Raw genomic sequence first — 227,422 nt, 5'->3', positions numbered from 1 at the left:
CAGGCATCAGCTCGGCCGTTTCATCGCAGGCATAGCCGAACATCAGGCCCTGATCGCCAGCGCCTTGATCCAGGTCAATGCCTGCGCCTTCATCGACGCCTTGCGCGATGTCCGGCGACTGCTTGTCGTAGGCCACCAGCACGGCGCAACCCTTGTAGTCGATGCCGTATTCCGTGTTGTCGTAGCCGATGCGTTTGATGGTCTCGCGCGCAACTTGAATATAATCCACATTGGCGTGCGTGGTAATTTCGCCAGCCAGCACCACCAGACCCGTGTTGCACAGGGTTTCGGCAGCCACGCGGGCGGCCGGATCCTGGGTCAGGATGGCGTCAAGGATGGCGTCGGAAATTTGATCGGCAACCTTGTCGGGATGGCCTTCCGAAACGGATTCGGAAGTAAAAAGATAGTCGTTTGACATTGCAAGCTCCTGATTACTATGTGAATGTTCTGTCGCAGTAAAGAGGATTTTGCCTGCGACGCTTTAGCGATATTTATATTCCGCTTCGCAAGTTGTCTATTAACTCAGCGGTTACTGCATACGTGGTATTTTACGCTTCTTAAAAAATTTTGGCACGGCAACACGCCATTCCTGGAAACAGCTCATTCATGTTAGTCCCAATTTTCCGCTTCTTATCCATCTTTCCCCTGCCGGTCTTGCATGGCCTGGGCGCTGCGCTCGGCTGGGTGATTTACGCCATTTCCCCGTCCTACCGGCGCCGCATGCGCGAGAACATGCAAGGTGCGGGGTTTTCGCAACACTTGCACACGGCCGTGGCCGAAGCGGGCAAGAGCGTGCTGGAACTGCCCTTCATCTGGTGCGCGCCGGCCGAGCGCGTGGCGCGCCATGCGACCGTGGAAAACTGGGAACTGGTGGAAAAAGCGCTGCAGCATGGCCGCGGCATTGTCTTCCTGACACCCCACCTGGGCTGCTTTGAAATCGTCGCCCAGCAGATCGCCCTGCGCACGCCGCTCACCGTGATGTACCGCCCGCCCAAGCGCGCCGCCCTGAAACCGCTGATCGAAGGCGCGCGCGCGCGCGAAAACCTGATGCTGGCGCCGGCCAATATGTCGGGCGTGCGCATCTTTGCCAAATGCCTGAAAAAAGGCCAGCCCATCGGCTTGCTGCCCGACCAGGTGCCGCAAGAGGGCGAAGGCGTGTGGGCCGATTTCTTCGGCCGTCCTGCCTACACCATGACCCTGCCCGCCAAGCTGGCGCAGATGGGCGGCGCCGAAGTCATCATTACCTACGCGGAACGCCTGCCGGGCGGACGCGGCTACATCGTGCATTTCGTGCCGTTCACCGCGTCCCTCGACGGCACCTCGGCCGAGCAGGCGCGCACCATCAATGCGGCCATGGAGCAATTGATCGCGCGCAGCCCGGCGCAATACCTGTGGAGCTACAACCGCTACAAGGTGCCGCGCGGCGCCCCGCCGCCTACGCCCGCCACGCCCGAAGCGGCCAGGGAGCAGGCATGAGACTGCTGATCGCCTTCATGTGGCTGCTGCACTGGCTGCCCTTGCCCATCCTCGGCCGCTTCGGCGTGGCCGTCGGCAGCCTGCTGTTCATCGCCATGCCCACGCGGCGCAAGATCGCCCTGACGAATCTGCGCCTGTGCATGCCGGAACTGACGGAAAAGCAACGATCAGCCCTGGCGCGCCAGCATTTCCAGGCCTACTCGCGCAGCGTGTGGGAACGCAGCATCCTGTGGTGGTCGTCGGAAGCGCGATTGAACCGCCTGATCAAAAAGGTGCCCGCCTTCCCGGGCCAGCAGATCGCCGCCAAGCCCACCATTTTGCTGTGCCCGCACTTTGTCTGCCTCGACGTGGCCGGTGCCGCCACGGCCATGGAAATTTCCGCCTCGTCCATGTACGTGCAGCAAAAGAACGCCGCCTTCGACCAGGCCCTGCGCAACGGCCGTTCGCGCTTCAAGCCGCCCAAGCTGTTTACGCGCCAGGACGGCATCAAGACGATTTTGCGCGCCCTGCGCGACGGCTTGCCGTACTTTATGCTGCCGGACATGGATTTCGGCGAAAAGGATGCGGAATTCGTGCCCTTCTTCGGCGTGCCGGCCGCCACCCTGACGGCCACGGCGCGCCTGGCGCTGGCTGCCAAGGCGCAGGTCATTCCCGTCATCGCCACCTTCTTGCCCAATTACCAGGGCTGGCAAGTGACCTATTATCCGGCGTGGGACGATTATCCGGGCGACGACATCACGGCAGCCACGCGGCGCATGAACGAATTCATCGAGGAACGCGTGCGCGAAGCGCCGGCCGAGTATTTCTGGACGCATAAACGCTTCAAGACGCGTCCGGAAGGCGAAGCATCGTTCTACAACCAGCACAAGTGATACGGCAGACCATGAAACTTCAATTTACCAAAATGCATGGCGCAGGCAACGACTTCATCGTCATCGACGCCATCAATCAGGACATCGCCTTCACGCCGGCCCAGTGGCAGCGCCTGGCCGACCGCCGTTTCGGCATCGGCGCCGACCAGATTCTCGTGGTGGAAAAACCGCGCCTGCCTGACTGCGACTTCCGCTACCGCATCTACAACAACGACGGCGGCGAAGTGGAGCAGTGCGGCAACGGCGCGCGCGCCTTCGTCAAGTTCGTCAGCGAAAAAGGCTTATCAAGCAAGAACAGCATCCGCGTGGAAACCATGGCCGGCATCATCGCGCCGCGCCTGGAAGCCGACGGCAGCATCACGGTCGACATGGGCGCGCCCGTGCTCGACCCCGCGCTGGTGCCGTTCGAGGCCAGCGGCCTGGCTGGCGTGGCGCAGGGAAATGACACCGTGTGGCCGCTGGACCTGGCGCTGCCGGGCGACCAGGCCTCCGTGCTGGTGTCCGTCGTGTCGATGGGCAACCCGCATGCCGTGCAAGTGGTCGACGATGTCGATGCGCAAGACCTGGACGCGTCGGGCCCGCTGATCGAGCATCATCCGCGCTTTCCACGCCGGGTCAACGCCGGCTACATGCAGATCATCGACCGCCATCACGTGAAACTGCGCGTGTTTGAGCGGGGCGCGGGCGAAACCCTCGCTTGCGGCACGGGCGCCTGCGCCGCCGCCGTGGCCGGCATCCGCCGTGGCTTGCTGGACTCGCCCGTGCGCATCAGCGCGCGCGGCGGCGAACTGTCGATCGCCTGGCAAGGCCCGGGCCAGCCGGTCCTGATGACGGGCCCGGCCGTAACCGTGTTCGAAGGCACGATCGAGCTGTAAGCAGGCGAAAGTCAGGCTGCCAGGAACTGCTGCTCCTGCGTGACACCGAGATCGCTCAGATAGCACTTCAGGCGATACAGGCGTTGCCGGTAATTGCCTTCCGGCCCGGTCACGCCGCAATCGACGCGCTCGAACACGCGCACCACCTGGTCGAGCAGCTGGCGCTCCTGCGCCGTGCGGATCAGCGCCAGGCGCCGCTTGCCGCGGCCATGCGTGGCACTGATATCGATCAACAGGCAATGGCCCTGGTCGGCCCCATGCACGTCCAGCAGCAATGCCTCGGCGCGCGACAGGTGAAACCAGCGCGCCAGTTCCAGCCGCGCCGCCAGCAAGGGTTGATTCTGCTCCAGCTGGCGCAGCGGCGATCCGGCTTGCAGCGCCGCCCACTGTCCCCAGTCTCCCGGCTCGCCGCGCGGCGCTATGCGCGCCAGCGCCGCCTCCGCTTCAGCGCTGCCTTGCGCCTGTGCCTGCAGCAGCCAGTAGGCGGCGCGCACGTCGCTGTTGACGCTTTCGCGCCGGTTGCGCCACGCGTGCATGCCGCATTCGAGCTGCGCCGGAGCATGGCCCAGGTCGGCAGCACGTTCCAGGCAGGAATGGGCTTCGACCACGTTACGCTGGGAAAATTCCGGTTTCGTATAGATGCGCGACAGCACGAACCACGCTTCGGCCAGGCCCTGTTCGCCCGCCTGCGTCAGCCAGCGGACTGCCCGCTTGAAATTGGCGGCGCCATTGCGCGTGGCCAGGCGCTGCCCATGCGCATCCATGCGCGCATAGCCAAGGCCCAGCTCCAGCTGCGCCGTGCGGTCGCCGCCATGCGCGGCCAGTTCGCAACACTGCCAGCCCTCGGCGTCGCCACCGGGCGCCAGCACCTGGGCGCAACGCGACAGCAGTAACACTTGCTGCGCATCAAGAGCAATGGTGCGCGCGCCGGAGGCTGCCTGGCGCTGCAGCAATTCGCGCGCCAGCGGCAAACCCTGCGCCAGGAAGGCCACGTGGTCGCCTGTACTCCATGCCCGTTCCAGCCCCGCATGCAAAAAGGCATCCGCGTCGTTTCCGTACTCCACGGCATGACTGATGACCGGCACAGCGTCGCCGACGCCGCCATCGTGCATGGAGAGCAGCCATTGTGCGTCGGGCAATCCGGCGCGTACGGCCGCGTCCAGGGCCAGACGCGCCTTGGCCCGCAGGATTTCGCAGGTCGTGCTGGCCGCATTGCCCAGCACCAGCTGCGCCAGCACCAGGCCCGCCTGCACCAGGCCCGCATCGAACGCCTGCTCGTAGTACGGGATCAGCACCTTGGCTGCCGGTTGCGCCAGCTCGAACGGCACATGCGTGCCGATCAGCATGCAAGCTTCCTGGCTGTCCTCCTGTGCCGCGCGCGTCAGCCAGTGCAAGGCAGTCGGCAAGCTGCGCGGCACGCCCTGTCCGAACAGGTACAGCCGTCCCAGCGCCAGCTGGCAGGCCACATCACCCGCACGCGCCCCCTTGATCAATCCTAATGTTTCGCGATTTGCCATCGATTCTCGATATTGAGTCAATGATTCTAATAATTGTGAAGTGTCTCCGGCCCATCGATGCAAGCCGTCCCTTAGTGTACCGTCATGGCGCGCAAAATCCGTCAAAGCCGGCGCAAGAACTTGATTCAACGCAACAATGCCATGGCGCCGGCAAGCCAATATGCGCTTGTGACCGATGCGCCAGCAAGGAAAGACGGTGACCGTTGGCGTTCCGGCCGCAGAAATCACGCGTTACAAAAATACAACAGGGGCATGCAGTTAAGCCGCTTTTCACCAATCTTTTCACGCATATTTGACCAATCCCACACGTCTTGCGTGCCGACGAATTAAGGTTCATTCATCGAAACGCGGCAGTTGGCGCCTTTCAATCTGCTCGGATCTCGGACGGAACTCACTTTTAATAGGGAATAAGACATGAAAAAATCACTCGTTGCCCTCGCTCTCTTCGGCGCCTTCGCCGCAACCGCACAAGCACAGTCGTCCGTTCAGATCTACGGCACGATCGATGCAGGCCTGGCCAAAGCATCGAATGCGACCACCTCCGTCACCAAACGCGACAACAACAAGCTGGGTTTCAAGGGCACGGAAGATCTGGGCAATGGCTTGAAAGCTATTTTCCAACTGGAAATTCGCTATGAATCCGATACGGGTACCTTGGAAAGCAACTCCCGTCCGCTGTTCCAGGGTCAAAGCCGCGTCGGCCTGCAAGGCAACTTCGGTACCTTGCGCCTGGGCCGTGGCCTGACCGCGTTCCAGGAATCGAGCACCGCGTTCGAACCATGGTCGGGCATGCCTACGCCAGCTGGTTTCCAGACCGACATCACCGTCGCCGGCTACACCAGTGATCCGCTGAGCGCGGATGGCAACTCGCGTAACCGCTTCTCGAACGCCGTGTTCTACAATTCGCCAGTCATCAGCGGCTTCCAGTTCAACGCCACCGTGGCCGCCAAGGAAGCAAACAACAATGCCGTGGTCCCAGCGCGTGCGCCGGGCAACGCATTTACGTTTGCCTCGGGTAACTACGGCGTGGCAGCAAACGTTGCGCCAGCGTCGAATCCATACTCGATCTCGGCTACCTATAACAACGAGCAGTTCGCCGCCATGGCCGCTTACGAACGCAATGGCCTGCAAGCCAAGCTGTGGTCGGTGGCAGCGTCGTTCAATCCGCTCAAGGAATTGAAACTGATGGCGTCGTACCAGCATCAGGACGATGGCAACTTCAAGATCATCAACACCGATACCAAGGCTTGGCTGATCGGCGCCAACTACGATGTCGGCCCAGGCAAGATCCGCGCTGGCTACGGTCAGAAAACACCAGATGGCGTCGTCAAAACCAAGCAAGCATCGCTGGGCTATGACTACAATCTGTCGAAACGCACCTACCTCTACGCGGATATTTCGAACAAGAAAGCCGCAGTTGCCAACAGCATCAACTACACCGTTGCGAAAAGCGTCAACTACATCGGCGTCGGCGTACACCACAACTTCTAATGCCCCGCACGTCACCCGCCATGGGTGATTGCTGAGCAAGGAATGCAAGGCGGCATGGGTAACCATGCCGCTTTTTTCATGGGCGCGCGGAAAATGTACAAGCGCAACGCCCTTTGCGCCTGTGCCGCCGCACTCTCGGTTAGAATTAAGCGTTCACCCTTCTCTCTTCTGAAACTATCAATGACCGCCACTCTCGATTCCAGCACCGTCGCCCAGTATCTGAGCGAGCACCCGAATTTCTTCGAAGAGCATACTGCGCTGCTCGGCGAGGTCAAGCTCAGCAGTCCGCTGACGGGGCGCACCATCTCGCTGCAGGAACGGCAGATGGAAGTGATGCGCGACAAATACAAGGCGCTGGAGCTGCGCATGTCCAATCTGAGCCGCCTGGCCACGGAAAACGGCGACATCGCCAGCAAATTCCACGGCTGGAACCAGGCCATGCTGCAAGTGCGCAACGATGCCGCCATGCCGCGCGTGCTCGTCGATGCCTTGCAAAGCAATTTCGACGTGCCTTACGTCAGCCTGCGCCTGTGGCAAGTCTTGCCGGAGCACGCCAACGGCTGGTTCACGGAAGATGTCACGGCCGACGTGCGCATGTTCGCCAACAGCCTGCAAGCGCCGTACTGCGGCAGCAACCGCGATTTCGAAGCCGTGCACTGGCTGCAGGCGGATAAAATCGAATCGACCGTCATGATCGCCCTGCGCGCGCCGAACACCACGGGCACCTTCGGCCTGCTCGTGCTCGGCTCGCCCGACAGCGAACGGTTTACCGCCAGCATGGGCACCGACTTCCTCGTGCATATCGGCGCCACGGCCAGCGCCGCCCTGGCCGCGCTGCGCGCCGGCACGCCGGCCTGAGGTCGCCATGCATGCGGCGCGCGCCAAGGCCGAGTGGCTCGACGCCTACCTGGCGCAACTGGCCACGCAGCGCAAGCTGTCGCCGCACACGCTGGACGCCTACGGGCGCGACCTGCGCGAATTGCTGGCACTGAGCGCCGATACGCCGTGGACGGCGCTGGCGCACAACGAAGTGCGCCGCTACACGGCCAAGCTGCATGCCGGCGGCCTGGACCCGCGCTCGATCGCCCGCAAGCTGTCATCGTGGCGCGGTTTTTTCAACTGGCTCAGCGGCGAAACGGCGCTCGACGCCAACCCCGTCGACGGCATCCGTGCCCCCAAGCGGGCCAAGACCTTGCCGAAAGCCCTGTCGGTGGACGACGCCGTGCGCCTCGTGGCGCCCGCGCAACACCAGCACGGTGGCGCCGAGCCGGAGCAGCTGTGCAACCGCGCCATGTTCGAACTGCTGTATTCGAGCGGCTTGCGCGTGTCCGAACTGACCAGCCTGGACACCCATTACTGCAAGGCCGAGAACGGCCAGCCCGCCTCGCTGGGCTGGCTCGACATGGCCAGCTTCGAAGTCGTCGTCACGGGCAAGGGCAGCAAGATGCGCAAAGTGCCCGTCGGCAAGGCCGCCCTCGTGGCCTTGAGCACCTGGCTGGCCGTGCGCCCGCCGGCAAACGATGGCAGCGCCGCCTTGTTTTTAAGCACGCGCGGCACGCGCATCTCGCCCCGCGTGCTGCAGCTGCGCCTGAAGGCGCATGCGCTGGCGACGGAGATTCCCGCGAATGTGCACCCGCACGTGCTGCGCCACTCGTTTGCCTCGCACGTACTGCAATCGTCGGGCGACCTGCGCGCCGTGCAGGAAATGCTGGGCCACTCCAGCATCACCTCGACCCAGGTCTACACGGCCCTCGATTTCCAGCACCTGGCCCACGTCTACGACCAGGCCCACCCGCGCGCCAAGGCCAGGTAATCGAAACGGCCTGATCCAAATCAAGCGATTCGGCGTACATTTGCAAGCATTTGAGAAATTCCGGCATAATCGTCCGGATTCGCCCGCTTGCGCGGCGGCACCACCGATTACAGCATAGGCATTCTCATGGCAATGATACCCACCACCATCCTCACCGGTTTCCTCGGCGCGGGCAAAACCACCTTGCTCAACCGCATACTGCAGGAAGACCATGGCATGCGCATCGCCGTGATCGAAAACGAGTTTGGCCAGGAGAACATCGACAATGAAATCCTGGTGCAGGATAGCAACGAGCACATCATCGAGATGAACAACGGTTGCATCTGCTGCACCGTGCGCGGCGACCTGATCGTGGGCTTGTCGGAACTGGCGCGCAAGCGCGACGCCGGCCTGATCGCGTTTGACCGCGTCGTCATCGAAACGACGGGACTGGCCAATCCCGGCCCCGTGGCGCAAACCTTCTTTGTCGACGAAGAAGTGGGCAGCCACTACATGCTTGACGCCATCATCACGGTGGTCGACGCCCGCCATGCCATGAAGCAACTCGACGAATACGAGGAAGCCCAGCGGCAAGTGGGCTTTGCCGACAAGCTGCTGCTGTCGAAGACCGACCTCGTCAGTGAAGACGACGTGGCCGCGCTGACGCGCCGTTTGAAACGCATCAATCCGCGCGCGCCCATCGCCAGGGCCGATTTCGGCCGCGCGCCGCTGGCCGAGGTGCTCGACATCCGCGGCTTCAACCTGAATGAAAAGCTGGAACTGGACCCGGATTTCCTGGTGACGGAGACGGCGCACGTGCATGATCATGATCATGCGCACGCAGATGAGCACGCTCACGAACACACGCATGAACATACTGCGGCCTGCGCCACCGACTGCGGCCATGCCGACCACCACCATGCACAGCACAGCGACGATATCGCCGCCTTTGTATTCAAGAGTACGCAGCCGTTTGACAGCGCCAAGCTCGACGAGTTCCTCGGCGGCCTGGTGCAAGTGTATGGCCCGCGCATGCTGCGCTACAAGGGCGTGCTGCTGATGCAGGGCGCCGAGCGCAAGGTGGTCTTCCAGGGCGTGCACCAGCTGATGGGCAGCGACCTGGGCGCCAAATGGGGTGAAAACGAGGTACGCGGCAGCAAAATGGTATTTATTGGCAAAAATCTACCAAAAGACATTTTTATTCGCGGACTCGAACAATGTTTGGTATAAACTAGCCGGGTTTTGCAAAATACCCGTTGCAAAGCAGAAACAAAAGGGAAAGTTAAGCACGCTTTCCCGCTGCCCGACGACAATCTTGCTGACATAAACCAACAAGTGGCCAACTCTGATCGGCCAGTCAACAAATCGGGATGGCAATATAAGGCAAAGCGTGCCAAAATCAGCGACGAAAACGGCCCATGTCGTTCGCCTGTCATGAAATGCTGGCAAACTGCCGCTGGCCGCATGCCAGGCATGCAACCGATCCACCCAACACGCAGGTCGACGCAACGAGCGCGACTGGCATATAGCGGTAAAAAGTTATCAACATGGCAAAAATAGCCGGCCGGTAGTCCTGGCCTCCGCCGGCAAGCCAAGGTCGCACGCAGTACAGCGGGACAGCAATGCCAAGCGGAACCTGTACAGTTGCTCGGCGCCGCCGCATCAACTGATCAATTTGAAAACTCTGTCGTATCGAAGGTAAGCGAAGTTATGACCAAAACTAATAAATCGACCCCGGCCGCCAACCAAGACATCCCTCTCATCAGCGAAGAGCAAATTCGCGCCATGAGCGAAGATGACTACATGAATCCGGCACAACTGGCATTCTTCAAGGCACGCCTGCAGCAGCTCGAAAAAGACCTGCTGAAAAACGCCGGCGAAACCACGGAACACTTGCGTGAAACCGTGCTCGTACCGGACCCTGCCGACCGCGCCACCATCGAGGAAGAGCATGCGCTGGAACTGCGCACGCGCGACCGCGAGCGCAAATTGCTGAAGAAAGTACAGCAATCGATCGCCAGCATCGACGCCGGCGACTATGGCTGGTGTGAAGAAACGGGCGAGCCTATCGGCATCCCGCGCCTGATCGCCCGTCCAACCGCCACCCTGTCGCTGGAAGCCCAGCAACGGCGCGAACTGAAGCAAAAGCTGTACGGCGACTGATCGCCCTCCCCTTGCGCGGCCGCCCCGGCGGCCCGCGATGGCGAAAAAAAGCACTCAACCAGCGTTGCGTGCTTTTTTTTCGCCCCGCGCCGACTACACTGAAGCAGGCGCGGCAGCGGCAAGTGCCGCTTGCAATTGCCTTTTCCATCCCCACTTTTGAGCCATGGGCGCGCAGGCGCATGACGCTGCACGCATCGGCACGAATCTTTTGAGGTCACTATGGAACAATTTCACGGCACCACCATCCTCTGCGTCCGGCGCGGCAAGCAAGTCGCCCTGGGCGGCGATGGACAAGTAACGCTGGGCAACATCGTCATGAAGGGCACGGCCCGCAAGGTGCGCAAGTTGTACCAAGGCAAGGTCCTGGTCGGCTTTGCCGGCGGCACGGCCGACGCCTTCACCCTGCTCGACCGCTTTGAAGGCAAGCTGGAAAAACACCAGGGCAACCTGCTGCGCGCCTCCGTGGAACTGGCCAAGGACTGGCGCACCGACCGCGTGCTGCGCCGCCTGGAAGCGATGCTGCTGGTGGCCGACAGCGAGTCGACCCTGGTCATCACGGGCAATGGCGACGTGCTGGAACCGGAAGACGGCATCGGCGCCATCGGCTCGGGCGGCACCTACGCCCAGTCGGCCGCCAAGGCGCTGCAGGAAAACACGGACTTGTCGCCGGCCGAGGTGGTCAGGAAATCGCTGACCATCGCCGCCGAGCTGTGCATTTATACCAACATGTCGCACATCATCGAGACCTTGGACTAAGCGTCCCCCGAGTACAGAATACAGAAAGCCACCTATGATCATGAACATGACCCCGTCGGAAATCGTCACCGAACTCGACAAACACGTGGTGGGCCAGGCCAAGGCCAAGCGCGCCGTCGCCATCGCCCTGCGCAACCGCTGGCGCCGCCAGCAGGTGGCCGAGCCCCTGCGCCATGAAATCACGCCAAAAAACATCCTCATGATCGGCCCCACGGGCGTCGGCAAGACGGAAATCGCGCGCCGCCTGGCCAAGCTGGCCGAAGCGCCGTTCATCAAGATCGAAGCGACCAAGTTCACGGAAGTGGGCTATGTGGGGCGCGACGTCGACACCATCATCCGCGACCTGATCGACATCGGCATCAAGCAGACGCGCGCGCTGGAAATGAAGAAAGTGCGCGCACGCGCCGAAGACGCGGCCGAAGACCGCATCATCGACATCCTCGTGCCGCCGGCGCGCGACTTCGGCTTCACGCCGAATACGCCGGCGGCCGTGGACACGGGCAGCGGCGACAGCACGCGCCAGACCTTCCGCAAGCGCCTGCGCCAGGGCGAGCTCGATGACAAGGAAATCGAGCTGGAACTGGCCGAAGCGGGCCCGCAGATGGAAATCATGGCGCCGCCGGGCATGGAAGAAATGACGGAACAGATCAAGTCCATGTTTTCGGGCGTGGGCGGGCAGCGCAAGAAGGCGCGCAAGGTCAAGATCAAGGAAGCCTTAAAGCTGCTGGTCGAGGAGGAAGCGGCCAAGCTGGTCAACGAAGACGAGCTGAAACAGAAGGCCATCCAGAACGTCGAGCAGAACGGCATCGTCTTCCTCGACGAGATCGACAAGATCGCCTCGCGTTCGGAGTCCGGCGGCGCCGACGTCTCGCGCGCAGGCGTGCAGCGCGACCTGCTGCCGCTGGTCGAAGGCACGACCGTCAACACCAAGTACGGCATGATACGCACGGACCACATCCTGTTCATCGCCTCGGGCGCCTTCCACCTGGCCAAGCCGTCGGACCTGATTCCGGAACTGCAGGGGCGCTTCCCCATCCGCGTGGAACTGGAATCGCTGTCGATCTCGGACTTCGAGCGCATTCTGACGAGTACCGACGCCTGCCTGACGATGCAGTACGAAGCCCTGCTGGCGACGGAAAACCTGACCCTGAAATTCGCCCCCGAAGGCATCACGCGCCTGGCGGAAATCGCCTACTCGGTCAACGAACGCACGGAAAACATCGGCGCGCGCCGGCTGCACACGGTGATGGAAAAACTGCTGGAGGAAGTGTCGTTTACGGCCAGCGAAGGCAGCAGCAGCACGGAAAATGTGCTGGTAATCGATGCCGCCTACGTCAACGAACGCCTGGAAGCGTTGTCGGTCAACGAAGACCTGTCGCGCTACGTGCTGTAAGCAAGGAGGGGACCGATGGCAAACAAGGCATTGGCGACGCGGCAGAAAATGCAGTTCCGCGTCGAACCCTCGCAAAAACCGCGCAACCCCGTCGCCGCCGCTGCCCTGCAGCGCGCGGCCGGGGCGCACGTAAAAACCGTGTCCGGCCAGCGCCAGCAGGAAAAACGCCTGCTGGCGAAACTGCTGTTGAAGGTTGACGTCAAAGACTGATCGGCAAATGTCCATGGCAAGGCGCATGGACGAAGACAGTATGAGCAATACGGCGAGGCCGTGCAACGCCGCCATGGGCATTTCAGGCCGCCCGCGGACACCCCGTTCCGGGGCGTCCGCCATCAAGCCATCGTCTGCTGAACGTCCCCCTTAGAAACGGTAGGACGCGCCCAGCGAAAACATGTCGACCTTGCCCGTCTGCCGGGTGCTGTACTTGACCGGCACGCGGTCCCAGTCGAGGTGCAGCGACCAGTTCTTGTTCAGCGCGTAGGCCGCGCCGATACCGTAGGTCAGGCCGATCTTGTCCTTCTTGTCCGAACCACCGCCCAGATAATCGACCTTGCCCTGCGTGTAAGCCACGCCGGCGCGGCCGCTCAGGGTAAAGGCGTCGAACTGGTAGCCGAGCACGCCCTGCATGCCGAGGCCCGTGAATTTGCCGCGGCCAGCGCGCTTGTCGAAGCCGGACTTGACCTCTCCCCCCAGATACCCCACCAGCTCAATCGAAGGCAGGGCCACGCCGCCCTGAAACGGCAGCGCGTCGAAACTGTAGCCCACGTAGGCCTTGCCGCTGCGCTTGCTGCTTTTGTCGCAATCGCCTTGTCCTGGCACGCAATCGAGGTCGGTGCTGGCGCGAAAACCGTAGCTGGCGCCCATATACACGGGGCTCGGCGCCGGATCGGCCGCCACGGCGTGCAAGGGAGCGATGCTGGCCAGCGCCAGCAGCACTGCGGGAAAACGGAAAGATGGGAACATGGATAACCTCTACAAGTGGATGGATTGCCTGGTTGTAGCGCGCTGCGCGAGCCACAAGCGGGAGTGTCATCTTTTTTGCCACAAAGTACTATCACCTTGTGCAAAGTGCCATTCGGGGCTACATTCGGTACCGTCATCCGCTACCAAACTTGTAAAAAGGAACTATCGTGAGTTCACCTGAACTGGTTTTGCGCGTGCTGCGCACCCAATTGCGCGCCGCCGGCATCACCTACAAAGTGCTGGCCGAGCGCATCGCCATGAGCGAATCGAGCGTCAAGCGCATGTTTGGCCAGCACGACATGTCGCTGTCGCGCCTGGCCCTGATCTGCAAGGCTTCCGGCATCGCCATGGAAGACGTGCTGCGCGGCGCGGCCGACATCACGCCGCACGCCGACACGCTCACGCTGGTGCAGGAAAAGTCGCTGGTGGCGCATCCGCGCCTGCTGCTGGTGGCGATCTGCTGCCTGGGGCACTGGAGCCTGGAACAGGTGGTGGAAACGTATGCGCTGACGCAGGCCGAATGCATAGTCTGCCTGGCCGAGCTGGACCGCCTGGGATTGATCGAGCTCAAGCCGCTGAACCGCTACAGCCTGCGCGTCTCGAACGCCTTCCACTGGCTGGCCGACGGTCCCGTGCAGCAGTACTTCCGCGAACACGTGGTCGCCGATTACTTCAGCGGGCATTTCGACGGCGCCGGCGAAACGCTGATGTGCATCCCGGCGCGTTTATCGCTGTCGAGCGCCCAGGAGCTGGTGCAGAAGATCCGCCAGCTGGCCGAGGAACTGGCGCGGCTGCACCACAACGACCGCCGCCTGGCACCCGCCGAGCGCGACGGCTTTACCCTGCTGCTGGGCTTCCGTTCATGGGAATTTGCCGCCTTCACGGCCCTGCGCCGCAACACGGCGCCCGCCGCCCCGGCGGTGCCCTACCAGACCGGTCCCAGGAACAGGTAGAGCGTGCTCTCGCCGCCCTTCGACGCGCCCGACGCCACGTACACGGGGCCGAAGCGCGTATCGACGGAAATGAAGGCGCTGCTGGCCTGCGTGAACTTGGTCGCTTTCCAGCGCTCGCTCTGATCGAAGCCGCCGCCCATTTCCAGTGAAAAGCCGGCCCGCACGGCACCGCCCAGGGTGCTGGGCAGGGAACCGATGCGGCGCGCCATCACGAAGCGCGCCAGCGCCACGCTGCGCCCCGTCACCGACTCGAACTGCGTGCCGGACAGGCGCAGGAAGCCGCCCAGGCTGAGCGGCGCCTCGCCCCGCTGCGCGCGCGCCCATTCGCCATACACGTGGCCGGCCCAGTTACCGCTGCCAAACGCCTTCAGGCCCGTGATGGCGGAACGCCCCAGGCCCGACTCGCCCGTCCCGGTGGTCGCGGAGCGCGTCCAGGTGGCATCGAACAGCACGCCGCGCGTGGGGAAACCGGGCGAATCGAGCGTATCGACACGGAACTGGACGAACTGGTTGGTGCCCAGCGCCCGCTCCTCGGGCAAAGACGGATCGGCGGGAATGCTGACACCGGCCTTGACTTCGCTGCGGCTGACGCCGAACTGCAGGTCGCCCCAGAAACCGAACTGGCGCCCCAGCACCAGGCTGGCGCCCTGGCCGCTGTAGGCGACGCGCGCGCTGCGCCGGCCCTTGTCGAACAGGTCGACCGCCTGGGAGCTGTACTGGAGCGAGGGCGCGATGTACCACGGATTGCCGGCGCCCAGCGGCTGCCAGTACTGCACGCCAAAGTTACGCGTGGTGCCGATCTGCACCATGCTGCGCAATTCGCCGCCCCAGCTGTTCAGATTCGAGCGCACGTGCAGCAGCTTCAGGGCAAAGGTGTTGCTGTCCCTGAAATCGCTGGCTATTTCCAGGCCCACGCGCAGGCGGCTGCTGGCCCATGGCGCTTCGACCGCCTTGATGCTGACGGCGCGCTGGTCGCCGGCGTCGACCACTTCCGTCTCCACGCGCGCCACGTCGCCGCGCCCATACAGCTTGGCGGCCGCCTTGAGCACGTCTTCCTGGCTGACGGCCTGCCCTTCGACCAGCCCCGATTGCGCCTGCAGGATGCGCGGATTGATGTCGCCTTCGCTCTCCACGGCCAGGCGCGTGAGCGGCAGGGCCACGTCCAGCAGGGCCGGCGCGGCCAGGCGCAGCTGCTCGCGCGCCGCGTACTGTTCCGGCGGCAGGGCCAGCGGCGCCAGGCGCGCGGCCAATGCCTGCGCCGCCTGCTCGCCGGCGCGCATGGCGCGCGCATAGTTTTCAAAGTCGAGGAAGCTGACGCCCGTCAGGTCGGGCGCCACCAGGATGTCCTGCGGCTGCAATTCCTTGAGCGAGCGCTGCACGTTCTGCTCCGTGAGAATCTGCAGCATCTGCTGCGCCACGCCGATGGCGCTGCCCAGCTCTTTTTCCGGCGCCAGCGGCGTGCCCACGTTGACGGCGATGATGATGTCGGCGCCCATGGCGCGCGCCATGTCGACGGGCAGGTTGCGCACCAGGCCCCCGTCGACCACCAGGCGGTTGTTCACGCGCACGGGGGCGAACACGCCGGGCACGGCCAGCGAGGCGCGCATCGACAGGAACAGGGGCGTGTCGACCAGTTCCACCAGCTCGCCATTGACCAGGTCCGACGCCACCGAGCGGAAAGGCAGCGGCAGCTGGCTGGCGGGGCGGTCGCGCATGCCGGCCGGGAGCAGCCGGTTCAGGGCCATTTCCAGCGCCGCATTGCTGGCCGCCGCCGGCGGCGTGGAAATGCCGTTGCGGCTGGTGCCGAACTCGATGCGCGACGGCAGCAATAAATCTTCCTCGCGGCGGCGGAACGCCAGTTCGTCGCGCGGCGGCCGGTCGGCCACCACGCGCGCCCAATTCGTCTCGCGCGCCATCTTTTCCAGGTCCGCCACGGAAGCGCCGGCCGCATACGCGCCGCCCACCACGCCGCCCATGCTGGTGCCCACCACCATGTCGATCGGCACGTGCAGCTCCTGCAGCACTTTCAGGACGCCGATATGCGCGAGACCGCGCGCCCCGCCGCCCGACAGCACGAGGGCGATGCGCGGGCGTGCAGGCGCAGGAAGGGCCTGGGCGGAAATGGAGGTGGCGGTGGCAGCGGGTACGTCAGCGGCGGCGCCGGCTTGCGGCAAGGCGCACAGCGCCGCCACGCAGCCCGCCAGGACGGCACGGATCGAGAACATGAAGACTCCTGTGGCGATGGCGGCACGACGCCATCGGCAAAATACGATAAAAACGGTCTATTGCGAAGGCGGTACGCTGCCGCTCACCTGCGGCGGCGCCGGCATCGTGGTGGCCGGGCGCGGCTGCTCCATCGGCAGCGGCGGCGGCACCAGGTTCGTCGCTGGCGCGGGTGGGGGAACTGGCGCCGGGGCGGCGGACACGGGCCCCGGCAAGGCCAGCGCCTTGTCATCGGCCACCAGATCGATGCGCTTGCTCACGCCGCCGTCGCGCAGCAGCACATGGCGCGCGTGCACTTCCAGCACCGTCACGCCTGGCACCACCTCGGCGCCTGCGGGCAAGGCCACGGACGGCTTGCCATCGGTCGAGATGATGGCCACGCTGCCGCGGCCATTGCTGGCGGCCACCACGCCCTTGAGCTGGTAGTTGCTGGCCGTGGCCACGCTGACCTGGCCGCCGAACAGCGCGGCGCCCGCCTCCACGCTGGCATCCTGCACCACCGGATTGGCGGGCGGATTGATCGGGCGTTGCGGCGCCTTGAACAGCTGCATGGCCCAGTAGGCCAGCGACACGGACAGCGCCACGACGGCGAGCAGACTTACAAATTGGGGCAAACGCTTCATGGTTTCCTTGATATTTCTCTTAACGCACCAGCTGATTAATCTCGATAATCGGCATCAATACGGCCAGCACGATCAGCAGCACCACCACGCCCATGGCAAGGATCAGGGCCGGCTCCAGCAGACCGGCAATCGTCAGGGTGCGGCGTTCCAGGTCCTGCTCCTGCGCGCTGGCGGCGCGTTCGAGCATGGCCGGCAGCTCGCCCGTGATTTCGCCCGCGCGTATCATGTGGATCAGCATGGGCGGAAAATGCTTTTGCGCCGACAGCGCGCGCGCCAGGCTCACGCCCTCGCGCACGGCGCCGCTGGCGTCCGCCACCAGTTCCTGCATCGCCACGTTGGTGAGCGTGTCGCGGCTGGTGTCGAGCGCGCGCAGGATAGGCACGCCGGAGCCCGTGGTAATGGCCAGGGTGCTGGCAAAGCGCGCCGTGTTCAGGCTGCGCTCGAATTTTCCATACAAGGGCGCCGTCAGCAGCCAGGTATGCCAGCGCCGCTTCAGCGCCGGCTGCTGCAGCGCGCGGCGCCAGGCGAACCAGGCGCCAATCAGGACGATGCCCACCACGATGCCGTAATGGCGCACGAAATCCGACAGCGCCAGCATGATCACCGTCAGCATGGGCAGCTTCTGCTTGGTATTGGCAAAAACAGAGACGATCTGCGGCACCACGTAGGTGAGCAGGAAGATGACGATGGAAAACGCCACCACCGTGACGATGGCCGGATAGGTAAAGGCCAGCTTGACCTTCTGCACCAGCGCATTGCGCCGCTCGATGTAGTCGGCCAGGCGCGCCAGCACGCGCGACAAATGGCCGATCTGCTCGCCCGACGCCACCAGCGCCCGGTAGATTTCCGCAAAATCGCGCGGGTGGCGCGCCAGCACGTCGGAAAACGCGGCGCCGCCGATCACTTCCGAGCGGATCGAGGCGATCAGGTCGCGCAGGTAGGGCCGCTCGGCCTGTTCCAGCAGTGCGGAAAAGGCCTGCTCCAGCGGCAGGCCCGCTTCCAGCAAACTGGCCAGCTGGCGCGTAAACAGGGCCAGCTCGGTGTTTGAGAGGCGCTCGCCGAAGCCGCGCCGTTTGGTCACGCCGGCGGCGTCGACCTGCGCGGCGATCGGCTCGACGGCCAACGGCACCAGGCCTTGCACGCGCAGCTCGGCGCGCGCGGAACGGGGACTGTCGGCATTGAGCACGCCCTTGCGGGTGGCGCCCTGGGCGTCGACGGCTTCATAACGGAATGCGGGCATGGTGGCGGGCCTAGTCTTTGGTCACGCGCAGCAACTCGGCCTGCGTGGTGGTGCCGTCGCGCAGCCAGCGTTCGCCGTCGTCGCGCATGCTCGTCATGCCGTCCTGCAGGGCGACGGCGCGCACTTCCGCCTCCGACGCGCGGTTGTGGATCTGCGCGCGGATCTGTTCCGTCGTGCGCAGCAGTTCATATACGCCCACGCGGCCCTGGTAGCCCGTCTGGCCGCAATGCTCGCAGCCGACCGCCTGCCAGTACTGGCCGTCGAAGGTCTTGCAGGAGCCGCACAATTTGCGCACCAGGCGCTGCGCCAGCACGCCCAGGAGCGACGACGACAGCAGGAACGGTTCGATGCCCATGTCGAGCAAGCGCGTGACGGCCGCCGAAGCGTCGTTCGTGTGCAGGGTCGCCAGCACCAGGTGGCCCGTCAGCGAGGCCTGCACGGCGATCTGCGCCGTTTCCAGGTCGCGGATCTCGCCGATCATGATCACATCGGGATCTTGCCGCAAAATCGCCCGCAACGCCTTGGCAAATGTCATGTCGATGCGCGGATTGACTTGCGTCTGGCCCACGCCGGCCAGGTCGTACTCGATCGGGTCTTCCACCGTCAGGATGTTCGTCGTCGTGGCGTTGAGCATCGACAGCGCCGCATACAGCGTCGTCGTCTTGCCCGAGCCGGTGGGACCGGTGACGAGCACGATGCCGTGCGGCTGCGTGATCAGGCCGTCGAACTGCTTCAGCATGGGCGCGCTCATGCCCAGGTGCTGCAGGTCGAGGCGGCCCGCTTCCTTGTCCAGCAAGCGCAATACGGCCCGTTCGCCATGCCCGGTGGGCAGGGTCGAGACGCGCACGTCGACGGGCTTGCCGCCCACGCGCAGGGTGATGCGGCCGTCCTGCGGCAGGCGTTTTTCCGCGATATCGAGCTGCGCCATGATCTTGATGCGCGAAATCAGCGAACCGTGGATGGCCTTGCGGGGGCGCACCACGTCGCGCAGGCTGCCGTCGATGCGGAAGCGCACGACGGAGGTCTGCTCGAACGGCTCGATATGGATGTCGGAGGCGCCTTCGCGCAGCGCCTGCGTCAGCAAGGCGTTGATCATGCGGATGACGGGCGCGTCGTCGGATGATTCGAGCAAGTCCTCGATGGCCGGCACGTCCTGCAGCAGCTTGGTCAAATCCAGGTCGGCGTCGAATTCATCGGCCATCTGCGAGGCGTCGCCGCCCCCGCCCGCGTAGGCGCCGGCAATGGCCGCATCAAGCTCGGGACGCGGCAGCACCGTCAATTGAATCTGGCCGAAACGGCGCGACACTTCGGCAATGGCCGCCGGCGCCGTCGATGCGGCCACCAGCACCTCGACGGGGGCGCCGTCCTGCGCGCCGGGCCGGGCCAGCAGGCCAAAATCGCGCGCGTAGGCGTAGGGAAGCAGATTGCTCATGACTGTCCCATCACTTCTGCGGCTGCTGCTGATATTGCTGCAGCAGCGGCTGCGGCGGCGTGGCCGCGTTGGCCGGCGCGCCTGGCGGCGGCACCGGAGCCGGCGGCACGGGACGCGTCACCATGCTGCCGCCCACCGGCTGGCCATCCTGCAGGGCCGGCAGCACGGGCGTACCGAGGTCCTTCAGCATCAAGTTGCCCGTGGCCGGCACGGCGGCCGTCTCGGCCGAGCGCATGTAGTCGTAGCGGTCGGCCGCCAGGCTGCCGCTCTGCTCCTTGTTGCGCACGATGACGGGGCGCAGGAAAATCATCAGATTCGTTTTCTTGCGCTCGCGCGTCTGGTACTTGAACAGGTTGCCCAGCAAGGGGATATCGCCCAGGCCGCGCACTTTTTCCGCATTGTCGCCCGTGCTGTCCTCGATCAGGCCGCCGAGCACGATGATCTGGCCATCGTCGGCCAGCACATTGTTTTCGATCACGCGGTTGTTGATGGTGATGCCGCTGACGGCCGTCGACGTGGATTTGTCCACGCTCGACGTCTCGTGATAGATGCCCAGCTTGATGGTGCCGCCCTCGGAAATCTGCGGACGCACCTTCAGGGTCAGGCCCACTTCCTTGCGGTCGATGGTCTGGAACGGGTTCGTGTTGGTGCCGGCCGTGCTCGTGTACTGGCCCGTCAGGATAGGCACGTTCTGGCCCACCTTGATGGTCGCCAGTTCGTTGTCCAGGGTGATCAGGTTCGGCGTCGACAGGATGTTGGCGTTGCCGTCCGATTCCAGCGCATGCGCCACGGCGCCCAGGCCCAGCGCGCCGTTGATCTGCTTGAAGATGCCCAGGGTCAGGCCGCCCGTGGGCAGGGTCTTGCCACCACCGGTGGCGATGGCGGCGATATTGTTGTTGGTGCCGCCGGCGAACGACTGCAGCGCGCCCACGCGGTAGTTGCTGGTGCTGTCGCCGGAAAGCCCCAGCCACTGCACGCCGAACTCGGACGCCTTGGCCGACGTCACTTCGACGATCAGCGCCTCGATGTAGACCTGGGCGCGGCGCACGTCGAGCTGGTCGATCACGGCGCGCAGGTTGCGGTAAACCGCCTCGTTGCAGGTCAAAATCAGGGTATTCGTCGAGGCGTCAGCCTGGATGAAGCCGGCCGCCCCGCCCGAGGACAGCTGCTGCGGACCGTTGCTCAGCGCAGCGCCGCCCGTGGTGCCGCTCTGCGTATTGCCACCCAGCCCGGTGCTGTTCATGCCGCTGTTGGTCTGGCTGATCTGGTTGTTCATGTTCTGGTTGCCGATGCCCTGCTGCGCCGTGGCAGCCGTGCCGTCCGACGTCACCACCGAGCGCAGGGTCTGCGCCAGCTTGGTGGCGTCCGCATTCTTGAGGTACACCACGTGCACATTGCCCAGCTGCGTGGTGGGCTGGTCCAGCTTCGAGATCAGCGACTTGGCCAGGTTGGCGCGCGCCGCCGATGGCGCGCGCAGCACCAGCGAATTGGTGCGCGGGTCGGCCAGCACGGATACCTTGCCCGCATCGCCCGCCGCGCCGGCGCCGGCGCTGCCGCCCTCCATCAGTTTATTCACCATCGAGGCCAGGTCGGAAGCGATGGCGTAGCGCACGGGGATCACGTCCAGGTCCGTCGAGGCGGGCACGTCGAGCGCGGCGATGATCTTCGCCAGGCGCTTGAGGTTATCCGCGTAATCGGTGATCACCAGCGAGTTGTTGCCCGGATTGGCGTTGATCGTGTTGTTTGGCGAAATCAGCGGCCGCAGCACGGCCAGCAGGTTGGCCGACGATTCGTAATTCAGGTAAAACACCTGGGTGGCGATCTGGTCGCCCTTCACCTGGCTGGCGCCATTGCCCACCTGGGTCGGCACGGATTGCAGCTTGGCGTCCGCTTCCGGCACCACCTTCGCGTAGCCGTCGCCGGAGACCACGGCGTAGCCCTGCAGGCGCAAGGCGGAAGCGAGCAGCGCGAAGGCCTGCGTCTTGCTGATCGATTTTTCCGACACCAGCGTGATCGTGCCCTTGACGCGCGGGTCGATGACGAAATTGATGTTGGTGTAATGCCCCACCGCCTTGATCACCGATTCGATGTCGGCGCCGACGAAATTGAGCGCCGCCTCATCGCCGGGCGCGGCCCAGACGGGCGCCGGCATGCCGGCCACGGAACAGCACAGCAAGGCGGCGGCCGACAGGCGGCGCAGCGAGAAGGAGAAGGTATTTGGGCTCACGGATGATTTTTTCATTGTCTAAACTCTAAGGCGATGATGTTCTTTTCGCTATTGCTACGGCGCTGTCCCAGCAAATTCAACAAACTCGCCAAGGTCTCTTCATATCCTGCTGCGGCCTGGGCCTGGCCGGAAAACTGCATGCGGCCCTGATTCAGGCTGCCGCTGCCGTCGAGCAGCAGCGGTCCTTTGATCGAGCGCAAGGTCAATGTCGCCTGCTGCCCCTGCCAATCGAAATCGAGTTCATAACTGCCCAGCGGACGCAAGGATGACAGGCGCGAGGCCATGTCCGTCATCTGCAAGGTGGTGCGGCCGATGGCGGAAAACTGCCGCTGCTCCAGGGCCAGCTGCAAGGTGCTCCACGACAGGCGCATGCTGCCCGTCGGCGCCACGGTATTCAACGGCGCACCGAGGCCGCCCAGGCCATCGGCCGGCAGCAGCAGGGCCGCCGGGCTGACCTGCCAGTGCGACCACGAGCCGCGCAGGTTGACCGGCTGCGACAGCGCTTGCGGATTCTGCAATTCCACGTCCACCGCGCCCCACAGCACCGAGGGCGAAATGCGCCAGCCGAAGCGCCCCGGCAGCAGCGGCGTCACGGCGCCGTTCGCGCTGGCCGCCCCGCCGATAAAGGCCGAGCCGCGCCACAGGGTACCCTGCGCGTCGCCCAAGGTCAAACGTCCGCCCGTCTGCTTTTCCACGATGCCCGCCACCCAGCCGGCCGGGAAAAACACCAGCAGGGTGAGGCAGACGCTGGCGACGATGGCCAGCAGCCATCCGAACAGGCGCATCATCGCGTCGCGCCCGGGCTCTGGTGCAGGCTCAGGGTGGCGTCCACCTGGCCCGCCTGGTTCTGCGCCGTGATCTTCGCTTCCTGCACGGCGATGCGGCCTTCGCGGCGCAAGCCGTCAAGCCACAGCATGACACTGGCGAACGGCACGCCGTTCAGCTGCACGCGCGCATACTCTCCCGTCAGCGACAGCGATTGGGGCGTCAGGCCGCGCGCCTTGAGCGATGCGTCGAGGCTTTCCCGGCTCATGGGGGCCACCTGCACGGGCGCCTGGCGCGCCAGCTCGCCCGCCTCGCGCGCCAGCGCCTGCAGCTGGGCCGCGTTCTGGCGCAGCTCGGGCAAGCTCTTTTGCAGTTCGATGCGGCCCGTCCACGCCGGCTCGAAAAACACCGCATAGACGAGGGCCAGGCCCGCCACCACGCCGCCGAGGGTCAAGAGCTTGCGCTCCTGCGGCGTGCGCGCGGCCCAGAATGCCTGTACGGCCTGCTGCTGCCCCACCAGCGCGGCACGCGCCTTGTTCACTGCTGCACTCATGCTTTTGCTCCCGTGGCCGGCGTGATCTTCCACACGCCCGGCTCCGTTTCATTCAAGGACAGCTTGCGCGCGGCCAGGCCATCGCGCACCTGCGCCTGGGCGCTGGCGGTGATCATGTCCGGCTTCAGCCGCACGATCAGGCTGCGCTCGCGGTATTCCAGCGACGCCACCACGCCGCGCCCGGCCAGGCCTCCCAGCGCCTCGCCCAGCGCCGCGCTCATGCTGGTGAAGTCATCCATGCTGGCCTGCCCCCCCTGCAGGCGGGCGGCAGCGATATTGCGCCGCATCTGCTCCGCTTCCAGGCCGAACACGGGCGCCTCGTTCGGATACGCGGCCTTGAAGGTCTGCTGCATCGAGGTGCGCACGGTGGCCGCCTCGCGCTTCAGACGCATCCATTCGATATTCATGCCGGCCAGGTTGACCACCACCGTCAGCAGGGCCAGGCGGATGGGCCAGCGCCAGCGGCGCCAGTCGGTGGACGATCCCGTGGCCGTGCCCAGCGCGGCGGCCAGGTCCAGCCCCGCGCCCCTGGCACCGGCGATCCAGTGCGCCCAGTGGTCGGGCGCCACCGTCACGCCCTCCATGCCGGCGGCCAACTCTTGATATTGCGCAAGCTCGGCCTGCGCCACGTACACCGTCAGGGGCACGTCGCCGGCAAACGCGCGCGTCGTCAGCAGCGCCTGCTGCGGCTGGGCCGGCAGCACCAGGCCCAGCCCTTCCTGCGGCGCCTGGCGCAAGGCCAGCTCCAGGCCGTCGCCGGCCGCTTGCAGGGACGCCGTCACGCTGCCCGGTTGCAAGGGCAGGCACAGCTGGGACGGCAGCAGCGCCACCTTGCGCGCACCCTGCGCCAGCAAGGCTTGCACGAGTACCTCGGCCCAGGCGCGCTGCGCCACGGCCACCGTGCGCATGCCGGCAGCGTCGGGCGCGCCGGCGGCCAGCAGGCAATCCTGGGCGTCGCCGAGAATGTGCTCTTCCACCAGTCCCGGCAGGGCCGCGCGCAAACGGGCGCCGGCCAGCGGCGGGGTTTTCAGGCGCAGCAGGGTCACGTCGGCCGCCGCCAGCAGCAGCACCACCTGCTTGGCGCCGGCGATCAGCTGGCCCAGGCTGCCCAGCGGCGCACTGCCCTGCTGCAGCAAGACACCGCCGTCGCCAGCCAGCACGAAGGAGCAGGCCGGCGCGCCGTCGGTGGACGCCTTGGCCGGGTGGCGGATATACAAAGTTGTCAAAATGACTCGCTTTCAGGGGTTAATTTTCCCGCAACCAGACGAGGCTGGTGGTGCGCTGCGGATCCGTTTTACGATTGACGAGCGCCACGGCATCGAGGGCGGCGCGGTCCAGCCGCACGCGGATGACGGTGAGGAAGTAGCGGCTCTTCACGTCAAGCTCGATGCCCTCAATCAATGCGGCATTAATATTATTCTGGAAATTTAACTTATCGACAAACTTTTTACGCGGATTGCTCAGGGTCAGGGCGCTGGCTTCGGATAGCGACAGCATCGTCACGGCCGCCAGCACCTCGGCCGGTGCCGTATTGACGTTGACTGGCGTCAATTCCGGCAGGACGATGATGAAATCGCGCAACTTTTCGATGATTTGCGGCGTATAGCCGGGCACGGCCAGCAAATCCTCGATTTGCGTAAACGCCACCGGCTCGCTGCCGCCGCCTGTGGCCGCGGGGGCGGCGGGTGTCTTGCCATCGTTGCCGGCGCTGCGCGGTTTCGGCCGCGCGCGCAGCACGGCATCGGCCGTGGCCTGCGCCAGGGAACTATCGAGCTGCAAGTTCGACAGCAGGCGCTGGTAGGCCTGCACATAGGGCTGGCTGACGATGCCCGTGGCGGTGGCCAGATTGGTGATATTGAAACGCGCCTGCGCGTCGAGCGCGCGGCCCGAGACGGTGGCGTCGAATTTTTCCGTGTCGACCTTTTCGCGGTCGACGTAATCGTCGAGCCGCGCTTCCTCGATGGGCGTGGCCCATACGCCGTCGAGGGCCGTCAGCGAGGGATTGTCCTGGCGCAGCCAGAAGCGGGCGAAATCGACCATGCCGCGCATGGCCCACTGCGTCTGCAGGCGCAGGCGCTGGTTTTCCATCGAGCGCACCTGCACCTGCTGCTGCCAGAACAGGCTGGCGACGACGGTAATGGCCAGCGCCGTCAGCAGCAGGGCCGTGATGACGGCCACGCCGCGCTGGCGCGCAGGGCGAACAAACGGCTTCATCCCGGCCCCAATAAAAAGACTTTGGACAGGCCCGCGTCCTGGCCCGGCATCTGCAGGGTCACTTCCAGGCCCGGGACCTGCGTGGAGATGGTGGCGCCGGCCGTCAGCACGTTCCAGGCGCCGTTGCTCCAGCCGCGCATGACCATGCTGTCGACGCCGCGCATCAGGGCCACGTCGGCGCTGGACGTATCGGTATCGTCGCGCGCCGCCTGCCACAGGGTGTCGAGCACGGCCAGGTCGCGCGTGCCGTTCGACTCGCGCCGCGTCAGCACGCCGCCACGCAGACGGTAAGTGACCACTTGCAACTGCTGCGGCTCCTGTTCCGATGCGGCCAGGCGCACCAGGGTCAGGCGGTCGTTTTCCGCCGTCAGGTTGACGCGGCCATTGAGCAGATTGTTGTTCAAGCCGGCGCCGGCCAGGTGGTCGCAATCGCTCTGCATCTGGGCAAATGCCAGCTGCATGCCGCGCGCCTGCTCCAGCTGGCTCGACAGCACTTCGCGCGAACGCACGATGCTGTCCAGGCCGCGCCAGCCCAGCACGGCGACCATGGCCAGGATGCCGATCGCCACGAGCAGCTCGATCAGCGTGAAACCGGCGGAGAGCGTGCGGCGCGCCATCAGTCGTTAAAGGAAAGCAAGACCAGGCGCACGATGCGCCGGGCCGGGTATTGCACGTCGTACACGTTCACGCGCACCTGGCGGATGCGGGGATTCGGCGTGGCCACCACTTCCTCCTCGCAGATGAGTTTTAAATCGCCCTGCGGGCAGTCGACCGTGCGCTTGCCCGTCTGCGGGAAGGTTTTCGCCAGGCGCAAGCGCACCAGGTGGTTTTCCGCCGACCAGGTCGCCATCATGGCGCTGCGCAAGCCGTCGCTGTTCTGCGTCAGGCTGCCCACGGCGCGCAAGGAGGCGCCCAGGGCCGTGCCGACGATGACGAGGGCCACCAGGACTTCCAGCAAAGTGAAGCCGCGCTGGCGAGGTTGTCGGGTAAAGGCCATCATTGCTCGACCGTGAAATGGCCGATGCCGTCGGCGCGGATGGCCACGCTGCGCTCGCCGCTGGCCAGGGTCAGCACGAAAGGCTTGTCGACCGGCTCGCGGCCGAAGATGATGCGCAGCGGCTGGGCCACGCTGTTCGACGGCTGCACGCTGAGCAGCATCGGCGTATTGGTAAACGCCCGCTCGCGCAGCAAATCGTCCTGCGTCACGGGTTGCCACAGCTTTTCATTAAGCACCAGGAAACGGTATTGATTTTCGTCCGCCTCGAACGCCACCTGGCGGCTGCGCACGATGGCTTCGTCGCGCGCCAGCTGCAGCAGCAGGGCGATGCGCTCGGCTTCCTTTTGCAAGGCTTGCTGGCCATTCGGCATGGCGTTGAGCGACACCAGCCCCAGGGTGACGCCGATGATGACCATCACCACCAGCAGCTCGATCAGCGTGAAGCCGCGGCTGCGGGAGGGACGCCCGTGTGTCATGGCGCGCATGAGCATGGCATGGAAAAGCGGAAGGGCTTACTGGTCCCAGGAGCCGATATCGGCATCATCGCCGCTACCGCCGGGCTGGCCATCGGCGCCCAGCGAAATGATGTCGACTTCGCCTTTGATGCCCGGCGACAGGTACTGGTAAGGATTGCCCCAAGGATCTTTCGGCATCTTTTCCAGGTAGCCGCCCGCTTTCCAGCCATTCGCGGCCGGGCCCGTCGTCGGTTTTTCCACCAGGGCGCGCAAGCCCTGCTCGGTGGTCGGATAGCGCTGGTTGTCCAGGCGGTACAGTTTCAGCGCTTGCATCACGGTGGCGATATCGACTTTCGCCGCCGCCACTTTCGACTCGCCCGTGCGGGCGATCAGCTTGGGCACCACCAGCGACGCGAGGATACCCATGATCACCACCACGACCATGATTTCGATCAAAGTGAAGCCGCGCGCGCGGCGCTGGCGTATCGGACGGTTTGCTGCGTTTTGCATAAGAAAGTGAGAAGAAGGTGAGTAATGAAGGCAGAGTATAAAGCGGAAATATGACAAAGCCTGTCATATAGGGAAAAATTTGTGCGGCAGCTGTCAGGCCGGCAAGACCACTTCGCCGCAGACGGCGCAGCCGGGGTCGCGCGCCACGCGCATGCTGCTCCATTCCATGTGCAGTCCGTCGAGCAGCAACAGGCGCCCGGCCAAGGATTCGCCCGCGCCCATGATGAGTTTCAGGGCCTCGGCCGCCTGCATGGCGCCGACCACGCCGACCAGCGGCGCGAACACGCCCATGGTCGAGCACGCCTCGTCCGTGAATTGCTGGTCCTGCGGAAACAGGCAGCAATAGCAGGGCTGCGTGCCCGTGCGCGGGTCGAACACGCTCACCTGCCCGTCGAAACGGATCACGGCGCCCGACACCAGCGGCACCTTGTGCGCCACGCAAGCGCGGTTGACGGCATGGCGCGTGGCGAAGTTGTCGGTACAGTCAAGCACCACCGTGCTGGAGCAGACCAGTTCGGCCAGGCGCGCGCCGTCCAGGCGTTCCTGCAAGGCAATGATGGCTATCTCGGGATTGATGCCGGTCAAGGTTTCGCGCGCCGACAGCACTTTCGGCTGGCCCACGCGCTGCGTGGTGTGGGCGATCTGGCGCTGCAGATTGGTCAGGTCGACCGTGTCGTCATCGACCAGGGTCAGCCTGCCGACGCCGCTGGCGGCCAGGTACATGGCGGCCGGCGAACCGAGTCCGCCGGCGCCGATCACCAGCACGTGTGCGTCGAGCAAGGCTTGCTGGCCTTCGATGCCGATCTGATCAAGCAGGATGTGGCGCGAGTAGCGCAGCAATTGATGGTCGTTCATGGCGGCGACTACGGTTTTTGCACCGGAATCTTCTTGTCATCGGCCTTGATGTCGGAAGCAATTTCCGGCTTGGCGCCGATCTTCTCCACCTTCGGGTCCACCTTGGCCAGCTGCACCGGCAAGCCCTGGAAATGGTTCAAGGCTTGCTGCAGCTGGAAATCGTCCTTGGCGCCGTATTCGAGCGGCTTGCGTTTTTTCGCCGTGGCGATCAGGCGCTGCTCCGCTTCCAGCTGCTCGTGCATGCCTTCCATCGTCGGCTTGGCCGCTTCCGGCTTGCCGTCGTCGCTGCTCAGGTGTTTTTCCAGGTCCGCCTCGCGCACGCGCAGGCTGTTCCAGCCGTCGCCCTCGGCCGTTTCATCGACCAGCAGGTCGGGCACGATGCCGCGCGCCTGGATGGCCCGGCCTTTCGGCGTGTAATAGCGGGCCGTCGTCAGCTTGACGGCCGTGTCGGCCGTGATCTGGCGCAAGGTTTGCACGGAACCCTTGCCGAAGGTTTGCGTGCCGATGACGGTGGCGCGCTGGTAATCCTGCAGGGCGCCGGCGACGATTTCCGAGGCCGAGGCGGAACCGGCATTGACCAGCACCACGAGCGGCACGGTTTTCAGGGCAGCCGGCAGCTTGGCCAGCGGATCGGCCTTGGCGCCCGGCGGCGCATAGAATTCGCGGCGGCCATAGAACACCTGCTTCGACTCGGGCAGCTGGCCCTTGGTCGAGACGATGATGGAATTGCCTGGGAGAAATGCCGTCGCCACGCCGATAGCGCCCGGCACGACGCCGCCGGGGTCATTGCGCAAGTCCAGCACCAGGCCCTTGAGCTTGGGGTCTTGCGCATACAGCGCGTTGATCTTTTTGACCATGTCGTCGACGGTCGGTTCCTGGAACTGGGCGATGCGCAGCCAGGCATAGCCGGGCGCGACCATCTTGGCCTTGACGCTCTGCACGCGGATTTCCTCGCGCACGATGGGGAAGACCAGCGGTTTGCTCTCGCCCTTGCGCGACATGGTCAGCACCAGCTTGCTGCCGGGCTGGCCGCGCATCTTCTTGATGACTTCTTCCAGCTGCATGCCCTTGAGCGGCAGATTGTCGAGGCGGGTGATGAAATCGCCCGCCAGGATGCCGGCCTTCGCGGCGGGGCTGTCCTCGATGGGCGAGACGACTTTCACGTAGCCGTCTTCCATGCTCACTTCGATGCCGATGCCGACAAACTTGCCCTGCACGCTTTCGCGCATTTCCTTGAAGGCATTCTTGTCGAGATACACGGAATGCGGGTCCAGCGAGGACACCATGCCGGATATGGCTTCCGTCAACAGTTTCTTGTCCTCCACCTTCTCGACGTAATCGGACTTGATCAGGCCAAACACGTCCGACAACTGGCGCAGCTCGTCGAGCGGCAGCGGGGCATTCGTGATTTTCTGCGCCACGGCCGGGAACTGCAGCGACATGCCGATGCCGGCCAGGACGCCCAGACCGATCAGGCCGATACTTTTGACTTTGATGCCCATGATTTCTTCACAATCTACAAATACGCTGGGGAACTTAAAACTTCACCCAGGTGGCTGGATCGAAGGCGCGGCCCTGATGACGCAATTCAAAGTATAGCCCTGATTCCTCGTTGCCGCCGCTGTTGCCCGCGCTGGCAATGGTGTCGCCGCCCTTGACGGCATCGCCGACCCGTTTCAGCAAGGACTGGTTATTGCCATAAATACTCATGTACTGGCCGCCGTGGTCGACGATGATCAGGTTGCCGAAGCCGCGCAGCCAGTCGGAAAACACGACGCGGCCGCCGGCGATGGCGTGGATGTCGCTGCCTTCGCCCGTGCGGATGAACACGCCCTTCCAGCTGGGGCCGTCACCGCGCTTGCTGCCGAAACGGGCGGCGATCTTGCCCGCCACGGGCGCGCGCAGCTGCCCTTTCAGGCTGGCAAAGGCGCCGGCCGGCGCGGCCGGACCCAGGCTCGGGCGTTCCGGCTCCGGTGCCGGCTTCGGTTCGGGCTTGGGCGCCACCTTGGCCACTTGCGGCGGCTCGTCGTCGTCGATCGGTTCGAGTTTGACGGGCGGCGCTGGCGGCGTCTGCGGCTTGATCTTGCCCGATTTGTTCTGTTGCTCCTTGGCAATGCGCTCGCGTTCGGCCTGGGCCTGGGCGGCCTTGGCGCGCGCGGCCAGCAGACGTTCGCGCTTCTCTGCGGCGATCTTGGCGTCGGCGGCCGCTTTCGCGGCGGCGCGCTGCTCGGCCAGCAATTGCTGGCGTTTCTTTTCGGCCGCGGCGGCGGCGGCCTGCTCCTCGATCAGCTTGGCCAGCTTGTCGACCAGGTTGCCCATGCGCTGTTCATCGCGCTCGACATTGCCCGCTTCCTTGCGCTGCGCCACCAGGCGCTGCGACAAGCTCGTCAGCAAGGCGGCACGGCGCGCCTTTTCCTGCACCAGCAGGGCTTTCTGGTCGCGCTCTTCCTGCGCGATCTCTTCCAGCTCATCCTTGGCGTTCTGCACGTCCGCCTGGTTTTTCTCCACGGCCAGCAAGTTGGCGCGCAAGGCTTCCAGCAGGCGCGCCTGCGCCTGCGATACATAGGCCATCAATTGCAGGTCGCGGTTGATGCGGTTCGGGTTATCGCCCGACAAGAGCAGCTTGATGCGGTCCTCGTTGCCGGCGACATATTGTTCACGTAGCAACTTCGACAGCTGCGTCTTTTGTTTGTCGACCGTAGCCGTCAGCTGCTGGTGTTCCTGCCCCAGCGCCGTCAGCTTCACGCCCGTCTCGCTCTGCTCCTGCGCCAGGTCGCGCAAGGCGCGGTTGGCGTTGGAAATGGCCTCTTCCGACTCGGCCAGGGTATCGGCCGCGTCATCCTTGGCGCTTTCCGTGCGGCTGATGTCGCGCTTGAGCGCCGTCAGCTTTTGTTGCAATCCGGCACGTTGTGCTTCCGCGGCCGCCTTCTGCTTGCTGCGTTCGGTGGGTTTGGCGCCATGCGCGGCGCCGCTGGACACCAGCAGCGCCGCGCACAGCAGGGCAGCGGCGCGCCACGCCGGCAGGGGTGTTTCAGCAGAGGGGGCGATGGCTGTGCCGCGGAAGAAAGACAACAAGTTACTTGGCCTTCCCTTGGTTCGCCACGGCCGCTTGCGCTGCCGCAATCGCTGCCGGGTCGCCCAGGTAGTAGTGACGGATCGGTTTCAGGTCGGCGTCCAGTTCATACACGAGCGGCTGGCCGTTCGGGATGTTCAGGCCGACGATATCGCTGTCGCTGATGCCGTCAAGCATCTTGATCAGGGCGCGCAGGCTGTTGCCGTGGGCCGAGATGATGATCTTCTTGCCGGCGCGGATGGCCGGGGCGATTTCCTCGTCCCAGGCCGGCATCACGCGTGCCACGGTGTCTTTCAGGCATTCGGTCAGCGGAATCGATGCCTTCGGCAGGCCGGCATAGCGCGGATCGTTGTACGAAGCGCGGTCGTCGTTCGCTTCCAGCGGCGGCGGCGGCGTGTCGTAGCTGCGGCGCCACACCAATACTTGCTCGTCGCCATACTTGGCGGCCGTCTCGCCCTTGTCCAGGCCTTGCAGGGCGCCGTAGTGGCGCTCGTTCAGGCGCCAGTCGTTCTTGATCGGCAGATACATCATGTCCATCTCGTCGAGCGCCAGCCACAGGGTGCGGATGGCGCGCTTCAGGACGGAAGTGTAGGCCACGTCGAACGTAAAACCTTCCTGCTTGAGGATCTGGCCGGCGGCCCTGGCTTCGTTGACGCCCTTTTCCGTCAGATCGACGTCGGTCCAGCCGGTGAAGCGGTTATCGAGGTTCCAGGTGGACTCGCCGTGACGCATGAAAACGATTTTGTACATAGTTCTATCTTCTCAAGGGGGTTCAAATCAAAAAAGCAAAACGTAAAAAGACCTCGTCCAGCTTCTATTTTATAATGCGCGGATTGACTTAAACCATTGGACCCTACGTGAAATTCATTATCGACCACATTTTTCTGTTTGCCATCGTCATTATTTCCGGCGGCGCCCTCCTCTGGCCACTGCTGTCGATGCGCGGCAAGCGCGCGACCGTGCTGGAAGTCACGCAACTGATCAACCGTGGCAAGACCATCATCGTCGACGTGCGCAGCGCGGAAGAATTCGCCACGGGCCACTTGCCTGACGCCAAAAATATTCCGCTGCCGGAACTGGCAAAGCGCCTGGGCGAGCTGGAAAAATTCAAAACGCGCCCCATTGTAGTGGTTTGCCAGAAAGGTTCGCGTTCGGCAACGGCCGTCGGCCTGCTGGGCAAAGCCGGTTTCGCTGAGGCAACGAGCCTGGAAGGCGGCCTCGACGAATGGAAAAAGCAGGGTTTGCCATTGAAAACCCTGTCGCTGGCGAAGTAAGCCGGCATTTAACTAGAAGGAATCATCATGACTGTCCCCGTAATTGTGTATAGCACCGCCGTGTGCCCGTATTGCGTGCGCGCCGAGCGCCTGCTGGAAGCCAAGGGCGTGGCCGTGCAAAAGATCCGCGTCGACCTGGACCCGGAAGAGCGCATCAAGATGATGGAACGCACGGGCCGCCGCACGGTGCCGCAAATTTATGTGGGCGACACCCACGTGGGCGGATTCGACGATTTGTATGCGCTCGATCAAGCCGGCAAGCTGGACCCCTTGTTAAATGGCACGGCAGCCTGATATAAAGCGGGTTCGAGAAATTGCTTGGTTTTTTGTCGTATTGTTTTGATACAATTGCCTCGCACCTGATCTGGCCGCGCCTATCCGGCGCGGTTTGAATACCGCAAGCACCATATTTGAACGGTGTGCCGTTCTTGTCCTTTACAACGAAAGCGTTCCATGTCTGACGAAAATCTGCAACCAGTCTTCCAAATCCAACGCGTCTACCTGAAAGACATGTCGCTGGAACAACCAAATTCCCCAGCTATTTTCCTGGAACAAGAAGCGCCAGCCATCGAAGTAGCTCTGGACGTGGGCGCTGCGCCTCTGGCCGACGGCATCTTCGAAGCCACCGTGACCATCACCGTCACCGCCAAAGTGGGCGAAAAGGTCGCTTTCCTGGTCGAAGGCAAGCAAGCCGGTATCTTCGAAGCACGCAACATTCCTGCTGATCAACTCGATCCGCTGCTGGGAATCGGCTGCCCGAACATCATCTACCCTTACCTGCGCGCCAACATCGCCGACGTGATCACCCGTGCCGGCTTCCCGCCAGTGCACCTGGCCGAGATCAACTTCGAAGTGTTCTACCAACAACGTCTGCAAGCCATCGCCGACGCTGCCGCCGCTGCTCCAGCAGGCGACGCGACGACGCACTAAGCTGCAGGCAAGACCCCGCCGGCCCCCTGGGGCTGGCCTGACACGGCGGCCTGGCCGCCGTGTTTCGTTAAGGTTCAAAAAATATCATGTTGAAAAGTGCGCTCTTGAGCAAGTTCCGCTGGATGGCCGGCGCCGTGCTGCTGCTGGCCACCGCCGCCAGCCACGCCGTCGATTTCAAGACGGTGGGAGCAAACCCCGCCATTCTGTATGACGCGCCGTCCAGCAAGGGCGGCAAGCTGTACGTGGCGCCGCGCGGCATGCCGCTGGAAGTCGTGCTCAGCTACGGCGAATGGGTCAAGGTGCGCGATGCCAGCGGCGAAATGGCCTGGACGGAAGCGAAGGGCCTGTCCGCCAAGCGCAACGTCGTCGCGCGCGCCGCCAACCTCAAGGTACGCGCCAGCCCCGACGACAATGCCTCGCCCATCATCCTCGTCGACAAGGGCGTGCTGCTGGAACTGAGCGAGCAGCCGAACTCCGGCTGGGTCAAGGTACGCCACAAGGATGGCCAGGCCGGCTACGTCAAGACCAGCGAAGTGTGGGGCCTGTAGGCGCCGTACCCGTTTCTTCCGCTCCACTGAGGTTGCATGCAAGTTTCTCCAGATACATCTCCCGCCGCCAAGGCCCTGTCCCGCAAGATCACCATCCTCGGCGCCGGCGCCTGGGGCACGGCCGTGGCCATGGCCCTGGCCGGCCGCCACGACGTGCTGCTGTGGGGCCGCAACGCGGACGCCATGGCCGCCATGGCCGCCAGCGGCGAGAACAGCTATCTGCCCGGTTTTGCCTTGCCAGCGCAACTGCGCATCAGCGCCGACTTCGACGCGGCCGTGGCGCATGCCAGCGGCGAACAGGGCCTCCTGATCGCCGCCTGCCCCGTGGCGGGCTTGCGCCCCATGCTGCATCAGCTGAAAGACAAGGCCATCGCCAACCTGGTGTGGTTATGTAAAGGATTTGAAGGCGGCACGGGCTTGCTGCCGCACCAGATCGTGCAGGAAGTGCTGGGCGCCAATATCCCCGGCGGCGCCCTGTCCGGCCCCTCGTTCGCGCAGGAAGTGGCGCGCGGCCTGCCGTGCGCGCTGACCATCGCCTCGCACAGTGCGGAACTGCGCGCCGCCGTCGTCTCGGCCTTGCATGGCGGCAACATCCGCGTGTATGCGAGCGACGACCTGGTGGGCGTGGAAGTGGGCGGCGCCGTCAAGAACGTGCTGGCCATTGCCACCGGCGTGGCCGACGGCCTGGGCCTGGGCTTGAATGCGCGCGCCGCGCTGATCACGCGGGGCCTGGCGGAAATCACGCGCCTGGGCACGGCCCTGGGTGGCCAGACGGAAACATTCATGGGCTTGACGGGCATGGGCGACCTGATTCTGACGTGCACGGGCGACCTGTCGCGCAACCGCCGCGTCGGCCTGGGCCTGGCGCAAGGCAAGGCACTGGACGCCATCGTGGCCGAACTCGGTCACGTGGCCGAGGGCGTGCCGTGCGCCAGGGCCGTGCGCGAACTGGCGCGCCGCATGGGCGTCGACATGCCGATCACCAACGCGGTGGCCGGCGTGCTGTTCGATGGCGACTTGCCGCAAGTAATGGTGCAGCAGCTGCTGGCGCGCGATCCGCGCGACGAAGCGGCCTGACGCGGCGAACGGCGCGTCAGCGCCCCGCCTTGGCCATCAAAATCGTCAGCAACACCAGGCTGTCTTCACGCGCTTCCAGCGCGTGCGCCTGGCCGCCGAGCAGGTACAGCATCTGCCCCGGCCCCAGCACGCGCTCGCTGCCGTGCGCCGTCACCGCCACTTGCCCTTGCAGGCATAGCAGGGTGATTTCACCGAGGACATGATGCTCGGGCATGGTCTTGCCCTTGGGCATGCACATGCGGATCAATTCCAGTTCGTCCGTCCTGGCCAGCGCAATGGCGGAAAACTGCGACAGGTCGTCGCCTTCCCCGCGCTGCACGTCGATCACTTGCCCTGAAGTTGCGTGCTGCAGTGCCATCATGTGCTCCTTTCGCCATTACTCGCTGTCTTCCTCCGGCTCTGTCGCGCCGCGCATCCACTCGACCAGCGGCCACGCATCCTTCAAGCCTTCTGCCAGGGTCGACAGCAATTTTTCCGGTTCGTTCACGGGCAGCGGCACTTCAGTCCAGACAAAGAAGCTTTTCAGCTTGATGAATTCGATATGTTCGGCATCCGCATCGAAGCCCTTGGGCGGACGCTGCAATTTGCCTTCATTCTGGATCGTGCCATAACGGGCCTTCAAACGCTTATTTTTCAGCACCTTGGAAAAGCCCGGCGCGTCGTCGACCATGTGCTCGCGCAGCGCCTTCAGGCGCCCGGGCGGCGGCATGTATTCGCCGGCGCCGAACAGCAGGTTGCCCTGGCCATCGATCTGCAGATAATACGTGGGGCCGCCCGCCTTGCTGGGACGGCGCATGTCGTTCGGCGCGATGGCGGCGGAAAAACGCGTCTTATAGGGACTCTTGTCGTGCGCAAAGCGCACGTCGCGGTTGATGCGGAACAAGGCCTTCTTCGGATTGCAATACTTCACGGCCGGGTCAAACTTGCCGAGTTCGCCAATGAGCGACGTCACCAGCGCGAGAAACTCCTCGCGCAGGATGTCGTAGCGGGGCTTGTTCATGACAAACCAGGGACGGTTGTTGTTGTCGCTCAGTTCACGTAAAAATTGGGTCAAATCACGCACATGCATGTGTCAGCTTCCGATCAGCAACTATTTGGAAAGCCCTTTCGGGATGGGGCGCTTGCCCACCACCACGTCGAGCGCCGCTTCGCGATTCTTGCGCAGCACCGTCATTCTAGCTTTTCCGCCGGGCGGCAGTTGGGCGATCAGGTTCAGCATTTCCGTCGTGTCGCCGACGGGCTTGCCTTCCACCGTCAAGAGTATGTCGCCGGGCACGATGCCTGCCTTGTCGGCCGGGCCATTGCGCACCACGCCGGCAATCATGGCGCCGCTCGAGCGCTGCAGGCTGAAGCTGTCCGCCAGTTCCGGCGTGATGTCCTGCGTTTCCACGCCGATCCAGCCGCGCACCACGTGGCCATCCTTGATGATGGCTTCCATCACGGTTTTTGCCGTCGAGACGGGAATGGCGAAGCCGATGCCGACGGAACCGCCGCTTTGCGAGTAGATCGCCGTATTGATACCGATCAAATTGCCGCGCGTATCGACGAGGGCGCCACCCGAATTGCCAAAATTAATGGCCGCATCCGTCTGGATGAAGTTTTCAAAGCTGTTGATGTGCAGATTGTTGCGTCCCAGCGCGGAGATGATGCCCATGGTCACCGTCTGGCCCACGCCGAAGGGGTTGCCGATGGCCAGCACCACGTCGCCCACGCGTGCCTGCTCCGACTGGCCCAGCACGATGGAGGGCAATTTGTCGAGCTTGATCTTGATCACGGCCAGGTCCGTCTCCGGGTCCAGGCCGACGATCTTGGCGGGCGCCTTGCGGCCATCCGTGAGCACCACTTCGATTTCGTCGGCCCCTTCGACGACGTGGTTGTTGGTCAGCACATAGCCTTCATGGCTGACGATGACGCCCGAGCCCAGGCTGTTTTTCAAGTCTTCGTCATCCTCGCCGTCCGGGTCGCGGTCGCCGAAGAAACGTTTAAAGAAGGGATCGCGCGCCAGCGGATGGGCGCCGCGCTTGGGCACTTGCAAGGTGAGGATGTTGACGACGGCGGGCATGGCGCGCGCCGCCGCGTCGCGGTAGGAACCGGGCGCCAGGCTGCTCGACGCCGTTTCCACCACGGGCACCGGCTTGGCGGGAGAGCCCAGCTGCTGCACCCGGCTGGCCGGGCGCAGCGCGCCGTACACAAAGTACAGCGCCAACGCGATCGTCACGGTTTGCGCAAACAATAACCAGAATCGTCGCATACAGTTCTCTGCCCAGGTCAGCCGGCCGGTGCCGGAACGGCTTATTTTGCCAGATTGTTGCTGTTGCGTGCGTTCTGCTGCAGGGAGTCGCGGATTTCACGCAGCAGCACGATGTCTTCCGGCGTGGCCGGCGCCGGCGCCGGCGCAACCGGCTCGCTGCGGCGGGCCTTGTTCATCAGGCGCACCATCTGGAAGATGATGAAGGCGAGAATGATGAAATTGAGCAAAATGGTCAGGAAGTTACCGTAGGCCAGCACGGCGCCCGCCTTTTTCGCTTCCACCAGGGTCATCGTCGTCGCCTGGCCATTCAGGGGCAGGTAGTAATTGGCGAAATCGAGGCCGCCGAAAATGCGGCCGATGGGCGGCATGATGACGTCTTGCACGAGAGAATCGACAATCTTGCCGAAGGCGCCACCGATAATGACACCGACCGCCAGATCGACGACGTTGCCCTTCATTGCAAATTCTTTAAATTCTTGCATCATTGCCATGAATTTCTCCTTCGGATATGTATAAAAAACATGCCGATCATACTATTGATTCCCAGTGCCACCAACTTGTGGTTGTCGGCTGGACCAATTCGGGCACAGTACGACGCATCTAGTTCGAAAGAACTAGCCACCTCCTGCAAAAGTATATAAATTATGGTACAAGCAACGTTTTTGTTTTATTCGTTGTTTGCTTCACTTATAATTTGCGGTTGCCAGAAGTGGCTTTTTTGCTTCCGGATAATCAACAAGAAACTGGCACGGGCTGCGCCATAGTCCGAAGTTCCGCAGGGATGTTGCCACTTTACCGTACAAAGATGCGGATTGCGGCAAACGATGGAAAGAGCTTCGGCGACGGGTTTTTCGCGGCTGCCACTCATAATAAAGATTCGCATTTTGACTGATTGGGGTTTGCATGAGTAACGAAAAGCAGGTCGATTCAGGCCGTCGCGGCTTGCTCGTCGCCACGTGCGCGGCGGGCAGTGTAGTTGGATTGGCAACCGCGGGAGCCTTGGTAAGCACCTTCCAGCCGTCGGAGCGCGCGAAAGCGGCTGGCGCGCCGGTCGAAGTAGACATCACCACCTTGCAACCCGGCGAAATGCGCACCGTCGAATGGCGCGGCAAGCCGGTCTGGATCCTGAAGCGCACCCCGGAAATGGTCGCGTCGCTGAAAAAAACCGACGGCAAGGTCGCCGATGCCAATTCGAAACGCAACCCCGCCGAGTTCACTCCCGAGTACTGCATGAACGAATGGCGCTCGATCAAGCCTGAAATTCTCGTCGCCGTCGGCATCTGCACCCACCTCGGCTGCTCCCCTTCCTCGAAATTTACCCCCGGCCCGCAACCGTCGCTGCCCGATGACTGGGAAGGCGGCTTCCTGTGCCCTTGCCACGGCTCCACCTTCGACATGGCCGGCCGCGTGTTCAAGAACAAGCCGGCGCCGGACAACCTGCAAGTGCCGCGCCACATGTACGTGAGCGACACCAAACTGGTCATTGGTAAAGACGAGAAAGGCGAGGCTTGATCATGGCTGCTTTCAAAGAAACGAAATTCCCGGCAGACGCCCCCGTCGCCGAAAAAGCGCTGGGCTGGGTCGATGACCGCTTTCCCCTGACCAAGCTGTGGAACGACCAATGGGGCAAGTACTACGCCCCGAAAAACTTCAACTTCTGGTACATCTTCGGCTCGCTGGCCATGCTGGTGCTGGTCTTGCAGATCGTCACCGGCATCTTCCTGACCATGCACTACAAACCGGATGCGGCCCTGGCCTTCAATTCCGTCGAGTACATCATGCGCGAAGTGCCGTGGGGCTGGCTGGTACGCTACATGCACTCGACGGGCGCCTCGGCCTTCTTCATCATCGTCTACCTGCACATGACGCGCGGCCTGCTGTACGGCTCCTACCGCAAGCCACGTGAACTGATCTGGCTGTTCGGTTTCGCCATCTTCCTGTGCCTGATGGCCGAAGCGTTCTTCGGCTACCTGTTGCCATGGGGCCAGATGTCGTACTGGGGCGCACAAGTGATCGTCAACCTGTTCGGCGCCATCCCCTTCATCGGCCCTGACCTGTCGCTGTGGATCCGCGGCGACTACGTCGTCTCCGACGCGACCCTGAACCGCTTCTTCGCCTTCCACGTGATCGCCATCCCGCTGGTACTGCTGGGCTTGGTTGCAGCGCACTTGATCGCCCTGCATGAAGTCGGCTCCAGCAACCCGGACGGCATCGAAGTGAAGGAAAACCTGGGCGCCGATGGCCACCCGGTCGATTCGATCCCTTCGCATCCGTACTACACCGTGCACGACCTGTTCGGCGTCTCGATCTTCCTCGTCATTTTCAGCGCCGTCGTCTTCTTCGCGCCGGAAATGGGTGGTTATTTCCTGGAATACAACAACTTCCTGCCAGGCGATTCCCTGAAGACCCCGCTGCACATCGCGCCAACGTGGTACTTCACGCCGTTCTACTCGGTGCTGCGCGCCACCACGGCCGACTTCATGTACGTGCTGATGGGCGCCGTGGCCGCGTATGTCGTGTTCATCTGGCTCAAGTCGCGCCTGTCGACGACCGTCAAGTCCGCCATCGCCGGCATCGCACTGGTTGCCATCATCGGCATGCTGCCGCAGGTGCTGGACGCGAAATTCTGGGGCGTGGTGTTCTTCGGCGGTTCCGTCGTGATCCTGGCCTTCCTGCCATGGCTCGACCATTCGCCCGTGAAATCGATACGCTACCGTCCGCATTGGCACAAATACATCTATGCCATCTTCGGCCTGTCGTTCCTGATCCTGGGCTACCTCGGTACCCAGGCGCCAACGGACGCCAAAACCATCGTGTCGCAAGTGTGCACCCTGATTTACTTCAGCTTTTTCCTGCTGATGCCATGGTGGAGTGCAATGGGCAAGTTCAAGACCGTGCCGTCGCGTGTGACGTTTCACCCGCACTAAGCCGCTCTCACGCCACGCTCAAAGGACATACATCATATGAAGATTGCAAAAAAACTGCTCGCCATCCTGGCCTTCGTGCCCGCCATGGCTCTCGCCAGCGAAGGCGGCTTTCCGCTGGACAAGGCGCCTGACCGCCAGACCAACATGGCAGCGCTGCAACATGGCGCCAAATTGTTCGTCAATTATTGCCTCAATTGCCACGCCGCCGTGTCGATGCGCTACAACCGCCTGAAAGACCTGGGCTTGTCGGAAGACCAGATCAAGAAGAATCTGTTGTTCTCCGGCGAAAAAGTGGGCGACCTGATGACGACTTCCCTGGCGCCGCAGGACGCCAAGGCCTTCTTCGGCGTCGTACCGCCTGATTTGTCGGTAATTTCGCGCGCAAAATCATCTTCCGCTGGCACTGGCGGCGACTACCTGTATACTTACCTGCGTACGTTCTATAAAGACGACACTCGTCCGACCGGCTGGAACAATATGGTCGTGCCGAATGTTGCCATGCCGCATGTGTTATGGGAATTGCAAGGTATCCAGACTGCCAAGTTCGTGGAAGAGAATGATCCGCACGAAGCGGGCAAGAAAATCCACAAATTTGTCGGCTTCGAGCAAGTCAAGCCAGGCACGTTGAACAAGATCGAGTATGACACTGCGGTAGCCGACCTGGTCGGCTACATGGAGTGGATGGCCGAACCGGCACAGCAAACACGCAAGCGCCTGGGCGTTTGGGTGCTGCTGTTCCTGTCGGCTTTTGCTCTGCTGGCATGGCGCCTGAATGCGTCGTTCTGGAAAGAAGTCAAATAAGTGAGGCGCCGGCCGAAGGCCGGTTTATGCCTGTTTCTGCGTTGTCCGCATGAGTGGACAAGCGACCTGGGGTGAGCCGTTCGCGGCTTCACCCCCTTTGTTTCTAAGGAACTATAAAAAATGATGGTTCTCTATTCGGGTACAACCTGCCCATTTTCGCAACGCTGCCGCCTGGTCCTGTTTGAAAAAGGCATGGACTTCGAAGTGCGCGACGTCGACCTGTTCAACAAGCCGGAAGACATTTCGACCATGAACCCGTACGGCCAGGTACCTATCCTGGTCGAACGCGAACTGATCTTGTATGAATCGAACATCATCAACGAGTACATCGATGAGCGCTTCCCGCATCCGCAACTGATGCCGGCCGATCCGCTGATGCGTGCCCGCGCGCGCCTGATGCTGTTCAATTTCGAAAAAGAACTGTTCGTGCACGTGCACGTGCTGGAAAGCGAACGCGCCAAGAGCAACGACAAGGCCCACGACAAGGCACGCGCGGAAATCCGCGACCGCCTGACGACCCTGGCGCCGCTGTTCCTGAAAAACAAGTACATGCTGGGCGACGAATTCTCGATGCTCGACGTGGCTGTCGCGCCGCTGCTGTGGCGCCTGGACCACTACGGCATCGAACTGTCGAAGACGGCTGCACCGCTGATGAAATACGCCGAACGCATCTTCTCGCGTCCTGCCTACATCGAAGCGCTGACGCCATCCGAGAAAGTCATGCGCCGCTAAAAGATATCCCCATGAAGCTGCTGCGCAGCCCGCTCTCGACTTGGCGTTACTCAAGCCGCTATCGGGCTTGCTCGCGACGCTTTGTGGGGTATCTTGGGCCACGTGTTAAAGTTGTTTTTTGCGCTGTCCCAGTCTTTTGAACTACCGGTGCGCCCGCCTCATGCTGACGGGGGGCGCTCCCGCCTCACAGTGCCTACCATGTCTGAAATCTCAACCAAACCTTATATGCTGCGCGCCATCTACGAGTGGTGCACCGACAGCGGCTACACGCCTTATCTCGCGGTCAAAGTCGATTCGCGCACCACGGTACCGATGGAATACGTGAAAAAGGGCGAAATCGTGCTCAACATCAGCTTCGGCGCCACCAGCGGCCTGAAGATGGACAACGACGCCATCCGCTTCCACGCCCGCTTTGGCGGCGTTTCGCGCGAAATCTATGTGCCGGTCGACAACGTGATGGCCATCTACGCCAACGAAAACGGCCAGGGCATGGCCTTCGAGCCCGTGCTGGGCAACGATGATCCCGACGCGCAACCGACGGACAGCCCGGCCTCCGCCGACGTCCCGCCGCCCGTGCTCGCCCCTGCCGCCAGCGGTCCCACCCTGTCGTCCGTGCCGACCGGTTCCGCCGAACAACGTGACAACGCCACGCCCGGCGACGACGAGCCACCAAAAAAAGGCGGCCGCCCGACCCTGACACGCATTAAATAGCGTATAATTCGCAACGCGCAGTTTTTGCCGACTTAGCTCATTTGGTAGAGCAGTTGATTTGTAATCATCAGGTGGCCAGTTCGAAACCGGCAGTCGGCACCAGAATTTTAGTAGGAAAGCTAAGGGTTACCAGCTTCGGCTGGTAGCCCTTTTTTCTTTTCTCCCTTCTGCGAACGACTCCCGTGACGCATGCTGCACCGCGCCATGACGGCCAGCACATTTAGGCGCAAGATGGGCGCATGCTTGCAAAAAGCAAACTCTCGCTGTCTGGCTTGCCTACCGGAGGAAACATCATGTCCGCCCACACTTACAAGCTCATCGAACTGGTCGGCACCTCGACCGAAAGCAGCGATCAGGCGATACGCGACGCCATTGCCAAGGCGGCGCTGACGGTCAAGCACATGGACTGGTATGAAGTGACGGAATCGCGCGGCCATATCGTCGACGGCAAGGTGGCGCACTTCCAGGTCACGCTGAAGGTCGGCTTCCGGCTCGAATAAAGTGCTCGAGTAAGGCAGGCGGCGCGCTCAGCGCCGCACGGCTGCTGCCCGGCTCTCCAGCCACTCCCGCCCGCCGCTGTCGAGCGCCGCTTGAATGACCTTTTCCGGCAAGCTGTAGACGGTCGCCCAGCTGGCGCGGCCGTCCTGCGTGTTGGCGGGAAAGCTGTGCGTCTCGATCGGCCAGTGATATTTGCGCTTCAATGCCTTGACGATGGCGGCCAGCGAGACGCGGCCTTGCAGCGGCTCGGCGCCGGACTGGTCGCGGTTCGACAGCAGCACGGCCAGGACCTGGCCGCGGCCCGTGCGTGCGCCGGGGAAGGTGGGGGTTTTGTTTGCCATGGCCTATTCTACCGGGCAATGATGGGGCCAGAGGCGATGTGCCGCACCTTTGATCTGTCGCAAGCGCCGCAGCGGCGTTGCGGCCACGATGGGCACTTCGCCAGGTGTACCGGCGCCCCTCCGGCAGCCTGGGCTTGATACCAGGGGCACAGGAGAACATCATGCACAGCCTGAACATCCACGCCATGCAATGGCAGCCCGTTGCCGATATTTCCGCCGTCCAATCCCTGCAAGCCGATGACCTGGCCTGCTTCCGCGAACTGCGCGACGTGCTGCTGCGCTACGGCGCGCTCGAACGCTTCGGCATTTCCCTGATCCACCGCCATTTCGATATCGCCGACGACGAGGAACTGATGGAGTACACGGACGTCGCGCAGCGTACCCTGACCGTGAAACCTGTCAAGAAAAGCGACATCGACTGGAATCACACGACGATTACCAACTGGAAACTGACCGAAGACGAGGAAGTGGCGCGCATCGGCTGCGGCTGTGCGCGCAATTCGGGCGGCCACCTGGGCTACCACCGCGGCACCTGAGGCCGGCAAGCGGCGTCGGCCTTTCTTACAGTTACCCCCGCCCTGCTCAGTTCGTCTTTCACAAGTGCTTGATTCGACGTGGTTTTTTTGTGTGGCACGCAAGCTGCTTATCACTGTCTACGAGATGAATCCAGGCAAGCTGTCCTGGATCATTCCCCCGGATTTCACCTCCGACAATGACCACGATAATGAGGCTGCGATGAACGTCGATCACACACGAAGCAAGTCCCTGGGCTGGCTGGGCGCACTGGCGGCGGCAAGCCTGCTGGCCAGCGGGCAGGCGCAGGCCGGCGCGTACGGCCTGGCCGTCAATGAATTGAACAATTTCCGCATCACCACCAGCGCCGGCGCGCTGTCGCTGGCCGGCGCCAACCGCAACGCCAGCGACAGCGCCTTCTTTGAAGGCGGCGTGGCTGTCAATCCGCGCGCCGTCAATACGGGCCCGGCCGCCAACGCCGACGTGCTGCAAGTGTGTTCGGGCAGCGGCTGCAGCGGCCTGCCGCAAAATAACTACGCACCGAGCCCCAGTTCCACGCTGGAGTTCGCGCGCGGCGACGCGCATGCCTTCGGCAACATGCTCACGGCCGCCGGCTCCACCGTGAGCGCCGTCGCGGAAGCGCAGCGCAACACGGTGGGCGCCGCCACGGCCACGGCCGGCGACACGCTGACGGGCTCCATCAACCTGACCCTGTCGAGCGCCGGCTTCATCACCTTCAGCTTCATGGGGCGGCGCGACCTGCGCACCAATGTGACGACCATGGGCGACAAGTCGAATGTGTCGATCATGGATATCTTCAATATCTCGTGCAATGCCGCCAGCCCCGCCGGCTGCCTGTCGCATGCGAACGCCGACGGCGTGATCTTCCAGTTCGCCCCCGATGGCGACGCCAGCAATGGCAGCGACGTGAACGGCAACCACGCGGTCGGCAGCCTCGACCCGTTCAGCCTGAACATGACGGCCGGCACCAACGATCCCGCCACCGGACGCACCTTCACGAACGGCTTCGCCATGTTTTCCCTGACGTCGAATTTCGCCCTGCCGGCCGGCAGCTATACGCTGAACTTTTCCAAGTCCACGCGCACCGACATCGTCGTCATCGATCCTCCTGCGGTGCCGGTGCCGGCCACCTTGCTGCTGCTGGGCGCGGGACTGGCCGCCCTGGCCTTCACGCGCCGCCGCCAGCGGCAATAAGCACCGGCAAGGCGATACAAAAAACGCGGCGCCCGCACAGGCGCCGCTTTTTTTTACGCCAGCCGGTGCGTTTCAGCCGAGCCGCGCCAGCGCCTGGCGCGCCAGCTGCAGCTGCTGCAGATAATAGCGGTGCAGGATGGCCGGGTCGCTCAGGTCGCGTCCGAGTATCAGGCGCAGCTCGCAGCCCGGGCAATCGGTAGCCTGGGTCTGCACCTGCGTTCCCAGCTGGCGGGCCAGCCGGCGCGCCGCCTGTTCCTGCGCGGGCCGGTATTCGACGCGCGTGCGCGCCACCTGGAACGAAGCCTCATTGGCCAGGCGCACCACCTGCACGGTACCGCCGGCCAGGCTGCGCGCCAGCGCGGCGGCCAGGCCCGGCACGCCATTGCCATTGAGAATTTCCAGGCGCGGACGCGGCGCGCCAGCCATCACCAGGGGCCGCTCGGGCGCGGCGACAGGCATGCTGTGCACGGCTGCCGGCACGCGCTGCAGGCGGGCCATGCCCTCGCCTTGCGTGATCTCAATGCGCGCCATGGCGGGCGCCTCCTGCGCCGGTGCGGGCGCGGTTACAAGCTGCGGCGCCGCATCGCGCAAGACGGCCAGGTCGCGCCGCAGGTCGTGCTCCTGCAGGCTCTGCGCCTGACGCCGCATCACGGCCGCGCGCTCGTGCTGCCCCAGGCGTTCGAGCACCTGCGCCAAGTGCTGCCAGGCCAGTGCATTGAGCGGATCGAGCAAACACGCCTGTTCCAGCGCCGGCAGGGCTTGCGCGTCGCGCCCGCTCAGAAAATAGGCATGACCGAGATTACTGAACAGATACGCGTGCCGCGGCTGCGGCGGCCCCGCCTCCTGCGTCAGCGCCAGCCAATGGGTGATGGCTGCGTCATGCTCACCGCGCTGCGCGTGCAGCACCGCCAGGCCGTTGCGCGCATTGACATGGCGCGGCGCATGGCGCAGGGCCACTTCATAGGCAGCCTGTGCGGCGGGCAGGTCGCCCCGTTCAAAATGCCCGCGTCCCGCCACGTAGGCGCGATCGGCATCGAAGGGTGCCGCCAGTTGCGGCGCGTGCGCCGTGTGGCTGGCACAGGCGCCCAGGCCCAGACAGGCACAGGCGGCGGCCAGGCGGGAAATCGTCAAGCGCATGACAGCTCCTTTCAGCGGCTGGCCATGGCCGGCACGAGCACGCGATAGACTTCGATCACGGCCGGCCCCATGAGCACCAGCATGAGGGTGGGAAAGACGCAAAAAATCAGCGGGAACAGCAGTTTCAACGCGATCTTCGCCGCCGCTTCCTCGGCCAGCAGGCTGCGCTTGCCGCGCAGGTTTTCCGAATGCACGCGCAGCGAGTCGCCCATGCTGGTGCCGAAGCGCTCCGACTGGATCAGCATGGCGACGAGGGTGTCGACGTCTTCCACGCCGCTGCGCAGGGCCAGGTTGCGCAGCGCCTTTTCCTTGGAAAAGCCGGCGCGCATTTCCATCAGCACCAGCTGCAATTCCTGCGCCAGCACCACGCTCTTGATGTGGATCTCGCCCGACACCTTCACCAGCGCCCGCTCCAGGCTCAGGCCCGCTTCCACGCAGACGGTCAGCAAGTCGAGCGCGTCGGGGATATTTTCAAAGATGTCGCGCTGGCGCCGCTTGGCCGTGCTGGCCAGCACCAGGTTCGGCAGGTAATAGCCGATGGTGGCGCTGACGCACAGCAGCAACAGCAGCACGCTGCGCAGCTGCGCCGCCATGGCGCTGGCCGCATACAGGCCCAGCACGGTGGGAAACAGCAGGGCCAGCACGGTTTTCGCCGCAAAATACAGGGCCGGCGCGCTCGCTTGCCGCCAGCCGGCGTTCATGAAGCGCGTGCGCAGCGGCGAGCGCTCCCAGCCCTCTTCTGGCAGCGACAGCTTGCTGAACGGCTGCGCCACACGCGCCACGCGCTCCACCCAGCCAGCGTCGGCCACCGACTCGCTGGCGGCCGGCGCCATGGAACCGAACAGGCGCTGGCGCAGGGTGCCGGGAAAGAAGATCAGCCATGCCAGCAGGGCCAGCGCCACCACCACGGCGAAGACGATCAACAGGAACAGCAGTTGTGCACCGCTCATGCCACCTCCGGTTTTATATCCTGATACGGATCACATTGCGCATCCAGACGACGCCCAGCGCCACCATGCCGGCCGCGTACCACAGCAGTTTGATGCCGCTGGGGTCCGTCCACAGCAGGCGGATGTATTGCGGGTTGACGAGCGCCATGACGCCTATCATCACCACCGGCATCAGCCCCAGCACCCAGGCCGACATGCGGCCCTCGGCCGACAGCACGCGGACCTGGCCCAGCAGCTTTAGCCGGGCGCGGATGATGCGCGCGATGCTGACCAGCACCTCGGCCAGGTTGCCCCCCGATTCGCGCTGCACCAGCACGGCGATGACAAGATAGCGCAAGTCCGTCAGCGGGATGCGCGCGGCCAGGTTTTGCAGCGCCTCGTTCATCGGCACGCCGTAATTGATCTCCTCGTGCGCCATCTTGAATTCGCCGCTGATCGGCTCATTGAGTTCATCGCCCACCATCTGCAGCACGTTGGAAAACGAGTGCCCGGCGCGCAGCGCGCGGGCCAGGAAATCGGCCGCTTCCGGCAGCTGTGCCTCGATCTTCTGCAGCCGCGCCGCGCGCGCGCGCAGCACCACCATGCACGGCCCGCCGCCCGCCACGCCCAGCAGCAGCAAGGCGCCCGGCAGCGGCATGGGCCAGATGGCCAGCCACAACAGCGCCACCAGCAGCAAGCCGCCCGCGCCGCCCAAAAACTGCGCCACCGACCAGGACAAGCCCGATTGCAGCAGCAGGCGGTCGAGCCGCGCAGCGTGCGGCAGGCGCCGCAGCATCCGGTCCAGGCCGGGCGAACGCGCATAGCGGCGCTGCTTGAGGATGGAAACCCGCTCGCCGCCCGCCTCGCCGCGCGCCGCCATCAGCCGCAAGCGCCGGTTGATGCGCCGCGCCGCGCTGCCGTGCGTGCCCGACCACCACAGCCAGGCGCCTTCCACCATCAGGATGCAGGCGGCGAACAGCAGCACGGCAAAACCGTAGAAGACCAGGTCCATGATCCTTCCCCTTACTCATAAATTCGATCCGGGTCGAACACCGTGTCCGGCACCGGCGCGCCGAACATGCGCAGGCGCTCCGTGAAGCGGGGCCGCACGCCCGTGGCGCAGAAGTGGCCCAGCACCTTGCCGGCGGCATCGACGCCCGTCTGCTCGAAACGGAAGATTTCATGCATGGCGATGATGTCGCCTTCCATGCCCGTCACTTCCTGCAGGCTGACCAGCTTGCGCGCGCCGTCCGTCAGGCGCGACACCTGCATCACCACCGTCACGGCCGAGCAGATCTGCTGGCGCGTGGCGCGCGGCGTCAGGTTCACGTTGGCCATGCCGACCATGTTTTCCAGCCGCGCCAGCGCGTCCCTCGCCGTGTTCGAGTGGATGGTCGCCAGCGATCCCTCATGGCCCGTGTTCATCGCCTGCAGCATGTCGAGCGCCTCGGCGCCGCGCACCTCGCCCAGGATGATGCGGTCGGGCCGCATGCGCAGCGCATTGCGCACCAGCGCCCGCTGCGACACTTCCCCCTTGCCCTCGATGTTCGGCGGGCGCGTTTCCAGGCGCACCACGTGCGGCTGGCGCAGCGCCAGTTCGGCCGCATCCTCGATGGTGACGATGCGCTCGCTGCCGGGAATGAAGCCGGACAGCACGTTGAGCAGGGTCGTCTTGCCGCTGCCCGTGCCGCCCGAGATCAGGATGTTGACCTTGGCCTGCCCCAGCGCCTGCAGCACCTGCACCATGGGCGGCGTCAGGCTCTTGTAGTCGAGCAGGTTGGCGATGCTCAAAGGCTGCACGGCAAAGCGCCGGATCGACAGGATCGGCCCATCGACGGCCAGCGGCGGAATGATGGCGTTCACGCGCGAACCGTCCGGCAGGCGCGCGTCGACCATCGGACTCGATTCGTCGACGCGCCGTCCCACGCGCGAGACGATCTTTTCGATGATCTTCATCAGGTGCGCATTGTCGTGGAAGGTCACGTCCGTCAGCTGCAGCCGCCCGCCCCGCTCCACATACACCTTGTCGCAGGTGTTGACGAGGATATCGGACACGCTGGCGTCGGCCAGCAAGGGTTCCAGCGGGCCAAAGCCCAGCATCTCGTGCTGGATGTCGAGCACCAGGCTATGCCGCTCATGCTGGTTCAGCACGATGCGCTCTTCCTCGATCACGCGCTGCACCAGCAGCGCCAGCTCGTGCTTGAACTGCTCCGCCGTCAGGCGTTTCAGCCGTTCCAGGTCGATACGGTCGAGTATCGTCTGGTGCATGGTTTTTTTCAGTTCCTGGTAGGCGTGCAGCGCCAGCGCGCCTTGTCCGTTGCTGGCGGGGCGCACCGTTTCATTTGCCGCCAGGCGTTCGCGTAAAGTCATCTCGGCTCCCATGATGGCTCCCGGCGGGAGCCTTGACATATGTTTCTGTCCTAAGCCTCGCTGCGGCTGAACAAGCGGTCGAACAGGCCGCGGCTTTCCGTCACGCGGCGCGCCGTCACCAGTTCCACCAGTTCGGCCAGGCTGCGCGCCACCGCGCTGGTGCGCGACAGCTGCAGCAGCGGGATACCCTGATTGACGGAATCGGTGGCGGCGACATAATCGTTGGGCACCGTGTGCACCACTTCCGCGCCCAGCGCCTGCTCCAGGTCCGCCAGGCGCAGGCGCCCACCCTTTTCATAGCGGTTGACGATCAGGCGCAGGCGTTCGCCCGGATAGCCGAGCGAGCGGAAAATGTCGAGCAGGCGCCGGCCATCGCGGATGTCGGGCAGGGCCAGCTGCAGCACCGGATAGATGGCGTCGGCGTTGTCGAGCGCGCGCAGCGACAGCGCATCGATCTGGCGTCCCACGTCGAGCACGATGTAGTCGTAGTGCTGGCGCGCCACGGCCAGGATGCGGTCCATGTGCTCGGGCTGCATGTCGACCTTGTGCGCGGGGTCGTCGGCCGCCGCCAGCACGCCGAAGTTCGGCGTCACGTGCACCAGACACGAGGCAAGGAAGGCGCCGTCCATGCGCGCGATCTGCGCGCAGATGTCGGACAGGGTCATGGCCGGCTTCTGATCCGACACGTACAAAGTGGCGTCGCCGAACTGGCCGTGCAGGTCGATCAGCAGCACTTTGCAGCCGGCCAGGCTGGCCAGCGCGTAGGAAAAATTCGTCGATAGAAAGGTGGCGCCGCTGCCGCCCTTGCACGAGATGAAGGCGAGGACTTTACCGTCGCGCATCTGCGTCACGCCGGCCTGGATATCGACCCGGTCCATCGCTTCGTGGAAGGCCTTGTGCACCAGCGGCAGCTGCAGCACCTCGCGCATGCCGGCGCGCATGGCGCGGATCAGCACATCCTGCTGCTGGCCGCGCGTGAGCAGCATCAGCACGGCCAGCGGATACTGGCGCGCCAGCCGTTCGAGCAGGTCGGCCTCGTCGGCGTCGATGCCGCTGGCGTCGACGATCACCAGCTCGGGCGCTTCGGGCAGCATGCGCTCGACGGCGTCGCGCAGGCCGCTGCGCCGTTCCAGCAGCCGCAGCACGGGCATGCGGGCCGCGCCCTGCGCGGCAATTTCATCGTGCAAGCTGGCGTCGCGGCTAATCATCAAGGCTTTCATCGCACTTCCTCGCTTCTTTCAGGTCTACACAGTCGGCTGCGCCGCCACGCGGCGCTCAGGGACAGGAATTCGGATTGTCCGGATAGCCCAGCGACTCGGCCACCGCCATGGTGGTGCCGCTGGGCAGGCGCACGGCGGCTGCGCCGGCAGGAAACATCACTCCCAGCAGCGGCAGGATGGGCCGGTACGGCACGCTCTCGCAGCGCCCGCCATCGCCGGGCACGCACAGGCGCGCGCGCACGAAACGGATGCAGCTGGCGCCGTTCGGATCGTTCAGGCAATTGATGCGGTTACGCTGCGGACAGCCCGGCATCACCGTCACCGGCACGGCCGCCAGCGCGGCGCCGCCGCCCGACTGCGACAGGTAATCGATGCGCACATACGCGTCGCTGATGCCGCCGCCCAGCGGCAGCACGCCCGGCGCGGCGCGCAGCACGGCTTGCGCGCGCACGGCCTGCAGCGCAGCCGCATTGCTGAAATCGGTGACGGCGGCGCCGCGCGCGGCGCGCCGAGTGATCTCATGCACCATGTTCCATAAATACACGGCGCGCGCCACTTCCAGCAGGGCAAACAGGAACAGAAAGAACAACAGCGCCAGCATGGCGAACTCGACAGCGAAGACGCCGTCCTGGCGTTGCCGGCATGGAGGCAGGTTAATTGACATAGCGCAAGGTCGCATTCGCACGCAAGGGGATGGGCGCCAGCAGCGGCAGCCACTTGCGCGTCAGCTCGGGCAGGAAGATGGTCGGCATGTCCACCCCCACCTTGATGCGCACCTGCAGCGGCGCCGTCGCATAGTTGCCACAGCCATAGGCATCATCGGCATACACGCATTCCACGACGACCTTGCTACTGCTCATGCCTGGCCAGGATTCCAGCATCGCCTGGCGCACCATCTGCCGGGCAAACACGGCGCCCTGCTCCGCCGCATCGGCATTGGCCATCTGCGGCAGCGGCATGGTGGCCATGTAGCGCGCCGCATCGTGCGCGCTTTTCTGCAGGGCCGTGTACACCAGCAGCGCGCGGCCGAACAGCAGCACGAAGGGCAGCAATCCCATAAAAAACAACAGGATCAGCGCCAGCTCGATGGCGGCGACCCCGCCCTGGCGGCGCGCGGCGCGGCAGGCCGGCTTCATTGCAGCAACTCCGCAGGGCCCACCAGCGTGCCCTCGGCCACCAGGCCAGCAAATTCGGCGCTCAGCATGCCGTTGCTGGCCGGCGCCGTCATGAAGAAGCGGCCGATGCCGCGCACCTGGGCCAGCACGTCGCTGCCGGCCGGCACGGGGCAAGCCAGCAAGGGAATATGCAGCAGGCGCCGCTGCGCCACGCCCGTGTTGCCGGTCGGCGCCGTCTGGAAGGCCGGCGTCAGGTACGGCGCCGTGGAAGGATAGCCGGACTTGGCGGCCGGTGCCGCCGGGCTAGCCGGATACAGCTTGGACCAGTCGCTGGTGGCAAACGGCAGATAGCCGCCGGCAGGTGGCACGCTGCTGTACTTGACCGCCCTGGCAAACGACCACAGCGGGCCATAACTGCCGACTGCGGGCGGTGTCGCGTTCGACTCCGGATCGGCCACGGACAGCAGCGGATTGCCGGTGCTCAGGGCACTGGGCGCATCGGGCGTGTTCGTCATCCACCAGTTCGCGGCTGTATTCGGATAGGCGCGGATATTCGTGTCGGGCGGCGCCGTGACGGCATCGCAGCCGCTGCCCGCATGCTGGTTGAAGCGGGCGTTGAAGGCTGTCCACAAGGTGGCGGGAAACGGCCGGTGCACGTGCACCTGGGCGCTGCCGATGCGCGGGTACAGCACCGTGCCGCTGCAGACAAACGGCAGTATGGCGGCATCGCTGACCTGCAGCGACGAGCCCAGCACACCCGGCTGGCCCAGCGGATTGAGCACGAAATGCTCGGCCCCCGGGCCGTGCGGATTGAGTTTCAACAGGTTATACGCCACGCCGCGGCGAAAGCCATATTCCAGCAGCTCGACGGCCGGCAGCAGCGCCGCATTCGTGCGCGGACTGGCCGCACTGGACGACAGCGCGCAAATGGCCAGCGGCGTCAGGCGCAAGCTGGTACGGCCCGCCACGGCGCGCGCGCCCGTGTCGAGCGTGCGCAGCGCCGGCGACCAGGCGCCCAGGAAGGCCGTCGCCACCCGCCCCAGCGACGGTGCATTGGCCTGCGTATCGACGCGCACGAACAGCGCCGTGGCGGGATCGGGCACGCTGCCCGCCGCATGCCACGCGCTGGCGGGCGCATCGGGCACGCTGGCGAAGCGGATGCTGGCGTCCGACAGGACAGCGCCTTGCATGCGGCGCCGCCACGCGCTCTTGTCGGCCGCACTGTGCTTGGCTTTGTCCACGGCAGCGAGCAAGCCTTCGGGCGTGCCCACCAGTTCCGCGGCGGCCGCCATCGCCGCGTTGTCGGCCAGGTTCTGCAATTCCGTCTTGCGGCCGATGACTTGCCCCACGTCCAGCGCCAGGCCGATAAAGCCCAGCACCAGGATGAGCAGGATGGAAAAGGCGATCAGCATCGCCCCGCGCTGGCGCCGGCGTCTATTTGCCATTGCCGCCTCCCAGCATGAATTGCACGGGCTGGGGCGCCTGGCCGTTCGGTTCGGCGAACGAGGCGCGGTAGCGCTGCATGACGGCGTGCGCGCTGGGACCGTCGAGCCCGTCGGCCGGCGTGCGATTGCACGCGCTGGCCGGGTCACGCACCTGCTGCGCCATGGCCAGGCGCACGGCGTCGCCGAAACGCCCGTCCAGCCGCGGCGTGCTGCCGTGCGTGCAGGCGGCCAGCAACAGGGCCGGCAGCAGCGCCGGCAGCAGCGCCGGCAGCAGCGCCGGCAGGCGCCGCAACGACATCAGGAGCGAGTTCGGCATGGCGTATCTCCCCGTTTCATTTCAACTCGAAACCGTTGGCCGCGCGCGGCGCCGATGCGGACGGCGGCGCCAGCGGCAAGCTCCCTTCCATCTTGCCGTGCAACATCAAGTCCGTGCGCGAGGGCGGCGCCAGCTGCGCCGTCGGCAGCACGGCATCGGCCGGCAAGGGTTTCACCAGGTGCGCGGTAATGACGAACAGCAATTCCGTGCGGTCGTGCTGGAAATCCGTGCTGCGAAACAGCGCGCCCAGGATCGGCAACTCGCTGAGCCACGGCACGCCCGTGATGTTGCTCACCTGGTTGTTCTTGATCAAGCCGCCGATGGCGTAGCTCTGGCCGTCGTACAGCTGCACCGTGGTCGAGGCGCGCCGCGTGGTGATGACAGGCAAAATCGAGCGTCCGCTGACGCCGGCGGCGGAAATGCCCACGCCTTCGCGCGACAGTTCCGACACTTCCGGCGCCACCTTCAGGTTGATGCGCCCGCCCGCCAGCACGGTGGGCGTGAAACGCAGGCCGACGCCATACTCGCGCTCTTCCAGCGTGATCTTGTTGTTGTCCTGGCCGACGGGAATGAAGATCTTGCCGCCGGCCAAAAAACTGCCCTCCTGCCCGCTGATCGCCATCACCGTCGGCTCGGCCAGGATGCGCACCAGGCCATCCTGTTTCTGCGCCTCGATGGTCAGCTGCTGGCCATTCGACTTGCGCACGTCGAGCAAGCCGTTGGCCGTGCCGCTCAAGAAATTCGACAGCAGGGTGGTGGCCCAGCTGCCGGAGGCGAAGCGCAAGGTGGCGCCCACTTCCAGCCGCTCCAGCAGCGACTTCGACACTTCGGCAATCTGCACGGCCAGCATCACTTGCTGCGGCGCGCTGACGTCGAGCATGTTGATGATGCGGCTGTTCGCGCCGCCCGTGCCGCCCCCCGGTGCCGTGGCCGCCAGCGGCAAGGCGGCGCCATCGGCCGGCTTGGGCAGCGCCAGCGGGTGCGTAGCGCGGCGCACATACGCTTGCGCCAGCTCGACGGCGCGCAGCACGGCGCCCGCATCCTGCACCGTGCCCGACAGCACCAGCGTGTCGGCCACGGCGGTCACGCGGATGGCTTTTTCTTCCGGCATCAAGGCCGCCAGGGTCGCCTGCAGGCCGGCCGGGTCCATGCTGACGCTGACATTCACCACGCTGCACACGCCGCTTCGGCCCTGGATGATCATATTCGTGCTGCCTACGTCGACACCGACCACATATAAAGTGTCGGGCGCCACCAGCATCGCTTGCAGCACGGCCGGATTGCCGACGCTGCGGGCCAGCACGGCCTCGGGCAGGCGCAGCATGCTCGACTTGCCCACTTGCAGCTGCAAGTTGCCGGGGGTCGCCGCTTCGCCGCCGCAGCGGGGGCCAGGATCGGCCGCCGCGCCGGCAAGCGGCAACAGCAGGCAGCACAGTGTCAGCAGGGCGCGGTTCATGAGCGTGTCCATGGTTGGCTAAAAACATTCGCGCGACTGGCGCGTCCCGTCGATGACGCCGCTGCACTGGCGCGGCGCTTCCACTGCCGCCTTCACCACGCGCACCGGATGCCGCACCACGGGTACGGCGGCGGGTGCGGCGGCGGCAGGCGCGGGTTCGGCTTCATGCGGTCCGCCCAGCAGGGTCAGCTTGGTGGCGCCCGCCGTCACGCCCGGCTGCGGGTCGACCTGGTTGCGCAGCACCAGCGACAGGCTGCCCACGCTGCGCGCCAGGTCCAGGTTTTCCGCCTGTTCCGGCGTCACCTCCAGGGTTACGGCATTGACCACGCGCGGCTTGGTCTCGTCGCGTCCCACTTCCTGCGCCACGGCCAGCACGAGTATGCGTTCGAGCACGATCTTGGAAATATTGCGGCTTTGCGGAAACGCCCGGTCGCCCGCATCCTGCTGGGTGCTGACGATGATGTCGACATAGTTGCCCGGCAAGGCGAAGCCGGCCACGCCGATCACATCGTTGACGCGCACGGTGATAGCGCGCCGCCCTTCCGTGATCAGGGCCGACAAGCCGCCCAGCGTGCCCACGGGCGCCAGCTTCGCTTCGCTCAATGGCTCGCCGCGCAGCACGCTCGTCTTCAGTACCCGGCCCGCCAGTTTGGCCGGGTCTTGCAGCGCGCCTTGCGGCAGGCTTTCCGCCGGCCACTCGGCCAGGCGCAGCATGTCCGGCGTCAGGCGCTGGCCCAGGTTGACATCGCTGGCGGCGACGACGATCTTGCCCTTGCCGGCCGGCGTCTGGCGCAGCAGCCAGTGCGAGGCCAGCAGCACGGCCAGCAGACCCAGCACGACAGCCAGGCCCATCATCAGGATGGCGCGCCGGTTCTTCATGCGATGTGCTCGCACAGGCTGGCGGACGGCAGCTCGCAGCTGGCAAACAGGCTGCTCCAGGCCTGCTCCAGGGAGGCGACCGTCAGGCGCGCCTCGCAGCCGGCAAAGCCCGCGAAGTGCGTAATGCGCGCCAGCAACTCGCCGGGATAGCTGGCCAGCAGGGGCCGTCCCTGCGCGCCGTGCAGCTGCTGCAGCAGGTAAGTCAATACCTGCTCGTCATACGCGATGCCCGCCACGCGGCATTGCTGGCGGAACAGGGCACGGTAGGCGCTGTCGGCCAGCGGTCCCACCTGCACCTTGTAGCCTATGCGGCGCAGCAAGGCGGGATCGAACAGCTCGCCCGGCGGCACATTCGTGGCCAGCACGAGGGCATTGTCGAAGGGCATGCTCAGCTTCACGCCGCCAGGCAGGCTCAGCTGGTCGACGCCGCGCGCCAGCGGCTGCATCAGCCGCGTCAGCAGTGCTTGCGCACCGAGGCGCTGGCGGCCCAGGTCGTCGATGATCAGCATGCCATTGTTCGCCCGCACATGGGGCGGCGCCTGGTAGCAGCCGCCGCTGGCGTCAGGCCGCAGCTCCAGCATGTCGGCGTCGAGTTCGGCGCCCACGTGGATCACGGGCCGCTGGCACAGCACCCAACGGATATCCGTGCTGCGCCGCTCCAGCGCCTGGCGCGCATGGCTGACATGCTGCGGCGCCGGCGGCAGGTGCTGCGCCGGATCGTACAATTGAATGATGTCGTGCCCGACGATAATGGCATACGGCACGGCCACCAGGCCGTGCAGCAATTGTCCCAGCTGCAATGCGAGGGTCGACTTGCCGCTGCCGGGCGGGCCGTACAGCAGCAGCGAGCGCCCCGAATACAGGGCCGCGCCCACCACATCGAGCATACCCGGCCCCGCATGGGCGCCGCCGAGCACGGCCGCCAGGTCATCGCTGGCCACACGCTGTTCCTGTGCCTGCCACGACTGGCGCGCCACCATGGCACGATAGGCGTCGAGCGTGACGGGCGCCGCGCCGATGTAGGCACAGCGCTCGAGGAAGGCGCTGGCGCGCTGCTTGCCGGCGCCCGTCAGCTGGTATTGCACGTCGATCTCGGACTCGCCGCGCCAGGCCACTTCCACCATCTGCTCCGCCACCATGAAATCGAGCGCTTCGCGCAAGACATTGATCGACAGGCGCAAGCGCGTGGTCAGCACGGACAGGTGCGTCTTGCCGCTCACAAACATCAGCTTGGCGATCAGCTCGACCACCAGCTGGCGCTCCAGTCCCGTTTCACGCAAGCTCTTCGGCTGCGGCGGCAGGGGCGCCATCAGGTTCGCGTCGGCGGGACGCGGCACACTGTCGGTGGTGGAATAGTCGACCTCGGTCATGCTGCGTCTCCTAGCCGGTTAAGACTGCATTGAACAGATTTCATTCTAGCGAGCGGGGGCGCACGCCCATTGATCAAGAGCAATGAATGCAACTCAGAAATACTGACGTCCCTGCACGGCCAGGCAACCGAGGGCGATGGCCAGGCCGTAGGGCATGTTGCCCACGCTGGCATGGCTGTCGAGCTGCGTGGGTACCAGCGGGATGCCGGCCGTGCGCGCGATCATCGGCCACAGCAGCTGCCGCAGGTTGCGCAGGCAGGCGCGCCATTTTCCCTGATACGTAATCATCAGCAAGGCCATCACGCCGCCCAATAGAAAGGTGGCAAAACAGATCTGCAGCACGGGCCAGGGGCCGGCGAAAGCGCCCGCCATGGCGATCAGCTTGACGTCGCCGGCAGCCATGCCGCGCAGCACGTACAGCGGCAAAAACAGGAAAAAGCCCGTGGCCATGCCGCCCAGCCACAGCGGCGCCAGTTGTTGCGGCCACAGCCACAAATGCAGTGCCAGCGCGGTGAGGATGCCGGACAACACCAAGGCATTCGGAATCTTGCGGCGGATCAAATCACTGACGGCAGCGGCGGTCACAAAAAACAACAACAGCAGGTCGCACAAGGCAGTTGCAGGCATGGCACACCTCCCGAAAAAACCCGCCACCGGCCGGCCGATGGCGGGCACCCGCTTAGGGCGTCAACACCAGGTTCGACGAAATGTCGGTGAGGACGGCCAGCAAGTTGGTCTTGATCAGCAAGAAACCGGCAGTGATGGCAGTTGCCATCAATGCCGCGATCAGGCCGTATTCGATTGCCGTAATGCCATCCTCATCCTTGATAAACTGCTGTGCTGCCGACAGGAAGGTATGCATGACAAGCTCCCAAAAAGTGAATCACAAGTCCCTGGCGCAATCGGGTGTGAAACATTGCCCTTTCCTGCTAATATGTTTCCTGCCGTAAATTTCTGCGCCATTGCATTGACTATAAAGCGTCCACGTTTCGACAAATTGACGCGCCACAAGTTTCCATATAGAAATTATCAAAGCTTGTGAAAATGAGGGCGGATGCACGCAAATGTTGCATAGAGGATTGAAAGCCTGCGTCAGGGCACTTTTTGCAACGGGCTGCATCAATATCATGTATTTACATGAAATATTGCATACGTTAATTGCCTATTAGGCAAAAAGACATTATCCTGCTTAGCTCTTCTTTGGAAAGGCCTCTCGCCCGGCGGTACAGAGCGTCATGCCACCAAATAAATCTTGGCTTCTTGTAGACGGACGCGAACATGCTCTTGCTTGATGCAATGCTGGTATGACGACACTTGTGTGACTACTTTCCAGAGAACGACAATGGATTCCCTACTGAAACACATGGTGGACATGACAGGGCACCGCGATCACACGATGCTCGACATCTCCGTGATCTCGGCCGTCCAGGAACTCGCTTCCGCGTCGCAGACCCGTGTGCTGGCGCTGACCACAGTGCGTGGCCAGGCCTTCGTGCGGTCGCGGGCCATCATCGTGGCGGGCAGCGTAGCCCGCATGGAAGAGCATAACGACCCTACCCTGCCCGGCGAACCGCTGTCCGACTACCCGGCGCTGGCCGCCTGCATCCATCGCCATGAAGCGAGCGCCGATACCCTGTGCGCCGACGGCCGCCACCTGCTGTGGCTGCCCATCTGGATCGGCGACCAGGTCACCACCTGCCTGGAAATCACCAACCCCACGCCGTACACGGGCGCCACCATCCAGGTGATCGGCGGCATCGTCAGCGTGTACCGCAATTTCCAGAACCTGCTTGACTACAGCGAACGCGATTCGCTGACAGGCTTGTTGAATCGCAAGACCTTCGACGACCAGCTGGCGAAAATCCTGCAAAGCCGCGGCGAGCCGGAAGCGGCGAGGCCGCGTCCCGTCGAGGAAGAGCGGCGCCACCATACGGATACGGAACGGCAATGGCTGGCCGTGATCGACGTCGATCATTTCAAACTGGTCAACGACAAGTTCGGCCACCTGTACGGCGATGAAGTGCTGATCCTGATCGCCAACCAGCTGCAATCGTCGTTCCGCTCGCAAGACCGCATCTTCCGCTTCGGCGGCGAGGAATTCGTCGTGCTGCTGCGCTCGATCACCTTGGAAAATGCGCAGAAAATCATCGACCGCTTCCGCACCAACGTCGAGGCGCACGACTTCCCGCAAGTGGGCAAGGTCACCGTCAGCGTGGGCTTCGTCAGTATCAACGCCTACGAGGCGCCCGTCATCATCCTCGGCCGCGCCGACCAGGCCTTGTATTACGCGAAAAGCCATGGCCGCAACCTGGCTTGCCACTATGACGAGCTGGTCGCGAAAGGTTTGTTAACGACTATCGCCTCGAACGATACGGCGGAATTCTTCTGATCACCCGAAGATGTGCACCTGCGCGTCCATGGCGGCGTTGCGGCTGCTTGCCGTACTGGTCGTACTGTCTTCGCGCCAGCGCCCTGCCCTGAACGTTTTTCAGGCGCTCTTTTTCAAAGGCGCACACCGTTCATGCATCCGCCAGCGATAAAAAGCGCATGGGATCGACCTGCCACTTGGCAGCCGACTCGTGGCCGACGATCTTGTCGGCGCCGCCGAAGCCGAAGCCGCGCGACAGGTCGACCGTCTCGGGCTTGATGTAGGTCTTGCTCTTGGTACTGAAGAAAACGTTGACCTTCGGCGCCAGCAGATTGCTTTCGTGCGCCTCGACGACGACGGCCAGGCGGCCCGATTCCAGCATCACCATGGTGCCTACCGGATAGATCCCCACGCAGCGCATGAAATCCTGCGCGAACACGGGGTTGAAATGGAATTTGCTCCACTCATAGATCTTGCGCAGGGCTTCGGCGGCCGCGATGCCCTTGTGGTAGCTGCGGTCCGACGTCAGCGCGTCATACACGTCGACAATGGCCGCCATCTGCGCCAGTTCGCTGATGGCGTCGCCGGCCAGCTGGTCCGGGTAGCCGCTGCCGTCGCGCCGCTCGTGGTGGTGCAGGGCGATGTCGAGGGGAATGGCGCCCAGCTCGGGCGAGCGGCACAGGATATCGTAGCCGTCGCGCGGATGGCGCTTGATCAGCGCGAATTCTTCCGGCGTCAAAGGACCAGCTTTGTTCAGCACGCTGTCGGGCACCAGCGCCTTGCCCGTGTCGTGCAGCAAGCCGCCCAGGCCCGCCTGGTGCGTGGCCGTGGCGTCGAGTCCGCGCGAGCGGCAAAACGCCACCAGCAGCGCGCACACGCTGACGGAATGCAGGAAGGTATAGTCATCCTTGGTCTTGATGCGCAACAAGCCGACGAGGGCGCCCGGATTGCGCAGGATCGATTCGGTAATATCCTGCACCGTGTGCTGCACGCGGTCGAGCTCGACGGCCTTGCCCAGGCGCACATCGGCCATTACCGTGCGCACCAGACTGGCGGCCTGCCGCCGCACCTGCGTGGCGCGCGCCAGCTCCATGCCCAGCGACACGCGCGTGACCACCTGCGGCGCCGTGGCGATCTGCACCAGCTCGCGTTCCGTTTCCGCCTTGGCCTGCGCCACGGTGGGCGCATCCTGCACGTCGAGACCCTTGCCGCTGTCGATCACCACGTCGTGGATGCCGGCCTGGATGATCTTGCGGATCTCTTCGTCGCTGCGCAACAGGAAGCGGTTGCGCACGAAGGGATGCGTCATCCAGTCGCAGCTGAGGTCATGGATATACATGCCCACTTTTAATTGAGACGAATCAACTTTCTTGAGCATGCTGTCATCCCACAAATACGCGTCTGGAGCACCGAAGGGGCTAGAATGAGTATAACAAAATTGTTATTCTGCGGGCCGCGTTCGGCGCCGCGGCGCAACATGCTGTTTTTCCGATCACCGCACCGATTCTGGGACCCATGGAACTGCGCCAATTACGCTACTTTGTTGCCATCGTCGACCACGGCTCGCTGTCGCGCGCGGCCCTGATCCTGCACGTGGCGCAGCCGGCCCTGACGCAGCAGCTGCGCCAGCTGGAAGAGGAACTGGGCGTGCAGCTGCTGCACCGCTCGGCCCAGGGCGTGCTCAGCACGGACGCGGGCAAGGTGTTCTACGAACATGCGCAAGCCATCCTCAAGCAGGTGGCCGACGCCCGCTCGGCCGTCACGCAAAGCGCCACGCGGCCGTCCGGCAATGTCACCTTGGGCTTGCCACACAGCATCTCCGGCGCCCTGGCCCTGCCCCTGCTGCTGGCCGCGCGCGAACGCTACCCCGAAATCACGCTGCAGCTGACGGAAGAAATCACGGGCAACCTGAACGAACAGCTCAAATCGGGCCGCATCAACCTGGCCGTGCTGTTCGACGATGGCCAGCTCACGCCCTTTGCCTGCAGCCCGCTGGTGGAAGAAGAGATGCGTTTCATTTGCCGCAGCGATTCGCCGTTCGCGCCCGACGGCCGCGCCCTGTCGCTGAAACAGGCGCTGGCCGCCACCCTGATCCTGCCGGGCCTGCAGCATGGCGTGCGCCCGCGCATCGACAGCCGCGCCCGCGAACTGGGTCTGGAAGCGGCGAACGTGATCGAGATCAACTCGATTGCCATCCTGAAATCGGCCATCCTGGCCGGCATGGGCGCCACCATCCTGCCCGCCGCGCCCCTGCTGGCCGAACTCGACAGCGGCGCCATGCGCAGCTATGCCATCCACAGCCCCGTGCTGTCGCGCACGGTGGCCCTGTGCGCGTCAAAAAACATCCCGCTGACGAATGCGGGCAACGCCGTGAAAAACCTCGTGCTGCAAGTGGCCGCCGAACTGTGCGGCAGCGGGCGCTGGGTAGGGGCGAAGGTGCTGTAGCAGCCTTATTTTTCCAACAATAATTTCCCAAAAGAAATAAAATGATGGTCTTATTCATTTCACCATCATCACCATGTCCTTGTTTTCCACCTCCTTGCGCTGCCTGGCGGCAAGCGCCGCCCTGCTGCTACTGATGCAGGGCGCCCAAGCCGCCCGCCCTCAATCCGCATTTCCCTTGCGCGAGGTGCTGCTCAGCGATGTTGCGCAGCCCATCGAAAGAAAAGAAATCCAGGTGGTGGTATTTATTGCGCCGGAAAGTTGCACGCCCAAGACCCATGAAAGTACCTGGGGTACCATCGTCTCGTCGGACAACACCTCCCTGTTCAAGAGCTGGGCTTGCCGTGCCTATGTCGACGCTGCCAAGGATCCGAAAGAAGAATTCGCCTTCGTCCCCATGCCGCCCGTGTTCAAGCAGCCATCCATCCTCGACACCGTGCAGGGACTGCCTGCCAGCACGACGGGACGGCGCTACGTGGCTCTGGTGGACTGGAAATATGCCGATACCACGCTAGGAAAATGCAATAGCTTTGGCTGCTACTCCAGCCTCGTCATGCTCATTGAAACGGTGGTATACGACCGGGTTGCAGCCAAAACGATCTGGCATTCCATCGAAACGACACGCGCCGCGATGAAGGGACTCAGCTACGATGTCAAAGAGGCAAATCGTATAGGGCCACTGCACGTTGCCATTACGCTGAACGCGATCATTGAGCGCAAAACCGTGCAACAAGCCGAGGAACAAGGCATGCGCCGCACGACCGCCCTGGAGCCGTCGAATGTGCCAGGACAGGCGGGCACGGCACTCAACAAAAAAGCCAATCTGATCTTCTTTAACCGCATGCCGCAAGAAACAGTGGATAGCGAGAAATTCGACAGTGGCAGGAAATTCTATGATATCCAGGCCAGCCATCTGCAGGGCCGCGCGAAAAAAACCTCTTACTATAATGACTCCAGGACCCATGTGGCGCTGGAACTGCCGCCGGGCACGTACGAAATCGCCTTCTACAAAGACCGCAAGACCTTCGATATCAAGGAAAACGGGCCTCCCGTCTATCTGAGCTTTGATAACGGTATCTTCAGCACCATCAGTATCAATGAACTCAGTCCGCAAAAAGCCCTGGAGCTGACGCAAGACTCGCTCAATGCCCTGCTGCCCGAGTTGACGCCCGTCGCCTATCCCTTGCGCGCGCGCAAGCTGCAATGGACACAGCCCTGAGCGTGCACGGCAGACACGGCCTGTCTTGGGCGCAAGGCAGGCCATCATTTTTTCTTATACCCCCATCGTCAAAGCGTATTTGCCCCTTCCCCGAGGTCGTTCTACACTGACCACATTAATTATTTTAGATTTAAAATAGTTATGTGCCGCCCACACGCGGCCATCCCGTCTGCACAGCGCGCGCCTTACCGGGCGCGCCCCTGGTGCAGCCGATATCTGAAACACCCTTTTGGAGACAGCCATGTCCGTGACCACGGAAAACGGCTCCGCAGCGTTCGCTAGAAACGCCGGTGCCGCGCCATCTACGCCCCCCGACACATCCCGCTTGACCACCGTCAGCCTCGACGACAAATACACGGCCACATCCGGCGCCATCTTCCTGTCCGGCATCCAGGCCCTCGTGCGCCTGCCCATGATGCAGCGCCTGCGCGACCAGGCTGCCGGCCTGAACACGGCCGGCTTCATTTCCGGCTACCGCGGCTCGCCCCTGGGCGGCCTCGATGAAAACCTGTGGAAAGCCAAGAAACAGCTGGAAGCGCACCACGTGCAGTTCGTGCCCGGCGTCAACGAAGACTTGGCGGCCACGGCCGTCTGGGGTTCGCAGCAGGTCGACCTGATCGGCCCGGCCAAGTACGACGGCGTGTTCGCCATGTGGTACGGCAAGGGTCCGGGCGTGGACCGCTGCGGCGATGTCTTCAAGCACATGAACCATGCGGGAACGTCAAAACTGGGCGGCGTGCTGCTGGTGGCCGGCGACGACCATGGCGCGTACTCCTCGACCCTGCCGCACCAGTCCGACCATTTGTTCTCCGCCTCGATGATCCCAGTCTTGTATCCATGCAATGTGCAGGAATACCTGGACCTGGGCATCCATGGCTGGGCCATGTCGCGCTTTTCCGGCTGCACGGTGGCCTTCAAGGCCCTGGCCGACACGGTCGAATCGTCTGCCTCCATCGACGCCGACCCGTTCCGCGTGGAAGTCAAGATTCCGCAGGACTTCGTCATGCCCGAAGGCGGCCTGAACGCGCGCCTGTCGAGCATCCCGCTGGGCCAGCAGGCGCGCAACCAGGAAGCGCTGATGCAGGACTACAAGATCTATGCGGCGCTGGCCTACGCACGCGAAAACAAGCTCAACCACACCACCATCAACAGCCCGAACGCCAAGCTGGGCATCATCGCCTCCGGCAAATCGTATCTGGATGTGCTCGAAGCACTGGAAGAGCTGGGCATCGACGAGCAGATGGCGGCCGACGTGGGCATGCGCCTGTTCAAGGTGGCCATGCCGTGGCCGCTGGAACCGGACAGCGTGCGTGAGTTTGCGCAAGGTCTCGATGAAATTCTCGTAGTAGAAGAGAAACGTCAGATCGTCGAATACCAGTTGAAAGAACAACTCTACAACTGGCGCGACGACGTGCGCCCGCGCGTCATCGGCAAGTTCGACGAAAAAGGCGAATGGGTGGCGCCGCGCGGCGAATGGCTGCTCACCTCGAAGGCGGATTTTTCCGTCTCGCAAGTGGCGCGTGTCATCGCCAGCCGCATCGCGCGCCTCATTTCCGACCCCGTCACCTGCGACCTGATCAAGGCGAGACTCAGCTTCCTCGACGCCAAGGATGCGGTATTAAAGAAAGCCGTGAACACGCCGTTCCGCCCCGCGTTTTACTGCTCCGGCTGCCCGCACAATACGTCGACCAAGGTGCCCGACGGCAGCCTGGCGCTGGCCGGCATCGGCTGCCACGTGATGGCCACGTCGATCTATCCGGAAATGAACAAGCTGACCACGCACATGGGCGGGGAAGGCGCGCCGTGGATAGGCCAGGCCGCGTTTTCCGAACTGCCGCACGTGTTCCAGAACCTCGGCGACGGCACCTACTTTCATTCCGGATACCTGGCCATCCGCGCCGCGCAGGCGGCCAAGGTGAACATCACCTACAAGATTCTCTATAACGACGCCGTCGCCATGACGGGCGGCCAGCCCGTGGACGGCTTGATTACCGTACCGATGATGGCGCAGCAGGTGGCGGCCGAAGGCATCGCCCGCATCGCGCTGGTGACGGAAGATTTATCGCGCTACAGCGACCGCAGCAACCTGCCCGCCCACGTGACCTTGCATGACCGCAAGGACATGGATGCCGTGCAGCGCGAATTGCGCGACGTGCCAGGTGTGTCCGTGCTGATCTACGACCAGACCTGCGCCGCCGAGAAACGCCGGCGCAGGAAAAAAGGCGAGTATCCGGACTTGGCCAAACGCATGGTCATCAACGACGCCGTCTGCGAAGGCTGCGGCGACTGCGGCGTGCAGTCGAACTGCGTGTCGATCCTGCCGAAAGAGACGGAATTTGGCCGCAAGCGCACCATCGACCAATCCTCGTGCAACAAGGATTACTCGTGCGCCAAAGGTTTCTGCCCCAGCTTCGTCACCGTCGAAGGCGGCAGCCTGAAAAAAACCAAGACGGGAGCGGGCAAGCCGGGCGAGACGGACGACTTCGGCCCCCTGCCGGAACCCCAACTGCCCGCCTGCGAGGCACCGTACAACATCCTGATCAACGGCATCGGCGGCACGGGCGTCATCACCGTCGGCGCGCTGATGGGCATGGCGGCCCACTTGGAAGGCAAGGGCGCCTCCGTGCTGGACATGACGGGCATGTCGCAAAAGAACGGTTCCGTCACCTCGCACGTAAAAATCGCCAAGTCTCCGGCGCACATCCGCGCGCAGCGCATCGCCACGGGCGAAGCGGACCTGATCCTGGGCTGCGACATGCTGACGGCCGGCGCGCAGGATGCCGTGTCGAAAATGCGCCCGGGCCGCAGCCTGGCCGTCGTCAACCTGCACGAGCAACCGCCCGGCACGTTTGCGCAAAATGCTGACTGGCAATATCCGACGGCGGAAGTGCGCCAGCTGATCGAGGAATCCGTGGGCGGCGCCGACGCGGCCGACTTCATCGACGCGACGAAATTGGCCACCGCGCTGATGGGCGACTCGATTGCCGCCAACCTGTTCATGCTCGGCTACGCCTGGCAAAAAGGCCGCATCCCGCTGACGCAAGCGGCCCTGCTGCGCGCCATCGAACTCAATGGCGTGGGCATCGAATCGAACAAGAAAAGTTTCCTGTGGGGCCGCCGCGCCGCCGTCGACGTGCGCAAGGTGACCCAAATCGCCACGCCGTCGCAAGCGATCATCGTGCAAATGCCGCAAAGCCTCGACAGCGTCATCAAGAAGCGCGTGGAATTCCTCACCGCATATCAAAACGCCGCGTATGCGGATGGTTACTTGACCCTGGTCAAACAGGTGCGCGACCGCGAGAACACCCTGGGACTGGGCCAGAAGCTGTCGACGGCTGTCGCCAAGAGCTATTTCAAGTTGCTCGCCTACAAGGACGAATATGAAGTGGCGCGCTTGTACACGAATGGCCGTTTCGTGGAGCAGTTGCAACAGCAGTTCGAAGGCAACTTCTCCGTGAAATTCAACCTGGCGCCGCCGCTGTTTGCCAAGAAAGATGCGAAGGGGCACCTGGTGAAAGCGGAGTTCGGTTCCTGGATGTGGCGCGCCTTCCAGCTGCTGGCCAAAGCCAAAGGCTTGCGCGGCGGCACCTTCGACGTCTTCGGTTATACGGCCGAGCGCAAGATGGAACGCGCGCTGATCGTCGAATACCGCGAACTGCTGGCCGGCCTGCTGGTCAACCTGACGGCGGACAACCTGGCCACCTGCGTGGAACTGGCAACCCTGCCCGAGAAAATCCGCGGCTTCGGCCACGTCAAGGAAGCGGCCGTCGATACTTACCGCAAGGACAAGGCGAGATTGCTGGGTGTGCTGGCTGATGGAACGAAGCATGCGGCCTAAGGTGACAAGCCGGTGTTAACATGAAAACGCAGAGCCTCGGCTCTGCGTTTTTTTTCATGCGTCCGCGCAGCGCCCCACCGTCGCCCCCGGCAACAGCACCGGTTGCCAGATTTCCTGCAGCCGTTCTGGCGGCGTGCCGGTCAGCAAGGATTGCAGCATTTCCACCATCTTGGCGCCGGCGCGGCGCAGGTCGGGCTGGTCGATGGTGGTGACGTTGATGCCGATCAAGGTGTCTTCCACATTACCCCAGACGACGACGGAAATGTCCTTGCCGATCTCGATACCTGCGTCCATCAGGGCGCGCACCACGCCCACGCCGGACAGGTGGTTATCGACGATGACGGCCGTCGGGCGCGGCGAGCAGGCCAGCAATTGCTGCATGGCCTGGTAGCCGCTGCGGCGATCAAAAGTATTGTCGAGCAGGTAGCGGGGATCGGCCTGCAAGCCAGCCTGTGCCAGGCAACGGATGAAACTTTCCTTGCGCTCGTAGGCGAAGTGCAGCTCCAGCGGCGCACTGAGCAGGGCGATGCGCTGGTGGCCATGGGCCAACAGGAAGGATACGGCCAGGTCGATGCCCGTGTCGTTGTCGTAGTCAAAATACGCGTAGGGCGCGTCGATGCGCGTGCGGCCGTTCGCCACAAACGGAAAATCCACCTTCGTCAGGTAGGCGATGCGCTCGTCGACCACCCTGGTGCGGCCCACCACGAGGCCGTCGACCTGGCGTCCGCGCACCATGGTTTCATACGAGGGCTGTTCGTTCTGCGGCGACACGGGGGCGATGATCAGGCTCATCTTCGACGCTTCCACGGCGTCGGACATGCCGTTCACGACGGACAGAAAGACGCTGTCGCCCAGGTCGCTGGGTAGCAGGGGATAGATCATGCCGAGCACGTTCGTGCGGCCGACGGCCAGGCTGCGCGCCAGCGGGTTGGGCCGGTAGCCCACCTTCTTGGCGGCCGCCAGGACGATTTCACGGGTGCGGGAATTGACTTCCGGATAGCCGTTCAACGCCCTGCTGACCGTCGTTTTCGACATGCCGAGGGCAATTGCGAGGCTCTTGAGATTCATGTGTTAACTACCTGTCTGTACGGCAAAAGAAACCAACTTTGACCGTCAATTATAGCCGAGAGCGCCAAACAGTCCCTGCAATACAGTACATCGACATGGTAAAAAAACAACAATGGATTGACTATTTAAAAAGCAATATTTTAAATGTAGTCAATTTGCCATCTGCACAGCGTGGCATGGCCCATGGCAGACGGGGCAGCGAGGTACACGAAAGTGGGTACCCACTATGACAATGGCCCCGGCACCGCCATCTTGCTATTGCTGCAATGCCAGGCGCGCACAATAAAATTATCAAGAAAACATAATTTACTGGAACTGTGCGAGAATTTATCCTATTCTTGATTCAGGTAAAGATTACTTGCGGACATGTCGCGCCTCCCGCTGGAGGTTTCCTCTTCTGCACATGGCTGGGCATACTTCAAAGGTGAACAATGTGGTCTCGCTAACTTCCGTCAACAATGTGCAGGCATCGCTGGCCACGGCGCAGCGCAGGGTCGAGCAAGGCCAGAACCAGGTGCAGCGCGACAGCGAACAGCTGGCGCAAAGCCGCCAGTTGCTGAGCCGTGAAAAGGAACAGCTGAGCCAAGCCCAGCGCAGCAGCCAGCAAGCCGAGGCCAGTGCCCAGCCCGCCATCAAGGCGCCGCAGCTGGACCAGGCGATCAAGGTGGCCGTGCCGCAGCAAGCCATCGCGGCTGCGTCGAAGAGCGCGCCCCAGCTGAACGGCTATGGCCAGACGCTGGGCCGCCTGATCGACGTGACGGCGTAAATTACCGCAGCATCTCTTCTTCCAGCATCGCCAGCCACCACTTCTCGCCCTGCTTCGGCTGCCGTAAATCCACCGCCTCGCCCATCTGCGGCGTGGCCAGGTTCACGCCCTGCCTGGCCGCCAGTCCCGTGATGCGGTCGAACGGCTCGTGCCAGGCGTGCAGACCCAGGTCAAAGGTGCCGTTATGCACGGGCATGAGCCACTTGCCGCGCAAGTCCAGGTGCGCTTGCAGGGTTTCCTCCGGCTGCATGTGCACGTCGGGCCACTGCTTGTCGTAGGCACCCGTCTCGATCATGGTCACGTCGAACGGACCGTACTTGTCGCCGATCTGCTTGAAACCGTCGAAATAGCCGGAGTCACCGCTGAAAAACACGCGCACCCCGGGCGCGTCGATGACCCACGATGCCCACAGGGTTTGATTACCGTCAAACAAGCCCCGCCCCGAGAAATGCTGCGACGGCGTGGCGACGAGTTTCACGCCGGCAATTGTCGTGCCCTGCCACCAGTCGAACTGCCGCACCTTGGCGGCCGGCACGCCCCATTCGACCAGGGTATCGCCCACGCCCAGCGGCGCGACGAAGTGTTCGGTCTTGGCGGCCAGCTGCAGCACGGCGGCATGGTCGAGGTGGTCGTAATGGTCGTGCGACAGGATGACGGCCTTGATCGGCGGCAAATCGTCGATGCCGATGGGCGGCTGATGGAAACGCTTCGGTCCGGCCCACTGCACGGGCGAGGCGCGCTCGGAAAACACGGGGTCGGTGAGAAAGAATTCGCCATTGAGTTTCAGCAGCAGCGTTGAATGACCGAGGCGAAACAGGCTGTTGTCGGCGGCAGCCAGCAGCTGCGCCCGGGTCAGGGCTTGCACGGGCACGGCCGCCGCAGGTACGGTGCTGTCGGGCTTATCAAAGAAGAAAGTCCACATCAGCTTGAGCGTGGCCGCCGTGCCCAGCTTGTGCATCTGCACGGGATTGCGGAACTTGCCGTCGAGGCGTTGCGGTGATTCGGTCGGCGCGACAGGCGCGGCGCGCAAGGTGCATGAACTCATGATGATCAGGACTCCCAAGAATAAGATGCGGTGCATATGCAGCCCGGTCAATGAAACACAAGGATTAAATTACACTACACAGTGTAGTTCCTATTTCTGGCAAAGTAAACCAGGAGGTGTAAAATATTGTTTTCAAAGGAGATTTTCAGCCATGGCCGCACCGCAACGCCTCACCGACCGCAAGCGCGTCGCCATCGTCGATGCCGCCATCGCCGAGTTCCGCGAGCACGGTTTCGATGCGACCAGCATGGACAAGATCGCCGCCACGGCCGCCGTTTCCAAGCGCACCGTGTACAACCATTTCCCCAGCAAGGACGAGCTGTTCGCGGAAATCCTGCAGCGCATGTGGGAAAGCAGCGTGGCCCAGCCCGCCGTGCCCTATGTGGCCGACCAGCCCCTGCGCCCGCAGGTACTGGCCCTGGTCGAGCAGAAGATGGTCTTGCTGTGCGACCCGGCCTTCATCGACCTGGCGCGCGTGATCTTTGGCGAAACCATCCACTCGCCCGAACGCGCGCAAGCGATGGTGGCGCGCCTGAATGAAAAGGAAACGGGCCTGAATATCTGGATCCGCGCGGCGCAGCAGGACGGGCGCATCAAGGCGGGCGAGACGCTGGAAGTGGGGCACCTGCTGATGGCTCCACTGAAGACCTTTGCCTTCTGGCCGCAGATCACCCTCGGTGAGCCTCTGCTGGGCCCGGCACGCCGGCGCGAAGTGACGGAACTGGCCGTCGATATCTTCCTGTGCTACTACGGCGTGGCAAAACAGACGGCATAGACGGGCGGCAAGTGGGCCGAGATCGTCTGCCAATGCTCGCCCTCGTCACCGGAATACCAGGCGCCGCCCGTCGTCGACGCCATCACTAAACTGCGCCCGTCGTCGGCCAGCGCCAGCCCGTGGCGATAGATGAGGTCGTAGCAATGCTGCTGCGGCAATCCCGCGCGCAACACCTCGAAGGTTTTCCCGCCATCGCGCGTGCGCGTCACGGCCAGCGCGCCATCTTGCGGAATGCGCAGCACGTCCGCCTGCGCGGGCACGAACCAGGCCGTGTCGCCATCGCGCGGATGCACGGCCACGGCAAAGCCGAAATGCGACAGCGGCGCCGTCGTCACTTCCTGCCAGTGCCAGCCCCCGTCCCGCGAGCGCCAGATGCCGTTATGGTGCTGGCACCACAGCGCGTCCGGCGTGCCGGCGCTGCGCACGATGCGGTGCGGGTCTTGCACGGCTTCGTTTTCATCGAGTTCGGGCGGCATGTAGTCGGCCCGCATGCCCGTCGCGCTCAAGGCCCAGCTGGCGCCGCCGTCCAGCGTTTGCCACACGCCGCCGCAGGACACGCCCACCAGCACGGCATTGCTGTCGCGCGGATCGACGCAGATGCTGTGGATGCCGGGCACGTCGTAGCCGCCGCCAAACCACTGCGCCCGCTGCGGCACGTTCCACAACGCTTCGACCAGCTGCCAGCTGTCGCCGCGGTCGCCAGAGCGGAACAGGCCGCCAGGCAGGGTGCCCGCCCACAGCACGCCGGGCTGGTCCGCGCCGCCGGCCGCCAGCGACCAGATCTGCCGCACCGTCCAGTCGACGGTATCGCTGCTGTCCTCGGGCTTGGCGGGATAGGCGGGCACGGCGATTTCCTGCCACGCGCCGGCGCCCGCGTCGAGGCGGTGCAGCTTGGCGCCGAAGTGGCCCAGGTTCAGGGCTGCGTACACGGTGCCGTCGCGGCCATCGTGCAGCAGCATGGAGACGGGGTCGCCGGCAAATTGCACCAGCGCCAGCTGCCAGGCGCCGGCCGCATCGACATCGAACCGGAACAGCCCCTTGCGGGTGCCGAGATACGCGCGTTGCGCCCTGCCTGGTCCCATGATTAACCTCCGGAAAGTGCCTGCAAGATATACACCTGGCTGTCGGGCCGCAAGGCGTCGTCCAGCATGCGCCGCTCGCGGCAGCGCGCGCCATCGATGAAGATCACGACGTTGGGACGCAACGCCCCCTGCTCGTCGAGCACGTAGCCGCGCAGGCGCGGCTGCTGGGCAAACACGGCATCCAGGGCGGCGCGCAGGCATGGCGCCGCCACGTCCACCGTGGGGACGTCGAGAAAACGCGCCAGTTGTTGGGTAAAATGCAAGTTCGCCATGCTGCCCTGCGACGTCATCGGCCTGCAGCCATTCTAGTCCGCTTTGCGGCCAATACAATTAAAATGGCTCTGTCCCCGGTAAGTAGGGGAACGCCAGGAATTTTCCTCAGGCCCGGCTGTCTGACTGTACATATCGGACAAACGGGAGCCTGCCATGCAGCCAGCCGAATGGAAAACCTTCATCTCCCAGTTCGCCGCACTGAGCCGCCGCCAGCGTCTGGCCAGCGCTGCTCTGCTGCGCGGGGCAGGATCGCAGAACGCCGCCGTGGCACTGGTCGAAAGCGTGGCCCGGCAGCGGCTACACTGTCCCGCCTGCAACAGCAGTCATGCGCACCGGCACGGTCATGCGCACGGACTGCAGCGCTACCGCTGCGTGCCGTGCGGCCGCACCTTCAATGCGCTCACCGGCACGCCGCTGGCGCGCCTGCGCCATAAATCGCTGTGGCTAGCCTACGCCGATTGCCTGCTGGCATCGGCTTCCGTGCGCCAGGCAGCGCGACAGCTGAACGTGCACCGCAACACCACCTTCCGCTGGCGCCACCGGTTTTTGACGCTCGCCAGGACGGACCGGCCGCTGCGCCTGCACGGTATCGCCGAGGCCGACGAGCTGTATCTGCTGGAATCGGAAAAGGGATCCAGGCATCTGGCGCGTCCGGCGCACCGCCGGGGCGGCCATGCCCGCCAGCGCGGCATTTCCAATGAACAAGTCTGCATCCTGGTGGCGCGCGACCGCACGGGACAAACCCTCGATTTCGTCACGGGAAAAGGGGCGCTGACCAAGGTCCAACTGCATGCCTGCCTGCCACCCGTGATCGACAAGGACGTCTTGCTGGTCACCGACGGCCACGCCGCCTATCGCACCTTCGCCCGTGAAGCGGGCATCAGCCACCAGGCCGTCAACCTGCGTGCCGGCATCCGCGTGCAGGGCGCCGCCCACGTGCAGAACGTCAACGCGTATCACAGCCGCCTGCGCGCATGGCTTCGGCCCTTTCACGGCGTGGCGACGCGCTACCTGCCGAATTACCTGGCATGGCGCTGGATACTGGACGCCGGGCGCATCCGCTCTCCGGAAACATTATTGAAGGCAACACTGGGAGAGTTCCCACACTTGACGGTGACATAGCCATTAAAATAGGGCCAAGCACACAAGGAGGCCAGGCATGACGATTACCCCGGAAGAACTAGCGGTGCTGATGCAGGAAGTGGAAGTGGCCGATCCCATCGACTTTGCCGACCTGCCCTTCAACGAGCAGGAATTGCGCGGCCTGATCGCCAACCATTTGTGCGAGATGGCCGACGCCATGGAAAGTTTTACGCCGGAAGACCGCAACCTGGCCCTGCTGGCCGTGGCGGCCAAGCTGGTGCTGGAAAACCTCGTCTTGCACGTGCAGTTGCTGCGCCGCCACGGCTTGCCCGTCAGCGACAGCGTGGACGCGCTGCTGCAGCGCCTGAAGGGCGGCAAGCCGTCCTGAGTCAGGCGCCCGTGCGCACGGCCCGTGCCTGCAAGGTGAGATCGCTTTCCGCCACGGCCACGCAAGGCAGGATGTCGCCGTCGAGCCGTTCATCGGGGCTGATGCCGGGCCAGTCCACCGTGTAGCGGACCTTTCCTTCGGGCATGTGACAGATACACGTGCGGCAGGTGCCGTTGCGGCAGGAACTGAGCAGGCGGATGCCGGCCAGCTCGGCGGCGGCCAGGATGGTGGTGCCCGCCTCGGCCGGGAATTGCCAGCCTTGCGGGACGATGGTGACGGTAAAAGTGGGGATGGTCAGGGGCGCGCTCATGCGCCCAGTTTAACAGTCCGCCAGGGTGGTCCAGGTAGCGCCCTGCGCATGGCTGCGCAGCACGGCCTCGGCAAAGGCCAGGCCCGCCACGCCATCATGGACGGTGGGCAGCCAGCGCGCCGCTTCCGGTATCGGCGTCCCCGCCTGCAGGGCGCGGATGGCCAGGGCCGCATCCAGGTACAGCTGGGCGAACGCTTCCAGATACCCTTCCGGATGGCCGGCAGGCACGCGCGTGGCGTGGCGCGCGGCCGCGCTGTCGACCCGTCCCGGACGCAGCAACTGGCGGTTGCCGCCCTGCGGCGTCACCCACAGTGCATTCGGTTGTTCCTGGTCAAAGTCGAGCTGCGCCTTGCTGCCGAACAGGCGCAGGCGCACCGTGTTTTCACACCCCGTCGCCACCTGGCTGGCCCACAGGGTGCCCCTGGCGCCGTTGGCGTAGCGCAGCATCACCTGCACGTGGTCGTCCAGGGTGCGGTGCGGAACAAAGGTGGACAGTTCCGCCAGCACGGCATGCGGCGTGAGTCCGCTGACGAACTGCGCCAGGTGGTAGGCGTGCAAGCCCACGTCGAGCAGGGTGCCGCCGGGCCCGGCCTTCTGCGGGTCGTTATGCCAGTTGCCTTGCTTCAATCCGCCCGCCGCGATGGCGTCGGCCAGCCAGTCCTGCGAATACTCCACCTGCACGAGGCGCAATTCACCAAGCTCGCCCGCCTCGACCATCGCTTTCGCGTGGCGCAGCAGCGGGTAGCCGCTGTAGGTATGCGTGAGCGCAAACAGCAGCTTTTTCCGCTCTGCCAGCGCGGCCAGCGCCTGCCCCTCGGCCAGAGAGATGCCCAGCGGCTTGTCGCAGATCACATGGATGCCCGCTTCCAGGAACGCCGTGGCGACGGGCGCATGCAGGTGGTTCGGCGTGACGATGGCCACCGCTTCGATGCCGTCCGCCCTGACGGCCTCCGCCTGCGCCATGGCGCGGTAATCGCTGTAGCAGCGCTCGGGCGCCAGGTGCAGCGCCGCGCCGCTGTCGCGCGCCCGCTGCGGGTCGGACGACAGGGCGCCCGCCACCAGTTCGTACTGGTCGTCGATGCGCGCCGCGATGCGGTGCACGGCGCCGATGAATGCCCCCTGCCCGCCCCCTACCATGCCCAGCCGTAAACGTCGCTGCATGTCGTCTCCCTATTTCAAGCCAAGCAAGTGATAGATTTGATCCTGATCAACAGCGCTGCCCGCGAAATCGTCGAACGCATGTTCGGCCACGTGGATGATGTGTTCACTTATAAAACGCGCCCCTTCGGCCGCCCCGTCCTCCGGGTGTTTCAGACAGCATTCCCATTCCAGTACGGCCCAGCCCGGAAAGTCGTACTGCGCCAGCTTCGAGAAAATCGCCTTGAAGTCGATCTGCCCGTCACCGAGCGAGCGGAAGCGCCCGGCCCGGTCTTGCCAGTCGCCATAGCCGCCATACACGCCCTGGCGCCCGTTGGGCCGGAACTCCGCGTCCTTGACGTGGAAGGCCTTGATGCGCGCATGATAAATATCAATGAAGGCCAGATAGTCGAGCTGCTGCAGCACGAAATGGCTGGGGTCGTACAGGATGGCCGCGCGCGGATGGTCGTGGACGGCGGCCAGGAAGCGCTCGAAGGTCACGCCATCGTGCAAGTCCTCGCCCGGATGCAGTTCATAGCACAGGTCCACGCCAGCCGCGTCAAACGCGTCAAGGATGGGCAGCCAGCGTTTCGCCAGTTCGGCGAACGCCGTCTCCACCAGCCCGGCGGGGCGCTGCGGCCACGGATACAGATACGGCCAGGCCAGGGCGCCGGAAAACGTCACGTGAGCCTTGAGGCCCAGGCGCTGCGAGGCGGTGGCCGCCCACAGCAGCTGCTGCGTGGCCCAGGCCGTGCGCGCGGCAGGATCGCCGCGCACCTGTTCTGGCGCAAAGCCGTCGAACAGCGCGTCGTAGGCGGGATGCACGGCGATCAGCTGGCCCTGCAAATGCGTCGACAGTTCAGTCACCTGCAAGCCGTGGCGCGCCAGCAAGGCGGCCACGTCGTCGCAGTACTGCTGGCTGTTGGCTGCTTGTTGCAGGTCAAACAGGCGCGGCGCCGTCGGCAGCTGCAAGCCCTTGTAGCCCAGGCCGGCCGCCCATTGCGCCAGGTGCTCGAGCGAGTCGAACGGCGGCTCGTCGCCGAGAAACTGGGCCAGGAAAATAGCCGGGCCCTGGATGGTTTTCATGGGTATCCTTTAGCCCCCAGGACGCTGGCCCTGGAGGAGGTTCGGTTAAAAAGGCGAGTTCGGGAAGTAAAACTGCCTGGCGTTCTCGCGCGTGATCAGCACCGAGGGGATGATCGTATTGGCCGGCAATTTATCACCTTTCAGGCGCGCTTCCGTCGTCAGCTTGATGGCGTCGTACATGAACTTCGGCGAGTAGGACACGTCGGCCACGATCAGCGGATCGGAACCATCCATGATCTTTTTCACGGCGCCCTTCGCACCCGCGCCGCCGAACACCTGCTTGATGTCCGTGCGCTTGGCTTGCGCGATGGCTTTTTGCACGCCGATGGCCATGTCGTCGTCGGCTGCCCAGACGGCGTCGATGTGCTTGAAGCGGGTCAGGTAATCCTGCATGACCTTGAAGGCATCGTCGCGGTTCCAGTTGCCATACTTGGCGTCGAGCACCTTGATGTCGGGATGGCCCTTCATCACGGCGGAAAATGCGTCAAAGCGCTCGTTATCGAGCGTGGTCGGCATGCCGCGCAGCACGACGATATTGCCCTTGCCATTCAGGCTTTTCGCCAGGTATTCGGCCGGCAGCTTGCCGAAGGCCGTGTTGTCGCCCGCGATGTACGCATCCTGCGACTGCGTGTTCGTCAAGCCACGGTCCACCACGGTCACGTAGACGCCCTTGTTCTTCACTTGCGCCACGGGCTGCGTGAGGGACGCGGACTCGATGGGGAAAATCACCAGGGTGTTGATCTTGTTCACCGTCAACATATCCTGCAGCTGGTTCGCCTGCTCGGGCGCCGTGGCGGCCGTCTTGACGATGATTTTCACGCCAGGATGGGCTTTTTCCAGCTCCGCCTTGGCCTGGTTCGCCCACCACACGATGCCGGAAGTAAAGCTGTGCGTGGCCGTGGGAATGGCCACGCCGACGACCAGCTTGTCAGCCGCCTGCGCACTCGGCAGCGCCCACGCCTGCATCACCAGCACCGCCATCCCTGCTACCCGTATAAAGCTCTTCATGCTGCTCTCCTCCAAGGTTGTGGGCGCCCGGTGGCCGCCCTTTCAGAACGCCGCTGTGGTTTTATTTGCGGCCTCGCTGCAGGAAGGCGACGGCGATGATCACCACGCCTTGCACTGCGGCATTCAGGTAGACACTGATGATGCTGGTCAAATTCAGGATATTACTGATCACGGACAATAAAATGGCGCCGATGACGGTGCCGACGATGCGCCCCTCGCCGCCCTTCAGGGCCGTGCCGCCGACGACGACGGCGGCGATCGCTTCGAGTTCCCACAGCAAGCCCGTCGTCGGCGTGGCCGAGCCCAGGCGCGGCACGTACAGCACCGTGGCGATGCCCACGCACACGCCCAAGAGCATGTAGGTGGCGATTTTGACTTTATCGACATTGATGGCCGCATAGCGCGCCACTTGCTCGTTGGAACCAATCGCCTGCACGTGGCGGCCGAACGTGGTGCGGTTCAATATGACGGCGCCGGCCGCCGCGACGAACAGAAAGATCCAGATCGGGATCGGCGCGCCCAGCACGCTCGTGTAGTAGACGGGGCTGTACAGCTCGGACAGGGTGGCGTCCAGGGTCAGCGCGCCGCCGTCGGCCAGATACGTGAGCACGGCGCGGAAGATGCCGAGCGTTCCCAGGGTGACGATGAACGGTTCGATATTGCCCTTGCTGATCAACAAGCCGTGCATCAGGCCGAAGCCGGCGCCCAGGATCAAGGCCATGGCGATGCCCAGCACCAGCATGGTGATCGGCGCCAGGTTGCCCCCCGCGCCTTGCGCCAGCGCATTCATGAAATAGATCATGCAGCCCGCGATCAGGGCCGCCATGGACCCGACCGACAGGTCGATGCCGCCCGAGATGATGACGAAGGTCATGCCCACGGCGATGATGCCGATGAAGGCCGTGCGCGTGAGCACGTTCATCAGGTTATCGAGGGTGGCGAAGTCGCCGTTGAGCAAGGTGCCCGCGATGCACAGAGATAACAAGCCCAGCACGGGGCCGAAGCCCTTGATGCGCGCGCCGAAGCGGGCAACGGCGGTGGCCATCGGGGATATGGTGGTGTCAGTGCGTGCCGGTTGCATGGGCAATCAACTCCTCTTCGGTCAGGTGGTCTGCGGACAGGGTGGCTTGCAGGGTGCCGGCGCGCATCACGGCGACCCGGTGGCACAGGCCGATCAATTCGATCAGTTCCGATGAAATCACGATCACGGCGCGCCCTTCGGCGGCCAGGCGGTGGATCAAAAAGTAAATGTCGCGCTTGGCGCCCACGTCCACGCCACGGCTCGGCTCATCGAGCACGACGACACGGGGGTCCGAATGCAGGTATTTCGCCAGCGCCAGCTTTTGCTGGTTGCCGCCCGACAACATGCGCGCGCGGCTGTCCAGGTCGCCCGTGCGGATATTGAAATCCTCGACAGCCCTGGCCAGCGCCTGTTTCTCCGCGTTGAGGTCGAGCCACGGCCGCGCATAGCGCTCCATGGTCATCATCGTGAGGTTTTCGCGCAAGCCCAGGTTCACGTGCAAGCCTTTTCCCTTGCGGTCTTCGCTCAGGTAGGTCATGCCGTGCTGCATGGCCTGCCTGGGCGTGCGGATATCGACCTGCTGGCCATTGATCTCGATCAAGCCCGCGCTGCGCGGGCGCAAGCCCAGCAGTGCCTCGAACGATTCCGTGCGCCCCGCGCCCACCAGGCCCGCAAAGCCCAGCACTTCGCCGGCGCGCACCTCGAACGACAGGTTTGTCGACCAGCCGGGCACGCACAAGCCGTCGACGCTCAAGACCACGGGCGCGTCCGGCGCCAGCGGCGCTTTCGCGGGGAACATGTCGGACAATTCGCGCCCCACCATCAGGTTCGCCATCTGCTGGCGCGTGAGGCTGGCCGTCGGCTCGCGCGTGACGAAACGCCCGTCGCGCATGACGATGACCTCGTCCGTGTTGCGCTCCACTTCGTCGAGCTTGTGGGAAATGTACAGTATCGTGACGCCATCCGCCTTTAGCTGCGCCATGACGGCGAACAAACGCTGGGTTTCCGACGACGTCAGGGTGGCCGTCGGCTCGTCCATGATCAAAAAGCGGGCACGGCGCGACAGGGCCTTGGCGATTTCCACCAGCTGTTTTTCGGCAACGATCAGGTCGCGTATTCTGGTGTCGGGCGAGACGTCCAGCCCCACCTGTTTCAAGTAGCGCGACGCTTCCTCGCGCATGGCGGCATCGTCCAACAGCCAGCCCCGCGTCTTTTCGTGGCCTAAAAACATGTTTTGCGCCACCGTCAGGTGCTCGGCCAGGTTGAATTCCTGGTGGATCAGCACGATGCCGGCGGCCTCCGCCGCGCGCGAACTGGCGAAGCGCCGGGGCTGGCCATCGATCAGCAGCTGCCCTTCGCTCACGCCCTCGTAGCCGGCGAGGATTTTCATCAGGGTCGACTTGCCGGCGCCGTTTTCGCCCAGCAAGCCATACACGCGCCCGGGCGACAGGGCAAAACTGACGCCATGCAGGACGCGCACGGGGCCGAAATCCTTGCACACCCCCTCGAAACCGACGGCAACGCTCACTATGCACTCCCTCGCAAGACCAAGTTATGTTCAAGCAACACGCCCGGCACGCTGGCTGCCGGGTCCGCCAGCCGCTGCAGCAGCAGGCGGGCCGCCGTCTCGCCCAGCTCGCGCATGGGCTGCGCGATGGTGGTCAAACCGGGGGCCATCTGCGCGGCGATGGCAATATCGTCGAAGCCGATGACGGCCACGTCCTCGGGCACGCGCAGGTTCAGCTGGCGCAGCGCGCTCAAGACGCCGATGGCCAGGGTGTCGGAGACGGCAAAGATGGCCGTGGGCGCATCGGGCTGCGCCATCATACGCAGGGTGGCGGCCGTGCCCGCCTCATAGTCGAGGCTTTGCACCGTGTGCACCCATTGCGGCCGCACGGGCAGGCAGGCGGCCGCCAGGGTGTCCAGATAGCCTTGCTGGCGTTGCCGCGCGTACAGATAGCGCTCGTCGGAGTTGATCAGGCCGATGCGCGTATGGCCGCGCGACAACAGGTGCGCGACGGCGTCGGAGGCGGCCCGGTGGTTGTCGATGCCGACATAGGGCACGGCCACGCCGGGGTCGAATTCGCAGCAGGCCACCCACGGCAGGCTGGCGGACTCGTGCGACAGCGCATGCTGCACCGTGTCCGGGTCCAGGCAGATGGCGCCGTCGGCGCGGTGCATGCGCAGCAGGTCGAAATACGAGCGCTCGCGGCCCGCATCGGCGCCCGTGTCGCACAGCAGCACGAAATAGCCGTGTTCGCGCGCCACCGTGTCGATGCCGCGCACGATTTGCGCATAGAAAGGGTTGCCCACGTCGGGCACCATGGTGAGCAGCATGCGGCTCTCGGCCGTGCGCAGGCTGCGCGCCAGGTGGTTCATGCGGTAGCCGAGCGCGGCCACGGACGCGAGCACCTTGTCGCGCGTGGGCGCCCGCACCCCGGCCTGCTCGTTCATCACGCGCGAGACGGTGGCCACCGACACGCCCGCATGCGCGGCGACGGCGCTGATGGAGACGGTTTCGCTCGGCAAGGAAGACGGGACGGCTGGCGGCATGGGGCTTTTCATATAAATGTAATCGATTACATTTATAGGCCAGTCACGCGCGCGATGCAAACATTTTCGGTGCTGCGATGCGCAAAAAACAGGCAGGGAGGAACAGAAAAACGGCCCTGGTCGGGCCGTCGGATAGAGCTATTTCTGGGACGGCAAGGCGCTCTGCTGCACGGCAAAACCGGCGCGCACGGCGGACAGGGCCGCCACCCACAGGATCAGGCCGGCACCGAGGCAGCCGACGGGATGGATGGGGCCATGGCGCACGGCGAATGGATAGCCGATGGCCCACACGCACAGGGCCATGCCGATGGCCACGTGGCGGCGCGCCTTGAACAGCCAGGCCAGCGGAAAGAAATGCAGGCCCACGATCAGGATCACGGCGGGAATGAACCATGCCTGCAGCCCCAGGTTTTTCAGGACGTTGCCGACGATGAAGATGGCGATCCACTGGCCCGCGTTCACCATATTGAACAGCCGGCCCGCGCGCTTCGCTTGCGGCGTCTGTTCCGCCGCCGCATGCGCGGCCCGGTGGCGGCTGAACTGGCGCCACGCCAGCATGAACAGCAGGACGGTGATGGCGGCCACCGGCAGCAGACGCAAAGGCTGGGCGCCATACGTCTGCACGCACCAGGCGGCCACCCACAGGCCGCCGAACAGGGAAAAGAACATGGCGCCAATGGCGCTGCGGGCCAGGGTAGCGGCTGGGTCGGTGTTGGGCAAGGTCATGGCATGTACTCGCAGTGAAAGCACTTACTTCATCATCGCACAAAACGTTTCGGGGTTGCCGTCAAGAATGACGCCGCTGGGCAGGCGGTGGCTGCGCTGCTGGGCGCGCAGCAAGGATGCGGCCAGGGCCGAGTCGCCGTCGACGGCGTAGACGAAGACGGGCATGTTCATGCCGGCCGCATCGGCCAGCAGATTCGGATTGGCGTCCAGGCTGCGCGCATCGACGTGCACGCCGACGGGCATGCCGATCTGCTGCTGCACCCGCTGCAGCCACGGTTTGTCCAGCTTGGGCGGGCGGGCGTTCTTCGCGATATAGCGGCTGACCCGGTTGGCGCCGGCCGCCTGCGCATTGCGCGCGTCAAACACGAGCAGGCCCAGGTAGCCTTGCGGGTCGGCGCGGCGCGCGCAGGCGAGGTTGTTCGGCACGCCCGACGTCAAGAACCAGTTGCCGTGCTTGATGCCGCCGCGCAATTGCGCCACCAGGGTGTTGATGGGCGCGCACGAAGGCAGGACATCCTTGATTTCCGCATTCAGGGTCTTGGCCGGGAAAGCCGTGGCCAGGTCGGCGATGTCGCTCACGAAGGGCGGCGTTTCCGCCGTGAGCACGCCGCGGTTCTTCATGCTGGCCGCGCGCCAGTCGTCGGCCGTCAATTGTTTCACGGTGCGGGGCGCGCCCGTGTCGACCACCCGGCCCGTGAGCAGGTCGTGGTGCACGACCCAGCTGCCGTCGCCCAGCAGCTGCAAATCCGTCTCGACGCCGTCCCAGGTGCCGAAATACGTGTTGCGCAGCGCGCTCAGCGAGTTTTCCGGCGCATTGCCGGCGCCACGGTGGGCATGCACCTTCATGCCCAGGCAGTCGGCCTGGACGACCGTGCTGGTCATGCACAGCAGCAAGGCCAGGGCGGCCGCCTTATTTTTTTTCCGGATGATAACCATATTCGATTCCCTGCAAAACATTGATGCGGATCGCCTCGTTGACGGGGTAGCTGTAGCCCTGCCCCACCGCCACGACGTGCGTGATATTGGCCAGCAAGCCCTTGCCGGCGATTTGCCAGCGCGTGCTGTCGCCGTCGGCCTGGCGATTCCAGTCCAGCATCTGGCGGAACAGTTCGCTCTTCGTGACATTATTGTCCGACAGGGTAAAAATGCCCCAGGTTCCCAGGAAGGCGCCGGCCAGCACGCCCGTGGCGATCCAAGCGGAACGGCGGCTCAGCTGGCCATCGGCGCCCGCCTGCTCGCCGCGGCGCGCCGCCAGCACCAGCAAGCCCACGGTGGCGATCAGGTACAGCAGTTTCGAGAAGTGGCCGATGGCGCCCAAGAGCGAAAAGAACAGGGCGACAGGCGGCACGATGGCCGCGCGCGCCGCTTCCTTGCCCTCCTCAAAGTATTTGCCGCCCACTTCAAAATCCGTGCGGCTAGCGCGGTATTCCACCAGCTTTTCCGCCGTCTGGCGCGCGGCGAACTGGTCGAACAGGCGGCTGAACTCGGCCGGACTCGCATACGCGTCCTGCACCACGGCCCCCTTGGGCAGCCGCAAGCCCTTGCCCGCTTCGCTGCCGTCGCCGCCGTCCGGCCCGTCGCGCAGCACGGCCTGGATGCCGGGGCGCGCCACGAACGCGGGGAAGGACAGGCCGGGCGGAATGCGGTCGCCCTTGATAGTCAACCCCTTGCTGGCCGCTTCCGACGCATAGCGGCGCTTGACGGCCAGGCGGAACGAAATCTGGTCGGCCGGGTGCCAGTTGGCCGACACGGGCACCTTCTTGCGCACATTGTTGACGACGGCCGCCTTGCGCCGCGCCGGCACGGAATGCGGCTGCCAGCCGTGGCGCGACAGGCTTTGCCGGTAATCGTTCCACGCCGATTCCTGCTGCTGGCGCAAGCCCGCATCGTCGTCGGGAATGATTCCCGAATACAATTTCCACTTGTCATGCACTTCGCCGATCGCCTGCTGGTACTTGTCGTAGTAACCGGCCGCGCCGCCGGCGATCTTGCGGACATTAAAGTTGATCAACTGCTCCTTGGCCGGCTCCATGCGCTCGTCGAGGTGGCCCACCGACACGGCCAGGAACGGAAACAGGGCCAGGAAGGCCTTGCCTTCGGGCTTGGCAAACAGGGTGGGATCATCGACCAGGCCCTGCAATTGCAGGCTGCCGCCCACCAGCGAGCGCTGCATCAAGGTGGTGTTGAAGGCCAGGCGGCGAAATTGCGCATCGCGCGTTTCGACCAGCACGGTGACCGTCGTCTTCAAAATGCAGAACACGACCGCAGCCGTGGCGACGCAGCAAAAGATGATCTTTTTCCAGCTGGGGCCGCTGCCATTGTTCTTCAGGCGGCGGCGCCACATCAGTTGCAGCACCACCAGCGCGGCGGCGATGCCCGACAGGCTGCGGCCATAGAATTCCACGCCTTCCACGTCGTGCGGCTTGACGTCGCCGCCCACCACATCGAGCAAACGGGCATTGAAGCCCAGCTCGCAGCACAAATAAATGATCGTCAGGACGATCAGGATCAAGGTCTGCCGGATTTGCAGACTGCGCAGACTCGCGGCCATCTTATTTCCTCAGATCGATGACGACAGGCTTGATCTCTTCGGCATGGAAGATCATCGGCGCCGCAGGGGCAGCCGCCGCGCTGCGCGGGGCGGGCAGGCTGATGGCGGGCGCCGCCGCCCTGGCCGGGGTTTCCTGGCGGCGCGGCTTGGCGCTGGCGCGGCTGCCCGCTTTCGGCGCGGCGGCAGGGACCGGAGCGGCCGCCGGCGGCGCGGGAATCACGCGGCCGCTGTCGCTGCCGCTCCCAGGCAGGGTGGCGATGGCGGGGCCGGTGCCGCGCAAGGCATCGTCGGCAAACGGCTGGGCGCGCGTATCGACGCCGGGCGGCACGGCCACGCTGGCGTTGAGCAGGCGGTTGTCCGTGTAGATCATGCGCGACAGGCGGTTGTAGTTGGGAAAATCGATATTGAGCGATTTGCCATCGGCCGCCAGCTCCACGCGGGGGCGGTCGTTGCAATTGCCCACGGTCCACTGCAGCACGTCCGTGCCCTGGAAGGCCAGCACTTCATAGCGGTAGGCACAGCTGCGTTCCTGCGTCTCCACGATCACCACGGTGCGCTCGCCCACGTTTTCCACCCTCGCCACGCGGGCCGTGATGGCATTGGCCAGCGGCACGACGCGGAAGGCCTGCGACAGCTTGATCGAATACTTGCCCTGCGGGTCCTTGCGCAGGGTGCCTTCCGTGCCGTCGCGCAGGCGGAAGGTGGAAATCGGCGTGCCGAACAGCTCGGCTGTATCGAGGCCCACCATCACGCCGCCACGGCCGTTCGGCGTCATGGCGCAGCCCGTCAACAGGACGCCGGCGGCCAGGCCCAGGGCCAGTTTGCGCCAGTGCGCAGATGCGAAATTCTTATACGTTGTCATGCTTGATAACTTTCTCTTATTTCAGGATTCAGGGATTGATGACGGCCAGCGGATTGCCCGGGCCTGGCGGCGGCAAGACTTTCTGGCGGTCACGCGACAGCAAGGTGAAGGCGCCGAGCGTATCGGGACCGGCGACGATCTCCAGTTGCTCGCGCCGCAGCCAGGTGCGGATCTCCGCCTCCGTCGCCTCGGCGCGGAACAGCACGCGCGTGCGCACGCCCGTCTCGACGCCGCTGCCGCCGCTGCGGAACTCCGCATTGCCGACGACAGCCTGATCTTTCGGCAGGAACAGCCACGCCGATTGCACCACCATCACGCTGGCGGCCACGGCGGTGACGATCTTCAGCCAGCGGTTCGCGTTGGCGGGCTTGATTGGCGTCATCTGTGGCGCGGCGGCATCGGCCGAAGCGATCTGCAACTGCTGCAGCCCCTGGCGCAGCAATTGCCGGTACGCCACGCGGCCATCCTTGCCCAGTTCGCTCGACAGCGGCGTGCCCGTCAGCGCATAGCCGTCGCCGGGCAAGGCCACGCGGGCGATCACGCCGGGCGCCGCGGCGGCCCCGTTGGCGCGGCCATGGGTTTCCAGCCAGCGCACCGCCTGCAGGCGCTCCTGGCTGAACACGCCCAGGCAGGCGCCCAGGTCCGTCACGGCCACGGTCACGGGCATGTCGCACAGCACCAGGCCCGCGCGGGGGTCGGCGGGCGCGTCGCGTTCCTCGACCACGAGGCCGCAGGCGTCCGCATACGCCGCGTCCGGCGTGACGAGCCAGCCGCGCCAGCGCTGCCCCGAGCTGTCCCAGGCGTCGAGCAGCACGGCGCCAAAGCCGGGACAAGGCGCCAGCAGGTGGATCTGTCCGCCCGCGATAGGCCGCCCGGCCAAAGGCGCCGCGTCGCTGCGGCGCGCAAAACGTTGCATCAAGTGTTCCGGCACGGCAATGCCGCGCCAGTCGGGCGTGTCGCCCGCCACGTCCCCGTCCAGCAGCTGGGCGGAAGACGGCGGCGACGGCAAACGGGCGGCAACGATGGCCAGTGTGGGCGTCAATGCAGTCATGCCGTTGGCCTTTCATCAGGGTTCGGGGAGGTGGACACGGGGTCCAGGTGCAGGGATAACGCGGCCACGCACAGAATATCCAAAACTATTTGCGCCGCCTGCATGTCGCGCGCACCCAGGGCATCGCCCACGCGCAGCTTGAGCAGGGTCAAGACCCAGCTGCCCAGCAAGGTGGCGCGGTGGGCCGGCTCGACGATCTGCCGTCCCGCGCTGGCGGAATCGCCCTTCTGCCGGTGCACGAGACCTAATTTTCCGCCGTGGTAATGCGCGGACGCGATCTGCTCGGCCAGTTCCCTGACGGGCATGCCGCCGCAGCCGCAATGGCGCAGCAGCAAGATCAAATCGCGGGGCAAGGTGGCGATGAACACGTCGGCCGCTTCGCGCACCTGCTGCGGCGTGAGCTGGTAGTCGCGCAGCGGCGCGGCATACGCGTCGGGCGCCTGCAGCTCGCAGCCCTCTTGCGCATCGGCATCCTCGTCATCGCGCTGCTTGCGCAGCTGGTCGATGATGAAGCGCTTGAAGTAGAGGAACAAGGCGCCGACGTGGTGGGGCGCGGCGTCGCTGTCGCCATGCAGGACTTTTTCGATGAAAAACTGGTGGCGCAAGTCGGCCAGCGAGTCGCCCAGCGAAGCCGCTTCGCGCGGGCGGCACGGCGCCAGCGCGGCGATGACGCGCTGGTAGAACTCGCCCAGTTCGCCTTGCGACAGCCGCTGGCGGCGCGTCCATAAGTCATGAATGCGTTCAAATTGTTCCGATTGCACAGCCGGTCCGATCCTGGGTTGGGCGCCACGCGCCACTGGCCGGCGCTACTGCGCACCGGCAAACAAGCAATGCGCTGGCCAGACAAGAGAAACTTGTCAGTAAGGTAAAATGCATTTAAGCAATTTTCTCATATCAAACTGGAAATCGCTAACTTTTGTTACTTCAACGACAATCTCCAGAGACACCGATGCGCCGCCTATTCCCCCTGCTGTTGACCGTCTTCTTTTTGCTGGACTGCAACTTCGCACTGGCCGCCGCGCCGGCGGGCAGCGCCGCCAGCGCCCCCGGCAAGCGCATCGCCCTCGTGATCGGCAATGCGGCCTATCCGCAGCCACTATTGAATCCCGTGAACGATGCACGCGCCATGGCCGAGCGCCTGCGCCGCCTCGGCTTTGAAGTGGTGTTGCGCACGGACATCAATGCGCAACAGCTGCAAAAGGCCACGGCCGAGTTTTCCACGCAGGCGCGCGGCGCCGATATCGCCCTCGTGTTTTACGCGGGCCACGGCGCGCAGGCGGGCGAAGCCAATTACGTGCTGCCGCTGGGTGCCAACATGAATGCGCTGAGCGCGGCCGCCATCGCCGCCCAGGGCGTGTCCGTTTCCAGCCTGGCGGGCGACTTGCAGCGCACGGGCGCGCGCGGCGCCGTGCTGATCCTTGACGCGTGCCGCCAGGAATACACGCGCGGCGGCGCAATGGTCCCCGTGCCCGGCGGCAGCAATGCGGCCAGCCACGGTTTTGCCGACACGCAAGCGCCGCGCGGCGTGGTGATCGCTTATTCGGCGGGACCGGGCGCCCTGGCGCGCGATTTCTGGTCGCCCGATTCGCGCAACAGCCCGTACACGAGCGCCCTGCTCGACGCGCTCGACGCGCCGGGCTTGCCGATGAGCGACGTCTTTTCGCAAGTGGCGGCCAAAGTCGCCGCCATGACGCACGACGTGCAAAAGCCGCGCGTCTCGTTCGGCGAAACGTCGGCCCGCCTCGTGCTGAACATGGGCAGCGGCAAGGGCGTCAGCCAGCCTCCAGCCGGCGTGCTGGCCGGCGCGCAAGGCCAGGGCGGCATGCGCGCACCGGTCCCGGCGCCTGCCCCAGCGGTGGACAAGCCGGCCGCCCCGGGCGCCAAGGTATGGCCCGGCAATGTATTGCAAGACATCAACTATGAAATCCGCATGCAGATCGCGGCCCGGCCCTTTCCCCGCCAGCAGCTGGAAAAGCGCGCACGGGGCGGAGACCTGGTGGCGCTGACGGCCCTCGGCTATGGCATCGGCGGCGGCGATGCGGGTATCAAACAGCCGAAGGCCGGCATGCAGTGGCTGGAAAAGGCGGCCGCCAAGGATTTCCCGATTGCCCAGACCTACCTTGCCGAATTGCTGATGGTCAAGGGTGACCCGGCCTCGCTGAAACGGGCGGGCGTGCTGCTGGACGCCGCCTCGCAGGCCGGCTACAGCCCCGCCCATGCGTACAAATTCGACCTGGCGCGGCGCACGGGCGCACCGCCGCAGGATGCGGCCCGCCATTTGCAGGACGCCTTCATGGGCTTGATGAAGGATTACCAGGGCGCCGCCAAGGACATGATGCAGCCACCGAAAAATAATTTGAAATAATTTTGGATTTCCCTGAACTGCCCCCGTTATCCGTGGGTACATGCAATACAGCATGACAGTGAACAGGGAAATCCCATGCAAGCATCCAGCCCAGCAAACACCACCACCGGCCAACGGGGCCGCATCATGACCTACCAAGCGAGCGGCCTCGGCACCGTCAGCATGGATGGCATGCAATATCCATTTGATGTCAGCAAGCACTGGCGCTCGGACACCGCGCCAGCCCTCAATGCCGTGGTTGACGTCTGCCTCGACGCCAGCGGCGCCATCGAGACCCTGCACGTCGTTTCTACGCAGCAATTGGCACAGGAAGACATGGCCATCGCGGCAAAACTGGCGCGTGCCAAGGGCCAGCAACTGTGGAGCAAGGCCGTCGCCATGCTGGGCCTGCCGGTACTCGCCAGTATCGGCATCCTGCTGGCAGGCGCCTTCCTGTTCAATGTGCTGGACATGCGCCTGTATGGCAACAGCAGTTTCAGCTTCTGGGAAATGCTCGGTATGCCCATCGACAATCTGGAACGCCTGTCGCAAGGAACCCGGAGCAGCTTTACTTCGGGCCGCTTCTTCTTCCTGCTGGCGATCGGCGCCTGCTTTGCCAGCCTGTTCATCCACAACGCCAAGGCCGCCCTCGGCAAGGCCGCCCCGCTGCTCTTCCTGCTGATCTACGCCGCCAGGCTGACCATGACCGTGCGCGACTCGGTCAACGCCTCGACGGCCGGCGTGCAAAGCCTGCTGGGTGGACGCAACAATGAAATCGCCAGCCGCATGGCCGATGAAATGCTGTCCCAGGTCTGGCACAGCATGTCGTTCGGCGTCGGCAGCTACCTGCTGCTGGCATCTGCCACCGTGCTGGCCGCCTACGGCTATGGCGAGTACAAGCGCAAGACCATCGGTTAAGCCGCGACCTTTTCACTACCTCCCCGTAACTTACTCTGAAGGAACTATCATGCAACGCACCCTGCCGTCCCTGTTCGCCATCGCCCTGATCCTGTCCGCCTGCGGCAAAACCGACTCCGCCGCACCGACGGCCCCGGCCCCCGTCGCCACCAGCACGGCCGACCTGGCCGCGAAAGCGCAAATCAAGGCGGCCGCCGCCAGCCTGCCGCAAGCGGACGCTGCCACCCCAAGCGCCAGCTATGTCGACATCACGAGCGGCAACCAGTTGATGTACAGCTACATCGCCCTGTCCGGCGTGCCGCCCGACTACGCGGCCGTGGCGCAGCGCATCTCGCGCGAATATGCGGGCAGCAACGACGCCTTCCGCAAGCAGGAAGTGCTCGACGCCCTGAAACCGCAGATCGACGCCAAGGTCAATGAAGCCAAGACGAAACGCTACCTGCGCTACCAGATCAACGGCCAGGGCGCGCTGTCGCCGTACGCCATGGACAAGGCCGCATTCCCCGCCAAGTTCGCCGAAGCGGGAACCTATTACTACATGTACGACAACGGCGACTACAAGCTGGCATTTACCAACGGCGACGGCTACTCGCTGCTGAAGGTGGACCAGGAGGCGGCGCGCAAGATCGAGGCGGCGCGCAGCGGCTACAAGGATTTCGCCATCATCGTGTACGCCTACGCCCAGGAAGCGGACATGGCCAGCAACCAGGTCAAGGCGCAGATCGTCAAGGTGGCGATCAAGCTGAACGGGCAGGAAATTCCCGTCAGCCAGGCGCTGTAGAACGAGCTCGGTTACACTGTTCGCCACATTGCATCGGGATCGTGATATGGGCGAACAGACACTGGCGGAACAACAACTGGCCAAGGGCCGGCAACTGCAGCAGCAAGGCAGGCTGATCGAAGCGATCAACGCCTACCAAGCTGCTTACAAGCAAGATCCGGCCCTGGCAGAAGCCCAGCATTTCCAGGGCCTGGCGATGCTGGAACTGGGCCAGGGCACCCTCGGGCTGGGCCTGTTAAAACTGTCGCTCAGGCAACAGCCCGACAACGCCCTGTTCCACTACAACCTCGGCAACGTGCTGCGCGGCACGGACAGCGAGGCGGCGCTGGCCAGCTACGCCACGGCGGCGCGGCTGGCGCCGCACGAGCACGATTTCGCGATTCTTCATGCCGAATTGCTGCTGGGAAAACAGCGGCTGATGGAGACCATCGCCGAACTGGAGCGTGCCCACGCCCTGCGCCCGCAGCGCTGGCAAACACTGCAGGGACTGGCCGAGCTGTATTACCGCACGGGACAGCAGGAACAGGCCCTGGCGCGCTATGCCCAAGCCCTGGCCCTGCATCCGGCGCTGGCGCAGACGTGCCGCATCGGCTTTGCCAGTCCGCAAACCGGGCACGCCGAAACGTTGACGGCGCTCAATGTCGCAGATGACATACACGATTTTATCCGTGAAACCGAGCTGCACATCCTCGACGACTTCCTGCCCGATCCCGCCGCCTGGCGCGCCCAGGCACTGGCCTTGCCGTTCGAGCAGCAGCGCTATGCGGGACAGAACTATCCGGGCAGCCAGACGGCGGGCCAGCCCTGCCAGGCCATCATGGAGCGCATCGCCACGGCCCTGGGCCGCCCCATCCGTTTCATCTCGCCCGACAACGGCTCGTATCGCCTCAGCTATGCGGACGCGATGGCGCGCACGGATATCCACGTGGACAACGAGACGGGGAATAACTTCAATTTCTACGCGGGCGTGCTGTACCTGAATCCGCCCGAACAGTGCCAGGGCGGCACCACGTTCTGGCGCCACCAGCCCAGCGGCTGGTACCGGAGACTGCCCGAGGCGGACGTGAAGGCGGGCGGCTACGCCAGCTTCAAGGATTTCCAGAAACGCTGGCTGCCGAACAGTAAAGTACAGAAATTCAACGACTTACAGGAACAGCGCGACAGTTGGCAAGCGCTGCTGGAAGTGCCGATGCGCCACAACCGCCTGATCGTGTACAAGGGCCATTACTTTCACTCGATCAGCAATGTGTTTGGCAACACGCCGGAGAATGGCAGATTGGTGCAGCTGTTTTTCTTTGAAGTGCCGGAGTAAGCATATGGCCCAGGTGTTCGCAGTAAAAATCGCCGAAGTTGGTGACTGTTCAGGGCTAGGCGCCGTGCCGCAGGCAGTACGAATGTACGACAAGGCACGGCAACAACGCCATGGACGTTTTATTCGGTGATCGTCAATACATGTCCGCAGCCGTGGCGCGTACCGCTTTCAACAACATATCCGCCCCCGGCGACAACAGATGGTCCTGCTGGCGGATGATGCCGAAGGCATCCATCTTGCACGGCAACTCGATGGGCAAGATGCTCAGCACGTTCAGCGATTCATAATAATGGGCCACTTCCGTCGGCATCACGTGCAGGGAATCCGTCTGCTGCAGCAATGACGTGATCAAGAGCAAGGCCGTCGTGTCGACCACGTCCACGGGCGGCTCCAGGCTGGCGCGGCGGAACATCATGTCGAAGCGGTGGCGCAGGATGCTGCCTTGCGGCGGCAAGATCCACGGCTGGCCCGCCAGATCCTTCAATTGCAGATTCTTGCGCGACAGCAAAGGATGGCCATTGCGCGCCACGGCGCTGGCCGGCTCTTCCGTCAATTCCTCGTAGATGAGGCCGGCGCTGCTTTCCTTTTCCAGGATGCGCCCGATCATGAAGTCGAGCGTGCCATGCTGCAGCATGTCCATCAGGGTATTGCTGTGCTCCAGGTGCACCCCGATGCGCATCAGCGGCGCCTGCTGCTTGATGCGGGCAATCGCGCGCGGCAGCAGGGCCATGGCCGGCGTCATGATGACGCCCACTTCCACCTGGCCCGTCAGGCCCGACTTTAGGGCGACGATGTCGTCATGCGCCAGCGACAGGCTCGTCAGGGCCATGCGCGCGTGGCGTATCATCGTTTCGCCATAGATGGTCGGCTCCATGCCGCGTGGCAACCTGTCGAACAGGCGCACGTCCAGCATCTCTTCCAGGTCCTTGATTTGCTTGGACGCGGCCGGCTGCGTCATGTGCAATTCTTCCGCCGCGCGGTGGATGTTGCGCTGTTCGTCCAGGGCGATCAGCAGCAGCAGTTGCCGCGTCTTCAGGCGGGCTCGCAAGAACCAGTTGGGGTTGAGGGTATCCATGAATAAATCATATCATGATCGATATCAGTTTCTCACTGGGATCGATCTTATTGATATCGGTGTGTCTCCTTTTTGTGCGTGGTCAAGCAGCGATCACGATGCCTTGCAGGCGGCGCTCGGGTTGGCTGCCGGGCCAGCCGTTTGCCGGATGAACTCGATCGTGCCGTCGGGCTTGTATTTCAGCTCTTCCACGGCCACGGAACGGCGGTACTCGCCGCCGCCGGGCAGCTTGTCGTTGTGATAGAAGATGTAGGACTTGCCGTTGAACTCGATGATGGCCTGGTGGATGGTTTTCACGACGGCATTCTTGTCCATGATGGTGCCACGGAAATGCCAGGGGCCCGTGGGCGTGGGTCCCGTCGAATACGCCGTTTCTTCGGGGAAGTTCCGCGAGTACGACAGGTAATACGTGCCCGCATGCTTGTGCATATAGGCCGCTTCCGTGAACGCATCCATGCCGAAGGTCAAAATCGGGCCGTCCAGCTCCGTCATGTTGGCCTTGAGCTTGGCGTACTTCAAGACCGTGTTGCCCCAATAAAGGTAGGCCTGGCCATCCGTATCGATGAAGACGGCCGGGTCGATGTCGTCCCACGGGATCGCCGTCTGCTTCGTCATGTCATTCGTGATCAGGGCGCTGCCGCGCGCGTCGACGAAGGGGCCCGTCGGACTGTCCGACACGGCCACGCCGATGGCCTTGCCGGGGATGGTCTTGTGGTCGACGGTGGAGTAAAAATAGTATTTTCCGCCGCGCTTGACGATGTCGCCCGCCCACGCATCCTTGCCGGCCCAGGCAAAAGTGGAAAAGCGCACGGGCGAGCCGTGGTCGGTCCAGTTGGCCATGTCGCACGAGGAATACACGCGCCATTCATGCATGCGATAGTCCGTGTCCGTGGCGCTCGCTTCATCGTGGCCCACGTACAGATACACCCTGCCATTGTCGACCAGCGCGGCCGGGTCGCCCGTGTAGATGTTTTTCACGATGGGGTTGGCCGCCTGCGCGCCAAATGGGGCGCAGGCGAGCGCCGCCGCCATGCCGATGGCGGCACGTGTGTGTTGCTTGAACATCAGATTAACTCCCCTTGGTATTTTTTTGGCCCATGGCCATCAGTCTTTGCACGACGCAAAAGACGAACAGCAGGCCGCCGATGACGATCTTGGTCCACCACGAGCTGAGCGTGCCGTCGAAGGCGATCAGGGTCTGGATGGTGCCCAGCACCAGCACGCCGGACAGCGCGCCCGCCACGTAGCCGTAGCCGCCGCTGAGCAGGGTGCCGCCGATGACGACGGCGGCAATCGCGTCCAGTTCCGTGCCTTGCGCATGCAAGCCATAGCCGGACAGCATGTAGAACGAAAACAGCACGCCGCCCAAGGACGCACAGAATCCGCTGAAGGCATAAATGAAGACCTTGGTGCGGCCCACGGGCAAGCCCATCATCAAGGCCGACTGCTCATTGCCGCCGATCGCATACACGGCGCGGCCGAACGGCGTGGCGTGCGCCAGCCAGATGGCCAGCAGCAGGGTCAGCACGGCGATGACGACGCCGGGCGAGACGAAGCCGCCGAGAAAGCCGAGTTGCGTCTGCGACATGGCGACGAACAGCGGATCGTCGATAGTGATGGAATTGATGCTGATCAAATAGCACAAACCGCGCGCCAAAAACATGCCGGCCAGGGTGACGATGAACGGTTGCAGTTTGAAATAATGGATCAGCGCGCCCATGCCGGCGCCAAACACGGCGCCCAGCGCCAGCACGGTGGCGATCACCAGCAGCGGCGGCCAGTGCGCCACGTTGAGCAGCCAGGCGGCGATCATGGTCGACAGGGCCAGCACGGAACCGACGGACAGGTCGATGCCGCCGGAGACGATGACGAAGGTCATGCCGACGGCGATCACCAGCAAAAAGGCGTTATCGATCAACAGGTTAAAAATCACTTGCGTCGACAGCAGGCCCGGATAGGCGGCGCCGCCCAGGCCCAGCATCACCACCAGCAGCAGGACCGTGACGAGCGAGGTGAAATACGGGGTGTGCAGCAAACCCTTCATGCTTTTCTCCGATGCAGCAATTGCTTGAATTCCGACGATTGCGACAGGCAGACGAGGAACACGACGACGGACTTGACGACCATGTTCACTTCCGGCGGCACGCCGAGCGAATAGATGGTGTAGGTCAGCGTCTGGATGATGAGCGCGCCTATCATGCTGCCGACCAGGCTGAACTTGCCGCCGGCCAAGGACGTCCCGCCCAGGGTGACGGCCAGGATGGCGTCGAGTTCCAGCATCAGGCCCGCATTGTTCGCGTCCGCGCTCTTGATGTTCGAACTGATCATCAGTCCCGACAGGCCCGCGCAGGCGGCGCAAAAGACGTAAACGAAAAAGATCAGGGTCGCCGTCCGGATGCCGGCCAGGCGCGCGGCGACGGGGTTGATGCCGACGGCCTGGATGAACAGGCCCAGGGCCGTTTTGCGCATCAGCACGGCCGTGATGAGGAAGACCGCCGCCACGAGGAACAGCGAGAACGGCAAGCCGAACAAATAACCGCTGCCGATGAAGAAGAAGGGCTGATAGTAGACGGTGACGATCTGGCCATCCGTCAGCAATTGCGCCAGGCCCCTTCCCGCCACCATCAGGATCAGGGTGGCGACGATGGGCTGCAAGCCCAGGCCGGCCACCAGTACGCCATTCCAGGCGCCGCACAGCAGGGCCGCGCCCAGCGCCGCCGCCAGGGCCCAGCCCATGGGGATGTTGCTGACATAAGTGGGCACGCCGTTGTCCATCACCATGGTGCCGCCGATCAGCATGGCGGCCACGGTGCCGGACAGGGCCACGACGGCGCCCACGGAAATGTCGATGCCGCGCGTGGCAATGACGAGGGTCATGCCCAGGGCCGCCAGCATCAGCGGGGCGGCGCGGTTGACGATGTCGATCACGCTGCCGTACAAATGGCCATCGCGGATTTCCAGGTGGAAAAAGCCGGGGATGGCGCAGAAGGCCACCAGCAACAGCAGCAACAGCGCGGCCAGGGGCCGGCTCAGGGGGTGGTGTAAAACGGTATGCACAATGGAAGAACCCGTGGTGGCAGCCGCCCGCGCCGCAGGGGCGGCGGGCGACGAAGTGGTCATGCTCATGCGGTCTCTCCGGCAATCACTTGAAGCACAGAACTATCATCGAGCTGGCCCCGCGCATAATCTCCGCAGGCCTTGCGGTCGCGCATGACCAGGATGCGGTCGCTGCAGCGCAGCACTTCGGGCAATTCGGACGAAATGAACAGGATCGCCATGCCTTTGCGGCACAGTTTGCTGACATAGCTCATGATTTCCTGCTTGGCGCGCACGTCGATGCCGCGCGTCGGTTCGTCTAAAATCAGCATGGCGGGCGAGGTCACCAGCCAGCGCGCCAGCAAGGCCTTCTGCTGATTGCCGCCCGACAGGCTGCCGATGGGCGTTTCGATGCTGGCCGTCTTGATGCCCAGCGCTTTCACATATTCGTCGGCCAGCGCCTGCTGGCGTTTGAACGGGATGGCGCGCAGCAAGCCCGTGCGGGCTTGCAAGGCCAATATAATGTTTTCGCGCACGGACAGCGACAAAATCGCGCCCTCGTGCTTGCGGTCTTCCGAGCAAAAACCGATGTCGCGGGCAATCGCATCGCGCGGCACATTGAAGTGGCGCGGCTGGCCCTGCATGGTGATCGTGCCCGAATCGGCCTTGTCGGCGCCAAACAGCAAGCGTGCCAGTTCCGTGCGGCCCGAGCCGAGCAAGCCGGCCAGGCCCAGCAATTCACCCTGGCGGATGTGGAAATCCATGGGCAGCAAGGCGCCCTTGCGGCCCAGCCCTGTTGCTTCCAGCACGTTCGGACCGAAGCTGGCCGCGCCCGCTTCTTGCGCCAGATCAAGCTCTTGCTCCTGCGTATCGGCGGCCACGCCGATCATCTTGTTCACCAGCGCCAGGCGCGACAGTTCGCTGCACGCATACTCTCCTTCGCGCTCGCCATTGCGCATGACCGTGATGCGGTCGGAAATGGCGTAGGTCTGATCGAGAAAGTGGGTCACGAACAGGATCGCCATGCCCTGCGCGCGCAGACGGCGCAGCACGGAAAACAGCAGATGGACTTCCGCCTCGTCCAGGCTGGACGTGGGTTCGTCGAGGATCAGCACGCGGGCCGAAATGTTCAGCGCGCGCGAAATGGCCACCATTTGCTGGATGGCCAGCGGAAAGCTGGACAGTTGCGCCGTGACGTCGATATCGATCTGCAATTGCTGCAGCAAGGCACGCGCCTGCTGCTGCATGGCACGCCAGTCGATAGCCCCGAAGCGGCGCGGGTAGCGGCCGATAAAGATGTTTTCCGCCACCGACAGGTTCGGGCACAGATTGACTTCCTGGTACACGGTGCTGATGCCGAGCGCCTGCGCGTCCGAGGTGGACGCGGGGGCGATGGGCTTGCCATCGAGCAAAATCTGGCCGCTGTCGGGCGTGTAGACGCCCGTCAGCACCTTGATCAGCGTCGATTTCCCCGCGCCGTTCTGCCCCATCAGGGTGTGCACTTCGCCCGGATACAGGCGCAGGGCAACGTCGCTGAGGGCTTTGACGCCGGGAAAGGCTTTGCTGATGCCGCGCAACTCCAGCAGGGGAGCTGGCGCGGCCATGTGATGCGCTTGCGTCTTCATCATGCGGCAAGCTTAGTACTTACGGTTCGGAAATTCCTTGGCGGCCACCTCGGCAGGGAACACGCCTTCCACCGTCGTGATGCGCGCCGGCACGGGTTTACCGGCCACCACGTCGCGGGCGATGGACATCAGTTGCGGGCCCAGCAACGGGCTGCACTCGACGGTGACGTTCAGCTTGCCGGCGATCATGGCTTCGAACGCGCCTTTGACGCCATCGATGGAGATGATGATGATGTCCTTGCCCGGTTTCATGCCCGCTTCTTCGATGGCCTGGATGGCGCCGATGGCCATGTCGTCATTGTGCGCATACAAGACGTTGATCTTCTTGCCTTCGGCCTTGAGGAACGCTTCCATCACTTCCTTGCCCTTGGCGCGCGTAAAGTCGCCCGTTTGCGAACGGATGATCTTCATCTTCGGATTCTTGCCGATGACTTCCTGGAAGCCTTCCTTGCGGTCGATGGCCGGTGCGGAACCGACCGTGCCCTGCAGTTCGACGATGTTCAGGGTGGCATCCGGGGTTTTCTTGGCATAGTCCAGCAGCCATTGGCCGGCGCGGCGGCCCTCTTCCACGAAATCGGAACCGATGAAGGTCACGTACAGCGACTTGTCGGCCACGTTGACGGCGCGGTCCGTCAGGATGACGGGAATCTTGGCGGCCTTGGCTTCGCGCAAGACCGTATCCCAGCCCGACTCGACCACGGGCGAAAAGGCGATCACATCGACCTTTTGCGCGATGAAGGAGCGCAGCGCCTTGACCTGGTTTTCCTGCTTTTGCTGCGCATCGGCAAATTTCAGGGTGACGCCATCTTTCTTGGCAGCATCCTTGATGGAGACGGTATTGGCGGTGCGCCATTCGCTCTCGGCGCCTACCTGCGAAAAACCCATGACGAGGGGCTTGGCGGCAAACGCGGACGAGGTAGCCAAGGTGGTGGCAGAAGCGGCCAGCAGCATGGCGCTGGCGAGGAGGGTGCGGCGGCTCAAGGTCATTCTTGTCTCCAGTTTTTTATTGGAATACCATCACAGCCGGATGCCGGATGGGCGGTTTTTTATGAACCCATGGTAGGAGAAAGCAACATAGCCATCCAATCAATTCTTTTTCGCTTGCGATACCGATTTGCGTATCGGTAGAGGGAGGCCATCCTCCCCTCCCCCTCAGCGCAGCAGGCGCAGCCCGTACAGGCCACCGGCCACGGAGTCCTTGCCGGCGACAAATTTCACCACCAGCTTGCCCTTGGCGGCCGCGACCAGGTCCGCAGGCACGGCGATATCGACCGTATGCAGTTCCTGCGGCGCATCGGCCGCCACGGCCACGGTCTGCAGCTTGACGCCGTTGAGCAGCACGTCGAAGGTCCTGCCCGCATCGAGCGTGGACAGGGTCAGGCGCAAGGTTGCCGCTTCGCTCTTCGGGTCGCTGAGCTCATAGCTGAACCAGCCCGTCGCATGGCGCCAGTGCCGGCCCTTGTTGACGCCGTTTTCTCCCCCTTCGGCCTTGAAAAAATGGTCCGATTCCGGCTGCTGCTGCCCCGGCGCCACCTGGTCGATGGTCTGCGCATCGAGGGCCAGGCGCTCGGCTTGCGCCTGGCGCGTGGCATCCTGCAGCTGCGCCAGCTTCGCGGGCGTGGAGACGGGCCAGTACAGCATGTAGCGCGCGTCGTGCAGGCGGAAAAAGGGAATCAGCCGCAAGGTGGCCGCATTCTTGCCCTGGATCAATCCGGGCGCCGTAAACGTCAGCGGCTGGCCCTTTACGGGCTTGATTCTCCGCATGAAATCCTTGCTGTCGCTGACGAACAGCGGCGACGATTCCAGCGGACACACTTGCCCCTGGGCGATATGGCCCATGCGCGTGTCGTCGGCAAAATAGTTCAGTTGTTCATTGGCGAACGGCTGCGTCCTGGCGGCCAGCACGATGGGGCCGTGCAGCACGGCATAGTAGTTCGACTGGTCCGGCATCTGTTCCAGGCGCGTCGTCATGGGCAAGGTCACGTCGACCTTGTCGCCTGCCTTCCACGCGCGCGTGATCGTCACGTACTCGCCCGGTATGCCAGCCACGCGCAGGGTCTTGCCGTTGAGCTTCAACCGCAGCTTGCCCCTGGCTACCCACTGCGGATAGCGGATCTTCAGGCTGAAGGTTTTATTGCCCGTGAATTGGCCAAGCGTGATGTGCGTCGTGTCCCGGTCCGGGAACTGCGTACTCTGGGTAATCGTGACGCCCTGCTCTTTCCAATCCAGGGTGGAGGCCATGAACAGGTTCACGTACAGCGCGTCGCCGTCATGCGCATAGATGAACTCGCCATACTTGGCCTGGCTTTCGATGCCGGAACCCACGCAGCACCACATGCCCTTGTCCACTTGCGAATACACGCGGTAGTGATTCGGGCGCATGGGCGTGAAATACACGAAGCCGCCCGTGCCGGGGCGCTGCGACGACAAAATATGGTTGTACAGGGCGCGCTCGTAGTAATCCGCGTATTGGACCTGCTCGTCGCGGCGGAACAGCTGCTGCGTGAGCTTGAGCATATTGTAGGTATTGCACGTTTCCGGGCCTTCGACTTCCTCCACCATCGAGCTAAAGTCGTGTTCGTCGTGGAAGTGCTCCTTGACGCTGTTGCCGCCGATGGCCACCGTGCGCTTGTCGTGCACGGTTTGCCAAAAAAATTGCGCCGCCTGCTGCCAGTCACGCCGGCCCGTCAAGGCGCCGATGCGCTCGAAGCCGATCACTTTCGGGATTTGCGTATTTGCATGCAGGCCCGTCAGCTTGTCCTGACGGGCCGCCAGGGGCTGCAAGACGGCCTGGTGCGAAAAGCGCACGGCCAGGTCCAGGTACTTTTGCTCGCCCGTCATCGCGTAGACGTCGGCCAGCACCTCGTTCATGCCGCCGTGCTCGGCGCGCAGCATGGCTTGCATCTGTGCGTCGGTGAGCGAGGCCGACAGTTTCACGGCCCAGTCCGACAGGGCCACCAGCATGGTTTTCGCCTCGACATTGCCGGTGTACTGGTAGGCGTCGCGCAAGCCGGCAAATACCTTGTGCAGGTTGTACCACGGCACCCAACGACCGTTGACGGAGAAGGTGTCGGCCTGCATTTCTCCCTTGGCGATGGCTTGCCAGGCGGCATTGCCGTCCGGTATGCCGCCCAGGTAACCATTGCCATTGGCGTCCTGGCATTGCTTCAGCTGCGCCAGCATGTAGTCGAGGCGTGCGCGCGCCTGTGCGTCGCCCGTGGACGCCACCATCAGGGCCAGCGCGGACAGATAATGCCCGCCCATGTGGCCGTCCAGGCCAGTCGCTTCCCAGTTGCCATAGCTGGGCTGGATCTGCGGCAAGCCCGCCTCGCGGCGGAAGGGCGCCAGCAGCTTATCCGGGTCGAAGGCCAGCAGGTAGTGCAAGTCGGTCGTCTGCGCGTCGAGAAACGGTCCCGCACCGAGGCGCACGGACGACAGGGGAAACAGCTCGGCCGCCTGCACCGCAGGCGCAAGCAGTCCGCCGGCGGCCAGCGCCAGCGTCAGCAAGGTTGTTTTCATGGCAGACCTTTACGGTTTGGCAGCGGGTAACTGCTTGCTCTGGTAGCGGTTCAAGTCGCGCGGGTCCACCTGCGGCCAGCCGTCCTTGTCCCACGTCATGGGCAAGATCTTGAGCTTCTGCAAATAGTTATCCGCCGTCTCGTAGGCGTGCAGCACCAGGTAATCCTTGCCGTCAAACGTGTAGGCGCTGTTGTGGCCCAGGCCCCGCCAATCCTTGTCGCCTTTCAAGACCACCGTGCCGCCACCCTGCGCCATGTCGCGGCCATCCTTGTCCAGATACGGCCCCGTCACGCTTTTCGAACGGCCCACGGCCAAGTGGTAAGTGCTTTTTTCCTTCTGGCAGCACAGACCCCAGGAAACGAAGAGGAAGTAATCGCTGCCGCGCTGGAAGATGAACGGCGCTTCGATTTCCTCGGGCGCGGGCTTGAATTCGCCCGCGCGCGGCGGCAGCGGCACGCGGCGCGCCAAGGAGTGCCACTCTTGCGGTTCCGCAATACGCGTCCAGTCGGGCGTCAATTTCACCAGCTTGATGCCGTTCCAGAACGAACCGAAGGCCATCCACGGCGTGCCCTGCTTGTCGGTGACGATGTTCGAATCGATGGCGTTCCACTCGTCGCGCTCGGGCACCGATTGCAGCAGCATGCCCTGGTCGACCCAGCGGTAGTCGGGCGAGCGGGGATTCAAGGTCGTGTTGACGGTCACGCCGATGCCCGAGGTGTTCTTGCCGAAGCCGGACACCGAGTAGTACAGGTAATACTTGCCATCATGAAACTGCACGTCGGGCGCCCAGATATGGTCGTCAAACGAGGGCGCGGCCGTCTTCGCCCAGACAGGCTGGCCCGCGAAGACGCGCCCTTCCGGTTGCCAGTCGACCATATTCTTCGAGCTGTAGAAGGTGATGCCCGGTCCCGTGCTGTACAGGTAATACGTGTCGCCTTCCCTGGCCATCACGGGGTCGTGCACGCTCACTTGCGCGGCATGGCAGGACAGCGCCAGCAGGGTGGCGGTAACGGCGGCCAGGCCGCGCTTGAGCGTTTGCATCATGGTTCTCCTTGATTGTTACTTTATGTGCCCGTGCGGGCGCCCCACAGCGACACGCCGTCGATGGACTGCGCCGTGAACGTGACGACGAAGGCTTGCGCATTCGCATGCCACTGGCGCGACAGCACGCCATTGAACAGGCCGCCGGACGCCAGGGTGATGGCAAGCAGGTTGTTGCCCTGGTGCTGCCACGTGCCCGTCTGCGCCCCCGCAATCGTGCCGTCGGCCAGCAGCGCGATATTTTGCGACAGCTTGAGCGCCGTGGACATATCCTTGCCGTGGTTGATCAGTTGATAGCTGCCCGCCACCTCCGCTACCGCCACCTGCGCCGCCAGCGGCGTGACGCTCTTGCTCAATGGCACGTAACGGAACGGCGCCGCCACCAGCCAGCCATCGCCATTGATGAACAGCTCGTGCACGCGGATCTCGTGCAATTCGCCCGTGTTGGGGAAGCGCGTGTGGAAGAGGAGGAAATACTGCTGCGTGGCAGCATCGTACACTGCTGAATTGTGTCCTGGAGACACATATCCCGGCGGCGTGCCCGTCTCCCCGGCCGCCAGCGCGAATTGATGGTTGCCCATCAGCTTCTGGCCGAACGGCGCGATGGACGCGTCGTCGAACAGGGGCAAGGCGGGATTCGACTTGACCTGGCGCATGTCCTTGCCCTTCGCATCCACATAGGGGCCGTCCGGGTTGCGCGAGCGGGCCACGCGCATATTGTAGGCGCCGTTCGCGTCCAGGCCGCCAAACGAGGTGAACAGGTAGTAATACTGCGTTTGCGGGCTGTACAGCACGTAGGCGCCCTCGATGCGGCTATGGTTGCCGCCGATCACGTGCTTGCCATAGCCCTGCCCGGCGACGGGCAAGCCCGTAGCCGGGTCCATGGCCAGGATGAAGATGCCACCCGAGTACGAGCCGTAGATCATCCACAGCTTGCCCGTGGCGTCGCGGAAGGTGTTCGGGTCGACCACGTTCGGCTGCGTCAGCGCATCGTAGATGGTCACGCCATCTTCGCTGACCTGGCCCCACATGCCGGACTTGAGGAAAATCTGCTGGTTCACATACGGGCCGTCCACCTTGTCGGCCAGGGCCAGGCCCATGGCGGAACGGGGTGAATCGCCCTTGCAGCTGTTGTAGTACATGGCGAACTTGCCATTGTCGAGCTGGATCACGTCCGGTGCCCACAGCCCGGTCACTTGCGACCAGGCAAAGGTGTCGGCCAAGGCCGTGACGACATTGTTGAACAGGGGATTGCCGGCGTTGACGCCGTCGGCGATCTTCGTCCAGTTCATCAGGTCCGTGGACCTGGCGGCCGCCAGGTGCGAGCCGAAGACATAATAGGTATCGGCCACCTTGATGACGGACGGGTCATGCACGGAGGCATTCATAAAGGTGATGGCGCCCTGTACGGGCGGCGTGACGACAGGCGGCACCACCACGGGAGGCACGACAGGCGGCACGACAGGCGGCGTGACGGAGACGACAGGCGCGCCCCCGGACGAAGCGCCGCCGCCACAGGCGGCCAGGGCCATGGCGCTACCGAGCGCCAGTACAGCTTCTCTTCTGTTCATGGAGTACTTTCTCTACAACGTGCAGCACGATGCGGCTGGCCGGCGCAGGAAAGCTCCCGCGCCGGCACAGAGTAGACAGCAGGAAGCTGGCGGCTTATTCGACGGCGACGACCACGACGGCCTTGGCGGGCACCGACACGGTCAGCTTGCCGCCTTGCGCCTTGGCATTGAACGCCACCGGCTGCACGGCTTGCGGTTGCGCAAAGCTGTTGACGGCATCCATCTTGCCTGCGGTCAGCACGCGGCCGTTCACGCTGGCCACTGGCTTGCCGGCAAGCGCCACGTTGACGTCGACGGCCTTGTGCGGATTGGTGTTGACCAGGGACAAGTACACCTTGCCATCCTTGGCGCGGGCGGCCGAGGCGCTCACTTCGGGAATGCTGACCTTGCCCAGGCTGTACTTGCCATTGCTGGCGATGGCAACCGGCAAGGACGTGGCATCCTGGAACGGCACGTACATTTCAAACGCATGATACGTCGGCGTGAGGAAATATTTGTCCTTGTCCGTGATGATCATGGCTTGCAGCACGTTGACCATTTGCGCGATATTCGTCATGCGCACGCGGTCCGCGTGGGCATGGAAGATATTGAAGTTCAGGGCGGCGACGAGTGCATCGCGCAAGCTGTTTTGCTGGAACAAAAAGCCCGTGTTCGTGCCCGGCTCCACGTCGTACCAGGTGCCCCATTCATCGACATACAAGCCCGTCTTTTTCGAGGGATCGTTCTTGTCGATGGCGGCGAGATTGTTCTTGATCAAGCTATCGATGCGCAGGGTGCGGCTCAGGGTGGAAATCCACTCGTTTTCGCCAAAGCCCGTGGCCGCGCCCTTCTTTTCCCACACGCCGGTCGGCACCGTGTAGTAGTGGAAACTGATGGCGTCCATCATGTTCGGCTTGATTTCGCGGCTCAGGGTGCCGGACCAGCTGGTGTCGTCGTCATTGCCACCGCTGGCGATGAATTTCGGGCGCGCGCTTTCCGGCGTCTTCATGAAGGTGTGATAGTGCTTGTACAGGTCGGCATAGTACTGCGGGCGCATATTGCCGCCGCAGCCCCAGGCTTCATTGCCGATGCCGAAGTAATCGACCTTGTACGGCTGGGCGCGGCCATTCTTGCGGCGCAGTTCGGCCAGGGTCGATTTGCTGTCCGAGGTCATGTATTCCAGCCATTCGGACATTTCCTGCGGCGTGCCGGAACCGAGGTTGCCGTTGATATAGGTCTGCGCGCCCAAGAGCTCGGCCAGGTCGAAGAATTCATGCGTGCCGACGGCGTTCGACTCTTCCACGCCGCCCCAGTTGGTATTGACCTTGGTCGGGCGCTGGGCGCGCGCGCCGATGCCGTCCTTCCAGTGATATTCATCGGCGAAACAGCCGCCCGGCCAGCGCACCAGCGGCACGTGCAGCTGTTTCAGCGCGCCCAGCACGTCGTTGCGCCAGCCCTTGGTGTTCGGAATGCTGGACTCCGGCCCCACCCACATGCCTTCATAGATGCCCGTGCCCAGGTGTTCGGCGAACTGGCCGTACACGTTCTTGTTGATCACGGGACCGGGCTTGGCCACGTCGATGGTGACGTTGACGGGCGCGGCAAAGGCGCTGCCGACGGCCAGGCTCAAGGCGAGGATGCTGGTGTGGATGAGTTTCATGCTGTCTCCTGTTGTTTTAATTAAAGATGGCTACAAAGCCGCCATGCGGCTTGATCGTGATGACGGCCTTGCCGGCCGCAATTTCCTGCTGGCTGAATGCGCGCTCGCCGGCGCCGTCCGTGATCAGGGCGCCGCGCTTGCCTTCCAGGAAGGACAAGTCCACGGTGAACGTTTGCGCGGCAGTTTGGGCATTGATGCCGGCCACATACCAGCGCTGGCCCGCCTGGCGCGCCAGCATCAGGTACTTGCCCGGCACGCCGTCGAGGAAACGGCTGTCATCCCAGCTACGCGGCAGTTCCTGCAAAAAAGTTTTGACATACGCAGGGACGGTGGCCATGCCTGCGGGCACTTCGGCAAAATTCTGCACGCCCGACAGGAACAGCACGGACAACGCCAGTTCAAAACCGTTGCGCGTGGCGCGGCGGATGTTCGGCACGTCGCCAAACACCATGGGCGTGAAATCCATGGGGTCGAACAGGTTGCGCGCGAAGGGCAGCATGGCCGCGTGCGCGGGCATGGCGTCCTGGTCGCGCTGCTCGAACGTAGTGAACTCCAGTCCCTTGACGGCTTCGGCCGTCATCAGGTTCGGGTAGGTGCGGGCCCAGCCCCGTGGCAAGGTGGCGCCATGGAAATTGACCAGCAAGCCGTGTTGCGCCGCATCGTTCAGGATGCCCAGATAATAGGCCATCATCGACTGGCCGTCGCCGGCAAAGAAATCGACCTTGATGCCCTTGATACCCAGTTGCGCCAGGCGCGCGAATTCCGCCTCGCGCTGCGCATGGGTCAGCAGCTGGCCTTTCGGTGTATAGCTGGTCTTGTTCCAGCTGCCCGATGAGTTGTACCAGAGGAACAGGCCCACGTTTTTCGCCGCCGCATACGCGGCCAGCTCGGCGATTTTGGCGTAGCCGATCTTGCGGTCCCAGTCCGCGTCGACCAGCACATAATCCCAGCGCATGTCCGCCGCGTAATCGATGAAGTCCTTCTGCACGCCATACACGGTGGCGTCGTCCTTCAGCAAGCCCCAGCTCCAGGCCGCATGGCCGGGCCGCATCCTGGCCGCATCGAAGGCGATGGCGGGCGCGGCCAGGTCCGTGCCCAGGGTGCTGTCCATGACAGTGGCCAGGCTGCCGATGGCCAGCACGCGCCATGGCGAACGCAAGCCCGTGGCCGCCTGCGCCAGCAAGGCGCCGCCCGGCATCACTTCCGCCGCCATCGGCGTGCCGATGCGGTACACGCCGCCTGGGGATTGCGCCTGCAGGCGCGAGGCGTGGAAGCTGCCATCCATGCCCGCCTCCGTCAGCGCCACCCAGGTATTTCCCGCCTGAAACAGGGCCGGGAAGACCCAGCCGGCCGCCAGCGGCGACGGCGTGCCCACGGGGACATCCATGCGGTAATGTTCTTCGTAGGCAGGATTCGTGTGCATCCAGCCCGTCTGCGCCACCTGCATCGGCTGCAGCCAGGCCCGCGTGGCGGGTGCAAAACTGAACGCCGTGCCTTCCCGCAGCATGGCGCCGGCCCCGTCCGGCACCTGGCCCAGCACGTAGCGCAAGGCCACGCCATCGTTGGAGACGCGGAACACCACGTCCACGGCCTGCCCCTGCGCATTGTTCACCGTAAAGCGCTGCTCGTTGGCCGCGTAATCGATGACCCTGCGCTTGCCCGTGGCCATGGTGTAGCGCTCGGCCACGGGCGTGATAGGGGAAGCCGCGCCCAGGGTCAGCTTGCGCGACAGGTCCAGGCCGGCAAATTGCAGGCCCAGGGCCGACGGCAGGATGACGGGCACGCCCGAGCGCTGCACGGCATAGGTGATGGTACCGGCAGGGCCGGCGGCGACCTTGACCTGCAGGCTGCCGTCAGGACTCGATAAAGGTGCTTGCGTGGCTTGCGCACTGGCGGCGCTGGCGAAAACGAGGACGATGCTGCAAACGAGACATTTCATGTTCAGCTTCCGGACGTGGCGATGCCCCTCCCGCCGCGGGGTTGGGGCGGCAGGAGCGGTGCTGCAAAGAAGGTATGGCTGCGGAAAGGCCCGCGGCCGACAAAACGCCCGGGGCTAGGCGCAGGGTCGAAGACAGTACGCTAGTACATCAGTACGATGACTTCCGACGCTGCAACAACGCCCTGGACGTTTTGTCAGACCCAGCCGGCATCGACGATGAATTCCTGGGAGGAGCACATCGCGCCATCGTCCGATGCGAGGAACAGCACCATGGCGGCGATGTCCTGCGGCATCAGTTTATTGGGCAGGCACTGGCTTTTCTTGATTTCCGCTTCCGCCGCGTCGTCGACCCACAGCTCGATCTGGCGCTGCGTCATGACCCAGCCGGGCGTCACCGTGTTGACGCGGATGTTATGGGCGCCATAGTCGCGCGCCAGGCCCCGCGTGAGGCCCACGACGGCCGCCTTGGTGGTGGCATACACGGGGTAGCCGCCCGACTTCATGTGCCATGAAATCGAGCTGACGTTGATGATGGAGCCGCCGCCCCTGCGCTTCATGCCCTCGAACACGGCCTGGCAGGTGAAGAACATGGGACGTTGATTGATCGCAATACGCTCGTTCCAGTAGTCCAGCGTGACGTCCTGCGCCTGGTGGCGCTGGTCGTTGGCGGCATTGTTGACGAGGATATCGAAGTCGCCCAGCTTGCCGGCCAGTTCCGCCATGACGGCTTGCAGGGAGGCAATATCCGTGATGTCGCAATGGCGGAACAGGGGCGCCGTCATGCCCGCTTCAGCCAGGCGGCGGCACAGGGCCTCGCTCGCTTCCACGGCGATGTCGACAAACGCCACCAGTGCGCCCTGGGCGGCAAACTCCGCCACCAAAGATTCCCCGATGCCGCTGCCGCCGCCCGTGATGAACACGCGCTTGCCCTGCAAGCTGCCATATTTCGCCAATTGCTTCATCTTGTCTCCACCTGTTTATTTTTATGTACACGTGCACCGCAACGTACCGCATTCGATCTGCGGCACGCCGTGTTGTTATTCCTTGCCCAGCACGCCATCCTTGCGGCGCCAGATACTGAGCGGATTATCATCGCGCAGCGACTCCGGCAGCAAGTCCTGCGGCAGGTTCTGGTAGGACACGGGACGCAGGAAGCGGTTGATGGCGGCCGTGCCCACCGAGGTGCTGCGGCCGTCCGACGTGGCCGGGAACGGGCCGCCGTGCACCATGGCCGTCGACACTTCCACGCCGGTCGGGAAACCGTTGGCCAGGATGCGGCCCACGCGGCGTTCCAGCACGGGCAGCAAGCGGCGCGCATCATCCTGGTCGCCGGCATCCATCTGCAGGGTGGCCGTCAGCTGGCCTTCCAGGCTTTCCGTGATCGCCAGCATTTGCTCCATGTCACGGCAGGCCACCAGCAGGGAGGCGGGACCGAAGACTTCGTCGCGCAGATCATGCCTGGCCAAAAACGCCTCGCCCGACGTGACGAACAGGGCGGCGGCGCCCTTGCCTTCCTCGCCCGTATTTTGCACCAGCGGCGTCACGTCCGCGTGCTGCGCCAGGGCGGCGACACCCTTGGCATAGCTGCTGGCGATGCCAGCCGTCAACATGGTGGCGGCCGGGGCCGGCGCCAGCGCTTCGGCGGCGGCGGCGGCAAAGGCAGTAAAATCGGCCCCTTCCAGGCCCAGCACGAGGCCGGGATTGGTGCAGAACTGGCCCACGCCCATCGTCAGCGAGGCGGCAAAACCGCCGGCAATGGCCGCGCCACGGGCGGCCAGCGCTTGCGGCAGCACAAACACGGGGTTGATGCTGCTCATTTCCGCATACACGGGGATCGGCTGCGCACGTTCCGCCGCCACCTTCATCAGGGCGATGCCGCCCGAACGCGAACCCGTGAAACCGACGGCCTGGATGGCAGGGTGGGCGACCAGCGCCTGGCCGATGCCGTTGCCCGTACCCGTCAGCAAGGCGAATACGCCGGCCGGCAGCTTGCAGAGTTCAATCGCCTTGACGATGGCGCGCGCCACCAGCTCGGACGTGCCCGGATGGGCCGAATGGGCTTTCAGCACGACGGGGCAGCCGGCCGCCAGGGCCGAGGCCGTATCGCCGCCGGCCACGGAGAAGGCCAGCGGGAAGTTACTGGCCGCAAACACGGCGACGGGGCCCAGGCCGATCATGCGCAAGCGCAAATCAGGACGGGGCGGCACGCGGTCGGGCAAGGCCGAATCGATGCGCGCATCGGTCCAGGAACCCTCGCGCAGCAGGCCGGCGAACAGTTTCAATTGACCCACGGTGCGGCCGCGTTCGCCTTCCAGGCGCGCGCGCGGCAAGCCGCTTTCCGTCATGGCGCGCACAATCAGGTCATCGCCCAGTTCGCCGATTTGCGCGGCGATGGTATCCAAAAAGTCGGCGCGTTCCGCATCCGTGGTGGCGCGAAACGGGTCGAACGCGGCTTGCGCCAGACGGCAGGCTGCGTCGATTTGCGCTACGTCAACCATGTGGAAGGCGGGTGCGATGTGCGCGCGCGCGGCCGGGTCCCACGCTTCGAAGGAGCCGCCATTGCCCTTGACGGCGACGCCGCCGATCAATGCCTCACCGGTGATATTGAAACTCATAATGTGCTCACTTTCGCAAATGCGGTTGGAAAGACGTCGAGGCGGTTGCGCAGGGCGGGGCCAAAGGCCGGCGCTTCGATTTCAAAGGTTTCGCCCGGCGCCACGCTCACGCCATCGGCAAAGCTCAGGGTGGCCGTGCCGAAGAAGTGCACGTGCACGTCGCCAGGGCGCTTGAACAGCGGATACTTGAAGTGATGATGTTCCAGGTTGGCAATCGTGTGCGACATATTGTCTTCGCCGCTGACGAACGCCTTTTCCCAGCGCACATTGCCGGCCGTATCGCGCACGCGCGAGGTGCCGTCTATGTGCGCGGGCAATTCGCCCACCAGCAGGGCCGGGCCGACGCTGCACATGCGCAGCTTCGAGTGGGCCAGGTACAGGTAGTTCTGGCGTTCCGTCACGTGGTCCGAGAATTCATTGCCGATGGCGTAGCCGACCCGGTAGGGCTGGCCGTCGTCGCCGATTACGTACAGGCCGGCGATTTCCGGCTCTTCCCCGCCATCGAGGGCGAAGTCCGGCATGCGCAGCGGCTGGCCGCCAGCGCGCACGATGGAGCCGTCGCCCTTGTAGAACCACTCGGGCTGGGCGCCCGCCGTATCTGCTTCAGGCTTGCCGCCTTCCACGCCCAGGCGGAACATTTTCATGGAGTCGCTCAGGGACTCGGCGTCGCCGCCGATCTTCTTGTGCATGGCGTCGCGCGCGCCGGCGCTGCCCAGGTGGGTCAGGCCCGTGCCCGTCACGTAGCAGTGCGCCTCGTCCGCATGGTCGAGCGGCGCCAGCAAGCGGCCGCTGGCGGCCACGTCCGCATAGGCATGCGTCGTATTGCCGACGGTGGCGTTGACCAGTTCCGCCAGGTTGATACGCTTGCGGATGGCGTCTTGCGCCAGCGCATAGGTCGTGTTGTAGCCTTCGATGACGCGGATGACGTCGTCTTGCAGCAGGCCGACGAGGCGGCCGCCGTTTTCATTCGTAAATTGCAGCAACAGCATGGGATTCTCCGCTTAGTGTGAGTGGCGCGGCACGGCGGAACCGCGATTGCCGACCAGGAAGTCGAAATCGCAGCCTTCGTCGGCCTGCAACACGTGTTCGATGTACAGCTGCTGGTAGCCGCTCTTCGGTCCGGGCGCGCTGCCCAGTTCGCGGGCCGCCAGACGCTCGGCGATTTCCGCGTCGCTGATGTCGATGTTCAGGCTGCCGGCGTGGCAATCGAGGGCGATCATGTCGCCGTCGCGCACGATGCCCAGCGGGCCGCCCGCCATGGCTTCCGGCGCCACGTGCAGCACGACCGTGCCGTAGGCGGTGCCGCTCATGCGCGCGTCCGAAATGCGCACCATGTCGGTGATGCCTTGCGCCAGCAATTTCGGCGGCAAGCCCATGTTGCCCACTTCGGCCATGCCCGGATAGCCTTTCGGGCCGCAGTTTTTCATCACCAGCACGGAATTGGCGTCGACGTCCAGATCCGGATCAACGATGCGCGCCTTGTAATGTTCAAAGTCTTCGAACACGACGGCCTTGCCCCGGTGCTGCATCAGATGCGGCGAGGCGGCCGACGGTTTGAGCACGGCGCCGCGTGGCGCCAGATTGCCGCGCAGCACGCAGATGCCGCCATCGGCCAGCAGCGGGTTGTCCAGGGTGCGTACCACTTCATCGTTGTAGATCGGCGCTTCGACACAGTTGTCCCAGATCGACTTGCCGTTGACGGTCAGCGCATTCTTATGCGGCAGCAAGTCGCCCTCGCCCAGGCGGCGTATGACGGCCGGCAAGCCGCCCGCATAGTAAAACTCTTCCATCAGGAAGCGGCCCGACGGCAGCAGGTCGACGATGGTCGGCGTGCCGCGGCCCGTCTTCGTCCAGTCTTCCAGTTCCAGCGGCACGCCGATGCGTCCGGCAATGGCTTTCAGGTGGATCACGGCATTGGTCGAGCCGCCGATGGCGGCGTTGACCTTGATGGCGTTCTGGAATGCTTCGCGCGTCAGCACTTTCGACAGGCGCAGGTCTTCATGCACCATTTCAACGATGCGGATGCCCGACATGTGCGCCAGCACGTAGCGGCGCGAATCGACGGCCGGGATGGCCGCGTTGTGCGGCAGGGACGTACCCAGCGCTTCGGCCATGCTGGCCATCGTCGAGGCCGTACCCATGGTGTTGCAGGTGCCTGCCGAGCGCGACATGCCCGATTCGGCCGACATGAACTGGTGCAGGGTGATCGAACCGGCCTTCATCTGCTCGTGCAGCTGCCACACGGCCGTGCCGGAACCGATGTCCTTGCCGTTCAGCTTGCCATTGAGCATGGGGCCGCCGCTGACGACGATGGTGGGGATGTCGACGCTGGCCGCGCCCATCAGCAGGGCCGGCGTCGTCTTGTCGCAGCCGACCAGCAGCACGACGGCGTCCATCGGATTGCCGCGGATCGATTCTTCCACGTCCATCGACGCCAGGTTGCGCGTCAGCATGGCTGTCGGGCGCAGATTCGATTCGCCGTTCGAGAAGACGGGAAATTCCACGGGGAAACCGCCCGCTTCCAGGATACCGCGCTTGACGTGGTCGGCCAGCTGGCGGAAATGCGCGTTGCAGGGCGTCAGTTCGGACCAGGTATTGCAGATGCCAATGATGGGCTTGCCGTGAAATTCGTGGTCAGGTATGCCCTGGTTTTTCATCCAGCTGCGGTACATGAAGCCGTTCTTGTCCTGCGAGCCGAACCACTCGGCCGAGCGCAGGGCCACCTTCTTTTTTGTCTCAGACATGCCATTCTCCTGGTTGTGCCATGCCGGATCTAAGGTCGTCGGCCCGGGCAGCGATGTTGGAATACTAAAGAATCCTGCCATGCCTTTCCAATCAATTTTTAATGCGTTCCGATATCGAAAACGATATCAGCATGCACCAATGAAAACGCCCTGCGGGCACGTGGCGGCAGGGCGTGGGCGATTTTGGCTGGGGCGCTTACTCGGCGGAAAAGCGGTACACGGTTTCCGTCCGGTATTCCTCGCCCGGGCGCAAGATGGTGTTCGGGAAATGCGCCTGGTTCGGCGCATCCGGGAAATGCTGGGTTTCCAGGCACAGCGCGCTGCGGTAGCTGATGGCGCGCAGCTTGCCGTACTGGTTGCTGTCGAGGAAATTGCCGGAATAAAACTGAATGCCCGGTTCCTGCGTGTACACCTGCATCGCCCGGCCCGAGGCGGGATCGCGCACGGTGGCGGCCAGGTTCAGCAGCTGGCCCGGCTTTTGATTGAGCACAAAGTTATGGTCATAGCCGCGCCCGATGCGGATCTGTTCATGCGGCAGGGCTATGCTGTCGCCGATGACGGTGGGTAGGCGCAGGTCGAACGGCGTGCCGGCCACGTCCGCCAGCTCGCCCGTGGGTATCGAACCGGCATCGACGGGCAGGTAGCGGTCCGCGTTGATGGACACTTCGTGGCCGAGGATATGGCCCTGCCCCGCCAGGTTGAAATAGCTGTGGTTGGTCAAGTTGACGGGCGTGGCCTGGTCCGTCACGGCGTGGTAGCGCAGGCTCAGGGCGTTATCGTTGTCCAGTTCATAGACGACCGTTACGTCGAGCTTGCCCGGATAGCCATCTTCGCCGTCCGGGCTGCTGCGCGTGAACGTCACGCCCACGGCGTCTTCCTTCGTGAACGGTTCGGCCTGCCACATCACCTGGTGATAACCTTGGTTTCCGCCATGCAAGTGATTGGGCGGGTTATTCACGGCCAGCTGGTAATCCTTGCCGTCGAGGCTGAAGCGTCCCCCCGCAATGCGGTTGCCGTAGCGCCCGATGACGGCGCCCAGGAAAGCGCTATTGTGCAGATACGGCTCGATGCGCTCGAAACCGAGCACCACGTCGGCAAAGCGGCCATCGCGGTCCGGTACGTGGATTTCGCTGATGATGGCGCCGAAATCGAGCACTTTCACTTGCATGCCCTGCTTGTTCGTCAGGGTATGCACGGTGACGGGTGCGCCGTCGGGCAGGACGCCGAACGGCGCTTGCGTCACTGAAACAGAATCAACTGGGGTCATGGCGTCGGGTCCAGGTTTTACAGGGTCGATGAACGGCCAAACACGGGCATGCCCTGCGCATCCCAGCGCAGCGGTTTCACAAACGTGTGGCGGTCCGGGTTCCACAGCGGGTCGCCAACGATTTCCGTGTAGGTGCGGGCATGGTACACCAGCAACACATTGTCCCCTTCGTCGGCCGTGGTAAAACTGTTGTGGCCGGGGCCATAGATGCCGTGCTCGTAGCAGGTGGCAAACACGGGCTCGGGTGACTTCGTCCACGCGGCGGGATCGAGCAGGTCGGCGGATGCGTCCGCCCACAGCAGGCCCATCGCATAGTTTTCATCGGTGGCGCTGGCCGAATAGCTGATGAAGATCTTGCCGTGGCGTTTCAGCACGGACGGCCCTTCGTTGACCCAGAAGCCGCGGATTTCCCAGTCGAACTCGGGCTTGCTCAGCATCACGGGCGGGCCGGCCAGCTGCCACGGCGTGGCCATCGGTGCGATGTACAGGTTCGAGTTGCCCTCGATGGCCACATCCTTCTGCGCCCACAGGTAGTACAGCACGCCGTCGTGCGTAAAAGTGGTGGCGTCGAGGCAGAAGGTGTCGATGCCCGTGTCGATCTGGCCCATGAATTCCCACTCGCCTTCCAAGGGGTTGGCGTTCGTGTTGCGGATCGCATACATGCGGTGCTGGAACAGCTTATGCTTGATTTCGCGGCTCGGTGCGGCGGCGAAATACACATACCAGGCGCCGTCGTTGAAGTGCAATTCGGGCGCCCACACCAGCTCGCTGTACGGGCCCGTGTCCGGCTTGTGCCACACGTCGACGGTGGGCGCCTCGGCCAGCCCGGCGATGCTGTCGGCGCGGCGCAGTTCGATGCGGTCGTACTGGGGCACGGACGCCGTAAAGTAATAATAGCCGTCGCTGTGGCGGTAGATGTGCGGATCGGCACGTTGTTCGATCAGCGGTTTCAAGATGTCTGCCATGTTGCTTACTCCATTCAATGATTCTTACGCAGCGACAAAACCGCGCTTGTGCATTTCCACTTTTACGCCTCGGTAATAGTCATCGCTGATGCGGTACTTGAACATCAGCAGCCCCATCAGCAAGTGGAAGAAGCCGGGGATGACCGACAGCATCAGGGCGATGCCGTTCAGGGCGAATTGCGTCTGCTCATGGTTGGGCTGGTAGTCGAAATACGACAGCAGCATGCCCACCATGAAGCCGGCCACGGCCATGCCAGCCTTCTGGCACACGGAAATGCCGCCAAAGGCGAAGCCGGAGACGCGCTTGCCCGTCTTGACTTGACCGTAATCAATGGTTTCGGCGATGGCCGACCAGAACACGGGGGCATGCAAGTCCACCACGAAGGAGAGCAGGAAATACAGGGCGAAGGCCAGCAGCGTATCGCTGGGCTTCACAAAAAAGTAGATCGCCAGGCTGATCAGCGCCACGCCGATCTGCGTGTAGCGGAACAGTTTCACCTTGCAATAGAACTTGGTGATCCACGTCGAGGCGATCATGGCCAGGATGGCGGCCACCACGCCCGTCGTGAGAAAGGCGGCCACGGTTTCCGTGTCGCCGCCCAGGTAGTATTTCGCGTAATAGATGGCGACGGAGCCGCGCACCACGTAGCCCACCGTGCCCGTGACGCACACGCCGCACAGCACCAGCCACTGGTCGTTCTTCAGCAGCAGGCGCAGCTGCTCCATCAACGATTGTTTTTCCACCACGTGCACGACGCGCTCGGTGGTGGTGAAATAGCAGAACAGGAACAGGGCCACGCCCATGACGGCCATCACGGCCATGGCCGCCTGATAGCCGACAGCCGGGTTGCCGCCGCCCCAGCGCTGCGACAGCACCGGCACGACGATGGTCACCATGAAGGCGCCGATCTTGGCGAAGAACAAACGGTAGCCGTTGGCCGACAGGCGCTCGTGCGGGTCGCTGGTCAGGCCGCTGATCAGGGAAATATACGGGATGCCCACGCCGGCCGTCATGATGGTCATCAAGATGTAGGTGGAATACGCCCAGATGAGCTTGGCGTCATAGCCCCATGCCGGCGTCGTAAACACAAAAAACACGCTGACGCCGAACGGCACGGCCAGCCACAGCAGATACGGGCGGTAGCGGCCCGAGGCAAAGCTGTAGCGGTCGGTGATCTGGCCCATGACCAGGTCGGCAATGGCACCCACCACTTTCACGGCCACGAACAGCAGGGCCAGGTCGCTCGTCTTCAAGCCATAGATATCGGTGTAGAAAAAGGTAATGATCAGCATCATCGACGAGATGACGACATTGAGCGCCATGTCGCCGGCGCCGAAGCCGACCTTTTCAACGGTGGATAATTTTTGCGTCTCCATGCTTTCCGTCCATTCTTTTTTGATGATGAATCGTGCGTGACTGCCCAACTGACAGGGGCGTTGCCGGCCGAAACCATGGCAACGCCCTTGGATACTGCTTTTTTCACTCATGTAAAACGTTCAGGGCAAGGCGCGTTGCCGAAGACAGTACGAGGAGTACGGCGAGGCAAGGCAACGCAGCCATGGACGTTTTACATCTTCCAGCGCAGCGATAACCCGACCGTGCGGTCATAGCGCCGCGTATCGCGTGCATACACGCCCTGCTCGTTCCAGTAATCCTTGAACTTGGTATCGAGCAAGTTATTTCCGTCCAGGGTCACCGTGAACTGGTCGTTGAGCTTGTACGACAGCGAACCGTCGAGCTGGGCCGTGGCCGCCACCTTCAAGTCCAGGCCGGGACCGCCCTGGTTGTAGCTGTCGATGAATTTCGAGCGCCAGTTGTAGGCCAGGCGGCCCGACCACGCGTCTTTCTCGTACAGCAACACCAGGTTGTAGGCATAGCGCGACACGCCCGTGATGGCATGGCCGCCCGTCTCGTCGTTGGTCTTGCCGCTCATATAGGTGCCGTTCGCCTGCAAGCCCAGGCCGTTCAAGATGCCGGGCAAGCCGTCATAGAACTGCTGGTAGCCGATTTCCAGGCCTTGCAGCTTGCCGTCGGCCGTGTTGTAGGGGCGGTCCACGTCGTAGACCTTGCCACCGATGGTTTCGCTGGCAATGCGCTGCTGGATGTAGCCGTCGAACTTGTGGTGGAACACGGTGGCCGTCACGGAGCCGGCCGGCGCGAAATACCATTCCAGCGCTGCATCGACGTTGTCGCCCGTCACCGGTTTCAACTCCGGATTGCCGCCCGCGCCCGTCGCCTTCACCGTTTCCGTCGAGTTGACCAGGGCCACGCCCGGGTTCAGCTGGGAAAAGCCGGGGCGGCTGATGGTGCGGCCCGCGGCGAAACGGCCGACCAGGTCGGGGCGCAGCTTGACCTTCAGGGCCACGCTGGGCAGCACGTCCGTGCTGGCCGTGTCGCTGATGACGGGCGTGTACACGCCATCCTGCGAACTGTTGCCTTGCAGGCTTTGCTCCGTGCGCACGACGCGCACGCCCACGGTGCCGTCGACGGGGTAGGCACCGAGCTTGAAGGCGATCTTCGCCTTGCCGTAGAAGGAATACGTCTTTTCCGTATCCTTGAAGAACGAGCCCGGGTCCATGGCGCGCGCCGCGCTGCTGCCCGTAATGGCTTCGCGGATCGTGGCCGTGTTATTGAGCAGGAAGCTGGCGCACGGCGTGTACCACTGCGTCAAACCATAGTTGGGGCCGCCGCTGGACATCGGTTCCGACAGGCAATTGAGGCCCGGAATCGACGTCACGCCCTGGCGGCTGAACGGAAACGCGGCGCCGGACACGTCCGGTGCTTCCGCATTGCCTTCGAAACTCTTGATCGATTGCGCTTCGCGTTTGACGCCGCGCAAGCCGACGCTGATTTCCTTGAAAAAGCCGCCGGCACCGGGCGTGTACGCCAGGTCGGCGCGCAGGTCGTTCGCGCTGCCCTCATCGCGGCCGTAGCGGTCGAAAAAGCCCTTCAGATAGTAGTTCGACGGGTCTTGCAGATCGATGCCTGTGTAATCGACGTGCAGGGTGCCGTTCTGGTTGGTATTGATGGTAGCGTTCGGCACGACGGTGATGGCGTCGAGAATCGGATTGCGCCAGTTGTACGTGCTCCTTGTGCTGGCCAGTTCCGACGTGAAACGCCATTCCGGATTGATATCCCACAAGCCGCCCACGGCAAACTGCTGCGTCTTCGTCTGGTTCTTGTTCGCCTGCGTCGACATGATGGTGTTGACGTTGGTGGACGTCAGCGTCTGCAGCTGGTTGCTGCCGGGAATCCTGGTGGCGGACACGGGCGTGCCCCACCACGGCAAGCCGACGAAATAATCGGATTCGGCATCGAGCAGGAAGCGCGTGGCCATGCCTTCGGCGTACAGTTCCACGTCGGCGTTCGGGCGCCATTGCAGCACGGCATTGGCGGTCGTGCGGCGGCGGTCGCCCTTGATCGGCAACAAGCCCACCTGATCCGGCGCCGTCAGGCCCGGCGAAAAATAACTCTTGTCCACGGGCGCCGTGCTGAAGGCGCGCTCCTCGTGGTAGCGGTGTTGCTGCTGCGACAAGCCCAGCAGCGCGCCCACTTCGCCGATGCCCGTCTTCCAGCGGTTCGACACCATGCCGCTGATGTTCGGGTCCGTGGCTTGCGATTTGTCGCTGTAGACGGCGCGCGTATTCACGCTGGCGGTAAACTCCTTGAAATCGAAGGGGCGGTTCGTGCGCACGTCGATGATGCCGGCCACGCCGCCTTCGACCTGGTCGGCGCCCTGCGACTTGTACACGTCGACGCGCTGCAGCATGGTGGCGGGAATGTCGGCCAGGTTGACGTAGCGGCCCGTGGTGGTGAACAGTTCGCGGCCGTTGAGCAGGGTCGTGACATCGCGCAAGCCGCGTATCATGACGGCGCTCGCCTCGCCCGAGTCGCGGCGGATCTGGATGCCGGACACGCGGGCCAGGGTTTCGGCCACGTTGTTGTCAGGGAATTTGCCGATGTCGTCGGCGACGATGGAATCGATGACCTGGTCCGAGCGCATCTTGATCTGCTGCGAATTCTGCGCCGAGCGGCGCACGCCGCTGACGGTCACGACAGCCACTTCTGCGGCAGGCTCGGCATTGGCATTGGCATCGGCCGCCACCGCCTCCTGCGCCCACACCGAAGCCGTGCTCAGCAAGCCGATACCGGCCAATGCCGCAACGGCTGCCTTCAAAATGAATGGACGAGGGAAAGTGGCCGCGAGCGTGCCGGTGGCGTTGCGCATCATGAATCTCCAGATATTGTATTGATATTTTTTATGCTGCTTGCATGTCGTTCGCATGCTCGGCGTTTATCTTAGGGGCTGGACGATAATCTCTCCAATCAAATTTTCCACAGTTTCGATATCAATTTCGATATCGGCGGCTGGGTGACTTTGGAGGTTGTAATGCGACAACGGCAGGGGTGTCGCGGACATGCACATCAGCTCTTGCACAAAAAACAGGCAGCGCAGGCGTGCAGCATGAAAACGCGAACAGGACTAAGCTCAAAGCGTAGTAAAGAGCGCAGCAAAGCCATCCCACCCACCGCTTGCACAGGAGTCAGCATGAACGTTTTAATGGTATTGACCTCGCACGACCAGCTGGGCGACACGGGCCACAAGACCGGCTTCTGGCTGGAAGAATTCGCCGCGCCGTATTACGTGCTGAAGGACGCGGGGGCCAGCCTGACCCTGGCCTCGCCGAAAGGCGGCCAGCCGCCGCTGGACCCGAAGAGCGACGCGCCCGAATCGCAAACGACGGCCACGGCCCGCTTCAAGGCCGACCCGGCGGCCCAGGCCGCGCTGGCGTCCACCGTGCCTTTGTCCACGCTCAAGCCTGCCGACTACGACGCCGTGTTCTATCCTGGTGGCCACGGCCCCCTGTGGGACTTGGCCGAAGACCCGGACTCGATCGCCCTCATCGCAGCCCTGCACGCGGCCGGTAAACCCGTCGCCGCCGTCTGCCACGCCCCCGGTGTCTTGCGCCATGTCAAGGGCAGCGATGGCCAGCCTCTGGTGAAAGGCAAGAAAGTGACGGGATTCACGAATACGGAAGAGGAAGCCGTGGGCTTGACGAAAGTCGTGCCTTTCCTCGTGGAAGACATGCTCAGGGAAAACGGCGGCATCTATTCCAAAGGCGCCGACTGGGCCGCGTATGTGCTGACGGATGGCATCTTGATCACCGGCCAGAATCCGGCCTCGTCGGAGGCGGCGGCCGAGGCGTTGCTGAAACTGCTGAAATAATATTCGCTGCTGAACAGGGTGGCTGCGCAGCGGCTTGCGCGGCCATGACGTCACACGTCGCATTCATACTGACGCTGACGGGAGAAAACACAAGGCTTGATTTGTCTGGTGCGGCTGGCGGGGATCGAACCCACGACCCTTGGCTTCGGAGGCCAATACTCTATCCACTGAGCTACAGCCGCGTAGGGGGAATATCTGAAGTGATGCGAAGGATACCGTTTTTCTTTACCTACGTCTACGGAAACTGTCGTATCGCCGGCAATTGCATGTCATTGCTCAATTTTTGTGCCTATAATTGTGGGTTTCATAAAGGTTTACATCCAGGCATGTAAAAATGCTACCTTACACGGCCATCAGTTTCAAATCTGGACTAAGGACATCATGAGCGACGCACATAACGAACAACAATCAGCGATCAAAACGCCTAAACAATTGCTTGCAGCCGTAGCCGGCTTCTTTTTGGTGACCGTCATCGGCATTATCTTGCTGGTGCAATTCGTCACCACCCAAAAACACGAGAGCGCCGGGACGGACAGCCAGTCGCCGGAAGCCATCGATGCACGTCTGAGCCCGGTCGCCAATGAAGGCTTTACCTTCAAGGATGCCAGCGGTCCGAAAGTGCTGCAAGGCGGCGAAGCCGTGTACACGGCCACCTGCGTGGCGTGCCACGGCGCCGGCGTGGCCGGTGCACCGAAGTTTGGCGACGCGGGCAGCTGGTCGGCCCGCCTGGCCCAGGGTTACGATACAGTCCTGAAACACGCGATCGAAGGCTTGCGCGCGATGCCGGCCAAGGGCGGCAATCCCGATCTCGACGATGTGGAAGTGGCGCGCGCCGTCGTCTACATGGCCAATGCGTCGGGCGGCAAGTTCAAGGAACCGGAAGTACCTGCGCCGGCCGCAGCCGCTGACGGCGCCGCCGCACCAGCAGCCGAGCCTGCCAAGTAAGCAGCGCAGCACCCGTATCGAGGAACCGCCCCCAGGGGCGGTTTTTTTTCGCCCGACGTTTGCGTTACATCAGGTCGCAAAAAAGCCGCCCGGCTTGCGCGGGGCGGCTGGCAACTTAAGCCATGAACTAAGTAACCCCCAATAAATTATTGTGATTTCTGACTTCTATAACCGGCGCTCTGCAAGGTGGCCGACGAGGCTTGCTCGCTGCTAGCAGTGCTCGCACTGCGTCGCAGTGAGCCCCTTGCATAGCATCCGGTTCTATTCGTCATAAATTCACACTAATTCCCCGAGGATTACTTAGCGTCTTACCACATGATGACGCGGTCTTTCGGTGGCAAATACATCTTGTCGCCTGGCTTCACGTCGAACGCTTGATAGAAACCGGGCTGGTTGCGCATGGTGCCGTTGGCGCGGAACTGGCCCGGCGAATGCGGGTCGGTCTTCAGCAACACCAGCTGCTGGGCTTCGCGCATCTTCATGCGCCAAACCTGGGCAAAGCCCGCGTAGAAGCGCTGCTCGCCCGTGAAACCGTCGATGATGGGGGCTTTCTTGCCATTGAGCGACAATTTGTACGCCTTGTAGGCAATCGCCACGCCCGAGTTGTCGGCGATGTTCTCGCCCAGGGTCAGCTCGCCGTTGACGAAGTGACCAGGAACAGGACTGAAGCTGTTGTACTGCGCCACCAGCTGCTTGGTTTTCCTGGCGAAGTTCTTGTGGTCGGCCTTGGTCCACCAGTCGCGCAGGTTGCCGTCGCCGTCGTACTGGGCGCCCTGGTCGTCGAAGCCGTGGCTGATTTCATGGCCGATCACGCCGCCGATGGCGCCGTAGTTGACGGCGTCGTCCGCCTTGGCGTCAAAGAACGGCGCCTGCAAAATGGCGGCCGGGAAGACGATTTCGTTCAGTTCCGGGTTGTAATAGGCGTTCACGGTCTGCGGCGTCATGCCCCACTCGTCGCGGTCGATAGGCTGGCCCAGCTTGTTCAATTCGCGGTTGTAGTTGAGCAGGTGCGAACGCTGGATGTTGCCGATCAAATCATCGGGCGCCACCGTCAGGCCCGAGTAATCGCGCCATTTGTTCGGATAGCCGATCTTGGTGGTGAACTTGGCCAGCTTGATTTGCGCCTGTTTCTTGGTGACGGGGCTCATCCAGTCGAGCTTGTCGATGCTTTGCTTGTAGGCCGTCATCAGGTTTTTCACCAGCGCTTCCATGCGCACCTTGCGCTCGGCCGGGAAATATTGCTCCACGTACAGCTGGCCCACGGCCTCGCCCAGCGCGCCTTCGACGGCGCCCACGCCGCGTTTCCAGCGCGGACGCATTTCCGTCACGCCCGTCAGGGTGGTGCCGTAAAACGCGAAGTTTTCATCGACATAGGCTTTCGGCAGGTAGCCGGCGTTGGCGTGCAGCAAGTGCCACTGGAAATAGGCTTTCCACGTTTCCAGCGGCGTCTTGTTGGCGATCTCGGCAAAACCTTTCAGGTAGCTGGGCTGGCTGACGATCACATAATCGACCTTGCCGGCGATGCCCGTGTCCTTCAGGTAGCGGGCCCAGTCGTAGCCTGGCGCCACGGCGGCCAGTTTCGCCAGTTCCACCTTGTTGTAGGTCTTGACCGGATCGCGGTTCTGCACATTGCTCCATTGCGCCTTGGCCAGCTCCGTTTCCAGCGCCACGATGGCTTTCGCATTCGCGGCCGCGTTCGCATCGCCGGCCAGGCTCAGCATTTTTTCCACGTGGGCCAGGTATTTCGCGCGCGTATCGGCCTTGCCCGCTTCCAGGTAGTAGTCGCGGTCAGGCAAGCCCAGGCCGCTTTGCACGATGTCGGCCACGTATTTGGTGGAATCCTTGGCGTCCTGGTGGATGCCGAAATCGTAGGGCGAGGTCACGCCCAGCTTGCTGAAGTGGGCGATGACGGCAGGCAACTCGGCCTTGTCCTGCAGCGCGGCGATCTTCGCCAGTTCCGCGTTCAAGGGCGTCAGGCCCAGGCTTTCCAGCTTGGCTTCATCCATGAAGCTGTTATAGAAATCACCGATTTTCTGGGCATTCGAACCGGCCGCACGGGCCTTGTCGGCGGCCGCGCCCTCGACGATGCCGCGCAGCTGCGTTTGGGTGTCGTCGGCCAGCTTGGCAAAGCTGCCCCAGCTCGACTTGTCGGCAGGAATCACGGTTTCCGCCAGCCATTTGCCATTCAGGTGCTGGAACAGGTCGTCCTGCGCGCGCACGGCAGGGTCCACGTACTCGACGGCGATGCCGGAGGTGAGCGCGGCGGCCGCGACGGCGGTGGCGGGAGCGGCTTTCTTGGCGCTATCAGCGGCGCCAGCCATGCCGGACACGCCGGCCAGCAAACTCAGGGTCAATGCACTTAACAAATAACGATTCACGGTTGTCCTCTATATTGTATTGTGTGAAATATAAGGGTCAGAAGGCCCAGGGCTTCTGGCCCGGTTTTTGACTGTAGCATACCGGCCGAAATGACAGAAAAAACTTTGTCATGAATGCAAAAAAGACCACGCGAGGTGGTCTCTCTTGTTGCTACAGTAATACGTTTTCCGCGATGAAGCGCAGCCGCTTACCAGATGATCACGCGGTTTTCCGGGGCAACATACATCTTGTCGCCCGGTTTCACGCCAAACGCTTCATAGAAGCCAGGCTGGTTGACCATGGTGCCGTTGGCGCGGTACTGGCCCGGCGAATGCGGGTCGGTCTTGATCTGCACGATCTGCTGTGCTTCGCGCATCTTGCTGCGCCACACCTGGCCAAAGCCCATGTAGAAGCGCTGGTCGCCCGTCAGGCCATCGAGCACGGGCGCCGGCTTGCCGCCCAGCGAGATCTTGTACGCTTTATAGGCGATCGCCACGCCCGAGTTGTCGGCGATGTTCTCGCCCAGGGTCAGCGCGCCATTGACGTGGTAGCCAGGCAATGGGCTGTAACCGTCGTATTGCTTGGTCAGCGCATCGGCCTTGGCGGCGAAGTTCTTGCGGTCGGCCGGCGTCCACCAGTCGCGCAGGTTGCCGTCGCCATCGGACTGGCTGCCCTTGTCGTCGAAGCCGTGGCTGATTTCATGGCCGATGACGGCGCCGATGGCGCCATAGTTGACGGCATCGTCCGCGTTGGCGTCAAAGAACGGCGGCTGCAGGATGGAGGCCGGGAAGACGATTTCATTCATCGTCGAGCTGTAATAGGCGTTCACCGTCTGCGGCGTCATGCCCCACTCTTCGCGGTCGATCGGCTTACCCAGCTTGGCCACCTGGCGCGCGGAACCGAAATTGGCGGCGCGCATCATGTTGCCCACCAGGTCGCCCTGGACGATCTGCAGCTTCGAGTAATCGCGCCATTTGTTCGGATACGCGATCTTCGGCGTGAACTTGGCCAGCTTGGCTTGGGCTTCCTTCTTGGTTTCCGGGCTCATCCAGTCCAGGGTGTCGATGCTGTCCTTGTAGGCGGCCAGCACGTTTTTCACCAGTTCCTGCATGTGCGCCTTGCGTTCTGCCGGGAAATATTGCGCCACGTACAGTTTACCGACGGCTTCGCCCAGCACGCCTTCGACGGCGCCCACGCCACGCTTCCAGCGCGGCTGGTTTTCCGTCACGCCGCTCAGTACCGTGCCGTAGAAGGCAAAGCTCTCGTCGACGAAGTTTTTCGACAGGTAGCTGGCATAGCTGCGCAGCAACTGCCATTCGAAGTACGCTTTCAGGGTATCCAGGTCGCTTGACGCCAGCACCTTGTTGTAGCCGGCCAGGTAGCTCGGCTGGTTGACGATGACGTAATCGACCTTGTTGGCGATGCCCAGCGCGGCCAGGCCGGATTTCAGGTCGTAGCCCGGGGTCATGTCGTTCAGTTTATTGATGTCGGTCTTGTTGTAGCGTTTGACGGGGTCGCGGTTCTCGACCTTGGTCCATTGCACTTCGGCCAGGGCCGTTTCCAGGGCAACGACGGCCTTGGCGCGGGCGGCGGCGTTCTTGTCGCCGGCCATGGACAGCATCTTTTCCACGTGCGCCTGGTATTTTTCCTTGACGCCAGCCTGCTTGGCTTCCAGGTAGTAGTCGCGGTCCGGCATGCCCAGGCCGCTCTGGCTCACGTAAGCCGCATATTTCGTCGAGGCGCGCGCATCCTGGCCCACGTAGACGGCATATGGTGTCGACACGCCCGTCTGGCTCAGGTGGGCGATCAGGGCCGGCACGCCCTTCTTGTCGCGCAGCGAGCGGATGCGGTTCAGTTCGCCGGCCAGCGGCTTCGTGCCCAGCGCTTCGAGCTTGGCTTCATCCATGTAGCTGGCGTACAGGTCGCCGATTTTCTGCGCTTCGGAACCCGCCTTCTTGTTCTTGTCCTGTTGCGTCGATTCAATGATGCCGCGCAATTGCGGCGTCGTGTCGTCGCGCAGCTTGGCAAACGAACCCCAGCTCGACTTGTCGGCGGGAATCTCGGCCGTGGCCAGCCATTTGCCGTTCAAATGGGTAAAGAAATCGTCCTGCACGCGCACGGCGGGGTCGATGTACTGCACGTCGATGCCGGAGACGACGCCGGCGGCGGCAGGTGCGGCGCCGGGCGCCACGGTCGGCGCGGCAACGGTGGATGCGGCGGAGACGGGTTCAGCGGCATGGGCAAACGCAGCCAACAGGGTCAGGGTCAGGCTGCTTAAGAGATATCGGTTCACGGATTGTCCTTATGGGGCATGTCAAAGAGATCGGGCGGATAGCCCGCCGCGCCAGGCGCTGCAGGAATGTAGCACGTCGCCGCACCCTTTGGCCATCCTTGCCCCGGGATGGCCCCGGAAGCGCCAGCCGGTCCGGCCAGGCTCAAGGTAGGTTCATTGTCCAGCGGCACGCATGGCGCGGGCTGGAAAAGCGCATGGAGCGCTTATCCATACATAGAGAGCAGGTCGTCGATCAGCGCCAGCTCCTGTTGCGTGAACGGCACGTGCCCGCACCGCCCTATATCTTCGAGCACGCCCCTGATCGGCACTTGCCGTGACGGATCCTGCACGATGTCGATCAGCAGGCCGGCATCAGGATCCCGCCCCCGCAGATACTTTTCAATCAGCGCTGTGAGCGCGGCACGTGCCTGCAAATCAGTTAACATTTTTTATCCGCTGCCAAGGAAGAAGCGCCAGTCTAAATGAGCTTGAACCCGCAGATAAAAAAAAGCCTGCGTCCGCAGACGCAGGCAAAACCACTTCGGGTCGAGAATGCAAATTCACTATAGGCCCGCCGCACACGCTTTTTTTCGACTCTTACAAATGCTTACTCCCCTCAAGAGTAACTATACATCGCATACAAAACCGCAACATATGGCAAGCTGAAAGCCCCGTATTCACACGTAGACTGGGTCCAGCTACGCTTTTTCCATGGCCGGCCCACACTGGCAGAGATTCAGGTCTATACTTTCAGGAAAGCGCCGCTCCAAGGGGACTGGCGCTTGTGCATGACATTCACAGGTGGAACTATGGGCAAACTCAAAAATACCGGCTTGATCGGCCTGGGCGTGGTGGCCGGCGTCGCCGTCTCGCTGCAATTTTCGGCGATGGCGCAAAAAACCGTCGAACCGCCCCTGCCCCTGGAAGAGTTGCGACAGCTGGCCGACGTGTTTGGCCTGATCAAGTCCGATTACGTCGAGCCCGTCGAAGACAAGAAGCTGCTGGAAGAAGCCATTGCCGGCATGGTCGCCTCGCTCGACCCCCATTCCGCCTACCTGGACAAGAAAGCCTACGCGGAACTACGCGAAGGCTCCGAGGGTAAGTTCGTCGGCCTGGGCATCGAAATCGGCCTCAGCGAAGACGGCTACATCAGGATCGTCTCGCCCATCGAGGACTCGCCCGCCTACCGCGCCGGCATCAAGGCCGGCGATTTGATCACCCGCCTCGATGGCCAGCCCGTCAAGGGCGTGAGCCTGGACGACAGCGTCAAGCGCATGCGGGGCGAACCGGGCACCAAGGTATCGCTGACCATCGCCCGCAAGGATGAACCGCAGCCGCTGGCGTTCACCATCACGCGCGAGGAAATCCACCAGAAGAGCGTGAAGGCGAAGATGGTCGAGCCGGGCTACGCCTGGCTGCGCGTGTCGCAATTCCAGGAACCGACCGTCGACGACATGGCGGCGCAGATCACGGCGCTCTACAAGCAAGACCCCCACCTGAAGGGCATGGTGCTGGACTTGCGCAACGACCCGGGCGGCGTGCTGCAGGGCGCCATCGGCGTCTCGGCCGCCTTCCTGCCGAAGGACGCGGCCATCGTTTCGACGAATGGCCAGTTGCCGGATTCGAAACAGGTGTTTTATGGCAGCGCCGAATACTATACCTTCCGTTCGGAAGGCGACGCCCTGGCGAAACTGCCAGCCGCCATCAAAAAGGTGCCGCTGGTGGTGCTCGTCAACACGGGGTCGGCCTCGGCGTCCGAAATTGTCGCCGGCGCCCTGCAGGACTACAAGCGCGCCACCATCATCGGCACGCAGACCTTCGGCAAGGGTTCCGTGCAAACCATCCGCCAGCTGACGGCCGACACGGCCGTCAAGCTGACGACGGCCCGCTACTACACGCCGAACGGCCGCTCGATCCAGGCCAAGGGCATCGTGCCCGACCTGCTCGTCGATGAAAATGCGGACGGCGACGGCCTGAACGGCTTGCGCATCCGCGAAGCGGACCTGACCAAGCACCTGAGCAACGACCGCGACAAGGAAAGCGCCAAGGCCGCGCCCGTCAACGACGAAATGGAAGAGCAATTGCGCATCATCGCCCTGGAAAAGACCCGCAAGCCGCTGGAATTTGGCAGCAAGGACGATTTTCAATTGCACCAGGCACTGAACCACCTGAAAGGTTTACCGGTGCAGCTGGCCAAGGCCGAACCGGTGGTGGTGCAGGCCGACGTCAAGAAAGAACAGCAGAAGTAAGCCGTACCAAGGGGGGGCGCCATGCCCCCCGTCGCCCTTCCACGCGACAAAAATCAATCTTCCGCCACACTTCCCCCTCCCCGCCGCACGAAACTCTCTACAGTCGAGCCCGTTTGTGTAAAATTTGCTTCACTTATCGGCGCCGCGCCGATTGCCAAATTTGAAAGTTTAACCATGAAACAAGTCGTCATCAGCGGTACCGGACTGTACACGCCGCCATTTTCGATCTCCAACGAGGAGCTGGTCACCTGCTTCAATGCCTACGCAGAAAAGTTCAATGCCGACAACGCCGACGCGATCGCCGCGGGCACGGTGACGGCGCTGGAACTGTCGAGCGTGGCCTTCATCGAAAAGGCGTCCGGCATCAAGTCGCGCTTCGTGATGGAAAAGGAAGGCATCCTCGACCCGGCGCGCATGGTCTCGCGCATCGCGGAGCGGGGCGATGACGAACTGTCGCTGCAGGCGGAAATGGCCGTGGCCGCCGCCAAAGACGCGCTGGCGCGGGCCGGCCGCGCGCCGGCCGATATCGACATGGTACTGGTGGCGTGCAGCAACATGCAGCGCGCCTACCCTGCCATGGCCGTGGAAGTGCAGGATGCGCTCGGCATCGATGGTTATGGTTTTGACATGAACGTGGCATGTTCGTCGGCCACCTTCGGCATCCAGCAAGCCGTGGCCGCCGTGCAAAGCGGCCAGGCGCGCGCCGTGCTGGTCCTTAATCCCGAAATCACCAGCGGCCACCTGAACTGGCGCGACCGCGACAGCCATTTCATTTTCGGCGACGCCTGCACGGCCATCATCGTCGAGGCGAAAGACACGGCCGTCTCTACGCACCAGTTCGAGATCATCGGCACGGAACTCAAAACGCGCTTCTCTAACGCCATCCGCAACAATTTCGGCTTCCTCAACCGGTTCGACGAGTCCGGCGTGGGCAAGGCCGACAAATTGTTCCGCCAGCAAGGCCGCAAGGTCTTCAAGGAAGTGTGCCCGATGGCGGCCGAGATGATCAAGGCAACGCTGGCCAAGGCCGGCGTGGAAGTGGCGCAAGTCTCCCGCTACTGGCTGCACCAGGCTAACCTGAACATGAACTTGCTGATCGCGCGCCTGATTCTGGGCCGCGACGCGCAGGCCAACGAAGCGCCCGTGATCCTCGACACCTACGCCAACACCTCGTCGGCCGGTTCGATTATTGCTTTCCATAAATATCAAGATGATATGGCCGCCGGCAGCACCGGCGTCATCTGCTCGTTCGGCGCCGGCTATTCCATCGGCTGCGTGGTCGTGCGCAAGGTGTAGGCGCCTGGGGGGCGAAGCGCCTGATTGCTTGAATTGGGCGCTGTTCGCGGTGGATAGGCGGGCGTTCGCAGCCGGCTGGACGAAGATATAGCACGGATTTTTTGCAATAAAGCCGCAGGAAATTTTCCGGCACGGCCTTTGATGCGTTTATACTTGGTCGCTGAGCAACATCTTTTTCATCCGCACGTCGCCATAAGGAACCCCACACGCATGCCCCATGACATCAGCCTGATCACCACCATCGCCGCCGCCCTCGGGTTCGGCCTCATCTTCGGCTTCATCGCCGCGCGCCTGAAACTGCCGGCCCTAGTCGGCTATCTGGCCGCCGGCATCATCATCGGACCGGCTACGCCCGGTTTTGTGGCAGATGCGGAAATAGCGGGACAATTGGCGGAAATCGGGGTGATGCTGATGATGTTCGGTGTCGGCCTGCACTTTTCCATCGAAGATTTATGGGATGTGCGCAAGATCGCGCTACCCGGCGCCATCCTGCAGATCGCCGTCGCCACGGCGATGGGCATGGGCCTGGCCCACTGGTGGGGCTGGAGCCTCGGTGGCGGACTGGTCTTTGGCCTGGCCCTGTCCGTGGCCAGTACCGTGGTGCTGCTGCGCGCGCTGGAAGAACGGGGCATCCTCGATTCGCTCAATGGCCGCATTGCCGTCGGCTGGCTGGTGGTGGAAGACCTCGTCACCGTATTGGTGCTCGTACTGCTGCCGGCGTTCGCCAGCGTGCTGGGAGGCAAAGTCGCGCCGGGCGCCGAGGCGGCCAGCCTGTGGCAAACCCTGGCCATTACCCTGGGGCAAGTCGCCGGTTTCATCATCTTCATGCTGGTGGTGGGCCGCAAGCTGTTCCCGTGGATCTTGTGGCAGGTGGCGCGCACCGGTTCGCGCGAACTGTTTACCTTGTGCGTGATCGCCGCCGCCGTCGGCATCGCCTACGCTTCGACCAAGCTGTTCGGCGTGTCGTTCGCGCTGGGCGCCTTCTTCGCCGGCATGGTGCTGCGCGAATCCGAACTGAGCCATCGCGCCGCGGAAGAGTCCTTGCCCCTGCGCGACGCGTTCGCCGTGCTGTTCTTCGTGTCCGTCGGCATGCTGTTCGAGCCGACCATCCTCATCGACAAGCCGCTGCAAGTGCTGGCCGTGTGCGCCATCATTATCTTCGGCAAGTCGATCGCCGCCTTCCTGCTCGTGATGGCCCTGCGCTATCCGCCGAAAACGGCCATCATCGTCTCGGCCAGCCTGGCGCAGATCGGCGAATTCTCGTTCATCCTGGCCGCCCTGGGCCTGTCCCTGGGCCTGATGCCGCAGGAAGGCCAAAGCCTGATCCTGGCCGGCGCCATCCTGTCGATTGCCCTCAACCCGCTCGTGTTCAGCATGGCCAAGCCGCTGCTGCGCGTAATCGGCAACAGCGATTTCGCGCGCAAGTTCGAACGCACGACGGACCCGCTGGCCGAGCTGCCGATGACGGTGCCGCAGGAAAAGCTGTCCGGCCAGATCGTGCTGGTCGGCTATGGCCGCGTGGGCCGGCGCATCGCCGCCGCCCTGATGGAACGGGGCATCCACTTTGTCGTGGCCGAGGAAAACCGCGAAATCGTCGACCAGCTGCGCAAGCAGGGCATTCCGGCCGTGGCCGGCAATGCGGGCGAACCGGCCGTGCTGATCCAGGCGCACATCACGCACGCCACCATGCTCGTCATCGCCACGCCGGACACCTTCCACGTGCGCGCCATGATCGAAACGGCGCGCGCGCTGAACCCGAACATCATGACGGTGGTGCGCACGCACAGCGAGGAAGAGGCGGAATTGCTGCGCGCGGAAAACGCGGGCAAGGTGTTCATCGGCGAACACGAACTGGCGAACGGCATGGCCGAACACGTGCTGCAGAGTTTTGATGCGGCGAAGAAGGGGCATGGCGGGCATTAATCCAGCGTCAGCGCCCTTTCCGTACAACAAGCCTGCCCGCTACCCAGCCGGCAGGCTTTCTTTTTGGCTATGTCACCGTCAAGTGTGGGAACTCTCCCAGTGTTGCCTTCAATAATGTTTCCGGAGAGCGGATACGCCCGGCGTCCAGTATCCAGCGCCACCCCAGGTAATTCGGCAGATAACGGCTGGCCACGCCATGGAAGATGCGCAGCCATTCCCGCAAGCGGCTGTGATACGCGTTGACGTTCTGCACGTGGGCGGCGCCCTGCACGCGGATGCCGGCACGCAGGTTGACGGCCCGGTGGCTGATGCCCGCTGCACGGGCGAAGGCGCGATAGGCGGCGTGGCCGTCGGTGACCAGCAAGACGTCCTTGTCGATCACGGGTGGCAGGCATGCAGTTGCACCTTGGTCAGCGCCCCTTTTCCCGTGACGAAGCATGACCGTGCCGGTGCATGGCTGCTGTTGCAGGCGGGACAGTGTAGCCGCTGCCGGGCCACGCTTTCGACCAGTGCCACGGCGGCGTTCTGCGATCCTGCCCCGCGCAGCAGTGTGGCGCTCGCCAGACGCTGGTGACGGCTCAGTGCGGCGAACTGGGCGATGAAGGTTTTCCATTCGGCTGGCTGCATGGCAGGCTCCCGTTTGTCCGATATGTACAGTCAGACAGCCGGGGCTGGGGAAAATTCCTGGCGTTCCCCTACTTACCGGGGACAGAGCCTTCTTTTTACAGGCTGGCAGCCAGCTCCGCCCCTTCGCGTATCGCCCGCTTGGCGTCGAGCTCCGCCGCCAGCGCGGCGCCGCCGATTTTATGGAAGCGGGGGCCGCCCGCCTGCAGGGGCTTGCCATCCTTGCCGACTGGCGGCATGAGTTCCGTCAGGCTGTCCTGGCCCGCGCAGATGACCACGTTATCGACGGCCAGCAAACGCTGTTCGCCGCCCACGGTGATGTGCAAGCCCTGCCCGTCGATCTTGTCGTAGGTGACGCCGGCCAACATGGCCACGCCGTTGCGCGCCAGCGCCGCGCGGTGCACCCATCCCGAGGTCTTGCCCAGGCCCGCGCCCACCTTCGACGTCTTGCGCTGCAACAGGAAGATTTGCCGCACCGGGGTGGACGCGACGGGCGGCACCAGGCCGCCGCCGCTGGCCGCATCCAGGTCCACGCCCCACTCGCCCGCCCAGGTGGCCACGGGCAGGGGCAGCGGATGGGCCGGATCGTGCAGCAGATACTCGCCCACGTCGAAGCCGATGCCGCCCGCGCCGATGATGGCCACGCGCGCCCCCACGGGCTTCTTGCTTTGCAGCACGTCCAGGTAGGACAGCACTTTCGGGTGGTCGATGCCGGGAATGGCCGGCAGGCGCACCTTGATGCCGGTGGCGATGATGACGTCGTCATAGCCGCCGGCCAGCAACTGCTCGCGCGTGACGCGCTGACCCAGGCGCAGCTTGATATTCGACAAGGCGATGCGGCGGGCAAAATAGCGGATGGTTTCCGTGAATTCCTCCTTGCCCGGTATCTGCATGGCCACCTTGAACTGGCCCCCCACGCTGTCGCTGCTGTCGAACAGGGTCACCTCGTGCCCGCATTCGGCGGCCACGGTGGCGGCCGACAGGCCGGCAGGCCCGGCGCCGACGACGGCCACCCGGCGCGGCACGGCCTTTTTCGCGTAGACCAGTTCCGTTTCATGGCAGGCGCGCGGGTTGACCAGGCAGCTGGCGCGCTTGTTGGCAAAGGTGTGGTCGAGGCAGGCCTGGTTGCAGCCGATGCAGGTGTTGATTTCGTCGGCGCGGCCCGCGGCCGCCTTGGCGACAAAGTCAGGGTCGGCCAGGAAGGGGCGCGCCATCGACACCAGGTCGCAGTCGCCCCGCTCGAGGATGGCATTCGCCTCGTTCGGCATGTTGATGCGGTTCGACGCCACCACGGGAATGGTCACTTCGCGGCGCAGCCGGCCCGCCACGCTCGCAAAGGCGGCGCGCGGCACCGAAGTGACGATGGTGGGGACTCTTGCTTCATGCCAGCCGAAGCCCGTATTGAGAATGGTCACGCCGGCCTGCTCAAGCGCCCTGGCCACCGTCACCACGTCGTCCCAGGTATTGCCGCCCTCGACCAGGTCGAGCAGCGAATGGCGGTACATGATGATGAAATTGGGGCCGACGGCGGCGCGGATGCGGCGCACGATCTCCACGGGCAGGCGCATGCGGTTCTCGATCGTGCCGCCCCAACGGTCCTGGCGCAGATTCGTGCGCGCGCACAGGAACTGGTTCAGCAGATAGCCCTCGCTGCCCATCACTTCGATGCCGTCATAGCCGGCCTTTTGCGCCAGGCGCGCGCAGCGCACATAGTCGCAGATGGTGCGCTCTATGCCCCGTTCCGTCAGGGGACGGGGGCGGAACGGCGAGATCGGCGATTTCTTGGCCGACGCCGAGACGACGAAGGGCTGGTAGCCGTAGCGGCCCGCATGCAGGATCTGCATGACGATCTTGCCGCCCTCCTCGTGCACGGCGCGCGTCACCTTGCGGTGATTGGGCACGTCGCCGAGGAAATTGAGGGTGCCGCCGAACGGCAGCAGCCAGCCCTGGCGGTTCGGCGAAATGCCGCCCGTGACGATCAGCCCCACGCCGCCCCGTGCCCGCTCGCGGTAAAAGGCGGCCAGCTTGCCATAATGATAAAACCGGTCTTCCAGGCCCGTATGCATGGACCCCATGATGACTCTGTTGCGCAAGGTGGTAAAACCCAGGTCGAGCGGGGCCAGCAAGTGGGGATAGGCAGTCATGGTGATCGGTCCGGTAAGGTGGTTGCAGGCCGTAAGGTAACAAGCATTGACGAACACCGCAGCGACTTTCTCTAGACCGGGAGTTCTAAATCGCCTGGCGCGCCCGCCGGCGATGCGTACAGCTTGTGCCGGGCGGTACTTTCCCGTAGGCTAGGTGACATGAAGCGACTCTTCCTCTGCCTGCTGATGCTGTGCGCCGTCCCCGCTGCCGCGCTGGCGCAGGCGCCACGCCTGGACAAGCTGAAGGTCGAGGTCAAGCGCATCGAGGTCGACGGGCAGCGCATGTATGAAGTCGATGCCAGCGGCAGCGTGCAGGCACCGCCGGCCTCCGTGTGGAAGACCCTGACCACCTACGAGCGCATGAGCGAATTCGTGCCCGACCTCAGTTCCTGCCGCGTGCTGTCGCGCAACGGCAATGAAGTCATCATCGAGCAGCAGGGCGTGGCCCGCTTCCTGTTCATGAACCACGGCATCCACCTGGTGGTGCGGGCCACGGAAACGCCGTTCACGGCCATCGACATCGCCCTCATTTCGGGCGACATGCGGCACTACGAATCGCGCTGGAATCTGTATCCGGTGCCCGAGACGGGCGGCACGCGCATCGTCTTTTCCAGCCGGCTGATGCCGGGCTTCTATGTGCCCGGCATGCTGGGCACGACCATGATACGCGGCGATATCGAGCGCATGATGGCGGCCGTGCTGGCCCGTATCGACAGCCAGCACGCGGAAAAGGCAGGTTAAATCACGCCAGATAGGTGTCGCGGTCGCGGATTTCCGCGAAGTTTTCCAGGCTGCCCAGCTTTACCGTGACGGGATTGAGGCTGGCCTGCGGCTGCATCGAGCGCCAGGCGAACAGCCATTCCTGTTCAACCGCTTCGGCGCGCGTCTTGGTGAAGGCGGCGCCCAGGGCGGCGCGCTGGCCGTATTCGACGATGCCGTCGATGCCGGCCCAGCTGGGCAAGGTGCGCTGCACGGCGCGGTGCAGGCGTTCGCCGAATTCTTCCGTATTGTGGATGATCAAACAGGCATCGGCCGGGGCGAACACATCGAACAGTTTCTTGTCCCACACCTGCGAAAAGCTCAGGGTCAGACAATTGCCCGCCGGCGTCAGGCGGAACTGGCCCAGGCTCAGCGCCAGTTCGAGTTCGCTGCGCTGGCCGTAGCGGTGCAGGGTGGGGGGGCGTTTGTAATCGTGCATACGGGACTCGTTCTTCAATAGTAGGGTAAAACCGGCGCGGCCGCTTAACGGGGCGGACGGATATGGCGCCGGATGCGCTGGGCCCTGGCGGCCAGGTAAATTTCGCGCAGTAAATAAATAAAACAGCCGATCAGGCAAACCACGGCCAGCACGAAGAAGGCAGCGATGTATTTGTCCAGGGTCAGGTTCAGAATATCGCCCAAAAACAGCATGGCGATGATGACGCAGACGAAGAAACCGCACGCCGTGCTGAGCGAAATCGAGTAATTGATCAGATGGGTGCGCTGATACAAGGTATCTAGCTCATCCATATAGAAATCGTTGTAGCCGATGTCGAGCCGGTCTTCCAGCACGCGCGTGCGGTCGATGATGCGGCCCAGGCGGTTGGTCAGCACCACCAGCATGGTGCCGATGCCGGTCAGCAGGAAAACCGGCGCGATGGCCAGCTGGATGATATGGCCGATGTCGCCGATCTGTATGTTCATGGATAAAAAGTCGTGGGTTCACACCGGCGCCCGACCGTGGCGCCAGCACAGGCCATAGTGTAGCAGGTGGCGCCCGCCCGGCGGGCGCTTTGCCGCCGGGTGCGTTGCGGCTTCATGCGAAGCCGCGCCCCGGCACGAAACGCCCGGTGGCGCGCACCAGGGCCGAGGCGATGCCGTGTTCCAGGGCGCCATGGCCCGCATCGGGAATCATGTCCAGCTGGGAACCCGGCCAGGCCTGGTGCAGGCGGTAGGCCGACAGCGGCGGGCAGATGGCGTCGTAGCGCCCTTGCACGATGACGGCCGGCAAGTGCGCAATGCGGCCCATGTTGCGGATCAGCTGGTCTTCCTCGAAGAAACCCAGGTTGGCCATGTAATGCGATTCGAGCCGGCCCACGCCCAGGTCCAGCGCATCGTTCGGCGCATCTTCCGCTTGCGGCAGCAGGTAGACGCGGCGGCCCTCGAAGCGGCTCCAGGCGCGCGCGGCCGGCCAGTACACGTCCGGGTCGCTGCTGAGGATGCGTTTCACGTAGGCCGCCAGCAGGTCGCCCCGCTCCTCGGGAGGGATAGGTGCGGCAAATTCCTCGTACAGGTCAGGATAAAACCAGCGCACGCCGTCGATGAACCAGTCGATTTCCGCCTGCGTGCACAGGAAAATGCCGCGCAGCACGAAACCGAGGCAGGCTTGCGGATGCGCCTGGCCATACGCCAGCGCCAGGGTCGAGCCCCAGGAACCGCCGAACACCAGCCACTGGGCGATGCCGAACCGGGCACGCAGCATTTCGATGTCGTCGATCAGCAACTGCGTCGTGTTGTTGCGCCATTCGCCCAGCGGCGTGGACTTGCCGGCGCCGCGCTGGTCGAACAGGATCACGCGGTAGCGCTGCGGATCGAAAAAGCGGCGGTGCTGCGGCGACAGGCCCGCGCCGGGGCCGCCATGCAGGAACAGCACGGGGATGCCGTCGGGGTTGCCGCACTCTTCCCAATAAATGGTGTGGATGTCATCGACGGCCAGCATGCCGTGCCGGTTCGGCGACAGGACGGGAAACAGGGGAGTCAGGGAATCGGGCATGGCGGGCGGTCCTTGGAATGGCGGTCTGGCTGCCAGGCACGATTGCTGGCAATTGCTCCAATTATAGTGCGGCCCCCACGGCTCAGGCCAGCAGCAAGGGCAGGCGGTTCGACGACTTGATTTCGCGCATGGACAGGCTGGACTGGATTTCCGCCACGCCTGGCAGGCGGCGCAGCACGGTCGAGACGAATTCGCCGTACGCTTCCAGGTCGCGCGCCACCACTTGCAGGAAATAATCGGCTTCGCCCGCCACATTGTGACAGGACAAGATCTCGGGTATCGTCGCGATGGCTTGCTCGAACTGCGACGGCTGCTCGCCGCCATGGTTGGCAAACACCACGCGCACGAAGGCCACCAGGCCGATGCCCAGCTTCTTGCGGTTGAGCAAAGCCTGGTAGCCGGTAATGAAACCCTCGTCTTCCAGGCGGCGCAGGCGGCGCCAGACGGGCGTTTCGCTCAGCTTCAAGCGCTCGGCCAGGCGCGCGTTGGACAGCCGTCCTTCATCCTGCAGCAGGCGCAGAATCTGCAAATCGGTGGCGTCGAGGCTAACTTCTGAAATTTTCATCTAGATATTGTCGCTACAGGAGTGGAATCTACCCAAATACTAGGGCATGGAGGGCAGGAAAAGCAAGCACATTTCATCACGGCAAGAAGATAATGGAGTCCGGCGAGCAGGCGGCAAGCTGCCGTTGCTCCCGCCCTTATTTTTGCCTGTGACCGAGCCGCGCCATGTCCGATTCTACCTTCCTGATGTACCTGCTGGCACTGGCCGGCGCCTTTTTATTGCCTGGCCCGGACATGGCGCTGGTGCTGGCGACGGGCGCCGCGCGCGGCGTGGCCACGGCGCTCGTGACGGCGCTGGGTATCGCCGGCGCGCGCGCCGTGCACGTGGCGCTGTCGGGCGCGGGCCTGGCGGCGCTGATGGTGACGCATCCGCAAGCCCTGCAATGGGTGAAATGGGCGGGCGCCGCCTACCTGCTGTACCTGGCCCTGCGCCTGCTGCAATCGGCCCTGTCGAACAGCACGGCGCAGGAAGATGCCGCCCCCGCGACGCCGCACGGCGCCGGCGCCAGCCTCGTACGCGGCTTCCTGACGAATCTGCTCAACCCGAAAGCCTTGCTGTTTTGCAGCATGTTCCTGCCGCAATTCGTTGCCGGTAGCGACGGCGTCGGCCTGCAATACCTGCGCCTGGGCGCCATCCTGGTGCTGGTAGGCCTGCTGTTCGACGCCCTGTACGCCGTGCTGGCCGCGCGCCTGGCACGCCGCCTGCGCGGCAAACCCTCGCCTTACGGCAAGTTCGTGCTGCCCACCGTGTTCGTGCTGCTGGCGGGACGGCTGGTGCTGGGCTGAACTGTCGGCGGCAGCGGCGCGCCGCCTGCAAAGAAGGCGGGGTAATCGTTCAACAGGCTGCGCTCCAAATCGTTGACCTTGCGAAATTGCCGCAGGGCCGGCGCCATGGCCCGGCCCGCATCCCAGCTGCGCCAGGCGTTCGGCGCATCGAATTGCGCGTAGAGCGCGTCGCCCAGGTCCTGGTACGCGGCCGCCATGTGCGGCTTGGCCTGCAGTACTTGCAGATACAAGGCCTTCGCTGCCTGCCATTGTCCCAGCTTGGCGTGCAGATTTCCCTCGAACAAAGCCAGCACGGGCTGCGCCAGTCCATATTGCTGACGCAAACCCTGCACGGTGGCCAGCGCGGCCTGCAGGCCTTCCTTGTCCTTGGCCAGCAGTGCCCGCGTCAAGTCATGGATGGACTGGCACGCCTGCATGGCCAGCTGCTGCGGCGGCGTGAGCTTTTCCACCAGCGCCCCCGTGGAAAAATGGTCTTCCAGCATGGTCAAGAAAGCGTCAAACGGTTGTTCGGCCGCAAACAGCTTTTCCGCTTCGGCCCGCAGCGCCGGATGCGCCCCGGGTTCCAGCGGCGGCAGCAGCGCCGCCTGCGCCAGCACGCGTTCGAGTACGGGCGCATCGGCCGCCAGCGGGCGGGGCCGGTACGCGGACAAGGCATAGGTGGCCGGTGCGCCCGCCGTCATGGCGCTGATGCGGAAATGGCGCGCGACTTTGCCGGCAATCTGCTGGTGATGCAAGGTGAATGCGGCAGGTATGCGCTTGCCGTCAGCCAGCATCTTCAGCACTGCCGGGTGGCCGCCCCAGGTGTAGCGCAACCACTGGGCAAACGCGCGTGCCTCGTCGCCGCTGACGGGGCTTCCAGCGATCTCCAGACGCAGCAAGGGTTGCCCGTCGATCGACCACAGTACGGCGCCGTCGAGCACTTGTGGCAGCAAGGGTCCACGCCGCTTGTTGTCCAGCACCGACAAAGCCTGCTCCTCATACACGCGAGCCGTTGCGTGCTGGTCAAGGCCGCTCGCCTTCAACATGCCGGCGATCCCTTGCCGGTGGCCCAGCTCAGCGGCGCGCGAACCCGCCACGTCGAACAGCGAATACGTGTCGTAGGTGGACGCCGCCGTATCGATCATGTAGCGGCGGCGCGTGGCAAAATCGAGCACGGACAAGGTGTGGCCGTCGCGGACGCTAATGAAATGTTCGCCCAGCACCACATCGCTGTCCTGCGTTTCGCGCGCTGGCAGACTGGTCTTCACGCCGGGCTTGTTGTCGCGCTCGGTAGTCACCGTGACGTGGAAGGCGACGCTGGCCTGAACCGCGGAAGTGCCCAGGAGAAGGATGGCGGCCACGCTGGCGCGGCGCAAGGCGGGAACAAGGGGCATGGAGAATGATGCGGTGAAGAAATGCTGATTCTAAGGCAAAGCGCGCGCTTGTCCCGTTTTGCTGGCAAGCATAAAAAAAGACAGCCGCAGCTGTCTTTTCTGTTGTACCTCAATACCGATTACGACATGTGCTGGCCGCCGTTGATCGAGATATTCGCGCCCGTGACGAACGCCGCTTCATCGGAAGCCAGGTAAGCCACCAGGCCCGCCACTTCTTCCGGCTTGCCCAGGCGCGCCATCGGAATTTGCGGGATGATTTTGCTATCGAGCACTTCTTGCGGAATCGCCATGACCATCTTGGTGCCGATGTAGCCGGGCGAAATGGTGTTGACGGTGACGTTCTTGCGCGCCACTTCCAGCGCCAGCGACTTGGTGAAGCCGTGCATGCCCGCTTTCGCGGCCGCATAGTTGGTCTGGCCGAAAGCACCTTTCTGGCCGTTCACGGACGAGATATTGATGATGCGGCCCCAGCCGCGTTCCACCATGCCGTCGCAGACGGGCTTGGTCATGTTGAAGACGGAATCGAGGTTGGTGCTCATCACGGCGTCCCAGTTCGTCTTGTCCATCTTCTTGAACGTCATGTCGCGCGTGATGCCGGCATTATTCACCAGCACGTCGACGGGACCGATGTCCTTTTCCACGGCAGCCACGCAGGCGGCGGCCGAATCGTAGTCGGCCACGTCGCAAGGATAGGCCTTGAAGTCATAACCCATGTCCTTGGTCGTCGCCAGCCAGTCGGCGACCTTCGGGTTACCCGGGGAATAGGTCGTCACCACGCGATAGCCGAGCGCCGCCAGCTTGAAACACACCGCTTCGCCCAGACCGCCCATGCCACCAGTTACCAATGCAACTCTTGCCATTTTCATCCCCTCAGTGTCGTTTTATTGCTAAAAAGTTAATTATTTTGCGAAAGCAATCCAGTTCCGCCGAGAATTACAGCGGCGTACCGCCGCGAACCCCGCCGTCACGCACTGCGCGCGACGGCGGGGTTCGGTGCCAGCTACTTAGTCGCGTTCGATGGCCAGGGCCACGCCCATGCCGCCGCCGATGCACAAGGCGGCCAGGCCTTTCTTGGCGTCGCGGCGTATCATTTCGTGGATCAGGGTGACCAGGATGCGCGCGCCCGAGGCGCCGATCGGGTGGCCGATGGCAATCGCGCCGCCGTTCACGTTGATCTTGCTGGTATCCCAGCCCATTTCCTTGTTGACGGCGATTGCCTGCGCGGCAAACGCTTCGTTGATTTCCATCAAGTCCAGCTCTTCATGCGTCCAGCCGGCCTTTTTCAGGCACAGGCGCGAAGCGGAGACAGGGCCCATGCCCATGACGGCCGGGTCCAGGCCCGACGAGGCGTAGGCCTTGATGCGCGCCAGCGGCTTCAAGCCCAGTTCCTTCGCTTGCGAGGCGGACATCATGATGACGGCGGCGGCGCCGTCGTTCAGGCCCGAGGCATTGCCGGCCGTGACGGTACCGTCCTTGGCAAACGCGGGACGCAGGCCGGCCAGCGATTCCAGGGTCGAACCGGGCTTGATGTATTCGTCGCTGTCGAAGACGACCGTGCCTTTTTTGTTGGCGATTTCCAGCGGCAGGATTTCATCCTTGAACTTGCCCGCCTTGTGCGCCGCTTCCGCCTTCAGCTGCGACTGCAGCGCGAATTCATCCTGCTCGGCGCGCGTCACTTCGTATTTCTTGGCCACGTTTTCCGCCGTGATGCCCATGTGGTACTGGTTGTAGACGTCCCACAGGCCGTCGACGATCATGGTGTCGATCATCTTGAAATCGCCCATGCGGAAACCATCGCGCGAGCCGTTCATCGCGTGCGGCGAGGCGCTCATGTTTTCCTGGCCGCCGGCGATGATGATGTTGGCGTCGCCGCACTTGATCGCCTGCGCCGCCAGGTGCGTGGCCTTCAGGCCGCTGCCGCACACCTTGTTGATGGTGAAGGCGGGGATGCTGCTCGGCAAGCCGGCCTTGATGACGGCCTGGCGCGCGGCGTTCTGGCCGACGGCGGCCGTCAGCACCTGGCCCAGGATCGCTTCACCGATCAGGTTGGGGTCTATGCCGGTTTGTGCCAGCAGGCCCTTGATTACGTGTGCGCCCAGTTCGGACGCAGGAATCTTGGCCAGACTGCCACCGAATTTGCCGACTGCGGTACGGCCGGCGGCCACGATTACGACATCATCCATTTATTTCTCCGATATGCAGGCCACGAGGGCCAAGGTCAAGGTGCGAATAGAATCCAGTGAATCCGGGAGGACAGGCTTGTTTCATTCTAGCGCGGCATGCGCCGCAGTTCCAGCGCCGCACCGCAGGCGGCAACGATGGCGACCGGTCCGGCGGTGGCGGCGGGCGGCCTGGCGCGGCGGATAGCCGCTGCCGGGCTGCCTCATGCTTAGACCCTGCGTGCAGGGCGCGTGTTTTTATTTTTATCATACCCTTCATCGGCGCCGCCGAAAGTGGTTTTTAGAAAATTATTGAAGGGAATAATCAGAGGTACGGGCGTTTGCTTTACTACCTGCAACAGCCCGTCAAATTTTTGACGCGATGCAGCAAACTCACCCTTTGTCACGCTGGCAAATTTCTCCTGGGTTTCTTGAGCAACATCCTTTGCCTGGCGGCCATACGCGTCGATGCGTTCGATGGCCAGCTGGGACTGCGCGCGCGACAGTTGCAGCAAGGCTTGCGGGTCTTTCGCCGACAGCAGCTCATTGCCCGCTACCGTAGCGGCCGCCAGCGCCGTGCGCGCCGCGTCCAGTTGCAGGTCGACGACGCTGGCGCCGCTGGCGTAGGCGGCCTTGGCATACGCCTGCGCACTGATCAACTGCGCTTCCACCAAGGCCTTGCCGGCCAGGGCCCATTGCTCGGAAAATGAAAACATTTCGTTCCTCCCCAATTTGAAGGCGGTGCCATGTTGCGCCGCACAGTACTCCACTGTAAGCGGCGGTTCCTTGCTAAACCTTGATATTTATCAAGCTTTTCTGTTGGTTTGTTTCCAATTCAACGTTGATCAAGACAACAACTTGATACCATCCAGCGAGGCCGCGCACTGTTCCCGTATCACGCTGACGAAATCGCGCACATAGGCCTTGTCCTGCAGCTGCTCGGGCACGGACACGTACAGGTCGCTCCACAGGCCGTGCTCGCCGACGGGGCGCGCCACCACATAATCGTAGTCGACGTAATTCTTGATGGCCCAGTTCGGCAAGGCGGCGATGCCGCGCCGGCTCGCCACCAGCTGCAGCACGGCCACCGTCAATTCCGCCGTGCGGCGTTCAAACTGGATGCCGGCCGGCTTCAGCACTTCGCGGATCAGGTCGATGCGCTCTTCCGGCACGGGATACGTGATCAGGGTCTCGCCCGCAAAGTCGCTCGCCGCCAGCCGGCGCAGCGCCTGCAGCCGGTGCTTCTGCGCCATCACCACCAGCATTTCAAAGCGGAACAGGGGAAACACGGTGAAATCGGGGCCGTACGGCGAGCCGATGACGAGGTCCGCCTCGCCCGAGCGCAGCAAGTCCGCCGGTTCGCTGTGGAAACCCGACACCAGGTCGATTTCCACTTCCGGCCAGCGCTGGCGAAACGCATCCATCACGGGCATGAGCCAGTCGAAGCACGTATGGCATTCGAGCGCCACGCGCAACTGTCCCTTGTCGCCCTGCGACAGGCGCGCCACGTCGCGCTCGGCCTGTTCGATCTCGGGCAGCAGCTTGTCGGCCAGCTCCAGCAGGCGGCTGCCCGTGGCCGTGAACGCGATGGGCATCGACTTGCGCTCGAACAGGGGCGCCTTGTAGCGCTCTTCGAGCAAACGGATCTGGTGCGACAGCGCCGACTGGGTCAGATTGAGCAATTGCGCGGCGCGCACCAGGCTGCCGGACGAACGCAGGGCACTCAGGGTGCGCAGGTGGCGAATTTCTAGCATCGGGGCAACAGGCTCTGTACGTGAATTATTTTCATGTTATTCGGCAAAATGTTTCGTTTTGATTATAGATCAAGTTGCCGCACACTCTAGCGCATTCACATTAAATCTCGATGACATCATGACCATTCGTACCCACATCCTTGGCTTTCCCCGTATCGGCGCCGCGCGCGAACTGAAATCGGCGCTGGAAAGCCACTGGCGCGGCGAGATGTCCGAGGCGGCCCTGGAGGCGACGGGCCGGCAATTGCGCGCGCGCCACTGGGCCTTGCAAAGGGACGCCGGCCTGGCCTGCGTCACCGTGGGCGACTTCGCCTTCTACGACCAGGTGGCCAGCCATATACAGCTGCTGGGCTGCGAACCGGCGCGTTTCGACTTCGACGCGCAGCAATCGCCGCTGTCGCGCTATTTCACCATGGCGCGCGGCGCGGACGCGCACGCAGAGCATGCCGGCTGCAGCCACGGCCAGCAGGAACACGTGGCCAGCGGCCACGCGCTGGAAATGAGCAAGTGGTTTGACACGAATTACCATTACCTGGTGCCGGAATTGTCGCCGCTGACGCAGTTTTCGCTGGCCTGCGAACGCCTGTTCGACGAAGTGGCCGAGGCGCAGGCGCTGGGCCACGAAGTGAAGGCGGCCCTGATCGGCCCCCTCACCTTCCTGTGGCTGGGCAAGGACAAGACGCCAGGCTTCGAGCGCCTGGCCCTGCTGGAACAGTTGCTGCCCGTCTACGGCGCCCTGCTCGACCGCTTGAAACAGCAAGGCGTGGCCTGGGTGCAGGTCGACGAGCCCATCCTGGGCCTGGACTTGCCCAACGCCTGGCGCAGCGCTTTTGAGAGCACGTACTGGCAGCTGAACCAGGTGGGCGTCAACATCCTGCTGGCCACGTATTTCTCGCCGCTGGAAGAAAACCTCAGTCTGGCCTGCCGCCTGCCCGTGGCCGGCCTGCACGTGGACGGCATCCGCGCGCCGCATGAACTGACCAGCATCGCGGACTGGCTGCCCGTGCATAAAGTCTTGTCCATCGGCATCGTCGACGGGCGCAACATCTGGCGCACCGACCTCGATGCAGCCCTGGCCGTGCTGCAGCCGCTGGCGGCCAAGCGCAATGGCCAGCTGTGGCTGGCGCCCTCATGCTCGCTGCTGCACGTACCGTTCAGCCTGGAAGCGGAAACGGACCTCGACGGCGACATCAAGAGCTGGCTGGCGTTTGCCACGGAGAAACTCGCGGAGCTTGCGCTGCTGAAGGACGCGCTGGCCGGCCATCCCGATGACACCGCGCTGGCCGCATTGGCCGTTTCCCGCCGGGCCATCGCCGGGCGCCGCGCCAGCCCCCGAGTGCGCCGTGCGGCGGTCGCGCAGCGCCTGCAGGCGCTCTCGCCCACGGCCGACCGCCGCGATTCCGGCTTCCCGCTGCGCCAGGCCATGCAGCGCGCCCGTTTCCAGCTGCCCGACTTCCCCACGACGACCATCGGCGCCGCCATCGCGCACGCCGTGGAGCGCCAGGAAGCGCTGGGCCTGGACGTGCTCACGCATGGCGAGGCGCAACGCCAGGACATGGTCGAATACTTCGGCGAGCAGCTGGACGGCTTCGTGCTGACCCGCCATGGCTGGGTGCAATCGTACGGCTCGCGCTGCGTGAAACCGCCCGTCATCTACGGCGACGTGCAGCGCCCGGCCGCCATGACGGTGGCCTGGACGGCGCACGCGCAAAGCCTGACGCCGAAACCCGTGAAGGCCATGCTGACGGGCCCGGTGACGCTCTTGCAATGGTCATTCGTGCGCGACGACCATCCGCGCGCCACCACGGCGCTGCAAATCGCCCTGGCCATCCGCGACGAGGTCGCCGACCTGGAAGCGGCCGGCATCGGCATCATCCAGATCGACGAACCGGCCATCCGCGAAGGCTTGCCGCTGCGCCGCAGCCAGCGCGACGCCTGCCTGGACTGGACCGCGCGCGCCTTCCGCATCGCCGCCTCGGTGGCCAACGACACGACGCAGATCCACACGCACCTGTGCTACGCCGAGTTCAACGACATCCTGCCGCAGATCGCCGCCATGGATGCCGACGTCATCACCTTGGAGACGAGCCGCTCGGACATGCAGCTGCCGGCGGGCCTAGGCCCGTTCCAGTATGCGAACGAAATCAGTCCCGGCGTGTACGCCATCGACGCGCCGCGCATTCCCACGCGCAGCGACATGGTGCGCTTGCTGCAAAAGGCCAGTACGGTCATTCCCCCGGCCGACTTGTGGGTGCACCCGGACTGCGGCCTGAAGACGCGGGACTGGACGGACACGGAAGCCGCCTTGAAAAATAGGCTCGCGGCAGCACGGCAGATGCGCGCGGCTTGATCCGGGACAACGCCGTCAGGGCGCATGTTGGGCTGCTTTCGGGGCGGCGCGCCGGTTTTCCGGGGCGCCGCCCTTGTTTTTTGACATGAAGTTACTGTTGCCCTGCGGAATAGCACACTCCAGGCCCCTGACGGTGATTTTTTTGCAGTAGAATGCAAGAAATTTACTGCTCCCCATTGTTGCCGTACGGAACAGTTGGCCTGCCGCAGTTTCACTTTGATAAATGTTTATGTCCAAAAGCCCGTCGCAGAAGCCTATCGAAATCAAGATTTCCACCGTCGTTGCCGTTTCCGCCATCATGCATAGCGCCGATACGCAGGCACTCGATGCCGCCTTGCGCGACATGACGGGAGGCGTGGCGGACTTTTTCGAGGACGACCTGGCCGTGCTGGACGTGGCCGACTTGCCGCCCGGCAGCATGCCCGTCGACTGGGCCGGCCTGGTGGCACTGCTGAAAAAATACCGTTTGAATGCCGTGGCCGTGCGCAATGCGCCGGCCGAGATGCACGACGCCATCCTGGCGCAGGGCCTGAGCCTCGACAGCGGCAAGACGCGCGACGATGCGCCGCCCAAGGATGGACCGAAGGATACCGCGACGGCGGCCGCCCAGTCGGGCGCCGAAGCACAGGTGATGGTGGTCGATACGCCCGTGCGGGCCGGCCAGCGCATTTATGCGCGCGGCTGCGACCTGATCATCACGGCAGTCGTCAACAATGGCGCCGAAATCATCGCCGACGGCAGCATCCACGTGTATTCCTCGCTGTATGGCCGCGCGCTGGCTGGCGCCTCGGGCAATCCCCAGGCGCGCATCTTCGCGCTGGCCATGGAACCGGAACTGGTCTCGATCGCCGGCGTGTACCGCACGTTCGAAGATGGTTTCCCCCCGGAAATGGCGCGCGGACCCGCGCAAATTCGTTTGGCCGGCGACAGAATCGATATACACTCTGTCAATCCGGTCACTCCCGTGAACCGCTCTTAAGCTGCACAATTCAAGAGATATCTGAAAAGGATTATTTGTGGCAAGAATTATTGTTGTGACGTCCGGCAAGGGCGGTGTCGGCAAGACGACCTCTAGCGCCAGTTTTTCCACTGGCCTGGCCATGCGCGGCCACAAGACAGCCGTGCTCGACTTCGACGTGGGCCTGCGCAACCTCGACCTGATCATGGGTTGCGAGCGCCGCGTCGTCTACGACCTGATCAATGTGATCAATAAAGAGGCGACGCTGAACCAGGCCTTGATCAAGGACAAGCACTGCGACAACCTGTTCATCCTGCCCGCGTCGCAGACGCGCGACAAGGACGCCTTGTCGGAAGAAGGCGTGGAACGCGTGTTGAACGACCTGATCAACATGGGCTTCGAGTTCATCATCTGCGATTCGCCGGCCGGCATCGAGCATGGCGCGCTGATGGCGCTGACGTTCGCCGACGAAGCCATCATCGTCACCAACCCGGAAGTGTCGTCGGTGCGCGATTCGGACCGCATCCTCGGCATCCTGCAAGCCAAGTCGCGCCGCGCGCAGACGGGCGGCGAACCGGTCAAGGAACATCTCTTGATCACCCGCTACTCGCCGAAGCGCGTGGAATCGGATGAAATGCTGTCCTACCAGGACGTGCAGGAAATCCTGCGCATCCCGCTGGTGGGCATCATTCCGGAATCGGAGCAGGTGCTGGCCGCCTCGAACCAGGGCAATCCGGCCATCCATTTCAAGGGCACGGACGTGGCGCAAGCCTATGAAGACGTGGTCTCGCGTTTCCTCGGCGAAGATGTCGAGTTGCGCTTTACCAACTATGAAAAGCCTGGATTACTCCAGCGCATTTTTGGGGCGAAGTGATATGGCCTTGCTTTCTTTCCTCTTCCCACCCAAGCCGAAGACGGCCACAGCGGCCAAGGAACGCCTGCAGATCATCATCGCCCGCGAACGCAGCGGACGCGATGGTCCGGACTTCCTGCCCGCCCTGCACAAGGAATTGATCGCCGTCATTTCCAAGTACACCAAGGTGAATGCCGACGACATCAAGATCTCGCTGGACCGCCAGGGCAACCTGGAAGTGCTCGACGTCAACGTGGTGCTGCCGGACGCGTAAGGTCTGATCCGGCCTACTCCGGCCGGACCGTGAGCAATTCCTGCGCCACCGCGGCGCAGGCATTCACGTGCTGGTTGCCGATCTGGCGGAACACGGCGTAGCCGATGGCCGCCGCCACCGCCTGGCCGGCAAACGGCACGAAGCGCGCTACCTGCTTGGTGGCAATCTTGACGCCACTGCGCTTGAGCAGCTGGAGTATCAGTTCGCGCGACACCAGCTTCCCCACCAGCATGCCCCCCATGCCCACCGCCGCGCGGTAGGCCATCAGCTTGAACTGCGGGTTGAGGCGTTCGATCTGCTCGGGCGTGAGGCCGAATTCGTGGTTGATATCATTGATCAGCATGGAAAACAGGCCGACGTCCGACATCAGGTCGATGCCCGGTATGGGGATGGCCGAGGCGCCGGCCGACATCACGGCGCGCCGCTGCACCAGGCGCCGGCAACGCTCGCGCACCTGCTCGATTTCCGCACGACTGGCCGGTATCAGGGTCCAATCCGTGCTGCTCTTGTCTGTCATGCCCGTTTCTCCGCTAGTAAGGGTAGATGAACAAGTGTAACGTAAAGAATACGGCCTCCGATTTCACTGGACACAATTGCAATCTCTGTTATATTTCACTTGAGCATTCCTTAACATTACGATAAGCAGAACGGACCGTCTGTTTGTTGCTACACACTCCAGCCCATTATGCGAATTGCCGTACTCGATAGCGATCATAGTCAGGCAGAACTGATCTGCCAGGTGCTCACCGCCGCCGGCCACGCTTGCCACGAGTTTCAGAGTGGCAAGGAAATGCTGGGGCAACTACGCAAGGACAGTTGCGACATGCTCATCCTCGACTGGCATGTGAGCGACCTGGACGGCGCCGAAGTGCTGCGCCGCGCACGAGAAAAACTGGCGCCCAAGGCGCCGGTGTTGTTTATGACCAACAGCTCGGGCGAGGACGACGTCGTGGCGGGCATGACGGCAGGCGCCGATGACTACATGATCAAGCCCCTGCGGCGCAGCGAACTGACCTTGCGCACCCAGGCGCTGCTGCGCGTGGCCTATCCGAGCCAGACTGGCGCCGAGCAACTGCAATTCGGGCCATATACCTTTGGCATGCGCCCCGACCGCCTGCTCAGAGATGGCGAAATGCTGGACGTGACGCACAAGGAATTCGCCCTGGCCCTGCTGTTTTTCCGCAACCTGGGCCGTCCCCTGTCCCGCGCCTACATCCACGAAGCCGTCTGGCAGCGCGAAACGGCCCTGCCCTCGCGCACCATGGATACCCACGTTTCGCGCGTGCGCAACAAGCTGCAGCTGAAACCGGAACACGGCTACCGCCTGGTGCCCGTCTACAGTTATGGTTATCGCCTGGAAAAACTGGGCGGCTGAGCGGCGGCAAACGGCTGACCTGCTCAAAGCGCGGGCACAAAGCGTTATAATGTCGGCATAAGTCATCCCAACAGCCCTGAAATGCAACTGCTCGCCGTCGGTCTCAACCATACCACCGCCCCAGTGTCGCTCCGCGAACAGCTGGCGTTTGCGCCTGAGCATCTGGGTTCGGCGGTGATGGCGGCGCGCACCTGGTTCCAGCGCATCGACCTGCGCGACAACGACGAAGCGGCCATCCTCTCGACCTGCAACCGCACCGAGCTGTATGCGGCCAGCCATGTGCCCAATCCGCTGGACGCGGGCGCGCATTTCCTGGCCGATTATCACAATCTCAACTACAGCGAGCTGCGCCCCCACCTGTATATGCTGCCGCAGCACGATGCCGTGCGCCACACCTTCCGCGTCGCCTCCGGGCTCGATTCGATGGTGCTGGGCGAAACGCAGATCCTGGGCCAGATCAAGGACGCCATCCGCACGGCCGACGAGGCGGGCGGCCTGGGCACCTATCTGCACCAGTTGTTCCAGCGCAGCTTTTCGGTGGCCAAGGAAGTGCGCAGCAGCACGGAGATCGGCGCCCACAGCGTCTCCATGGCGGCCGCGGCCGTGCGACTGTCGCAACGCATCTTCGACAAGATCGCCGAACAGAATGTGCTGTTCATCGGTGCAGGCGAAATGATCGAATTGTGCGCCACGCACTTTGCCGCGCAAAACCCGAAAAGCATCACGATAGCCAACCGCACCATGGAACGCGGCGAAGAGCTGGCGCACCGCTTTTCCGGCACGGCCATCCGCCTGGCGGACCTGCCGGAAAAACTGCACCAGTTCGACATCGTCATCTCGTGCACGGCGTCGTCCTTGCCGCTGCTGGGCCTGGGACTGGTCGAGCGCGCCATCAAGGCGCGCCGCCACAAGCCCATGTTCATGGTCGACCTGGCCGTGCCGCGCGACATCGAGGCCGAAGTGGGCCGTTTGAACGATGTCTTCCTGTACACGGTCGACGACCTGGGCAAGGTCGTGCAGACGGGCCTGGAAAGCCGGCAAGCGGCCGTGGCGCAAGCCGAGGCCATCATCGAGACGCGCGTGCAATCGTTCATGAGCTGGGTCGACGACCGCGCCATGGTGCCCGTCATCCAGCATCTGCATGAAAACAGCGAAGCGCTGCGCCTGCTGGAAGTGGAACGGGCGCGCAAGATGCTGGCCAAGGGCGCCGACATCGACGCCGTGCTCGAAGCGCTGTCGAAAGGCTTGACGGCCAAGTTCCTGCACGGCCCGCAGCAGGCGCTGCACCACGCGCAAGGCGACGAGCGCAAGCAGCTGGCCACCCTGCTGCCGAAACTGTTCCGTCCCCGCCGTTAGCGCAGCCCCGCTGGCCGCCCGCGCGGCCGCCCCCTGCCCGCCCGCCGGGCGCGCCGCACCCTATACACCCTCTTTTACCGCGAACCGCTATGAAACCATCCATGCTGGCCAAACTCGATCAACTGGCGAACCGCCTGGTCGAACTCGACGAACTGCTGATGCATCCCGACGCCACGTCGAACATGGACAGCTACCGCAAGATGACGCGCGAGCACGCCGAGCTGGGACCGCTGGTGGCCCTGTACCGCTCCTACCAGGAAGCGGGCAACGATATTGCGACAGCGCAAGAAATGCTGGCGGACCCCGACATGAAGGACTTCGCACAGGAAGAGATCGAGGCGGCGAAAGCCACCATGGCGCAACTGGAACGCGAACTGCAGACCATGCTGCTGCCGAAGGACGTCAATGACGAACGCAATATCTTCCTGGAAATTCGCGCCGGCACGGGCGGCGACGAATCCGCCCTGTTCGCCGGCGACCTGCTGCGCATGTACACGCGCTTTGCCGAGCGCAACCGCTGGCAGGTGGAACTGGTGTCGTCATCGGACTCCGACCTGGGTGGCTACCGCGAAGTGATCGTGCGCGTGGTGGGCAATGGCGCGTATTCGAAGCTGAAATTCGAGTCCGGCGGCCACCGCGTGCAGCGCGTGCCGGCCACGGAAACGCAGGGCCGCATCCACACGTCCGCCTGCACGGTGGCCGTGATGCCGGAAGCGGACGAAGTGGAAGACGTCAACATCAACCCGGCCGACCTGCGCATCGACACCTACCGCGCCTCGGGCGCGGGCGGGCAGCACATCAACAAGACGGATTCGGCCGTGCGCATCACCCACTTGCCGACCGGCATCGTGGTCGAGTGCCAGGACGACCGCAGCCAGCACAAGAACAAGGCGCAGGCGATGAAAGTGCTGGCCGCCCGCATCAAGGACGTGCAGCTGCGCGAACAGCAGTCGAAGGAAGCGGCCACCCGCAAGAGCCTGATCGGCTCGGGCGACCGCAGCGAGCGCATCCGCACCTATAATTTCCCGCAAGGCCGGCTGACGGACCACCGCATCAACCTGACGTTATATAAACTGGACTTCATCATGGATGGCGATTTGACGGAACTGACGAATGCCTTGGCGGCAGAGCACCAGGCGGAGCTGCTTGCCGCGCTGGGCGATTAAAAAGCGTCCATGGCGGCGTTGCATCGCCTGGCCCTACATTCGTACTGCCTGCGGCGCAGCGCCTTGCCCTGAACACTTTTTAAAGCGCCCAGCCAGATCAAGGGTTTAAGTAGCGGCTAAGCAATAAAAATCCGGCCTTGTGCGAAAATGACCAGCCCGATTCCATCCACCTCACCGTGTCGCCCATGAAAAATTCACGCACCGTCCTCCTGTTGATCGCCGCCCTGTGTTTCCTGATGCTGGGGGTGGCCATGTATTTGCAGCATGCCATGAACATGGCGCCGTGCCCGCTGTGCGTGATCCAGCGCTACCTGTTCCTCGCCATCGGCGTCGCCTGCCTGGCGGGCGCCGCCGCCAACCGCCCGAAGATCGGCGCCGGCATCGGCTTGCTGGCTGCCCTGGGCGGCCTGGGCGTGGGTGCCAAGCATTTGTACGTGCTGGCCAACCCGGGCTTTTCGTGCGGCATCGACCCGGTGGAAACGGCGCTGAACAAGATTTTCACGGCCGAACTCATGCCCTTCATGTTTGAATCGTACGGCGCCTGCGAAAATGCCGGCGAGCCGTTTTTCGGCCTGTCCATCCCGCAATGGGCATTCGCCTGGTTTGCCATTTTTGCCATCGGCCTGCTGTGGACCTTGCTGCGCCGTAAACAACACTAGAAATTTATGCCAGAAACACTGATCCCCGCCGGCAGCACTGTCGGCGCCCTGCAAATCCGTCCGCTGCTCGACCCGCTCGAAAACCGCATCCTGCTCGGTCACGCGCTGGGCCTGTCCCGCGTCTCGCTGATCACGCAATCGGAGCGTGCACTCACTCACGATGAAGCCGAGCGTTTGTCAGCGTTGATGGCGCGCCGCCTGCGGGGCGAGCCGATCGCCTACATCGTCGGCCAGCGCGAGTTCTTCGGCCTGCCGTTCGAAGTGAACGAGGCCGTGCTGATCCCCCGCCCCGACACGGAAGTGCTGGTGGAGCTGGCGCTCGAACGCCTGCCGCCCGGCGGACGGGTGCTCGACATGGGCACGGGCAGCGGCGCCATCGCCGTCGCGCTGGCCTACACGCGGCCCGACGCCGTCGTCACGGCCCTGGACGTGAGCAGCGCGGCGCTGGCCGTGGCGCGCCGCAACGCCAGCGCCAACGGCGTCAACATCACCTTCATGGCCAGCGACTGGTTCGAGGCGCTGGGCACGGAAAAATTCGACCTGATCGTCTCCAATCCCCCCTACATCGCCAGCGGTGACCGCCACCTGGCCGAAGGCGATTTGCGCTTCGAGCCGCCCGGCGCGCTGACCGACCATGCGGACGGCCTGTCGGCCCTGCGCACCATCGTGGCCGGCGCCGCGCGCCACTTGGCGGCCGGCGCCTGGCTGCTGATGGAACACGGCTATGACCAGGCGGGCCAGGTGCGCGAGCTGCTGGCCGCTGCCAACTACAACAAAGTGCAAAGCTGGCGCGACCTGGCCGGCATCGAGCGCGTCAGCGGCGCCCGCCAGGGCTGACGTTGCCACCTGCGCAAAGCTTGACCCGGCAGCGCGCCAGATCCCCCGCAGTTTGTTAAACTATCAAGCGAATTCCTGACCGAAGCGCCGTCCCCCTTGCCCGGGACGGACGCTGGCGACGCGGCGTTTTTTGGGCCGGCGCCGACGCATTTGCCAAAATTCGGTTAATCTCAGCACAAATTATTTATCTGCTGCACAAGAAAGGAAGCTCAAATTGCCCAACCTGTTGACTCGCCGCCTGGCATTGCTGACTGAAGATGCCAACCGCGCGCTGCTGGGCGGCTTGCGCGGCATCGAGCGTGAAACACTGCGCGTCGACCCCGCCGGCCATCTGGCTTCCACGCCCCATCCCGCCGCCCTGGGCTCGGCGCTGACGCACCCTGAAATCACCACCGACTACGCCGAAGCGCTGCTCGAATTCATCACCCCGGCCGAAACCGACATCGCCGTTACGCTCGACAAGCTCGATACCGTGCACCGCCACGCCTACAGCCGCCTCGGCGACGAATTGCTGTGGAGCCAGTCGATGCCCTGCCAGCTGCCGCCCGAGGAGGATATCGAGATCGCCAACTACGGCAGCTCGAACATGGGCATGCTCAAGCACGTCTACCGGCGCGGCCTGGCCTTGCGCTACGGCAAGGCCATGCAATGCATCGCCGGCATCCACTACAACTATTCGCTCGACGAGCAGCTGTGGCAAGTGCTGGCCAGCCATCCGGACACCAGCGCCAGCGCCGCACATGCGACGGCCTCGGCCAAGGATGTGCAGTCGGAAAGCTACCTGGCGACGATCCGCAATTTCCGCCGCTACAGCTGGCTCTTGATGTACCTGTTCGGCGCCTCGCCGGCCCTGTCCGCCGGCTTCCTGCGCGGCCGCGCGCACAAGCTCGACACCTTGTCCGACGACACCCTGTTCCTGCCCTACGCCACCAGCTTGCGCATGAGCGACCTCGGCTACCAGAACGACGCCCAGTCCGGCCTGCGCCCGCACGAAAACAGCCTGGAAGACTACGTCAACGCCCTCACGCACGCCGTCAACGACCCGTATCCGCCGTATGCGGCGCTGGGCACGAAGAAGGATGGCGAGTGGATACAGTTGTCCACCAACGTGCTGCAGATCGAAAATGAGTACTATTCGACCATCCGCCCGAAGCGCGTGATCCGCACGGGCGAGCGCCCGATCCAGGCCCTGTGCCTGCGCGGCGTGCAATACATCGAAGTGCGCTGCATGGATGTCGACCCGTTCGAACCGGTCGGCATCAGCCTGGAAACGGGCCGCTTCCTCGACGCGTTCTTGCTGTTCTGCGCACTCGACGACAGCGCGCCGATTTCTGCCGAGCAAAGCGCCTGCTACACGAACAATTTCGCCCGCACCGTCAAGGAAGGCCGCAAGCCGGGCTTGGCCCTGCGCCGCGATGGCGAAGACATCACCCTGCAGGCCTGGGGCGAGGAATTGCTGGCCCGTATCGCGCCCGTGGCGGCCTTGCTCGATGCGCGCCAGGGCGGCACGCAGCATGCGGACAGCCTGGCCGCGCAGGCCCGTAAACTGGCCGACCCCGATATGACGCCATCGGCAAAGGTATTGGCCGCGCTGCGCGCCAACGGCGGCTCATTCGCCGCCTTCGGCCTGCAGCAAAGCGAACGCCATGCGGCGTTTTTCCGCGCGCATCCGCCCACCCCCGAGCAAAGCGCATATTTCGACGCGATGGCGGAAAGCTCGCTGGCCGAGCAGCGTGCCATGGAAGCGGCGCCCGCCGGCAGCTTCGACGATTTCGTCGCCGCCTACCGCGCCAGCACCCTGTGTTCGCATACCTGAGCCTGACCTTGCGCAAAGCGTCCCCATGCTGACCTTCTATAATGAATTGCACAGCCAGCACCGGGGCCGCTTCGAGATGTTTCGCGGCACCATGGTGCCCTGCTTCGAAACGCCGGAGCGGGCCGACATGGTGGTGGCCGAGCTGGGGCGGCGCAACCTGGGCCGCATCGTCACGCCGCACGGCGTGCCGCTGACCTCCTTGGAACGCATCCACACGCCCCGCTACCTGCATTTCCTGCGCCACGCCTGGCACGACTGGCTGGCGCTCGACCCCGGCAACGCTGGCAGGGACGCCTTGCCATCCGTGTGGCCCGTACGCACCTTGCGCAGCGACATCGAGCCGGACGACTTCACGGCCAGGCTGGGCCTGTACTCGATGGACAATGGCACGCCGCTGACGGCCGGCACGTGGACGGCGGCCAAGACGGGTGCCGACTGCGCCGTCAACGCGGCCCACGCGCTGCGCCTGGGCGAGCGGGCCACGTTTGCCCTGACGCGCCCGCCCGGCCACCATGCGGGCAGCGATTTCTTTGGCGGCTACTGTTTTCTGAACAACGCGGCCCTGGCCGCACAGCATCTGCTCGATGACGGCGCCCGCAAGGTCGCCATTCTCGACATCGATTACCACCACGGCAACGGCACGCAAAGCATCTTTTACGGACGCGACGACGTGCTGTTCGCCTCGATCCACGCCGACCCGCGCAGCGAATATCCGTTTTACCTCGGTCACGCCGACGAGACGGGCAGCGGCGCGGGGCTCGGCTACAACGTCAATTTACCGCTGCCGGCCGGCACGACTGCGGCCAGCTGGTTCGCCGCGCTGGAAACGGCCTGCCTGCGCATCAATATGTACGCGCCCGACGCGCTGGTGGTGTCGCTCGGCGTGGACACCTTTGCTGGTGATCCCCTCTCGCACTTCGCCCTGCAAAGCGGCGACTACCTGCGCGTGGGCGAACGCCTCGCGCATTTGAACCTGCCCACCGCCTTCATCCTGGAAGGGGGATATGCGGTGAAGGAACTGGGCATCAATGTCGTCAACGTACTCGAAGGCTACGAAACGGCAGAGTAAGGCAAGCGGCACACTCCTGCCCCGTTGCGGCAATACCGGATGACCCGGCTGAGCGCCGGGAGATCCGGTAGAGAAAACAAGACTAGGCGAAAAGTGTGCGACGGCGTGCGCGCACCCAGTACATGAGGGCCAAGCCCGCGGGCAGCATCAACGCGGTCGTTGGCTCAGGAACGCTAAGCATGCTGAAGGTCGTCTTGTCGGACCAGTTATAGCGGCTTACCCAATTTTCCTCATGGAATATGTCTCCTGATCCTTGGCTGAAGTGGCTGCCGGTCACGGTATCGCTGAACCACCAGCGGTTATAAAATTCGTCCGCCCCATGGGTACCGACGGTATAGTCAAGTTGTCCCGTCAGCGCATAACTGAAGTTATACACGCTGCACGAGAGATAGTGGCTACCGCATCCCGATCCGCCCGGATTTGCTACCTTCGGCAAAAACCGGTGGCCTTGGGATTCGAAATAACTCAACTCATCCAGCGTAACCACCCCATCCGCATTACGGTCCTCCCCGACGAATTCCCCCTTGAGCTCCATCTGGGGATTGAACACGCCGGTCGCCGCGTCGACAAAGCCGCGATAGGTGAAATGCCATACTCTCGGTTCGGCATGAGCAGCTGATAGTCCGGCGAGACTTAGCACGGCAGAAAGCAGATATTTTTTCATGGTTTCCTCGTATGTTGGTCGGGCGTTATACAGACAGGGAGCAACAGTGACGGCAACCCGTCGCGATGGATGTTATCATAATTGTAATTTCATCCAGTCAGGGCAGATTTTCCCCTGCCGCCGAGAGTGTCGGCAAACGCTTGCAATTCGATAGACATGGCCGGGAGAGGCCACGCGGCGCGCGGGCTGGGGCGCGCAGATATCGAGACGGTGGGGTGAGACTGAAGGCAGACGGGGACGCCGGGTCTCCCGTCCAGCTTGACGGTGCATGCTGCGTCAGCGGTGTCGAGCGCCTGACGCCAGGGCTACATATTGCGAAACAAATTCATGAACGGCTGGCTCACGGCCAGGGTTTCCGGCCGCGTTTTCAGGCGCAGGGTGCCGCGTCCCACCTCGTCGCGCGTGACGGCGGCCACCATCTTCATGTTGACGATGGTGGAGCGGTGGATCTGCTTGAAGATGGCCGGATCGAGCACGTCAAGCAGTTCGCGTATCGGCTTGCGCAGCAGCGCCTCGCCATCGGCCGTCATGACGGCCGTGTACTTGGTATCGGACTGAAAATAGGCGATGTCTTCCACCATGATCAGCCGCGTATCCTTGCCGCTGCTGGCCGTCAGCCACACCAGCGGCGGCGATTTGGCCGCCGCCGGCAAGGCGCTGCTCAATTGCTGCAGCAGGCCGGCCAGCGCGCCATCCTGCGCCAGCCCCTTGCCGGCCCGCGCCTGCAGGCGCTGCAAGGTCGCCTGCAGGCGCTCGCGGGCAATCGGCTTTAGCAGGTAGTCGACGGCGCCCTTGTCGAAGGCGTCGATCGCATACTGGTCGTAGGCCGTGACGAAGACCACTTGCGTGCCGGGGCTGGCCTGCACGGCGCCGGCCGCCACTTCCAGCCCCGTCAGACCCGGCATGCGGATATCGAGGAAGGCCACGTCAGGTCGCAAGGTGGCGATGGCGTCGAGCGCCGTGCCGCCGTCGTCACAGGCGGCGACGATGCGCAGGTCCGGCCACAGCTCACCGAGCATCGCCACCAGCGCATCGCGCAGCAGCGTTTCATCCTCGGCGACGACGCACGTCATTTCAGGCGGATGCATATGACACTCCTTGCGCCGTGCTGTCCGGCACCGTGATGGTGGCCGTCACACCATCGGGGAAGTTGGCGACGATGGCAAACGCTGCGGCATTGCCGTAGGTCAGGCGCAGCCGTTCGCGCACATTGCGCAGGCCAATGCCCGTGCCGCCGCCGTCGTCGCTGAAGCCCTTGCCATCGTCGGCCACCGTGACGATCACCGTGCCATTGCCGCTGCGCGCCATGATCCAGATGGTGCCGCCGCCGCTTTTCGGCTCCAGGCCATGCTTGATGGCGTTTTCCACCAGGGTTTGCAGCATCATCGGAGGCAGTTCCACCTGGCGCAGGTATTGCGGTACCTCAATCTGCAGATTCAGCCGCCCGCCCATGCGGATTTTCAGGATGTCGAGGTAGGCGCGCGCCCGTTCCAGCTCCGTGCCCAGCGTCGACATGGCTTGCTCCGTGCGCGGCAGCGAGTGGCGCAAGTACAGGATCAGGTTGCCCAGCATCGCGTCGGCGCGCAGAGGGTCGCTGCGCGTGAGCAGCTGGGCGCTGGCCAGGGTGTTGTACAGGAAGTGCGGCTCCACCTGCGCATGCAGCAGGCTCAGCTTGGCCACCGTGAGTTCCTTTTCCGTCACCGTCTGGCGCGCCTCGGCCTGCTCGCCGCGCCGGCGCTGCGCCACCCGGCGCGTCATCGCCCGCGTCACCGCCTCCGCGTTTTCCAGGTTGCTGCCATGGTCGACGAGGAACCAGTCCGTCCACGCGTTGCGCGCCGGCTCGCAGATCAGGGTCACGCTGCCCGCCTCGCCATTCGGCGTGACGGTGGCGAGGATCTGGTTCGGCCGCGGCTCGAAGAAACCCAAAAAGCGCATGCGCGGCAAGCCCGTGTCCGTGTACGGCGCCGCGCGGCGCACGCGGGCCTGTACCTGCAGGCTGTCGCGCGCGCTCTCGACCACTTCGCTGCCCGGCAATTCGCGGATGGCCGCGTCGACCATGTCGAACGCTTCGCCCGCCTCGAACGGGATCTCGATCTGGCGCCGCTGGCGGCTCGACAGGGTACCGGCATTGACGGCGCCGGCGATCAGACGCACGCGGCGCACGTGCGAAAACGCATTCGTGATGACGGTGCAGGCCAGCAGGGCGCCGACGATGACGAAGAAGCCTTCCGTGTGTCCGAAAATGTAGCGCAGGAAGTTCTCGACCAGAATCGCCGTGGCGATGAGGTAGGTGAGCATCGTGGCCAAGGTGAGGCGGAGAATGAAGAACAGGCTAGTCATGATTTTTCCCTGGAACGTAGAAGTGGGCCAAGCATAGCCAGCGGCGCCAGCGACGGTGGCAATTATGCGATGGAAGCCCGGTAGTGGCGACAAAGGCAAGAAAATAAAGGTTCAAGACACCTGAGCAAACCGGCTGCGCGTCGGAATAGGTGGCCTGCGATGCTCACCGCACTAAAAGTACGGTTCCGCGTCTCGACCACCCCTCCCTTCCGCTCGCAATGGTTTGGTCAGGTGTCGTGACTTTATAAATAAAATCGCTTGCAATTAAATAGTGCGCGATATATATTGAGCACATGGACGCCGGAATTGCTTCTTCAGACGGACATCCTGAGGCCACGGCCCACGAAACAAGTAGCACACTATTTAGTCGTTAACTATTTAATTTACTCAAGGAAACCATCATGTCGATCAAACAAGTCCTGTACCGCGCACAAGCTACCGCCACCGGAGGCCGCGAAGGCCGCGCCGTGTCGTCCGACAATGTGCTGGACGTCAAGCTGACGACGCCGAAAGAACTGGGCGGCAATGGCGCCGTGGGCACCAATCCGGAACAGCTGTTCGCCGCCGGCTACTCGGCCTGCTTCATCGGCGCCATGAAATTCGTCGGCGGCCGCGACAAGATCGCCGTGCCGGCAGACCTGTCCATCGAAGGCAATGTCGGCATCGGCGCCATCGAGACGGGCTTCGGCATCGAAGTGGAACTGAAGATCTCGCTGCCGGGCATGGAACGCGCCGCCGCCGAAGCGCTGGTCGCCGCCGCCCACATCGTCTGCCCGTACTCGAACGCCACGCGCGGCAATATCGACGTCACCCTGACCATCGTGTAAGCCGTCCTGATCCCATAGAAGCCGCGGCGCCGCAAGGCCTCGCGGCTTTTTTGCGCCAGCCGTTTACAATAGCCGCCTCCCCCCACCTTTGGAGCACGCATGATCACCTGGCAATGGCAAAGTTTTGAAGAGCTGGACAGCCACGCGCTGTACCAGGTGCTGGCCTTGCGCCAGCGCGTGTTCGTCATCGAACAGCAGTGCATTTATCCGGACCTGGACGGCCATGACCAGCAGGCCATGCACTTGCTGGGCTGGCAAACGGTCGATGGCCAGCGCCGCCTGGCCGCCTATCTGCGCGTGCTGGCGCCGGGCGCCAAGTATGTGGAAATGTCGCTGGGCCGCGTGCTGACGGCGCCCGAGGCGCGCAGCACGGGCGCGGGCAAGCAGTTATTGCTTGAAGGCATCGCGCGTGCGCAACGCCAGCACCCGGGCCATGCCATCCGCATCGGCGCCCAGCAGTACCTGGAGCGCTTCTACCAGTCCTTCGGCTTTGTCACCGTCAGCGCACCGTACGATGAAGACGGCATACAGCACGTCGACATGCTGCGCGCGGAGACAGCGGCATGACGACGGCACTGATTTCCTGGAGCGGCGGCAAGGATTCCTGCCTGGCCCTGTGGCGCGCGCGCAACGCCGGCATCGACGTGCCGCTCCTGATCACGGCCATGGATGAAGATGGCCGCAAGTCGCGCTCGCACGGCGTGCCGCCGGAATTGCTCGCCGCGCAGGCAAGCAGCCTGGGGGCGCGCCTGCAGCGCTATCACGCCAGCTGGGCCAGCTACGAGGAGCAATTTATCGCCATGCTGCGCGCGGCGAAAGACGCAGGCATAGACCACGCCATCTTCGGCGACATCGACCTGCAGCCGCACCGGGACTGGGAAGAAAAAGTCTGCGCCGTGGCCGGCCTGACGGCGCACCTGCCCCTGTGGGGCGAAGGACGGCGCGCACTGGTCGATGAATTCCTCGCCGCCGGCTTCAAGGCCATCGTCGTGTGCATCAATGGGCGGCACCTGCCACGCGCATTTTGCGGGCGCGAGTTCGACGCCGCCTTTTTGGCCGACCTGCCGCCCGGCGTCGACGCCTGTGGCGAAAACGGCGAATTCCACACCTTCGTCTACGACGGCCCCGCCTTCAGCACCCCCGTGGCGCTGCGCCGCACGCAAGTGCTGCAATATGACGCGCCAGCCGACCTGGGCGGCGCCACTTATTACTTCCAGGAACTCGCCCCCGCCTGAGGCGTAACGGGGCCGCCAAGCAAAAAGGGCGATTCCGTGGAATCGCCCCTGGTATAAGCTGCCTTGCGTGTGCTTACTTTTTCGTCACGCCGATCAGCTTGACTTCAAACAGCAAGCCGGCATAGCCGGGAATCTTCGGCGGGCTGCCCACTTTGCCATAACCGAGGTCATACGGAATGGCCAGGGTGCGGGTACCGCCCACCTGCATGCCGACCAGGCCGCGATCCCAGCCCAGGATGACCTGGCCGACGCCCAGGACGAATGGGAAACCTGCGCCTGGCAGGCTCGCATCGAACTGCGTGCCCTTGTTGCCCGGCTTGCTAGCGTCATACAGCCAGCCCGTGTAGACCACGTTCAGGGTATCGCCCGCCGCCGCCGCCGTGCCGGTGCCGGCCACCACATCGGTAATGGTCAGTTCTTTCACCTGCGTATTCGGATCGAGCACGAGCGGCTTTTCCGTGTTTGCGGCGGCGCCGCAGGCAGTCAGGGCCACGGCACAGGCAATCGTGGCGATCATTTTAAATACCGATTTCATGGTTTCCCTTTAAATATTGAGTGTGGCTCGATCCGTACGGTGCGGACCGGTGCGAGCAGCAGTTTAACAGGAGTCGCCAGCCGCATTTGTAAGCAGACGTAAGCACGGCGGAAGATTGTGCGCCAATACAACATTGACAAAACAATCATTCCGCAGCGCCGTCGGGCCTAGATTTCGACCTGCGTGCCCAGCTCGATCACCCGGTTGCTCGGGATCTGATAGTAGTCGGCCGCCGTGCGCGCATTGCGCGACATGGTGACGAACAGATGCTCGCGCCACGGCATCATGCCGGCGCCCGGCGTCGAGATGATGGTCTGGCGGGCGATAAAGAACGACGTTTCCATCATCTCGAAATCGAGTCCCTGCTCCGCGCAGCGGGCCAGGGCCGCCGGGATATCGGGCTCATCCTTGAAGCCGTAATGCACGTTCACCTGGAAGCACTGGTGGCCCAGATCCAGCACGCGCACCTGCTCGGACGGCGCCACCCACGGTTCCTCATGCATGAAGACGGTGAGGAAGATCACGCGCTCGTGCAGAACCTTGTTGTGCAGCAAGTTATGCAGCAGCGCATGCGGCACGCCGTCCGTCTCGCCGCGCAGGAAGATGGCCGTGCCGGGCACGCGCAGCGGCGGCGCGATGAACAGCGACGAGAGGAAATCGTCGAGCGGGATCGCATGTTTTTCCAGGTTCTGGAACACCAGCTGGCGGCCCCGCTTCCAGGTCAGCATGACGATGAACAGGATGGCGCCCAGCAGCAGCGGGAACCAGCCGCCGTGGAACAGTTTCAGGGCGCTGGCCGAGAACAGGCTGACGTCGATGACGAGGAAGAAACCGGTGGCGGCCCAGCACAGCAGCAAATTCATCTTCCAGCGGTAGCGGATGACGAAGAAGGTCAGGATGGTGGTCGCCAGCATGGTGGCCGTCACCGCAATGCCGTAGGCGGCGGCCAGCTTTTCCGACGAGCCGAAACCGACGACGGCCATCAGCACGACGGCCAGCTGCAGCCAATTGACGGCGGGGATGTAGATCTGGCCGATTTCGCTTTCCGACGTGTGGCGCACGCGCATGCGCGGCAAAAAGCCCAGCGCGATGGCTTGCTTGGTCATCGAGAAGGTGCCGGAAATGGTGGCCTGCGAGGCGATCACGGTGGCCATGGTCGACAAAATCACCAGCGGATACACGCTCCAGGCGCCCAACTGCTGGTAAAACGGATTCGAGATGGCTTCCGGATGCGCCAGCAGCAGGCCGCCCTGGCCCAGGTAGTTCAATGCCAGCGCGGGGAAGGCGATCAGGAACCAGGCCATGCGGATCGGCTTCTTGCCGAAGTGGCCCATGTCCGCGTACAGCGCCTCGGCGCCCGTCAGCGCCAGCACCACGGCGCCCAGCGACAGGAAGGCGATGCGGCCATTGTCCAGCAGGAAAGCCACCGCATGCAGCGGGTTGACGGCGGCCAGGATGGCGGGCGACTTGATGATGTTGACCACGCCCATGCAGGCCAGCGCGACAAACCAGATCAGCATGATGGGGGCGAAGAAGCGGCCGATGCCGGCCGTGCCGTGCGACTGCACGGAATACAGGGCCACCAGCACGGCGATCGTCAGCCACACCACGTAGGGACTGAAGGCGGGCGTGGCCACTTCCAGGCCCTCGATGGCCGACAGCACGGAAATGGCGGGGGTGATCACGCTGTCGCCATAGAACAGGGTGGCGCCGAACACGCCGATCACCATCAGCGGCACGTGCCAGCGCGACGACTTGCTGACGGACGACAGCACCAGCGCCATCAGGGCCATGATGCCGCCCTCGCCGCGGTTGTCGGCGCGCAACACCAGGGTCACGTACTTGAGCGAGACGATCAGCGTCAGGCCCCAGAAGATCAGCGAAACGATACCCAGCAGATTGTTATGCGTGACGGACAGGCCGTGGGTCGGGTCGAATACCGTTTTCAGGGTGTACAGCGGACTGGTGCCGATATCGCCGTAAACGATGCCGACGGCAGCCAGTGTCAAGCCGACCAGGCTGCTTTTTTTGTGTTCCGACGTCAAGATTGCACCCGTTTTTGTTTTGTTGCATCGCACAATATGATAGGTATTAGCAAATAGCAAGAGTATTTTTGCATGGTTCCGCAGCTGCCCCAAGGTCATTGTTTTATGCCGCTGCGCCAGCTTGCGCCAGCGTGCGGACGTTGATTTGCTGCCATTCTACGCCTCGCCAGCGGCGCCGGGCAGCCCCATGTGTTTTCAGCGATAATGACAGACTGTCTACTCTGAAGCGAACGCCATCATGAATCCCGGCATGCTGTACGCCTCCCTCGCCTTCCTGTGCTGGGGCCTGTTTCCCCTGTATTTCCATGCCATCGATGACATCGCCCCGCAGGAAATCCTCGCCAACCGCATGGTCTGGTCGCTGTTGTTCCTGGGTATCGTGCTCACCGTGCGCCGCCAGTGGAGCTGGCTGGGCACCTTGCGCGGCCAGCCGAAGGTGGTGGCCAGCTTCATCGCCAGCGCGTTTTTGCTGTCCGCCAACTGGTTCATCTATATCTGGGCCGTCAACAATGGCCATGTGGTCGATGCCAGCCTCGGCTACTTCATCACGCCCTTGATCAATGTCATGCTGGGCTTTTTGCTGCTGCACGAGCGCCTGCGCCGCCTGCAGTGGCTGGCCATCGGCCTGGCCGCCTGCGGCGTGGCCTGGCTCACTTGGCAGGCGGGGCAGGTGCCATGGATCGCCCTGCTGCTGGCGGCCACCTTCGGCGGCTATGGCTTGCTGCGCAAGACGGCCGCGCTCGGTGCGCTGGAAGGCCTGTCGTTCGAAACCCTGATCCTGTTTCCCCTGGCGCTGGCCTACATGCTGTGGCTGGCCTGGCATGGCCAGAGCGGCTTCGTCAACACGGAGTCGGGTGCCACGCGCGCCCTGCTGCTCGCGTCCGGTCCCATCACGGCGATTCCCCTGCTGCTGTTCGCGGCCGGCGCGCGGCGCCTGCCGCTGGCCGTGCTGGGCTTGCTGCAATACATCGCCCCCACGGGCCAGCTCCTGATCGGCGTGTGGGTCTTCCACGAATCGTTCACCCACGAACGCATGCTGGGCTTCCTCGTCATCTGGACAGCGCTGGCCCTGTATGCGGCCGAAGGCCTGTGGACGGCGCGCAAAAGCCGCGCCGCCGCCTGAGCCTGCCCCCGGCGTCCGTTTCCGCAGCGCGCAGCGCTGGCCGGAAGCGGGCGTTTACCGTATCCTGTCCGTCTTTGTATATCACCCGAGATTTCTAATGGCAAATTACGTCTACACCATGAATCGCGTGGGCAAAATCGTCCCGCCCAAGCGCCAGATTCTGAAAGATATTTCCCTGTCCTTCTTCCCAGGCGCGAAGATCGGCGTGCTGGGCCTGAACGGCTCCGGCAAATCGACCCTGCTGAAAATCATGGCCGGCATCGACACCGACATCCAGGGCGAAGCCGTGCCGATGCCGGGCCTGAACATCGGCTACCTGCCGCAGGAACCGCAGCTGGACCCGGAAAAGACCGTGCGCCAGGAAGTGGAATCGGGCCTGGGCGAAGTGTTTGAAGCGCAAGCCAAGCTGGAAGCCGTGTACGCCGCGTATGCCGAGGAAGACGCCGATTTCGACGCCCTGGCCACGGAACAGGCACGCCTGGAAGCGATCATCTCGACCTCCGACGGCGGCAACCTGAATTTGCAGCTGGAAATGGCCGCCGACGCGCTGCGCCTGCCGCCCTGGGACGCCAAGATCGGCGTGCTGTCCGGCGGTGAGAAGCGCCGCGTCGCGCTGTGCAAGCTGCTGCTGTCGAAACCGGACATGCTGCTGCTCGACGAACCGACCAACCATCTGGATGCGGAATCGGTGGACTGGCTGGAACAATTCCTGCTGCGCTTCCCCGGCACCGTGGTGGCCATCACCCATGACCGCTACTTCCTCGACAACGCGGCCGAGTGGATCCTGGAGCTGGACCGCGGCCACGGCATCCCATGGAAGGGTAACTACTCGACCTGGCTGGACCAGAAGCAAGCGCGCCTGAAGCAGGAAGAGGCGACGGAATCGGCGCGCCAGAAGGCGCTGCAGAAGGAACTGGAGTGGTCGCGCCAGAACCCGAAAGCGCGCCAGGCCAAGTCGAAAGCCCGTCTGGCCCGCTTCAACGAACTGTCCGAGCACGAATACCAGAAGCGCAATGAAACGCAGGAGATCTTCATTCCCGTGGCTGAACGCCTGGGCAATGAAGTCATCGAGTTCAAGAACGTGTCGAAGGCCTTCGGCGACCGCCTGCTGATCGATAACCTGAGCTTTACGGTGCCGCCAGGCGCCATCGTCGGCATCATCGGCCCCAACGGCGCCGGTAAATCGACCCTGTTCAAGATGATCACCGGTAAGGAAACGCCGGACAGCGGCGAAGTGGCCATCGGCCAGACGGCGCGCGTGTCCATCGTCGACCAGAACCGCGATAGCCTGGCCGACAACAAGACCGTCTTTGAAGACGTGTCCGGCGGCGCCGACATGCTGACCGTAGGCCGTTTTGAAATGCCGTCGCGCGCCTACCTGGGCCGCTTCAACTTCAAGGGCTCGGACCAGCAGAAGCAGGTGGGCAACCTGTCCGGCGGCGAACGCGGCCGTCTGCACCTGGCGAAAACCTTGCTGATGGGCGGCAACGTCCTGCTGCTCGATGAACCGTCGAACGATCTGGACGTGGAAACCCTGCGCGCGCTGGAAGACGCCTTGCTGGAATTTGCCGGCAGCGTCATGGTCATCTCGCATGATCGCTGGTTCCTCGACCGTATCGCCACGCACATCCTCGCCTTCGAAGGCAATTCGCAGGTCACCTTCTTCGACGGCAACTATCAGGAATACGAAGCCGACAAGAAGAAACGCCTGGGCGAAGAAGGCGCCAAGCCAAAACGTATCCGCTACAAGCCTTTGACCACGTAATTTCGGTCCGGCCATGCAAAAAGGCAGTTACCTCGCGGTAACTGCCTTTTTTTTCAGCAAACTTCCGGTACATTAGAAGTTGTAGCGCGCACCCAATGCGAGACCGGTCGCCTTGTGGCCCTGGTCAGCGCTCTTGCCGAAGTGTTCCACTTCCGCCGTCAGCGAGACCTTCTCGTTGATCGCGTACTGGGCGCCAACGGAGGCATACACGCCCGTCTTGTTCTCGCCCGTCACGCCGGTCGACAGGCCCGTGCCGCTCAGGCTATTGTTCACACGTGCCACGCCGAGCTTGCCGAACACGCCCACCTTGTCGCTCACGGGCATGGTGGCCTTGCCGGCCAGATAGTAGCCGTGGGAATCGCTTTTCACGGCACCGTTGCCGGCGCCCGTGACATAGCTGTAATCCTTGCTGCCGAAATCGGCGTAGCCGCCCTCGACCGCCCAGGTCTTGTCGAAATCGTAACCGGCGAAGATCTTGGCGCCAGCCTTGTAGCCGCTGTGATTATCGGCGCTGGTGGCGCCAGGGATATCGAAGTTGTAGCGGTTGCCCGTGACGCCAGCGCCCACATAGGCGCCTTCGGCGTGCGCGGCGCTCATGCCGGTCAATGCGGTAACGGAAGCGATCATTGCAAACAGGATTTTCTTCTTCATCATGTTCTCTCTCTCTCAATTAGTGAATGTGCCTGGATTCGCAGTTCAGCGAAGTGCGATGACTACACATTAACAGCCGAAAAAAACTACGTCTTTCTCCATTTCGTAAGAACTGTGACAAGATGTAAGCGCACATTCCATACTGACAATAACCGTAAAATACGCACTGTTGAGCGAACTTAAGATAGACTTAAGAACATTAGCGATTTCCAGTCAAGAGGAGAGGTGCATGCACAAACGCCAGTTTCTCGCCGCCGCCATGGCCGCTGCGGCCCTGCCGGCCATGGCCCGGGCGGCGCCCGCCGGCCTGCGCGGCCCGGCCCTGCTGACCGTCACGGGCAGCATCGACAAGCCGAACCGGGGTCCGTTCGACGCCGTGCGCGACCAGATGATGCACAAGCAAAAGATCAGTTTTGAACGGGCGCGGGCCTTCGATTTTGCGGCGCTGGTGAATTTGCCGGCCCACACGATACGCCCCACCCTGGAATATGACGGCAAGGCGCACGCCTTGCGCGGGCCGCTGCTGGTCGATGTATTGAAGGCGGCGGGCGCGCCGCAGGACGACGCCGTGCGCCTGCTGCTGCGCGCCGTGGACGGCTATGCGGCGGCGCTGACCATGGCGCAGGCGCGCGCACAGCGTTTTATTGTCGCCACCCACCTGGACGGGCAGGCGATGGCGCTGGGCGGCCTGGGGCCGCTATGGGCAATTTACGATGCCGACCGCATCGCGGCCGTGGCGGCGCTGCCCCTGGCCGAACGATTCAGCAAGTGCCCGTGGGCGCTGTACCACATCGGCGTGGAGGCGGGGTGAGGCGGCTGGCAACGCCAAGCACACCGTAGCGGACGGCCGCACAGCGCGATGCGCAGCAGGTTTTGCAGGCGTTCAGGCGTAGGCTTCGGCCATCGACATGACGCGCGGCGCGATGGCAATGCCATGTTCCTCGAACAGGGCCGTGATGGCTGCCAGGTTGTGCGTGCACTCCTCGGTTTTCCAGCCCTTGAAAATATCCGTGCCGTCTTTCTGGAAGTGCAGGTCCAGCACCTTGCCCGCATCCTTGTGCAGATAGGGTGAACTGTAGGTGTTTTCGAAGCCGAGCAACCTCAGTTGCCCCAGCAAGGCGTGCGGCGGATTGTCGGGATCGGTGGCAAGGAAAACGCCGAAGGTCTTGCCGGGCGGCTTGGCCGCGATATCGACTTCATAGATCCCGGGCGCCTTGCTGACGGACGTACTCTTTAAAAATAACATGAAACACTCCCTGCGCGTGATGTCCTGCGCCTGAAACGGGCGGCATGACAGGGGCGATGCGCGATGATTCCCTTTGCCAAATCTTATTGCTAATCGGCATCTTTGTCGACAAATCGGCAATTTTATTTGGTAAATCGTGGTTATCCTGTTGCGTCTGGCGCCGCATCTTGCCAGGAAAGCTAGTTATCATTGCATCAATACCCGGCCTGCTGCATACTTTTGGCTTGCGTAACGATCGCCCAGCCCCATACGCCTGGGCCTGCATCCGCGCGTCCCGGCCAGCCTACCCACGTCCCCCATGCGTCTTCTGTCGATCAAGTACCGCCTGCTCATCCTCCTGACCCTGATCCTCGGGGCGGGCTTCATGGCCACCAGCCTGGCCAGCTACCTGGCCTCGCGCCAGGCCATTGAGCATGGCATCGCCGACCAGACCTTGCCTTTGACGGGCGACAATATCTATTCCGAAATCCAGAAGGACATGTTGCGCCCCGTCTTCATCTCCTCGCTGATGGCGCATGACACCTTCGTGCGCGACTGGATACTCGCCGGCGAAAGCAACCCGGCGCAGATCGTGCGCTACCTGGCAGAAGTGAAAAAAAAATACGGCGCCATCACCAGCTTTCTCGTCTCGGACAAGAGCAGCAAATATTATTATGCGGAAGGCACCCTGAAATCCGTCAGCCCGGAGGCGACGCGCGATATCTGGTATTACCGCGTGCGTGCCATGGACAACAGCGACTATGAAACCAATGTCGACGTCGACATGGCCAACCGCGACAGCATGACCATCTTCATCAACCACCGCGTCTACGACTACGACGGCCAGTTCATCGGCGCCACGGGCATCGGCCTGACCCTGGACACCATGAGCCACATCATCGACCGGTATCAGGCACGCTTCCACCGCAACATCTATTTTGTCGATGACACCGGCGCTCTGGTGCTATCGGGCAAGACCATGCGCAATGGCCACGGCAATATCCGCAAATTGCCCGGCGTGAACGCCATTGCCGAACAGATCATCAATCACCAGAGCGAGCCGACGCACCTGTCCTACGAACTGGGGCGCGCGCAAATCCTCGTCAATTCGCGCTACATTCCCGAACTGGGCTGGTACCTGGTGGTCGAGCAAAACGTCAGCGACGAGGTCAAGTCGCTGCAGGGCGTCTTCATCCTGAACCTGGCCATCAGCTTTGGCGTGACCCTGCTGGTGCTGGGATTGACCTTGCTGACGGTGAACCGCTACCAGCGCCGCATCGAGCGCATTGCCTCGACAGACGCGCTGACGGGCTTGCTGAACCGCCAATCGCTGGAATTGCTGTTTCAGCGCGCTATGTTATTGTCCAAGCGCAATGCGCAGCCCATGTCGGCCATCCTCTTCGATATCGATTTCTTCAAGCGCGTCAACGACACCCACGGCCACCTGTGGGGCGACAAGGTGATACGCGGCGTGGCGGACGTGGCGCGCGCCACCGTGCGCGAAAGCGACGTCATCACGCGCTGGGGCGGCGAGGAATACCTGGTGCTGCTGAATAACTGCAACCTGGCACAGGCCGTGGAAGTCGCTGAAAACCTGCGCGCCGCCGTCGAACGCCACGATTTCGGCCTGCCCGAGCCGCAACTGCCCGTGACGATCAGCCTGGGCGTGGCCGAGTACCGGCCAGAGGAAAGCGAATCGGCCTTTTTTTCACGCGCCGACAGCGCCCTGTATCAGGCAAAACAAGGGGGACGCAACGGCGTGCACGCCGCCTGAGTCATTCCCCGCGCTTGCGCCGGGCCAGGTCTTGCGTGGGCGCCACCAGGGCCCGGTACAGTTCGCCCGTGGCGGCATCCCACTGCTGTACCGCCTGCAACTGCCGTTGCACGGTGGCCGAGTCGCCCCGTGCGATGGGGCCGGACAGCGCCGGCGCGGCGCCCAGGCGGAACACGTTCGCCACCGCTTCCGTCACCAGGGGCTGCGCCAGTTCGCGCGCCACCGGCTCGGGAATGCCGGCCGCCTGGTAGGCGCGCAAAGCGGCATCGAGCACCGTCACCAGGTAATTGCTGGCAAACACGGCGGCGGCGTGATACAGGGTCTTGGCGGCCGGATCGATGGGCACGGGACGCGCGCCGATGGCGTTCAAGGCCGGCGTGAGGAAAGCGAGCGCCAGCGGATCGCCTTCCACGCCGCAAAACGTGCCGTCAAAGGTGGCGGCCACCTGCTGCGGGTCGGCGAAGCTGCGGATCGGGTGCGCGCTGGCCACCGACGCGCCAGCCTGCGTGGCCGCCAGCAGCACATTCGAAGCCAGCGCGCCGCTGCAGTGGAACACGATCGCGCCCGCCTGCCGTCCTTCGGCTACCAGCGCCGCGCACGCGGGGCCGATCTGGTCGTCGGAGACGGCCAGCAGGGTGACGTCGGCATGGCGCAAGGCCGCGTAAGCGTCCACGGGCGTGCCGGCGCCGATGAAATCGACAGCTGCCTGTGCCGATGCCATCGAGCGCGTCAGCACATCCTGCACGGCGATTCCGTCCACGCCGGCGAATAAGCGGCCCAGCACCTTGCCCACATGGCCGGCGCCGATGATATTGAGGGTCACGTTCATGGTAATTGTCTAGAAGCTGGAGCCCGGCTGGCGCAGGAATTCCAGCTCTTCCGGCGTGGAAGCGCGGCCAAGGATGGCATTCCGGTGGGGGAAGCGGCCGAAGCGGGCGATCACTTCCTGGTGCCGCTGCGCATAATCAAGCATGCTCTCGAAACCCGGCTGCGCCTGCGACAGCAGCTGGAACAGCTCGACGGCGCGCGCCTGCATGGCCAGGTCTTCCGCATGTTCGAACGGTAAATACACGAAGGCGCGCAGCATCGGCGGCAGTTGCCGGTCGAGTCCCTGCTGCGTCAAGGCGACGGCCAGCGCCAGCGCCCGGGCGTCGCCGGCAAAGGCGCGCGGCGTGCCGCGGTATACATTGCGCGTGAACTGATCGAGCACGATGAGACGCGCCAGCGCGCCGTGCGGCGTCGCATCCCATTCACCCAAGGCGCCGGCTATGGCGGCATCGATCAGCGCGCCGAAACGCGCGCGTATCTGCGCGTCGAAGCCGTCATCCTTGCGGAACCATTCCGCGCGCGACTGGCCATAGCCAGGGTGTTCCGGCGGCAAAAACCAGAAATCGAGTACCGCTTGGGCCTGTGCATCCATGTTCATCGTGTGGACATCCGTTTAATTGCGTGCATGCGACAGCTGGAAGCCGGCGATGCCGTCGAAGGCGGCCAGTTCGGCCGACATGGCCGACAGGCTGGCGCCCGTGTTCTTGCCGTGCGCGATGGCGACGAAGCGCCATTCCTGCATGCCGTCCGTGCTGCCGATGGTCAGCGAGCCGCCGGCGATGTCGTAGCCGCGCTTGGCGGCCATGCGCCGCAGCGCATCCTCGCGCGGGATAAACCCTTGCTTGAAACGCATGGTGATGGCCACCGCGTGGCGCGACGGCAGCCAGTTTTCCAATTTTGACAGAAAAATCATCGCCATCGCGCACAGGAAGGCCAGGCCCATGGCGGACAGATAAAAGCCGATGCCGACCATGATGCCGATCACGGACGAGGCCCAGATCGAGGCGGCCGTCGTCAGGCCGCTGATATTGAAGCCTTCGCGCATGATGACGCCGGCGCCCAGAAAGCCCACGCCCGTGACGATGCCCTGGATGACGCGCGTGGGGTCGCTGCCGACGATGGCGCCATGGCCGCCGTACCAGAACTCGGGATAGCCGCCCAGTACCGTCAGCGCGGCCGAGGCCATGCAAACCAGGCTGTAGGTGCGCATGCCGGCCGCGCGCCCGTGATACGAGCGCTCATAGCCCACCAACAAGCCCAGCAGCAGCGCACCCAGCAGGTTCAGCAGGATCACGCCATTCGTCGCCAGCTCGGCCGGCGACCAGTAGGCACGCAGGAAGTCGATGGTCGGCATGCTAGGGCTTTTTCGTCAGCTGCTTTTCAAACGCCACGTCGAGCTTGCTGACGCGGCGCGCCTTTTGCGGTCCCAGGCCATTGACGAAGGCGACAAAGGCGTCGAGTTCCAGCGGCGGGCACAAAGGCGGCAAGCCGGGGCCTTCCGTGAGGAAGAACAGTTCATCGCCCGTGCGCGCCATCGTGTAGAGGCGGTTGCCGCTGCGTTCCTTGAGCCGCTCGATGGCGGACGTGGCGCGGGTCGAGCGCATCAGATGGCTCCCGTGCGCTGTTCCAGCCACGCCAGCGCAGGCGCATCGGCCGGCGCCGCCAGGTGCGGCGCCAGGCGCGCGCGCACGGTGGCGTGGTAATCGTTGAGCCAGGCCGCCTCGTCGTCGCGCAACAGCGAGCGTTCCACGCAGCGCGTGTCGATCGGGCACAGGGTCAATGTCTCAAAACGCAGGAATTCGCCGAAGGACGTCGTCCCCGCCGGCACGTTCAGCACCAGGTTCTCGATGCGGATACCCCACTGGCCGGGACGGTAGATGCCCGGCTCGATGGAGGTGATCATGCCCGGTTCCATCGCCGTCTGCGGCTCCGGCATGGCGGACTGCGAAATCGATTGCGGCCCTTCGTGGACGTTCAGGAAGAAACCCACGCCGTGGCCCGTGCCGTGGCCAAAGTCGATGCCTTCGGCCCACAGGGGCGCGCGGGCGATGGAATCGAGCATGGGCGACTTCACGCCGCGCGGGAACTGCGCGCGCGACAGGGCGATCATGCTGCGCAAGACGAGGGTGAAATCGCGCCGGTGTTCGGCCGTGATCGTGCCGACGGGGACCACGCGCGTGATGTCCGTCGTGCCGCCCAGGTACTGGCCGCCCGAATCGATCAGCAGCAAGCCGTCGCCTTCGATGGTCGCCTCACTGCCCGCATGGGCGTGGTAATGCATGATGGCGCCATGCGCATTGAAGCCGGCGATGGTGCCAAAACTGGGGCTGACAAAACCGGCGCGGCGCGCGCGCGCGGCCGTCAGGTGCTCGTCGACGCCGATTTCGGTCAGCGGCGCGCGCTGCGGGTCGGCCAGGGTGGCATCGAGCCAGCTGAAAAATTCGCACAGGGCGGCGCCATCCTGCTCCATGGCGGCGCGCACGTGCGCCGCTTCGCTGTCCGTCTTGCGCGACTTGGCCAGGGTGGTGGGGTTGATGGACTCCACCACGCGCACGCCGTCGGCCACGGCCTGGCGCGTGCCGAAGGTGATGCGGCGCGGGTCGAGCAGCAAGGTGGCGCCGGCAGGCAACGCGGCCAGCGCGGCGGCAGCACGGTCATACGCGGCCACGTCCACGCCTTCGCTCTCCAGCGTGGCGCGCAGGGCGGCGGGCAGCTTGCCATCGGCGACGAACAGGGTGGCGCGCTCCGGCCCCACCAGCGCATGGGCGAGGAAGACGGGATTGTAGTTGACGTCGGCGCCGCGCAGATTGAACAAATACGCGATATCGTCGAGCGTGGAAATGACGTGGTGGCTGGCGCCGTGCGCCGCCATGCCGGCGCGCAGGGCTGCCAGTTTTTCATTACGCGACAGGGCCGGATAGGCGGGTACATGTTCAAACACGGGCGCGGCAGGCATGGCCGGGCGCTGCTGCCACACGGCTTGCAGCAGGTCGGTATCAGTGCGCAGGGTCACTTGCTCGCCCAGCGCCTGCTGCAGCAGGCGTGCATTGGCCAGGCCCAGCACGGCGCCGTCGACGGCCACCGTCTGCCCCGGCCGCATGGTTTCGCCCAGCCAGTCGATATACAGCACGCTGGCGCCGGACGGGATTTTCTTCAGGACGATGCCGCTGCCAGCCAGTTCCGTTTCCGCCTGCTCCCAGTAGCGGCCATCGGTCCACACGCCGGCGAAATCCTGCGTGACGACCAGGGTGCCGACGGAACCCGTAAAGCCCGACAGCCACTCGCGGCCCTGCCAGCGGGCCGGCAAGTACTCGGACAAATGCGGGTCGGCCGAGGGCACGATCAGGGCATCGATGTGCTGCGCGCGCATGGCGGCGCGCAGTTCGGTCAGGCGGGAGGCGGGGTTACTCTGAACGGATGTCTGCATGGGGGCGAAAAGGTGCGGTGCTGGGAAGTGCCTATGATACCGCGATTAGCGGGGCGCTTGCAGTGCGTTCCGGTGACGCAGCCTCACTCGCCATCATCGGCCTCGTAGCGGCGCAAGCCATCCAGGTCGAGCACGCGGATGCCGCCGTAATCTAGGCGCAATAAACCCTTTTTTTCCAGTACCTGCAAGGCCTGGTTGGCGCGCTGGCGCGAGGAGCCGGACAGCAGGCCGATTTCTTCCTGCGACAGCTGCACCAAGGTTTCCACGCCCGGATACAAATGCGAGTTGAACATCGACGCCAGGCAGCGCGCCACGCGCGTGTTCAAATCGAGCAGACGCTCGTTCTCCACCATGCCGATGAACTGGCCCAGGCGCTCGTTCAGCTGCATCAGCAAAAAGCGCGTGAATGGCAGGCTCGTTTCCAGCAGCCAGTGGAAGGTGGCGCCAGGCAGGCGTGCCACGCGCGTGTCGCGCAGGGCCATGGTGTCGTATTTGCGAATTTCGTTCTTCAGCAATGAACCTTCGCCGAACCAGCTGCCGGGCGGCACGCCGATGAAGGTCATGGCCTTGCCGGAGGCGGAAAAATTATTCATCTTGACCATGCCGCTGATCACGCCGATCCAGTTGTCCACCGGCTCGCCCTTGCGGCAGACAAAACCGCCTTTCGGCACGAAAGTCTCGAACACATCGGCCTCGACCCGCGCCAGTTGCACGGGGTCGAGCAGTTGCGCCCAGTTGGCCGCGCGCACGGCATCCTTGAGACTGATATCAGCTGTGGTCATTGTGCAATGCACCATCGAAAAGTGGGTAAATGTCCCCGAAAAGACAACTCGGCAAACTAACGCAAGCTACTATCATTACACAAACGCAGCACATATAAAAAACACAGAGCGCCACACGACGAGGTGGCGCCTGAGACACGCAACAGGGAGACACTGGTGCATACAACGACTACGGCAGCAATGCCAACTTTTCCGCGGCGCTTATTGCAACACGGAGCAATACGATCCGACAAGCCCGCATTTCGCGAAAAACACCTGGGCATCTGGCAAACCTGGAGCTGGTCCCAGGTCAATGACGAAGTGCGAGCGTTGGCCTGCGGCCTTGCCGCCATCGGTTTCCAGCGCGGCATGAACCTGGCCATCATCGGCGACAACCGCCCGCGCCTGTACTGGGCCATGCTGGCCGCGCAGAGCCTGGGCGGCGTGCCGGTACCGTTGTACCAGGACGCGCCGGCCGCCGACATGGCCTATGTGCTGCAGGATGCGGAAATCCATTACGCCATCGTCGAAGACCAGGAACAGGTCGACAAGCTGCTCGAACTCAAGGCGCTGTATCCACACGTTGCCCACATCGCCTATGACGATGAGCGCGGCATGCGCCATTACCGCCAGCCGGAGCTGATTTCCTTCGCCGGCCTGCAGGCGCTGGGCAGGATCTACGATCGCGAACATCCGGGCTTTTTTGACGCTTCCGTTGAGCAGGGCAACGGCCAGGATTCCGCCGTCATGCTGTACACCTCGGGCACCACCGGCAAGCCGAAAGGCGTGTGCCAGAGCCACGCGGCGCTGCTGGCCGCCGGCGAAGGCTGCGTCGCCTTCGACAAGCTCACCGACAACGAGGACATCCTCTCCTACCTGCCCATGGCATGGGTCGGCGACTGCCTGTTCTCGCTGGCGCAGGCCATGGTGGCAGGTTTCACCGTCAACTGCCCCGAATCGGGTGACACGGTGATGATCGACATGCGCGAAATCGGCCCCACCTGCTATTTTGCTCCGCCTCGCGTGTTCGAGAACATGCTCACCAGCGTGATGATACGCATGGAAGACGCAAGCGCTCTCAAACGCGGCATGTTCAGGCATTTCATGAACGTGGCCAAGCGCTGCGGCGCGCAGATCCTGGATGGCAAGCCAGTCTCGCTGGCGGACCGCCTCAGTTACAAGCTGGGCGAAATCCTCGTCTACGGCCCCCTGAAGAACGTGCTGGGACTGACGCGCGTGCGCGTCGCCTACACGGCCGGCGCCGCCATCGGCCCGGACCTGTTCCGCTTCTACCGCTCGATCGGCGTCAATCTCAAGCAACTGTACGGTTCCACTGAGACGTGTGCCTACGTCTGCCTGCAGCCGGACGGCAATATCAAGTTCGACAGCGTCGGCTTGCCGGCGCCGGGCGTGGAAGTCAAGCTGGCGGCCAATGGCGAAGTGCTGGTCAAGTCGCCCGCCACCATGAGCGGCTACTTCAAGCGCCCCGATGCGACAGCCGAAGTGATCGACGACGACGGCTATTTCCATACGGGCGACGCGGGCGTTTTCGACAGCGAAGGCCACCTGAAAATCATCGACCGCGCGGCCGACGTGGGCAAGATGAATTGTGGCGCCATTTTTGCGCCCAACTACATCGAAAACAAGCTCAAATTCTTCCCCTTCATCAAGGAAGTCGTTGCCTTCGGCCATGCGCGCGACCAGGTGTGCGCCTTCATCAATATCGACATCGAGGCGGTGGGCAACTGGTCGGAACGGCGTGGCATCGCCTATTCCGGCTACACCGACCTGGCGGCCCGCGCCGAGACCTACGGTTTGATCCGCGACTGCATCGAGCAAATGAATGCGGAACTGGCGAGCGACCCCTTGATGGAGCGCACGCAAGTGCACCGCTTCCTGGTACTGCACAAGGAGCTCGATCCGGACGACGACGAACTGACCCGCACGCGCAAGGTGCGCCGCAAGTTCATCGCCGAGAAATACGCGGTGCTCATTTCCGCCCTGTATGAGGGCAAGGCGACGCAATACATCGAGACCCAGGTGAAATTCGAGGATGGCCGCATCGGTTCGACCAGCGCCGACCTGCAGATCTGGGAAAGCAAAACGTATCCGGCCCTGGGCCTGGCTGCATGATGGAGCACAGCACGATGCAAATGAACGAACCCGATGCGCATTTCGGCACGACCCGCAAGACCGGCCCCGTGATCCTGGACCTGAAGAATATTTCGCTGTCGTTCGGCGGCGTGAAGGCGCTGACCGACATCTCGTTTGACGTCAAGCAGCATGAAATCCGCGCCATCATCGGCCCGAACGGCGCAGGCAAAAGCTCGATGCTCAACGTGATCAACGGCGTGTATCGTCCGCAGCTGGGCGAGATCATCTACCGGGGCGAACACCGGCGCGGCATGGATTGCTACGCGGCGGCCAAGTCCGGCATTGCGCGTACCTTCCAGAACATCGCCCTGTTCAAGGGCATGACGGTGCTCGACAACATCATGACGGGACGCAACCTGAAGATGAAGTCGAACTTCCTCCTGCAAGCCCTGTACTGGGGCCCGGCACGGCGCGAGGAAATCGAGCACCGCAAGAAGGCCGAAGAGATCATCGATTTCCTGGAAATCCAGGCCATCCGCAAGACGCCCGTGGGACGCCTGCCCTACGGCCTGCAAAAGCGCGTGGAACTGGGGCGCGCACTGGTGGCCGAACCGGAGATTTTGCTGCTGGACGAGCCAATGGCCGGCATGAACGTGGAAGAAAAGCAGGACATGTGCCGCTTCATCCTCGACGTCAACGACCAGCTGGGCACGACCATCGTGCTGATCGAACACGACATGGGCGTGGTAATGGATATCTGCGACCGCGTGGTGGTGCTCGACTACGGCAAGAAGATCGGCGACGGCACACCCGACGAGGTGCGCAGCAACCAGGATGTCATCAACGCCTATCTCGGCGTGGCCCACTAGGACGCATTGGACTCCGTATGAATATCAATTTTTTCTTTGAAGTGCTGATCGGCGGCCTGCTGTCTGGCGTCATGTACGCGCTGGTGGCGATCGGTTTCGTCCTGATCTACAAGGCCTCGGGCGTATTCAACTTCGCCCAGGGTGCGATGGTGTTCTTCGCCGCCCTCACCTGCGTCGGCATCATGGACAAGTTCGGCCTGTCCTTGTGGCTGGCTATCCCCTTGACGATGCTCACCATGATAGTGCTGGGCATGGCGATTGAACGGGTGGTCCTGCGTCCGCTCGTCAACCAGCCCGAGATCACCCTCTTCATGGCCACCATCGGCCTGACCTTTTTCATCGAGGGCCTGGCGCAGCTGATGTGGGGCTCGCAGGTGCACAAGCTGGACCTGCCGATCGAAGACGTGCCGATGCAGTTCCTGATGGACCACTTCGACATCAATATTTCGCAATTCGACATGGTCGCCGCCGGCGTCTGCGCAGTACTGGTCATTTGCCTGGCGTTGCTGTTCTCGAAAACCAAGGTGGGCCGCGCCCTGCGCGCCGTCGCCGACGACCACCAGGCGGCGCTTGCCGTGGGTATTCCACTGCAACGCATCTGGGCCGTCGTCTGGGGCGTGGCCGGTCTGGTGGCCCTGGTGGCAGGCTTGCTGTGGGGCGCCCGCAACGGCGTGCAGTTCGCCCTCACCTTCGTCGCCCTGAAGGCCCTGCCGGTGCTGATCCTCGGCGGCTTTACCTCGGTGCCGGGCGCCATCGTCGGCGGCCTGATCATCGGTGCGTCGGAAAAACTGGCCGAAGTCTACATCGGCCCCATGGTCGGCGGCGGCATCGAAGGCTGGTTCCCGTATGTGCTGGCCCTGCTGTTCCTGCTGGTGCGTCCGGAAGGCCTGTTCGGCGAGAAGATCATCCGCCGGATCTGATGACGCACACCATGCACACCATGCACAACGCTACCGCTCCATCGCAAAGGACACGCCATGATTTACCGTGAAGCAGGACAATTCAAGACCAGCTACCAGGCCGACAACCAGATCTTTCCGATCAGGCAAGACCGCCTGGCGCTGACGGCCACGCTGCTCGCCGCCGTCTTCCTCCTGCCGTATTTCGCCTCGCCCTATCTTCTGTCGGCGATCATGATTCCCTTCCTGATCTTCGCCCTGGCCGCGCTGGGTCTGAACATCCTGACCGGTTACGCGGGCCAGCTGTCGCTGGGCACGGCGGCCTTCATGGCCGTCGGCGCTTTCGCCTCGTATAACTTCATGGCGCGCCTGCCCGGGCTGCCGCTGCTGGTATCGTTCATCCTCGGTGGCCTGTGCGCGGCCATGGTGGGCATCGCCTTTGGCCTGCCTTCCCTGCGCATCCGCGGCTTCTACCTGGCGGCCTCCACGCTGGCGACGCAGTTCTTCGTCGTCTGGTGCCTGACCAAGATTCCGTACCTGACCAACTACAGTTCGTCGGGCGTGATCACGGTGCAGAAAATGAGCATCCTCGGCTACCAGTTCGACACGCCGCAAAGCAAGTACCTGCTGGTGCTGGCGATTGTTGCCGGCATGGCCCTGCTGGCCAAGAACATGATCCGCTCCAATGTGGGCCGTTCGTGGATGGCCGTACGCGACATGGACATGGCGGCCGAAGTGATCGGTTTCAGACTGATGCGCACCAAGCTGCTGGCCTTTGCCGTCAGCTCGTTTTACTGCGGCGTGGCCGGCGCGCTGTACGCGTATGCCTACCTGGGCACGGTGGAACCGGAAGCGTACAACCTGGACCTGTCCTTCCGCATCCTGTTCATGATCATCATCGGCGGCGTCGGTTCGATTTTAGGTTCCTTCCTCGGCGCGGCCTTCATCGTGCTGCTGCCCATCGTCCTCAATACCATCGCGCACGGCCTGTCGCTGCCCACCAGCGTAGCCTCGAACCTGGAACTGATGGTGTTCGGCGCGCTGATCATCTTCTTCCTGATCGTCGAACCGCACGGCCTGGCCAGGCTGTGGCAGATCGCCAAGGAAAAGCTCAGGTTGTGGCCTTTCCCGCACTAGGAATTTGTACCTTGCAGTCAGATGTCGGTTCTGTTGAAAACCAAATAAAACAAGAGGAGACACAATGAAACACATCAAATCGCTCATGCTGGCCGCCGCCATCGCCAGTGCCGCACTCACCATGGCCGGCAGCGCCCAGGCGCAGGACAAGGAACAGTATATCGCCCTGCCCTCCTACCGCGTCGGTCCTTACGCGGCCGGCGGCTCCGGTTTCTACGGCGGCATCATCGACTACTTCAACCTGGTCAACCAGGCCGGCGGTGTCAATGGTGTCAAGATCAGCTGGGAAGAATGCGAAACGGAATACAACCCCTCGCGCGGCGTCGAATGCTATGAACGCCTGAAAACCAAGCAGGGCGGCGCCACGTTGGTCGAAACCCTGTCCACGGGCGTCGCCTACGGCATCCTCGACCGCGTGGCGCAGGACAAGATTCCCATGACGATGATCGGCTACGGCCGCTCGGACGCCGCCAACGGCAAGGTCTTCCCTTACGTGTATCCGCTGATCTCCAGCTACTGGAGCCAGGCGGCCGCCATGATCAAGTACCTGGGCGACAAGGATGGCGGCATGGACAAGCTGAAGGGGAAAAAAATCGTCCACCTTTACCACGATTCGGCCTTCGGCAAGGAGCCGCTGCCCGTGCTCGAAGCGCTGTCCAAGCAGTACGGCTTTGAGCTGATCAAGATTCCCGTCGCCCCGCCCGGCAGCGAACAGCAGTCGCAATGGCTGCAAATCCGCCAGGCCAAGCCGGACCACGTGATCCTGTGGGGCTGGGGCGTCATGAACTCTGTTGCCATCAAGACGGCGCAGCGCAACGGTTTCCCGCGCGACAAGATGCTGGGCGTGTGGTGGGCTGGTTCCGAGGAAGACACCATTCCATCGGGCGATGCGGCCAAGGGCTATACGGCGATGAGTTTCAATACGCCGGGCAACTACCCCGTGCTCGACGACATCCGCAAGAAGCTTTACGCAGCTGGCAAGGGCAACCTGGCCGACCAGTCGCGCATCGGTTCCGTCTATCACATGCGTGGCGTGACGGCCGGCATCCTGTGGGTGGAAGCGATCCGCGTGGCGCAGGAAAAGTTCGGCAAGGGCAAACCGGTCACGGGTGAGCAGATGCGCTGGGGCCTGGAAAACCTGAACGTCGACGATGCACGCCAAAAGGCTGTGGGCGCACTGGGCATGTTCCCCACGGTGAAAACCAGTTGCGACGATCATGAAGGCTCGGGCGCCGTGAAAGTGCAGCAGTGGGATGGCAAGAAATGGACCGCCATCACGCCGAAATGGATCGTCGGCGACAAGGCGCTGGTACGCAAACTGGTCGAGGAATCGTCCGGCAAATACGCCGAAGAGAAAAAGATCACGCCGGCGTGCATGAAGTAAATCGCTGCCGATGGTGGTGTCGGATTACGGCCTGCGGCCTAATCCGACCTACGCCGCATTCTTGTAGGTCGGATTAGCGTCGCGTAATCCGACAAGCATCAACACCCTATGAAAACGAAGCAGCCATGACACCCACTGCCACGCAAACACCAGACACCGCGCCGCCGCCCTACCTGTCGGTGAACAATATCGAAGTCATCTACGACCACGTGATCCTGGTCCTGAAGGGCGTGTCACTGCAAGTCCCGCAGGGCAAGATCGTGGCGCTGCTGGGCGCCAACGGCGCCGGCAAGTCGACTACCCTGAAAACCATCTCGACCCTGCTGCGCGGCGAACGAGGTGATGTCACCAAGGGCGAAGTCCAGTTCAAGGGCGAACGCGTGGACCAACTGACGCCGAATGAACTGGTCAAGCGCGGCCTGTCGCAGGTGATGGAAGGGCGCCACTGTTTCGGCCACCTGACGATCGAGGAAAACCTGCTGACGGGCGCCTACACGCGCAGCCTGTCGCGCGGCGAGCTGAAAGACGCGCTGGACAAGGTGTATCACTATTTCCCGCGCCTCAAAACGCGGCGCGCTAGCCAGGCCGGCTATACCTCGGGCGGCGAGCAGCAGATGTGCGCCATCGGCCGCGCGCTGATGGCCAAGCCCTCGATGATTTTATTGGACGAACCCTCGATGGGCATCGCGCCGCAAATCGTCGAAGAGATCTTCGGCATCGTCAAGGATTTGAACCACAAGGAAAACGTCTCTTTCCTGCTGGCCGAACAGAACACCAACGTGGCCCTGCGCTACGCCGACTTCGGCTACATCCTGGAAAACGGTCGTGTCGTGATGGAAGGACAGGCCCAGGAACTGGCCAGCAACGAGGACGTCAAGGAATTTTATCTGGGCGTCTCCGGCGCCGGGCGCAAGAGCTTCCGCGACATGAAGTTCTACCGCCGCCGCAAGCGCTGGCTGGCCTGAAGACAGCGGGGCATCATGGATCTGGAACGGGCGAAAGAAGTGTGCCGTGCCTTTCCCGGCGCGACCGAAGACATCAAGTGGACGAATGTGCTGGCGTTTTGCGTCGGCGGCAGGATGTTCGCCCTGTGCGGCGCGGAAGCGCACAGCACGCGCGGCATGAGCTTCAAGGTCGATGCGGACCGCTTCCTGGAATTGACGGACCGTCCCGGTTTTCGTCCCGCACCGTATCTGGCAAGGGCCAAATGGGTGCTGGTCGCCAGCCACGATGCGCTCGACGACGCTGAAATGGCCGCCCTGCTGCACCGCTCCTATCGCCTGATCGTTTCCAGGCTGACAAAAAAACTGCAGTTGACATTGGAGAATCCGTAACATGACCGATACGCTCGACAGTCTGGAAGCACGCGCCCCCGAAGCGCGTGAACGCGAATTGATGGCCGGTCTGCCGCAGCTGATCGCGCGCGCGCAACAGGCGCCGGGCTGGGCCCGCATCCTCGATGGCGTCAACGCCGCCGACGTCACCAGCCGCGCCGCGCTGGCGCAGCTGCCCGTCACGCGCAAGTCCGACCTGAAGCACTTGCAGCACGGCGAATTGCCGTTCGGCGGCCTGAATACGACCCCGAAAAACGCCCTGTCGCGCGTGTTCGTCTCGCCCGGCCCCATCTTCGATCCCGAAGGCCGTGGCCAGGACTGGTGGCGCTTCGCACGGCCCATGTATGCGGCTGGCGTGCGCGCTGGCGGCCTGCTGCAGAACTGCTTTTCGTATCACTTCACGCCAGCCGCCTTCATGGTTGAAGGGGGCGCCGCGCGCATCGGCTGCACCGTCATCCCGGCCGGCATCGGCCAGACGGAAATGCAGGTACAGGCGATGGTCGACCTCAAGCCCGACACGTATATCGGCACGCCGTCCTTTTTAAAGCTGATCATCGAAAAGGCGCGCGAAATGGGCGCCGACATCAGCAGCGTCACCAAGGCCGTGATGGGCGCGGAAGCCTTGCCCGAATCCCTGCGCAGCTGGTTTGCCGAGAACGGCGTGCCGCACGTTTTCCAGACCTATGCCTCGGCCGATATCGGCAGCATCGCCTATGAAACGGCCAGCCATGGCAAGCTCAATCCCGGCATGGTCGTTGACGAAAACGTGCTGCTGGAAATCGTCCATCCGGGCAGCGGCATTCCCGTCGCGCCGGGCGAAGTGGGTGAAGTGGTGGTCACCGTCTTCAATGCCGACTACCCGCTGATCCGCTTTGCCACGGGAGATTTATCGGCCGTGCTGGTCGATGCGCCGGATTCGCCATGCGGCCGCACCAACACGCGCATCAAGGGGTGGATGGGACGCGCGGATCAAACCACCAAAGTCCGCGCCATGTTCGTGCATCCGTCGCAGGTGCATGAAATCACGCGCCGCCATCCGCAGATCAGGAAGGCGCGGCTGGTGGTGTCGGGACGCATGGCCAACGACGAGATGACCTTGCATTGCGAAGTCGACGATCCGCATGACGGCAGCGGCGTGGAAGCCATCATCGGTTCGATCCGCGAATTGACCAAGCTGCGCGGCGACGTGGCGCTGGTGGCGGTGGGCAGCCTGGCGCTGGATGGGAAAATCATCGACGACATGCGCGATTACAAATAAGGCCGATTTGCGGGATAATACCGGCATTGACCATCAGCCCCATTCATCGCCATGCAAGAGTCCATGCAAGAATTTCATCACAACCGTGCCCGTGACCTGATCAAGAACGCGGAACTGCTGTTCGACCAAGATACCGTGCAGGCGTCGATCACGCGCATGGCCGATGTGCTCAACACGCGCTTCAACGCCGCGGATTCGAAAGAGTTCCCGCTGGTGCTGGGCGTGATGGGCGGCGCCGTCGTATTTACGGGCAGCCTGCTGCCGCAACTGAGCTTTCCGCTCGAATTCGACTACATCCACGTCAGCCGCTACGGCGACGACGACAAGGGTGGCGAAGTGGTGTGGAAAGTCATCCCCCGCTCGAACGTGGCGGGCCGCACCGTCATCGTGCTCGACGATATTCTCGATGAAGGCGAAACCCTGGCGCACGTCAAGCAGCGCTTGCTGGACATGGGCGCCTCGGAAGTCATCCTGGCCGTGTTCGCCGACAAGGCCATCGGCAAGAAAAAGCCGGTACAAGCCGACATCGTCGGCCTGGTGATTCCGAACCGCTTCGTCGTCGGCTTCGGCATGGATGCGTACGGCTACTGGCGCAACCTGCCGGGCCTGTGGGCCATCAAGCCCGAGGATTTGAAACAGGAATAGCGCATATTCGGATGACGTGGCATACCGCGTTATCCTGCATCAGCAGCATTACAGTTTCAACCGCGCGCGCGCCGCATCATATTCTGCCTTCAGGCGCGCCACCATCTCTGCCACGCTCGGCACGTCATCCATCAAGCCCACGCCCTGGCCTGCGCCCCAGATGTCGCGCCAGGCCTTGGCGCTGCCGGAGCCGAAATTCATCGCGCTCTTGTCCGCTTCGGGCAAGGCTTCCGGATCGAGTCCGGCCGCTTCGATCGATTTTTTCAGGTAATTGCCGTGCACGCCCGTAAACAGGTTCGTGTAGACGATATCCGCTGCGGCAGACTCCACGATGGCCTCGCGGTAGCCGTCGCTGACGTTCGATTCCTTGGTCGCCAGCCAGCGCGAACCGATGTAGGCAAAGTCGGCGCCCATCGCTTGCGCGGCCAGCACGGCGTCGCCCGTGGCGATGGAGCCCGACAGCGCCAGCGGGCCGTCGAAGAATTTGCGCACTTCGCCCACCAGCGCGAACGGCGACAGGGTGCCCGCGTGGCCACCGGCGCCGCTGGCGACCAGGATCAAGCCATCGACGCCCGCTTCCAGCGCCTTTTTCGCGTGGCGGATCGAGATCACGTCATGCAGCACGATGCCGCCATAGCTGTGGATGGCATCGAGCATTTCCTTGGGCGGCGCGCGCAACGAGGAAATGATGATGGGGACCTGGTGTTTCACGCACACTTCCACATCATGCGCGAGGCGGTCGTTCGACTGGTGCACGATCTGGTTGACGGCGATCGGCCCGACTTTTTTATCGGGATTGGCGGCCTGGAAGGCGGCCAGCTCGGCCTGCAGGTCGGTCAGCCAGGTGTCGAGCAATTCGGCCGGACGCGCGTTCAGGGCGGGGAAGGAACCGACGATGCCGGCCTTGCACTGCGCCGCGACGAGAGCCGGGCCGCTGGCGATGAACATCGGCGAGGCGATAACGGGTAAGGAGAGGTTTTGCAACGCAACAGGCAATGCCATGGCGGACTCGCTGGAAAGTTGATCGGACGTGAAAAGTCACACTGAGCGTTGATTATAGTGCAGAAAAAGTACGATCGTGCTGAATTTATCGCAGGCCCGCCTCAGCCATCATTCAGCAAGTACTCACCCTCGACACGTGCCGCTACAGCCCTAAGTAACTGGGAAACGGCCCACTCGGCCAGCGCATCCGCTTCCTGGCGCAGGAAGCGCCGGTTGGCCTCCTCGAAGATGGGCATGCCGCGCAGCAGGGCCGGTATGTCGGCGAGCGCGATGCGCTGGCGCTCCAGCAGCAGGAATTTCAGCAACACCTTGACCGCATTCTGCGCATTGCGCACGGGGTCGGACGCCAGGTAGTCGAGACGCGACCAGGCGCGCTGCAAGGCGCCGGCGGCATCCGTGAATGGACGCCCGTGGCCGGGGATCACAACGCGCACGTCCAGGCTGGCAATCAGGTCCAGGGTGGCGCGCGCTTCAAGAAAGCCGGAACCGCCATCGAGTTCGGGGAAGATCACGCCAAAGCCGTTTTCCCACAGGGCGTCGGCGGAGATCAAAATGCCCTCTTCGGCGCAGTAAAAAATCAGGGAATGGGGGTCGTGGCCCGGTGCGCCCAGCGCCTGCCAGGCCATGTCGGCCAAAATCAAGGTGTCGCCGGGCGAGACGGTGGCGTCAAAGCCGAAGCGCGGGCATTGCTGTCCCGTGGCCTGGAAGCTCAGGGCGTCCACGTCCCAGTTGCGCACTTTGTCCGCTTCGGTCACCGGAATGGCCGTGTGGCAGCCGTATTCGGCCTGCAGCAGGGCATTGCCGCCGCAATGGTCGGAGTGCAGGTGAGTATTGAACAGGCGATCCAGGGGACGGCCCGCCAGGCTGTGGCGCAGCAGGGCCAGAGTTTGCGGCGCGTGCGTGACATAGCCGCTGTCGATCAGGGCCGTGTCATCCTTCCCGTGGAACAGGATGTTATTCGACGACAGCCAGCCTCGCTCGAATACCTGTACAGCATCGGGGAACAGCGCGGACGGTCGCGGCATCGTCGTCCTCAGTCGAAGTCGATCATGGCATCGCGGCCCGGCAACTGGGCCCACACGGCGCGCTTGAAGTCGTCGTCGGCCTTGCTCCAGGCGATGATTTCGTCGAGCGTGCGCAAGCAGCCCTCGCACAAACCACTGTCGCGGTTCATTTTGCACAGGCTGACGCAGGGCGACGGCACGGGGGACGCCAGCACGGCGGGAACAATTGGCGGGGTATCGACCATCATGAAGCGGCATCGGTGACTGTGAGGCCTTCATTATGCCGCGAAAGCGCCACAGCGATACGGCAATCAAGCACAACAATGTTTCCTTCGCCACATGTTTCAAGATGGAACATTATTAAAAAATTATTTGCTGCACATTTATTTTGCGCCGCCCTGTCGCTCTGCGGGACCCTGTCCTACATCCAGATCAGGCAAGATCCTGCTTGACTTGAGATATTTCAGAACTATACTACCATCCATGTAGATGGCAATTGGATGCCACACGGAGTTTCTGGAGACTTATGGCCAAGCAAGACAACAAGCCCAAAATCGGGGAATCAGAAAAAATCACGATCAATCTGGGCTTGATCGACCTGGGGCAGATCGATCTGCTGGTCCAGGAAGGATTTTATTCCAACCGCACGGACCTGATCCGTACGGCCATACGCAACCAGTTGGGTACCCACGCCGACGTGGTCAGACAAACCGTCGCCCGTAAAAGCCTGGTATTGGGCATGCAGCATTATTCGCGCGCCGACCTGGAAGCGATCCAGGCAGCCGGCCAGCGCCTGCAGATCCAGGTGCTGGGACTGGCCAGCATCGCCAGCGACGTCTCGGTGGAGCTGGCACTGGCCACCATCGAGTCGATTTTCGTATTAGGTGCCCTGCACGCCAGCACCGTCGTCAAGACGGCGCTCGCAGGGCGAATTCACTAGCGTATTGGTTTGCGGCGATGACCCGGCCGATGCGCGGCACCGTTAAGGATGGTCATGAAACTACCTCAAAACATGTTGGCGCAAATGCGCGCCGCAACCCGCAAGCTGATGGGCAGAGGCCCTGCCGCCGCCACCGAAGCCATCCAGCAAGCGTTGGCCGCGGCTGGCCTGGCTCCACAGGCGACAGCCACGCAGCCGTCGCCACAACCCATGCACGATATCAATCCACCTCCGGCACCAGCGCAGGCCCGCGCCCGGCAGCCGCAGGCAGACGCCACAGCGGAAGCGCCTGCCGCCCCGCCCACGCCCGCGCAGGCGGCTCAGGACTTCGCGCAAGACTTCATGGCGCGCCTGGGCGTGCCCGCCGGTGTGGGCCAGCACGGCTTCGACATGCCCAGCTTCGAGCTGCCGAATTTCCACCCGCCCGGTTTCAACACCCCGGCCACCGCGCCGCCAGACGTTCCCGACGGTGCCCAATTCATCGACGGCGTGTACCGCAACCATGCTGGCACGCGCTCCTACAAGCTGTATATCCCGAGCAGCTATCACGGCCAGGCCATGCCGCTCGTCGTCATGCTGCACGGCTGTACGCAAAATCCCGACGATTTCGCGGCCGGCACGCAGATGAATGCGCTGGCCGAAGAAAAGGAGTGTTTTGTCGTCTACCCGGCGCAGACGCAGGGCGCCAACAGTTCGCGCTGCTGGAACTGGTTCAACGCCATCGACCAGCAGCGCGACCAGGGCGAACCGTCGCTGATCGCCGGCATCGCCCAGCAAGTCATCGACGACTACCCGGTCAACGAGCGTGAAGTGTTCGTCGCCGGCTTGTCGGCGGGCGGCGCCATGGCCGTCATCGTCGGCACCTTGTACCCCGATCTGTTTGCCGCCGTCGGCGTGCATTCCGGCCTGCCCTTCGCCTCGGCACAGGACTTGCCATCGGCACTGGCGGCCATGAAGGGCGGCGCCATGCCCAATGCCCGGCGCAAGGCGCCGGCGGGCGGCGTGCCCATCATCGTTTTTCACGGCGACCGCGACACCACCGTCAACCTGCGCAACGGCGATGAACTGATCGCCCAGGGTGTGCGCAGCCAGGCTGGCGGCAAGACTGCCAGGACCGCATCCGTCGACGGCAGCGTGCCGAATGGCCACCGCTACACGCGCACCACGCACAGCCAGGCCGACGGTTCTCCGCTGGGTGAATACTGGATCATCCATGGCGCCGGCCATGCCTGGTCCGGCGGCAGCGACAATGGCAGTTACACGGACGGCAAGGGCCCGGACGCCAGCCGGGAAATGCTGCGCTTCTTCAAAACCGTCAGCTGATGTTTTCGGCGAAGGGGGCGATCTGCCGCTGCTTGTCGGCGATCTCGCACACGCCGTCGGCATAGCGGTTGGAGATGGCGATGAACTGCTCCTGGATCTCGAGAAAAGCGTCGACGATCTCGGCGTCGAAATGCGTACCGCGCCCCTCGACGATAATCTGCACGGCCTGCGCATGGCCCATGCCCTGCTTGTAGATGCGCCGGCTGATCAGGGCGTCATACACGTCGGCCAGCGCCATCAGTCGCGCCGAAATCGGGATATCCTCGCCGGCCAGCCCCTGCGGATAACCGCTGCCATCCCATTTTTCATGATGGCTATAGGCAATCTCCTTCGCATACTTGAGGAAATCGACCTCGATGCCCAGCTCGTGCTCGGCCGCCAGGATGGCATCGCGCCCCAGCGTAGTGTGCGTCTTCATGATGGCCATTTCGTGCGGTTCGAAACGCCCCGGCTTGAGCAGGATATGGTCGGGGATGCCCACCTTGCCGATATCGTGCAGCGGCGCCGTCTTGAACAGCAGTTCGATATTTTTGTCCGTCAAAAAAGCACGGAAGCGCGGCAGGCCACGCACTTTTTCGGCCAGCGCCTTCAGATAGTGCGAGGTACGGCGGATATGGTTGCCCGTCTCGCTGTCGCGCGTCTCGGCCAGCGAGGCCATGGCGTGGATGGTGACATCCTGCAGTGCCTTGACTTCCTGCACGCGGCGCTCCACCTCGGTTTCCAGGTACTGGTTCTGGTCGAGCAGGAAATCCTGCATCTGCTTCATCGCCAGCTGTGTCTTGATGCGCGCCAGCACGATGGGCGCCGAAATCGGCTTGGTGATGTAGTCGACGGCGCCCAAGGCCAGGCCCAGCTGCTCGTCGGCCACTTCGCTCATGGCCGTGACAAAGATCACGGGAATGCCAGCCGTGATGGGATCAGCCTTCAGCGCGCGGCACACATCGTAGCCGCTCATACCCGGCATCATGATGTCGAGCAGGATCAGATCCGGCTGGTCGCTGCCGGCGGCGATCTTCAGGGCACGCTCGCCATTGACGGCAATCTTCGTGCGGTAATCGTCTTCCAGCACCGCACGCAACAGGTCGATATTGTCTGGCGTGTCATCGACCACCAGGATGGTTGGCTTGCTTGCCGGCGCTCTCATGCCCGTCCTTCGCTCTGCATAATTATCCTTGTCACAATGTCAGCTCCAGCGCGTCGGCCACCTCGCCCAACTGCGCCAGCGCACCTTCGAAATCATATTGCCCCAGCATGCGCTTCAACTGACGAGCGTGTTCGGCCTGCCCGGCCGCGACCAAGACGGGGCCGATGCCGTCGAGGTGCTTGACGGCCTGCGCATCATCCTGCTGCAACAGCTGCGACAGCTCGCGCAAACCCGCTTCCAGGCGCGCCCGGTCCACAGGCGCCGCCACCGTACTACCTGGCTCGACCACATTGCCACGCGACTGCATGGCCAGCACGATTTTCGGCACCAGCTCGTCGAGCGCCAGGGTACAGGCGGCCAGTGCCTGTGGCAAACCGTCGTGCGAACCCAGGCTGAGCAAATGCTCTACCCGCGCCGCGCTGTCGGCCAAACCACCGGCACCGATATTGCCAGCCAGGCCTTTCAGGGTATGGGCTTCACGAATCGCCGTTTCCAGCTGGTTATTCTCGATGGCGGCAACGATACGCTGCATGGCATCGAACTGGGTTTCCACAAAACGGTCCAGCAATTTTCGCATCAAAGTGGCATTGCCGCCCACGCGGCGCATGGCTTCCGCCATTTTCAGCCCGGCGATCACGGGCAACTCCGCTTCCGGCTGCGCCACCACCGCCGCCATTTCCTGCGGTGTGGCCGGCGCGATCCAGCGCGCCAGGGTACCAAACAGCTGCGCCACGTCGATCGGCTTGGCGATGAAATCGTTCATGCCGGCGTCCAGGCATTTTTCCTTGTCGCCCACCATGGCATTGGCCGTCATGGCGATCACGGGCAAATTGGAGTAGCGCGGATCCTGGCGCAACTTGCGGGTGGCCTGGTAGCCATCCATTACCGGCATCTGGCAATCCATCAACACGCCGTCATAGGTGTTTTCCTCGATTTTCGCCAGCGCGATGGCGCCATTGCTGGCGATATCGACGCGTATACCGGCGTCGTTAAGAATATGCTCCGCCACTTCCTGGTTGACCTCATTGTCCTCCACCAGCAGCAGCCAGGCACCGCGCAGGGCGCGCTCGTCGTCGCGGTAGCTGCTCTGGCGCTGCGTCTTGCGGCTTTGCCCCGTCACGCCTCCAAACACGAACGAAATCTGGTCAAGCAAGGTCGAGGCGCTGATCGGCTTGTTCAATACGCCGTCGAGCGGCAGATCGCGCTGGCGCGCCGCCTCCAGCAGCGCTTCACGATGAAAGGCCGTCACCATGATGCAGGCGGGAGCCGCATCGATGCCGGCAGCATCGGCGCGGATGCCGGCCAGGGTATCGAGGCCGTTCATGCCAGGCATTTTCCAGTCCATCAGCACGAGCCCATACGGGCGTCCTTCTGCACGCGCCTGCGCCACGGCGCCGATGGCCAGCACGCCGCCATACACGGCACGCGCCTCGAAGCCGAGCGCCGTCAGCATGTTGACGAAGATTTCACGCGCGCTGGGGTTGTCGTCGACCACCAGCACGCGCAGGCCCTCGAACTGCTGCTGATGCTGCAATTGCGGCAGGCTGTCGCGCGGCACGGCGGCAAGGCCGAAGCGGGCCGTGAAAAAGAAGGTGCTACCCACGCCAGCTTCGCTTTCCAGGTCAATTTCGCCTTCCATCATTTCCACCAGGCGCTTGCTGATGGTCAGGCCCAGGCCCGTGCCGCCATGGTGGCGCGTAGTGGAGGTGTCTGCTTGCGTAAAGGCCTGGAACAGCTTGCTGCGCTGGGGCGGCGTCAGGCCGATGCCCGTGTCGCGCACCTCAACACGCAACACCGCCGCATGTTCTTCCAGCTGCTGCAGGCGAATGCTGACGACGATCTCGCCTTTCTCTGTAAACTTGATAGCGTTATTGGTGAGGTTGATCAGCACCTGCCCCAGGCGTAGCGGATCGCCCTGCAAGGCGTTCGGCACGTCAGGGGCGATGTCGAACAGCAGTTCGAGCCCCTTGTCCTGCGCGCGCATCACGGACAGGTCGGCGATCTGCGCCAGCACGTCCTCGAGGAAGAAATCGACCTTTTCAAAGGCCATCTTGCCCGCCTCGATCTTCGAAAAATCAAGGATGTCGTCGATGATGGCCAGCAGGTTCTTCGAGGCCGATTCCACCTTTTCCAGGTAATTGCGCTGGGTCGGCGTCAGTTCGGTCTGCAGTGCCAGATGGGTCATGCCGATGATGCCGTTCATCGGCGTGCGAATCTCGTGCGACATATTGGCCAGGAAATCCGACTTCATCTTGGTCGCATCCTCGGCAACCTCGACGGCATGGCGCAGGTCCTGCTCGACGGCTAGGCTGGTACTCATGTTTTTGAGCGCCTGCAGCAATTCGCCCGTCTCATCGCGTGACGTCACCTCGATGACGGAACTAAGGTCGCCGTTGGCGACGCGTGTGGCGATTGCCACCGCCTCGCCCAGCGGACGCGTAATCGAACGCGCCGACCAGGCGAAGGCCTGGCCAATCAGCAAGGCTGTCAAGCCTATGCCTCCCATCAGCATCAGCGAGGTGTCGATGTCGTTGCGTATCCTCGCCGCGCTGTCGCGGATCTGCTGCTGCTGCAGGTCGTCAAGCTGGCCCACGTAGAATAGTACCTTTTCCAACACAGGTAACGTAACCGTCTGCATGGCCTGTTCCGCGCCAGCATCATCACCGCGCTCGACCAGTGCGAACATCGCCTTGAGGGAAACATAGTAATCGGCGCGTGCGCGGTGCATCTGCTGCAACAGACGCCGCTCCTCCGGCCGTGCATCGAGCCCGTCGAGCACCCGCACCTGTTCATCGATACCAAGCTTGATCGCTTCCAGGCGTGCCTGATTGGCCTGGCGCAGCGCCAGCTGGTGTTGGATCGGCAGGCTGGCAATGCGCGTGGCTGCCTCGCGTGCCAGCCCATGGATCTTGCTGGTAGCCTTGGCGGCGACCCAGTCGCGCTGCAGAATATCGTCGGTCTCGGCGCGGATCGCGTAAATGCGGCTGCCCGACAGCACGATGACGACCAGCATCAACACGATCAGGATGGCATAGCCCGCATTAATGCGCACGCCGATCCGGATATCCCTGAAACGCATGACAATTTCCTATAAGTAACTATTGAAACCGAAGTCTGAACGTATTACCCTACAGAATGCAAGGTTTTTTGAGAAGGATTTACGCGCCAAAGCGCTTATTTGGCCGATGTTGCCACTTTCTCAGGGCTATTTAGCGCGGCAATATGTGCTTGCAGGCAGGCCGGGCACCAGCAGCCAATCGCGCTACTGACCGGCACGGAGACAGCGGGCGGCAAAGCCGCGCACCAGCATGGTCCGCTGGCCTGCGGATCAGTCTGGCCGCACTGGAACGTGGCGCCGCAGCGCGTGCACTGGCTCATGGCTGTGTTTGAAACGACAAGTGTGTGACACGCCGCACCGGGGAGCGATGCAGATGTAACTGGCAGTAAAAGGGCTGGCGGGGGGACATATCGGGCTAGACTATAGGATCATCAGGGAAAATACAACAAGATCGCCCTATAATGCCGCCAAGATTTTCTTCTTCCCTGTAAAATCGCACCAATCTATTTTCCGGACTCGCCATGAATCAACTAGCTAACTTGAACCTGGACATGAATGACGACTTGACGGCGGTGTCGCCGCAAATCAAGGCGCAGATTCTGGCCGAGGCCCTGCCATATATTCGCAATTTCCATGGCAAAACCATCGTCATCAAGTACGGTGGCAATGCCATGACGGACGAACGCCTGAAACACGGTTTCGCGCGCGACGTCATCCTGCTCAAGCTGGTCGGCATGAACCCCGTCGTGGTCCACGGCGGCGGACCGCAGATCGACAACGCGCTGAAAAAAATCGGCAAGCAAGGCACCTTCGTGCAAGGCATGCGTATCACCGACGAAGAAACCATGGAAGTGGTGGAGTGGGTGCTGGGCGGCGAAGTACAGCAGGATATCGTCATGCTGATCAACCATTACGGCGGCCAGGCTGTCGGCCTGACGGGCAAGGACGGCGGCTTGATCCGCGCGCGCAAGATGCAGATGCCGGACCGCGAGCATCCGGGCGAATTCCTCGACATCGGCTTTGTCGGCGAGATCGACGCGATCAACCCGGCCGTCGTCAAGGCGCTGCAGGATGACGCCTTCATTCCCATCATCTCGCCGATCGGTTTTGGCCAGGATGGCCAGGCCTACAACATCAACGCCGATGTGGTGGCGGGCAAGATCGCGGAAATCCTGAAGGCGGAAAAGCTGATCATGATGACCAACATCGCCGGCGTGCAGGACAAGCAGGGCAACCTGGTGACCGACCTGTCGGCGCGTGAAATCGACGAGATGTTCGCCGATGGCACGATCTCGGGCGGCATGCTGCCGAAGATCTCGTCGGCGCTCGACGCCGCCAAGTCCGGCGTGAACACGGTGCACATCATCGACGGCCGCATCGAACACTCATTATTGCTGGAAGTGTTGACCGAGCAGGCTTTTGGTACTATGATCCGTTCGCACTAACAAAATCGCAATGCATCACAGCGAGTAGTTTGGCGGCGCAGATCACCTGGCGCCGCTTTTAATTTGCCCTTGTAGCTCAGTGGTAGAGCACTCCCTTGGTAAGGGAGAGGCCACGTGTTCGATCCACGTCAAGGGCACCAGTATCCTTTCCCCGCAGCTGTAAAAATGCCCATGGCGGCGTTGTACTTCCTCGCCGTACATGCGTACTGTCTTCGTCTCGGCGCCTTGCCCTGAACACTTTTCATCTGCTCTGCCGCGTGTTTTGCGCAGCTGAGCTACGTCATCCCTTCTGCAGCTCAATAAATCCGCTCGACCTTCAAGCCCTTCTGACGCAATAAATCCGGCACGCTTTTCGCCCCGACCAGGTGCAGCACGCCGATGGCGGCCAGGCTGTGCTGTTCGCGCGCCAGGAGTTTGGCAATGCCATCGGCCAGGGCCGGGTTGCGGCCATCTAACAACACCTTTTGCACGAACTGCGCGGCGAACGAGGGATCCGTCGCCGCCTTTGCCGCCAGCTTGTCGAAGGCGGCCGCGTCGGCGTTGCGCCACGCATCGGCGATCTCGCGCGCTTCCTGGCTTTGTTCCTGATCCTCTATCGACGCCACGCCGTCTTCCAGGAAGCGGCACTGGTCGGCCAGCGACATGGCGCCAAACAGCGCCATCTGTCCTTCCATCGATTCGAGTTCCACCACGGGGATCTTGCGTGCCTTGGCCTGCTGCGACAGATAATTGTCGACGGCCAGGTCGGAGCGGTAGCCGAGGGTGGAAAATTCGCCGATGGCCAGCACGCTGGCGAGCATCCATGGCTTCATCGGCGCCACCGATTCGGCTGGAATGCCGTATTTTTTCAACAACGGCGCCAGGCGCGGGGCCAGGGTCTGGCGGCAGTCGGCAGGCACCTTGCTGCCCGGCGCCTCCATGCCGTATTTCAGCACGGCGCCAACAGCCTTGCGCGGATCGGCGCCGGGATCGATCTCCAGCGCCAGCGCCCCGGCCCGGTGCAGCGCCTGCGTCACGGTGGGTTCGAGCGGGTAAAAATCGGGCGCGCCGACATGGATGGTACCGAACAGATACAGGGTGTGGGCCGCGTCCTGCACCTTGAACAGGACGCCCCGGTTTTGCGCCACGGGCGGCGCTTCGGCAAACGCCGCCCGCAACGGCAGCAAGAATAATCCGCAAAATATCACTATAATCTGGCGTCGCATGGTTTTCCTGATCGTTGAATTTTTCATCTTCTCTCGCTAGCAAAGACTCTCGTGCCTGTGTCCCATCTTAACCGCTCGTCGCCGGTCTGGCTGTTTGACCTCGACAACACGCTGCACAATGCCTCGCATGCCATTTTCCCCACCATCACGGCCAATATGAACACGTATATTGCCCGCGTACTGGGCGACGGTGTGACGCCGGCCGACGATGCCATCGTCAATGCGGCGCGCGCGGCCTACTGGCACCGTTACGGGGCCACCTTGCTGGGCATCGTCAAGCACCATCAGGTGCAGGCCGCGCATTTTTTGCACGAGACGCACGCCTTCGACGATTTGCGCGCCATGATACGCGCCGAGCGGGGGCTGGGGGCTTTACTCAAACGCCTGCCTGGCCGTAAAATTTTACTCACCAACGCGCCGCTGCGCTATTCGAGCGACGTGATGCGCCACCTGGGACTGCGCCAGCACTTTTCACACCACGTCGCCATCGAGGCGATGCAGGTACACCGCCAGCTGCGGCCCAAGCCATCGACACTGATGCTGCGCAAACTGATGCGCAAGCACCAGATCCGCCCCGGCCGCTGCATCCTGGTAGAAGACACCCTCGCCAACCTGAAGGGCGCAAAAAGACTGGGCCTGCGCACGGCCTGGGTCACGCAATACCTGAAAATGGCCGATCCGATCGGCGTGGCGAAGCTGCCCAAGGCGTTAAATCGCCCCGCTTACGTCGATGTCAAAGTAAAATCTGTCCGGCATTTGGCACGCCGCCTTCACCGTCTGCGTTGAAGGGGACTCCCGGGCTTGCGGCTGACGCCGGAAGCCGCACCGCTAGCGGCGGTGACGGACCTCCCCATCAAGGCAGCATTTTTTTAACGACAAGAGAAAATATGGCAAGCACACCGCCGGGCCAACGCAGGCTACAAATTCTTCAGGCCCTCGCCGCAATGCTGGAGCAGCCGAAAGGCGAAAAGATCACCACAGCCGCGCTGGCGGCCAGACTGGCCGTCTCGGAAGCGGCCCTGTACCGCCATTTCGCCAGCAAGGCGCAAATGTTCGAGGGGCTGATCGAATTCATCGAGTCGAGCGTCTTCGGCCTGATCAACCAGATCGCGGAAAAGCACAGCGACGGCATGACGCAGACGCGCGATATCATCGGCATGCTGCTCAATTTCGCCATCAGCAATCCGGGCATGACGCGCGTGCTGATCGGCGACGCCCTGGTCAATGAAGACGAGCGCCTGCAAGTGCGCATGAACCAGTTCTACGACCGCGTGGAACTGGCGCTCAAGCAGGCCTTGCGCGTGGCTGCCACGGAAGGCCATGGCAAGGAAAGCGAAGTGGCGGCGCGCGCCACGCTGATCGTCAGCTTCGTCATCGGACGCTGGCACCGCTACGCCAAGAGCGGCTTCAAGATCAACCCATCCCAGGAAGCGGCGCTGCAAATCGCCATGCTGCTGGGGTAAGTCACCGCCGCGGCTGTCCCCATGCATACCGACTGTTTCGCCCTGCTCGACGACGCCAGCACCCCGGGCGCCGCTTCGCGCCTGTACACGGGCCTGACGGCGGTCCTGCGGTGCAGCAAGGGGGAGCAGTGGCCAGCCCTGCTCGAGGGGCTGCAAGAGGCCTTAAATCGCGGCCAGTACGCCGTCAGCGTGTGCAGCTACGAGCTGGGCGCGCACTTGCTGGCCATGCCGCCGCGCGCCCCTGGCCCAGATGCGCCGCCGCTGGCGCAGGTGCTCGTCTTCGAACATTGCACGCAGCTGTCGCAGGACGACGTGGCACAGTGGCTGGCCGCGCGCGTCCACGCGGACGCCCCGCCGGCCGGTGTGGCAGATATCCGCGCCAATGTGGATCAGGCCGAATTCACGCAAGCACTGCAACACATCCACGACTACATCATGGCCGGCGACACTTATCAGGTCAACTATACGTATCGCTTGCGCTTCGACGCCTTCGGCTCACCCCTGGCCCTGTATGCGCGGCTGCGCGCGCGCCAGCCCGTGCCGTATGGCGCGCTGGTGATGCTGCCCGACGGCGGCGCCCTGCTGTCGCTGTCGCCGGAGCTGTTCGTGCGCCATGCGCAGGGCGAACTGACGGCGCGCCCGATGAAAGGCACGGCGCCGGCAGCCCCGCCTGAACAAACGGACGAAAACGCGCGCCGCGCCGCCGACCTGGCCAGCGACCCGAAGAACCGCGCGGAAAACCTGATGATCGTCGACCTGCTGCGCAACGACATCGGCCGCATCGCCGCCACGGGCTCCGTCAAGGTACCGGCCCTGTTCCAGGTGACGCGCTACAGCAGCGTGCTGCAGATGACGTCCACCGTGCAGGCGCGTTTGCGCGGCGATGCATCGCTGGCCGACATCTTCCAGGCCTTGTATCCGTGCGGCTCGATCACGGGCGCACCCAAGCGCCGCACCATGGAAATCATCGCCGAACTGGAGCCGGCGCCACGCGGCATCTACACGGGCGCCATCGGCTGGTTCGATCCGCCGGCCGCCGGCGCGGCCCACGCCGTAGGCGACTTTTGCATGTCCGTGCCCATCCGCACGCTTGCCCTGCAACCGGCTGGCCCCGGCGGCCTGCGGCGCGGCGAAATGGGCGTAGGCGCCGGCATCGTCCTCGACAGTGACCCGCACGAGGAATTTGCGGAATGCCAGCTCAAGGCCCGCTTCCTGACGGGGCTGAGCAACGACTTCGAACTGTTCGAGACCCTGCACGCCAGCCGCGCCGGCGGCTGCCGCCAGCAGGAGCGCCACCTGGCGCGCCTGGCCGCCTCCTGCGCCTACTTCGGTTTTCACTGGGATGCGGACGCGGCCCGCGCCGCGCTGCAGGCCGCCTGCGCCGCGCGCCCCGACGATGCGCCCTTCCGCCTGCGCCTGGCGCTGCGCCAGGATGGCCGGTTCACGGTGCAAAGCGGCGCCCTCAGCGCCTTGCCGGAGACGGTCAACGTCATGCTGGCGCCCGACGCCACCACAGCAGACGACCTGTTCCTGCGCCACAAGAGCAGCGTGCGCGCGCGCTATGACGCGGCGTGGCGCGCGGCCGAGGCGCAAGGGGGCTTCGACATGCTGTTCTTTAACGAGCGGGGCGAGCTGACGGAGGGCGGGCGCAGCAATGTCTTCGTCCGGCTGGACGGCCGCTGGCACACGCCGCCCCTGTCCTGCGGCCTGCTGCCCGGCGTGCAGCGCGCAACCATGCTGGCCGATCCTGCCTGGGATGCGCAGGAAACCATCATCACGCGCCCCATGCTGGCGCGCGCCGAGGCCATCGTCGTCTGCAATGCGCTGCGCGGGGCGCTGCCTGCTGCTCTTATTTAAAGATCCACACGCATCTCGTAGCCGCCGTAGATCATCCGCTTGCCATCGAACGGCAGCTTGGCCGGGTCCATCATCTCGGCCAGGCGCGGGTCTTTCATGACCTTGTCGTTGATTTCATCGCGCTTGGCGCGCGACTCATACACGATCCAGGAAAACACCACCACTTCGCCATCCTGCAAGTCCACCGCCTGCGGGAACGAAGTCAGCTTGCCCGGCTTGACATCGTCACCCACGCATTCGCGAAATTCCAGCGCCCCATACTCGCGCCAGACGGCGCCGCAGGCGCGCGACATGGCCAGGTAGGCATCGAGCTTGGCTTTCGGTACGGGCACCACAAATCCATCGACATACGCCATGATGATCTCCTTGATGATTGTTTTGACAAACACGAACATCCAGCTTAGGACAATGATGGCAAGACGACAAGCACGGCATTAAAAAAAAGCAGGCGCTCAAGCCTGCTTGTGTATCGGCAACTTACATCGCCAGCGCTTTTTCCACCGCGCCAACGAGCTTCTTGTCGTCCGGCGTCACCTTGCTGGGAAAGCTTTCCACCACTTTACCGTGGCGGTCGATCAGGTATTTATGGAAATTCCAGGCCGGGGTCTTGCCCGTCTGCTTGATCAGGTCCACATACAGCGGGTTCGGATTGGGGCCGGAGACGACGGACTTCGAAAACATGGGGAACTTCACGCCATAGGTGTTGTAGCAGAAATCGGCGATTTCCTTGCTGTTGCCCGGCTCCTGCTTGCCGAAATCGTTCGACGGGAAACCCAGCACCACCAGGCCCTTGCTGCCGTACTTGGCGTACAGCGCTTCCAGCCCTTCATACTGGTTGGTAAAACCGCAATAACTGGCCGTATTGACCACCAGCACGACCTTGCCCGCGTACTGGCACAGGTTTTGCGGCGCTTCATCCTGCAGGCGGTTGAAGGTCTGCTTGAGGATGGCGGGGCAGGCAGCGGGCGCGGCGACGGCGGTTTCAGCGGCATGGGCGGGCACGGCCAGGCTGGTGCCGGCGGCAAGGGTGGTCAGCGCAAACAGCTGGGCAAAGATCTTGGACATGAAGGGCACCATGGTCGAAAAGTAAAAAAACCATTCTATGCCAAACGCCGCGCACGCGTACAAGACGACCGACAACAGCAATAGCTTGAGCGATATCAACGACCGTGCAGTACTTTCCCAAAGCACAGTTTTTTTACCTATGCTCGGCCTTCCTGCCCTTGCCTTGTGGAGTTGCCATGCCCTTCCCGCACCTGACCGCGATACCCGCCGCCCTGCTGGCCGCCAGCCTGCTCATCCTGGCGCCAGCAAGCGCCCACGCCGCCACGGCTGCCAAAGCCGTCAAGCCCGCCGCGACCAAGGACGCCCCCGCCCTGCCCACCTACCAGGCCGACCTGAGCCAGACCACCGTGTCCGGCCTGTCCTCGGGCGGCTTCATGGCGGCGCAGTTTGCCGTCGCCTACTCGGCCACCGTCGCCGGCGCCGGCATCATCGCCGGCGGCCCGTATTTCTGCTCGGGCCAGCCGGGCCGCTTCCCGTATATTCCCTACCTGACGAATGCGCTGACCACCTGCATGAATCCAGGCAGCGCACAGGTGGCGCCGCCCGTCGCCAGCGAATTGCTGCGTGCGGCGAACGATTTTGCGCGCGACCGTCTCATCGACGACACGGCCAACCTGAAACGCCAGCGCGTGTATCTGTTCAGCGGAACGAAAGACCAGACCGTGACGCGGCCGGTGGTGGAACAGGTGGGAAAATTCTATCAACTGGCAGGCACGCCGGCGGCGCAGATCCGCTTCGTCGACACGCTAGGCGCGGGCCACGCCATTTTGACCGACAGCAATCAGGACAAGCCTTGCGCCGTAACGGAATCGCCGTTCATCAACGACTGCGACTACGTCCAGGCGCGCGACATCCTGCAGCACCTGTACCCGGACCTGCAACCGTCGTCGACCACCCTGACGGGCAAGCTGATCGCCTTCAACCAGCGCAGCTTCATCCAGAACGCCTACTCCAGCATGAACAATACGGGCTATGCCTACATCCCGAAAGCCTGCGACAGCGAAAGCTGCCGCGTGCACGTGGTGTTTCACGGCTGCCTGCAAACGACGCAAGCCATCGGCGACCGCTTCTATACCGGCACCGGCTACAACCAGGTGGCGGACGCCAACAAGATCATCGTGCTGTATCCGCAGGCCGAACCGAGCCCCGTCTATCCGTACAACCCGAAAGGCTGCTGGGATTTCTGGGGCTACACCAGCATCAACCCGATCGACCCGGATTTCTACCGCAAGAGCGGCACGCAGATGGAAGCGGTCAAGGGCATGCTGGACCGCCTCGCCGCGCGCCGCGGCTCGCGTTAAGCGGTCTTAGATGCCGCCCATGCAGATGTACTTGATGACGAGATAATCCTCGATACCGTAGGTCGACCCTTCGCGGCCCAGGCCCGATTGCTTGACGCCGCCGAAGGGGGCGATCTCGTTCGAGATCAGGCCCGTGTTGACGCCGACCATGCCCGTTTCCAGGCCTTCTGCCACGCGCCAGATGCGGCCGATGTCGCGCGAATAGAAGTAGGCGGCCAGACCAAATTCCGTGTTGTTGGCCAGGGCGATGACTTCTTCGTCGGTCTTGAAGCGGAACAGGGGCGCCAGCGGCCCGAAGGTTTCCTCGGTGGCCACGCGCATGTCGTTCGTCACGTCGGCGATGATGGTCGGCTCGAAGAAGCCATTGCCCAGTGCATGGCGCTTGCCGCCGGCCAGCAGGCGACCGCCCTTGCCCAGCGCATCGGCCACGTGCTCTTCCACCTTGGCGACGGCCTTGCCGTCGATCAGCGGGCCTTGCGTGACGCCTGCCTCAATGCCATTGCCGACCTTCAGCTTGGCCACGGCCGCCACCAGTTTCTCGGCGAACGCTTCATACACGCTGTCCTGCACGTACAGGCGGTTGGCGCACACGCAGGTCTGGCCTGCGTTGCGGTATTTCGAGGCGATGGCGCCTTCCACGGCCGCATCCAGGTCGGCGTCGTCGAAGACGATGAACGGCGCATTGCCGCCCAGTTCCAGCGACAGTTTCTTGATCGTCGGCGCGCACTGTTCCGCCAGCAAACGGCCCACTTGCGTGGAACCCGTAAACGTCAGTTTGCGCACGATGGGGTTCGACGTCATTTCGCCGCCAATCTCCTTCGGCGCGCCCGTGACGATGCTGAACACGCCGGCCGGCACGCCCGCGCGCTCGGCCAGCACGGCCAGCGCCAGCGCGGAAAACGGCGTCGCTTCGGCCGGCTTCAGGACCATCGGGCAGCCGGCGGCCAAGGCCGGGCCGACTTTGCGCGTGATCATGGCGGCGGGGAAATTCCACGGCGTGATGGCGGCGCACACGCCAATCGGCTCCTTGGTGATGACCAGGCGGCGGTCCGGCCATGGCGACTGCAGCGTATCGCCCGCCACGCGCTTGCCTTCCTCGGCAAACCACTCGATGAACGAGGCGCCGAACTGCACTTCGCCCTTCGCTTCCGGCAGGGGCTTGCCCTGCTCGGTAGTCATGATCAGCGCCAGGTCGTCGGCGTTTTCCAGGATCAGGTCATGCCAGCGGCGCAGCACGGCCGCGCGTTCCTTGGCCGTCTTCTTGCGCCAGGCGGGCCAGGCGGCATTGGCCGCCTCGATGGCGCGGCGCGTCTCGGCTGCGCCCATCAGGGGCACCGTGCCGATATGCTCGCCGGTGGCGGGATTGCTCACATTAATCGTCTGGCCACCATCGGCGTCCATCCAGGCTCCATTCACGTAAGCCTGGTGACGCAACAAGGTAGGATCTTTCAACTGCAGCATATGGATCTCCGGTCTGGTTTGAATTATCGACGAGGGATACTATGCCACAGCGCGGCCGATTCCGCAGGCGCAGCGTTGAACGGCCCTCGCCTCTACTCGACCTTGAAAGACGACAGTTTCGGGTCCGGCGGCGGATAGCCGAGCTTCATCGCCTGCAGGGTTTCCAGCAGCAGCGAGGCCACCACCAGGTTACGCTGCGTCTTGGAATTGGATGGCACCACGTACCACGGCGCGTGATCGGCATCCGTCTCGCGGATCGCCGTTTCATAGGCGCGCTGGTAGCCATCCCACTTCTTGCGCTGGGCGATATCGTTGGGATCGAACTTCCACTGACGGTCGGGATCGTCGAGCCGCTCCTGCAGCCGCCCCCGCTGCTCGTCCTTGGAAATATGCAGGAAGACTTTCAGGATCACGGTGCCCGTTTCGCTCAGCATGCGCTCGAAATCGCGGATCTGCGCGTAGCGGCGCTGGCATTCGGCCTTGTCGATCATGTCCTGCACGCGCGTGATCAGTACATCCTCGTAATGGCTGCGGTTGAAGATGGCGATCTCGCCCTTGACGGGCACGTGCTGGTGCACGCGCCACAGGTAGTCGTGCGCCAGTTCGATATCGGTCGGGCCCTTGAACGCCACGGCGCGGATGCCCATCGGGTTGATATTGCTGAAGATGGCCTTCACCGTGCCATCCTTGCCCGAGGTATCCATGCCCTGCAGGACCAGCAACACCTTCTTTTTGTGCTGCGCATACAGCATGCTCTGGCACTCGGCGATCTGCGCCGTCAGTGCCACGGTTTCCTCGCGGTCCAGCGCCTTGCACTGGGCCGGCGTCAGCTTCTTGTTGGCCGCCTTGGTGGCGGCGCCCAGCAGGCGCTTGCCGGCGAAGTCCTCGTTCAGTTCAAAACCGTGGCCGGCGCGAAATTGCGTGCGCGCCTTCATGCCGCCACCGCCAGCTTGCGGTGCTCGATTTTTGTGCAGTGGTCCATCACCACCTCCAGGCCCGCCGCCCGCGCCAGCTGCGCCGCCTGCTCGTTGATGACGTCGAGCTGCAGCCACAAACAGCCCGCCTTGACGGCGATGGCTTCCTCGGCGATGGGCAGGATATCCGCCGGCTTGCGGAAACAGTCGACGATGTCGATGCGCGCCGGCGCGACGGCAGCCGCAGCCTCCGCCAGGGTGGCATAGGCGCGCTGGCCCAGCACGTCGCGCCCGGCCAGGGCCGGATTGACGGGCAGCACGCGGTAACCATGCCGTAGAAGGTAATCGGCCACCTCGTGGCTGGCGCGTTCGAGCTTGTCGGACATGCCGACGATGGCGATGATGCGGCTGTCTTGCAGGATGCGGGCGATGTTGGGCATATTCGGGTCGTGGTTAAGCGTGCGACATTGCCCGTCTAGCGTAGCAGATTCCCGTCCCGCCGGGAGTTAAGTAACCCCCAATAAATTATTGTGATTTCTGACTTCCATAATCGGCGCTCTGCGGCGTTGCCCGCTGCTAGCAGTGCTCGCACTGCGTCGCAGCAGTCGCCTTGCATAGCATCCGGTTCTGTTCGTCATAAATTGACAATAATTTCCTGAGGATTACTTAGCCAGAAGACTTAGCCGCACGCACGGCCGCCATCTGCGCGACAAAAGCCTGCGCGCGCGCCGTCACGGCCGCGTAATCGCCCGTGGCGCCCGGACCACTGAGGCTGCTGCCGATGCCCACGGCCACGGCGCCGCTGGCAAACCATGCATGCAGGTTCTCCACCGTCACGCCGCCCGTCGGCATCAGCGGCGCTTGCGGCAGGGGCGCGCGCAGGGCCTTGATGTAGGCGGGGCCGAACATCTCGGCGGGGAAGACCTTGACGATGTCGGCGCCCGCCTGCAGGGCCGTGACGATCTCCGTCGGCGTCATCGCCCCCGGCATGGACAGCACCTGGTAGCGCTGGCACAGTGTAATGGTTTCCACGTTCACGCCGGGCGAAATGATGAACTGGGCGCCGGCCAGGATGGCGGCGCGCGCCGTCTCCGTATCGAGCACCGTGCCCGCGCCCAGCAGCACGTCATGGCCGTGGCGTTCGCGCAAGGTGCGCAGCACGCCCAGGGTATCGGGCGTGGTGAACGCCACTTCCAGCGCCGTGATGCCGCCGGCGATGCACGCCTCGGCGATCTGCAGCGCCGCATCGGGCGAGGCGGCGCGCACGATACCGACCATGCCCCGATCGAGGATGCCATTGAAAACCACGTGCTTTTGCATCTGCTCTCTCCTGTCAGGCCGGCAGGGCGCCAAAGCGCACTTCCGGCAAACCGCGCACGCCCACCTGGCGCGCATGAAACAATCCGCCGGCCAGCGGTTCGCCCGCCAGCTGGGCCGGGGTCAAGCTTTCCTGCGCCGTCGTGACGAACAATTCGTCGTAGTGCGGGCCGCCCAGGCTCACGCAGCTGGGCTGCGAGACGGGCAAGGCTATCGCCCGTTCGACGCTGCCGTCCGGCGCGAAGCGCAAGACCCTGCCGGCGCCCCACTGCGCGCTCCACAAGTGGTCATCCGCATCGATGGTGGCGCCGTCGGCGGCACCCGGCCCCGGATCGAGCACGGCAAACACGCGCACCCGGCTGGCGTCGCCGCCCAGGTAATCATCCCAGCGGTAGATCGCCTTCTTCATCGAATCGCAGAAATACATGGCCCTGCCATCGACGCTGAAGCAGATGCTGTTCGAGATGGCGATCTGCGGCAGCGGCAGCCGTTCCAGGCTCAAGTCCAGGTTGAGGCGGTAGAAGCTGGCGATGGCATCGCGGCACGGGCGTTCATCGAGCGTGCCGAAGACAAAGCGTCCCTGGCGGTCGCAGCGGCCATCATTCAGGCGCGTCATGGGCAGGTCGCCCTCCACCGTGTGCAAGGGCGTGACGGCCCCGCTGCGCGCGTCGAACCACGCCAGGCGCGAGGCCAGGCCCAGCAGCAGCACGTCGTCGCGCTCCGTCAGCGCGAAACAGGCCAGGCGCTCGGGCATGTCCCAACGCTGGCGTTCGCCCGTGGCCAGCACCAGCGCATGCAGCTGGCAGCCTTCGATATTCGTCCAGAAAACGCGGCCGCTGCGTTCGCACCAGCGCACGCCCTCGCCCAGGAAATTCTGCGCATCGACCAGTAATTGTGCCTGTGTCCCCATCATTTTTCCTTTATTAACTTAACGCATGATAAAACCGTCGCGAGCGGAAGTCAGTTGTGGCCGAGACGCGCAACTGTGCTTGAGCACAGTGAGCATCGAGGCCGCAAATGACGACGCGCAGCAGGTTTGATCGTGCGTTATCAATGTGACTCGCGCGGAACGGCCGAACCGCGGCAGCCGACGAGGAAATCGAGGTCCGCGCCTTCGTCGGCCTGCGTCACGTGCTTGATGTACATGGACTGGTAGCCGCCCTTCATGGCCGGTGGCGGCGCGCTCCACTCGGCGCGCCGGCGCGCCAGCTCGGCCTCGTCGACGTCCAGGTGCAAGCGCCGTCCCGCCACGTCCAGTTCGATCATGTCGCCGTCGCGCACCAGCGCCAGCGGCCCGCCCACGGCCGCTTCCGGGGCCACGTGCAGCACCACCGTGCCGTAGGCCGTGCCGCTCATGCGCGCGTCCGAGATGCGCACCATGTCGCGCACGCCCTGCTCCAGCAGTTTTTTCGGCAATCCCATATTGCCCACTTCGGCCATGCCCGGATAGCCCTGCGGGCCGCAATTTTGCAGCACCATCACGCAGCTGGCGTCGATGTCGAGCGCGGGATCGTCGACGCGCTTTTTGTAATGCTCGATGCTGTTGAAGACGACGGCGCGGCCACGGTGCTGCATCAGCTCGGGCGAGGCGGCCGAGGGCTTGATGACGGCGCCGCGCGGGGCCAGGTTGCCCTGCAGGACGGCGATGCCGCCTTCGTCCTTGAATGGCTGCGCCAGCGGCGTGATTACTTCGGGATTGAAATTTTCCGCCTCGGCCACGTTGACGGCCATGGTCGCGCCCGTGACGGTGAGCGCCTCGCCATGCAATTTTCCCAGCAGGTCGCGGATGATCACGGGCAGGCCGCCAGCATAGTAAAAGTCTTCCATCAGGTACTGGCCCGACGGCATCAGGTTGAGCAAACAGGGAATGTCGCGGCCCAGGCGGTCCCAGTCGCCCAGGCGCATGTCCACGCCGATGCGCCCGGCAATGGCCAGCAGGTGGATCACGGCATTGGTCGAGCCGCCGATGGCGCCATTGACCATGATGGCGTTTTCAAACGCTTCGCGCGTGAGGATCTGCGACAGTTTCAGGTCTTCATGCACCATGTCGACGATGCGCCGGCCCGTCAGCTGCGCCTGCAGCTTGCGGCGCGCATCGACGGCGGGAATGGCCGCGTTGCCGGGCAGGGTCACGCCCAGCGCTTCGACCATGCTGGCCATGGTCGATGCCGTGCCCATGGTCATGCAGTGGCCGGCGGAGCGCGACATGCACGATTCGGCCTGCTTGAATTCGTTTGAGGTCATGCGCCCGGCGCGCACGTCTTCGGAAAACTTCCACACGTCCGTGCCCGAGCCGATCGGCTTGCCCCGGTAATTCCCGTTCAGCATGGGGCCGCCCGACAGCACGATGGTGGGCAAATCCACGCTGGCCGCGCCCATCAGCAAGGCCGGTGTGGTCTTGTCGCAGCCCGTCAGCAGCACCACGCCGTCGATCGGGTTGGCGCGGATCGATTCCTCGACATCCATGCTGGCCAGGTTACGGAACAGCATGGCCGTCGGGCGCAGATTCGTCTCGCCCAGTGACATGACGGGAAATTCGACGGGAAAGCCGCCCGCTTCGAGCACGCCGCGCTTGACCATCTCGGCCAGGTCGCGAAAATGGCCATTGCAGGGCGTCAGTTCGGACCAGGTATTGCAGATGCCGATGACGGGACGGCCATCGAAAGCGTCGCCGGGATAACCCTGGTTCTTCATCCAGCTGCGGTGAATGAAACTGTCCTTGTCATCGCCGCCAAACCACGCTTGCGAACGCAAGGGACGCTTGTTCTTGTTGCTGCTCATACGGTCTCCTGCGGGGAAATCAAGCCGCGCGCGGCGGCGATCAGCAGCGCACCGTGACCGGCCAGATGGTCTTGCTGCTGGTCGTCGACGATGATGCGCTTGCCATAAAAAAATCCGTGTTCCTCGATCAGCAGCCCGAGCGCCTGGCGCAGCATGGGCTTGCCGGTAATGACGAGCGGCGTATCGGGCCGCATCTGGATGGCGGTGCTGTTGCGCAGCGCCAGCAGGTCGCCGCTGAGGACGGCGCCCATCAGGAAATTGGCCCGCTCGTTGCATTCGATGGCGCTGAACTGGCCCAGGGTGCGCACGCTGAAGCAGGCGCGCGCCAGCCCCGTTTTTTGCGCCGCGGCCGCGCCGGCCAGCAGCATTTTCGGCACCAGGGTCTGGGCAAAACCGCCATCGACCGATTGCTTGATCAGGGTGTGCTGCGTGATCGCCTGCAGCAATTCCCCGGCGATGGTGGTGCTGCAGCCGAGGATGCGGCGCTGCTCGTCGACGCTGATCAGTTTGGTATGCGAACCGGGCATGATCAGGGTCGCCGCGCCGCGCAACTGCAGGCGCTCGAGCAGCGCGACGACTTCCGTCTCTTCGCCGCGCATCATGTCCATCGCTTCGACGTTATGCAGGCCGACGGCGCCATGCTGGTTGCGCACGCCGGGAATCAGCCACAGGGGCTGCGCCAGCACGTCGGGCAAGTCCACCGCATGCATGCCTTGGGCCAGCTGGGCCAGGCCGGCGGGCGCGGGCAAATGCGGCACTTCCTGTACCCCCATGGGCGAACTGATCATGCCCGAAGCGAGCGCCAGGTCCACGGCCGACGGCGCGATGCCGGCGCTGGCCAGCACGCTGGCGATGGTGTCGCGCAGCGCCTGTTTCAGCGCGCCGTTATGGCCATCGATGGCGGTATTGCGCACGCCCGTTTCCAGCTGCGCCTGGGCGACGACGGCACCGCCGCGCCACAGCAAGGTACGCGTATTGGTGGTGCCGGCATCGATGGTGAGTATGTTCATGGGCAGGTTCGCAGCGTCGGTAAGGGCAAAAATAAATGAGGGAAAAACTACCTCATGGTAGAACTGCCCCGCATATCTGACCAATCACTTATTTGACATCATTGATACCGGTTCGGATATGTCAAACGCATCGATATCCTGCACGCCCAAACGGTAGGCGAGCTGGAACCGCTTCACCTGTCCCGGCTGCAATTGCACGCCCTGCGCCAGCAGGGAAAAACAGCGCGCATCGGAATACAGATGGCAGCTGTCCTGGGTGCTGGAAAAACGCAGGACGCGGCCCGAGGCGGGGTCGGCAACCCGCGCCGCCTCGCGCAGCTGGCCGCTGCCCGTCCAGTAAAAGTCATGCCGGAATCCCGCCGATTGCGCCAGCGCGGGCCAGGCCAGGCGCGAAGCGAGCGGCGCCGGCTGGCGGAAGTCAAACGCGCTGCCGGCCACATCGAGCGCAGCGTCGCCCGCGCAGCCGCCGGACCAAGGCCGGTAACGGTCCGCCGCCAGACGCAGCACATGGTCGCCCACGGCGGCGCGGCCGCCCTGCAGATTGAAGCGGGGCGCGGCAAGCGCAAAACGGGAAACCGCATCGGCCGTGGCGGCGCAGTCCAGGTGCAGGCTGCCATCGTCGTCAAGCCGGTAGGCCAGTCGCACCGACAGGCCGTCCTGCGCCAGGCGCAGCAGCAAGCAGCCGTCGTCCGGCGGGTCGCACCGCCAGCCCGTGGACGCGTGCGCCGCAGAGGGTGCCGCGCCCAGCACGTCGGCCAGGCGGCCATAACGGTCGGGCGCCCACCAGGCCCGCACGCTGGCATCGTGCGCGTCGATAGCCACGCGCATGCCGCGCGCATTGCGCAGCAGATGCATCATGGTGCCTGCCCGGGCGCTGGCGGCGGCCGGCTGCGCTGCTGGAATTCGCGCGGCGTGCAGCCGAGTTCGCGCTTGAAGACCGCATGCATGTACTGCACCGTGGTAAAGCCGCAACGCACGGCCACCTCGGCCACCTGTCCCGGACCGCGCGCCAGCAGGGTCTTGGCCGCATCGAGCTTGAAATGCAGGATCTCGTCGTGCACGCTGCGCCCCAGCTCGTGGCGGAAGTGCGCTTCGAGCGAAGAGCGCGACACGCCCACGTAATCGGCAACCTGCTCCGTCTTGATGCCCTGGCAGGCGTACTGGCGGATGAAGTGGCGCGCCTGCATCACCTGCGGATGCTGGAAGGGCTGGTGGCGCGTGGACGCGAGCACGTTCAGGCCGGCCGGCGGCACGAGGATGCGCGTGCCGGACAGGCGCGCGCCGTTGAGCATCTGGTGCAGCAAATGCGCGGCCGTGCGGCCCATTTCCTCGGTGCCCTGGATCACGGAACTCAAGGGAATGCGCGTAAGCATGCGTGCCAGCGGGTCGTTGTCGATGCCGATCAGGGCCACTTGCTCCGGCACGGCGATCCCCGCGTGCATGCACGCTTGCAGCAGCTGGCGCGCGCGCGCATCGCTCACGGCGATGATGCCGACGGGCTTTTCCAGGCTGTTGAGCCAGGCGATCTGCTGCTCCACCGCCTCGTCCCAAGACGGCGCGCTGGTGGCCACGCCCCGGTACACGTCGGCGCGCATGTGGTCGCGCTCCATCAGGGCGCAAAACGCTGTTTCCCGTTCCTGCGCCCAGCGGTTGACATCGGCCTCGGGCAGGCTGAAACAGGCAAAGCGGCTCAGGCCCGCTACCACCAGGTGTTCATAGGCCAGCTTGACGATCTTGAAATTATCGGTCGCCACATACGGGATGCCGGCCGGGTAATCGTCCTCGCGCGCATACGAGCCGCCCACGGCCACCACGGGCAGGCGGCTGTTTGACAGCGCCGCGCAGACGGCGGGATCGTCGAAATCGGCGATGATGCCGTCGCCCTGCCAGCGCTCGATGCCGGGCAGGCGGCAGCGGAAATCCTCTTCCAGGAACAGGTCCCACGACACGCGCGTGGTGTTCAGGTAGGCGGCGATGCCCGCGATGATGTCGCGGTCGTAGATTTTATTCCCGTTAAACAGCAGCGCGATCCGGTGCGCGGTCGGCATCTTCATGGTGTCTCCTCCCGTGCCAGATCGTTTCACGGCTATCTGCGTCCGGCTCGCGTGCTGACATCGACCCACACGGCGAGGGTGAGGATACTGCCTTTCACGATCATCTGCCAGTAGGTGTCCACGTCCAGCATGGACATGCCGTTATCGAGGCTGGCCATGACCAGCGCGCCGATCAGGGCGCCGTACACGGTGCCCGAGCCGCCGCGCATCGAGGTGCCCCCGATGAAGCAGGCAGCGATGGCGTCGAGTTCGCTGAAGGTGCCGGCCGACGGCGAACCGGCCGCCAGGCGGCCCGTGTTGATCAGGCCAGCGAGCGCGCACATCAGGCCCATGATGCCGAAGATCCACAGCTTGACGGCTTTGACGTTGATGCCGGACAGGCGCGTCGCTTCCATATTGCTGCCGACGGCGTAGATGCGGCGGCCGAACACGGTCTGGCTGGTGATGTAGCTGAACAGTCCCAGCAAGGCCAGCAGCAGCAGCACGGGCAGCGGAATGCCTTCATAGCCGTTCAGGGTCCGCACGAAGGCATACAGCACGGCGCCGATGACGGCCAGGCGCAGGCCGTCCGCCCACGGCGCCGTCTGCGGCAAGCCGTGCTGCGCGCGGCTGGCGCGCGCGCGCCACGTCAGGAAGGCGGCCAGCAGGAACAGGCCGATGCCCAGCACGATGCCGGGCACCGCGGGCAGGTAGCCCTGCCCCAGGTAGACCATCGGCTCGGAGACGGGCGCGATCGTGATGCCGCCCGTGATGCCCAGCAGGATGCCCCGATACGCGAGCATGCCGCCCAGGCCGACGATGAAGGACGGGATGCCCCGGTACGCCGTCAGGTAGCCATTCAAGAGGCCGATCACCAGGCCGCAGCCCAGCACCGCCATCAGGTTCAGCGCCAGCGGCCAGTGCTGCGTGACGTCCAGCACGGCGGCGATGCCGCCGAGTAGCCCCAGCAGGGAGCCGATCGACAGGTCGATCTCGCCGGCGATAATCACCAGCACCATGCCGCAGGCGAGGATGCCGGTGACGGACATCTGGCGCAGCAGGTTCGACAGGTTGCGCGGCGTGAGGAAGCTGCCCTCCGTTTTCCACGAAAAGAAGGCCCAGATCAGCGCCACGGCGATCAGCAGGGCCAGCATCTTGTATTGGGTGAACAGCTGTTTGATACTGTGCGGTTTCATGCTGCGGGTTCCTTGTTTGCGGTGTTGGCGGCGGGCGCCGGGCGCTGGTCCAGCGCCGCCGCCAGCACGGTTTCCTGGCTCAGGCCATCGTTGATAAAGTCGCCGCGCAGGCGGCCTTCGCCCATCACCAGCACGCGGTCGGACACGCCCAGCACTTCGGCCAGTTCCGACGAGACCATGATGATGGCCACGCCCCGGTCGGCCAGCGCCAGCATCAGTTTGTAGATTTCATATTTGGCGCCTACGTCCACGCCGCGCGTGGGCTCGTCGAGGATCAGCACGCGCGGGCGCGTCAGCAGCATCTTGGCCAGCACGGCCTTTTGCTGGTTGCCGCCCGACAGGCTCGTAATGGGCAGCGACGGGCTGGCCGCCTTCAGTTCCAGCTGCGCGATCTCGCCGCGCACGGCCTTCAATTCCGCCTCGCCATCGATGCGCGTGGCGCGCGCAAATTCCTCCAGCACGGCCAGGGTGATGTTCTGCCCCACGTCCAGATCCGGCACGATGCCGTGGTGCTTGCGGTCTTCCGGCACCATGGCCAGGCCCATGGAAATCGCCTTTTGCGGGGACGAAGTGTCGATGCGGCGGCCATCGAGCCACACTTCGGCCTGGCACGGCCCCTGGTAGGCGCCGAACAGGGCCGAGACGAGCTCCGTGCGCCCTGCCCCCACCAGGCCGGCGATGCCGAGGATCTCGCCCTTGCGCAGGGTGAACGACACATCGTCGACCCGCTTGCGCTGCGGGTTGTCGGCGTCGATGCACGTCACGTGGCGCGCCTCGAACAGCACTTCGCCGATGGCGCCTTTTTTCTCAGGCGAGCGCTGCGGATACAGCTGGCTCATTTCGCGGCCCACCATTTGCGCGATGATGCGCTCGACGTTCATCTGCGCCATCGGCGTGGTGGCGATATGCTTGCCGTCGCGGATGACGACGATGGTGTCGCAGATGGCCGCCACTTCATCGAGCTTGTGAGAAATGTAGATGCAGGTGACGCCCTTGGCCTTCAGCGCGCGCAGGATATCGAGCAGCACGGCGATTTCCGAGGCCGTCAGCGACGACGACGGCTCGTCGAGTATCAGCAATCGCGCGTTCTTGTTGAGCGCCTTGGCGATTTCCACCAGCTGCTGGTGGCCGCCGCCATAGTTCATGACCGGCATCGCCACGTTCAGCTCGGGTATCTTCAATTCGCGCAGCAGCTCGTCGGCGCGCTTGTACATGGCCGCGTAATGCATGCGCCCGCCGGGCAAGGTAAGCTCGCGGCCCATGAAGATATTCTCGGCCACGGACAACTGCGGCACCAGCATCAGTTCCTGGTGGATGATGATGATGCCCGCGTCTTCCGTGTCGCGGATCGATTGCGCGCGCAGGGGCTGGCCATCCCACAGGATCTCGCCGTCCCAGGTGCCGTGCGGGTACACGCCGGAAAGCACCTTCATCAGGGTCGACTTGCCGGCGCCATTCTCGCCGCACAAGCCGATGCACTCGCCGGCCCGCACCTGGAGGTCGATGCCGTCGAGCGCGCGGACACCGCCAAACTGTTTGACGATGCCTTTCATTTCAAGCAAAAATTCAGACATCTGAGCTCACATTCATTGACCAGGAAGAAGGCGTAGGTCGGGTTAGCGCGCAGCGCGTAACCCGACACCACCACTTAATTAGCCAGCTGCGCCTTGGTATAGAAGCCGTCGTCGACGAGAATGTTCACATTCGCCTTGGTCAAGGGCGTGGGTTTGAGCAGCACGGTGCTGACTTTTTTCAGGCCGTTGTCATAGCTGGAGTTGTAGGCCGGCTTTTCATTGCGTGCCAGTTGCACGGCCAGCTTGGCCGCTTCGGCGGCGATGGTTTTCAGGGGTTTGTAGACGGTCATCGACTGCGTGCCGGCGATGACGCGTTTGACCGCCGCCAGATCGGCGTCCTGGCCCGAGACAGGCACCTTGCCGGCCAGTTTTTGCGCGGCCAGGGCCTGGATGGCGCCGCCGGCCGTGCCGTCGTTCGAGGCGACGATGGCGTCGATCTTGTTGCCGTTGGCCGTCAGCGCGTTTTCCACGATGGACAGCGCTTCGGTGGCGCTCCAGTCCTTCACCCACTGCTGGCCGACGATCTTGATGTCGCCCTTGTCGATGAACGGTTTGAGCACCTTCATCTGGCCTTCGCGCAGCATCTTGGCGTTGTTGTCGGTCGGCGAACCGCCCAGCAAATAGTAATTGCCCTTCGGCTGCAGCTTGGTCACGCCTTCGGCCTGCATTTCGCCCACTTTCTCGTTGTCGAACGAGATATACGCATCGATATCGGCGTTCAGGATCAGGCGGTCATACGACAGCACCTTGATGCCGGCCTTTTTCGCTTCCTTGACGGTGTTGTTGAGCACCGTGGCGTTGAACGGCACGATCACCAGCACATCCACGCCGCGCGAGATCAGGTTTTCGATCTGCGAAATCTGGCGCTGCTCGCTGGCGTCGGCCGACTGCACGAAGACCTTGGCGCCCTGCTTTTCGGCGGCGGCGATGAAGAAATCGCGGTCGCGCGTCCAGCGTTCCACGCGCAAGTCGTCGATGGAAAAACCGATCTTCGGGTTTTTCGCATCGGCCAGGGCGGCGCTGCTGCTCAATGCCAGCATGGCGGTCATGATGGCTGCACTGATGATCTTGTTCATTGTGTGTCTCCTTGTGGATTTTATTAACAACGTTTTTTGAACTGCGGGGTACTTCTAAAATCACGTCGGGTTACGCGCGCAGCGCTAACCCGACCTACGTGCTGCGACTGCTAATGGTTGTGACGCGGCAGGGTCTGGCCCACGGCGCGGTATTTCAGGGCCAGTTCCATGCAGGCGCCCGTTTCGAGCTGGCCCACGCTGGCGCGGTAGATTTCCTGCCACGGCGTGGCGCTGTCGTTGACGGGCGGCGGCAGTTCCTGGGCGCGGCGCGCCAGTTCCTGTGCATCAACCAGCATGCCGCACTGGCCCCCGTTCAGGTCCACGCGGATGATGTCGCCCGTGCGCAACAGCGCCAGGCCGCCGCCGACGGCGCTTTCCGGCGACGCGTTCAGGATCGAGGGGCTGTCCGAGGTGCCCGACTGGCGCCCGTCGCCCAGGGTTGGCAGGTTCAAAATGCCGGCCTTCAGCAAGGCGTCGGGCGGCTGCATGTTGACCACCTCGGCCGAACCGGGCCAGCCCACGGGACCGGCGCCGCGCATGACCAGCATGCAGCTGTCGTCGATATTGAGCGCCGGGTCGTTGATGCGCGCGTGATAGTCGCTTGAACCGTCAAAGACGATGGCGCGCGCCTCGAACACGCCCTCGCTGCCGGGGCGCGAAAGGTAGCGCTCGCGGAAAGCGGGCGAGATCACGCTGGTCTTCATGATGGCGAAGTCGAACAGGTTGCCCTGCAAGGCCATGAAACCGGCCTTTTCCTTCAGCGGCGCGGCAAACGGGCGGATCATCTCGCGGTCCGCGCTCTCGCGGCCTTGCAAGTTGGCCGCCATGCTCTGGCCAGTGACCGTCAAGCGGTCCGCGTGCAGCAGGCCCGCCTGCTGCAGCTCCCACATCACGGCCGGCACGCCGCCGGCGCGGTGGAAGCGCTCGCCCAGATACTTCCCGGCCGGCTGCATGTTCAACAGCAGCGGCACGTCGTAGCCGTGCGCCATCCAGTCGCTCGAGTGCAATGCCACGCCCGCATGGCGCGCCATGGCCATCAGGTGCGGCTGGGCGTTGGTGGAGCCGCCGATGGCCGCGTTGACGATGATGGCGTCCAGGAAGGCCTCGCGCGTGAGGATGCTTGAAGGACGGACGTCCTCGAACGCCATGTCGACGATGCGGCGCCCCGTTGCATAGGCGATCTGGCCACGCTCGCGGTACGGCGCGGGGATGGCCGAGCAGCCCGTCAGGGACATGCCCAGCGCCTCGGCCAGCGCATTCATGGTCGATGCCGTGCCCATCGTGTTGCAGTGGCCGGCCGACGGCGCCGAGGCGGCGGCGATCTGCAGGAATTTGTCATTGTCGATCAAGCCGGCGGACAGCTGGCGGCGGCCCTTCCAGATGGCCGCGCCGGAGCCGACCAGTTCGCCGTCCATCCAGCCGTCAAGCATGGGGCCGCCCGACAGCACGATGGCGGGAATGTCCACCGTGGCGGCGGCCATCAATTGCGCCGGCGTGGTCTTGTCGCAGCCCGTCGTCAGCACCACGGCGTCGATCGGATAGCCATGCAGGATTTCCACCAGACCCAGATACGCGAGGTTGCGGTCCAGCGCGGCCGTGGGACGGCGGCAGTTCTCGAAAATCGGGTGCAGCGGGAATTCCATCGGGATGCCGCCCGCGTCGCGGATGCCGTCGCGCACGCGCTGGGCCAGCTCCAGGTGGATGCGGTTGCAGGGACTGATATCGCTGCCGCTTTGCGCAATGCCGATGATGGGCCGGCCCGAACGCAGTTCCTCGGCCGTGATACCGTAGTTCATGAAGCGCTCGAGGTACAGCGCCGTCATGTCGATGTGGTCGGGATTGTCGAACCAGTCCTGCGAGCGGAAGCGCCGCGCCTGGCGGTTGCCTGGGGTGCTCATGCGCCGTACCAGCCTGCGTCGACATAGTATTCGCGTCCCGCGCACTTGGCCGCGTTGTCGGACGCGAGGAACAGCGCCAGCGCCGCCACGTCTTCCGGCTCCACGCGCAGCTGCAGGCATTGTCCCTGCAGGATCACGGCTTCCGCTTCCGGCGTATGCCACAGCCGCTCCTGGCGCGGCGTACGCACGGCGCCGGGAATGATGCAGTTGACGCGGATGCCGTCGGCACCCAGGTCGCGCGCCAAGCCGCGCGTCAGGCCCTCGATGCCGGCTTTCGCCGTCATGTAGATCGACAGGTTGGCCTGCGCCAGGTGCCAGGAAATCGAGCCCAGGTTGAGGATCACGCCGCTGCCCTTGGCGCGCATGGCCGGCGCCACTGCCTGGGCGCAGAAATACTGGTGGCGCAGGTTGACGGCCATGCGCTCGTCCCAGTAGACGGGCGTGACGTCCTGCAGCTGGTGGCGGTCGTCATTGGCCGCGTTGTTGATGAGGATATCCGTGGCGCCCGCGCTGTGTTCAATCTCGGCGAAGGTGGCGGCCAGGGCTGCCAGGTCCGTCAGGTCGCAATAGCGGAACACGGGCGGCTGCGGCAGGTGGGCCAGCTTTTCCTGCAGCGCCAGCGACGCTTCGCGGGCGATGTCGAGGAAGGTGACGTGGGCGCCCTGGCGCGCGAACGCCTCGACGATGGCCACGCCGATGCCGGTGCCGCCGCCCGTGATGACGACGCGCTGGCCTGCCAGGCTGGGGTAAGTTGCATGCTGCATGGTATCTCTCTTTTTAGGAACGCTTAACCAAACCTACTGCGCGTCGAGATTTGCGGCCTCCGATGCTCACTGTGCATGCGCACAGCTCCGCTTCTCAGCCACAACTCTCATCCGCTCGCTACGGTTTTGTTAAAGGTTCGAAGTTAATAAATAATTAAAGCAAACCGCGGCGGGCCAGGTTCTGGTACAGCGCGCGCACGCCGAACGTCCAGGGGGCAATCGCATCGCAGCGCTGCACTTCGTTGACCAGCGCGCCCAGCGCGGCGCTGGCAATCGTCACGCGGTCGCCCAGGTGGTGCGTGAAGCCGCCACCCTGCGCGCCACGGTCCTTCACGGGCGAGAACATGGTCCCCAGGAACAGCATGAAGCCGTCCGGGTATTGGTGGTACTGGCCTGCCGTCTGGCGCACCAGGTCGAGCGGGTCGCGGCTGATCTCACGCATGAAGCTGGCGCCTTCGAGCACAAAGCCGTCGTCCCCGCCCTCGATCAGCAGCGACACTTCCGCCTGGCGCACGGTGTCGAGCGTAAAGCCTTCGTCGAACAGGCGGATGAAGGGGCCGATGGCGCAGGAGCCGTTGTTATCCTTGGCCTTGCCCAGCAAGAGGGCGCTGCGCCCTTCGATATCGCGCAGGTTGACGTCGTTGCCCAAGGTCGCCCCCAGCACCTCGCCGCGGCTGTTGACAGCCAGGACGATCTCCGGCTCCGGGTTGTTCCAGGCGGACGATGGCAGCAAGCCCACCTGCGCGCCGCAGCCCACCGACGACATCGGCTGCGCCTTGGTAAACACTTCCGCATCGGGACCGATACCCACTTCCATGTATTGCGACCAGGCGCCGCGCTGCTGCAGCTGCTGTTTCAGGCGCTGCGCCGCCTCCGAGCCGGGTTTCAAGGCCGACAAATCGCCGCCCAGGGTCATTTGCAGCGCAGTGCGCAAGCTCGCGGCGCGCGCCGCGTCGCCACCCGCCTGTTCCTCGATCACCCGTTCCAACAAGCTGACGGCGAAGGTCACGCCGCAGGCCTTCACGGCCTGCAGGTCGCACGGCGCCAGCAGCAAAGGCTCGCCGGCCGGCGCGGCCAGCGCCTGATCCAGCAGCGCCTGCACGGGGCCGAGCGCGATGCCGGGCGCATGGCGGGCGATATCGAGCGCATCGCTGCGTTCGAACAGCTCGGCCACCGTCGCCACCGTCTGCGTGATGTCGACCACCTCGCCGCCGCGCACGGCGACGACGCAGGGGCCGTCGCGCCAGAGACGGCCGACGAGGAGGGCCTGCGCCAGGTCGGCGGGCAACAGGGAGGCGGGGGAAATCGGCTGCATGGCAAGCTTTCAAAAGGTCGTGACGGGATGGCCGGTCTTCAAGTTCGGACCGATTCTGCGCGCCGCCATGGGGCACCGCAATTACGAAAATCACCAAATTGGATGATGATTATTGGTATTGCGGCGCACCAAAAAGTGCCTGGATAAAGCCCTGCGCAGGCGTCCTTTCACGCATCTGGGGCAGGCCCTTTTGCGCATCGCATCAATCGGATCAGCGATACCGTTTTGGATATCGGCGATGCGAAAAAAGTGATTGGTGGGCTTGGTATGGACAAACTAGTATCAGCCGTGGCCCAGATGCGGCCATCGGCACGGAGCCGGCCCACAGAGACCGCGACGCCCGCACATTCACACTCAAAAGACGGTGGAGACCCGAAATGAAAACAACAATGAAAATGCTGGCCGCTAGCCTGGTGCTGGCGACGTCCGGCATGGCAGTCACTCCCATGGCGAATGCCGCAGACAAGGGCGCCATCGGCATTTCGATGCCGACCAAATCCTCGATGCGCTGGATCGCCGATGGCGACAACATGGTCAAGGTATTCAAGGAGCGCGGCTACAAGACGGACTTGCAGTTTGCCGACGACGATATCCCGAACCAGCTGGCGCAGGTGGAAAACATGATCACCAAGGGCGCCAAGGTGCTGGTGATCGCCGCCATCGACGGCACCACCTTGTCGAACGTGCTGCAAAAGGCGGCCGACAAGGGCATCAAGGTCATTTCGTATGACCGTCTGATCCGCGGCACGAAAAACATCGATTACTACGCCACATTCGACAACTTCCAGGTCGGCGTGCTGCAAGCGGGCTATATCGAATCGGCGCTGAAACTCAAGGAAGGCAAGGGTCCGTTCAATATCGAACTGTTCGGCGGCTCGGCAGACGACAACAATGCGCACTTCTTCTACAACGGCGCGCTGTCGGTCCTGAAACCATACATCGACAGCGGCAAGCTGGTGGTGCGCTCGAAGCAGATGGGCATGGACAAGGTCGCCACGCTGCGCTGGGACGGCGCCGTGGCGCAGGCCCGCATGGACAACCTGCTCAGCGCCTACTACGGCAATGCGCGCGTCGACGCGGTGCTGTCGCCGTATGACGGCTTGAGCATCGGCATCCTGTCCTCGCTCAAGGGCGTCGGCTACGGCACGCCGAAACAGCCGTTCCCCGTCGTGACGGGCCAGGATGCGGAAATTCCGTCGGTGAAATCGATCATCCGCGGCGAACAGGCATCGACCGTGTTCAAGGACACGCGCGAACTGGCCAAGGTCACGGCCAATATGGTCGACGCGATGATGAGCGGCAAGACGCCGGCCGTCAACGATACCAAGACCTATAACAACGGCGTGAAGGTCGTGCCGTCCTACCTGTTGAAACCGGTCACCGTCGACAAGGCGAACTGGAAGCAGGTGCTCGTCACCGGCAGCGGCTACTACACGGAAGCGCAAGTGAAATAAGCATCCAAGGTACTGAAGGCCCGGCACTGCCGGGCCTTTCGCTTCACGCACGATCAAGAACAAGACTGCCGCACGACCGCTGCCCACCAGCGCGGCCGTGCCAGAGAGGTTATATGACGAACACTATCCTGGAAATGCGCGGGATACGCAAAACATTCCCGGGCGTCGTTGCGCTCGACAATGTCAACCTGCGGGTACGCAGCGGCGAGATCCACGCCATCGTCGGCGAAAACGGCGCCGGCAAATCGACCCTGATGAAAGTGCTGAGCGGCGTCTACGGCCATGGCAGCTATACGGGCGACATCGATTACCTGGGCCAGACGCGGCACTTCCGCGGCATCAAGGACAGCGAAGAAATCGGCATCATCATCATCCACCAGGAACTGGCGCTGGTGCCCCAGCTGTCGATCGCCGAGAATATCTTCCTCGGCAACGAACCGTCCCGCATGGGCGTCATCGACTGGGAATACGCGCAAGCGAAGACACGCGAACTGCTGCACAAGGTCGGCCTGAAGGAGTCCCCCGACACCCTGATCACCAACCTGGGCGTGGGCAAGCAACAGCTGATCGAAATCGCCAAGGCGCTGTGCAAGGACGTCAAGCTCTTGATCCTCGACGAGCCGACGGCCAGCCTGAACGAAAGCGACAGCGCGGCCCTGCTCGACCTGCTGCTGGGTCTGAAAGCCCAGGGCATCGCCTCGATCCTGATTTCGCACAAGCTCAATGAAATTTCACGGGTCGCCGACGCCATCACGGTGCTGCGCGACGGGAACACGGTCGACAGTTTCGACTGCCGCACGGAGCCCGTCAGCGAAGACCGCATCATCGAAAAAATGGTCGGGCGCGAAATGGCCGACCGCTATCCGCCGCGCACGCCCAGCATCGGCGAGACCATTTTCGAAGTGCGCGACTGGCGCGTCTTCCATCCCGAGCATGCCGACCGCCCCGTCATCAAGGGCATCAATATGCACGCGAAAAAGGGCGAGATCATCGGCATCGCCGGCTTGATGGGCTCCGGGCGCACGGAACTGGCGATGAGCATTTTCGGGCGCGCCTACGGCCAGCGCATCAGCGGCACGGTGCTCAAACATGGTCAGGAAATCGACGTCAGCACCATCGGCAAGGCGATCGCGCACGGCCTCGCGTATGTCACGGAAGACCGCAAGGGCCTGGGCCTGATCCTCGAGGAAGACATCCAGAAGAACACCAGCCTGGCCAACCTGGACGCGATTTCGAAACACATGGTGATCGACGAGCAGCGTGAATTCGGCGTGGCCGAGGAGTTCCGCCGCAAGCTCAAGACCCGCTGCTCGAGCGTGGCGCAGAAGGTGGTCAATCTGTCCGGCGGCAATCAGCAGAAAGTGGTGCTGGCGAAGTGGCTGTTTTCGCGCCCCGACGTGCTGATCCTCGATGAACCGAGCCGCGGCATCGACGTGGGCGCCAAGTACGAGATCTACAGCATCATCAGCGACCTGGCCGCCGAAGGCAAATGCATCATCATGATTTCCTCGGAAATGCCGGAATTGCTGGGCATGTGCGACCGGATCTATGTCATGAACGAAGGCCGCTTCGCGGCAGAACTGAGCGCGGCAGAAGCATCGCAGGAGCGCATCATGCGCGCGATCGTTACACACGGAGAAAACAATGGACAATAAATTGACAGCAGGCGCGCCAGCGGGAGCAGTGCCAGCGGCCGCACCGGCAGCGAAAAGCTACGCCGGCTTTTTGAAGAACAATATGCGCGACTACGGCATGCTGCTCTCGCTGATCGTCATCATGGGATTTTTCCAGTACATGACGGATGGCACCCTGATGCAGCCGCTGAACCTGACGAACCTGGTGCTGCAAAACAGCTACATCGTCATCATGGCGCTGGGCATGCTGATGGTCATCGTGGCCGGCCATATCGATTTGTCCGTCGGCTCGGTGGTCGGCTTCGTCGGCGCGCTGGCGGCGGTCTTGATCGTCAACTACGAGATGAACTTTGTCGCCGCCAGCATCCTCTGCCTGCTGGCCGGCGCCGTCATCGGCGGCGCGCAAGGCTATTTCGTCGCCTTCTTTAAAATCCCGTCCTTCATCGTCACCCTGGCCGGCATGCTGGTCTTCAAGGGCCTGACCCTGGCGCTGCTGGCGGGCCAGTCGGTCGGTCCCTTCCCGGAAGGCTTCCAGATGCTCAGCTCGGGCTTTTTGCCCGATCCGTTCGGCGGCGAAAACCTGCGCGGCCTGTCGCTGCTGCTGGGCGTGATCGCCGCCGCGGCGCTGATCGTCACCTCGCTGCGCAGCCGCGCCAAGCAACTGAAACACGGCATGGAAAACGAGCCGCGCGCCTTCTTCCTGCTGAAAAACGGCGTGTTTGCCGCCGTGATGGTGTATTTCAGCTACCTGCTGGCGTCGTACCGCGGCTTTCCCAACGTGCTGGCCGTGATGTCGCTGCTCATCGTCGCCTACACCTTCATCACCAACCGCACCGTGCTGGGCCGCCGCGTGTACGCCGTGGGCGGCAACGAGAAGGCGGCGCGCCTGTCCGGCATCAAGACGGAACGGGTCAGCTTCTACACCTTCGTCAACATGGGCATGCTGGCCGCGCTGGCCGGCCTGATCTTCGCGGCACGCCTGAACACGGCCACGCCGAAGGCCGGCACGGGCTTCGAGCTGGACGTGATCGCCGCCTGCTTCATCGGCGGCGCCTCGGCCTCGGGCGGCGTGGGCAAGGTGATGGGAGCCGTCATCGGCGCCTTCATCATGGGCGTGATGAACAACGGCATGTCCATCATGGGCATCGGCATCGATTACCAGCAGGTGATCAAGGGCCTGGTGCTGCTGGCGGCCGTGTTCATCGACGTCATTAATAAAAATAAATGAGAAGAACAAGGAAGCACAGGTTCGAGCCTTAGGGGGCTCTGGCCGGCGTTCGCGCCGGCCTTTTTTATGCAGCGTCTTGCGCCGCCTGCATCACATCCTGCACCACCTTGCCCTGGTGCAGCAGCACCACCCGCTGCGCCATGGCGATGGTTTCCGGTCGATGTGCGACGATCACGCGCGTCAACTGGATTTTCTGAATCGCCGCATTCACGGCCTGTTCGTTCCACACATCCAGGTGACTGGTCGCTTCGTCCAGCACCAGCAGCTTCGGATTCTTGTACAGGGCGCGCGCCAGCAGGATGCGCTGTTTCTGGCCGCCGGACAGGCCGCTGCCGATGTCGCCCACCAGGGTATTAAAACCCATCGGCATGGCGGCGATCTCGGCATGCACGGCGGCCAGTTGCGCGCAGGCCTGCACCTGCTGCTGGTTCGGCGACGGCGCAAAGAAGCTGATGTTGTCGGCGATCGAACCGGCAAACAGGCTGTCTTCCTGCATGACCGTGCCCAGCAGTTGCCGGTAATTTTTCATGCCCAGGTTGGCCAGGGTGACGCCGCCGATCAGGATCTCGCCTTCGGTCGGCTCCAGCAAGCCCAGCAGCAGTTTCATCAGGGTCGTCTTGCCGCAGCCTGAAGGGCCGGTGACGGCGATGCACTGGCCGGCAGGAATCGCGAGGTTCAGGCCACTCAATACATAGGGCTCGCTGTCGGCATAACGAAACGCCAGGTTGCGAATCTCGATCGATGGCGAAATATGCTCGACGTCGACCTCCACATCGTTGCTGTCTTCTTCGGCGCGGGTCAATACGATGTCGGCGACACGTTCGCCATGCAGGCGCAACATGCGCAGCTCGAACAGCTTGTCGACCAGGCTGGCCATGCGCTGGCTGAACTGATCCTTGTAGCTGATGAAAGCGAACAGCATGCCGACCGAAAAGCGGTTGTCCAGCACGGCCAGCGCTGCCATCCAGATGACGATCACCCGTTCGGCGCTGAAGAGCAAAGTATTGGCCGTCTGGTAAGACACGGATAATTTGGCGATGCGCAGGTCGGCATTGAACTGGTCGGCCAGCGCATTCATCCAGCTGGCGCGGCGCTCTTCATTGCGGCCGAACAGGCGGATACTCTGGATGCCGCGCACGGATTCCAGGAAATGCGTCTGCTGCTTGGCCGCATGGATGATCTGTTCGGCCGTCGCCTCGCGCATGGCATTGAACAGGGCCCAGCGCAGCAAGACGTACAGCAGCACCGCGATGCAGGCCACGCCCGCCAGCAGCGGGCTGTAGAACAGCATCATACCCAGCGTCGCCAGCACCAGCACGCCATCGATGGCGCCTTCGACGAATTGCGTCGTCAGGCTGCGCTGCATGGTCTGGATGGAATTGAAGCGCGAGACGATGTCGCCCGTGTGGCGCTTCTCGAAATACGGCAGCGGCAGTTTCAGCAAATGCGCAAACACATTGCCCAGCCATTGCAGATTCAGATTCGTCGCCAGCACGGTGGTGATCCACGAGCGCACGGCGCCGATCGCCGTCTGTATCAGCACCAGCAGCAAAAAGCCGCAACCGAGCACCGTGATCAGGTCGCGGTCGGCGGCCAGCAGCGCCTCATCGACCAGCCACTGCATGTAGAACGGCGCCACCAGCGCGCACACCTGCAAGGCCAGGCCCAGCACTAGCAATTGCAACAAGCCGCGCTTCAGGCCCACCACCCGGCCCATCAGCGACAGCAGGGAGAACTGCTGCTTTTCCTCGGCCTTTTTGAACTCGGCGGTGGGCGTCAGCTCCAGCGCCACGCCCGTAAAGTGTTTTGCCATTTCGGCCAGCGGCAGGCGGCGCTCGCCCACAGCCGGGTCGTGGATCACCGCATGGCTGCCGGAGACGGACTTGAGCACGACAAAATGGTTCAAGTCCCAATGCAGGATGGCGGGCAGTTTCAGCTCGGGCAGATGCTGCATGTCGAGTTTTAGTGGCCGAGTGTTCAGCGCCAGCCCCTGCGCCATCGCCATCAACCCTTTCAGGGTCACGCCCTTGAGGGAGACGGAAAAGCGCCGGCGCATGCTGGAAATATCGGTCTGGTGGCCCCAGTAGCTGGCCACCATGCACAGGCAGGCCAGGCCGCATTCGGCCGCTTCCGTTTGCAGCAGGATGGGCAGGCGCTGGCTGCGCCAGAAGGACAGGTGGGCGAGATCGTGAAGATGCATGAGTACTCTGAAAAATTAATATGGGCGCTTACAGGCGCCCGGAAATGCTGAACAGGGGTTCGAGCACCCATTCATACAGGCGCCGCTGTTCCAGCAGCACGCTGGCGTCGACCAGCATGCCCGACTTCAGGGGCAGGGTTTCGCCATACGCCTGCACGCTCTGGCGCTGCAAGCTCAAACGGATGCGATACAAGGGTTCGCCATTCGTGCCGCTGACGGCGCCCGGCACCGCCAGCTCTTCGGGGCGCAGCGAGGTGCTCGCCACTTCGCGCACCAGCGCCGGATACTGGCCGAACTTTTGGTACGGATAGGCCTGGTAGCGCAACAGCACCGTCATGCCCGGCTTGATGAAGCCGACGGAGCGCGACGGCGCATAGATTTCCGCCTCCAGCTGGGCGCCTTGCGGCAGCACGGAGGCGAGCACGCTGTTGGCCGCCACGGTCTGGCCCAGCTCGGTGGTGATGGCCGTGACCATGCCGTCCTGCGCCGCGCGCACCAGGATCTCGCGGCGTGCTTCGTTCTCCGTCAGGTCTTGCTCGATGGCGGACACATTGCGCTGCAAGCCTTGCGTGTCGCGCTGCGCCTGCACCTGCAAGTCGCGCACGTCGGCTTGCGTGGTGGCCAGGTCGCGGCCGCTGGCCGACTTGATGCGTTGCAATTCGGCCAGGCGCTGATGCTGATCCAGCAGCTCGGCCTGCTTGTCTTGCAGCTGCGCCGAAGAGATGTAATTGGTGGCGTTGAGATCGCTGTAGCGCTTGTAAGACTGTTCCGCGAGGTTAATGCGACGCTGCTGCAGCGCGATCTGGTCGTCTATTCGGCCGATTTCCGCCGCAAGGTCGCTGGCGCGGCGCTGGCCCGCCGCCATGCGCTGGCGCGATTGCAGGCGCGACTGCTGCATTTCCGCGTCATAGCTGTCGCGCCGGCTTTTCAGTAAGTCCGAGACGACTTGCTGGGGTGCACCCGCATTGGCGCTGCTGCGCTCGCCCGACAGCACGAACAGCACCTCGCCCGCGCGCACCGCTTGCCCCTCCTTGACGCGCACTGCGGCGATGACGCCAGCCTGGCCCGGCATGACGCGGATGACGCCGCTGGTCGGTAGCAGCACGCCTTGCGACTGCGCCTTACGGGTGGTGCTGAAAAAAATGAAAAAAGCAACGATAGCAATGGCAATAGAGATGAACAGCATAGTCAGGAACAGATGGCTGACCGGACGCGCGAGTATCACCGTGCCGTATTGCCTGGTGCTGAAATATTCGATGGATTGCTGTCGGAACAGCGATTGGACTGGCGGTGCTGGGCTCGCTTCCGAAGCCATTACACTCGGTTGATCACGCAAAATAATTTACTTTTTAAAAATGATCTAAATTTTAAATAAAACCTAATTTTCAATTTTTTGACTAGAAATTTTACTATCAGAACTAATATTTTTTCTTAAATTTTCACTCACGATGACATATCCAAATCTAACGCCAATGCAAAAAATAACGAAACCAATGAAAACGACCGAAATTATGATAATTTGTTTTTTTGATGATAAATTATGCATATAAACACCAATAATTTTTAATAAAAATATTAAGTTAAAAAATTAAAAATGCACTTCAAAGTAAAAATTTGTTTATATTTTCAACAATGAAGTGCAAAATAAAAAAATTTAATTTGCCATTTCGTAAATTGCGTACGCTGCCAAACCACCGACAACAACGCCAGCTACACCTAATCCTCCGAATGCAAGTCCAACCCGAATAGCATATACCACACCAGGTGAAATTCCTCCGCCAACACTATCAACTTCAAACTCGTTAAGTTCTTGAATTCCGCAGAAATCATTCTTAGTGCAAGAGATCATTTTGTATCCAGAAAATATTCAAAAGTATACATTAAACCATGCAATATAATCTATAAAATTACCCTATATATAAGTATTTAATAAAAAACAGAGATGATCTTATGCAACCATTATTTTTAGACGGAGAATATTCTATTTTGCCTCTGAAACATTTTTCTGAGCATAATAGTCTTTAACCATCGTGTAGCCAGCAGCAACGCCTGCGCTGAATGCAGCAAAACCCGCAGTAGCCAACGCAATAGCTGGTCCAGCCAGTACGATCGGAATGCCACCACTGACCTGTTCAACTTCGACGTTCGACATTTCTTTCATATATCCTCCGGTTATTGAAAAGTATAATTTAATAAAAATTATCACAAAGTAAATGTTGCGTAATAATAATATTTTGTAAGGGGGAATAAGTCAATGCTTTTATTAAAAAATTTTGATTGTTTA

At 63.5% G+C, this 227,422-nt stretch carries 216 protein-coding genes and 3 tRNA genes (1 of these 219 only partly in view); 85 read left to right on the top strand and 134 right to left on the bottom strand.

Going from position 1 to position 227,422, the window contains the following annotated elements; translation table 11 throughout:
- Positions 1–418, bottom strand: partial view of a methionine adenosyltransferase gene (metK, locus tag BXA07_RS01840; protein ID WP_076565088.1) — the start only. It extends 749 nt beyond the left edge of the window; only the first 418 of its 1,167 coding nucleotides appear in the window; its start codon is at positions 416–418; its stop codon lies beyond the left edge, outside the window.
- Between the two features lie 188 nt (positions 419–606).
- Between metK and BXA07_RS01835 the strand changes: the two genes are divergently transcribed.
- Genes BXA07_RS01835 through dapF form a run of 3 tightly spaced genes read left to right on the top strand, consistent with a single transcriptional unit; the run spans position 607 to position 3,223 of the window.
- The gene (locus tag BXA07_RS01835; protein ID WP_076565087.1) at positions 607–1,476 is read left to right on the top strand and encodes a lysophospholipid acyltransferase family protein; all 870 of its coding nucleotides are present in this window, start codon (positions 607–609) and stop codon (positions 1,474–1,476) included.
- Positions 1,473–2,348, top strand: coding sequence for an LpxL/LpxP family acyltransferase (locus tag BXA07_RS01830; protein ID WP_076565085.1), 876 nt, complete (start codon positions 1,473–1,475; stop codon positions 2,346–2,348). Before BXA07_RS01835 ends, BXA07_RS01830 begins: the two co-directional genes overlap by 4 nt.
- A gap of 11 nt (positions 2,349–2,359) precedes the next feature.
- Positions 2,360–3,223 (top strand): diaminopimelate epimerase, encoded by an 864-nt coding sequence (dapF, locus tag BXA07_RS01825; protein ID WP_076565083.1) that lies wholly within the window; start codon positions 2,360–2,362, stop codon positions 3,221–3,223.
- A gap of 11 nt (positions 3,224–3,234) precedes the next feature.
- Here the strand turns inward: dapF and BXA07_RS01820 are convergent, their stop codons facing one another.
- Positions 3,235–4,740 (bottom strand): tetratricopeptide repeat protein, encoded by a 1,506-nt coding sequence (locus tag BXA07_RS01820; RefSeq protein WP_076565081.1) that lies wholly within the window; start codon positions 4,738–4,740, stop codon positions 3,235–3,237.
- An 84-nt stretch (positions 4,741–4,824) separates the two neighbouring features.
- On the opposite strand from BXA07_RS01820, the gene BXA07_RS29910 reads away from it, so the two are divergent.
- The 9 genes from BXA07_RS29910 (at position 4,825) to BXA07_RS01780 (ending at position 12,545) form a co-directional block, all read left to right on the top strand.
- Positions 4,825–5,070, top strand: a complete 246-nt coding sequence (locus BXA07_RS29910; protein WP_139335399.1) for a hypothetical protein — start codon at positions 4,825–4,827, stop codon at positions 5,068–5,070.
- Positions 5,071–5,154: 84 nt separating this feature from the next.
- The gene (locus tag BXA07_RS01815; protein ID WP_076565080.1) at positions 5,155–6,231 is read left to right on the top strand and encodes a porin; all 1,077 of its coding nucleotides are present in this window, start codon (positions 5,155–5,157) and stop codon (positions 6,229–6,231) included.
- A gap of 180 nt (positions 6,232–6,411) precedes the next feature.
- Entirely contained in the window at positions 6,412–7,089 is a 678-nt protein-coding gene (locus BXA07_RS01810; protein WP_076565078.1) for a DUF484 family protein, read from the top strand.
- 7 nt (positions 7,090–7,096) lie between these two features.
- The gene (locus BXA07_RS01805; protein ID WP_076565076.1) at positions 7,097–8,044 is read left to right on the top strand and encodes a tyrosine recombinase XerC; all 948 of its coding nucleotides are present in this window, start codon (positions 7,097–7,099) and stop codon (positions 8,042–8,044) included.
- A gap of 126 nt (positions 8,045–8,170) precedes the next feature.
- Positions 8,171–9,253, top strand: coding sequence for a CobW family GTP-binding protein (locus BXA07_RS01800; RefSeq protein WP_076565652.1), 1,083 nt, complete (start codon positions 8,171–8,173; stop codon positions 9,251–9,253).
- Between the two features lie 480 nt (positions 9,254–9,733).
- Entirely contained in the window at positions 9,734–10,186 is a 453-nt protein-coding gene (gene dksA, locus BXA07_RS01795) for an RNA polymerase-binding protein DksA (RefSeq protein ID WP_076565074.1), read from the top strand.
- 219 nt (positions 10,187–10,405) lie between these two features.
- The gene (gene hslV / locus BXA07_RS01790; RefSeq protein WP_076565072.1) at positions 10,406–10,942 is read left to right on the top strand and encodes an ATP-dependent protease subunit HslV; all 537 of its coding nucleotides are present in this window, start codon (positions 10,406–10,408) and stop codon (positions 10,940–10,942) included.
- A 40-nt stretch (positions 10,943–10,982) separates the two neighbouring features.
- On the top strand, positions 10,983–12,335 hold the full coding sequence (gene hslU, locus BXA07_RS01785) for an ATP-dependent protease ATPase subunit HslU (protein WP_076565650.1): 1,353 nt from the start codon (positions 10,983–10,985) through the stop codon (positions 12,333–12,335).
- 15 nt (positions 12,336–12,350) lie between these two features.
- Complete coding sequence (locus BXA07_RS01780; protein ID WP_076565067.1) at positions 12,351–12,545, top strand: hypothetical protein; 195 nt, start codon at positions 12,351–12,353, stop codon at positions 12,543–12,545.
- A 150-nt stretch (positions 12,546–12,695) separates the two neighbouring features.
- Here BXA07_RS01780 and BXA07_RS01775 read toward each other — a convergent pair whose 3' ends face one another.
- Complete coding sequence (locus BXA07_RS01775; protein ID WP_076565065.1) at positions 12,696–13,298, bottom strand: porin family protein; 603 nt, start codon at positions 13,296–13,298, stop codon at positions 12,696–12,698.
- Positions 13,299–13,465: 167 nt separating this feature from the next.
- Here BXA07_RS01775 and BXA07_RS01770 point away from each other — a divergent pair, with 167 nt between their 5' ends.
- On the top strand, positions 13,466–14,251 hold the full coding sequence (locus BXA07_RS01770) for a helix-turn-helix domain-containing protein (protein ID WP_076565064.1): 786 nt from the start codon (positions 13,466–13,468) through the stop codon (positions 14,249–14,251).
- On the opposite strand, the gene BXA07_RS01765 is transcribed toward BXA07_RS01770, so the two are convergent.
- The 17 genes from BXA07_RS01765 to gpmA form a co-directional block, all read right to left on the bottom strand.
- Positions 14,224–16,476, bottom strand: coding sequence for a patatin-like phospholipase family protein (locus tag BXA07_RS01765; RefSeq protein WP_076565062.1), 2,253 nt, complete (start codon positions 16,474–16,476; stop codon positions 14,224–14,226). The genes BXA07_RS01770 and BXA07_RS01765 overlap by 28 nt on opposite strands.
- 57 nt (positions 16,477–16,533) lie before the next feature.
- Positions 16,534–17,097: a type II secretion system protein N gene (locus tag BXA07_RS01760; RefSeq protein WP_076565060.1), complete on the bottom strand. Its 564-nt coding sequence runs from the start codon at positions 17,095–17,097 to the stop codon at positions 16,534–16,536.
- Positions 17,098–17,116: 19 nt separating this feature from the next.
- On the bottom strand, positions 17,117–18,337 hold the full coding sequence (gene gspF, locus BXA07_RS01755; protein WP_076565058.1) for a type II secretion system inner membrane protein GspF: 1,221 nt from the start codon (positions 18,335–18,337) through the stop codon (positions 17,117–17,119).
- A 10-nt stretch (positions 18,338–18,347) separates the two neighbouring features.
- Positions 18,348–19,769: a type II secretion system ATPase GspE gene (gene gspE / locus BXA07_RS01750; protein WP_076565056.1), complete on the bottom strand. Its 1,422-nt coding sequence runs from the start codon at positions 19,767–19,769 to the stop codon at positions 18,348–18,350.
- A 10-nt stretch (positions 19,770–19,779) separates the two neighbouring features.
- On the bottom strand, positions 19,780–22,011 hold the full coding sequence (gspD, locus tag BXA07_RS01745) for a type II secretion system secretin GspD (protein ID WP_076565055.1): 2,232 nt from the start codon (positions 22,009–22,011) through the stop codon (positions 19,780–19,782).
- On the bottom strand, positions 22,008–22,784 hold the full coding sequence (locus BXA07_RS01740) for a type II secretion system protein N (protein WP_076565053.1): 777 nt from the start codon (positions 22,782–22,784) through the stop codon (positions 22,008–22,010). The genes gspD and BXA07_RS01740 overlap by 4 nt, the downstream gene beginning before the upstream one ends.
- A complete protein-coding gene (locus BXA07_RS01735) occupies positions 22,781–23,314 on the bottom strand; it encodes a type II secretion system protein GspM (RefSeq protein ID WP_076565052.1) in 534 nt (177 codons plus the stop codon). Before BXA07_RS01735 ends, BXA07_RS01740 begins: the two co-directional genes overlap by 4 nt.
- The gene (gene gspL, locus BXA07_RS01730) at positions 23,311–24,540 is read right to left on the bottom strand and encodes a type II secretion system protein GspL (protein ID WP_076565050.1); all 1,230 of its coding nucleotides are present in this window, start codon (positions 24,538–24,540) and stop codon (positions 23,311–23,313) included. The genes BXA07_RS01735 and gspL overlap by 4 nt, the downstream gene beginning before the upstream one ends.
- A 19-nt stretch (positions 24,541–24,559) precedes the next feature.
- Entirely contained in the window at positions 24,560–25,528 is a 969-nt protein-coding gene (gene gspK, locus BXA07_RS01725) for a type II secretion system minor pseudopilin GspK (RefSeq protein ID WP_076565048.1), read from the bottom strand.
- A complete protein-coding gene (locus BXA07_RS01720) occupies positions 25,525–26,145 on the bottom strand; it encodes a PulJ/GspJ family protein (protein WP_076565046.1) in 621 nt (206 codons plus the stop codon). Before BXA07_RS01720 ends, gspK begins: the two co-directional genes overlap by 4 nt.
- On the bottom strand, positions 26,145–26,528 hold the full coding sequence (gene gspI, locus BXA07_RS01715; protein ID WP_076565045.1) for a type II secretion system minor pseudopilin GspI: 384 nt from the start codon (positions 26,526–26,528) through the stop codon (positions 26,145–26,147). The genes BXA07_RS01720 and gspI overlap by 1 nt, the downstream gene beginning before the upstream one ends.
- Positions 26,525–27,010, bottom strand: coding sequence for a type II secretion system minor pseudopilin GspH (gene gspH, locus BXA07_RS01710; protein WP_083707990.1), 486 nt, complete (start codon positions 27,008–27,010; stop codon positions 26,525–26,527). The genes gspI and gspH overlap by 4 nt, the downstream gene beginning before the upstream one ends.
- Before the next feature lie 27 nt (positions 27,011–27,037).
- Complete coding sequence (gene gspG / locus BXA07_RS01705; RefSeq protein ID WP_076565043.1) at positions 27,038–27,490, bottom strand: type II secretion system major pseudopilin GspG; 453 nt, start codon at positions 27,488–27,490, stop codon at positions 27,038–27,040.
- 93 nt (positions 27,491–27,583) lie between these two features.
- Positions 27,584–28,345, bottom strand: coding sequence for a HesA/MoeB/ThiF family protein (moeB, locus tag BXA07_RS01700; protein WP_076565042.1), 762 nt, complete (start codon positions 28,343–28,345; stop codon positions 27,584–27,586).
- An 8-nt stretch (positions 28,346–28,353) separates the two neighbouring features.
- A complete protein-coding gene (locus tag BXA07_RS01695) occupies positions 28,354–29,847 on the bottom strand; it encodes a S41 family peptidase (RefSeq protein WP_076565039.1) in 1,494 nt (497 codons plus the stop codon).
- A 34-nt stretch (positions 29,848–29,881) separates the two neighbouring features.
- Positions 29,882–31,345, bottom strand: a complete 1,464-nt coding sequence (locus BXA07_RS01690) for a murein hydrolase activator EnvC family protein (RefSeq protein ID WP_076565646.1) — start codon at positions 31,343–31,345, stop codon at positions 29,882–29,884.
- 76 nt (positions 31,346–31,421) lie between these two features.
- Positions 31,422–32,168: a 2,3-diphosphoglycerate-dependent phosphoglycerate mutase gene (gene gpmA / locus BXA07_RS01685; RefSeq protein ID WP_076565037.1), complete on the bottom strand. Its 747-nt coding sequence runs from the start codon at positions 32,166–32,168 to the stop codon at positions 31,422–31,424.
- 107 nt (positions 32,169–32,275) lie between these two features.
- On the opposite strand from gpmA, the gene BXA07_RS01680 reads away from it, so the two are divergent.
- The 5 genes from BXA07_RS01680 (at position 32,276) to BXA07_RS01660 (ending at position 35,247) form a co-directional block, all read left to right on the top strand.
- Entirely contained in the window at positions 32,276–32,692 is a 417-nt protein-coding gene (locus BXA07_RS01680; protein ID WP_046681994.1) for a rhodanese-like domain-containing protein, read from the top strand.
- 27 nt (positions 32,693–32,719) lie between these two features.
- Positions 32,720–32,986, top strand: a complete 267-nt coding sequence (gene grxC, locus BXA07_RS01675) for a glutaredoxin 3 (protein ID WP_070220900.1) — start codon at positions 32,720–32,722, stop codon at positions 32,984–32,986.
- Between the two features lie 159 nt (positions 32,987–33,145).
- A complete protein-coding gene (gene secB / locus BXA07_RS01670) occupies positions 33,146–33,622 on the top strand; it encodes a protein-export chaperone SecB (protein WP_076565035.1) in 477 nt (158 codons plus the stop codon).
- 86 nt (positions 33,623–33,708) lie between these two features.
- Positions 33,709–34,170 (top strand): SH3 domain-containing protein, encoded by a 462-nt coding sequence (locus BXA07_RS01665; protein WP_076565033.1) that lies wholly within the window; start codon positions 33,709–33,711, stop codon positions 34,168–34,170.
- Positions 34,171–34,206: 36 nt separating this feature from the next.
- Complete coding sequence (locus BXA07_RS01660) at positions 34,207–35,247, top strand: NAD(P)H-dependent glycerol-3-phosphate dehydrogenase (protein ID WP_076565031.1); 1,041 nt, start codon at positions 34,207–34,209, stop codon at positions 35,245–35,247.
- A 16-nt stretch (positions 35,248–35,263) separates the two neighbouring features.
- On the opposite strand, the gene BXA07_RS01655 is transcribed toward BXA07_RS01660, so the two are convergent.
- Genes BXA07_RS01655 through mscL form a run of 4 tightly spaced genes read right to left on the bottom strand, consistent with a single transcriptional unit; the run spans position 35,264 to position 37,989 of the window.
- Positions 35,264–35,608, bottom strand: a complete 345-nt coding sequence (locus BXA07_RS01655; RefSeq protein WP_244556147.1) for a cupin domain-containing protein — start codon at positions 35,606–35,608, stop codon at positions 35,264–35,266.
- A 15-nt stretch (positions 35,609–35,623) separates the two neighbouring features.
- Positions 35,624–36,316: a DUF2461 domain-containing protein gene (locus tag BXA07_RS01650; protein ID WP_076565029.1), complete on the bottom strand. Its 693-nt coding sequence runs from the start codon at positions 36,314–36,316 to the stop codon at positions 35,624–35,626.
- A gap of 21 nt (positions 36,317–36,337) precedes the next feature.
- On the bottom strand, positions 36,338–37,498 hold the full coding sequence (locus BXA07_RS01645) for a Do family serine endopeptidase (protein ID WP_076565027.1): 1,161 nt from the start codon (positions 37,496–37,498) through the stop codon (positions 36,338–36,340).
- A gap of 41 nt (positions 37,499–37,539) precedes the next feature.
- Positions 37,540–37,989: a large conductance mechanosensitive channel protein MscL gene (gene mscL / locus BXA07_RS01640; RefSeq protein WP_076565025.1), complete on the bottom strand. Its 450-nt coding sequence runs from the start codon at positions 37,987–37,989 to the stop codon at positions 37,540–37,542.
- Between the two features lie 412 nt (positions 37,990–38,401).
- On the opposite strand from mscL, the gene petA reads away from it, so the two are divergent.
- From petA to BXA07_RS01605, 7 genes are all read left to right on the top strand, one after another.
- Complete coding sequence (petA, locus tag BXA07_RS01635; protein WP_076565024.1) at positions 38,402–39,010, top strand: ubiquinol-cytochrome c reductase iron-sulfur subunit; 609 nt, start codon at positions 38,402–38,404, stop codon at positions 39,008–39,010.
- Positions 39,011–39,012: 2 nt separating this feature from the next.
- Positions 39,013–40,425: a cytochrome b gene (locus tag BXA07_RS01630; protein ID WP_076565022.1), complete on the top strand. Its 1,413-nt coding sequence runs from the start codon at positions 39,013–39,015 to the stop codon at positions 40,423–40,425.
- Between the two features lie 36 nt (positions 40,426–40,461).
- Positions 40,462–41,226, top strand: a complete 765-nt coding sequence (locus tag BXA07_RS01625) for a cytochrome c1 (protein WP_076565021.1) — start codon at positions 40,462–40,464, stop codon at positions 41,224–41,226.
- 120 nt (positions 41,227–41,346) lie between these two features.
- Positions 41,347–41,958 (top strand): glutathione S-transferase N-terminal domain-containing protein, encoded by a 612-nt coding sequence (locus tag BXA07_RS01620; protein WP_010394154.1) that lies wholly within the window; start codon positions 41,347–41,349, stop codon positions 41,956–41,958.
- A 198-nt stretch (positions 41,959–42,156) separates the two neighbouring features.
- Complete coding sequence (locus tag BXA07_RS01615; protein ID WP_076565020.1) at positions 42,157–42,669, top strand: ClpXP protease specificity-enhancing factor; 513 nt, start codon at positions 42,157–42,159, stop codon at positions 42,667–42,669.
- Positions 42,670–42,695: 26 nt separating this feature from the next.
- Positions 42,696–42,771: transfer RNA gene (locus BXA07_RS01610), tRNA-Thr, on the top strand.
- 191 nt (positions 42,772–42,962) lie between these two features.
- Positions 42,963–43,169, top strand: coding sequence for a dodecin (locus BXA07_RS01605; protein WP_034753599.1), 207 nt, complete (start codon positions 42,963–42,965; stop codon positions 43,167–43,169).
- A 27-nt stretch (positions 43,170–43,196) separates the two neighbouring features.
- On the opposite strand, the gene BXA07_RS01600 is transcribed toward BXA07_RS01605, so the two are convergent.
- Positions 43,197–43,508 (bottom strand): hypothetical protein, encoded by a 312-nt coding sequence (locus tag BXA07_RS01600; RefSeq protein WP_076565018.1) that lies wholly within the window; start codon positions 43,506–43,508, stop codon positions 43,197–43,199.
- Between the two features lie 161 nt (positions 43,509–43,669).
- On the opposite strand from BXA07_RS01600, the gene BXA07_RS01595 reads away from it, so the two are divergent.
- Together BXA07_RS01595 and BXA07_RS01590 are read left to right on the top strand one after the other, a co-directional pair.
- Positions 43,670–44,044, top strand: coding sequence for a hypothetical protein (locus BXA07_RS01595; RefSeq protein WP_076565017.1), 375 nt, complete (start codon positions 43,670–43,672; stop codon positions 44,042–44,044).
- A 199-nt stretch (positions 44,045–44,243) separates the two neighbouring features.
- Complete coding sequence (locus tag BXA07_RS01590) at positions 44,244–45,236, top strand: EDSAP-1 family PEP-CTERM protein (protein ID WP_170909589.1); 993 nt, start codon at positions 44,244–44,246, stop codon at positions 45,234–45,236.
- 72 nt (positions 45,237–45,308) lie between these two features.
- On the opposite strand, the gene BXA07_RS01585 is transcribed toward BXA07_RS01590, so the two are convergent.
- The 14 genes from BXA07_RS01585 to BXA07_RS01520 all read right to left on the bottom strand — a co-directional run bounded on the left by BXA07_RS01585 (position 45,309) and on the right by BXA07_RS01520 (position 58,335).
- Positions 45,309–46,373, bottom strand: a complete 1,065-nt coding sequence (locus BXA07_RS01585) for a LytR C-terminal domain-containing protein (protein WP_076565014.1) — start codon at positions 46,371–46,373, stop codon at positions 45,309–45,311.
- Positions 46,374–46,384: 11 nt separating this feature from the next.
- Complete coding sequence (locus tag BXA07_RS01580; protein ID WP_076565012.1) at positions 46,385–47,323, bottom strand: type II secretion system F family protein; 939 nt, start codon at positions 47,321–47,323, stop codon at positions 46,385–46,387.
- A 13-nt stretch (positions 47,324–47,336) separates the two neighbouring features.
- On the bottom strand, positions 47,337–48,314 hold the full coding sequence (locus BXA07_RS01575; protein ID WP_076565010.1) for a type II secretion system F family protein: 978 nt from the start codon (positions 48,312–48,314) through the stop codon (positions 47,337–47,339).
- A gap of 11 nt (positions 48,315–48,325) precedes the next feature.
- A complete protein-coding gene (locus BXA07_RS01570; RefSeq protein WP_139335397.1) occupies positions 48,326–49,672 on the bottom strand; it encodes a TadA family conjugal transfer-associated ATPase in 1,347 nt (448 codons plus the stop codon).
- 50 nt (positions 49,673–49,722) lie between these two features.
- The gene (locus BXA07_RS01565; protein WP_076565007.1) at positions 49,723–50,892 is read right to left on the bottom strand and encodes a CpaE/TadZ family protein; all 1,170 of its coding nucleotides are present in this window, start codon (positions 50,890–50,892) and stop codon (positions 49,723–49,725) included.
- A 55-nt stretch (positions 50,893–50,947) separates the two neighbouring features.
- Complete coding sequence (locus BXA07_RS01560) at positions 50,948–51,556, bottom strand: TadE/TadG family type IV pilus assembly protein (RefSeq protein WP_076565006.1); 609 nt, start codon at positions 51,554–51,556, stop codon at positions 50,948–50,950.
- Entirely contained in the window at positions 51,546–52,028 is a 483-nt protein-coding gene (locus tag BXA07_RS01555) for a TadE/TadG family type IV pilus assembly protein (RefSeq protein ID WP_076565004.1), read from the bottom strand. The genes BXA07_RS01560 and BXA07_RS01555 overlap by 11 nt, the downstream gene beginning before the upstream one ends.
- The gene (locus tag BXA07_RS01550; protein ID WP_076565003.1) at positions 52,025–53,452 is read right to left on the bottom strand and encodes a pilus assembly protein TadG-related protein; all 1,428 of its coding nucleotides are present in this window, start codon (positions 53,450–53,452) and stop codon (positions 52,025–52,027) included. The genes BXA07_RS01555 and BXA07_RS01550 overlap by 4 nt, the downstream gene beginning before the upstream one ends.
- The gene (locus tag BXA07_RS01545; RefSeq protein ID WP_083707988.1) at positions 53,442–53,768 is read right to left on the bottom strand and encodes a hypothetical protein; all 327 of its coding nucleotides are present in this window, start codon (positions 53,766–53,768) and stop codon (positions 53,442–53,444) included. Before BXA07_RS01545 ends, BXA07_RS01550 begins: the two co-directional genes overlap by 11 nt.
- Before the next feature lie 16 nt (positions 53,769–53,784).
- Positions 53,785–55,224: a type II and III secretion system protein family protein gene (locus BXA07_RS01540; protein ID WP_076565001.1), complete on the bottom strand. Its 1,440-nt coding sequence runs from the start codon at positions 55,222–55,224 to the stop codon at positions 53,785–53,787.
- Between the two features lie 18 nt (positions 55,225–55,242).
- Positions 55,243–56,103, bottom strand: a complete 861-nt coding sequence (cpaB, locus tag BXA07_RS01535; RefSeq protein WP_076565000.1) for a Flp pilus assembly protein CpaB — start codon at positions 56,101–56,103, stop codon at positions 55,243–55,245.
- Positions 56,100–57,473, bottom strand: coding sequence for an ATPase (locus tag BXA07_RS01530; protein ID WP_076564998.1), 1,374 nt, complete (start codon positions 57,471–57,473; stop codon positions 56,100–56,102). Before BXA07_RS01530 ends, cpaB begins: the two co-directional genes overlap by 4 nt.
- A 93-nt stretch (positions 57,474–57,566) precedes the next feature.
- A complete protein-coding gene (locus BXA07_RS01525) occupies positions 57,567–58,100 on the bottom strand; it encodes an A24 family peptidase (RefSeq protein WP_076564997.1) in 534 nt (177 codons plus the stop codon).
- A gap of 52 nt (positions 58,101–58,152) precedes the next feature.
- On the bottom strand, positions 58,153–58,335 hold the full coding sequence (locus BXA07_RS01520) for a Flp family type IVb pilin (protein WP_076564995.1): 183 nt from the start codon (positions 58,333–58,335) through the stop codon (positions 58,153–58,155).
- Positions 58,336–58,815: 480 nt separating this feature from the next.
- Here BXA07_RS01520 and BXA07_RS01515 point away from each other — a divergent pair, with 480 nt between their 5' ends.
- Complete coding sequence (locus tag BXA07_RS01515) at positions 58,816–59,862, top strand: GGDEF domain-containing protein (protein ID WP_076564994.1); 1,047 nt, start codon at positions 58,816–58,818, stop codon at positions 59,860–59,862.
- A 130-nt stretch (positions 59,863–59,992) separates the two neighbouring features.
- Here the strand turns inward: BXA07_RS01515 and BXA07_RS01510 are convergent, their stop codons facing one another.
- Positions 59,993–61,219 carry an HD-GYP domain-containing protein gene (locus BXA07_RS01510; RefSeq protein ID WP_076564992.1) on the bottom strand — a complete coding sequence of 409 codons (1,227 nt, stop codon included), beginning with the start codon at positions 61,217–61,219 and terminating at the stop codon, positions 59,993–59,995.
- 137 nt (positions 61,220–61,356) lie between these two features.
- Between BXA07_RS01510 and BXA07_RS01505 the strand changes: the two genes are divergently transcribed.
- From BXA07_RS01505 to BXA07_RS01495, 3 genes are all read left to right on the top strand, one after another.
- The gene (locus tag BXA07_RS01505; protein ID WP_076564990.1) at positions 61,357–62,286 is read left to right on the top strand and encodes a LysR substrate-binding domain-containing protein; all 930 of its coding nucleotides are present in this window, start codon (positions 61,357–61,359) and stop codon (positions 62,284–62,286) included.
- A gap of 73 nt (positions 62,287–62,359) precedes the next feature.
- The gene (locus tag BXA07_RS01500; protein ID WP_076564989.1) at positions 62,360–63,502 is read left to right on the top strand and encodes a hypothetical protein; all 1,143 of its coding nucleotides are present in this window, start codon (positions 62,360–62,362) and stop codon (positions 63,500–63,502) included.
- Between the two features lie 241 nt (positions 63,503–63,743).
- Entirely contained in the window at positions 63,744–67,340 is a 3,597-nt protein-coding gene (locus tag BXA07_RS01495; RefSeq protein WP_076564987.1) for an indolepyruvate ferredoxin oxidoreductase family protein, read from the top strand.
- 54 nt (positions 67,341–67,394) lie between these two features.
- Here the strand turns inward: BXA07_RS01495 and BXA07_RS01490 are convergent, their stop codons facing one another.
- Positions 67,395–68,408 (bottom strand): substrate-binding domain-containing protein, encoded by a 1,014-nt coding sequence (locus BXA07_RS01490; protein WP_076564986.1) that lies wholly within the window; start codon positions 68,406–68,408, stop codon positions 67,395–67,397.
- A 433-nt stretch (positions 68,409–68,841) separates the two neighbouring features.
- Between BXA07_RS01490 and BXA07_RS01485 the strand changes: the two genes are divergently transcribed.
- Complete coding sequence (locus BXA07_RS01485) at positions 68,842–69,174, top strand: hypothetical protein (RefSeq protein WP_076565640.1); 333 nt, start codon at positions 68,842–68,844, stop codon at positions 69,172–69,174.
- 1 nt (position 69,175) lies between these two features.
- On the opposite strand, the gene BXA07_RS01480 is transcribed toward BXA07_RS01485, so the two are convergent.
- On the bottom strand, positions 69,176–70,219 hold the full coding sequence (locus tag BXA07_RS01480) for an MBL fold metallo-hydrolase (RefSeq protein WP_076565638.1): 1,044 nt from the start codon (positions 70,217–70,219) through the stop codon (positions 69,176–69,178).
- Between the two features lie 151 nt (positions 70,220–70,370).
- Here BXA07_RS01480 and BXA07_RS01475 point away from each other — a divergent pair, with 151 nt between their 5' ends.
- Positions 70,371–70,994, top strand: coding sequence for a TetR/AcrR family transcriptional regulator (locus tag BXA07_RS01475; protein ID WP_076564984.1), 624 nt, complete (start codon positions 70,371–70,373; stop codon positions 70,992–70,994).
- On the opposite strand, the gene BXA07_RS01470 is transcribed toward BXA07_RS01475, so the two are convergent.
- Both BXA07_RS01470 and BXA07_RS01465 read right to left on the bottom strand, forming a co-directional pair.
- Complete coding sequence (locus tag BXA07_RS01470; protein WP_076564983.1) at positions 70,967–72,076, bottom strand: WD40/YVTN/BNR-like repeat-containing protein; 1,110 nt, start codon at positions 72,074–72,076, stop codon at positions 70,967–70,969. The two genes, BXA07_RS01475 and BXA07_RS01470, sit on opposite strands and share 28 nt — an antisense overlap.
- 2 nt (positions 72,077–72,078) lie before the next feature.
- Positions 72,079–72,348 (bottom strand): MoaD/ThiS family protein, encoded by a 270-nt coding sequence (locus BXA07_RS01465; RefSeq protein ID WP_076565636.1) that lies wholly within the window; start codon positions 72,346–72,348, stop codon positions 72,079–72,081.
- A 154-nt stretch (positions 72,349–72,502) separates the two neighbouring features.
- Between BXA07_RS01465 and BXA07_RS01460 the strand changes: the two genes are divergently transcribed.
- Together BXA07_RS01460 and BXA07_RS01455 are read left to right on the top strand one after the other, a co-directional pair.
- Positions 72,503–73,471 (top strand): IS1595 family transposase, encoded by a 969-nt coding sequence (locus BXA07_RS01460; protein ID WP_076564981.1) that lies wholly within the window; start codon positions 72,503–72,505, stop codon positions 73,469–73,471.
- Positions 73,472–73,508: 37 nt separating this feature from the next.
- Positions 73,509–73,820 (top strand): hypothetical protein, encoded by a 312-nt coding sequence (locus tag BXA07_RS01455; RefSeq protein ID WP_076564979.1) that lies wholly within the window; start codon positions 73,509–73,511, stop codon positions 73,818–73,820.
- 1 nt (position 73,821) lies between these two features.
- On the opposite strand, the gene BXA07_RS01450 is transcribed toward BXA07_RS01455, so the two are convergent.
- The 13 genes from BXA07_RS01450 to BXA07_RS01390 all read right to left on the bottom strand — a co-directional run bounded on the left by BXA07_RS01450 (position 73,822) and on the right by BXA07_RS01390 (position 86,886).
- The gene (locus BXA07_RS01450; protein WP_076564977.1) at positions 73,822–74,130 is read right to left on the bottom strand and encodes a 2Fe-2S iron-sulfur cluster-binding protein; all 309 of its coding nucleotides are present in this window, start codon (positions 74,128–74,130) and stop codon (positions 73,822–73,824) included.
- 9 nt (positions 74,131–74,139) lie between these two features.
- Complete coding sequence (locus BXA07_RS01445; RefSeq protein WP_076564975.1) at positions 74,140–75,291, bottom strand: Gfo/Idh/MocA family protein; 1,152 nt, start codon at positions 75,289–75,291, stop codon at positions 74,140–74,142.
- Positions 75,292–75,300: 9 nt separating this feature from the next.
- Positions 75,301–76,353 (bottom strand): sugar phosphate isomerase/epimerase family protein, encoded by a 1,053-nt coding sequence (locus tag BXA07_RS01440; RefSeq protein WP_076564973.1) that lies wholly within the window; start codon positions 76,351–76,353, stop codon positions 75,301–75,303.
- Between the two features lie 45 nt (positions 76,354–76,398).
- A complete protein-coding gene (locus BXA07_RS01435; RefSeq protein ID WP_244556161.1) occupies positions 76,399–77,334 on the bottom strand; it encodes a substrate-binding domain-containing protein in 936 nt (311 codons plus the stop codon).
- 88 nt (positions 77,335–77,422) lie between these two features.
- Entirely contained in the window at positions 77,423–78,442 is a 1,020-nt protein-coding gene (locus tag BXA07_RS01430; RefSeq protein ID WP_076564970.1) for an ABC transporter permease, read from the bottom strand.
- Positions 78,423–79,910: a sugar ABC transporter ATP-binding protein gene (locus tag BXA07_RS01425; protein ID WP_076564968.1), complete on the bottom strand. Its 1,488-nt coding sequence runs from the start codon at positions 79,908–79,910 to the stop codon at positions 78,423–78,425. Before BXA07_RS01425 ends, BXA07_RS01430 begins: the two co-directional genes overlap by 20 nt.
- Positions 79,910–80,935, bottom strand: a complete 1,026-nt coding sequence (locus tag BXA07_RS01420; RefSeq protein ID WP_244556146.1) for a LacI family DNA-binding transcriptional regulator — start codon at positions 80,933–80,935, stop codon at positions 79,910–79,912. The genes BXA07_RS01425 and BXA07_RS01420 overlap by 1 nt, the downstream gene beginning before the upstream one ends.
- Positions 80,936–81,073: 138 nt before the next feature.
- On the bottom strand, positions 81,074–81,661 hold the full coding sequence (locus BXA07_RS01415; RefSeq protein ID WP_076564964.1) for a hypothetical protein: 588 nt from the start codon (positions 81,659–81,661) through the stop codon (positions 81,074–81,076).
- A 24-nt stretch (positions 81,662–81,685) separates the two neighbouring features.
- Entirely contained in the window at positions 81,686–82,597 is a 912-nt protein-coding gene (locus BXA07_RS01410) for a glycerophosphodiester phosphodiesterase (RefSeq protein WP_076564962.1), read from the bottom strand.
- A complete protein-coding gene (locus BXA07_RS01405) occupies positions 82,572–84,212 on the bottom strand; it encodes a hypothetical protein (RefSeq protein ID WP_244556145.1) in 1,641 nt (546 codons plus the stop codon). Before BXA07_RS01405 ends, BXA07_RS01410 begins: the two co-directional genes overlap by 26 nt.
- A gap of 1 nt (position 84,213) precedes the next feature.
- Positions 84,214–85,074 (bottom strand): hypothetical protein, encoded by an 861-nt coding sequence (locus BXA07_RS01400; protein WP_083707985.1) that lies wholly within the window; start codon positions 85,072–85,074, stop codon positions 84,214–84,216.
- Positions 85,075–85,102: 28 nt separating this feature from the next.
- Positions 85,103–86,125 carry a hypothetical protein gene (locus BXA07_RS01395; protein WP_076564960.1) on the bottom strand — a complete coding sequence of 341 codons (1,023 nt, stop codon included), beginning with the start codon at positions 86,123–86,125 and terminating at the stop codon, positions 85,103–85,105.
- Entirely contained in the window at positions 86,122–86,886 is a 765-nt protein-coding gene (locus BXA07_RS01390) for a hypothetical protein (RefSeq protein ID WP_076564958.1), read from the bottom strand. The genes BXA07_RS01395 and BXA07_RS01390 overlap by 4 nt, the downstream gene beginning before the upstream one ends.
- A 188-nt stretch (positions 86,887–87,074) precedes the next feature.
- Between BXA07_RS01390 and BXA07_RS01385 the strand changes: the two genes are divergently transcribed.
- From BXA07_RS01385 to BXA07_RS01370, 4 genes are all read left to right on the top strand, one after another.
- Entirely contained in the window at positions 87,075–88,490 is a 1,416-nt protein-coding gene (locus tag BXA07_RS01385; protein ID WP_076564956.1) for a caspase family protein, read from the top strand.
- Positions 88,491–88,565: 75 nt separating this feature from the next.
- Positions 88,566–89,387 carry a hypothetical protein gene (locus BXA07_RS01380; protein ID WP_076564955.1) on the top strand — a complete coding sequence of 274 codons (822 nt, stop codon included), beginning with the start codon at positions 88,566–88,568 and terminating at the stop codon, positions 89,385–89,387.
- Between the two features lie 49 nt (positions 89,388–89,436).
- Positions 89,437–90,168 (top strand): hypothetical protein, encoded by a 732-nt coding sequence (locus tag BXA07_RS01375; RefSeq protein WP_076564953.1) that lies wholly within the window; start codon positions 89,437–89,439, stop codon positions 90,166–90,168.
- A gap of 46 nt (positions 90,169–90,214) precedes the next feature.
- A complete protein-coding gene (locus tag BXA07_RS01370) occupies positions 90,215–91,480 on the top strand; it encodes a DUF6445 family protein (protein ID WP_076564952.1) in 1,266 nt (421 codons plus the stop codon).
- Between the two features lie 133 nt (positions 91,481–91,613).
- Here BXA07_RS01370 and BXA07_RS01365 read toward each other — a convergent pair whose 3' ends face one another.
- From BXA07_RS01365 to BXA07_RS01275, 19 genes are all read right to left on the bottom strand, one after another.
- Positions 91,614–92,555, bottom strand: coding sequence for a LysR family transcriptional regulator (locus tag BXA07_RS01365; RefSeq protein WP_035823672.1), 942 nt, complete (start codon positions 92,553–92,555; stop codon positions 91,614–91,616).
- A gap of 93 nt (positions 92,556–92,648) precedes the next feature.
- A complete protein-coding gene (locus BXA07_RS01360) occupies positions 92,649–93,587 on the bottom strand; it encodes a glycoside hydrolase family 43 protein (RefSeq protein WP_076565631.1) in 939 nt (312 codons plus the stop codon).
- 37 nt (positions 93,588–93,624) lie between these two features.
- Positions 93,625–94,599 (bottom strand): galactofuranose ABC transporter, permease protein YjfF, encoded by a 975-nt coding sequence (gene yjfF, locus BXA07_RS01355; protein ID WP_076564950.1) that lies wholly within the window; start codon positions 94,597–94,599, stop codon positions 93,625–93,627.
- Positions 94,596–95,681: an ABC transporter permease gene (locus tag BXA07_RS01350; RefSeq protein ID WP_076564949.1), complete on the bottom strand. Its 1,086-nt coding sequence runs from the start codon at positions 95,679–95,681 to the stop codon at positions 94,596–94,598. The genes yjfF and BXA07_RS01350 overlap by 4 nt, the downstream gene beginning before the upstream one ends.
- Entirely contained in the window at positions 95,678–97,219 is a 1,542-nt protein-coding gene (locus BXA07_RS01345) for a sugar ABC transporter ATP-binding protein (RefSeq protein ID WP_244556144.1), read from the bottom strand. Before BXA07_RS01345 ends, BXA07_RS01350 begins: the two co-directional genes overlap by 4 nt.
- 9 nt (positions 97,220–97,228) lie before the next feature.
- A complete protein-coding gene (locus tag BXA07_RS01340) occupies positions 97,229–98,203 on the bottom strand; it encodes an ABC transporter substrate-binding protein (RefSeq protein WP_076564947.1) in 975 nt (324 codons plus the stop codon).
- Positions 98,204–98,368: 165 nt separating this feature from the next.
- Positions 98,369–100,735 carry a glycoside hydrolase family 127 protein gene (locus BXA07_RS01335; RefSeq protein WP_076564945.1) on the bottom strand — a complete coding sequence of 789 codons (2,367 nt, stop codon included), beginning with the start codon at positions 100,733–100,735 and terminating at the stop codon, positions 98,369–98,371.
- Positions 100,736–100,744: 9 nt separating this feature from the next.
- Positions 100,745–101,779, bottom strand: a complete 1,035-nt coding sequence (locus tag BXA07_RS01330; protein WP_244556143.1) for an arabinan endo-1,5-alpha-L-arabinosidase — start codon at positions 101,777–101,779, stop codon at positions 100,745–100,747.
- 20 nt (positions 101,780–101,799) lie between these two features.
- On the bottom strand, positions 101,800–103,347 hold the full coding sequence (locus BXA07_RS01325) for a glycoside hydrolase family 43 protein (RefSeq protein ID WP_076564943.1): 1,548 nt from the start codon (positions 103,345–103,347) through the stop codon (positions 101,800–101,802).
- A 94-nt stretch (positions 103,348–103,441) separates the two neighbouring features.
- Entirely contained in the window at positions 103,442–104,986 is a 1,545-nt protein-coding gene (locus BXA07_RS01320) for an alpha-N-arabinofuranosidase (protein WP_076564941.1), read from the bottom strand.
- Positions 104,987–105,002: 16 nt separating this feature from the next.
- Positions 105,003–106,925 carry a glycoside hydrolase family 97 protein gene (locus BXA07_RS01315; protein WP_076564939.1) on the bottom strand — a complete coding sequence of 641 codons (1,923 nt, stop codon included), beginning with the start codon at positions 106,923–106,925 and terminating at the stop codon, positions 105,003–105,005.
- Between the two features lie 194 nt (positions 106,926–107,119).
- Positions 107,120–107,887, bottom strand: coding sequence for an SDR family NAD(P)-dependent oxidoreductase (locus BXA07_RS01310; RefSeq protein WP_076564937.1), 768 nt, complete (start codon positions 107,885–107,887; stop codon positions 107,120–107,122).
- 75 nt (positions 107,888–107,962) lie between these two features.
- Entirely contained in the window at positions 107,963–109,540 is a 1,578-nt protein-coding gene (locus tag BXA07_RS01305; protein ID WP_076564935.1) for an aldehyde dehydrogenase (NADP(+)), read from the bottom strand.
- Positions 109,537–110,529 (bottom strand): AraD1 family protein, encoded by a 993-nt coding sequence (araD1, locus tag BXA07_RS01300; protein ID WP_076564934.1) that lies wholly within the window; start codon positions 110,527–110,529, stop codon positions 109,537–109,539. The genes BXA07_RS01305 and araD1 overlap by 4 nt, the downstream gene beginning before the upstream one ends.
- 12 nt (positions 110,530–110,541) lie before the next feature.
- On the bottom strand, positions 110,542–112,284 hold the full coding sequence (locus BXA07_RS01295) for an IlvD/Edd family dehydratase (protein ID WP_076564932.1): 1,743 nt from the start codon (positions 112,282–112,284) through the stop codon (positions 110,542–110,544).
- Between the two features lie 196 nt (positions 112,285–112,480).
- Positions 112,481–113,551, bottom strand: a complete 1,071-nt coding sequence (locus tag BXA07_RS01290) for an aldose epimerase family protein (protein ID WP_076564930.1) — start codon at positions 113,549–113,551, stop codon at positions 112,481–112,483.
- 17 nt (positions 113,552–113,568) lie between these two features.
- The gene (locus BXA07_RS01285; RefSeq protein WP_076564928.1) at positions 113,569–114,516 is read right to left on the bottom strand and encodes a glycoside hydrolase family 43 protein; all 948 of its coding nucleotides are present in this window, start codon (positions 114,514–114,516) and stop codon (positions 113,569–113,571) included.
- 24 nt (positions 114,517–114,540) lie between these two features.
- Positions 114,541–115,893 (bottom strand): MFS transporter, encoded by a 1,353-nt coding sequence (locus BXA07_RS01280; protein ID WP_076565625.1) that lies wholly within the window; start codon positions 115,891–115,893, stop codon positions 114,541–114,543.
- Positions 115,894–116,084: 191 nt separating this feature from the next.
- Positions 116,085–118,748 (bottom strand): TonB-dependent receptor, encoded by a 2,664-nt coding sequence (locus tag BXA07_RS01275; protein WP_076564926.1) that lies wholly within the window; start codon positions 118,746–118,748, stop codon positions 116,085–116,087.
- Positions 118,749–119,066: 318 nt separating this feature from the next.
- Between BXA07_RS01275 and BXA07_RS01270 the strand changes: the two genes are divergently transcribed.
- Complete coding sequence (locus BXA07_RS01270) at positions 119,067–119,744, top strand: type 1 glutamine amidotransferase domain-containing protein (protein ID WP_076564924.1); 678 nt, start codon at positions 119,067–119,069, stop codon at positions 119,742–119,744.
- A 106-nt stretch (positions 119,745–119,850) separates the two neighbouring features.
- Here the strand turns inward: BXA07_RS01270 and BXA07_RS01265 are convergent.
- Positions 119,851–119,926 (bottom strand) — tRNA-Arg (locus tag BXA07_RS01265).
- Between the two features lie 199 nt (positions 119,927–120,125).
- Between BXA07_RS01265 and BXA07_RS01260 the strand changes: the two genes are divergently transcribed.
- Entirely contained in the window at positions 120,126–120,689 is a 564-nt protein-coding gene (locus BXA07_RS01260; RefSeq protein ID WP_076564922.1) for a c-type cytochrome, read from the top strand.
- A 308-nt stretch (positions 120,690–120,997) separates the two neighbouring features.
- On the opposite strand, the gene BXA07_RS01255 is transcribed toward BXA07_RS01260, so the two are convergent.
- From BXA07_RS01255 to BXA07_RS01245, 3 genes are all read right to left on the bottom strand, one after another.
- Complete coding sequence (locus BXA07_RS01255; protein WP_076564920.1) at positions 120,998–123,067, bottom strand: M13 family metallopeptidase; 2,070 nt, start codon at positions 123,065–123,067, stop codon at positions 120,998–121,000.
- 188 nt (positions 123,068–123,255) lie between these two features.
- On the bottom strand, positions 123,256–125,340 hold the full coding sequence (locus tag BXA07_RS01250) for a M13 family metallopeptidase (RefSeq protein ID WP_076564918.1): 2,085 nt from the start codon (positions 125,338–125,340) through the stop codon (positions 123,256–123,258).
- A 203-nt stretch (positions 125,341–125,543) separates the two neighbouring features.
- Positions 125,544–125,765: a hypothetical protein gene (locus BXA07_RS01245; RefSeq protein ID WP_076564916.1), complete on the bottom strand. Its 222-nt coding sequence runs from the start codon at positions 125,763–125,765 to the stop codon at positions 125,544–125,546.
- A 363-nt stretch (positions 125,766–126,128) separates the two neighbouring features.
- Here BXA07_RS01245 and BXA07_RS01240 point away from each other — a divergent pair, with 363 nt between their 5' ends.
- The 3 genes from BXA07_RS01240 (at position 126,129) to ybaL (ending at position 130,787) form a co-directional block, all read left to right on the top strand.
- Positions 126,129–127,568: a S41 family peptidase gene (locus BXA07_RS01240; protein ID WP_076564914.1), complete on the top strand. Its 1,440-nt coding sequence runs from the start codon at positions 126,129–126,131 to the stop codon at positions 127,566–127,568.
- Between the two features lie 174 nt (positions 127,569–127,742).
- Positions 127,743–128,864: a beta-ketoacyl-ACP synthase III gene (locus tag BXA07_RS01235; RefSeq protein WP_076564911.1), complete on the top strand. Its 1,122-nt coding sequence runs from the start codon at positions 127,743–127,745 to the stop codon at positions 128,862–128,864.
- Between the two features lie 210 nt (positions 128,865–129,074).
- Entirely contained in the window at positions 129,075–130,787 is a 1,713-nt protein-coding gene (gene ybaL / locus BXA07_RS01230; protein ID WP_076564909.1) for a cation:proton antiporter domain-containing protein, read from the top strand.
- Between the two features lie 67 nt (positions 130,788–130,854).
- Here the strand turns inward: ybaL and BXA07_RS01225 are convergent, their stop codons facing one another.
- The 3 genes from BXA07_RS01225 to BXA07_RS01220 form a co-directional block, all read right to left on the bottom strand.
- Positions 130,855–131,265, bottom strand: a complete 411-nt coding sequence (locus BXA07_RS01225) for an IS1595 family transposase (protein WP_348532950.1) — start codon at positions 131,263–131,265, stop codon at positions 130,855–130,857.
- Positions 131,166–131,414 carry a hypothetical protein gene (locus tag BXA07_RS31205; protein ID WP_244556170.1) on the bottom strand — a complete coding sequence of 83 codons (249 nt, stop codon included), beginning with the start codon at positions 131,412–131,414 and terminating at the stop codon, positions 131,166–131,168. Before BXA07_RS31205 ends, BXA07_RS01225 begins: the two co-directional genes overlap by 100 nt.
- Before the next feature lie 95 nt (positions 131,415–131,509).
- Positions 131,510–133,555, bottom strand: a complete 2,046-nt coding sequence (locus BXA07_RS01220; protein ID WP_076564907.1) for an NADPH-dependent 2,4-dienoyl-CoA reductase — start codon at positions 133,553–133,555, stop codon at positions 131,510–131,512.
- Positions 133,556–133,714: 159 nt separating this feature from the next.
- On the opposite strand from BXA07_RS01220, the gene BXA07_RS01215 reads away from it, so the two are divergent.
- On the top strand, positions 133,715–134,296 hold the full coding sequence (locus BXA07_RS01215) for an SRPBCC family protein (protein WP_244556142.1): 582 nt from the start codon (positions 133,715–133,717) through the stop codon (positions 134,294–134,296).
- Between the two features lies 1 nt (position 134,297).
- On the opposite strand, the gene BXA07_RS01210 is transcribed toward BXA07_RS01215, so the two are convergent.
- The 4 genes from BXA07_RS01210 to BXA07_RS01195 all read right to left on the bottom strand — a co-directional run bounded on the left by BXA07_RS01210 (position 134,298) and on the right by BXA07_RS01195 (position 136,872).
- Positions 134,298–134,753 (bottom strand): hypothetical protein, encoded by a 456-nt coding sequence (locus BXA07_RS01210; protein WP_076564905.1) that lies wholly within the window; start codon positions 134,751–134,753, stop codon positions 134,298–134,300.
- A gap of 44 nt (positions 134,754–134,797) precedes the next feature.
- On the bottom strand, positions 134,798–135,238 hold the full coding sequence (locus tag BXA07_RS01205; protein ID WP_076564903.1) for a DUF2721 domain-containing protein: 441 nt from the start codon (positions 135,236–135,238) through the stop codon (positions 134,798–134,800).
- A 112-nt stretch (positions 135,239–135,350) separates the two neighbouring features.
- A complete protein-coding gene (gene pip, locus BXA07_RS01200; protein WP_076564901.1) occupies positions 135,351–136,307 on the bottom strand; it encodes a prolyl aminopeptidase in 957 nt (318 codons plus the stop codon).
- 82 nt (positions 136,308–136,389) lie between these two features.
- Positions 136,390–136,872 carry an Lrp/AsnC family transcriptional regulator gene (locus tag BXA07_RS01195; protein ID WP_076564899.1) on the bottom strand — a complete coding sequence of 161 codons (483 nt, stop codon included), beginning with the start codon at positions 136,870–136,872 and terminating at the stop codon, positions 136,390–136,392.
- Between the two features lie 164 nt (positions 136,873–137,036).
- Here BXA07_RS01195 and BXA07_RS01190 point away from each other — a divergent pair, with 164 nt between their 5' ends.
- Positions 137,037–137,657: a LysE family translocator gene (locus BXA07_RS01190; protein ID WP_244556141.1), complete on the top strand. Its 621-nt coding sequence runs from the start codon at positions 137,037–137,039 to the stop codon at positions 137,655–137,657.
- Here the strand turns inward: BXA07_RS01190 and BXA07_RS01185 are convergent.
- From BXA07_RS01185 to BXA07_RS01165, 5 genes are all read right to left on the bottom strand, one after another.
- Positions 137,594–139,030: a tetratricopeptide repeat protein gene (locus tag BXA07_RS01185; RefSeq protein ID WP_139335395.1), complete on the bottom strand. Its 1,437-nt coding sequence runs from the start codon at positions 139,028–139,030 to the stop codon at positions 137,594–137,596. The two genes, BXA07_RS01190 and BXA07_RS01185, sit on opposite strands and share 64 nt — an antisense overlap.
- Before the next feature lie 119 nt (positions 139,031–139,149).
- On the bottom strand, positions 139,150–139,890 hold the full coding sequence (gene phbB, locus BXA07_RS01180) for an acetoacetyl-CoA reductase (RefSeq protein ID WP_076565617.1): 741 nt from the start codon (positions 139,888–139,890) through the stop codon (positions 139,150–139,152).
- Between the two features lie 144 nt (positions 139,891–140,034).
- Complete coding sequence (locus BXA07_RS01175; RefSeq protein ID WP_076564895.1) at positions 140,035–141,213, bottom strand: acetyl-CoA C-acetyltransferase; 1,179 nt, start codon at positions 141,211–141,213, stop codon at positions 140,035–140,037.
- A gap of 206 nt (positions 141,214–141,419) precedes the next feature.
- Positions 141,420–141,905, bottom strand: coding sequence for a TIGR01841 family phasin (phaP, locus tag BXA07_RS01170; protein ID WP_076564894.1), 486 nt, complete (start codon positions 141,903–141,905; stop codon positions 141,420–141,422).
- Positions 141,906–142,034: 129 nt separating this feature from the next.
- On the bottom strand, positions 142,035–142,943 hold the full coding sequence (locus BXA07_RS01165) for a LysR family transcriptional regulator (protein WP_076564892.1): 909 nt from the start codon (positions 142,941–142,943) through the stop codon (positions 142,035–142,037).
- Positions 142,944–143,061: 118 nt separating this feature from the next.
- Here BXA07_RS01165 and BXA07_RS01160 point away from each other — a divergent pair, with 118 nt between their 5' ends.
- From BXA07_RS01160 to minE, 4 genes are all read left to right on the top strand, one after another.
- Positions 143,062–145,293: a 5-methyltetrahydropteroyltriglutamate--homocysteine S-methyltransferase gene (locus BXA07_RS01160; RefSeq protein ID WP_076564890.1), complete on the top strand. Its 2,232-nt coding sequence runs from the start codon at positions 143,062–143,064 to the stop codon at positions 145,291–145,293.
- 229 nt (positions 145,294–145,522) lie between these two features.
- Positions 145,523–146,272, top strand: coding sequence for a septum site-determining protein MinC (minC, locus tag BXA07_RS01155; RefSeq protein WP_076564889.1), 750 nt, complete (start codon positions 145,523–145,525; stop codon positions 146,270–146,272).
- A gap of 37 nt (positions 146,273–146,309) precedes the next feature.
- Complete coding sequence (gene minD, locus BXA07_RS01150) at positions 146,310–147,125, top strand: septum site-determining protein MinD (RefSeq protein ID WP_071325832.1); 816 nt, start codon at positions 146,310–146,312, stop codon at positions 147,123–147,125.
- A 1-nt stretch (position 147,126) separates the two neighbouring features.
- Positions 147,127–147,378 (top strand): cell division topological specificity factor MinE, encoded by a 252-nt coding sequence (minE, locus tag BXA07_RS01145; RefSeq protein WP_034752886.1) that lies wholly within the window; start codon positions 147,127–147,129, stop codon positions 147,376–147,378.
- Between the two features lie 13 nt (positions 147,379–147,391).
- On the opposite strand, the gene BXA07_RS01140 is transcribed toward minE, so the two are convergent.
- Positions 147,392–147,895, bottom strand: a complete 504-nt coding sequence (locus BXA07_RS01140; protein ID WP_076564887.1) for a hypothetical protein — start codon at positions 147,893–147,895, stop codon at positions 147,392–147,394.
- A 168-nt stretch (positions 147,896–148,063) separates the two neighbouring features.
- Between BXA07_RS01140 and BXA07_RS01135 the strand changes: the two genes are divergently transcribed.
- The 7 genes from BXA07_RS01135 to BXA07_RS01105 all read left to right on the top strand — a co-directional run bounded on the left by BXA07_RS01135 (position 148,064) and on the right by BXA07_RS01105 (position 155,656).
- Positions 148,064–148,753: a response regulator transcription factor gene (locus BXA07_RS01135; RefSeq protein ID WP_076564884.1), complete on the top strand. Its 690-nt coding sequence runs from the start codon at positions 148,064–148,066 to the stop codon at positions 148,751–148,753.
- 81 nt (positions 148,754–148,834) lie between these two features.
- On the top strand, positions 148,835–150,109 hold the full coding sequence (hemA, locus tag BXA07_RS01130) for a glutamyl-tRNA reductase (RefSeq protein ID WP_076564882.1): 1,275 nt from the start codon (positions 148,835–148,837) through the stop codon (positions 150,107–150,109).
- Between the two features lie 89 nt (positions 150,110–150,198).
- Positions 150,199–151,275, top strand: a complete 1,077-nt coding sequence (gene prfA, locus BXA07_RS01125; RefSeq protein ID WP_076564880.1) for a peptide chain release factor 1 — start codon at positions 150,199–150,201, stop codon at positions 151,273–151,275.
- A 185-nt stretch (positions 151,276–151,460) separates the two neighbouring features.
- Complete coding sequence (locus BXA07_RS01120) at positions 151,461–151,934, top strand: disulfide bond formation protein B (RefSeq protein ID WP_076565615.1); 474 nt, start codon at positions 151,461–151,463, stop codon at positions 151,932–151,934.
- 6 nt (positions 151,935–151,940) lie between these two features.
- A complete protein-coding gene (prmC, locus tag BXA07_RS01115) occupies positions 151,941–152,771 on the top strand; it encodes a peptide chain release factor N(5)-glutamine methyltransferase (protein ID WP_076564879.1) in 831 nt (276 codons plus the stop codon).
- A 214-nt stretch (positions 152,772–152,985) separates the two neighbouring features.
- Positions 152,986–154,587, top strand: coding sequence for a glutamate--cysteine ligase (gene gshA / locus BXA07_RS01110; protein ID WP_076564877.1), 1,602 nt, complete (start codon positions 152,986–152,988; stop codon positions 154,585–154,587).
- Positions 154,588–154,612: 25 nt separating this feature from the next.
- Positions 154,613–155,656 (top strand): histone deacetylase family protein, encoded by a 1,044-nt coding sequence (locus BXA07_RS01105; protein ID WP_076564875.1) that lies wholly within the window; start codon positions 154,613–154,615, stop codon positions 155,654–155,656.
- Positions 155,657–155,738: 82 nt separating this feature from the next.
- On the opposite strand, the gene BXA07_RS01100 is transcribed toward BXA07_RS01105, so the two are convergent.
- The 3 genes from BXA07_RS01100 to BXA07_RS01090 all read right to left on the bottom strand — a co-directional run bounded on the left by BXA07_RS01100 (position 155,739) and on the right by BXA07_RS01090 (position 158,660).
- Entirely contained in the window at positions 155,739–156,320 is a 582-nt protein-coding gene (locus tag BXA07_RS01100) for a PEP-CTERM sorting domain-containing protein (RefSeq protein WP_076564873.1), read from the bottom strand.
- Between the two features lie 305 nt (positions 156,321–156,625).
- Positions 156,626–157,408: a LytR/AlgR family response regulator transcription factor gene (locus tag BXA07_RS01095; RefSeq protein WP_139335394.1), complete on the bottom strand. Its 783-nt coding sequence runs from the start codon at positions 157,406–157,408 to the stop codon at positions 156,626–156,628.
- On the bottom strand, positions 157,395–158,660 hold the full coding sequence (locus tag BXA07_RS01090) for a histidine kinase (protein WP_076564871.1): 1,266 nt from the start codon (positions 158,658–158,660) through the stop codon (positions 157,395–157,397). Before BXA07_RS01090 ends, BXA07_RS01095 begins: the two co-directional genes overlap by 14 nt.
- 401 nt (positions 158,661–159,061) lie before the next feature.
- On the opposite strand from BXA07_RS01090, the gene BXA07_RS01085 reads away from it, so the two are divergent.
- From BXA07_RS01085 to BXA07_RS01075, 3 genes are all read left to right on the top strand, one after another.
- Positions 159,062–159,487, top strand: a complete 426-nt coding sequence (locus BXA07_RS01085; RefSeq protein WP_034752862.1) for an organic hydroperoxide resistance protein — start codon at positions 159,062–159,064, stop codon at positions 159,485–159,487.
- Between the two features lie 99 nt (positions 159,488–159,586).
- Positions 159,587–160,054, top strand: coding sequence for a GNAT family N-acetyltransferase (locus BXA07_RS01080; RefSeq protein ID WP_076564869.1), 468 nt, complete (start codon positions 159,587–159,589; stop codon positions 160,052–160,054).
- Complete coding sequence (locus BXA07_RS01075) at positions 160,051–160,722, top strand: Dph6-related ATP pyrophosphatase (RefSeq protein ID WP_076564867.1); 672 nt, start codon at positions 160,051–160,053, stop codon at positions 160,720–160,722. Before BXA07_RS01080 ends, BXA07_RS01075 begins: the two co-directional genes overlap by 4 nt.
- A gap of 73 nt (positions 160,723–160,795) precedes the next feature.
- Here BXA07_RS01075 and BXA07_RS01070 read toward each other — a convergent pair whose 3' ends face one another.
- Positions 160,796–161,257 carry an FKBP-type peptidyl-prolyl cis-trans isomerase gene (locus BXA07_RS01070; RefSeq protein WP_076564865.1) on the bottom strand — a complete coding sequence of 154 codons (462 nt, stop codon included), beginning with the start codon at positions 161,255–161,257 and terminating at the stop codon, positions 160,796–160,798.
- 167 nt (positions 161,258–161,424) lie between these two features.
- Positions 161,425–163,302, bottom strand: coding sequence for a potassium transporter Kup (locus tag BXA07_RS01065; protein ID WP_076564863.1), 1,878 nt, complete (start codon positions 163,300–163,302; stop codon positions 161,425–161,427).
- A gap of 238 nt (positions 163,303–163,540) precedes the next feature.
- Here BXA07_RS01065 and rarD point away from each other — a divergent pair, with 238 nt between their 5' ends.
- Both rarD and ettA read left to right on the top strand, forming a co-directional pair.
- Positions 163,541–164,425, top strand: a complete 885-nt coding sequence (rarD, locus tag BXA07_RS01060) for an EamA family transporter RarD (protein ID WP_076564861.1) — start codon at positions 163,541–163,543, stop codon at positions 164,423–164,425.
- A 97-nt stretch (positions 164,426–164,522) separates the two neighbouring features.
- Positions 164,523–166,190: an energy-dependent translational throttle protein EttA gene (gene ettA, locus BXA07_RS01055; RefSeq protein WP_076564859.1), complete on the top strand. Its 1,668-nt coding sequence runs from the start codon at positions 164,523–164,525 to the stop codon at positions 166,188–166,190.
- A 72-nt stretch (positions 166,191–166,262) separates the two neighbouring features.
- Here the strand turns inward: ettA and BXA07_RS01050 are convergent, their stop codons facing one another.
- Positions 166,263–166,844 carry a porin family protein gene (locus tag BXA07_RS01050; RefSeq protein WP_076564857.1) on the bottom strand — a complete coding sequence of 194 codons (582 nt, stop codon included), beginning with the start codon at positions 166,842–166,844 and terminating at the stop codon, positions 166,263–166,265.
- 226 nt (positions 166,845–167,070) lie between these two features.
- On the opposite strand from BXA07_RS01050, the gene BXA07_RS01045 reads away from it, so the two are divergent.
- A complete protein-coding gene (locus tag BXA07_RS01045) occupies positions 167,071–167,652 on the top strand; it encodes a putative pterin-binding protein (protein ID WP_076564855.1) in 582 nt (193 codons plus the stop codon).
- Between the two features lie 72 nt (positions 167,653–167,724).
- Here the strand turns inward: BXA07_RS01045 and BXA07_RS01040 are convergent, their stop codons facing one another.
- On the bottom strand, positions 167,725–168,087 hold the full coding sequence (locus tag BXA07_RS01040; protein WP_076564853.1) for a hypothetical protein: 363 nt from the start codon (positions 168,085–168,087) through the stop codon (positions 167,725–167,727).
- A 298-nt stretch (positions 168,088–168,385) separates the two neighbouring features.
- Between BXA07_RS01040 and BXA07_RS01035 the strand changes: the two genes are divergently transcribed.
- Complete coding sequence (locus BXA07_RS01035) at positions 168,386–169,840, top strand: sensor domain-containing diguanylate cyclase (protein ID WP_076564851.1); 1,455 nt, start codon at positions 168,386–168,388, stop codon at positions 169,838–169,840.
- 1 nt (position 169,841) lies between these two features.
- On the opposite strand, the gene BXA07_RS01030 is transcribed toward BXA07_RS01035, so the two are convergent.
- The 6 genes from BXA07_RS01030 to BXA07_RS01005 all read right to left on the bottom strand — a co-directional run bounded on the left by BXA07_RS01030 (position 169,842) and on the right by BXA07_RS01005 (position 174,877).
- Positions 169,842–170,669 (bottom strand): Rossmann-like and DUF2520 domain-containing protein, encoded by an 828-nt coding sequence (locus BXA07_RS01030; protein ID WP_076564849.1) that lies wholly within the window; start codon positions 170,667–170,669, stop codon positions 169,842–169,844.
- A gap of 9 nt (positions 170,670–170,678) precedes the next feature.
- Positions 170,679–171,266, bottom strand: a complete 588-nt coding sequence (locus BXA07_RS01025) for a DUF924 family protein (RefSeq protein ID WP_076564847.1) — start codon at positions 171,264–171,266, stop codon at positions 170,679–170,681.
- A 15-nt stretch (positions 171,267–171,281) separates the two neighbouring features.
- Positions 171,282–172,022 (bottom strand): MgtC/SapB family protein, encoded by a 741-nt coding sequence (locus BXA07_RS01020; RefSeq protein ID WP_070313099.1) that lies wholly within the window; start codon positions 172,020–172,022, stop codon positions 171,282–171,284.
- A gap of 1 nt (position 172,023) precedes the next feature.
- Positions 172,024–172,272, bottom strand: coding sequence for a hypothetical protein (locus BXA07_RS01015; RefSeq protein WP_071325858.1), 249 nt, complete (start codon positions 172,270–172,272; stop codon positions 172,024–172,026).
- Positions 172,272–174,095, bottom strand: a complete 1,824-nt coding sequence (locus tag BXA07_RS01010) for an aminopeptidase P family protein (protein ID WP_076564845.1) — start codon at positions 174,093–174,095, stop codon at positions 172,272–172,274. Before BXA07_RS01010 ends, BXA07_RS01015 begins: the two co-directional genes overlap by 1 nt.
- Before the next feature lie 83 nt (positions 174,096–174,178).
- Positions 174,179–174,877: a Crp/Fnr family transcriptional regulator gene (locus BXA07_RS01005; protein ID WP_076564843.1), complete on the bottom strand. Its 699-nt coding sequence runs from the start codon at positions 174,875–174,877 to the stop codon at positions 174,179–174,181.
- Between the two features lie 180 nt (positions 174,878–175,057).
- Between BXA07_RS01005 and BXA07_RS01000 the strand changes: the two genes are divergently transcribed.
- From BXA07_RS01000 to BXA07_RS00960, 9 genes are all read left to right on the top strand, one after another.
- Positions 175,058–176,989, top strand: coding sequence for an AMP-binding protein (locus BXA07_RS01000; protein ID WP_076564841.1), 1,932 nt, complete (start codon positions 175,058–175,060; stop codon positions 176,987–176,989).
- A 14-nt stretch (positions 176,990–177,003) separates the two neighbouring features.
- Positions 177,004–177,819, top strand: a complete 816-nt coding sequence (locus tag BXA07_RS00995) for an ABC transporter ATP-binding protein (protein ID WP_076565612.1) — start codon at positions 177,004–177,006, stop codon at positions 177,817–177,819.
- Positions 177,820–177,842: 23 nt separating this feature from the next.
- Positions 177,843–178,739, top strand: a complete 897-nt coding sequence (locus tag BXA07_RS00990) for a branched-chain amino acid ABC transporter permease (protein ID WP_212592262.1) — start codon at positions 177,843–177,845, stop codon at positions 178,737–178,739.
- Positions 178,740–178,796: 57 nt separating this feature from the next.
- Positions 178,797–179,855, top strand: coding sequence for a branched-chain amino acid ABC transporter permease (locus BXA07_RS00985; protein ID WP_076564837.1), 1,059 nt, complete (start codon positions 178,797–178,799; stop codon positions 179,853–179,855).
- A gap of 64 nt (positions 179,856–179,919) precedes the next feature.
- Positions 179,920–181,239: an ABC transporter substrate-binding protein gene (locus BXA07_RS00980; protein WP_076564835.1), complete on the top strand. Its 1,320-nt coding sequence runs from the start codon at positions 179,920–179,922 to the stop codon at positions 181,237–181,239.
- Between the two features lie 125 nt (positions 181,240–181,364).
- Positions 181,365–182,204: an ABC transporter ATP-binding protein gene (locus BXA07_RS00975; RefSeq protein ID WP_076564833.1), complete on the top strand. Its 840-nt coding sequence runs from the start codon at positions 181,365–181,367 to the stop codon at positions 182,202–182,204.
- Positions 182,205–182,219: 15 nt separating this feature from the next.
- A complete protein-coding gene (locus BXA07_RS00970) occupies positions 182,220–182,573 on the top strand; it encodes an MmcQ/YjbR family DNA-binding protein (RefSeq protein WP_076564831.1) in 354 nt (117 codons plus the stop codon).
- Position 182,574: 1 nt separating this feature from the next.
- Entirely contained in the window at positions 182,575–183,831 is a 1,257-nt protein-coding gene (locus BXA07_RS00965) for a phenylacetate--CoA ligase family protein (RefSeq protein WP_076564829.1), read from the top strand.
- Between the two features lie 63 nt (positions 183,832–183,894).
- On the top strand, positions 183,895–184,476 hold the full coding sequence (locus BXA07_RS00960) for a hypoxanthine-guanine phosphoribosyltransferase (RefSeq protein ID WP_076564827.1): 582 nt from the start codon (positions 183,895–183,897) through the stop codon (positions 184,474–184,476).
- Positions 184,477–184,524: 48 nt separating this feature from the next.
- Here the strand turns inward: BXA07_RS00960 and BXA07_RS00955 are convergent, their stop codons facing one another.
- From BXA07_RS00955 to BXA07_RS00945, 3 genes are all read right to left on the bottom strand, one after another.
- A complete protein-coding gene (locus BXA07_RS00955) occupies positions 184,525–185,478 on the bottom strand; it encodes an NAD(P)H-dependent flavin oxidoreductase (protein WP_076564825.1) in 954 nt (317 codons plus the stop codon).
- A gap of 101 nt (positions 185,479–185,579) precedes the next feature.
- Positions 185,580–186,503 carry an MBL fold metallo-hydrolase gene (locus tag BXA07_RS00950; RefSeq protein WP_076564823.1) on the bottom strand — a complete coding sequence of 308 codons (924 nt, stop codon included), beginning with the start codon at positions 186,501–186,503 and terminating at the stop codon, positions 185,580–185,582.
- Between the two features lie 8 nt (positions 186,504–186,511).
- Complete coding sequence (locus tag BXA07_RS00945; RefSeq protein ID WP_076565610.1) at positions 186,512–186,727, bottom strand: DUF1289 domain-containing protein; 216 nt, start codon at positions 186,725–186,727, stop codon at positions 186,512–186,514.
- Between the two features lie 281 nt (positions 186,728–187,008).
- Here BXA07_RS00945 and BXA07_RS00940 point away from each other — a divergent pair, with 281 nt between their 5' ends.
- On the top strand, positions 187,009–187,422 hold the full coding sequence (locus BXA07_RS00940; RefSeq protein WP_076564821.1) for a CopG family transcriptional regulator: 414 nt from the start codon (positions 187,009–187,011) through the stop codon (positions 187,420–187,422).
- Positions 187,423–187,476: 54 nt separating this feature from the next.
- Entirely contained in the window at positions 187,477–188,745 is a 1,269-nt protein-coding gene (locus tag BXA07_RS00935; protein ID WP_244556140.1) for an extracellular catalytic domain type 1 short-chain-length polyhydroxyalkanoate depolymerase, read from the top strand.
- On the opposite strand, the gene BXA07_RS00930 is transcribed toward BXA07_RS00935, so the two are convergent.
- The 3 genes from BXA07_RS00930 to BXA07_RS00920 all read right to left on the bottom strand — a co-directional run bounded on the left by BXA07_RS00930 (position 188,738) and on the right by BXA07_RS00920 (position 193,267).
- Positions 188,738–189,889, bottom strand: a complete 1,152-nt coding sequence (locus BXA07_RS00930) for a response regulator (protein ID WP_076564819.1) — start codon at positions 189,887–189,889, stop codon at positions 188,738–188,740. The genes BXA07_RS00935 and BXA07_RS00930 overlap by 8 nt on opposite strands.
- A 31-nt stretch (positions 189,890–189,920) precedes the next feature.
- Positions 189,921–192,968, bottom strand: coding sequence for a response regulator (locus BXA07_RS00925; RefSeq protein ID WP_076564817.1), 3,048 nt, complete (start codon positions 192,966–192,968; stop codon positions 189,921–189,923).
- Between the two features lie 95 nt (positions 192,969–193,063).
- The gene (locus BXA07_RS00920) at positions 193,064–193,267 is read right to left on the bottom strand and encodes a cysteine-rich CWC family protein (protein ID WP_076564815.1); all 204 of its coding nucleotides are present in this window, start codon (positions 193,265–193,267) and stop codon (positions 193,064–193,066) included.
- Positions 193,268–193,498: 231 nt separating this feature from the next.
- Between BXA07_RS00920 and argB the strand changes: the two genes are divergently transcribed.
- Together argB and BXA07_RS00910 are read left to right on the top strand one after the other, a co-directional pair.
- On the top strand, positions 193,499–194,392 hold the full coding sequence (gene argB / locus BXA07_RS00915; protein WP_010393729.1) for an acetylglutamate kinase: 894 nt from the start codon (positions 193,499–193,501) through the stop codon (positions 194,390–194,392).
- Positions 194,393–194,457: 65 nt separating this feature from the next.
- A tRNA-Thr gene (locus BXA07_RS00910) sits at positions 194,458–194,532 on the top strand.
- Positions 194,533–194,688: 156 nt separating this feature from the next.
- Here the strand turns inward: BXA07_RS00910 and BXA07_RS00905 are convergent.
- Positions 194,689–195,558 (bottom strand): TraB/GumN family protein, encoded by an 870-nt coding sequence (locus BXA07_RS00905; RefSeq protein ID WP_244556139.1) that lies wholly within the window; start codon positions 195,556–195,558, stop codon positions 194,689–194,691.
- A 90-nt stretch (positions 195,559–195,648) separates the two neighbouring features.
- Between BXA07_RS00905 and BXA07_RS00900 the strand changes: the two genes are divergently transcribed.
- The 3 genes from BXA07_RS00900 to pabB all read left to right on the top strand — a co-directional run bounded on the left by BXA07_RS00900 (position 195,649) and on the right by pabB (position 198,917).
- Positions 195,649–196,383: a pyrimidine 5'-nucleotidase gene (locus BXA07_RS00900; RefSeq protein WP_083707979.1), complete on the top strand. Its 735-nt coding sequence runs from the start codon at positions 195,649–195,651 to the stop codon at positions 196,381–196,383.
- A 101-nt stretch (positions 196,384–196,484) separates the two neighbouring features.
- On the top strand, positions 196,485–197,060 hold the full coding sequence (gene slmA, locus BXA07_RS00895) for a nucleoid occlusion factor SlmA (RefSeq protein WP_076564812.1): 576 nt from the start codon (positions 196,485–196,487) through the stop codon (positions 197,058–197,060).
- A 21-nt stretch (positions 197,061–197,081) separates the two neighbouring features.
- Complete coding sequence (pabB, locus tag BXA07_RS00890; RefSeq protein WP_076564810.1) at positions 197,082–198,917, top strand: aminodeoxychorismate synthase component I; 1,836 nt, start codon at positions 197,082–197,084, stop codon at positions 198,915–198,917.
- On the opposite strand, the gene BXA07_RS00885 is transcribed toward pabB, so the two are convergent.
- Positions 198,914–199,273 (bottom strand): DUF1428 domain-containing protein, encoded by a 360-nt coding sequence (locus BXA07_RS00885; RefSeq protein ID WP_076565604.1) that lies wholly within the window; start codon positions 199,271–199,273, stop codon positions 198,914–198,916. The two genes, pabB and BXA07_RS00885, sit on opposite strands and share 4 nt — an antisense overlap.
- Before the next feature lie 121 nt (positions 199,274–199,394).
- A complete protein-coding gene (locus BXA07_RS00880; RefSeq protein WP_076565601.1) occupies positions 199,395–199,982 on the bottom strand; it encodes a glutathione peroxidase in 588 nt (195 codons plus the stop codon).
- 176 nt (positions 199,983–200,158) lie between these two features.
- Here BXA07_RS00880 and BXA07_RS00875 point away from each other — a divergent pair, with 176 nt between their 5' ends.
- Positions 200,159–201,283 (top strand): extracellular catalytic domain type 2 short-chain-length polyhydroxyalkanoate depolymerase, encoded by a 1,125-nt coding sequence (locus BXA07_RS00875; protein WP_076564809.1) that lies wholly within the window; start codon positions 200,159–200,161, stop codon positions 201,281–201,283.
- 6 nt (positions 201,284–201,289) lie between these two features.
- Here BXA07_RS00875 and gabD read toward each other — a convergent pair whose 3' ends face one another.
- The 15 genes from gabD to BXA07_RS00800 all read right to left on the bottom strand — a co-directional run bounded on the left by gabD (position 201,290) and on the right by BXA07_RS00800 (position 218,622).
- A complete protein-coding gene (gene gabD, locus BXA07_RS00870; RefSeq protein ID WP_076564807.1) occupies positions 201,290–202,744 on the bottom strand; it encodes an NADP-dependent succinate-semialdehyde dehydrogenase in 1,455 nt (484 codons plus the stop codon).
- 92 nt (positions 202,745–202,836) lie between these two features.
- Positions 202,837–203,679 (bottom strand): PPK2 family polyphosphate kinase, encoded by an 843-nt coding sequence (locus BXA07_RS00865; protein WP_076564806.1) that lies wholly within the window; start codon positions 203,677–203,679, stop codon positions 202,837–202,839.
- On the bottom strand, positions 203,676–204,098 hold the full coding sequence (locus BXA07_RS00860; RefSeq protein WP_076564804.1) for a CoA-binding protein: 423 nt from the start codon (positions 204,096–204,098) through the stop codon (positions 203,676–203,678). Before BXA07_RS00860 ends, BXA07_RS00865 begins: the two co-directional genes overlap by 4 nt.
- Before the next feature lie 226 nt (positions 204,099–204,324).
- A complete protein-coding gene (locus BXA07_RS00855) occupies positions 204,325–204,978 on the bottom strand; it encodes a bifunctional 2-keto-4-hydroxyglutarate aldolase/2-keto-3-deoxy-6-phosphogluconate aldolase (RefSeq protein ID WP_076564803.1) in 654 nt (217 codons plus the stop codon).
- Positions 204,979–204,991: 13 nt separating this feature from the next.
- On the bottom strand, positions 204,992–205,885 hold the full coding sequence (locus tag BXA07_RS00850) for an SMP-30/gluconolactonase/LRE family protein (protein WP_076564801.1): 894 nt from the start codon (positions 205,883–205,885) through the stop codon (positions 204,992–204,994).
- A gap of 140 nt (positions 205,886–206,025) precedes the next feature.
- The gene (gene araD, locus BXA07_RS00845) at positions 206,026–207,756 is read right to left on the bottom strand and encodes an L-arabinonate dehydratase (RefSeq protein ID WP_076564799.1); all 1,731 of its coding nucleotides are present in this window, start codon (positions 207,754–207,756) and stop codon (positions 206,026–206,028) included.
- Entirely contained in the window at positions 207,753–208,766 is a 1,014-nt protein-coding gene (locus tag BXA07_RS00840; protein ID WP_076564798.1) for a 2-dehydro-3-deoxygalactonokinase, read from the bottom strand. The genes araD and BXA07_RS00840 overlap by 4 nt, the downstream gene beginning before the upstream one ends.
- A gap of 84 nt (positions 208,767–208,850) precedes the next feature.
- Positions 208,851–209,624, bottom strand: coding sequence for an aldose epimerase family protein (locus BXA07_RS00835; RefSeq protein WP_083707978.1), 774 nt, complete (start codon positions 209,622–209,624; stop codon positions 208,851–208,853).
- A complete protein-coding gene (locus BXA07_RS00830) occupies positions 209,621–210,820 on the bottom strand; it encodes a XylR family transcriptional regulator (protein WP_076564795.1) in 1,200 nt (399 codons plus the stop codon). The genes BXA07_RS00835 and BXA07_RS00830 overlap by 4 nt, the downstream gene beginning before the upstream one ends.
- A gap of 32 nt (positions 210,821–210,852) precedes the next feature.
- Entirely contained in the window at positions 210,853–211,995 is a 1,143-nt protein-coding gene (locus BXA07_RS00825) for a sugar ABC transporter permease (protein ID WP_070218947.1), read from the bottom strand.
- Positions 211,992–213,569 carry a D-xylose ABC transporter ATP-binding protein gene (gene xylG / locus BXA07_RS00820; protein WP_076564793.1) on the bottom strand — a complete coding sequence of 526 codons (1,578 nt, stop codon included), beginning with the start codon at positions 213,567–213,569 and terminating at the stop codon, positions 211,992–211,994. The genes BXA07_RS00825 and xylG overlap by 4 nt, the downstream gene beginning before the upstream one ends.
- Before the next feature lie 74 nt (positions 213,570–213,643).
- Complete coding sequence (gene xylF, locus BXA07_RS00815) at positions 213,644–214,645, bottom strand: D-xylose ABC transporter substrate-binding protein (protein ID WP_076564791.1); 1,002 nt, start codon at positions 214,643–214,645, stop codon at positions 213,644–213,646.
- Between the two features lie 110 nt (positions 214,646–214,755).
- Positions 214,756–216,543, bottom strand: coding sequence for an IlvD/Edd family dehydratase (locus BXA07_RS00810; RefSeq protein ID WP_076564790.1), 1,788 nt, complete (start codon positions 216,541–216,543; stop codon positions 214,756–214,758).
- Positions 216,540–217,307, bottom strand: coding sequence for a D-xylose 1-dehydrogenase (locus BXA07_RS00805; RefSeq protein WP_076564788.1), 768 nt, complete (start codon positions 217,305–217,307; stop codon positions 216,540–216,542). Before BXA07_RS00805 ends, BXA07_RS00810 begins: the two co-directional genes overlap by 4 nt.
- A 154-nt stretch (positions 217,308–217,461) precedes the next feature.
- Positions 217,462–218,622, bottom strand: coding sequence for a fumarylacetoacetate hydrolase family protein (locus BXA07_RS00800; protein WP_076564787.1), 1,161 nt, complete (start codon positions 218,620–218,622; stop codon positions 217,462–217,464).
- Positions 218,623–218,999: 377 nt separating this feature from the next.
- On the opposite strand from BXA07_RS00800, the gene chvE reads away from it, so the two are divergent.
- The 3 genes from chvE to mmsB all read left to right on the top strand — a co-directional run bounded on the left by chvE (position 219,000) and on the right by mmsB (position 222,938).
- The gene (gene chvE / locus BXA07_RS00795; protein ID WP_076564785.1) at positions 219,000–220,076 is read left to right on the top strand and encodes a multiple monosaccharide ABC transporter substrate-binding protein; all 1,077 of its coding nucleotides are present in this window, start codon (positions 219,000–219,002) and stop codon (positions 220,074–220,076) included.
- A 113-nt stretch (positions 220,077–220,189) separates the two neighbouring features.
- Complete coding sequence (gene mmsA / locus BXA07_RS00790; protein WP_076564784.1) at positions 220,190–221,731, top strand: multiple monosaccharide ABC transporter ATP-binding protein; 1,542 nt, start codon at positions 220,190–220,192, stop codon at positions 221,729–221,731.
- A complete protein-coding gene (gene mmsB, locus BXA07_RS00785; RefSeq protein ID WP_076564782.1) occupies positions 221,721–222,938 on the top strand; it encodes a multiple monosaccharide ABC transporter permease in 1,218 nt (405 codons plus the stop codon). Before mmsA ends, mmsB begins: the two co-directional genes overlap by 11 nt.
- 64 nt (positions 222,939–223,002) lie before the next feature.
- On the opposite strand, the gene BXA07_RS00780 is transcribed toward mmsB, so the two are convergent.
- Positions 223,003–225,138 carry a peptidase domain-containing ABC transporter gene (locus BXA07_RS00780; protein WP_076564781.1) on the bottom strand — a complete coding sequence of 712 codons (2,136 nt, stop codon included), beginning with the start codon at positions 225,136–225,138 and terminating at the stop codon, positions 223,003–223,005.
- A gap of 28 nt (positions 225,139–225,166) precedes the next feature.
- Complete coding sequence (locus BXA07_RS00775; protein WP_244556138.1) at positions 225,167–226,243, bottom strand: HlyD family secretion protein; 1,077 nt, start codon at positions 226,241–226,243, stop codon at positions 225,167–225,169.
- Positions 226,244–226,246: 3 nt separating this feature from the next.
- Here BXA07_RS00775 and BXA07_RS31200 point away from each other — a divergent pair, with 3 nt between their 5' ends.
- The gene (locus tag BXA07_RS31200) at positions 226,247–226,513 is read left to right on the top strand and encodes a hypothetical protein (protein ID WP_244556137.1); all 267 of its coding nucleotides are present in this window, start codon (positions 226,247–226,249) and stop codon (positions 226,511–226,513) included.
- A 279-nt stretch (positions 226,514–226,792) separates the two neighbouring features.
- Here BXA07_RS31200 and BXA07_RS29905 read toward each other — a convergent pair whose 3' ends face one another.
- On the bottom strand, positions 226,793–226,987 hold the full coding sequence (locus BXA07_RS29905; RefSeq protein ID WP_139335392.1) for a hypothetical protein: 195 nt from the start codon (positions 226,985–226,987) through the stop codon (positions 226,793–226,795).
- A gap of 132 nt (positions 226,988–227,119) precedes the next feature.
- The gene (locus tag BXA07_RS00770) at positions 227,120–227,299 is read right to left on the bottom strand and encodes a class IIb bacteriocin, lactobin A/cerein 7B family (protein ID WP_083707976.1); all 180 of its coding nucleotides are present in this window, start codon (positions 227,297–227,299) and stop codon (positions 227,120–227,122) included.
- Positions 227,300–227,422: the final 123 nt, after the last annotated feature.

The organism is Janthinobacterium sp. TND4EL3 (assembly GCF_900156175.1).
In the GTDB taxonomy this organism is placed as follows: domain Bacteria; phylum Pseudomonadota; class Gammaproteobacteria; order Burkholderiales; family Burkholderiaceae_D; genus Janthinobacterium.
The sequence above is the reverse complement of the archived record's forward strand: the minus strand, read 5'-3'. Positions and strand labels throughout refer to the sequence as shown.

Bases quoted from the DNA above. Each gene is read 5' to 3' on its own strand.
- BXA07_RS01335 (WP_076564945.1), bottom strand. From the start codon at position 100,735: ATGAAAACAACCTTGCTGACGCTGGCGCTGGCCGCCGGCGGACTGCTT.
- BXA07_RS01220 (WP_076564907.1), bottom strand. From the start codon at position 133,555: ATGACTGCCTATCCCCACTTGCTGGCCCCGCTCGACCTGGGTTTTACC.
- BXA07_RS00885 (WP_076565604.1), bottom strand. From the start codon at position 199,273: ATGGCGTATGTCGATGGATTTGTGGTGCCCGTACCGAAAGCCAAGCTC.
- BXA07_RS01215 (WP_244556142.1), top strand. From the start codon at position 133,715: ATGAAGCGACTCTTCCTCTGCCTGCTGATGCTGTGCGCCGTCCCCGCT.
- BXA07_RS01595 (WP_076565017.1), top strand. From the start codon at position 43,670: ATGCACAGCCTGAACATCCACGCCATGCAATGGCAGCCCGTTGCCGAT.
- BXA07_RS01030 (WP_076564849.1), bottom strand. From the start codon at position 170,669: ATGAACGTGACCCTCAATATCATCGGCGCCGGCCATGTGGGCAAGGTG.
- ettA (WP_076564859.1), top strand. From the start codon at position 164,523: ATGGCAAATTACGTCTACACCATGAATCGCGTGGGCAAAATCGTCCCG.
- hemA (WP_076564882.1), top strand. From the start codon at position 148,835: ATGCAACTGCTCGCCGTCGGTCTCAACCATACCACCGCCCCAGTGTCG.
- BXA07_RS00925 (WP_076564817.1), bottom strand. From the start codon at position 192,968: ATGCGTTTCAGGGATATCCGGATCGGCGTGCGCATTAATGCGGGCTAT.
- BXA07_RS01835 (WP_076565087.1), top strand. From the start codon at position 607: ATGTTAGTCCCAATTTTCCGCTTCTTATCCATCTTTCCCCTGCCGGTC.
- BXA07_RS01050 (WP_076564857.1), bottom strand. From the start codon at position 166,844: ATGATGAAGAAGAAAATCCTGTTTGCAATGATCGCTTCCGTTACCGCA.
- BXA07_RS01305 (WP_076564935.1), bottom strand. From the start codon at position 109,540: ATGAGTTTCAATATCACCGGTGAGGCATTGATCGGCGGCGTCGCCGTC.
- BXA07_RS01370 (WP_076564952.1), top strand. From the start codon at position 90,215: ATGGGCGAACAGACACTGGCGGAACAACAACTGGCCAAGGGCCGGCAA.
- BXA07_RS00780 (WP_076564781.1), bottom strand. From the start codon at position 225,138: ATGCATCTTCACGATCTCGCCCACCTGTCCTTCTGGCGCAGCCAGCGC.
- BXA07_RS31205 (WP_244556170.1), bottom strand. From the start codon at position 131,414: ATGCAGCCAGCCGAATGGAAAACCTTCATCGCCCAGTTCGCCGCACTG.
- slmA (WP_076564812.1), top strand. From the start codon at position 196,485: ATGGCAAGCACACCGCCGGGCCAACGCAGGCTACAAATTCTTCAGGCC.
- BXA07_RS00960 (WP_076564827.1), top strand. From the start codon at position 183,895: ATGCAAGAATTTCATCACAACCGTGCCCGTGACCTGATCAAGAACGCG.
- BXA07_RS00850 (WP_076564801.1), bottom strand. From the start codon at position 205,885: ATGGGGACACAGGCACAATTACTGGTCGATGCGCAGAATTTCCTGGGC.
- BXA07_RS00800 (WP_076564787.1), bottom strand. From the start codon at position 218,622: ATGCAGCCGATTTCCCCCGCCTCCCTGTTGCCCGCCGACCTGGCGCAG.
- yjfF (WP_076564950.1), bottom strand. From the start codon at position 94,599: ATGAAGGGTTTGCTGCACACCCCGTATTTCACCTCGCTCGTCACGGTC.
- BXA07_RS01475 (WP_076564984.1), top strand. From the start codon at position 70,371: ATGGCCGCACCGCAACGCCTCACCGACCGCAAGCGCGTCGCCATCGTC.
- BXA07_RS00805 (WP_076564788.1), bottom strand. From the start codon at position 217,307: ATGCAGCATGCAACTTACCCCAGCCTGGCAGGCCAGCGCGTCGTCATC.
- BXA07_RS01815 (WP_076565080.1), top strand. From the start codon at position 5,155: ATGAAAAAATCACTCGTTGCCCTCGCTCTCTTCGGCGCCTTCGCCGCA.
- BXA07_RS00810 (WP_076564790.1), bottom strand. From the start codon at position 216,543: ATGAGCACCCCAGGCAACCGCCAGGCGCGGCGCTTCCGCTCGCAGGAC.
- BXA07_RS01260 (WP_076564922.1), top strand. From the start codon at position 120,126: ATGAGCGACGCACATAACGAACAACAATCAGCGATCAAAACGCCTAAA.
- BXA07_RS01345 (WP_244556144.1), bottom strand. From the start codon at position 97,219: ATGATGAAGACGCAAGCGCATCACATGGCCGCGCCAGCTCCCCTGCTG.
- BXA07_RS01465 (WP_076565636.1), bottom strand. From the start codon at position 72,348: ATGGCGAACTTGCATTTTACCCAACAACTGGCGCGTTTTCTCGACGTC.
- BXA07_RS01540 (WP_076565001.1), bottom strand. From the start codon at position 55,224: ATGAACCGCGCCCTGCTGACACTGTGCTGCCTGCTGTTGCCGCTTGCC.
- gspD (WP_076565055.1), bottom strand. From the start codon at position 22,011: ATGAAAAAATCATCCGTGAGCCCAAATACCTTCTCCTTCTCGCTGCGC.
- araD1 (WP_076564934.1), bottom strand. From the start codon at position 110,529: ATGCTGTTGCTGCAATTTACGAATGAAAACGGCGGCCGCCTCGTCGGC.
- BXA07_RS01310 (WP_076564937.1), bottom strand. From the start codon at position 107,887: ATGAAGCAATTGGCGAAATATGGCAGCTTGCAGGGCAAGCGCGTGTTC.
- gspH (WP_083707990.1), bottom strand. From the start codon at position 27,010: ATGCGCGCCATGACACACGGGCGTCCCTCCCGCAGCCGCGGCTTCACG.
- BXA07_RS01665 (WP_076565033.1), top strand. From the start codon at position 33,709: ATGTTGAAAAGTGCGCTCTTGAGCAAGTTCCGCTGGATGGCCGGCGCC.
- BXA07_RS01385 (WP_076564956.1), top strand. From the start codon at position 87,075: ATGCGCCGCCTATTCCCCCTGCTGTTGACCGTCTTCTTTTTGCTGGAC.
- gspK (WP_076565048.1), bottom strand. From the start codon at position 25,528: ATGAAGCCGTTTGTTCGCCCTGCGCGCCAGCGCGGCGTGGCCGTCATC.
- BXA07_RS00860 (WP_076564804.1), bottom strand. From the start codon at position 204,098: ATGCCCAACATCGCCCGCATCCTGCAAGACAGCCGCATCATCGCCATC.
- BXA07_RS01625 (WP_076565021.1), top strand. From the start codon at position 40,462: ATGAAGATTGCAAAAAAACTGCTCGCCATCCTGGCCTTCGTGCCCGCC.
- BXA07_RS01375 (WP_076564953.1), top strand. From the start codon at position 89,437: ATGCAACGCACCCTGCCGTCCCTGTTCGCCATCGCCCTGATCCTGTCC.
- hslV (WP_076565072.1), top strand. From the start codon at position 10,406: ATGGAACAATTTCACGGCACCACCATCCTCTGCGTCCGGCGCGGCAAG.
- BXA07_RS01615 (WP_076565020.1), top strand. From the start codon at position 42,157: ATGTCTGAAATCTCAACCAAACCTTATATGCTGCGCGCCATCTACGAG.
- BXA07_RS00985 (WP_076564837.1), top strand. From the start codon at position 178,797: ATGATTTACCGTGAAGCAGGACAATTCAAGACCAGCTACCAGGCCGAC.
- BXA07_RS01140 (WP_076564887.1), bottom strand. From the start codon at position 147,895: ATGACAGACAAGAGCAGCACGGATTGGACCCTGATACCGGCCAGTCGT.
- BXA07_RS01650 (WP_076565029.1), bottom strand. From the start codon at position 36,316: ATGCATGTGCGTGATTTGACCCAATTTTTACGTGAACTGAGCGACAAC.
- BXA07_RS01045 (WP_076564855.1), top strand. From the start codon at position 167,071: ATGCACAAACGCCAGTTTCTCGCCGCCGCCATGGCCGCTGCGGCCCTG.
- BXA07_RS01090 (WP_076564871.1), bottom strand. From the start codon at position 158,660: ATGACTAGCCTGTTCTTCATTCTCCGCCTCACCTTGGCCACGATGCTC.
- BXA07_RS01410 (WP_076564962.1), bottom strand. From the start codon at position 82,597: ATGGTTATCATCCGGAAAAAAAATAAGGCGGCCGCCCTGGCCTTGCTG.
- BXA07_RS01490 (WP_076564986.1), bottom strand. From the start codon at position 68,408: ATGAATCTCAAGAGCCTCGCAATTGCCCTCGGCATGTCGAAAACGACG.
- BXA07_RS01420 (WP_244556146.1), bottom strand. From the start codon at position 80,935: ATGCCGCCAGCCGTCCCGTCTTCCTTGCCGAGCGAAACCGTCTCCATC.
- BXA07_RS01245 (WP_076564916.1), bottom strand. From the start codon at position 125,765: ATGTTAACTGATTTGCAGGCACGTGCCGCGCTCACAGCGCTGATTGAA.
- BXA07_RS01270 (WP_076564924.1), top strand. From the start codon at position 119,067: ATGAACGTTTTAATGGTATTGACCTCGCACGACCAGCTGGGCGACACG.
- minC (WP_076564889.1), top strand. From the start codon at position 145,523: ATGTCCAAAAGCCCGTCGCAGAAGCCTATCGAAATCAAGATTTCCACC.
- BXA07_RS00825 (WP_070218947.1), bottom strand. From the start codon at position 211,995: ATGAAACCGCACAGTATCAAACAGCTGTTCACCCAATACAAGATGCTG.
- xylF (WP_076564791.1), bottom strand. From the start codon at position 214,645: ATGAACAAGATCATCAGTGCAGCCATCATGACCGCCATGCTGGCATTG.
- BXA07_RS01520 (WP_076564995.1), bottom strand. From the start codon at position 58,335: ATGCATACCTTCCTGTCGGCAGCACAGCAGTTTATCAAGGATGAGGAT.
- BXA07_RS01455 (WP_076564979.1), top strand. From the start codon at position 73,509: ATGACGATTACCCCGGAAGAACTAGCGGTGCTGATGCAGGAAGTGGAA.
- BXA07_RS01240 (WP_076564914.1), top strand. From the start codon at position 126,129: ATGGGCAAACTCAAAAATACCGGCTTGATCGGCCTGGGCGTGGTGGCC.
- BXA07_RS00955 (WP_076564825.1), bottom strand. From the start codon at position 185,478: ATGGCATTGCCTGTTGCGTTGCAAAACCTCTCCTTACCCGTTATCGCC.
- mmsA (WP_076564784.1), top strand. From the start codon at position 220,190: ATGACGAACACTATCCTGGAAATGCGCGGGATACGCAAAACATTCCCG.
- ybaL (WP_076564909.1), top strand. From the start codon at position 129,075: ATGCCCCATGACATCAGCCTGATCACCACCATCGCCGCCGCCCTCGGG.
- BXA07_RS01330 (WP_244556143.1), bottom strand. From the start codon at position 101,779: ATGATGCAAACGCTCAAGCGCGGCCTGGCCGCCGTTACCGCCACCCTG.
- araD (WP_076564799.1), bottom strand. From the start codon at position 207,756: ATGAGCAGCAACAAGAACAAGCGTCCCTTGCGTTCGCAAGCGTGGTTT.
- BXA07_RS00835 (WP_083707978.1), bottom strand. From the start codon at position 209,624: ATGATGCATCTGCTGCGCAATGCGCGCGGCATGCGCGTGGCTATCGAC.
- BXA07_RS01040 (WP_076564853.1), bottom strand. From the start codon at position 168,087: ATGTTATTTTTAAAGAGTACGTCCGTCAGCAAGGCGCCCGGGATCTAT.
- BXA07_RS00935 (WP_244556140.1), top strand. From the start codon at position 187,477: ATGAAACTACCTCAAAACATGTTGGCGCAAATGCGCGCCGCAACCCGC.
- BXA07_RS01450 (WP_076564977.1), bottom strand. From the start codon at position 74,130: ATGAGCGCGCCCCTGACCATCCCCACTTTTACCGTCACCATCGTCCCG.
- BXA07_RS01620 (WP_010394154.1), top strand. From the start codon at position 41,347: ATGATGGTTCTCTATTCGGGTACAACCTGCCCATTTTCGCAACGCTGC.
- BXA07_RS00920 (WP_076564815.1), bottom strand. From the start codon at position 193,267: ATGAGCCAGTGCACGCGCTGCGGCGCCACGTTCCAGTGCGGCCAGACT.
- BXA07_RS00940 (WP_076564821.1), top strand. From the start codon at position 187,009: ATGGCCAAGCAAGACAACAAGCCCAAAATCGGGGAATCAGAAAAAATC.
- BXA07_RS00875 (WP_076564809.1), top strand. From the start codon at position 200,159: ATGCCCTTCCCGCACCTGACCGCGATACCCGCCGCCCTGCTGGCCGCC.
- BXA07_RS01105 (WP_076564875.1), top strand. From the start codon at position 154,613: ATGCTGACCTTCTATAATGAATTGCACAGCCAGCACCGGGGCCGCTTC.
- BXA07_RS01590 (WP_170909589.1), top strand. From the start codon at position 44,244: ATGAACGTCGATCACACACGAAGCAAGTCCCTGGGCTGGCTGGGCGCA.
- BXA07_RS01545 (WP_083707988.1), bottom strand. From the start codon at position 53,768: ATGCCGAACTCGCTCCTGATGTCGTTGCGGCGCCTGCCGGCGCTGCTG.
- prfA (WP_076564880.1), top strand. From the start codon at position 150,199: ATGAAACCATCCATGCTGGCCAAACTCGATCAACTGGCGAACCGCCTG.
- BXA07_RS01430 (WP_076564970.1), bottom strand. From the start codon at position 78,442: ATGCAACCGGCACGCACTGACACCACCATATCCCCGATGGCCACCGCC.
- BXA07_RS01805 (WP_076565076.1), top strand. From the start codon at position 7,097: ATGCATGCGGCGCGCGCCAAGGCCGAGTGGCTCGACGCCTACCTGGCG.
- chvE (WP_076564785.1), top strand. From the start codon at position 219,000: ATGAAAACAACAATGAAAATGCTGGCCGCTAGCCTGGTGCTGGCGACG.
- prmC (WP_076564879.1), top strand. From the start codon at position 151,941: ATGCCAGAAACACTGATCCCCGCCGGCAGCACTGTCGGCGCCCTGCAA.
- BXA07_RS01210 (WP_076564905.1), bottom strand. From the start codon at position 134,753: ATGCACGATTACAAACGCCCCCCCACCCTGCACCGCTACGGCCAGCGC.
- BXA07_RS01585 (WP_076565014.1), bottom strand. From the start codon at position 46,373: ATGCGCTTGACGATTTCCCGCCTGGCCGCCGCCTGTGCCTGTCTGGGC.
- petA (WP_076565024.1), top strand. From the start codon at position 38,402: ATGAGTAACGAAAAGCAGGTCGATTCAGGCCGTCGCGGCTTGCTCGTC.
- BXA07_RS00880 (WP_076565601.1), bottom strand. From the start codon at position 199,982: ATGTCCAAGATCTTTGCCCAGCTGTTTGCGCTGACCACCCTTGCCGCC.
- BXA07_RS01435 (WP_244556161.1), bottom strand. From the start codon at position 77,334: ATGGCGGTGCTGGTGATGCAGGCGTGGGCGCTGCCGAGTGCGCAGGCG.
- BXA07_RS01360 (WP_076565631.1), bottom strand. From the start codon at position 93,587: ATGGCGGCGGCGCTCGCCTGCGCCCCATTTGGCGCGCAGGCGGCCAAC.
- BXA07_RS01560 (WP_076565006.1), bottom strand. From the start codon at position 51,556: ATGTCAATTAACCTGCCTCCATGCCGGCAACGCCAGGACGGCGTCTTC.
- BXA07_RS01365 (WP_035823672.1), bottom strand. From the start codon at position 92,555: ATGGATACCCTCAACCCCAACTGGTTCTTGCGAGCCCGCCTGAAGACG.
- BXA07_RS01555 (WP_076565004.1), bottom strand. From the start codon at position 52,028: ATGAAGCCGGCCTGCCGCGCCGCGCGCCGCCAGGGCGGGGTCGCCGCC.
- gspG (WP_076565043.1), bottom strand. From the start codon at position 27,490: ATGCAAAACGCAGCAAACCGTCCGATACGCCAGCGCCGCGCGCGCGGC.
- BXA07_RS01395 (WP_076564960.1), bottom strand. From the start codon at position 86,125: ATGACTGCATTGACGCCCACACTGGCCATCGTTGCCGCCCGTTTGCCG.
- BXA07_RS01565 (WP_076565007.1), bottom strand. From the start codon at position 50,892: ATGAAAGCCTTGATGATTAGCCGCGACGCCAGCTTGCACGATGAAATT.
- BXA07_RS01775 (WP_076565065.1), bottom strand. From the start codon at position 13,298: ATGTTCCCATCTTTCCGTTTTCCCGCAGTGCTGCTGGCGCTGGCCAGC.
- BXA07_RS01810 (WP_076565078.1), top strand. From the start codon at position 6,412: ATGACCGCCACTCTCGATTCCAGCACCGTCGCCCAGTATCTGAGCGAG.
- BXA07_RS01510 (WP_076564992.1), bottom strand. From the start codon at position 61,219: ATGCTCAAGAAAGTTGATTCGTCTCAATTAAAAGTGGGCATGTATATC.
- BXA07_RS00950 (WP_076564823.1), bottom strand. From the start codon at position 186,503: ATGCCGCGACCGTCCGCGCTGTTCCCCGATGCTGTACAGGTATTCGAG.
- rarD (WP_076564861.1), top strand. From the start codon at position 163,541: ATGAATCCCGGCATGCTGTACGCCTCCCTCGCCTTCCTGTGCTGGGGC.
- BXA07_RS01320 (WP_076564941.1), bottom strand. From the start codon at position 104,986: ATGAAACTCATCCACACCAGCATCCTCGCCTTGAGCCTGGCCGTCGGC.
- argB (WP_010393729.1), top strand. From the start codon at position 193,499: ATGAATGACGACTTGACGGCGGTGTCGCCGCAAATCAAGGCGCAGATT.
- BXA07_RS01740 (WP_076565053.1), bottom strand. From the start codon at position 22,784: ATGATGCGCCTGTTCGGATGGCTGCTGGCCATCGTCGCCAGCGTCTGC.
- BXA07_RS01160 (WP_076564890.1), top strand. From the start codon at position 143,062: ATGACCATTCGTACCCACATCCTTGGCTTTCCCCGTATCGGCGCCGCG.
- BXA07_RS01380 (WP_076564955.1), top strand. From the start codon at position 88,566: ATGCAAGCATCCAGCCCAGCAAACACCACCACCGGCCAACGGGGCCGC.
- BXA07_RS01000 (WP_076564841.1), top strand. From the start codon at position 175,058: ATGCCAACTTTTCCGCGGCGCTTATTGCAACACGGAGCAATACGATCC.
- BXA07_RS01820 (WP_076565081.1), bottom strand. From the start codon at position 4,740: ATGGCAAATCGCGAAACATTAGGATTGATCAAGGGGGCGCGTGCGGGT.
- BXA07_RS01530 (WP_076564998.1), bottom strand. From the start codon at position 57,473: ATGACCGAGGTCGACTATTCCACCACCGACAGTGTGCCGCGTCCCGCC.
- BXA07_RS01120 (WP_076565615.1), top strand. From the start codon at position 151,461: ATGAAAAATTCACGCACCGTCCTCCTGTTGATCGCCGCCCTGTGTTTC.
- BXA07_RS01190 (WP_244556141.1), top strand. From the start codon at position 137,037: ATGTCCGATTCTACCTTCCTGATGTACCTGCTGGCACTGGCCGGCGCC.
- pabB (WP_076564810.1), top strand. From the start codon at position 197,082: ATGCATACCGACTGTTTCGCCCTGCTCGACGACGCCAGCACCCCGGGC.
- gspE (WP_076565056.1), bottom strand. From the start codon at position 19,769: ATGAGCAATCTGCTTCCCTACGCCTACGCGCGCGATTTTGGCCTGCTG.
- BXA07_RS01280 (WP_076565625.1), bottom strand. From the start codon at position 115,893: ATGGAGACGCAAAAATTATCCACCGTTGAAAAGGTCGGCTTCGGCGCC.
- BXA07_RS01235 (WP_076564911.1), top strand. From the start codon at position 127,743: ATGAAACAAGTCGTCATCAGCGGTACCGGACTGTACACGCCGCCATTT.
- BXA07_RS01500 (WP_076564989.1), top strand. From the start codon at position 62,360: ATGTCCTTGTTTTCCACCTCCTTGCGCTGCCTGGCGGCAAGCGCCGCC.
- BXA07_RS00930 (WP_076564819.1), bottom strand. From the start codon at position 189,889: ATGAGAGCGCCGGCAAGCAAGCCAACCATCCTGGTGGTCGATGACACG.
- BXA07_RS01405 (WP_244556145.1), bottom strand. From the start codon at position 84,212: ATGGCCGCGAGTCTGCGCAGTCTGCAAATCCGGCAGACCTTGATCCTG.
- BXA07_RS01645 (WP_076565027.1), bottom strand. From the start codon at position 37,498: ATGCGACGATTCTGGTTATTGTTTGCGCAAACCGTGACGATCGCGTTG.
- BXA07_RS01830 (WP_076565085.1), top strand. From the start codon at position 1,473: ATGAGACTGCTGATCGCCTTCATGTGGCTGCTGCACTGGCTGCCCTTG.
- BXA07_RS29910 (WP_139335399.1), top strand. From the start codon at position 4,825: ATGGCGCGCAAAATCCGTCAAAGCCGGCGCAAGAACTTGATTCAACGC.
- BXA07_RS01460 (WP_076564981.1), top strand. From the start codon at position 72,503: ATGCAGCCAGCCGAATGGAAAACCTTCATCTCCCAGTTCGCCGCACTG.
- BXA07_RS01275 (WP_076564926.1), bottom strand. From the start codon at position 118,748: ATGATGCGCAACGCCACCGGCACGCTCGCGGCCACTTTCCCTCGTCCA.
- BXA07_RS01440 (WP_076564973.1), bottom strand. From the start codon at position 76,353: ATGAAAACCATCCAGGGCCCGGCTATTTTCCTGGCCCAGTTTCTCGGC.
- BXA07_RS01525 (WP_076564997.1), bottom strand. From the start codon at position 58,100: ATGCCTGCAACTGCCTTGTGCGACCTGCTGTTGTTGTTTTTTGTGACC.
- grxC (WP_070220900.1), top strand. From the start codon at position 32,720: ATGACTGTCCCCGTAATTGTGTATAGCACCGCCGTGTGCCCGTATTGC.
- gspI (WP_076565045.1), bottom strand. From the start codon at position 26,528: ATGATGGCCTTTACCCGACAACCTCGCCAGCGCGGCTTCACTTTGCTG.
- BXA07_RS01285 (WP_076564928.1), bottom strand. From the start codon at position 114,516: ATGGCAGACATCTTGAAACCGCTGATCGAACAACGTGCCGATCCGCAC.
- xylG (WP_076564793.1), bottom strand. From the start codon at position 213,569: ATGTCTGAATTTTTGCTTGAAATGAAAGGCATCGTCAAACAGTTTGGC.
- pip (WP_076564901.1), bottom strand. From the start codon at position 136,307: ATGCCCGATTCCCTGACTCCCCTGTTTCCCGTCCTGTCGCCGAACCGG.
- BXA07_RS29905 (WP_139335392.1), bottom strand. From the start codon at position 226,987: ATGATCTCTTGCACTAAGAATGATTTCTGCGGAATTCAAGAACTTAAC.
- BXA07_RS00840 (WP_076564798.1), bottom strand. From the start codon at position 208,766: ATGAACATACTCACCATCGATGCCGGCACCACCAATACGCGTACCTTG.
- phaP (WP_076564894.1), bottom strand. From the start codon at position 141,905: ATGTTTTCATTTTCCGAGCAATGGGCCCTGGCCGGCAAGGCCTTGGTG.
- gspF (WP_076565058.1), bottom strand. From the start codon at position 18,337: ATGCCCGCATTCCGTTATGAAGCCGTCGACGCCCAGGGCGCCACCCGC.
- BXA07_RS01135 (WP_076564884.1), top strand. From the start codon at position 148,064: ATGCGAATTGCCGTACTCGATAGCGATCATAGTCAGGCAGAACTGATC.
- dksA (WP_076565074.1), top strand. From the start codon at position 9,734: ATGACCAAAACTAATAAATCGACCCCGGCCGCCAACCAAGACATCCCT.
- BXA07_RS01195 (WP_076564899.1), bottom strand. From the start codon at position 136,872: ATGAAAATTTCAGAAGTTAGCCTCGACGCCACCGATTTGCAGATTCTG.
- BXA07_RS01035 (WP_076564851.1), top strand. From the start codon at position 168,386: ATGCGTCTTCTGTCGATCAAGTACCGCCTGCTCATCCTCCTGACCCTG.
- gabD (WP_076564807.1), bottom strand. From the start codon at position 202,744: ATGCTGCAGTTGAAAGATCCTACCTTGTTGCGTCACCAGGCTTACGTG.
- BXA07_RS01550 (WP_076565003.1), bottom strand. From the start codon at position 53,452: ATGGCAAATAGACGCCGGCGCCAGCGCGGGGCGATGCTGATCGCCTTT.
- BXA07_RS00830 (WP_076564795.1), bottom strand. From the start codon at position 210,820: ATGAAGATGCCGACCGCGCACCGGATCGCGCTGCTGTTTAACGGGAAT.
- BXA07_RS00855 (WP_076564803.1), bottom strand. From the start codon at position 204,978: ATGCAAAAGCACGTGGTTTTCAATGGCATCCTCGATCGGGGCATGGTC.
- BXA07_RS01720 (WP_076565046.1), bottom strand. From the start codon at position 26,145: ATGGCGCGCCGCACGCTCTCCGCCGGTTTCACGCTGATCGAGCTGCTC.
- BXA07_RS01095 (WP_139335394.1), bottom strand. From the start codon at position 157,408: ATGCATCCGCCTGAAATGACGTGCGTCGTCGCCGAGGATGAAACGCTG.
- BXA07_RS01325 (WP_076564943.1), bottom strand. From the start codon at position 103,347: ATGAACAGAAGAGAAGCTGTACTGGCGCTCGGTAGCGCCATGGCCCTG.
- BXA07_RS01580 (WP_076565012.1), bottom strand. From the start codon at position 47,323: ATGAGCGGTGCACAACTGCTGTTCCTGTTGATCGTCTTCGCCGTGGTG.
- BXA07_RS01010 (WP_076564845.1), bottom strand. From the start codon at position 174,095: ATGCAGACATCCGTTCAGAGTAACCCCGCCTCCCGCCTGACCGAACTG.
- BXA07_RS00945 (WP_076565610.1), bottom strand. From the start codon at position 186,727: ATGGTCGATACCCCGCCAATTGTTCCCGCCGTGCTGGCGTCCCCCGTG.
- BXA07_RS00970 (WP_076564831.1), top strand. From the start codon at position 182,220: ATGGATCTGGAACGGGCGAAAGAAGTGTGCCGTGCCTTTCCCGGCGCG.
- BXA07_RS01020 (WP_070313099.1), bottom strand. From the start codon at position 172,022: ATGCCGACCATCGACTTCCTGCGTGCCTACTGGTCGCCGGCCGAGCTG.
- BXA07_RS01575 (WP_076565010.1), bottom strand. From the start codon at position 48,314: ATGGACCTGGTCTTCTACGGTTTTGCCGTGCTGCTGTTCGCCGCCTGC.
- gpmA (WP_076565037.1), bottom strand. From the start codon at position 32,168: ATGTACAAAATCGTTTTCATGCGTCACGGCGAGTCCACCTGGAACCTC.
- BXA07_RS01600 (WP_076565018.1), bottom strand. From the start codon at position 43,508: ATGGCAAACAAAACCCCCACCTTCCCCGGCGCACGCACGGGCCGCGGC.
- BXA07_RS01085 (WP_034752862.1), top strand. From the start codon at position 159,062: ATGTCGATCAAACAAGTCCTGTACCGCGCACAAGCTACCGCCACCGGA.
- BXA07_RS01765 (WP_076565062.1), bottom strand. From the start codon at position 16,476: ATGTTCTCGATCCGTGCCGTCCTGGCGGGCTGCGTGGCGGCGCTGTGC.
- moeB (WP_076565042.1), bottom strand. From the start codon at position 28,345: ATGAACGACCATCAATTGCTGCGCTACTCGCGCCACATCCTGCTTGAT.
- BXA07_RS01735 (WP_076565052.1), bottom strand. From the start codon at position 23,314: ATGAGTGCAGCAGTGAACAAGGCGCGTGCCGCGCTGGTGGGGCAGCAG.
- hslU (WP_076565650.1), top strand. From the start codon at position 10,983: ATGAACATGACCCCGTCGGAAATCGTCACCGAACTCGACAAACACGTG.
- BXA07_RS01080 (WP_076564869.1), top strand. From the start codon at position 159,587: ATGATCACCTGGCAATGGCAAAGTTTTGAAGAGCTGGACAGCCACGCG.
- BXA07_RS01630 (WP_076565022.1), top strand. From the start codon at position 39,013: ATGGCTGCTTTCAAAGAAACGAAATTCCCGGCAGACGCCCCCGTCGCC.
- BXA07_RS01660 (WP_076565031.1), top strand. From the start codon at position 34,207: ATGCAAGTTTCTCCAGATACATCTCCCGCCGCCAAGGCCCTGTCCCGC.
- BXA07_RS00980 (WP_076564835.1), top strand. From the start codon at position 179,920: ATGAAACACATCAAATCGCTCATGCTGGCCGCCGCCATCGCCAGTGCC.
- BXA07_RS01075 (WP_076564867.1), top strand. From the start codon at position 160,051: ATGACGACGGCACTGATTTCCTGGAGCGGCGGCAAGGATTCCTGCCTG.
- BXA07_RS01205 (WP_076564903.1), bottom strand. From the start codon at position 135,238: ATGAACATACAGATCGGCGACATCGGCCATATCATCCAGCTGGCCATC.
- BXA07_RS00965 (WP_076564829.1), top strand. From the start codon at position 182,575: ATGACCGATACGCTCGACAGTCTGGAAGCACGCGCCCCCGAAGCGCGT.
- BXA07_RS01315 (WP_076564939.1), bottom strand. From the start codon at position 106,925: ATGAAATGTCTCGTTTGCAGCATCGTCCTCGTTTTCGCCAGCGCCGCC.
- dapF (WP_076565083.1), top strand. From the start codon at position 2,360: ATGAAACTTCAATTTACCAAAATGCATGGCGCAGGCAACGACTTCATC.
- BXA07_RS00975 (WP_076564833.1), top strand. From the start codon at position 181,365: ATGACACCCACTGCCACGCAAACACCAGACACCGCGCCGCCGCCCTAC.
- BXA07_RS01695 (WP_076565039.1), bottom strand. From the start codon at position 29,847: ATGGGCATCAAAGTCAAAAGTATCGGCCTGATCGGTCTGGGCGTCCTG.
- BXA07_RS01025 (WP_076564847.1), bottom strand. From the start codon at position 171,266: ATGAACATGGATGCACAGGCCCAAGCGGTACTCGATTTCTGGTTTTTG.
- BXA07_RS01515 (WP_076564994.1), top strand. From the start codon at position 58,816: ATGGATTCCCTACTGAAACACATGGTGGACATGACAGGGCACCGCGAT.
- BXA07_RS01780 (WP_076565067.1), top strand. From the start codon at position 12,351: ATGGCAAACAAGGCATTGGCGACGCGGCAGAAAATGCAGTTCCGCGTC.
- BXA07_RS01350 (WP_076564949.1), bottom strand. From the start codon at position 95,681: ATGAGCATGACCACTTCGTCGCCCGCCGCCCCTGCGGCGCGGGCGGCT.
- BXA07_RS01760 (WP_076565060.1), bottom strand. From the start codon at position 17,097: ATGAAGCGTTTGCCCCAATTTGTAAGTCTGCTCGCCGTCGTGGCGCTG.
- BXA07_RS01165 (WP_076564892.1), bottom strand. From the start codon at position 142,943: ATGCTAGAAATTCGCCACCTGCGCACCCTGAGTGCCCTGCGTTCGTCC.
- BXA07_RS00770 (WP_083707976.1), bottom strand. From the start codon at position 227,299: ATGAAAGAAATGTCGAACGTCGAAGTTGAACAGGTCAGTGGTGGCATT.
- BXA07_RS01480 (WP_076565638.1), bottom strand. From the start codon at position 70,219: ATGAGTTCATGCACCTTGCGCGCCGCGCCTGTCGCGCCGACCGAATCA.
- BXA07_RS01470 (WP_076564983.1), bottom strand. From the start codon at position 72,076: ATGGGACCAGGCAGGGCGCAACGCGCGTATCTCGGCACCCGCAAGGGG.
- BXA07_RS01015 (WP_071325858.1), bottom strand. From the start codon at position 172,272: ATGCGCTCGACCCGCGCCACGTCCGCCATCGAGCGGCTCAAGGAACGC.
- mmsB (WP_076564782.1), top strand. From the start codon at position 221,721: ATGGACAATAAATTGACAGCAGGCGCGCCAGCGGGAGCAGTGCCAGCG.
- BXA07_RS01295 (WP_076564932.1), bottom strand. From the start codon at position 112,284: ATGTCTGAGACAAAAAAGAAGGTGGCCCTGCGCTCGGCCGAGTGGTTC.
- BXA07_RS01185 (WP_139335395.1), bottom strand. From the start codon at position 139,030: ATGCCCCTTGTTCCCGCCTTGCGCCGCGCCAGCGTGGCCGCCATCCTT.
- BXA07_RS01005 (WP_076564843.1), bottom strand. From the start codon at position 174,877: ATGACCACAGCTGATATCAGTCTCAAGGATGCCGTGCGCGCGGCCAAC.
- minE (WP_034752886.1), top strand. From the start codon at position 147,127: ATGGCCTTGCTTTCTTTCCTCTTCCCACCCAAGCCGAAGACGGCCACA.
- cpaB (WP_076565000.1), bottom strand. From the start codon at position 56,103: ATGAAGAACCGGCGCGCCATCCTGATGATGGGCCTGGCTGTCGTGCTG.
- BXA07_RS01070 (WP_076564865.1), bottom strand. From the start codon at position 161,257: ATGAAATCGGTATTTAAAATGATCGCCACGATTGCCTGTGCCGTGGCC.
- BXA07_RS00995 (WP_076565612.1), top strand. From the start codon at position 177,004: ATGCAAATGAACGAACCCGATGCGCATTTCGGCACGACCCGCAAGACC.
- phbB (WP_076565617.1), bottom strand. From the start codon at position 139,890: ATGGCAAGAGTTGCATTGGTAACTGGTGGCATGGGCGGTCTGGGCGAA.
- mscL (WP_076565025.1), bottom strand. From the start codon at position 37,989: ATGGCAATGATGCAAGAATTTAAAGAATTTGCAATGAAGGGCAACGTC.
- BXA07_RS01495 (WP_076564987.1), top strand. From the start codon at position 63,744: ATGTCCGTGACCACGGAAAACGGCTCCGCAGCGTTCGCTAGAAACGCC.
- BXA07_RS01400 (WP_083707985.1), bottom strand. From the start codon at position 85,074: ATGACAACGTATAAGAATTTCGCATCTGCGCACTGGCGCAAACTGGCC.
- BXA07_RS01340 (WP_076564947.1), bottom strand. From the start codon at position 98,203: ATGACCTTGAGCCGCCGCACCCTCCTCGCCAGCGCCATGCTGCTGGCC.
- BXA07_RS01605 (WP_034753599.1), top strand. From the start codon at position 42,963: ATGTCCGCCCACACTTACAAGCTCATCGAACTGGTCGGCACCTCGACC.
- BXA07_RS01100 (WP_076564873.1), bottom strand. From the start codon at position 156,320: ATGAAAAAATATCTGCTTTCTGCCGTGCTAAGTCTCGCCGGACTATCA.
- secB (WP_076565035.1), top strand. From the start codon at position 33,146: ATGTCTGACGAAAATCTGCAACCAGTCTTCCAAATCCAACGCGTCTAC.
- BXA07_RS01290 (WP_076564930.1), bottom strand. From the start codon at position 113,551: ATGACCCCAGTTGATTCTGTTTCAGTGACGCAAGCGCCGTTCGGCGTC.
- BXA07_RS01570 (WP_139335397.1), bottom strand. From the start codon at position 49,672: ATGACTTTACGCGAACGCCTGGCGGCAAATGAAACGGTGCGCCCCGCC.
- BXA07_RS00865 (WP_076564806.1), bottom strand. From the start codon at position 203,679: ATGAAGGCGCGCACGCAATTTCGCGCCGGCCACGGTTTTGAACTGAAC.
- BXA07_RS01415 (WP_076564964.1), bottom strand. From the start codon at position 81,661: ATGACCTTGCCCAACACCGACCCAGCCGCTACCCTGGCCCGCAGCGCC.
- BXA07_RS01655 (WP_244556147.1), bottom strand. From the start codon at position 35,608: ATGATGGCACTGCAGCACGCAACTTCAGGGCAAGTGATCGACGTGCAG.
- BXA07_RS01445 (WP_076564975.1), bottom strand. From the start codon at position 75,291: ATGCAGCGACGTTTACGGCTGGGCATGGTAGGGGGCGGGCAGGGGGCA.
- BXA07_RS01505 (WP_076564990.1), top strand. From the start codon at position 61,357: ATGGAACTGCGCCAATTACGCTACTTTGTTGCCATCGTCGACCACGGC.
- BXA07_RS01175 (WP_076564895.1), bottom strand. From the start codon at position 141,213: ATGGATGATGTCGTAATCGTGGCCGCCGGCCGTACCGCAGTCGGCAAA.
- BXA07_RS01800 (WP_076565652.1), top strand. From the start codon at position 8,171: ATGGCAATGATACCCACCACCATCCTCACCGGTTTCCTCGGCGCGGGC.